This is a genomic window from Roseivirga sp. E12 (assembly GCF_017592825.1).
Classification (GTDB): domain Bacteria; phylum Bacteroidota; class Bacteroidia; order Cytophagales; family Cyclobacteriaceae; genus Roseivirga.
The window spans coordinates 634,386-865,071 of sequence record NZ_JAGFMD010000001.1 but is presented as its reverse complement, the minus strand read 5'-3'; the positions used below and the strand labels follow the sequence as shown (position 1 = coordinate 865,071).

Annotated in this window: 199 protein-coding genes (2 of these 199 only partly in view); 101 read left to right on the top strand and 98 right to left on the bottom strand. The window is 40.8% G+C overall.

Annotated elements, in window-relative coordinates:
* The 5 genes from tpx to J4E76_RS03680 form a co-directional block, all read right to left on the bottom strand.
* Positions 1 to 49, bottom strand: the 5' portion of a protein-coding gene (gene tpx, locus J4E76_RS03700) for a thiol peroxidase (protein ID WP_208501334.1). The gene continues 449 nt to the left of window position 1, outside the view; the window shows 49 of its 498 coding nt (coding positions 1-49); it begins with the start codon at positions 47 to 49; its stop codon lies off the left edge, out of view.
* A 144-nt stretch (positions 50 to 193) separates the two neighbouring features.
* Positions 194 to 1,054 (bottom strand): acyl-CoA thioester hydrolase/BAAT C-terminal domain-containing protein, encoded by an 861-nt coding sequence (locus J4E76_RS03695; protein ID WP_208501333.1) that lies wholly within the window; start codon positions 1,052 to 1,054, stop codon positions 194 to 196.
* A 72-nt stretch (positions 1,055 to 1,126) separates the two neighbouring features.
* The gene (locus J4E76_RS03690; protein WP_208501332.1) at positions 1,127 to 1,585 is read right to left on the bottom strand and encodes a Crp/Fnr family transcriptional regulator; all 459 of its coding nucleotides are present in this window, start codon (positions 1,583 to 1,585) and stop codon (positions 1,127 to 1,129) included.
* A 127-nt stretch (positions 1,586 to 1,712) separates the two neighbouring features.
* Positions 1,713 to 2,306, bottom strand: a complete 594-nt coding sequence (locus J4E76_RS03685; RefSeq protein ID WP_208501331.1) for a DUF4345 domain-containing protein — start codon at positions 2,304 to 2,306, stop codon at positions 1,713 to 1,715.
* Between the two features lie 18 nt (positions 2,307 to 2,324).
* Positions 2,325 to 2,804: a hypothetical protein gene (locus J4E76_RS03680; protein ID WP_208501330.1), complete on the bottom strand. Its 480-nt coding sequence runs from the start codon at positions 2,802 to 2,804 to the stop codon at positions 2,325 to 2,327.
* 328 nt (positions 2,805 to 3,132) lie between these two features.
* Between J4E76_RS03680 and J4E76_RS03675 the strand changes: the two genes are divergently transcribed.
* Positions 3,133 to 3,720, top strand: coding sequence for a riboflavin synthase (locus J4E76_RS03675; RefSeq protein WP_208501329.1), 588 nt, complete (start codon positions 3,133 to 3,135; stop codon positions 3,718 to 3,720).
* The gene (locus tag J4E76_RS03670; protein ID WP_208501327.1) at positions 3,717 to 4,793 is read left to right on the top strand and encodes an o-succinylbenzoate synthase; all 1,077 of its coding nucleotides are present in this window, start codon (positions 3,717 to 3,719) and stop codon (positions 4,791 to 4,793) included. Before J4E76_RS03675 ends, J4E76_RS03670 begins: the two co-directional genes overlap by 4 nt.
* Positions 4,794 to 4,928: 135 nt before the next feature.
* On the opposite strand, the gene J4E76_RS03665 is transcribed toward J4E76_RS03670, so the two are convergent.
* The 7 genes from J4E76_RS03665 to J4E76_RS03635 form a co-directional block, all read right to left on the bottom strand.
* Positions 4,929 to 5,600, bottom strand: coding sequence for a hypothetical protein (locus J4E76_RS03665; RefSeq protein WP_208501325.1), 672 nt, complete (start codon positions 5,598 to 5,600; stop codon positions 4,929 to 4,931).
* A 55-nt stretch (positions 5,601 to 5,655) separates the two neighbouring features.
* Positions 5,656 to 6,597, bottom strand: a complete 942-nt coding sequence (locus tag J4E76_RS03660) for an AraC family transcriptional regulator (RefSeq protein ID WP_208501323.1) — start codon at positions 6,595 to 6,597, stop codon at positions 5,656 to 5,658.
* Between the two features lie 57 nt (positions 6,598 to 6,654).
* Positions 6,655 to 7,065 carry a nuclear transport factor 2 family protein gene (locus J4E76_RS03655; RefSeq protein WP_208501321.1) on the bottom strand — a complete coding sequence of 137 codons (411 nt, stop codon included), beginning with the start codon at positions 7,063 to 7,065 and terminating at the stop codon, positions 6,655 to 6,657.
* A gap of 102 nt (positions 7,066 to 7,167) precedes the next feature.
* Entirely contained in the window at positions 7,168 to 8,454 is a 1,287-nt protein-coding gene (locus J4E76_RS03650; protein ID WP_208501320.1) for a citrate synthase, read from the bottom strand.
* Between the two features lie 100 nt (positions 8,455 to 8,554).
* Complete coding sequence (locus J4E76_RS03645) at positions 8,555 to 9,379, bottom strand: prohibitin family protein (protein WP_208501319.1); 825 nt, start codon at positions 9,377 to 9,379, stop codon at positions 8,555 to 8,557.
* Between the two features lie 120 nt (positions 9,380 to 9,499).
* Positions 9,500 to 10,486 carry a Gfo/Idh/MocA family protein gene (locus J4E76_RS03640; RefSeq protein WP_208501318.1) on the bottom strand — a complete coding sequence of 329 codons (987 nt, stop codon included), beginning with the start codon at positions 10,484 to 10,486 and terminating at the stop codon, positions 9,500 to 9,502.
* 85 nt (positions 10,487 to 10,571) lie between these two features.
* Positions 10,572 to 11,120 (bottom strand): hypothetical protein, encoded by a 549-nt coding sequence (locus tag J4E76_RS03635; protein WP_208501317.1) that lies wholly within the window; start codon positions 11,118 to 11,120, stop codon positions 10,572 to 10,574.
* Between the two features lie 91 nt (positions 11,121 to 11,211).
* On the opposite strand from J4E76_RS03635, the gene lpxB reads away from it, so the two are divergent.
* Positions 11,212 to 12,330, top strand: coding sequence for a lipid-A-disaccharide synthase (lpxB, locus tag J4E76_RS03630; RefSeq protein ID WP_208501316.1), 1,119 nt, complete (start codon positions 11,212 to 11,214; stop codon positions 12,328 to 12,330).
* Positions 12,331 to 12,373: 43 nt separating this feature from the next.
* Here lpxB and J4E76_RS03625 read toward each other — a convergent pair whose 3' ends face one another.
* Entirely contained in the window at positions 12,374 to 12,892 is a 519-nt protein-coding gene (locus J4E76_RS03625) for a hypothetical protein (RefSeq protein WP_208501315.1), read from the bottom strand.
* A 93-nt stretch (positions 12,893 to 12,985) separates the two neighbouring features.
* On the opposite strand from J4E76_RS03625, the gene J4E76_RS03620 reads away from it, so the two are divergent.
* A complete protein-coding gene (locus J4E76_RS03620) occupies positions 12,986 to 14,386 on the top strand; it encodes an ATP-binding protein (protein WP_208501314.1) in 1,401 nt (466 codons plus the stop codon).
* A 6-nt stretch (positions 14,387 to 14,392) separates the two neighbouring features.
* The gene (locus J4E76_RS03615) at positions 14,393 to 16,057 is read left to right on the top strand and encodes an FAD-dependent oxidoreductase (RefSeq protein WP_208501313.1); all 1,665 of its coding nucleotides are present in this window, start codon (positions 14,393 to 14,395) and stop codon (positions 16,055 to 16,057) included.
* 154 nt (positions 16,058 to 16,211) lie between these two features.
* Here the strand turns inward: J4E76_RS03615 and J4E76_RS03610 are convergent, their stop codons facing one another.
* The 9 genes from J4E76_RS03610 to J4E76_RS03570 all read right to left on the bottom strand — a co-directional run bounded on the left by J4E76_RS03610 (position 16,212) and on the right by J4E76_RS03570 (position 29,820).
* Positions 16,212 to 16,553: an NAD(P)-dependent oxidoreductase gene (locus J4E76_RS03610; RefSeq protein ID WP_208501311.1), complete on the bottom strand. Its 342-nt coding sequence runs from the start codon at positions 16,551 to 16,553 to the stop codon at positions 16,212 to 16,214.
* 85 nt (positions 16,554 to 16,638) lie between these two features.
* Entirely contained in the window at positions 16,639 to 17,736 is a 1,098-nt protein-coding gene (locus J4E76_RS03605; protein WP_208501309.1) for a serine hydrolase, read from the bottom strand.
* A 149-nt stretch (positions 17,737 to 17,885) separates the two neighbouring features.
* The gene (locus tag J4E76_RS03600; protein ID WP_208501307.1) at positions 17,886 to 19,445 is read right to left on the bottom strand and encodes an SDR family NAD(P)-dependent oxidoreductase; all 1,560 of its coding nucleotides are present in this window, start codon (positions 19,443 to 19,445) and stop codon (positions 17,886 to 17,888) included.
* A 288-nt stretch (positions 19,446 to 19,733) separates the two neighbouring features.
* Positions 19,734 to 22,319, bottom strand: coding sequence for an ABC transporter permease (locus J4E76_RS03595; RefSeq protein ID WP_236017265.1), 2,586 nt, complete (start codon positions 22,317 to 22,319; stop codon positions 19,734 to 19,736).
* Complete coding sequence (locus J4E76_RS03590) at positions 22,312 to 24,927, bottom strand: ABC transporter permease (protein WP_208501306.1); 2,616 nt, start codon at positions 24,925 to 24,927, stop codon at positions 22,312 to 22,314. The genes J4E76_RS03595 and J4E76_RS03590 overlap by 8 nt, the downstream gene beginning before the upstream one ends.
* Positions 24,920 to 27,529: an ABC transporter permease gene (locus J4E76_RS03585; protein ID WP_208501305.1), complete on the bottom strand. Its 2,610-nt coding sequence runs from the start codon at positions 27,527 to 27,529 to the stop codon at positions 24,920 to 24,922. The genes J4E76_RS03590 and J4E76_RS03585 overlap by 8 nt, the downstream gene beginning before the upstream one ends.
* Before the next feature lies 1 nt (position 27,530).
* Positions 27,531 to 27,857, bottom strand: coding sequence for a PadR family transcriptional regulator (locus J4E76_RS03580; RefSeq protein ID WP_208501304.1), 327 nt, complete (start codon positions 27,855 to 27,857; stop codon positions 27,531 to 27,533).
* A 233-nt stretch (positions 27,858 to 28,090) separates the two neighbouring features.
* Positions 28,091 to 28,456 carry a VOC family protein gene (locus tag J4E76_RS03575; protein ID WP_208501303.1) on the bottom strand — a complete coding sequence of 122 codons (366 nt, stop codon included), beginning with the start codon at positions 28,454 to 28,456 and terminating at the stop codon, positions 28,091 to 28,093.
* Between the two features lie 125 nt (positions 28,457 to 28,581).
* A complete protein-coding gene (locus J4E76_RS03570) occupies positions 28,582 to 29,820 on the bottom strand; it encodes a DEAD/DEAH box helicase (RefSeq protein WP_208501302.1) in 1,239 nt (412 codons plus the stop codon).
* 124 nt (positions 29,821 to 29,944) lie between these two features.
* On the opposite strand from J4E76_RS03570, the gene J4E76_RS21115 reads away from it, so the two are divergent.
* The 5 genes from J4E76_RS21115 (at position 29,945) to J4E76_RS03545 (ending at position 33,580) form a co-directional block, all read left to right on the top strand.
* Complete coding sequence (locus J4E76_RS21115; RefSeq protein WP_208501301.1) at positions 29,945 to 30,766, top strand: LytTR family DNA-binding domain-containing protein; 822 nt, start codon at positions 29,945 to 29,947, stop codon at positions 30,764 to 30,766.
* An 85-nt stretch (positions 30,767 to 30,851) separates the two neighbouring features.
* Positions 30,852 to 31,442, top strand: coding sequence for a YceI family protein (locus J4E76_RS03560; RefSeq protein ID WP_208501299.1), 591 nt, complete (start codon positions 30,852 to 30,854; stop codon positions 31,440 to 31,442).
* Between the two features lie 35 nt (positions 31,443 to 31,477).
* Complete coding sequence (locus tag J4E76_RS03555) at positions 31,478 to 32,038, top strand: DUF922 domain-containing protein (RefSeq protein ID WP_208501298.1); 561 nt, start codon at positions 31,478 to 31,480, stop codon at positions 32,036 to 32,038.
* A gap of 118 nt (positions 32,039 to 32,156) precedes the next feature.
* Entirely contained in the window at positions 32,157 to 32,570 is a 414-nt protein-coding gene (locus tag J4E76_RS03550) for a (4Fe-4S)-binding protein (RefSeq protein WP_208501296.1), read from the top strand.
* Positions 32,571 to 32,572: 2 nt separating this feature from the next.
* The gene (locus tag J4E76_RS03545; RefSeq protein ID WP_208501295.1) at positions 32,573 to 33,580 is read left to right on the top strand and encodes a LacI family DNA-binding transcriptional regulator; all 1,008 of its coding nucleotides are present in this window, start codon (positions 32,573 to 32,575) and stop codon (positions 33,578 to 33,580) included.
* Here J4E76_RS03545 and J4E76_RS03540 read toward each other — a convergent pair whose 3' ends face one another.
* A complete protein-coding gene (locus tag J4E76_RS03540; RefSeq protein ID WP_208501293.1) occupies positions 33,581 to 36,451 on the bottom strand; it encodes a triple tyrosine motif-containing protein in 2,871 nt (956 codons plus the stop codon).
* A gap of 227 nt (positions 36,452 to 36,678) precedes the next feature.
* Between J4E76_RS03540 and J4E76_RS03535 the strand changes: the two genes are divergently transcribed.
* The 9 genes from J4E76_RS03535 to J4E76_RS03495 all read left to right on the top strand — a co-directional run bounded on the left by J4E76_RS03535 (position 36,679) and on the right by J4E76_RS03495 (position 47,871).
* On the top strand, positions 36,679 to 37,575 hold the full coding sequence (locus tag J4E76_RS03535; protein WP_208501291.1) for a hypothetical protein: 897 nt from the start codon (positions 36,679 to 36,681) through the stop codon (positions 37,573 to 37,575).
* A gap of 77 nt (positions 37,576 to 37,652) precedes the next feature.
* Positions 37,653 to 38,519 (top strand): family 16 glycosylhydrolase, encoded by an 867-nt coding sequence (locus tag J4E76_RS03530; RefSeq protein WP_208501289.1) that lies wholly within the window; start codon positions 37,653 to 37,655, stop codon positions 38,517 to 38,519.
* Between the two features lie 30 nt (positions 38,520 to 38,549).
* The gene (locus tag J4E76_RS03525; RefSeq protein ID WP_208501287.1) at positions 38,550 to 40,112 is read left to right on the top strand and encodes a sugar porter family MFS transporter; all 1,563 of its coding nucleotides are present in this window, start codon (positions 38,550 to 38,552) and stop codon (positions 40,110 to 40,112) included.
* Between the two features lie 4 nt (positions 40,113 to 40,116).
* Positions 40,117 to 41,343, top strand: coding sequence for a family 16 glycosylhydrolase (locus tag J4E76_RS03520; RefSeq protein WP_208501285.1), 1,227 nt, complete (start codon positions 40,117 to 40,119; stop codon positions 41,341 to 41,343).
* Between the two features lie 138 nt (positions 41,344 to 41,481).
* Complete coding sequence (locus J4E76_RS03515; RefSeq protein WP_236017264.1) at positions 41,482 to 42,300, top strand: family 16 glycosylhydrolase; 819 nt, start codon at positions 41,482 to 41,484, stop codon at positions 42,298 to 42,300.
* A gap of 20 nt (positions 42,301 to 42,320) precedes the next feature.
* Complete coding sequence (locus J4E76_RS03510; protein ID WP_208501283.1) at positions 42,321 to 43,919, top strand: sodium:solute symporter; 1,599 nt, start codon at positions 42,321 to 42,323, stop codon at positions 43,917 to 43,919.
* 7 nt (positions 43,920 to 43,926) lie between these two features.
* Positions 43,927 to 44,919 carry a carbohydrate kinase family protein gene (locus J4E76_RS03505; RefSeq protein ID WP_208501282.1) on the top strand — a complete coding sequence of 331 codons (993 nt, stop codon included), beginning with the start codon at positions 43,927 to 43,929 and terminating at the stop codon, positions 44,917 to 44,919.
* Complete coding sequence (gene pgmB, locus J4E76_RS03500) at positions 44,916 to 45,593, top strand: beta-phosphoglucomutase (protein ID WP_208501281.1); 678 nt, start codon at positions 44,916 to 44,918, stop codon at positions 45,591 to 45,593. Before J4E76_RS03505 ends, pgmB begins: the two co-directional genes overlap by 4 nt.
* Complete coding sequence (locus J4E76_RS03495) at positions 45,571 to 47,871, top strand: family 65 glycosyl hydrolase domain-containing protein (RefSeq protein ID WP_208501280.1); 2,301 nt, start codon at positions 45,571 to 45,573, stop codon at positions 47,869 to 47,871. Before pgmB ends, J4E76_RS03495 begins: the two co-directional genes overlap by 23 nt.
* A gap of 73 nt (positions 47,872 to 47,944) precedes the next feature.
* Here the strand turns inward: J4E76_RS03495 and J4E76_RS03490 are convergent, their stop codons facing one another.
* Complete coding sequence (locus J4E76_RS03490; protein ID WP_370592790.1) at positions 47,945 to 48,958, bottom strand: N-acetylmuramoyl-L-alanine amidase; 1,014 nt, start codon at positions 48,956 to 48,958, stop codon at positions 47,945 to 47,947.
* A 152-nt stretch (positions 48,959 to 49,110) separates the two neighbouring features.
* On the opposite strand from J4E76_RS03490, the gene J4E76_RS03485 reads away from it, so the two are divergent.
* Together J4E76_RS03485 and J4E76_RS03480 are read left to right on the top strand one after the other, a co-directional pair.
* Positions 49,111 to 49,851, top strand: coding sequence for a hypothetical protein (locus tag J4E76_RS03485; protein WP_208501279.1), 741 nt, complete (start codon positions 49,111 to 49,113; stop codon positions 49,849 to 49,851).
* A 123-nt stretch (positions 49,852 to 49,974) separates the two neighbouring features.
* The gene (locus J4E76_RS03480; RefSeq protein ID WP_208501278.1) at positions 49,975 to 51,471 is read left to right on the top strand and encodes a hypothetical protein; all 1,497 of its coding nucleotides are present in this window, start codon (positions 49,975 to 49,977) and stop codon (positions 51,469 to 51,471) included.
* Here the strand turns inward: J4E76_RS03480 and J4E76_RS03475 are convergent.
* From J4E76_RS03475 to J4E76_RS03455, 5 genes are all read right to left on the bottom strand, one after another.
* On the bottom strand, positions 51,448 to 53,115 hold the full coding sequence (locus J4E76_RS03475; protein ID WP_208501277.1) for a carboxypeptidase-like regulatory domain-containing protein: 1,668 nt from the start codon (positions 53,113 to 53,115) through the stop codon (positions 51,448 to 51,450). The two genes, J4E76_RS03480 and J4E76_RS03475, sit on opposite strands and share 24 nt — an antisense overlap.
* A 302-nt stretch (positions 53,116 to 53,417) precedes the next feature.
* Positions 53,418 to 53,558 (bottom strand): PLD nuclease N-terminal domain-containing protein, encoded by a 141-nt coding sequence (locus J4E76_RS03470; RefSeq protein WP_236017314.1) that lies wholly within the window; start codon positions 53,556 to 53,558, stop codon positions 53,418 to 53,420.
* Positions 53,559 to 53,707: 149 nt separating this feature from the next.
* Positions 53,708 to 55,057 (bottom strand): Gfo/Idh/MocA family protein, encoded by a 1,350-nt coding sequence (locus tag J4E76_RS03465; RefSeq protein WP_208501275.1) that lies wholly within the window; start codon positions 55,055 to 55,057, stop codon positions 53,708 to 53,710.
* Positions 55,058 to 55,098: 41 nt separating this feature from the next.
* Positions 55,099 to 55,992, bottom strand: coding sequence for an FAD:protein FMN transferase (locus J4E76_RS03460; RefSeq protein ID WP_208501274.1), 894 nt, complete (start codon positions 55,990 to 55,992; stop codon positions 55,099 to 55,101).
* 6 nt (positions 55,993 to 55,998) lie between these two features.
* Positions 55,999 to 57,081, bottom strand: coding sequence for an AI-2E family transporter (locus tag J4E76_RS03455; protein ID WP_208501273.1), 1,083 nt, complete (start codon positions 57,079 to 57,081; stop codon positions 55,999 to 56,001).
* A 128-nt stretch (positions 57,082 to 57,209) separates the two neighbouring features.
* Between J4E76_RS03455 and J4E76_RS03450 the strand changes: the two genes are divergently transcribed.
* From J4E76_RS03450 to J4E76_RS03420, 7 genes are all read left to right on the top strand, one after another.
* Positions 57,210 to 58,157, top strand: a complete 948-nt coding sequence (locus J4E76_RS03450; RefSeq protein ID WP_208501272.1) for an acetyl-CoA carboxylase carboxyltransferase subunit alpha — start codon at positions 57,210 to 57,212, stop codon at positions 58,155 to 58,157.
* A gap of 82 nt (positions 58,158 to 58,239) precedes the next feature.
* Positions 58,240 to 58,917: a DUF6090 family protein gene (locus J4E76_RS03445; protein ID WP_208501271.1), complete on the top strand. Its 678-nt coding sequence runs from the start codon at positions 58,240 to 58,242 to the stop codon at positions 58,915 to 58,917.
* Positions 58,907 to 59,569 (top strand): DUF6090 family protein, encoded by a 663-nt coding sequence (locus J4E76_RS03440; RefSeq protein ID WP_208501270.1) that lies wholly within the window; start codon positions 58,907 to 58,909, stop codon positions 59,567 to 59,569. The genes J4E76_RS03445 and J4E76_RS03440 overlap by 11 nt, the downstream gene beginning before the upstream one ends.
* Before the next feature lie 9 nt (positions 59,570 to 59,578).
* Positions 59,579 to 60,427, top strand: coding sequence for an MBL fold metallo-hydrolase (locus J4E76_RS03435; protein ID WP_208501269.1), 849 nt, complete (start codon positions 59,579 to 59,581; stop codon positions 60,425 to 60,427).
* A 2-nt stretch (positions 60,428 to 60,429) separates the two neighbouring features.
* A complete protein-coding gene (locus tag J4E76_RS03430) occupies positions 60,430 to 61,206 on the top strand; it encodes a patatin-like phospholipase family protein (RefSeq protein ID WP_208501268.1) in 777 nt (258 codons plus the stop codon).
* Between the two features lie 183 nt (positions 61,207 to 61,389).
* Positions 61,390 to 63,741 (top strand): TonB-dependent receptor, encoded by a 2,352-nt coding sequence (locus tag J4E76_RS03425; protein ID WP_208501267.1) that lies wholly within the window; start codon positions 61,390 to 61,392, stop codon positions 63,739 to 63,741.
* Positions 63,742 to 63,744: 3 nt separating this feature from the next.
* Complete coding sequence (locus J4E76_RS03420; protein ID WP_208501266.1) at positions 63,745 to 64,602, top strand: DUF4249 domain-containing protein; 858 nt, start codon at positions 63,745 to 63,747, stop codon at positions 64,600 to 64,602.
* A 9-nt stretch (positions 64,603 to 64,611) separates the two neighbouring features.
* On the opposite strand, the gene tyrS is transcribed toward J4E76_RS03420, so the two are convergent.
* The 4 genes from tyrS to J4E76_RS03400 all read right to left on the bottom strand — a co-directional run bounded on the left by tyrS (position 64,612) and on the right by J4E76_RS03400 (position 68,506).
* Positions 64,612 to 65,898, bottom strand: a complete 1,287-nt coding sequence (tyrS, locus tag J4E76_RS03415) for a tyrosine--tRNA ligase (RefSeq protein ID WP_208501265.1) — start codon at positions 65,896 to 65,898, stop codon at positions 64,612 to 64,614.
* Between the two features lie 67 nt (positions 65,899 to 65,965).
* Complete coding sequence (locus tag J4E76_RS03410; protein WP_208501264.1) at positions 65,966 to 66,439, bottom strand: polymer-forming cytoskeletal protein; 474 nt, start codon at positions 66,437 to 66,439, stop codon at positions 65,966 to 65,968.
* Positions 66,439 to 67,494 (bottom strand): ParM/StbA family protein, encoded by a 1,056-nt coding sequence (locus tag J4E76_RS03405; RefSeq protein WP_208501263.1) that lies wholly within the window; start codon positions 67,492 to 67,494, stop codon positions 66,439 to 66,441. Before J4E76_RS03405 ends, J4E76_RS03410 begins: the two co-directional genes overlap by 1 nt.
* Before the next feature lie 139 nt (positions 67,495 to 67,633).
* Entirely contained in the window at positions 67,634 to 68,506 is an 873-nt protein-coding gene (locus J4E76_RS03400; RefSeq protein WP_208501262.1) for a hypothetical protein, read from the bottom strand.
* Positions 68,507 to 68,753: 247 nt separating this feature from the next.
* Between J4E76_RS03400 and J4E76_RS03395 the strand changes: the two genes are divergently transcribed.
* Positions 68,754 to 69,794: an oxygenase MpaB family protein gene (locus J4E76_RS03395; RefSeq protein WP_208501260.1), complete on the top strand. Its 1,041-nt coding sequence runs from the start codon at positions 68,754 to 68,756 to the stop codon at positions 69,792 to 69,794.
* 3 nt (positions 69,795 to 69,797) lie between these two features.
* On the opposite strand, the gene J4E76_RS03390 is transcribed toward J4E76_RS03395, so the two are convergent.
* A complete protein-coding gene (locus J4E76_RS03390; protein WP_208501258.1) occupies positions 69,798 to 70,196 on the bottom strand; it encodes a hypothetical protein in 399 nt (132 codons plus the stop codon).
* Positions 70,193 to 70,753 (bottom strand): RNA polymerase sigma factor, encoded by a 561-nt coding sequence (locus J4E76_RS03385; protein ID WP_208501256.1) that lies wholly within the window; start codon positions 70,751 to 70,753, stop codon positions 70,193 to 70,195. Before J4E76_RS03385 ends, J4E76_RS03390 begins: the two co-directional genes overlap by 4 nt.
* Positions 70,754 to 70,903: 150 nt before the next feature.
* Between J4E76_RS03385 and J4E76_RS03380 the strand changes: the two genes are divergently transcribed.
* On the top strand, positions 70,904 to 71,260 hold the full coding sequence (locus J4E76_RS03380; RefSeq protein ID WP_208501255.1) for a DUF6249 domain-containing protein: 357 nt from the start codon (positions 70,904 to 70,906) through the stop codon (positions 71,258 to 71,260).
* Between the two features lie 108 nt (positions 71,261 to 71,368).
* On the top strand, positions 71,369 to 71,758 hold the full coding sequence (locus tag J4E76_RS03375; RefSeq protein WP_208501254.1) for a hypothetical protein: 390 nt from the start codon (positions 71,369 to 71,371) through the stop codon (positions 71,756 to 71,758).
* Here the strand turns inward: J4E76_RS03375 and J4E76_RS03370 are convergent.
* The 7 genes from J4E76_RS03370 to J4E76_RS03340 form a co-directional block, all read right to left on the bottom strand.
* Positions 71,755 to 72,630: a sulfate/molybdate ABC transporter ATP-binding protein gene (locus J4E76_RS03370; protein ID WP_208501253.1), complete on the bottom strand. Its 876-nt coding sequence runs from the start codon at positions 72,628 to 72,630 to the stop codon at positions 71,755 to 71,757. The genes J4E76_RS03375 and J4E76_RS03370 overlap by 4 nt on opposite strands.
* On the bottom strand, positions 72,627 to 73,298 hold the full coding sequence (gene modB / locus J4E76_RS03365) for a molybdate ABC transporter permease subunit (RefSeq protein WP_208501252.1): 672 nt from the start codon (positions 73,296 to 73,298) through the stop codon (positions 72,627 to 72,629). The genes J4E76_RS03370 and modB overlap by 4 nt, the downstream gene beginning before the upstream one ends.
* Entirely contained in the window at positions 73,298 to 73,696 is a 399-nt protein-coding gene (locus J4E76_RS03360) for a molybdopterin-binding protein (protein WP_208501250.1), read from the bottom strand. The genes modB and J4E76_RS03360 overlap by 1 nt, the downstream gene beginning before the upstream one ends.
* Before the next feature lie 57 nt (positions 73,697 to 73,753).
* Positions 73,754 to 74,215, bottom strand: a complete 462-nt coding sequence (gene tnpA, locus J4E76_RS03355) for an IS200/IS605 family transposase (protein ID WP_208501249.1) — start codon at positions 74,213 to 74,215, stop codon at positions 73,754 to 73,756.
* 387 nt (positions 74,216 to 74,602) lie between these two features.
* Positions 74,603 to 75,397: a molybdate ABC transporter substrate-binding protein gene (gene modA / locus J4E76_RS03350; RefSeq protein ID WP_208501248.1), complete on the bottom strand. Its 795-nt coding sequence runs from the start codon at positions 75,395 to 75,397 to the stop codon at positions 74,603 to 74,605.
* Positions 75,376 to 76,182 carry an FRG domain-containing protein gene (locus J4E76_RS03345; protein ID WP_208501247.1) on the bottom strand — a complete coding sequence of 269 codons (807 nt, stop codon included), beginning with the start codon at positions 76,180 to 76,182 and terminating at the stop codon, positions 75,376 to 75,378. Before J4E76_RS03345 ends, modA begins: the two co-directional genes overlap by 22 nt.
* A gap of 2 nt (positions 76,183 to 76,184) precedes the next feature.
* Positions 76,185 to 79,103, bottom strand: coding sequence for an FAD-binding and (Fe-S)-binding domain-containing protein (locus tag J4E76_RS03340; protein WP_208501245.1), 2,919 nt, complete (start codon positions 79,101 to 79,103; stop codon positions 76,185 to 76,187).
* A 276-nt stretch (positions 79,104 to 79,379) separates the two neighbouring features.
* On the opposite strand from J4E76_RS03340, the gene J4E76_RS03335 reads away from it, so the two are divergent.
* Positions 79,380 to 80,663, top strand: coding sequence for an amidohydrolase family protein (locus J4E76_RS03335; protein WP_208501243.1), 1,284 nt, complete (start codon positions 79,380 to 79,382; stop codon positions 80,661 to 80,663).
* Positions 80,664 to 80,668: 5 nt separating this feature from the next.
* Here J4E76_RS03335 and J4E76_RS03330 read toward each other — a convergent pair whose 3' ends face one another.
* Entirely contained in the window at positions 80,669 to 82,012 is a 1,344-nt protein-coding gene (locus J4E76_RS03330) for a PAS domain-containing sensor histidine kinase (protein WP_208501242.1), read from the bottom strand.
* On the bottom strand, positions 82,002 to 83,381 hold the full coding sequence (locus J4E76_RS03325; RefSeq protein WP_208501241.1) for a sigma-54 dependent transcriptional regulator: 1,380 nt from the start codon (positions 83,379 to 83,381) through the stop codon (positions 82,002 to 82,004). The genes J4E76_RS03330 and J4E76_RS03325 overlap by 11 nt, the downstream gene beginning before the upstream one ends.
* Positions 83,382 to 83,577: 196 nt before the next feature.
* Between J4E76_RS03325 and J4E76_RS03320 the strand changes: the two genes are divergently transcribed.
* From J4E76_RS03320 to J4E76_RS03285, 8 genes are read left to right on the top strand one after another with little or no spacing between them, the layout of a single operon-like run.
* A complete protein-coding gene (locus J4E76_RS03320; protein WP_208501240.1) occupies positions 83,578 to 85,947 on the top strand; it encodes an ABC transporter permease in 2,370 nt (789 codons plus the stop codon).
* 20 nt (positions 85,948 to 85,967) lie between these two features.
* Positions 85,968 to 88,334: an ABC transporter permease gene (locus tag J4E76_RS03315; protein ID WP_208501239.1), complete on the top strand. Its 2,367-nt coding sequence runs from the start codon at positions 85,968 to 85,970 to the stop codon at positions 88,332 to 88,334.
* 10 nt (positions 88,335 to 88,344) lie between these two features.
* Positions 88,345 to 90,747, top strand: a complete 2,403-nt coding sequence (locus J4E76_RS03310; RefSeq protein WP_208501238.1) for an ABC transporter permease — start codon at positions 88,345 to 88,347, stop codon at positions 90,745 to 90,747.
* A gap of 3 nt (positions 90,748 to 90,750) precedes the next feature.
* A complete protein-coding gene (locus tag J4E76_RS03305; protein ID WP_208501237.1) occupies positions 90,751 to 93,147 on the top strand; it encodes an ABC transporter permease in 2,397 nt (798 codons plus the stop codon).
* 13 nt (positions 93,148 to 93,160) lie between these two features.
* Complete coding sequence (locus J4E76_RS03300; protein WP_208501236.1) at positions 93,161 to 95,527, top strand: ABC transporter permease; 2,367 nt, start codon at positions 93,161 to 93,163, stop codon at positions 95,525 to 95,527.
* Positions 95,520 to 97,916 (top strand): ABC transporter permease, encoded by a 2,397-nt coding sequence (locus J4E76_RS03295; RefSeq protein WP_208501235.1) that lies wholly within the window; start codon positions 95,520 to 95,522, stop codon positions 97,914 to 97,916. The genes J4E76_RS03300 and J4E76_RS03295 overlap by 8 nt, the downstream gene beginning before the upstream one ends.
* A gap of 2 nt (positions 97,917 to 97,918) precedes the next feature.
* Positions 97,919 to 100,354: an ABC transporter permease gene (locus J4E76_RS03290; RefSeq protein WP_208501233.1), complete on the top strand. Its 2,436-nt coding sequence runs from the start codon at positions 97,919 to 97,921 to the stop codon at positions 100,352 to 100,354.
* A 32-nt stretch (positions 100,355 to 100,386) separates the two neighbouring features.
* Positions 100,387 to 102,741 carry an ABC transporter permease gene (locus J4E76_RS03285; RefSeq protein ID WP_208501232.1) on the top strand — a complete coding sequence of 785 codons (2,355 nt, stop codon included), beginning with the start codon at positions 100,387 to 100,389 and terminating at the stop codon, positions 102,739 to 102,741.
* A 33-nt stretch (positions 102,742 to 102,774) separates the two neighbouring features.
* Here the strand turns inward: J4E76_RS03285 and J4E76_RS03280 are convergent, their stop codons facing one another.
* From J4E76_RS03280 to J4E76_RS03255, 6 genes are all read right to left on the bottom strand, one after another.
* Positions 102,775 to 103,113, bottom strand: coding sequence for a TfoX/Sxy family protein (locus J4E76_RS03280; RefSeq protein WP_208501231.1), 339 nt, complete (start codon positions 103,111 to 103,113; stop codon positions 102,775 to 102,777).
* A gap of 113 nt (positions 103,114 to 103,226) precedes the next feature.
* Positions 103,227 to 103,556: a TfoX/Sxy family protein gene (locus tag J4E76_RS03275; protein WP_208501230.1), complete on the bottom strand. Its 330-nt coding sequence runs from the start codon at positions 103,554 to 103,556 to the stop codon at positions 103,227 to 103,229.
* A 1-nt stretch (position 103,557) separates the two neighbouring features.
* Positions 103,558 to 104,007 carry an SRPBCC family protein gene (locus J4E76_RS03270; RefSeq protein ID WP_208501229.1) on the bottom strand — a complete coding sequence of 150 codons (450 nt, stop codon included), beginning with the start codon at positions 104,005 to 104,007 and terminating at the stop codon, positions 103,558 to 103,560.
* 59 nt (positions 104,008 to 104,066) lie between these two features.
* Positions 104,067 to 104,867 (bottom strand): RNA polymerase sigma factor, encoded by an 801-nt coding sequence (locus J4E76_RS03265; protein ID WP_208501228.1) that lies wholly within the window; start codon positions 104,865 to 104,867, stop codon positions 104,067 to 104,069.
* Between the two features lie 28 nt (positions 104,868 to 104,895).
* Positions 104,896 to 105,441 (bottom strand): acyl-CoA thioesterase, encoded by a 546-nt coding sequence (locus J4E76_RS03260; RefSeq protein ID WP_208501227.1) that lies wholly within the window; start codon positions 105,439 to 105,441, stop codon positions 104,896 to 104,898.
* A gap of 15 nt (positions 105,442 to 105,456) precedes the next feature.
* A complete protein-coding gene (locus J4E76_RS03255) occupies positions 105,457 to 106,248 on the bottom strand; it encodes an alpha/beta fold hydrolase (protein WP_208501226.1) in 792 nt (263 codons plus the stop codon).
* A 145-nt stretch (positions 106,249 to 106,393) separates the two neighbouring features.
* On the opposite strand from J4E76_RS03255, the gene J4E76_RS03250 reads away from it, so the two are divergent.
* Positions 106,394 to 108,826, top strand: coding sequence for an ABC transporter permease (locus J4E76_RS03250; protein ID WP_208501225.1), 2,433 nt, complete (start codon positions 106,394 to 106,396; stop codon positions 108,824 to 108,826).
* Positions 108,827 to 108,833: 7 nt separating this feature from the next.
* Here the strand turns inward: J4E76_RS03250 and hrpB are convergent, their stop codons facing one another.
* Positions 108,834 to 111,323, bottom strand: a complete 2,490-nt coding sequence (gene hrpB / locus J4E76_RS03245; protein ID WP_208501224.1) for an ATP-dependent helicase HrpB — start codon at positions 111,321 to 111,323, stop codon at positions 108,834 to 108,836.
* Positions 111,324 to 111,466: 143 nt separating this feature from the next.
* Here hrpB and yaaA point away from each other — a divergent pair, with 143 nt between their 5' ends.
* Both yaaA and arfB read left to right on the top strand, forming a co-directional pair.
* A complete protein-coding gene (gene yaaA / locus J4E76_RS03240) occupies positions 111,467 to 112,237 on the top strand; it encodes a peroxide stress protein YaaA (protein ID WP_208501223.1) in 771 nt (256 codons plus the stop codon).
* Between the two features lie 173 nt (positions 112,238 to 112,410).
* On the top strand, positions 112,411 to 112,830 hold the full coding sequence (gene arfB, locus J4E76_RS03235; RefSeq protein ID WP_208501222.1) for an alternative ribosome rescue aminoacyl-tRNA hydrolase ArfB: 420 nt from the start codon (positions 112,411 to 112,413) through the stop codon (positions 112,828 to 112,830).
* Here the strand turns inward: arfB and J4E76_RS03230 are convergent.
* The 3 genes from J4E76_RS03230 to J4E76_RS03220 form a co-directional block, all read right to left on the bottom strand.
* Positions 112,827 to 114,242, bottom strand: a complete 1,416-nt coding sequence (locus J4E76_RS03230; RefSeq protein ID WP_208501221.1) for a serine hydrolase — start codon at positions 114,240 to 114,242, stop codon at positions 112,827 to 112,829. The genes arfB and J4E76_RS03230 overlap by 4 nt on opposite strands.
* Positions 114,243 to 114,360: 118 nt before the next feature.
* Positions 114,361 to 115,905: a M20/M25/M40 family metallo-hydrolase gene (locus tag J4E76_RS03225; RefSeq protein WP_208501219.1), complete on the bottom strand. Its 1,545-nt coding sequence runs from the start codon at positions 115,903 to 115,905 to the stop codon at positions 114,361 to 114,363.
* 67 nt (positions 115,906 to 115,972) lie between these two features.
* A complete protein-coding gene (locus tag J4E76_RS03220) occupies positions 115,973 to 116,437 on the bottom strand; it encodes a nuclear transport factor 2 family protein (protein WP_208501217.1) in 465 nt (154 codons plus the stop codon).
* A 125-nt stretch (positions 116,438 to 116,562) separates the two neighbouring features.
* Between J4E76_RS03220 and J4E76_RS03215 the strand changes: the two genes are divergently transcribed.
* Complete coding sequence (locus tag J4E76_RS03215) at positions 116,563 to 117,237, top strand: hypothetical protein (RefSeq protein WP_208501215.1); 675 nt, start codon at positions 116,563 to 116,565, stop codon at positions 117,235 to 117,237.
* Between the two features lie 2 nt (positions 117,238 to 117,239).
* On the opposite strand, the gene J4E76_RS03210 is transcribed toward J4E76_RS03215, so the two are convergent.
* The 5 genes from J4E76_RS03210 to J4E76_RS03190 form a co-directional block, all read right to left on the bottom strand.
* Entirely contained in the window at positions 117,240 to 117,608 is a 369-nt protein-coding gene (locus tag J4E76_RS03210; RefSeq protein WP_208501214.1) for a glyoxalase/bleomycin resistance/extradiol dioxygenase family protein, read from the bottom strand.
* A gap of 189 nt (positions 117,609 to 117,797) precedes the next feature.
* Positions 117,798 to 118,295, bottom strand: a complete 498-nt coding sequence (locus J4E76_RS03205) for a DUF6265 family protein (protein ID WP_208501212.1) — start codon at positions 118,293 to 118,295, stop codon at positions 117,798 to 117,800.
* An 85-nt stretch (positions 118,296 to 118,380) separates the two neighbouring features.
* Positions 118,381 to 118,896 (bottom strand): signal peptidase II, encoded by a 516-nt coding sequence (lspA, locus tag J4E76_RS03200; RefSeq protein ID WP_208501210.1) that lies wholly within the window; start codon positions 118,894 to 118,896, stop codon positions 118,381 to 118,383.
* Positions 118,897 to 118,940: 44 nt separating this feature from the next.
* The gene (locus J4E76_RS03195; RefSeq protein ID WP_208501209.1) at positions 118,941 to 120,269 is read right to left on the bottom strand and encodes a PAS domain-containing sensor histidine kinase; all 1,329 of its coding nucleotides are present in this window, start codon (positions 120,267 to 120,269) and stop codon (positions 118,941 to 118,943) included.
* Positions 120,259 to 121,629, bottom strand: coding sequence for a sigma-54 dependent transcriptional regulator (locus tag J4E76_RS03190; protein ID WP_208501205.1), 1,371 nt, complete (start codon positions 121,627 to 121,629; stop codon positions 120,259 to 120,261). The genes J4E76_RS03195 and J4E76_RS03190 overlap by 11 nt, the downstream gene beginning before the upstream one ends.
* A gap of 220 nt (positions 121,630 to 121,849) precedes the next feature.
* Here J4E76_RS03190 and J4E76_RS03185 point away from each other — a divergent pair, with 220 nt between their 5' ends.
* The 5 genes from J4E76_RS03185 to J4E76_RS03165 all read left to right on the top strand — a co-directional run bounded on the left by J4E76_RS03185 (position 121,850) and on the right by J4E76_RS03165 (position 132,281).
* A complete protein-coding gene (locus tag J4E76_RS03185; RefSeq protein ID WP_208501203.1) occupies positions 121,850 to 124,231 on the top strand; it encodes an ABC transporter permease in 2,382 nt (793 codons plus the stop codon).
* 12 nt (positions 124,232 to 124,243) lie between these two features.
* The gene (locus J4E76_RS03180; protein ID WP_208501201.1) at positions 124,244 to 126,658 is read left to right on the top strand and encodes an ABC transporter permease; all 2,415 of its coding nucleotides are present in this window, start codon (positions 124,244 to 124,246) and stop codon (positions 126,656 to 126,658) included.
* Positions 126,659 to 126,690: 32 nt separating this feature from the next.
* Positions 126,691 to 129,099 (top strand): ABC transporter permease, encoded by a 2,409-nt coding sequence (locus tag J4E76_RS03175; protein WP_208501200.1) that lies wholly within the window; start codon positions 126,691 to 126,693, stop codon positions 129,097 to 129,099.
* Positions 129,100 to 129,270: 171 nt separating this feature from the next.
* Positions 129,271 to 129,603, top strand: a complete 333-nt coding sequence (locus tag J4E76_RS03170; RefSeq protein WP_208501199.1) for a PadR family transcriptional regulator — start codon at positions 129,271 to 129,273, stop codon at positions 129,601 to 129,603.
* Complete coding sequence (locus J4E76_RS03165; RefSeq protein WP_208501198.1) at positions 129,600 to 132,281, top strand: ABC transporter permease; 2,682 nt, start codon at positions 129,600 to 129,602, stop codon at positions 132,279 to 132,281. Before J4E76_RS03170 ends, J4E76_RS03165 begins: the two co-directional genes overlap by 4 nt.
* Here the strand turns inward: J4E76_RS03165 and J4E76_RS03160 are convergent, their stop codons facing one another.
* Genes J4E76_RS03160 through J4E76_RS03140 form a run of 5 tightly spaced genes read right to left on the bottom strand, consistent with a single transcriptional unit; the run spans position 132,282 to position 135,971 of the window.
* Positions 132,282 to 132,713: a hemerythrin domain-containing protein gene (locus tag J4E76_RS03160; protein WP_208501197.1), complete on the bottom strand. Its 432-nt coding sequence runs from the start codon at positions 132,711 to 132,713 to the stop codon at positions 132,282 to 132,284. It abuts the gene before it with no gap.
* Positions 132,710 to 133,735 (bottom strand): polysaccharide deacetylase family protein, encoded by a 1,026-nt coding sequence (locus J4E76_RS03155; RefSeq protein ID WP_208501196.1) that lies wholly within the window; start codon positions 133,733 to 133,735, stop codon positions 132,710 to 132,712. Before J4E76_RS03155 ends, J4E76_RS03160 begins: the two co-directional genes overlap by 4 nt.
* Positions 133,732 to 134,577, bottom strand: a complete 846-nt coding sequence (locus tag J4E76_RS03150) for a glucosaminidase domain-containing protein (protein WP_208501195.1) — start codon at positions 134,575 to 134,577, stop codon at positions 133,732 to 133,734. Before J4E76_RS03150 ends, J4E76_RS03155 begins: the two co-directional genes overlap by 4 nt.
* 58 nt (positions 134,578 to 134,635) lie before the next feature.
* Positions 134,636 to 135,112, bottom strand: coding sequence for a DUF6265 family protein (locus tag J4E76_RS03145; RefSeq protein WP_208501194.1), 477 nt, complete (start codon positions 135,110 to 135,112; stop codon positions 134,636 to 134,638).
* A 58-nt stretch (positions 135,113 to 135,170) separates the two neighbouring features.
* Positions 135,171 to 135,971: a helix-turn-helix domain-containing protein gene (locus tag J4E76_RS03140; RefSeq protein ID WP_208501193.1), complete on the bottom strand. Its 801-nt coding sequence runs from the start codon at positions 135,969 to 135,971 to the stop codon at positions 135,171 to 135,173.
* Positions 135,972 to 136,121: 150 nt separating this feature from the next.
* Between J4E76_RS03140 and J4E76_RS03135 the strand changes: the two genes are divergently transcribed.
* The 4 genes from J4E76_RS03135 (at position 136,122) to J4E76_RS03120 (ending at position 140,075) form a co-directional block, all read left to right on the top strand.
* Positions 136,122 to 136,451 carry a PadR family transcriptional regulator gene (locus tag J4E76_RS03135; protein ID WP_208501191.1) on the top strand — a complete coding sequence of 110 codons (330 nt, stop codon included), beginning with the start codon at positions 136,122 to 136,124 and terminating at the stop codon, positions 136,449 to 136,451.
* A complete protein-coding gene (locus J4E76_RS03130; RefSeq protein ID WP_208501189.1) occupies positions 136,448 to 139,063 on the top strand; it encodes an ABC transporter permease in 2,616 nt (871 codons plus the stop codon). Before J4E76_RS03135 ends, J4E76_RS03130 begins: the two co-directional genes overlap by 4 nt.
* A 65-nt stretch (positions 139,064 to 139,128) precedes the next feature.
* Positions 139,129 to 139,545 (top strand): ArsI/CadI family heavy metal resistance metalloenzyme, encoded by a 417-nt coding sequence (locus J4E76_RS03125; RefSeq protein WP_208501187.1) that lies wholly within the window; start codon positions 139,129 to 139,131, stop codon positions 139,543 to 139,545.
* A complete protein-coding gene (locus tag J4E76_RS03120; RefSeq protein WP_208501186.1) occupies positions 139,542 to 140,075 on the top strand; it encodes a sigma-70 family RNA polymerase sigma factor in 534 nt (177 codons plus the stop codon). Before J4E76_RS03125 ends, J4E76_RS03120 begins: the two co-directional genes overlap by 4 nt.
* Here the strand turns inward: J4E76_RS03120 and J4E76_RS03115 are convergent.
* Positions 140,072 to 140,431: a hypothetical protein gene (locus tag J4E76_RS03115; RefSeq protein ID WP_208501184.1), complete on the bottom strand. Its 360-nt coding sequence runs from the start codon at positions 140,429 to 140,431 to the stop codon at positions 140,072 to 140,074. The genes J4E76_RS03120 and J4E76_RS03115 overlap by 4 nt on opposite strands.
* 99 nt (positions 140,432 to 140,530) lie before the next feature.
* On the opposite strand from J4E76_RS03115, the gene J4E76_RS03110 reads away from it, so the two are divergent.
* Positions 140,531 to 141,595 (top strand): adenylate/guanylate cyclase domain-containing protein, encoded by a 1,065-nt coding sequence (locus tag J4E76_RS03110; protein ID WP_208501183.1) that lies wholly within the window; start codon positions 140,531 to 140,533, stop codon positions 141,593 to 141,595.
* A 2-nt stretch (positions 141,596 to 141,597) separates the two neighbouring features.
* On the opposite strand, the gene J4E76_RS03105 is transcribed toward J4E76_RS03110, so the two are convergent.
* Positions 141,598 to 143,136, bottom strand: coding sequence for a hypothetical protein (locus tag J4E76_RS03105; RefSeq protein ID WP_208501182.1), 1,539 nt, complete (start codon positions 143,134 to 143,136; stop codon positions 141,598 to 141,600).
* A 194-nt stretch (positions 143,137 to 143,330) separates the two neighbouring features.
* On the opposite strand from J4E76_RS03105, the gene gltB reads away from it, so the two are divergent.
* On the top strand, positions 143,331 to 147,791 hold the full coding sequence (gltB, locus tag J4E76_RS03100; RefSeq protein WP_208501181.1) for a glutamate synthase large subunit: 4,461 nt from the start codon (positions 143,331 to 143,333) through the stop codon (positions 147,789 to 147,791).
* Complete coding sequence (locus J4E76_RS03095) at positions 147,791 to 149,218, top strand: glutamate synthase subunit beta (protein ID WP_208501180.1); 1,428 nt, start codon at positions 147,791 to 147,793, stop codon at positions 149,216 to 149,218. The genes gltB and J4E76_RS03095 overlap by 1 nt, the downstream gene beginning before the upstream one ends.
* 6 nt (positions 149,219 to 149,224) lie before the next feature.
* Here J4E76_RS03095 and J4E76_RS03090 read toward each other — a convergent pair whose 3' ends face one another.
* Positions 149,225 to 149,926, bottom strand: coding sequence for an SGNH/GDSL hydrolase family protein (locus J4E76_RS03090; RefSeq protein WP_208501179.1), 702 nt, complete (start codon positions 149,924 to 149,926; stop codon positions 149,225 to 149,227).
* Between the two features lie 51 nt (positions 149,927 to 149,977).
* On the opposite strand from J4E76_RS03090, the gene J4E76_RS03085 reads away from it, so the two are divergent.
* On the top strand, positions 149,978 to 150,355 hold the full coding sequence (locus J4E76_RS03085; RefSeq protein ID WP_208501178.1) for an iron chaperone: 378 nt from the start codon (positions 149,978 to 149,980) through the stop codon (positions 150,353 to 150,355).
* Between the two features lie 75 nt (positions 150,356 to 150,430).
* Positions 150,431 to 151,549, top strand: coding sequence for a PQQ-dependent sugar dehydrogenase (locus J4E76_RS03080; protein ID WP_208501176.1), 1,119 nt, complete (start codon positions 150,431 to 150,433; stop codon positions 151,547 to 151,549).
* A gap of 4 nt (positions 151,550 to 151,553) precedes the next feature.
* Here J4E76_RS03080 and J4E76_RS03075 read toward each other — a convergent pair whose 3' ends face one another.
* From J4E76_RS03075 to J4E76_RS03065, 3 genes are all read right to left on the bottom strand, one after another.
* Positions 151,554 to 152,108, bottom strand: a complete 555-nt coding sequence (locus J4E76_RS03075; protein WP_208501173.1) for a hypothetical protein — start codon at positions 152,106 to 152,108, stop codon at positions 151,554 to 151,556.
* Between the two features lie 142 nt (positions 152,109 to 152,250).
* Complete coding sequence (locus J4E76_RS03070) at positions 152,251 to 153,150, bottom strand: DMT family transporter (RefSeq protein WP_208501171.1); 900 nt, start codon at positions 153,148 to 153,150, stop codon at positions 152,251 to 152,253.
* Between the two features lie 94 nt (positions 153,151 to 153,244).
* The gene (locus tag J4E76_RS03065) at positions 153,245 to 155,449 is read right to left on the bottom strand and encodes a DUF5916 domain-containing protein (protein ID WP_208501169.1); all 2,205 of its coding nucleotides are present in this window, start codon (positions 155,447 to 155,449) and stop codon (positions 153,245 to 153,247) included.
* A 214-nt stretch (positions 155,450 to 155,663) separates the two neighbouring features.
* Between J4E76_RS03065 and J4E76_RS03060 the strand changes: the two genes are divergently transcribed.
* Both J4E76_RS03060 and J4E76_RS03055 read left to right on the top strand, forming a co-directional pair.
* Positions 155,664 to 156,752, top strand: a complete 1,089-nt coding sequence (locus J4E76_RS03060; protein WP_236017262.1) for a sensor histidine kinase — start codon at positions 155,664 to 155,666, stop codon at positions 156,750 to 156,752.
* An 11-nt stretch (positions 156,753 to 156,763) separates the two neighbouring features.
* Positions 156,764 to 157,489, top strand: a complete 726-nt coding sequence (locus J4E76_RS03055; RefSeq protein WP_208501167.1) for a LytTR family DNA-binding domain-containing protein — start codon at positions 156,764 to 156,766, stop codon at positions 157,487 to 157,489.
* Here J4E76_RS03055 and J4E76_RS03050 read toward each other — a convergent pair.
* The 4 genes from J4E76_RS03050 to zwf form a co-directional block, all read right to left on the bottom strand.
* Positions 157,486 to 158,094 carry a protein-tyrosine-phosphatase gene (locus tag J4E76_RS03050; RefSeq protein WP_208501165.1) on the bottom strand — a complete coding sequence of 203 codons (609 nt, stop codon included), beginning with the start codon at positions 158,092 to 158,094 and terminating at the stop codon, positions 157,486 to 157,488. The genes J4E76_RS03055 and J4E76_RS03050 overlap by 4 nt on opposite strands.
* A 10-nt stretch (positions 158,095 to 158,104) precedes the next feature.
* A complete protein-coding gene (locus J4E76_RS03045; protein ID WP_208501163.1) occupies positions 158,105 to 158,578 on the bottom strand; it encodes a DUF6428 family protein in 474 nt (157 codons plus the stop codon).
* A gap of 70 nt (positions 158,579 to 158,648) precedes the next feature.
* A complete protein-coding gene (gene pgl / locus J4E76_RS03040) occupies positions 158,649 to 159,350 on the bottom strand; it encodes a 6-phosphogluconolactonase (RefSeq protein WP_208501161.1) in 702 nt (233 codons plus the stop codon).
* A gap of 1 nt (position 159,351) precedes the next feature.
* Positions 159,352 to 160,881 (bottom strand): glucose-6-phosphate dehydrogenase, encoded by a 1,530-nt coding sequence (zwf, locus tag J4E76_RS03035; RefSeq protein ID WP_208501159.1) that lies wholly within the window; start codon positions 160,879 to 160,881, stop codon positions 159,352 to 159,354.
* A 185-nt stretch (positions 160,882 to 161,066) separates the two neighbouring features.
* Here zwf and gndA point away from each other — a divergent pair, with 185 nt between their 5' ends.
* Complete coding sequence (gene gndA, locus J4E76_RS03030) at positions 161,067 to 162,461, top strand: NADP-dependent phosphogluconate dehydrogenase (RefSeq protein ID WP_208501156.1); 1,395 nt, start codon at positions 161,067 to 161,069, stop codon at positions 162,459 to 162,461.
* Here the strand turns inward: gndA and J4E76_RS03025 are convergent, their stop codons facing one another.
* Positions 162,462 to 163,805, bottom strand: a complete 1,344-nt coding sequence (locus J4E76_RS03025) for a GntP family permease (RefSeq protein ID WP_208501154.1) — start codon at positions 163,803 to 163,805, stop codon at positions 162,462 to 162,464. It lies immediately after the preceding gene.
* Between the two features lie 34 nt (positions 163,806 to 163,839).
* The gene (locus J4E76_RS03020; RefSeq protein ID WP_208501152.1) at positions 163,840 to 164,334 is read right to left on the bottom strand and encodes a gluconokinase; all 495 of its coding nucleotides are present in this window, start codon (positions 164,332 to 164,334) and stop codon (positions 163,840 to 163,842) included.
* Positions 164,335 to 164,429: 95 nt separating this feature from the next.
* Here J4E76_RS03020 and J4E76_RS03015 point away from each other — a divergent pair, with 95 nt between their 5' ends.
* Entirely contained in the window at positions 164,430 to 164,849 is a 420-nt protein-coding gene (locus J4E76_RS03015) for an OmpA family protein (protein ID WP_208501151.1), read from the top strand.
* A gap of 10 nt (positions 164,850 to 164,859) precedes the next feature.
* On the opposite strand, the gene J4E76_RS03010 is transcribed toward J4E76_RS03015, so the two are convergent.
* The 3 genes from J4E76_RS03010 to J4E76_RS03000 all read right to left on the bottom strand — a co-directional run bounded on the left by J4E76_RS03010 (position 164,860) and on the right by J4E76_RS03000 (position 168,275).
* Positions 164,860 to 166,734, bottom strand: coding sequence for a serine protease (locus J4E76_RS03010; protein WP_208501150.1), 1,875 nt, complete (start codon positions 166,732 to 166,734; stop codon positions 164,860 to 164,862).
* Positions 166,724 to 167,533, bottom strand: a complete 810-nt coding sequence (locus tag J4E76_RS03005) for a hypothetical protein (RefSeq protein WP_208501149.1) — start codon at positions 167,531 to 167,533, stop codon at positions 166,724 to 166,726. The genes J4E76_RS03010 and J4E76_RS03005 overlap by 11 nt, the downstream gene beginning before the upstream one ends.
* Before the next feature lie 172 nt (positions 167,534 to 167,705).
* On the bottom strand, positions 167,706 to 168,275 hold the full coding sequence (locus J4E76_RS03000; protein WP_208501148.1) for a DinB family protein: 570 nt from the start codon (positions 168,273 to 168,275) through the stop codon (positions 167,706 to 167,708).
* A gap of 191 nt (positions 168,276 to 168,466) precedes the next feature.
* Here J4E76_RS03000 and J4E76_RS02995 point away from each other — a divergent pair, with 191 nt between their 5' ends.
* On the top strand, positions 168,467 to 168,997 hold the full coding sequence (locus J4E76_RS02995; protein WP_208501147.1) for a DinB family protein: 531 nt from the start codon (positions 168,467 to 168,469) through the stop codon (positions 168,995 to 168,997).
* 38 nt (positions 168,998 to 169,035) lie between these two features.
* On the opposite strand, the gene J4E76_RS02990 is transcribed toward J4E76_RS02995, so the two are convergent.
* A complete protein-coding gene (locus J4E76_RS02990) occupies positions 169,036 to 169,812 on the bottom strand; it encodes a LytTR family DNA-binding domain-containing protein (protein WP_208501146.1) in 777 nt (258 codons plus the stop codon).
* The gene (locus J4E76_RS21110; protein ID WP_208501145.1) at positions 169,802 to 170,863 is read right to left on the bottom strand and encodes a histidine kinase; all 1,062 of its coding nucleotides are present in this window, start codon (positions 170,861 to 170,863) and stop codon (positions 169,802 to 169,804) included. Before J4E76_RS21110 ends, J4E76_RS02990 begins: the two co-directional genes overlap by 11 nt.
* Before the next feature lie 139 nt (positions 170,864 to 171,002).
* On the opposite strand from J4E76_RS21110, the gene J4E76_RS02980 reads away from it, so the two are divergent.
* The 7 genes from J4E76_RS02980 (at position 171,003) to J4E76_RS02950 (ending at position 180,276) form a co-directional block, all read left to right on the top strand.
* Entirely contained in the window at positions 171,003 to 172,166 is a 1,164-nt protein-coding gene (locus tag J4E76_RS02980) for a VCBS repeat-containing protein (RefSeq protein ID WP_208501143.1), read from the top strand.
* A gap of 51 nt (positions 172,167 to 172,217) precedes the next feature.
* Positions 172,218 to 173,435, top strand: a complete 1,218-nt coding sequence (locus tag J4E76_RS02975) for an NAD(P)/FAD-dependent oxidoreductase (protein ID WP_370592788.1) — start codon at positions 172,218 to 172,220, stop codon at positions 173,433 to 173,435.
* 90 nt (positions 173,436 to 173,525) lie between these two features.
* Positions 173,526 to 176,531 (top strand): hypothetical protein, encoded by a 3,006-nt coding sequence (locus tag J4E76_RS02970; RefSeq protein WP_208501141.1) that lies wholly within the window; start codon positions 173,526 to 173,528, stop codon positions 176,529 to 176,531.
* Entirely contained in the window at positions 176,531 to 177,934 is a 1,404-nt protein-coding gene (locus tag J4E76_RS02965; RefSeq protein ID WP_208501139.1) for an AbgT family transporter, read from the top strand. The genes J4E76_RS02970 and J4E76_RS02965 overlap by 1 nt, the downstream gene beginning before the upstream one ends.
* A 112-nt stretch (positions 177,935 to 178,046) precedes the next feature.
* On the top strand, positions 178,047 to 179,198 hold the full coding sequence (gene argE, locus J4E76_RS02960) for an acetylornithine deacetylase (protein ID WP_208501137.1): 1,152 nt from the start codon (positions 178,047 to 178,049) through the stop codon (positions 179,196 to 179,198).
* Between the two features lies 1 nt (position 179,199).
* Positions 179,200 to 179,859 carry a peptidoglycan DD-metalloendopeptidase family protein gene (locus J4E76_RS02955; RefSeq protein ID WP_208501135.1) on the top strand — a complete coding sequence of 220 codons (660 nt, stop codon included), beginning with the start codon at positions 179,200 to 179,202 and terminating at the stop codon, positions 179,857 to 179,859.
* A 63-nt stretch (positions 179,860 to 179,922) separates the two neighbouring features.
* Entirely contained in the window at positions 179,923 to 180,276 is a 354-nt protein-coding gene (locus J4E76_RS02950) for a nuclear transport factor 2 family protein (RefSeq protein WP_208501134.1), read from the top strand.
* A gap of 854 nt (positions 180,277 to 181,130) precedes the next feature.
* On the opposite strand, the gene J4E76_RS02945 is transcribed toward J4E76_RS02950, so the two are convergent.
* Positions 181,131 to 181,466 (bottom strand): GIY-YIG nuclease family protein, encoded by a 336-nt coding sequence (locus J4E76_RS02945; protein WP_208501133.1) that lies wholly within the window; start codon positions 181,464 to 181,466, stop codon positions 181,131 to 181,133.
* Positions 181,467 to 181,478: 12 nt separating this feature from the next.
* Positions 181,479 to 183,740 carry a hypothetical protein gene (locus J4E76_RS02940; protein WP_208501132.1) on the bottom strand — a complete coding sequence of 754 codons (2,262 nt, stop codon included), beginning with the start codon at positions 183,738 to 183,740 and terminating at the stop codon, positions 181,479 to 181,481.
* Positions 183,741 to 183,825: 85 nt separating this feature from the next.
* Here J4E76_RS02940 and J4E76_RS02935 point away from each other — a divergent pair, with 85 nt between their 5' ends.
* The 6 genes from J4E76_RS02935 (at position 183,826) to sufU (ending at position 188,102) form a co-directional block, all read left to right on the top strand.
* Positions 183,826 to 184,422, top strand: coding sequence for an NTP transferase domain-containing protein (locus J4E76_RS02935; protein WP_208501131.1), 597 nt, complete (start codon positions 183,826 to 183,828; stop codon positions 184,420 to 184,422).
* Positions 184,415 to 185,548 (top strand): molybdopterin-synthase adenylyltransferase MoeB, encoded by a 1,134-nt coding sequence (moeB, locus tag J4E76_RS02930; protein ID WP_208501130.1) that lies wholly within the window; start codon positions 184,415 to 184,417, stop codon positions 185,546 to 185,548. Before J4E76_RS02935 ends, moeB begins: the two co-directional genes overlap by 8 nt.
* A 172-nt stretch (positions 185,549 to 185,720) precedes the next feature.
* Positions 185,721 to 185,963: a MoaD/ThiS family protein gene (locus J4E76_RS02925; RefSeq protein ID WP_208501129.1), complete on the top strand. Its 243-nt coding sequence runs from the start codon at positions 185,721 to 185,723 to the stop codon at positions 185,961 to 185,963.
* Between the two features lies 1 nt (position 185,964).
* Positions 185,965 to 186,381, top strand: a complete 417-nt coding sequence (locus tag J4E76_RS02920) for a molybdenum cofactor biosynthesis protein MoaE (RefSeq protein WP_208501128.1) — start codon at positions 185,965 to 185,967, stop codon at positions 186,379 to 186,381.
* 75 nt (positions 186,382 to 186,456) lie between these two features.
* Positions 186,457 to 187,677: an aminotransferase class V-fold PLP-dependent enzyme gene (locus J4E76_RS02915; protein WP_208501125.1), complete on the top strand. Its 1,221-nt coding sequence runs from the start codon at positions 186,457 to 186,459 to the stop codon at positions 187,675 to 187,677.
* Positions 187,674 to 188,102, top strand: coding sequence for a Fe-S cluster assembly sulfur transfer protein SufU (sufU, locus tag J4E76_RS02910; RefSeq protein ID WP_208501124.1), 429 nt, complete (start codon positions 187,674 to 187,676; stop codon positions 188,100 to 188,102). The genes J4E76_RS02915 and sufU overlap by 4 nt, the downstream gene beginning before the upstream one ends.
* Before the next feature lie 93 nt (positions 188,103 to 188,195).
* On the opposite strand, the gene J4E76_RS02905 is transcribed toward sufU, so the two are convergent.
* The 5 genes from J4E76_RS02905 to moaA form a co-directional block, all read right to left on the bottom strand.
* Positions 188,196 to 188,567, bottom strand: a complete 372-nt coding sequence (locus J4E76_RS02905) for a VOC family protein (RefSeq protein WP_208501122.1) — start codon at positions 188,565 to 188,567, stop codon at positions 188,196 to 188,198.
* Between the two features lie 431 nt (positions 188,568 to 188,998).
* The gene (locus J4E76_RS02900) at positions 188,999 to 190,057 is read right to left on the bottom strand and encodes a glycosyl hydrolase (protein ID WP_208501120.1); all 1,059 of its coding nucleotides are present in this window, start codon (positions 190,055 to 190,057) and stop codon (positions 188,999 to 189,001) included.
* 107 nt (positions 190,058 to 190,164) lie between these two features.
* Complete coding sequence (gene moaC, locus J4E76_RS02895) at positions 190,165 to 190,638, bottom strand: cyclic pyranopterin monophosphate synthase MoaC (protein ID WP_208501118.1); 474 nt, start codon at positions 190,636 to 190,638, stop codon at positions 190,165 to 190,167.
* Positions 190,638 to 191,840, bottom strand: coding sequence for a molybdopterin molybdotransferase MoeA (locus tag J4E76_RS02890; RefSeq protein WP_208501116.1), 1,203 nt, complete (start codon positions 191,838 to 191,840; stop codon positions 190,638 to 190,640). Before J4E76_RS02890 ends, moaC begins: the two co-directional genes overlap by 1 nt.
* A 73-nt stretch (positions 191,841 to 191,913) precedes the next feature.
* Positions 191,914 to 192,903: a GTP 3',8-cyclase MoaA gene (gene moaA, locus J4E76_RS02885; RefSeq protein ID WP_208501114.1), complete on the bottom strand. Its 990-nt coding sequence runs from the start codon at positions 192,901 to 192,903 to the stop codon at positions 191,914 to 191,916.
* 5 nt (positions 192,904 to 192,908) lie between these two features.
* On the opposite strand from moaA, the gene J4E76_RS02880 reads away from it, so the two are divergent.
* On the top strand, positions 192,909 to 193,943 hold the full coding sequence (locus J4E76_RS02880; RefSeq protein ID WP_208501112.1) for an XdhC family protein: 1,035 nt from the start codon (positions 192,909 to 192,911) through the stop codon (positions 193,941 to 193,943).
* 52 nt (positions 193,944 to 193,995) lie between these two features.
* Here J4E76_RS02880 and J4E76_RS02875 read toward each other — a convergent pair whose 3' ends face one another.
* Both J4E76_RS02875 and J4E76_RS02870 read right to left on the bottom strand, forming a co-directional pair.
* Complete coding sequence (locus tag J4E76_RS02875; protein ID WP_208501110.1) at positions 193,996 to 194,757, bottom strand: PKD domain-containing protein; 762 nt, start codon at positions 194,755 to 194,757, stop codon at positions 193,996 to 193,998.
* 295 nt (positions 194,758 to 195,052) lie between these two features.
* Positions 195,053 to 196,408, bottom strand: coding sequence for a M23 family metallopeptidase (locus J4E76_RS02870; protein ID WP_208501109.1), 1,356 nt, complete (start codon positions 196,406 to 196,408; stop codon positions 195,053 to 195,055).
* Positions 196,409 to 196,565: 157 nt separating this feature from the next.
* Between J4E76_RS02870 and J4E76_RS02865 the strand changes: the two genes are divergently transcribed.
* Positions 196,566 to 197,576 carry a bestrophin family protein gene (locus J4E76_RS02865; protein ID WP_208501107.1) on the top strand — a complete coding sequence of 337 codons (1,011 nt, stop codon included), beginning with the start codon at positions 196,566 to 196,568 and terminating at the stop codon, positions 197,574 to 197,576.
* Here J4E76_RS02865 and J4E76_RS02860 read toward each other — a convergent pair.
* Entirely contained in the window at positions 197,573 to 198,367 is a 795-nt protein-coding gene (locus tag J4E76_RS02860; protein ID WP_208501106.1) for a hypothetical protein, read from the bottom strand. The two genes, J4E76_RS02865 and J4E76_RS02860, sit on opposite strands and share 4 nt — an antisense overlap.
* A gap of 186 nt (positions 198,368 to 198,553) precedes the next feature.
* Here J4E76_RS02860 and J4E76_RS02855 point away from each other — a divergent pair, with 186 nt between their 5' ends.
* The gene (locus J4E76_RS02855; RefSeq protein WP_208501105.1) at positions 198,554 to 198,883 is read left to right on the top strand and encodes a PadR family transcriptional regulator; all 330 of its coding nucleotides are present in this window, start codon (positions 198,554 to 198,556) and stop codon (positions 198,881 to 198,883) included.
* Positions 198,884 to 198,886: 3 nt separating this feature from the next.
* Positions 198,887 to 201,493 (top strand): FtsX-like permease family protein, encoded by a 2,607-nt coding sequence (locus J4E76_RS02850; protein ID WP_208501104.1) that lies wholly within the window; start codon positions 198,887 to 198,889, stop codon positions 201,491 to 201,493.
* A 72-nt stretch (positions 201,494 to 201,565) separates the two neighbouring features.
* On the opposite strand, the gene J4E76_RS02845 is transcribed toward J4E76_RS02850, so the two are convergent.
* Complete coding sequence (locus J4E76_RS02845; protein WP_208501103.1) at positions 201,566 to 202,180, bottom strand: DinB family protein; 615 nt, start codon at positions 202,178 to 202,180, stop codon at positions 201,566 to 201,568.
* A 108-nt stretch (positions 202,181 to 202,288) separates the two neighbouring features.
* Between J4E76_RS02845 and J4E76_RS02840 the strand changes: the two genes are divergently transcribed.
* From J4E76_RS02840 to J4E76_RS02770, 15 genes are all read left to right on the top strand, one after another.
* Positions 202,289 to 202,558, top strand: a complete 270-nt coding sequence (locus J4E76_RS02840; RefSeq protein ID WP_208501102.1) for a SemiSWEET family sugar transporter — start codon at positions 202,289 to 202,291, stop codon at positions 202,556 to 202,558.
* A complete protein-coding gene (locus tag J4E76_RS02835) occupies positions 202,555 to 203,427 on the top strand; it encodes a zinc-dependent peptidase (protein ID WP_208501101.1) in 873 nt (290 codons plus the stop codon). The genes J4E76_RS02840 and J4E76_RS02835 overlap by 4 nt, the downstream gene beginning before the upstream one ends.
* A 154-nt stretch (positions 203,428 to 203,581) precedes the next feature.
* Positions 203,582 to 204,799, top strand: a complete 1,218-nt coding sequence (gene dinB / locus J4E76_RS02830) for a DNA polymerase IV (protein WP_208501099.1) — start codon at positions 203,582 to 203,584, stop codon at positions 204,797 to 204,799.
* Positions 204,800 to 204,872: 73 nt separating this feature from the next.
* The gene (locus J4E76_RS02825) at positions 204,873 to 205,235 is read left to right on the top strand and encodes a four helix bundle protein (protein WP_208501097.1); all 363 of its coding nucleotides are present in this window, start codon (positions 204,873 to 204,875) and stop codon (positions 205,233 to 205,235) included.
* A 145-nt stretch (positions 205,236 to 205,380) separates the two neighbouring features.
* Positions 205,381 to 208,413 (top strand): DNA polymerase III subunit alpha, encoded by a 3,033-nt coding sequence (locus tag J4E76_RS02820; RefSeq protein ID WP_208501095.1) that lies wholly within the window; start codon positions 205,381 to 205,383, stop codon positions 208,411 to 208,413.
* 213 nt (positions 208,414 to 208,626) lie between these two features.
* Positions 208,627 to 209,442 carry a sensor histidine kinase gene (locus J4E76_RS02815; RefSeq protein ID WP_208501094.1) on the top strand — a complete coding sequence of 272 codons (816 nt, stop codon included), beginning with the start codon at positions 208,627 to 208,629 and terminating at the stop codon, positions 209,440 to 209,442.
* 4 nt (positions 209,443 to 209,446) lie between these two features.
* Positions 209,447 to 210,202 (top strand): LytTR family DNA-binding domain-containing protein, encoded by a 756-nt coding sequence (locus J4E76_RS02810; RefSeq protein WP_208501093.1) that lies wholly within the window; start codon positions 209,447 to 209,449, stop codon positions 210,200 to 210,202.
* A gap of 101 nt (positions 210,203 to 210,303) precedes the next feature.
* Positions 210,304 to 210,552 carry a hypothetical protein gene (locus J4E76_RS02805; protein ID WP_208501092.1) on the top strand — a complete coding sequence of 83 codons (249 nt, stop codon included), beginning with the start codon at positions 210,304 to 210,306 and terminating at the stop codon, positions 210,550 to 210,552.
* A 25-nt stretch (positions 210,553 to 210,577) separates the two neighbouring features.
* Positions 210,578 to 211,393, top strand: a complete 816-nt coding sequence (locus J4E76_RS02800) for a hypothetical protein (protein WP_208501091.1) — start codon at positions 210,578 to 210,580, stop codon at positions 211,391 to 211,393.
* 99 nt (positions 211,394 to 211,492) lie between these two features.
* Positions 211,493 to 212,101 carry a hypothetical protein gene (locus J4E76_RS02795; RefSeq protein ID WP_208501090.1) on the top strand — a complete coding sequence of 203 codons (609 nt, stop codon included), beginning with the start codon at positions 211,493 to 211,495 and terminating at the stop codon, positions 212,099 to 212,101.
* Positions 212,102 to 212,257: 156 nt separating this feature from the next.
* The gene (locus tag J4E76_RS02790; protein WP_208501089.1) at positions 212,258 to 214,816 is read left to right on the top strand and encodes a S8 family serine peptidase; all 2,559 of its coding nucleotides are present in this window, start codon (positions 212,258 to 212,260) and stop codon (positions 214,814 to 214,816) included.
* Positions 214,813 to 216,687: a hypothetical protein gene (locus tag J4E76_RS02785; protein WP_208501088.1), complete on the top strand. Its 1,875-nt coding sequence runs from the start codon at positions 214,813 to 214,815 to the stop codon at positions 216,685 to 216,687. The genes J4E76_RS02790 and J4E76_RS02785 overlap by 4 nt, the downstream gene beginning before the upstream one ends.
* Positions 216,684 to 217,226, top strand: coding sequence for a hypothetical protein (locus J4E76_RS02780; RefSeq protein WP_208501087.1), 543 nt, complete (start codon positions 216,684 to 216,686; stop codon positions 217,224 to 217,226). The genes J4E76_RS02785 and J4E76_RS02780 overlap by 4 nt, the downstream gene beginning before the upstream one ends.
* Positions 217,223 to 218,140, top strand: a complete 918-nt coding sequence (locus J4E76_RS02775) for a hypothetical protein (protein WP_208501084.1) — start codon at positions 217,223 to 217,225, stop codon at positions 218,138 to 218,140. Before J4E76_RS02780 ends, J4E76_RS02775 begins: the two co-directional genes overlap by 4 nt.
* Positions 218,141 to 218,239: 99 nt before the next feature.
* Positions 218,240 to 219,553 carry a dipeptidase gene (locus J4E76_RS02770; RefSeq protein ID WP_208501083.1) on the top strand — a complete coding sequence of 438 codons (1,314 nt, stop codon included), beginning with the start codon at positions 218,240 to 218,242 and terminating at the stop codon, positions 219,551 to 219,553.
* On the opposite strand, the gene J4E76_RS02765 is transcribed toward J4E76_RS02770, so the two are convergent.
* Positions 219,528 to 220,640, bottom strand: a complete 1,113-nt coding sequence (locus tag J4E76_RS02765) for an NAD(P)/FAD-dependent oxidoreductase (protein ID WP_208501082.1) — start codon at positions 220,638 to 220,640, stop codon at positions 219,528 to 219,530. The two genes, J4E76_RS02770 and J4E76_RS02765, sit on opposite strands and share 26 nt — an antisense overlap.
* Positions 220,627 to 222,540: a LodA/GoxA family CTQ-dependent oxidase gene (locus J4E76_RS02760; RefSeq protein ID WP_208501081.1), complete on the bottom strand. Its 1,914-nt coding sequence runs from the start codon at positions 222,538 to 222,540 to the stop codon at positions 220,627 to 220,629. Before J4E76_RS02760 ends, J4E76_RS02765 begins: the two co-directional genes overlap by 14 nt.
* 431 nt (positions 222,541 to 222,971) lie before the next feature.
* Between J4E76_RS02760 and J4E76_RS02755 the strand changes: the two genes are divergently transcribed.
* Positions 222,972 to 223,502, top strand: coding sequence for a DinB family protein (locus J4E76_RS02755; RefSeq protein ID WP_208501080.1), 531 nt, complete (start codon positions 222,972 to 222,974; stop codon positions 223,500 to 223,502).
* Here the strand turns inward: J4E76_RS02755 and J4E76_RS02750 are convergent, their stop codons facing one another.
* Both J4E76_RS02750 and J4E76_RS02745 read right to left on the bottom strand, forming a co-directional pair.
* The gene (locus J4E76_RS02750; RefSeq protein ID WP_208501079.1) at positions 223,503 to 224,288 is read right to left on the bottom strand and encodes a LytTR family DNA-binding domain-containing protein; all 786 of its coding nucleotides are present in this window, start codon (positions 224,286 to 224,288) and stop codon (positions 223,503 to 223,505) included. It abuts the gene before it with no gap.
* Positions 224,281 to 225,363 carry a sensor histidine kinase gene (locus tag J4E76_RS02745; protein WP_208501078.1) on the bottom strand — a complete coding sequence of 361 codons (1,083 nt, stop codon included), beginning with the start codon at positions 225,361 to 225,363 and terminating at the stop codon, positions 224,281 to 224,283. Before J4E76_RS02745 ends, J4E76_RS02750 begins: the two co-directional genes overlap by 8 nt.
* A 297-nt stretch (positions 225,364 to 225,660) precedes the next feature.
* On the opposite strand from J4E76_RS02745, the gene J4E76_RS02740 reads away from it, so the two are divergent.
* Entirely contained in the window at positions 225,661 to 226,212 is a 552-nt protein-coding gene (locus J4E76_RS02740; RefSeq protein WP_208501077.1) for a DinB family protein, read from the top strand.
* Between the two features lie 124 nt (positions 226,213 to 226,336).
* On the opposite strand, the gene J4E76_RS02735 is transcribed toward J4E76_RS02740, so the two are convergent.
* Both J4E76_RS02735 and J4E76_RS02730 read right to left on the bottom strand, forming a co-directional pair.
* Positions 226,337 to 227,182 carry a DUF2911 domain-containing protein gene (locus tag J4E76_RS02735; protein WP_208501075.1) on the bottom strand — a complete coding sequence of 282 codons (846 nt, stop codon included), beginning with the start codon at positions 227,180 to 227,182 and terminating at the stop codon, positions 226,337 to 226,339.
* Positions 227,183 to 227,263: 81 nt separating this feature from the next.
* Complete coding sequence (locus tag J4E76_RS02730) at positions 227,264 to 227,824, bottom strand: DUF2911 domain-containing protein (protein WP_208501073.1); 561 nt, start codon at positions 227,822 to 227,824, stop codon at positions 227,264 to 227,266.
* 69 nt (positions 227,825 to 227,893) lie between these two features.
* On the opposite strand from J4E76_RS02730, the gene J4E76_RS02725 reads away from it, so the two are divergent.
* The 4 genes from J4E76_RS02725 to J4E76_RS02710 all read left to right on the top strand — a co-directional run.
* On the top strand, positions 227,894 to 228,490 hold the full coding sequence (locus J4E76_RS02725; RefSeq protein ID WP_208501071.1) for a DNA-3-methyladenine glycosylase: 597 nt from the start codon (positions 227,894 to 227,896) through the stop codon (positions 228,488 to 228,490).
* Entirely contained in the window at positions 228,472 to 229,407 is a 936-nt protein-coding gene (locus J4E76_RS02720; RefSeq protein WP_208501070.1) for a glyoxylate/hydroxypyruvate reductase A, read from the top strand. Before J4E76_RS02725 ends, J4E76_RS02720 begins: the two co-directional genes overlap by 19 nt.
* Positions 229,408 to 229,530: 123 nt before the next feature.
* The gene (locus tag J4E76_RS02715; RefSeq protein WP_208501069.1) at positions 229,531 to 229,869 is read left to right on the top strand and encodes a PadR family transcriptional regulator; all 339 of its coding nucleotides are present in this window, start codon (positions 229,531 to 229,533) and stop codon (positions 229,867 to 229,869) included.
* On the top strand, positions 229,856 to 230,686 hold the 5' end (the start) of the coding sequence (locus J4E76_RS02710; protein ID WP_208501068.1) for an ABC transporter permease. 1,797 nt of this gene lie beyond the right edge of the window; only the first 831 of its 2,628 coding nucleotides appear in the window; its start codon is at positions 229,856 to 229,858; its stop codon lies off the right edge, out of view. Before J4E76_RS02715 ends, J4E76_RS02710 begins: the two co-directional genes overlap by 14 nt.

Sequence of the window (230,686 nt, the reverse complement as noted above, 5' to 3'; positions counted from 1 at the left end):
GATCTCCGTTTGTGTGAGTAGGAGTGCCTCCAAGTGTAATATTTGCCATCTGACGTCTTAGTTTTAATTGATTCCTTTAATGTGTCTAAGTAACTCAAATTTGGAGAGAGAAGTTTGCAGATGGAGCTTTTAAATTTTTGAGCTAAGACAAGGAGTCGAAAATGGATTTGGGAGGCTTTCACTAAAAGCCACACTAATTCGTATTTATTGGGAATGTCTTTTCTAGAAAATCAAAGATCATATCGAAATGCTCTGTTGGAGAAGTATGACCTCCTTCAATGACTATATGATCGTAAGGATGCGGAAAGTTATTACGCTTTAAACGTTCAATAACTTTATTGGACATCGCGGTTGAAGGCCATGCTTCGTCTCTGCTTCCTGACATTAACAGAACTGAACCATTGATTCTTTCGACAGGAATTTGTGCCTCTATTTCGGCATCCTTGTTAGATAAAATTAGGTCATAAACTTTTAAATGATCTCCAGAGATTATAGACGGAACCGCTGAATAGGGTGTTGGTACAAAAGGGATTTCTTCATCCTTTAACATCCATGATGAGGTATTGCTCATGGCAGTAAGTCCAGCAAAGCTTACATGACTTGCTGATAAAGCGATTACTGCGTCAATGTCATCGAAATAGCTAGCAAGATTTAAAACTAGCTCACCGCCCTTAGAGCCCCCCATGATGGCTATCTTTTCAGCATCTATTTTAGGGTTTTGGGCAATAGTAGTGATAGCCTCGTGTATGGCATCCAATGAAATCCGATCAAGGTTTTCCGGTATATCTGGCGCTCCAAAATAACCGAGCGCTAGGAAGGCATATCCCTTGGCGAGGAACTGGTCTCTCGTGGGTTTCCAGAAATCACTGTCCCAGGCGTTGCCTCCTTCTGAGCCTCCAAATCCAACAATCAAGGGCTGGTTTTCAGATTCTCCCAAATACAATCTCGTTTGGACTTTGCCATAATTGTCGGAGAGTGGAGGAGTATATGACTCTAAAAAAATGAAAAGGCCAAGTATTAAAACGAATAGAACTAAGAGCGCTTTTTTCCACATAATTATTCCTTATTTAATTGGAAGGCAAGCTAGCTAGCCTCTAGGTCTTAAAAATTGACTTAAGTCAAAAAATCACCTCTGCTTTCTAATTCTGCTTAGTGTCTCGGGAGCAATACCCAAATAGGAGGCCACCATGCCTAAGGGAATGCGGTGATAAATATGGCTGTAAGCCTGACAGAAATGGTCGTATTTTTCTTTCGCTGTTGTAAACCTAATAGAAGTAATACGTTCCATCATGTGTCCAAAGAAACTACCCATAGACAAGCGCGAGTAGCGCTCCATTATTGGAAAGTTATCAAAGAGGTAAACAAGGTCGTTTACATTTAAGCTATAGGCTTCGGTTTTTTCAATAGCATCAATAAAGTAGATGTCTTTTTTTCGTTGAATGAAGCTTCTTGGCGAATTTACCCATTCGTCTATTCCACAGAAATATTCACTGATTTCCTTTCCATCCTTGATAAAATATGTGCGAAGGAGTCCTTTTCTAATAAAGTAGCTCTCCGTGCAAACGGTGTCTGCATTTAGGATCATTTCTCCCTTTTCAAATACAACTGGCTTCAGTTTCTTTTCGAGTTCAGCCTTAAGCGGTTCTGATAGTTTGATAAACTTCTCAAAATGCTCGAATATGTTTTCTTTCGTTTCGATAGCGACTAATTAGTTATTTCCAAGTTGACAAGGACACTCCAAACTCCTCTTCGGCATATTTCATGGCCATAGCTAGGTTGTCTTGTAATGTATCATGTGTGCAATTACCACTATCATCGTATTGGTAAAGGTACCAACCGATATCAGGTAAGTCTTCTTGTATTTCGTAAGTATAACCCCCGTGATCTGCCATTAAACTTCGATAGGATATTGGTTGAGCGTATTTCTTTAGTTGCAGCAGCCCATAAATACCCAGGCTCAATTCGAGTATAGTAGCAATAACAAAGGTTTGAGAAGGAATTCCGTCTAATACCAAGCTGAGTCCTCTGCCACCGGCTAGCCCCAGCATAAATACGATTTGCAAGACAGTAGCTACTTGCCAAAAGTGAGGTTTGATTAGCCCAATAACCCAAACAGTCGAGATGGCCAAATACAGTCCCATTATAGCTCGGAAGACATTCTTAAGGTCTGTGGATTCTACGATGAAGTCAAAATACTGGGATAGGTTTTCCGCTGGCGATATGCCATACACCAAGGAAAATGGCACTACAATGCCCAATGAGATGATTAGATGTAGGTTTTTAGGAAGGGAGAACCTGGCTTTCATGTTGTCTGCTAATGCACTTTACTTGGTTAGTTTGAAGCTCTCAGTAATCCGTTTACCCTCTTCTAAGTTCTTGTTGTAGCAGTATGTTGTTACCTCAAAGACAAGTTTTTGCTTCTCGTCTATAATGAAAGCAACAAACACCGGGCTCGTCTCATTTTCGGCAATCTCGTAGCTGAGTACATAATAAGCATTCTTGATATTTGGTAATGAGCCCCCGTCTTGAGTGCTTTTGAGACCTAGCATTTCTGCGGTTTTTTCAGCAGATAATTTCGCATCTTTTAACAATGAAGCTGGCTCCTCATCGAAAGTAAAAACTTCAATGTCAACGGCATAGTCGTTGCTTTCGTAACCCAACACATTACTGCTTTCCGTTTCGTATGCTTCTAATAGTACGCTACTCTCGAAGGAGATACCGTATCGTTCTGAAGTGAAAACATGCTGTGAGTATCCGATTTGGCAGATAAAAATGGCGAAGGTTAGCGTAAAAAGTAATTTCATTAAAGGTTAGTTCTTATTGAGATCAATTTACTCATTTAATGCCTAAAGTAAGCAAGTCTCATTGATGATCATTGAGCCTGCGGAAGTCCTAGAGATAGTTATTTTTCATCAAGGTTAGCTATCTTTTCTTGTAGCTGGTGGCTCATGGCTTGTAACTCAATGCCTATAATACACTGTATCTTTTCTATAAATAAACTCATAACTTCCATCTTTTGTCTTCCAACTTCTACCTTCCAACTTCAATCTTCTAACTCCCAACTTCCTGCTTCCGCAAACCTACGGCAAAGAAATCTGTTATATCTTCGCACAAGATTAACAAGTACTCCATATGTTCACAGGCATTATCGAAACAATTGGCAAAGTAATAGCCATAGAGAAAGAAGGAACTAATTACCACTTTGATATCAAGAGCGATGTCAGTAGTGAGTTGAAGATTGATCAGAGCATTGCACATAATGGTACTTGCCTTACGGTAGTGCAGGTTTCAGATGATATACATCGCGTGACCGCCATTGATGAGACCCTACAAAAAACCAACCTTGGAGATTGGGTTACTGGTACAATCGTGAACTTAGAGCGCTGTATGGTCGCTAATGGCCGATTTGATGGGCATGTGGTTCAGGGGCATGTGGATCAAATTGGGACAGTGACTAACATCCAAGAGCAGGACGGAAGTTGGCTTTTTGACTTTGAATACGATTTTTCTCAGGGCAATGTCACTGTTGAGAAAGGTTCAGTCTGTGTAAATGGCACCAGCTTGACATGCTTTAATTCCGAGGAGGGTAAGTTCCGAATCGCGATTATTCCCTATACCTACGAGCATACCAACTTCCATCAACTGAAAGTGGGCGACAAGGTCAACCTGGAGTTTGATATCATTGGAAAGTACGTTAAAAGGCTGCTAGGGCAATCATGAGGGTGCGCTTCGAGGTAATTCCTCATCTTTTAAAGTTTAAGTTTGAGGCAGGTACATCTCGCGGATCATTTACCGAGAAGGAGACTTGGTTTATCAAGGCTTTCGTAGAAGGAAATGACCAAGTTTACGGTTTGGGAGAGGCCAGTCCATTGAAAGGTTTAAGTGAAGATTATAGCGCTGATTATCAGTCTGTTTTGGTTGAAAGATTAAAGTCGATTGAAATCATAGATTTTCCTGAAAACCCTAAAGAAATTCTGACAACAGTTTCACAAGAAGTCCCACCTCATTTGCCCTCTATTCGCTTTGGTATAGAGACAGCTTTGCTGGACTTGCTTAACGGAGGTCTAAGAAAGCTTTTCGATACTGAGTTCTACCAAGGAAGTTATCGCATGCCGATCAACGGTTTGATCTGGATGGGTGACGAAGACTTTATGCGGCAACAAATTGGTGAGAAACTCAAGGCGGGTTTCAATACGATCAAAATGAAGGTAGGGGCCATCAACTTTGAGCAGGAACTCGCCTTACTCGAAAGTATTCGTAGAGAGTACTCTCCAAGTGATATCACCTTAAGAGTTGATGCTAATGGTGCCTTTACTCCAGAGGACGCTGAAGACAAACTGCTACAGCTTGCAGCACTTGAGCTCCATTCCATAGAACAACCCATCAAGAAAGACCAGCACGAAGCAATGAGAGCTTTATGTGCTTCAGGCATTCTACCTATCGCCTTAGATGAAGAGTTGATTGGCATACATGAATACAAAGCAAAAGAAGAACTTCTAAATTCTATTAAACCTCAATACATCATACTAAAACCCTCCTTGGTTGGGGGTATAAGGGCTTGTGAAGAATGGACAGAGATTGCTCAACGCCTGAATATTGGCTGGTGGATGACCTCTATGCTGGAGTCAAATGTGGGTTTGAATGCCATCGCTCAGTTCACATCGCAGTACAAGTCTAGTTTACCTCAGGGGCTTGGAACAGGTCAATTATATCATAACAACATCGATTCTCCTTTAGCAATTAGAAGGGGAGAGCTGTTTTACAATTCACCTAAGCCTTGGGAGTCGGTCTAATTGCAGGCTCAAAGCTATCTTTGTGCGTCATTCTGAACCTATCTGCCGACAGGCAGGCTCGTTTCAGAATCTACTCTATTAAATATTCAGCCTAACAGAGCCAGACTCAATTGAATGAACATTAATGTTCGGAATCTATTTTCCTGAACTCAGATTCTGTTTTATCGAAACAATGTGATAGAAAATCGCAAAAGGTAACAACACACCCGGCAAAAGAATGAAGGGGACCTTCACTAGTGCAATCTCGCCTCCAGCATTTACAAAGTCAGAAAAGTAGAAGGAGGAAATAAAAGCATAGCCTGTTAAACTCAAGACGGCCAAGCCAAGAATATTATAGACTAATATGGCTTGTCTTTTTGCTATACCCTTTACGATTAAGAAGCCCATTGGAAGTGCTATTATACCCATCAAGATATCGTAGTTCAGTCCTTCGAAGGTTACTCTCTGAGGGAAGAAACCATCTACAAAAGCCCCGTAGATCAAAAGTTCTACAATGATTCTGAAGGATTGGATAAAGACTGGAAAGTGTTTAGGTGTACCATCAATGACACTTTTGAAGGCCTTTCTGGATGTGGTTATAAATACAATGATAAAGGCAGGAATGATAATAAAGACAGGGGCTTTTGGTGGCATTGAAAGGCTGTCCAAAATACCTGTGAAACTCATTAAAACCACATAGCCTACCCAAAGCGTTAAAATGATTGCCGCATTTTTTCTTATGGCTGCAGGGCGAACAGCATTCTTGAGCATATAGAAAACGACTGCCAACATGATCGCAGTAAGGGCGTAAAAACCGAATTGTACCATCTCTTTTTTTTCTTAAAAGTAAAGACCGTGTGGTCTATAAATTTAACCCAAATTGCTAATTCACTCTACGGAATCGTTTTGGGGAGATGCCAGCGTTTTTAGTGAAAAACCTTGTGAAGGCAGGTAACTCACTAAAGCCCACCATTATCCCAACTTCTGAAATAGAGTGGGAGGTTCGACTCAAAATATCAGTGGCCTTCTGAAATCTATAACTAGAAATCATTTGTTGCGGAGTGCAGTTGTATAGTGCCTTGAAGGAGCGTAGGTAATGATATTTTGATAGACAGGCTATGCTGGAGAGTTTATCCAGACTGATACTCTCTGCGAAATGGGCATGTATATAATCGATAGACAGGCTGATTCGTTGGATAAGTTCTTGTTTTGTTGAGCGTTTGGTTACGCTGAGATTATGCTGGGATAGAGAATCCTCAGACTGGATGTCTAGTACTGCCGAAAGTGTTCCGGCCAGGAGTTCATATTCAAGGTCTTCATGACTTAGTTGGGAGGTATAGAACTGTTTTAACAAGCCTATTCGTTCGTTGATGCAATCACTCTTCCAAATGGATTTTGTATGCGCATTGACCAAATTCTTTTGTTCGAAAGGGTCGTCCAACAGGTTTTGAGTAATGCTGCATTTCTCCTTTACTACTTCATTGTAAAGGTTTTCTCCAAAGTGGATATTGAATGTGTCCGTACGGTTTCCTTCAGGGATTATCAAATCATAGAAGTCACCTTTATTCACTAGGCATGCATTGTTTGTTGTCAGCGCAACCGATCTGCCATTGGCTTTGACAATGCTGTTGCCTTTAAGGTTTAGAAATAGGCTGAAGGGCCCCTTTATGCCATTCCGTTCTGCACCAAAAGAAGTTGTGTTGAGTACAACGCTCGGCCAACCTTGTTGGGTGATTGGCTGATTGTTGACATCTCTTCCATTTTGGAAGTCATTTTTGGCTTGATCTCTAAGCCAATTTATATCTGGAAATTGAGTTAATCTCATACCTCTGCAACTCCATATAATTTACGGAATCGGAGTAAAAAAGTAGGTCAATTGCCACTATAATCTTCTATCAGATTCGTCAATGGCCAAGTCATTAATACTTGCATATCTTTTTGCCATCAAACCATTTTCGTCAAACTCCCAATTTTCATTGCCATAGGCTCTGAACCATTGGCCCTCAGCATTGTGGTATTCATATTCGAAACGAACGGCTATTCGGTTATCCGTGTGCGCCCAATAAGACTTCTTTAGCTTGTAATCTAGTTCTTTGTCCCATTTGTCGGCAAGGAACTCTTGCACTTCTTTTCTACCGTTGACAAATTGATCTCTGTTGCGCCATTCAGTATCTTCCGTGTAGGCCATCGATACTTTCATTGGGTCTTTGGAGTTCCAGCCATCTTCGGCAGCTTGAATTTTTTGCTTGGCAGTTTCTAAAGAGAAGGGTGGTAAGGGGAATTTCTGTTCCATTTTATTTCGTTTTTAATGCAACAGAAAGGGGTGACAAATAATTCGTTTGCGCATAAAAAAAGGTGCACTAGGCACCTCTTAATATATGATTAAGCTGATATCTTATCTTTCGTCCATACCAACGTAAGACCTTTCGTTTGCGCCAGTATATACTTGTCTTGGTCGTCCGATAGGTTCCTTATTTTCTCTCATTTCTTTCCACTGAGCGATCCAGCCTGGAAGTCTACCCATGGCAAACATTACGGTGAACATATCAGTAGGAATACCTAAAGCACGGTAGATAATGCCTGAGTAGAAGTCAACATTCGGGTATAGTTTTCTTTCTACAAAGTAAGGATCTCTCAATGCTTCTTCTTCTAAACCTTTAGCAATGTCGAGTACTGGATCTTTAACTCCGAGTTTCTCCAATACATCATCAGCAGCTTTCTTAATGATCTTTGCTCTTGGGTCAAAGTTCTTGTACACTCTGTGTCCAAAGCCCATTAAACGGAAAGGATCATTTTTGTCTTTGGCTTTAGCCATCCACTTTTTAGTATCTCCACCGTCTTTCTTGATGTTTTCCAACATTTCAATAACCGCTTGGTTAGCACCTCCATGAAGAGGTCCCCAAAGCGCATTGATCCCAGCTGAAATTGAAGCATACATACTTGCATGAGATGATCCTACAACTCTAACAGTAGCTGTTGAACAGTTTTGCTCATGATCTGCATGAAGAATCAACAGTTTATCAAGTGCATTTGCGACAACCGGATCCACTTCGTAAGCTTCAGCAGGGTTGGCAAACATCATTTTCAAGAAGTTAGCCGTATAATTCTGCTTGTTATCTGGGTAATTAACTGGTTGGCCAATTTGGTTTTTATAAGACCATGCCGCGAATGTTGGCATCTTCGCTATCAAGCGAATGATACTCATATCCACTTCGTCAGCCGATCTATTTGGGTCAAGTGATTCAGGATAGAAAGCCGTTTGAGCACAAACCAAAGAAGAAAGAACACCCATTGGGTGAGCAGTAGAAGGGAATCCTTCTAGAATCTTTTTGACATCTTCGTGAACAAGGGTGTGCTTGGTAATACTATCCACAAATCTAGTGTACTCCTCATTAGATGGTAAATGACCATAAATCAGCAAGAAAGAAACCTCTAAGAAGTTTGACTTTTCGGCTAAGTCCTCAATTGAGTAGCCTCTATACCTCAAAATACCTTTTTCACCATCTAAGAAAGTGATAGCACTTGTAGTAGAACCTGTGTTTTTAAAACCCGGGTCAATGGTGATGACACCACTCTGGCCTCTAAGCGCTGAAATGTCTATTGCCTGTTCTTGTTCAGAACCTTCAATGACAGGTAGTTCGTATGATTGTCCGCCAACTTTAATCTCTGCAGTGTTTGACATCGTCTAAATTTGTGTTTCGTAATTGTGCTCCTATTTCGCGAGCGAATTTATAGTATTAAACACGGAAATAAAATACTTGTTCCCGAAGTGTCGATACTTTTTAATTATTGCCCAAAATTAACGGCAATCCGTCTTTGCCCTGACCAATGATAACCACCTTGGAATTGGTGGATTCTGCCAGTTTAAGCGTGGCTTCAATACCTCTCATTTTCAATAAAGCAGGTGTTAAACTGTTGTTAATGATTTTGTTGGCATTTGACTCTCCCTCAGCAGCAATACGTTTTCTTTCTGCCTCACTTTTTTCTCTGTCTAGACGAAACCTGTAAGCAAGCGCCTCTTGCTCTTGTTGAAGCTTGCTTTCAATGGCCGTTTTGATTTTCTCTGGTAAGTTGATCGACCTGATCAGAAGCGCCTTCATCTGAATGTTATTGTTCTCATTGCCGAGTACATCGCCAGTTTCAGAGATAATTGCTTGTTCGACTTCTGAACGTTTGGTAGAGTAGATTTCCTCTGCTGTAAACCTACCCATCACTTGTCTTACCGTAGATCTCACTTCCGGAACTACTAAGCGATTGACATAGTCTCTGGTAAATGTTTCGTGAATTTCACCGATTTTTTCATACATCGGGTGGAAACGTACAGAGATGTCAACCTGGATTGAAAGACCATTTTTTTCTAGAACATCCATGGTTTCTTCCGCCTGGTTTTCAGATACGTCATAAACGTAAAGATCATTCCATGGAGCCTTCAAATGAAAACCTGGTTGTTTGATATCCTCTTTGTCCAAGCCACCTGAGAATTTCTTAAAGATTACAGCGCGTTCGTTAGACTGAATAGTATAAAAGATGCTTGACGACAAGCCGACTACCACAATCAAGGCGATTGTAGAAATCACGACTATGGGTAATAATTTTCTGTTGTCCATATTAATAGGGTTTTAGTTTCAAATTTAACTCCTAAAAGGAGTGGGGTCAATGAGGGTATAAATAGTTAGCCTAAAAGGGGTCCCCCTCCGTCTTTTAGACACCTCCCCAAGGGGAGGATATCAACCGATTTTCATCAGGTTTTTTTGAATTTCATCTAATATTTCATGTGCTACTTTCAATGCCTTATATCCATCCTGGATGGTGACAATAGGCTCAGTATCATTTACAATAGCTTGGTGGAAGGTGAAAAGCTCCTCACGTATGGCATTGGTAGGATGTACTTTCGGGTTTTCGAAAATGATTTCTTTTTTGCCTTTTCCTTCTCCTAAATCCAATACCATTGAGAATGGTCCTTCATCACCTGTGGCTTCTTGCATGCGCACGATCTCAGATTTCTTTTCTAGAAAGTCTACGGCCACATAAGCATCCTTTTGGAAGAAACGTGATTTACGCATGTTTTTTACAGCTATACGGCTTGTAGTCAGGTTGGCAACGCAGCCGTTGGCAAATTCAAGTCTGGCATTGGCGATGTCAGGCGTATCGGCCACTACATTCACGCCACTGGCCGAAATCTTCTCAACTTCAGAGCCTACAGCTTTCAGAATAACATCAATGTCATGGATCATTAAGTCCAATACTACAGGAACATCAAGACCACGAGGGTTAAACTGTGCCAAGCGATGGGTTTCTATAAACATGGGCTGCTTTAGGTAGTCTTGTGCAGCCACGAATGCAGGGTTGAATCTTTCGACATGGCCGACTTGCATTTTTAAACCATGCTCGGTAGATAAGCGGATTAGTTCTTCTGCCTCTTCTATGGTGTTGGTTACAGGTTTTTCAACAAACACATGTTTCCCGGCTTTTAAAGCTTGACTTGCGCAGTCAAAGTGGGAGAGTGTTGGCGTAACGATATCCACTAAGTCCACCTCTTGTAATAAGGCATCTATGGTGTCAAAGCTGTTGATACCAAATTCTTCGGCTACTGCCTTTGCGTTAGCAGCGATTGGGTCATAAAAACCAACCAATTCATATTCAGGAATATCTTTGATACACTTAATGTGAATTTTGCCGAGATGGCCTGCTCCTAGAACGCCTATTTTAAGCATAAATGATGAGGTTTTACTGAGCGCAAAAGTAACGATTAATCGTTCTATGTTCTAAGTTTGATATGAATAGGTTTTGGGAATAAACCTAATCCCTCTTAAAAACATCAATTTCAATGTCCTTGATGTTGAGGGCATAATTTTCAAAGAAAAGATATTGATTAACTCCCTGAATTTTTTGTCTCCAAAAAAGTTCATAAAACTGATTGTTGTATTCAGCAATAGGGACTTCGAATTTGAGTTGATTGTACGTTGTCGTTTCTAGCACCTCACCGGAAGAAAAATTTACTTTAAACAAGGATTTTCCACGACTTTTCTTAATGTACACAACATTGTCCTCTACGGGTGAAAAGAATGATTCGTCCTCAGAAATATGGCCCTTTGTCTCGAAAAATGACATTCTGGCCCATGTTTTTGTATCGTAAACTTCAAACTTTGAGGGTTTAAAGCCAAAGCCTATTATAAGTACTTCATGCTTTTCGCTCCATAAGAAACTAAAGGAAAGATTTCCTTTATTTCTTGAGTCTCTTGTGATAGTATTTACTTTTTCATAGTCCTCATTCATAATCTGAGCACTCAGTCCTAAGCTTATGAGCATGTAAAAAAGGACAATAAAAACAGGTCTTGACCTAGTCATATGACTAATATAAAGAATGCTTTTTAAGACTGTTGTTGATTTGGTTTGATTATTAGCGAGGAACTGAGAACTTCGGATCAGAAACCGACAAATGAAGTATTATATCATAGCAGGTGAGGCCTCTGGCGATATGCATGCCGCCAACATGATGAAGCAATTAAAACTGCGAGATTCAGAGGCCTATTTTAGGGTCTGGGGTGGCGATAGGATGGCAGAGGAAGCGCAGGAACTTGCTAAGCACATTCGTGAGACTTCATTTATGGGTGTGTTTGCTGTGGTAAGGCACTTGAAGACCATCAAACAAAACTTCAAGTTCTGTGAAGAAGACATAATGGCATTTCAGCCTGATGTTCTCATTTTGATCGACAACTCAGGGTTCAATCTTCGGATTGCCAAATTCGTAAAGAACTCTAATCTCTCTACCCGCATATTCTACTATATCCTTCCACAGGCATGGGCCTGGAAAAGAAAGCGAGTGCACACCATTCAGGGCTGGACAGACAGACGTTTTGCCATATTACCCTTCGAACCTGATTTTTATGAGTCTTATGGTTATAAAGTAGACTACGTAGGGCATCCGATTTTAGACTCAATCGCTCAGCGAAAGCCAAGCTTAATGGAACCACAGTCTTTCAGAGCAACTTATGGTTTAGATCAAAAGCCAATTATTGCATTGTTACCAGGGAGTAGAAAAAGAGAGATCCACACTAAACTTCCCAAAATGCTAAAAGTGGTTAAACACTTTCCAGAATACCAGTTTATAATTGCAGGTTCGGAGACTATTGACGCTTCTCTATACGATCAGTATATCACTGATGGGGTGAAGATCATCTTTGAGAAAACCTATGACATACTAAACAATGCTACTTCGGCATTAGTGACTTCGGGTACAGCAACCTTAGAAACAGCTCTTTTTCAAGTGCCACAGGTTGTTTGTTATAAGCCAGGGTATGTGACCTTTCACTTACTGAAGCGTATTATTAGCATTAAGCATATCTGTATGGTCAATCTTATTTTAGATAAGAGAGCAGTGACAGAGCTTGTAGAAGGGGATCTAAATGAGCAACGTATGACTGATGCGTTGAAGGCTACCTTGATTCCTGAAAATCGTCAACGTATCCTCAATGATTATATCGAATTAGAAACTAAGCTAGGTGGAACAGGGGCTTCGGAGCGTGTAGCAGCTTTGATGATTAGTGATTTAACTTAGATAGTACCTCCGGCAAAGGATCGGGCGTTTTATGATTTCCAACTTATTGAATTCGCCATTTCTTTTTGAGGTTGAGTTTTCTATTTCCAGATATTAAACCCCCAATTTTATACATACCATAGCCAATTGCCCATGCGGGAACAGTAATAATAAACCCTCCTGGCCCCAACGTTATAGGAGGAACTATTCCAGCGACAATCAATGCACCACCCCATATTTTGAGAGCGCTGCCAATGATATTTATCTCGATATTTTCAAATATTTTGATCTTTGAAATATCACTTACAGAGTATTTCAAAATGGCTCCTTCTTCATTAATCAATAATGTATCATTTTTAAACTCGACAAGTGCTCCTCGATGAGTACTTCTACCTGCCCATATTTTAATTTCACGACCTTTTTTTATGACGTATGTTTTCTTCCCATTATTCTTTTTGATAACCAAACTATCCTGAAAAGGTGAAACTGATTGACCAATTCTCAGGGCAGAGGCATCAAGGGAAATGAGAAGTATTAACAATAAAAACCAATATCTTCTCTGTGCTGAGAATATTTCATTCACTTTGAAAAACTTTAAATTCACTTTTTGGGCTTTATGTTCAATGATGATCGATGATTTACGAAACTAATCTAGAAAATTGATAGTTTCACAATCATGGACAAGCAAACCATAGTAGATAAGATATCTCAATTTTCTGCTCTTGTGGAAGTGCCTCGATCCCAAATCGAATGGGTGGTTGACAGAGGAGAATTACAGTTTTTTAAATCTGGAGAAGCCTACTTCAACAGAGGAGATTCAATAGACAAGTTGATGTTCATTCTTGAAGGGATTACTAGCTTCAAGATGGAACAAAACGGCCAATTCAAGGAAATAGGACGTCTAACAGCAGGTAATATCTCAGGTGCATTACCTTACAGCAGGGCTCAAACAGCGAGTGCAATAGGTTCTGTTGAAGTCGATACACAGCTGTTCATTTTGGATAAGAGTCACTTCAGAGATTTGGTCTGCGAGTGTCATGAGTTGACAACAGTGCTTGTGCATGAAATGACAGATCGAGTAAGAAACTTTACTCGAACCCAGCAACAGAATGAAAAGCTTATGGCGCTGGGTAAACTATCAGCGGGTTTGGCTCACGAGTTGAATAATCCTGCGGCAGCGATTGTTAGAAGTTCAGAATCACTGCAAAGCCATTTGGGTACTGTGCCTGATAAGTTCAAGCGTGTTATTAACATGAAGGTTACCGAGAAGGAGGTAGACTTTGTGAATGATTTGCTATTTGGCAAGTTGGATGCAGGCATTGATAAAGCTGAGTCTTTAATGGAGCGCACGGACAGGGAGGATGAGTTGACCGATTGGCTTGACGATAATGGTTATGGTGATTGCTATGCTTTATCTGAGACTCTTGCAGAATATGGTTTCTGTGCAGATGACCTTGAAGCTTTGGTCGAAAATACGAGCCAAGAGTCCTTTCCGTCAATTATTGAATGGATGGACAATGTGTTGACAACAGAGAAGATGGTAGGAGAGATTAAGGAAGCTTCTAATAGGATATCTAAGTTGGTAAGCTCTGTAAAAAGTTACTCTCATATGGACAAGGCAGCGGAAATGGAAGCGACTAATGTTCATATTGGTATCCATAACACACTGACCATACTCAATCATAAAATCAAGAAGAATAAAGTTAAGGTTGAAGAGAAACTGTTTGATGATCTACCGAAGATAGAAGCGATTTCTGGAGAGCTCAATCAAGTTTGGACCAATATCATGGACAATGCCCTTGATGCTATGGAGGCAGAGGGTGGTACTATGAGCATAGAAACCTCAAAGGATGGGAGCAACGTTAACGTTAGTATTACAGACTCGGGACCAGGTATTCCAGAGGATATTCAGTCCAGAATTTTCGAACCGTTTTTCACCACTAAAGATGTTGGAAAAGGTACCGGTTTAGGACTCGAGACAGTCCAGAAAATAGTCGAAAAACATAAAGGGAAGGTTTCCCTAGAATCAAAACCAGGCAAAACGAAGTTTCAATTCTGTTTCCCGATAAAAGGATAAATACACATGGCCAAACTACCTATCATTTTTACTGTCGATGATGACGAACAAGTGCTCGCTGCGATAAGAAGGGATGTCAGAAAAGAATATCGCAAGAACTACAGAGTTATGAGTACTTCCTCAGCTCAGGAGGCTCTAGATGCACTGAAGGAATTGAAGCAGAAAGGGGAGGATATTGCTTTGTTTCTCTCAGATCAACGAATGCCTGAGATGACAGGTGTGGAATTTCTGGAGAAAGCCAAAGAATTGTATCCAGCCGCTAAGCGGGTTCTCTTAACAGCTTATTCAGATATTGAAGCTGCGGTTAAGGCCATCAATGACGTACAACTCGATTACTATTTAAACAAACCTTGGGACCCTCCAGAAGAGAAACTATATCCAACATTAAATGATCTGCTAGACGAGTGGCAGATCAACCATATACCGTCATTTAAAGGGATAAGGGTTGTTGGTTATCAATACTCGCCAAAATCTCACGACATCAAAGACTTTCTCTCGAGGAACCTAATGCCCTATCAATGGTTGGATATTGAGACAGAGGAAAGCGGAGATGAGCTTTTGAAACTTGCCGAAATCGATCGAGGTGACTTGCCGGCAGTATTCTTTGAAGATGGTTCTCACCTGAAGGACCCCTCTATGACATCCTTAGGAGATAAAATTGGCCTTCAGACAAAGGCAGCTGAAGAAATGTATGACGTAGTCATCATTGGGGCGGGCCCTGCGGGAATGGCAGCAGCTGTATACGGTGGTTCAGAGGGTCTTAAAACGTTGATGATAGAGAAGCATGCACCAGGGGGGCAAGCCGGAACGAGTTCGCGCATAGAGAATTATCTAGGTTTTCCGAAAGGACTTTCCGGTGCTGATCTTACCCATAGGGCCATTACACAGGCCAAGCGTTTTGGAATTGAGTTTCTCTCTCCTCAAACGGTCACAGGTATTGAGATTAAGGACAATTATAAGATTGTTCAATTGGAGAACGGGGAAAAGGTCAATGCCAAGGCGGTGATTATCACTACGGGTGTTCAATACAGGCACTTAGAGTCCCGTGGGATCGATGACTTTACAGGGAAAGGTATTTATTACGGTGCCGCGACCACCGAGGCTAATGCCTGTAGAGGTAAGAATGTGTACATAGTCGGTGGAGGCAACTCCGCTGGACAGGCTGCTATGTATATGGCGAAATTCGCTTGTGATGTCCATATCGTGATCCGTAAGCCAGACCTATCGTCTAGTATGAGTCAGTACTTAATAGATCAGATTGATGGTACTGATAATATCCAATTGGTGCCGAGAACAGTGATTGATGGTGCTGTAGGTGATGGTAATTTAGAATGTGTCGAGCTGAGAAACCTTGATACTGATGAAGTTGTGAAGAAACCCGCTGGTGCCTTACTGATCTTTATAGGTGCCAAACCTTATACCGATTGGACAGGAGATAATGTGATCAAGAACAACAGGGGTTTTGTCATAACTGGACGTGATCTTCTTAAGGAAGCTGACCACAAGAAAATCTGGAAAAAGGAGCGCGAGCCCTTCTTATTAGAAACCAGTACTCCAGGAATACTCGCTGCGGGCGATGTAAGGGCAGGAGCTATGAACCGTGTAGCCTCAGCCGTTGGAGAGGGTGCTATGGCTATTAAGTTTGTGCATGAGTATTTGGCTGAGATGTGATTTTGAGCTGTAGGACAATTATGAGTCACCCTACGCAATCTTTTTATCCCGAGTTTACCGAGGGAACTTGATGAGCTTAATGATCAGAGTCCTCTTCGAGAGACACTGATCGAGAGGAGGTAAGTCTGCTTTGGTTTCCGCTACTCCCCATGCACTACAGACACACTACTCTCTTGATATTATGATTCGATGCAAGGTCAATGAGTTGGGTCATTGTCTTAGATAAGAAGTCTTTTGGTGTTCGCAATCTTGCCCAGGGGAAGTCAGAAGTTCGAGATATATTTAGTGTGCTAATTATAGCTTCGCAGCCCTCAAGGGCTTTTGCAAGGTCAGTTTTGTTTTGAGTATCTCCTTGAAAAACTGTGAGCTTTTCATGCTTGATTTTGACCTTTTCTGGACTTCTAACAAGGCAATTGACTTGGTGCCCTGTTGCAAGGGCTTGTTCTAAAACCAGATTACCTGTTCTTCCGGTAGCGCCTAAAAGTAGAATCTTCATCCGGTTTCATCTAAAATGTCCCTAATCCACACATTGAAGCTAGTGCATAACGCTCCTAATAGCAATTGAATATTTGCCGAGTGATTTATTTGGCTTTGTAGTCGAGTTGTTTCACGATTGCTTGAACAGATTTCATGAGTTTACGTGGAGTTTTAGGACCACTATGATTGGTTATGATAGATATCCCAAGGTTGTATTTAGGGAATAGAAATATATAATTCTGAGTGCCACTGGTACCACCGTGATGATTGAAAGAAGTGCCATTCTTGTCTTTCCAGGCATTCCAGAAATAACTTACCCAACGCGTCTTCTTCTCATAAAGGATTCTGTGCGATTCTTTAAGTGCCAATTCTTCACTATTGAGGTTGAAATCTATCCATTTCATAAGATCAGGAAGTGTTGCTTTAATTCCGCTCCCAGAGGCCCAGAGTGGATTTAACTGTGGCGGGGAGGGCTCGATATTTTTCATCCAGTAACCAACCGCCAGTCTAGACTCTTGATCTGTAGATAAACGAATACCAGTATCATTCAGGCCCAGCTTAGCCGTCAATTCTCTACTTAATAGTTGATCGAACGCTAAGCCATAAGCCTTAGACAGTAGGTAGCCCATTAACTCAGCTCCTGCATTGGAATACTTGTAGTTTGTACCTGGAGCCTGTGAGGGTTCAAATGCTATAAGTGCATCAAAGAAACGTTCTTTGGTGGCTTCAGTTTCAAGCACTCTATACTCAGAGGGAACGTCTGGCTCGAGCGTTTCAAAAGTTTCTGCCATACCCGGCAACATAAAATGTGGTAAACCTGCGGTGTGCGTAATGACGTGTTCTACGGTAATAGGTTGACCTTCAAATGATAGATTGGAATACTCTTCACCTAGTAAGTCACTTAAATGATCCTCCAACTTTAATTTTCCTTCAGTAATGGCCTTGGCGACTAGGTAACCAGTGAATGTTTTAGATACAGATGCGATTTCATAGATAGTCTCATCTGTCGGTTTTCCTGATCCTTGCAATGTTCCAAAATGATTTATAAAGGTTTGTCCATCCTTGTAAACGCCTATTGATATAGCTTTGAATTCCTTATGCTTGAGCAGTGACTTGCCTTGTTTTTGGATGATTTTGTCAATGTCTTGAGACATTAGTACATGGGAAGCCACTAGACAAAGTAGGGTGAGGAGTTGTTTCATGTTGAGTTTTGAGCTTTCTGTTTGAAAGCCGATTCGGATCAAGAATCAGACCAAAGTGAGAGGTGTAGATACCCTCTTTTCAAAACTTGGTCATCTAAGGTTTAACCGTTCGTACATTGGTCCTCTTACTTTGGGTAAAGGCACGCACTTTACCATGAAATGGGTTTGTAGTCTTTCAAAAACTTACCGTTCCAATGCTTACCAGTGTTGATTCCATCAAAGAGCGGATCTAAAACCCGGGCTGCACCGTCTACAATATCAAGTGGAGGCTGAAAATCATGAAGCTCTTCCTTTCGTTTGGCTAATTCTATTGGGTCTTCATCCGTTACCCAACCCGTATCCACAGCATTGGTGTAGATGCCGTACTTAGCCAAGTCAGAAGCAGAAGTCAGTGTCATCATGTTCAAAGCTGCTTTGGCCATATTGGTGTGCGGATGCCTATCTTCTTTATGGAACTGGTGGAACTTTCCTTCCATTGCTGAAACGTTAATAACATGCTTCATGCCAGTGTTTTCCTTTTTCATAAGGTTTACTAGGCGATTACAAAGTACAAAGGGGGCAACCGAATTGACCAATTGAACTTCTAACATTTCGGTGGTTGGAATTTCACCGAGTTTAAGTCTCCAACTATTCGTTTTTCTAAGATCTATCTGCTGTAAATCTGCATCTAACTTTCCTTCAGGAAAAACCTCTTCTGGTCGCAGCGAATTATCGATGCTATATGGAATTTGTGAAAGCTGTGCTGAGGCACTGAGCCCTATTCCCAGCTGTTTTCCATGCCATGTGACAGGTAAATTCTTGTTTTGCCCATTGTCGAAGCTATCACTGAGTGATTTTAGCTCATTTAAACAATCATGGTGGTCTTTTAGCAAGGTTTGTGCGTATGGAGGAAGAGTGGTAATGTCTTTGCCTTCATTGGGCATTAAGTGCTTGTAAAAGCCCGAAGGACGTCTAACAGTTTGTGCAGCATTATTGATCAGCACGTCTAGCCGACTGTAGCGCTGCTCTATAAAGTTGCAGAAGATTTCGACACTCGGAATATGGCGTAGGTCGAGACCATGTATTTTTAGTCTATCTCCCCATTCATGAAAGTCATGTTCTTTTGCATAACGTAAGGCAGAATCAACCGGAAAGCGCGTTGTGGCAATTACGGTGGCGCCAGCTCGCAACATCATTAAGGTAATATGGTACCCGATCTTTAGCCTTGAGCCCGTCACTAAGGCAACTTGTCCGGAGAGGTCAGCTGTTTGATACCTTTTAGCGTAATTAAAATCACCACAATCGGTGCACATTGTGTCATAGAAGTGATGCAGCTTATTGAAGACTGATTTGCATACATAGCAGTTTCGAGGAGACTCAAGGGTGGGTGCTTCCTCTTCTTCTTTGCCTGTTAAATGTGACATGCTAGGAGCAATAAAGACAGAAGCCTCACGGGCACTCCTAATGCCAGTGCTATTGCGTGCATGCTTATCTCTTGCCGCCTGTTTTCTCTTGATGGCTTTCTTGGCGTCTTTCTTACGCTTAGCAAACTCTTCCTTGTTAGGTCTAGAAAGTTGTCCTGCGGCCTTGATAAGGGCCAATCTTGACTCTTTTGGAATCTCAAAGATTTGGTTTGTATCCTTATTTAGTTGATTTAAAACAGAGATGCATTGCTCAATTTCAAGCTGACTTAATACCTTGGATACTTCCTCTTCCTGCTTGTTTTCCATGAATGACGACTAGCGTGCAAAGGTACCATTATAAGTTGCTATCTATTCATCGGAGGGAGATGATTCTAAGAGAAGCCATAAATAAGATTTAGAACCATAGAATAAGATTTCACCAGCTAATTCGACCTGCTCGAAGTCTTAAATTATAAAGTCATGTTACAGCTTTTAGAATCGTTAGTCCTAGACTGATTTTCTTGAGCATAGCAGCTACATTTTGAGTTTAATGTTCTATTAAATGACAGACGATCAGATTGACCATGAACGATCGTCTGTCAAAAGCTTTAGTTTTTATTCATTCCTTAGACATTGTGCAGGATTGATCATTGAGGCCTTAATGGTTTGAACGCTTACCGTAAACCAGGCGGTTAAAATGGCAAAGACACCTGCCAGAGCAAAAATCCACCAAGACAACTCAATTCGATAAGCAAAATCATCGAGCCAATTGCTGGTAATTAGATAGCTAATTGGTAGTGCCAATACAATGGCAATGAGTACAATCTTCGTGAATTCTCCTGTGATTAGCCTTACTATACTGAACCTGCTTGAACCGAGTATTTTCCGAATACCGATTTCTTTAATTCTCATCTCTGTCGAAAAAGACGCCAAACCTAGAAGACCCAAACAAGAAATAATGATTCCAATACCTGAGAAGTACTTGGAGAGTGTTGCGACTCTCTGTTCACTTTGGTACTGAGCTTCATAGTCTTGATCTAGAAATTTGTAGTCCAAACTGAAATCAGGGTTGAATTTGGCATATAGATCATTCAGCCTGGAAATAGTCTCTTGCTCTTCACCTTGAGCTATTTTGGTCATTATTAACCAGGTATCATCTGGTTTTAAGACAAAGTAGGCAGGGCCAACTTCTTGGCGAAAGGTCTTGTAGTGAAAGTCTTTCACTACACCTACAATTTGTGTGTCTCGGCCTCCTATATTTATTGTTGCACCGATTGGTTCATTTAAGCCCATTAGCTTAATGGCTGTCTCGTTAAATATGACTTTGTTATACTCAGCCTTAAAGTCCGTAGAAAAGGATCTGCCTGTGGTAATTTCAAAATCCAAAAGCTCAATAAGCTCATAGTTGACGCGCATGTATTCCATGCCTACAGATGATTCTGGGTCTTTGCCATCCCATTTGACATTATAGGTAAGCCCTGTATAGCCTCCTTCAACAAAACTATGTGCAGTACTTGAAGCCTTCAGAACTCCTGGAACATTCCTGACTTCTTGGAGAAAGGTTTCCATGTTGAGTTCTACTTGTCCCTCTGCTTCGAAATAGAGGATATTATCTTTATTGAAGCCAATGTTCTTGTCTTGGGTAAATTGAATTTGATTGTTAATCACAATGACCGAAACAATCAGGATGATTGAAATCGAAAACTGTACTACGACTAAACTTTTACGCAACCAAAGTTGACTTTTCGAACTTGCAGATTGAGACTTCAGGACTTTTATAGGTCTAATGGCAGATAAATAGAGTGCAGGGTAGCTACCAGCCATTAGGCCTGTGAAGAGGATGGTGCCAATTAATATCAATATTAACTCGCCAGAGAAGACTAGTGATAGTTGCTTGCCAGTTATATGGTTGAATTCAGGAAGAACTAACCATACCAGAATTAAGGCAAGTACTAATGATACTGTTGTCATTAAAAGTGACTCGCTCAGAAATTGAAAAATCAAGGAGGATCTGTTTGCACCAACAGTCTTTTTAACACCTATTTCTTTATTTCTCCGAGACACTCTCGCAGTTGATAGGTTCATGAAATTGATGCAGGCAATTCCCAGGATAAAGAAGGCAATGACCGAGAATAACCTGATGTTGGCAATTCTACCACCAACGGATATGCCGTTTTCAAATTTTCCATGCAAGTATAAGTCATTATAGCGTGTGGCTAGCGGTGTAATATTCGGCTCACCATTGTGTGACCTTATAAAGTCTTTGATTTTGAGATTGAATGCTTCGAGGTCAGTCCCCTCAGATAAAATTACAAATGTTGAAGGCCCGTTATTCTTCCAGTTCAGCACCCAGGAATTTAACTCCTTGAATTCTTCATAGGTCATGATAAAGTCAAACTGATGGGTTGACGAGGAGGGAGGGCTTTTGAAAACACCTGAGACCTGATAGTCTCTGAACTGTTGGAAATTAATGATCTTTCCTACTACATCAGATGTCGTTCCGAATAGTCTTAGTGCCAGCTTGTCTGAGATCAATATATTCCTTTGTTCGCTCAGTACTTCATCTTTATCTCCTTGAAGAAGTTCATAGGAGAAGACTTTGAAATAATCCTTCCCGACATACTGGCCAACGGCTTTTAGATTCGTTTCTCCATGCGCTATTGTATAAGTGTTGGTCCACGTTTCGGTCACTGCCAATTCTACTTCTGGTAACTCTTCGGCTAGGGCTTCCGCCAATCCACCAGGTGTAGCTCGATCGGTACGTATGCCATTGGAAGTCGAGTTGTTCGCTAAGACTTGATAGAGTCTATCTCCATTTTCATGAAACTGATTCACTTGTAGCTCGCTTTGCACCCATAGATAGATGAGTAGCGTACAAGCCAGGCCAGAAGCAAGGCCCACCAAATTGATTAGGAATGTGTTTTTATAACGCATATAGCTTCTAAATGCGACTCTTAAGTTGTGTTGTATCATACCGTAATGATTAAGTTTTTGAGTACCACTCATTTTTTTAGTGAGTATTGGACGAATAAGTTTAATGACCTCCCGATTGTATATTTTCCGGGCTTTTTTGACCGAGTATTGTTCTAGGTTCTCCTCAAAGGTTTCATTTAAATCTCCTTCGATTTCTTCTCGATACTCTTCTCGGAGAAAAAAGTAAAGTAGACGTCTGGACCAGTTTGGAGTTTTTGCGTTATTCATTGCGGAGACATTGAACCGGATTGACCAAAGAAGTCTTCATGGTCTGGAAACCTACAGTTGTGAGTGATAATAATAGTGTTGATAATGCGACCACGAGATAGAGTAGAATGTCTGGGGTATAGTGCATTGAGAATCCATTGAGCCAATCAAGTACCAGGAGGTAGCTGATTGGTAAGGCTACAAAAAGCGAAATGATTACCAAGACAATGAAATCTGTAGACAAGAGCTTGACAAGGGCGAATGTACTGGAGCCCAGTACCTTTCTTATGCCTACCTCTTTGGTTCTTCTTTCAGTGTTGTAAAGCGCTAAACCGAACAGACCTAAACAAGCAATGAGAATAGCCACGATTGTGAAATAGCCTGAGAGTGCAACTACCTTTCCTTCCGCTTGATAGACTTGATCATACTCATCATTCACAAACTTAGGGTTAAAGGGATAGTCAGAATTGAATTGATTGTAAACGTCTTCAATGGTTTTGAGTGTTTCAGCCTGGTTTTCTTTGGAGATCTTGACCATGAAGTGATTTCCATTAGGAATGAACCGAATAATGGCTGGTTGCAATGGTTCGTAGAGCGATTGAATCTTGAAGTTTTTGACAATGCCGATTACTTCTTTTTCTTTATTGCCGTCCATAATTGTCTTTCCAACAATGTTTTCAATGCCAATGAGTTGAGCCGCAGCTTCATTGATCATAAGCTTTTGCTCTTCATTTTGAAAATCTCTGGAAAACGCTCGGCCCTCTAGCACATCAATATTTAGGGTTTCAAAGAAAGAGTAGCTGACTTGGGGTCTTCTAAAGGTAATTTCCTCGTTTTCAATTGGGTTTCCCCAACTGAACCCCCCTCCAGCACCTCTCAATTCAGCTATGCTTCCACCATAGAGATTGGTTGATGAAATAAGACCAGGAATTTTATTGAGCTCATCGAGGAAAGGTTGACGTAAATCTCTTTCCCTCAGCGTAAAGTGAATCAAATCATCTCTATTATAGCCTAAGTCTACATTTCTGATATAGGACATCTGGTTGTTTAAGACTAGAAACCCACTAATGAAAAGTGTCGATACTGAAAATTGAAGAACGACTAAGCCTTTTCTCACCCATAAGTCACTAGCACCTCGTTTAAGTCTACCGCGTATCAAATCGCGAGATTGAAATTTAGAAAGGTATAGGGCAGGGTATAGGCCTGCTATTATGGTCACGGCTACTAATATTATGGCACACAAACCGATGGTCGAAGGTGTACCAAATAATGACAACTCCTTGCCGACAACTTGATTTACAGCCGGCAATAGAAGGTTAACTAAGCCAATGGAGACCAGAAGCGATAGAAGTGTGATTAAGAATGATTCGGTGAGTAATTGGAAAACTAAAGCATCTCGCCTAACACCAAAAACCTTTTTTACCCCGATCTCCTTTATTCTTTTCGAAGCCTGTGCTGTTGAGAGATTCATGAAATTAATGCAGGCTAGCAAAAGGATGAAGATACCTGCTGAGGTCATGAGTCGTACATAGGCTATTCTGCCACCTGATACTTCTCCATTTGTAAATTCACCTTCCAAATAGAGCTGCTCAAAAGGGTAAGCTACCAAGAGATTATCGTCCCTATAAGGTTGGTCGATAATGGCACTTTTAAACTTTTGATTGAAAGATTCGAGATCAGTGCCTTCTTTGAGTGTTATGAAGTTTACAGCACCATTAGCAGTCCATTCTCTTAACCATGCTTCGTGCTTTAAGGCCATTTTATGACTGGCCACATATTCGAATTTTAAGGTGGAGTTTTCTGGCGTATTTTGAAATACTCCGGTCACTAAATATGAATCATTGTACAAGTCGCGATTTGCCTTTAGAACTTTACCACTGGCATTTTCAATGGAACCAAAGAGCGCGATGGCCAGCTGTTCGGAAATTACAATGGCATTTTCAGGGCTTAAAACCTCGTCTACGCTACCCGATAAAAGGCTAAAGCTAAAAGCCTTAAAGAAGTCGCTATTCGCGAAAATACCACGAGCTTGAGCTTCTTTGTTATCCGTTTCTGACTTGAAAATCGCTCTTCTACTCATTTCATCATTACCGATAGTTACGGCATGGTCTATCTCGGGAAACTTCTCTTTGATCTGGTCCGCCAAAATAAAAGGTGAACCAAAATCAGTTTCTAAACCTTCGGGTACTACTTCATTTTGCAGCACTTGATAAAGGCGATCTCCATTCTTATGGAACCTGTCTACACTGTATTCGTCATTGACCCATAAATAGATAAGTAGTGCGGCTCCAATGCCTGTTGAAAGCCCAATGATATTGATTATGAATGATGTTTTATAGCGGTTAAAACCTCTAAATGATAATTTGATACTATGGGCCAAAAGACCAATGACAGAGTATTTATGGTTGTTCATGATGCTTTTAATCAAGTTGAGTTTGAAGAGCCTAAGCAGTTCAAATAGATATTTCAGATTGGCCCGTTTGGTGCCATTGGTGATCCTCAGGTCATAATAGATTTCTTCCAAGTCACCCTCTATCTCTTCAAGGTATTCTCCCTTGATAAAGAATCTAAGTATTCTCACAAGCCCTTTGGGTGGCTTGTTGCCTTGGGTTAATGGTTCCTTACTCATTCCTTAAGCACTGAGCAGGGTTAACCATAGATGCTTTGATGGTTTGGAAACCAACTGTGATCCAAGCAATGACTAGACAAGCCAATCCCGCCAAAGCAAACACCCACCATTGAATTTCTACAGCATAAGCGAAGTTTTCCAACCATTTAGAAACGGCTAGGTAACCAAGTGGCAAGGCTAAAACGATGGAGATAACAACGGTCTTGGTAAAGCTACTGGTAAGCAGGCCTATAATCACTCTTTGGCTTGCGCCCAGAATTTTGCGTATTCCAATTTCTTTGGTTCTCCTCTCAGCGGTAAAGGCTGCCAGACCAAAAAGGCCAAGGCAGGAGATGATAATGGCAATACCTGCCATGTAGTTAGACAAGTCCGCCACCTTGTTTTCCGAATGGTAGAGGTCCGTATAGTCATCGGCTAGTAAGCTACCTTTAAAAATCTGACCTGGATGAAGCGTCTCAAAGGCCTTTTCCACTGCGGCAATTGTTTCAACTTCAGAACCAGGCTGCAACTTGACGAAGTGCTTTTTTCCAGTTTTCCTGAATTGTAAGATGAGGGGCTCAATCTTATTGTGGAGTGATCCGTACTGGAAATTCTTAACGACCCCAATTACTTCCATTGTTAAATCTTCGCTCCACCCGATTTTAGTGCCTATAGGGTTGTCAAGCTCCATATACTCCACAGCGGCTTCATTGAGAATGATGCTTCCAATACCATCATTAAAATCCCTTGAGAAGGAGCGTCCTTCTAAGATTTCAAGCCCTAATGTTTCAATGAAGTTATAGCCTACTTTGGGAGATTTGAATAAGTGATTGTCATCATCTTTGGTACCTTCTATCCAAGAGAAACCGCTATTGTTATCATCTGCAGTCAGAAAATCTCCAGACATATTTGCAGCGCCCAGTACTCCCGGAATTTTCATCAATTCATTGAAGAAAGGTTGAGGGTCCTGATATGTCGCGCCTCGTTCACGAAAAGTGAGAATAGATTCTCTATCATACCCCAAGGACTTTTTCTGAGTGAATTCAATTTGCTGATTGATTACTATAACACCGATAATGAAAATCACTGATAGACTGAACTGAACGATCACCAAACCTTTTCTAATCCATCCTTCGCTGCGAGGGTTAGCAAGTTTCCCCTTGAGTATAGCTGCCGGCTTGAATCCAGACAGGTAAAAGGCGGGGTAACTACCGGCAAAGATTCCGGTAAGAACAACCAGGCCTGTAATGGGGAGTAAATATTGTTGTAATGATAAGTCCAGAGATTTACCTGAAATGACATTAAACTGCTGAAGAGTCAGCGACACAATACCAATCGAAAGTATGAGGGAGAAGGTTGCTAATAGAATGGACTCGCTTAGAAACTGAAAAATCAAGGCAATTCTCTTGGCACCTATCGCTTTTTTTACACCTACTTCTTTCAGTTTCTTGGATGCCTGAGCAGTAGAAAGATTCATGAAGTTGATACAAGCAATGGCCAAAATGAAAATTCCAATGAAAGTGAAAAGTCTGACGTTTTCAATTCTTCCTCCAGTTTGAATGCCACTGGTATATTCTCCATAAAGGTAGTTGTCGGCATATTTCTGAACGAAAAGCGTAAAGCGATCGCTATCACTTTTTAAGTTCATGTAGCCAGCGATCTTTCTATTGAAATCATCAATGTTAGTGCCCTTTTTCAGTATTACATAAGTTTGAGCATAGCCGCCATTCCATTCATCTGCCCATCGGTCTCTTTCAATGAGGTTATCATAGTTAAGCACAATGTTGAAATGTTTAGAAGCATTTTTGGGAGGTGCTTTGAATACAGCCGTGATCTCAAATTCTTTGTTCACTAGACGATCTTCCCAATCTAAGGTTTTGCCTATAGCATTTTGAGAGCTTCCAAAAATACTGGTGGCCAGTGATTCTGAGATCGCTACGGAGTTTTTGTTCAGAATTGCCTCCCTAGGATTACCTAAAATCACTTCGTAGGTCATCATTTCAAAGAAGTTGGTGCCCGCAAAAAGACCATTGACCTCAAATAGGGTTTCTTCATAAGCAACCGTACCACGCGGTCTAAAGAAGCCATTACCAACTCGGACAGATTCTTCTACTTCAGGAAAGTCTGCTAATAAAGCATCTGCTAGTCGACCAGTAGTATAATCCCAAGTTCGTACATCATCATTGATCGCGAAATTGGCCATGACCCAATACAGCTGGTCATTCTTTTCATGGAATGTATCGATTGATCTTTCATCCTGTACCCATAGAAAGATGAGGAGTGCGGCTGCAAGGCCGGTAGATAAACCGATTAGGTTGATGAGAAATGAGGTTTTATGACGCCAAAAACCTCTAAGCGTGATTAATAGATTATGTTGTAGCATACCGAAATAATTGAGTTGATGATTACCCCCAAGAGCCCGGACCAAATTGGGCTTGAGAAGTTTTATGACCTCCCGGTTGTATAACCTCCGGGCTTTTTTTGTTGAGTATATTTCAAGGTTGTCCTCGAAAACCTCTTCCATATCACCTTCGATCTCTTCCAGATAGTTCTTTTTTACAAAGAACTTCAGAAGTTGAAGTGACCAGCGAGGTGGTTGAATATCGTTTTTTGTATAGTTCAATTTATGATCTTACCATTGATGGCATGGATGCCCATAACTGTGAGCGTACATCTTTCATTTCTTGCAATACCTTGTGGGCATGTGGGGTAGCTTGGTAGATACGTTTTCGTTTGCCACCTCGCTTTTGACTTGCTTCGCCAAACTCCGATTTGAGAAAGCCTTTTTCTTCCATGCGTTTAAGGGCCGACTGAATGGAGCCAACGCTAAGCGTTTCGTTAAGTCGGCTTTCAAGTTCTCGCTTGATCTCTACGCCATAAGCGTCAGCTTGTAGAACTACCACAGTCATCAATACCAGCTCTTCAAATTCACCAAGTTTCGTTTTCTTCATTTTCCTATATTATTCGTAATTGCAGTAAATATACAAAAATATATTATTCGTAATTGCAGTTTTAATAAGAAACCTGATGAAGAGACCCCTTTGTTAATCAAAGGATGCACGACTAACGAAAAAAATACTTGAGGTAGAAGAGGAGAGGAGCTGCCTTTTAATAAGATGGTATGAAATAGAAAAAGGAGTTACCGAATTGTCAGTAACTCCTGTTCCATGAAAGCAGAATAGGGCTAAACGTTTGAGTGAAGGCCAATTCTATTGCCTTCTGTATCTATTACGTGTGCAAAGAACCCAAATTCTCCAATGTCAGTCTTGGGAATAACAATTTTACCACCAGCACCTTCTACTTGCGCCAATTGGTTGGCTACATCTTCGCATGTAAAATAAACTACTGTGCCTTCGGAACTGGGTTTACTTTCAGAGGTCTGCACTAAAGAGCCAGAAGAACCAGGTAAACCTGGTGCACCAAACATATACATCTTGCTGTCCGGCATTTCAATGAATTGAAAGTCTAGTTTAAAAAGTGTTGAATAAAAATCTTTTGCGCGTTCGAGATCTGTAGTAGCAATCTCAAACCATTGTACTGGATTGTCCATATTTTTTTGAGTTGATTAATTCAATTTCTGATTTTTTAATCAGAGATGCACGTGTGAAGAACACAAATTATCAATTAACTCTAATGGATGGCGAGTTCCAGAATCTGTTTTGAGTATTGGGAAGATTATTTCTTCTTCTTTTTGCGCCTATTGTCTTTGGACGATTCAGCCTCGCGCATTAAGAGTTTCCAATTGTCGGAAGTATCTTCTGTGGTGTCTAAAATGAGTTGGTATTCTCCTTTCGATATTTCGATCCTCTGGATTTTCTTTCCCAAAGCCTCTTCAATAGCCTCGAGTTGTTCTTTCTCTTCTCTGCTGCAGAAAGACACTGCTTGCCCCTTTTCTCTACCGCGGCCTGTTCTGCCCACACGGTGTACATAGTTTTCGGACGATTCGGGCAGGTCATAATTAATAACGTATTCAACGTTAGGTACATCAATACCTCTTGCGCTGACATCTGTGGCTATAAGTACTTTGAGTTCTCCTTTGCGGAAGCTCCTCATCGTTTGCTCACGCTCGGCTTGTAGCTTGTCACTGTGGATCGTGTCAGAAACTAGCTTAACTCTTTCAAGAGCCTTTTTTACTCGTTCAGCCCTTACTTTGGTTCGAACAAATACTAACATCTTCTTTTCTGGATCATTGTTGATCATGTTTTCCAAAAAGAAGCGCTTGTCGTCCATTTCGACATAAGCAACTGCGTGTTCGATGTTCTTGGCCACTGGATTCTTTGGGGAAATCTGAATCCGGATAGCATTGGTTACCAAAGAGTAGGCGAGTTTCTTAATCTCAGGGTTAATGGTGGCAGAAAAGAACAAGGTTTGTCTTCGCTTAGGCAAGTGACGCATTAAGTCCCTGATGTCCTTGATAAAGCCTAGGTCGAGCATATGATCTGCCTCGTCCAATACCAGAATTTCGATGCGAGACAGTTTTAAGGCACCTTGACTAACCAAGTCAAACATTCGACCAGGAGTGGCAACGAGTACATCCACCCCCTTTTCTAACTGCTGGATTTGTGGTGCTTGATCTACACCACCATGAATGCACAATGTATTTACCTTGGTGTGCTTGCCAAGCGTTTTAAACACATCTTCAATTTGTAAAGCGAGTTCATGAGTAGGAGCCATTACCAGGCACTTTATACCGTCAGGTCTGAGTTTGGCAGATTTGCGTTCTTGAAGCAGATGAAGAATAGGTATCGCAAAGGCTGCAGTCTTACCTGTACCCGTTTGAGCAATGGCCAAGACGTCTTCACCTTTAAGAACGGCAGGGATAGACTTATACTGAATATCCGTTGGCTTTTTGTAGCCAAGTTTGCTGATGCTAGTTTTGATGCCATCGGCTATGCGATATTCTTCGAACTTCATAGAGCGCAAAGATACCTTATATAGGCACCATTTGATTCAAATTTTATCATTGTTTTGTGCCTTGTCTCGTCTGAAGCATCAAATTGCGATGATTCTAGATTCAAATTCTTGATTAACTTTCTGCGTGACTACATTCAAAAAGCTCCTGACCACCAAGAGACCAATGACTCCCGGGCAATTATTGGCGTGGGTATTTCTATTGTTCACCCTTATTGCCGGCATTCAGTTTCTGCAATATTATATCTTCTACAATAGCAGTTATCCGTTTCCTTATACTGCCAATCTTATTAATTCTTTTGGGACTTTTTATACCTATTTGCTCAGTTTTCCATTGGTGCTCTTTGCAAACAAATTTGCCTTTTCAACTCATATAAACTCGACCAAGCGGATCGTTGTATATATGTTCTTTGCAGCATTGGTAAGTCTGCTTCATCTGTTTGTTATGCACGTGCTAAATTGGTTGCAAATCTATCAATGGACTGAAAATCCCTTCTGGGGTTCCTATCGGTTTTTGTTATCAAAATGGCTTCATTTCGAGTTGATGGCATTTTTGCTCTTTACCTTCGTTTGGAGAACAATGGTCTTTAAGAGGGAAAATGGTGGTGTTCCTAAACCTGAATACTGGACCCAAATAAAGATTAAAGAGTCTGGCTTAGTTAGCTTCTTGTCAGTGGATGATATACGTTGGATAGAGGCCTATGATAATTACATAAAAGTGTGGGTTTCGGATCGTTTTCATTTGGTGCGCATGCCCCTCAAAGAGATCGAAACAAAGCTAGATAGCGAGCACTTCAAAAGGATTCACAGATCAACAATTGTGGCACTCGAAGAAGTGGTCGCAATCAGGCAAGGCAATGGTCAATACGAAGTCTTATTGAAAGACCAGACGACACTAAAACTTAGCCGCTCTTTCAAAAAGTCAATTGAGGATTCTATTAAGGTTTAGTTTCGCCCTTAAAAAATGCATTTGGCCACATTTTGTCAACTGAGGCATTTTGATGGCGTATTCTTGACCAAAAAAGATCAAGAACATGCGAATTCTAAAACTAGTCACCCTCGTTGTAGCACTTTCAATTTCATTTTATGGAGATGATGCTATCGTCAAATTAAATGTTGAGCCCAATCATTCTACCATAGGTTTTGTTGTGCCCATTGCGGGAGGCATCACTAAAGTTCGAGGGAAGTTTATGGACTTTCAGCTTTACATGGATTATGACGATACAGACTTTGTCAAATCGAAAGTTAGATTTGTCATTCAGGCTAAGAGTATAGATACAGGTATTTCAGATCGAGATGATCACCTGAGATCCAAAGACTTCTTCGATGTAGAAAAGTATCCCGAGATTGTTTTTGAAGGCACTAGCATTGAACAGATAGGAGAGGCTTATGAGCTTCATGGTAATCTCACCATGCATGGCGTTACAAAGGCTGTCGAAATTCCTTTTAGAGCTAACAAGCTAGGAAAGAGTGAGATTGCCATAAGTTTTGAATGGAAGCTCAATCGAAAAGATTTCGGTGTCGGTGTGGGTTTTAAACATACTTCGATCAAGAACTTCATCGGTGACAACATTGGGGTTGAAGTAGATTTCTGGACTAGGAAGGCAAAAGTTAAAGGAGATTAACTTGATATAATGATGAGCAGCACATTCATTTGTGTATGTGCAAACTTCTAAGGTTAGGCTTGATTTTCGAGCTTGTTCTTCTCTCAAACCTTGTATTAGCCCAAAATGGAAAGTATCTGAAAGTAGATACTACTAAATACATTCCGTGGAGTGAGGAGAGGCCAATCACATGGTTAGACTATGAACGATTGGATACGGAAGTGATGAATGCCTCAGCGCTTACTGCTGTCACACATTCCATAAGAGGAGGAATGAGTAAGGGAAAGCCGAGTTTTGAAGTTTATGTGCTGTTCAAAATCGAGGATTCGTGGACAACAACCACTACCGATTCAACGCTATTTGCACATGAGAAACTCCACTTTGATATAGCCGAAATGTATGGTCGAATGTTAAGGAAGCAGATTGCCGCCATGGGGGATAAAGGAGTGACAGATTTGGCAGAATATCGAAAGGCTATAAAATATTTGTTGGCCAAGTTCAATGAAAAATCTTTTGAGTACGATGATGAAACTAATCATGGTGCTGTCCTTAAAGAGCAGAAGAGGTGGCAAATCTTTGTTTCTTCAGAGTTGCAACGATTGCATGAATACATGTAGATATTAATAAATGTTAATTTATTAATATCTATAATTCTGTGTACAAACAATTATCTCTGTTTCGGGTTTCTATAAGTGATGACTTTACACTAATTTGAGTGTTTAATCGACTATTATTATGGGCGAACAGGTAATAAAGGAGTATACGAATGACGAGGTGACCGTTGTATGGAAGCCTGAACAATGTATACATTCCGGAATTTGCCTGAGAGGCTTGCCAAAGGTTTTCAACCTTAAACAAAGACCTTGGGTCAGTATGACTTCGGCTACTTCACAGGAGATTGTCAGCCTAGTGAGGGAGTGCCCATCAAAGGCTCTGAGTATAAAGGGAGTGAGGTTTAAGGAAGATGATAAAAGTAATCAGGAAGTTACATTAATCCCTGGCGGCCCTTTAATAGTCAAAGGAGGTGCGACAGTACATGAAAGGAAAGAGACTAAGCTTTTTCATGAAACTGTTTCGTTTTGTAGGTGTAATAGGTCAAAGAATTTCCCTTATTGTGACGGAACGCACGCTCAACCGAAAGATAATTAACTATGGCTGTTACCATTAAAGATATTGCAACTGCTCTGCGCATTTCTCCTTCAACTGTTTCAAGGGCATTGAACGACCATCCGAACATTAGTGAGGAGACTAAGAAAGTCGTATCGGCTAAGGCTAAGGAATTAAAGTACCAAACGAATTTTATTGCTGCTGGCCTTCGTACTAAGAAATCCAATTCGATAGGCATTCTTGTTCCGCATATAACAAGTTCGTTTTTTGCTTCAGCTATTGATGGAATTCAAAAGGTGGTGAGTGACAATGGTTACTTCACAATTATTTGTCAATCGAATGAAGACTATCATAATGAGATAGATCAGATTCGCTCCTTACTTTCATGTAAGGTAGAAGGGGTGATCCTTTCTCTTTCTAGCGAAACTAAGGAATATGAGCACCTTGAAATGCTTGAGGCCTATGACACTCCATTTGTTTTCTTTGACAGAATTGCTCCTGGATTTGATATGCCTACAGTTGAAGCCAATGACTTCACAGGAGGTTTTCAAGCTGTCGAGCACTTGATTAAACGCGGTAGAAAGCGAATTGCCCATTTGGGTGGACCAGGCTTGTTGGGTATAAGTAAGAGTCGTTATGAAGGTTATATGGAAGCCTTGAAGACTTATGACTATGAGATCAATGAGGACTATGTTGTTTTCACAAAACCAGAAAATGACCATGGTGAGATCATAGAAAAGATGTTTGCTGACCCTAAGAAGGGGCCAGATGCGCTGTTCACTTTTAGTGATGAACTGGCTGTTGAAGCTATTTTGAAATTGAAAAGCATGGGGCTCAACGTTCCGAGAGATGTTTCGGTGGTAGGCTTTGGGAATAGCAATTTGTGCGAAATTGTAGAACCACACCTTACCAGTGTAACTCATGAGCCTATTGAAATGGGAGAGGCTGCGGCAGATCTTTTATTCAAAGTCATTCAGAATAAACACATCCCACCACATTTAAAGAAGAGGAAGTTTGATTCCAGAGTTATCATTAGAGATTCTTCGCGCTAATTAAAACCGAAGTATAAAGTCGCTGAGGTTATCCTTGCGTTCTAGTTTTAGTTTTTTTCTGACCCTATAACGACCAATCTCAACACCTCGAACAGAGATGTTTAATAGGTTGGCAATTTCTTTTGTGTTCAGGTTCATTCGGATGTAGGCACTGAATTTTAGTTCCTGAGGAGTTAAGCCAGGAAATGCCTCTTTGAGTCTGGTAATAAATTGACCATGCACTTGATCAAAGTTATCCTGAAACTGTCCCCATTCTTCTCCAGATGCTAGGTCGCGGTCTATAGACTTAACAATTCTGTTGAGTTGAGTAACGTGTTGCTTTTCCTCTATTTCCTTATTCAGGTTTTTTAGTGTGTTCTTTATCTGATTGAGTAATTGATTTTTCTGAATCAGGTTCATTGCGGAGGAGGTGAGGGCCTGACTTTTTAGACCTACTTCGGTAGTAAGCTTTTCATTTTTGAGTCTGATGATTTCTTCTTCAGATTTTAGAGTGATATGTTCGATCTGGAACTCTTTTTCTTTTATCTCTTGATTTTTGACGTCTTCCAACCGTTGTGCATTCTTTTTATAGCGTGCCTCTAATGTCTTGAACCCAGTAAAAAGGAGCATTAGACTTCCCAGACCGTAGAAGGCATATGCGAATGTTGTTCGATAAATAGGAGGGGTCACTTCGAATTCGTAGCCAATGGTCTCAGTTTCTTGATCAAAGATGTTTTTGGCACGAACGGAAAAGGTATAATTGCCTTCTCTCAAGTTGGTATATTCCTTAAAGTTTGAAGCAGTCCAATCCGACCATTCTTCATCGTATTCGTCAAGTTTGAACTGATAGTTAACCTGATTGTTACTCTCAAAATGTGGAGCGGCAAAACTGAACGCGAAAGAGTTTTGCGAAAACCTGAATTTAGGTACCCCTGACTGTTCAGTCATATGACCATTAACAAGGGTCGAGTCAATCTTGCCTGAGTTGGTTACATTTCTAAACATAATGTTGAAGGCATTACGCTTAGGCACATCTTTGCTGCGAGCATAATGAATAAAACCCTCACGAGCCCCAATCAAAACATTGTCGTTGTCTATTACTGTGATATTCCCGAGGTCATCATTTAAGAGGTTTCTAATCTTATTAAATGAGTTAGTCGATAGGTCATAATCGAAATCTCCCTTAGGCTCAAGTATTCCTAACTTATTACTTTCTATAAAGTAAATGTTTCCGATTTCATCAGTTTCCATATCAACGATTGAGGACTCTGTACCAAGAAGCTCGTTGAAGTTTTCTAGAGGCTCGAAAAAGTCCTTTTCGCTGTTATACTGAAAGAAGCCCCTTTCGGAAGTGAATATTAGCTTGTTATTAATCTTATAGACGTTGATAAGCAAATCTGAAGGAAAGCCATTTTGACTATTATAAAGCTTAACATTCTCGATGGTTTTTAAATCTTCTGATAACTCAAGTCGAAAGGCCCCTTTATAGCCTTGTGTAACCCATAAGTAGTCATCATCAAACTCCATGATCCTAGAAGACTCTCTAAACCCTTCTAATTTTTCAAATGCTGCCTCTTGAACTTCGGAAAGATCGAAGCGATTAAGTCCCAAATAAGTACCTTCAAAGATTACATCCATCTTTTGAGGGTGGCGTTTAAATACCCAAGCACCCTTTTCTCCATAGAGTTGAATTGACTTTCCATTTCTTATTTCCATAGGGCCATTATGGTGTCCGATGAATAGCCTATCAGCAATGCGCTGAACAGAGTAGACCTGCCCAGCAGTACCTTCTATAAAGCTCATGAGGCCATCTTTGAAAAGATAAAGACCATTGTTAGTACCTAAATAAGTTCCTTCTGGGGCTTTTAATGCTGTGTACCCAGAGCCACTGATATCCATGCGTTCATTGATCAGTGTGAAAGGAGAATTAAGGTCTACTCGCGAAAGACCATTGTTGAGGGTTAACCATAAATTGCTTTGAAGGTCTTCATAAATGAAGTTGACGGTTCGGTCTCTCAGACCGGTAGACTGATCTATTTGCCGAATGAGTTGTCCTTCCTTATTAATGATGATCAAGCCGCCATTTTGTGTTCCTAAGGCGATTTGTCCGTTACTCAGTCGAGTGGAATAGTTGACAATGAGCCTTCTTAAGTCTAAGCTTGGGTCAATTGACATTGCCTTGATGGTACCATTGTTATACATAAATAGGCCATGGTCAAAAGTGCTTATCAACCAGTTTTCATTGTCATAATTGAATATGTTTGAGATACGCTTGTCGCTGAAGAATTCTCCATTACTCACCAGCCGAAGAGCACCTCCTTGAAGCTTGGAAAGTCCATTGCCCCACTCTTGTGAATACAATTCGTTATTGTGGAAGAAGGATATTTCTAAAGGGAAGTCAGATGAAATAACCTCGATATTGTTTCCATCATAGACAAATATTTCTGAAAAGGTGCAGAAGTAAACAAGTTCGTCTTGCCCATAAATCTTCCATGTCTCGTCAAAATCACGAAATTTATCTGGTAATGAATCGGCTAAGGACGTATATGCTAGAGTTCCCGACTTGTCTGCAGAGAAATAGCCAAAATCTCTCTGGGAGCCTACATAGATATTGTCATTTTTATCTATAAACAAGCTCCTGATTTTCGTTTTATTCGGAACGGTATAGCTCTCCCAAGTATGACCATCATACTCTAACAGACCCATGTTATTTGCTATATATAATAAACCATTGGACTGTTGAATTATTGACCAGTTCTGTATTCCTGCATTGTATTCTTCCGAACCATAATTTTGAATCAGCGGGAGACCACTCAATTCATTGTATTGTGCGAAAGTCGGCTGCGCCATAAGCGTAATGGCAACAAAAAATACAAACCTTATTGATTTCATTTGGTCTTAAGTAGTTCGCTCTTTAAGCAATGTATTGAGAAATTGAATATTTAGAATGTGCATATTTTGATTTCATAAAAATGGTCATTATTAGCTTTAAACCAAATAATTACTATGTGTTGATGAGGTATTGTAGTATTAAATTTTCTAGTAGTGATGAGTTCTTGTGAAGGTAGTTTTCTTGCTATGATGTCAATTGTATGAGACATTGAGACAAAATTAACACTATGAAAAATAAATTTCTCTTAAGCTTGATGTCACTCGCAATAGTAGTGGCAGTCGCTTCTTGCGACAACGGAAACGCAGACTTCTCTGTAGTCGATGTAGAACCTTCTATCACTTTAGGTGCAATGGATGGTTTAGTAGAAGGTGGTACTTTCACCTTAAGCGTGACATTTAGTGACGGTGCTGAAGGAAGTACAACCAGTACGCTTGCAAGTGGTACTTGGAATATTGTATCTGGCGGAGCTCAAGTCGCCAACGGAACGCTGACTCCAACAGGTGATAACTGGGATGGAACTATCTCAGCTACCGGTTTAACAGCGGGTGATCATACAATCACTGTTTCTGCTACTGATACTAATGGTAACACAGGAACTGCTTCTACTGATTTTACAGTTGCTAGTGCTATTCCAGACATCACAGGTACTTGGACAATGGAGCCTGTTGCTGGTTCTTTGGCGGTTGGACCGAACCCAGGTAGCGGTGAATGGTGGTCTATCTCTGCAGGAGATGTAACAACAAGAGCATGTTTCTACGATGATACGTACACCTTTGGAAGTGATGGATCATTTACGATTGCTGTAGGTGCTGATACCTGGATCGAAGGATGGCAAGGTGGTGGAGATGCTTGTGGCGCTCCAGTAGCCCCAGTCAATGGTGGTTCATTTACATACTCTTTCAACGGTGCATCTCTAACTGTTAATGGTTCTGCTTCTTACTTAGGTTTACCTAAAGTAACCAACGCTGGAGAGCTTGGTAACCATATCGGTGCTACGGATTTTCAGGCTTCAATTACTTACCAAGTTCAATCTGTTACAGAATCTAACGGAGAACTTAGAATGGAACTAAGAATTGAGACTGTTGCTGGTGTTCACTGGACATTCAGACTAATAAGACAATAAGACGCTCTTTTAAGGCGCCTGCTCTCCTGTGAATTCATTCATAGTGTAGGGTGGGTGCTTTTTTTATACTCAATGCTATGAAAGAGCTTCTAAGAATAGGCTGCATGGGCTTAATTCTAGGAATTATGTCCTGTGATTCAGGAGGTGACGGTGGTACTCCTGATGATAATGACGATGGCACCGATACTGGTGTAGCTATACCCGCTACAGGCTTTACGTCTCCTACTTCTTATCCCAATATGAACTTGGTTTGGGAAGATGACTTTTCTTCAAGTACAATTAATCAATCTGATTGGACTTTTGAAATTGGAACTGGAGACAATGGCTGGGGTAATAATGAGCTTCAATATTACCGTTCTCAGAATGCATTTACCCAAGATGGGCATTTAGTAATCGAAGCCAAAGAGGAAAACTTTCAGGGAAGCAATTATACTTCTACTCGAATGATTACGAGAGGGAAGCAGAGCTTCCAATACGGCCGTGTAGATATTCGAGCTGCCTTGCCTAAAGGACAGGGTATATGGCCTGCACTTTGGATGTTAGGCTCAAACTTTACTTCTGTTGGATGGCCTGCATCTGGTGAAATTGATATCATGGAAATGATTGGTGGTAGTGGACGTGAGAATACTGTTCATGGCACAGTGCATTGGCAACATGATGGGCAACACGCAAATTTTGGTGGTGATGTAACATTGCCCTCTGGGACCTTTAACGATGAATTCCATGTCTTTTCGATTGTTTGGACATCATCTCGCATAACATGGTATATGGATAATCAAGAGTACCATGCTATTGATACAACACCGGCTCAGCTTAGTGAATTTAGAAACAGTTTCTTCTTTATTTTCAATGTCGCGGTGGGAGGTAACTGGCCGGGATCGCCAGACAACTCGACTAACTTTCCCCAGCATTTAATTGTAGATTACATTCGGGTCTTTCAATAAGGCCTGAGTTGTTTTACTTAACCTCTTCTTATGAAAAGTCAATCACGATTTACCTATAAAGTCGCTGCAATTGTGGCACTAGGCGGCTTACTAATGGGCTTCGATGCATCCGTTATTTCAGGTGTTAACAAGTTTGTACAAATAGAATTTGATATGACAGATGCCCAACTGGGGCTTTCTGTTGGTTCATTAACCTTCATTGCGGCTGTAGCAATGCTTTTCTCTGGTACTATCAGTGATCGTTTCGGTAGAAGAGTAGTATTGAAAGCTTGTGCAGTTATTTTCACAATATCTGCAGTGGGTTCAGCACTAGCCCCAAACTTTATCTTGTTCTTGGGATTCAGAATGCTCGGAGGAATAGGCGTAGGTGCTTCCTTGATTTTAGCCCCGATGTATATCGCTGAAATAGCACCTCCTAAGATTAGAGGAACCATGGTTTCTTTCAATCAGCTCAATATTGTAATTGGGATCTCACTAGCATTTTTCACAAACTATTTAATTCTGTCATTGGGAGACTCAGACGCTACTTGGGTAGAAAGTCTGGGTATAGGAGAGCACAATTGGAGATGGATGCTGGGACTAGAAGCGCTTCCTGCCGTACTCTACTTCTTTGGACTTTATGCTGTTCCAAGAAGCCCGAGATGGCTATTAATGAAAGGGCATAATGATGAAGCTCTGTCTGTGATGAAGATGTTTAGAAGTGCCGAAGAAGCTGAAGCGGATGCTGCAGGTGTTAAGGCTGCCTTAGCAGCTGATGAAGATAAACCCAAAGCAAAGTTGACAGAGCTCTTCAAACCAGCCATGGGCCTTGTATTGACCATTGGCCTTGTCGTAGGGATTCTACAACAGATTACGGGGATTAATTCTGTATTCTTTTACGCACCAATGATTTTCGAACAGACCGGTGGTGGAACCGATGCAGCTTTTCAACAAGCTATTATCGTTGGGCTTGTAAATCTGGTTTTCACTGTGATCGCCATGATTTATATAGACAGGTTAGGCCGTAAGAAGCTACTCTCTGTAGGAGTAGCAGGTATTGCCATTTTCATGTTCATTATAGCATATGGCTTCAATCAGGCCACTTACGAATTGAAGGAGGAAAATCTGGTTAATCTATCAGCGGATATTGAAGTTGCCAAACTTCAGAATATCGTGGGTAATGCTTTTGAGAACGATGTTGTTTACAAAGAAGCATTGAGAAGTGCGCTAGGTAATGAACAAGCAAAAATCTATGAGTCTGAGTTGATTACAGCAGCTATCGATATGAACCCAACATTGATTCTTGTTGGGATTCTGGGCTTTATTGCGTCATTTGCGATCTCCTTAGGTCCAGTCATGTGGGTGCTTTTTTCAGAGTTATTTCCACTATCAATCAAGGCAATTGCCATTTCATTCGTGGGCTTTGTCAATTCAATGGTAAGTGCAGGAGTGCAATCGGTATTTCCATGGGAGTTATCAACTTTAGGTAGTTCAATGACCTTCTTGATTTATGGCGTCTTTGCCGTATTTGGCTTAGTCTTCATTCTGCTGAAAGTACCTGAGACAAAGGGTAAAAGTCTTGAGGAGTTAGAAAAGATCTTAGTAAAACAGTAGGTATATGAAATTATTAAAGGGTATTTCAGGATTAGCTATTCTAGCACTTTGTTCAGGGTGTATCGCTACTTCCTATGAAGATTCCAGTGACGGTAAACTGGTCTTTGAAACTGAGAATTTCATGGCTTCTTCAGGTAATATTCAAAAGACTAATGCAGGAGTTACTGCTTCTGGTGATGGTTGGGTAACCTTTGAGCTTGAGGTGGATTCCGTGGGTCGATATAAAACGGAGTTTTTCGCCAAGGGCAATGGATCGGTTTGGGTTGAGGATTATCACGATAACCCAGATGGAAGAACATATAATATTACTGGTGCTGTTAATGTAAATGCTAATGCGTTTACGCTAGCCGGAAAGGATGGCAGTCCGTTAAATGTAGGAAAGCATAATATGAAGCTTCATTTTTCTGGAGAAGTCGAAGTTGATCGTGTTCAATTCACCAAAATGATTGATCATGAGTATACACCAACTTCAATGGCACAAAACACTTCAGGTTCGGAGTGGAGACTTGTATGGTCTGATGAATTTGAGGGAGAAGGAGCACCTGATGCCACCAAATGGACATATGATGTTGGTAATTGGGGTTGGGGTAACAACGAACCGCAGTACTATACAAAAGACAGACGTGAAAATGCCCGCCTTGAAGATGGCAACTTAATCATAGAGGCGCATAAAAATGATATGGGTCAGGAGTGGACTTCCGCTCGCCTAACGACTCGCGGAAAAGTAAGTTTCCTTTACGGGAAAATAGAGTTTCGTGCTAAATCACCATCGCTAGATGGAACTTGGGCAGCAGGTTGGTTGCTCGGAGATGATTACAGAGATGAACTGTCGTGGCCTTATTGTGGGGAAATCGATGTTTTAGAGAATATTGGTAGCGAAATTGATGATGAGACCGGAAACGGTATTAACCACGCTTCATGCCATACGAGAACGTACTACTTTAAAGAAGGTACCCATATTACTGCTGTAAAGGAGGTAGAGGATATGACCAATACCTTCCATAACTATACCATAGAGTGGACTCCTGAAGGTATCAAAGCCTATTTAGATGGAGAGTACTACTATACCTACGACAAGACAGGTGATGAGCTGGAATGGCCATTTGCCAAACCTCAGAACCTTATTGTTAACCTCGCCATGGGCGGTGGTATGGGTGGGGCAATAGACCCTAGTATTGAGTCTCAGCAGTTTGTATTAGACTATGTAAGAGTATACGAGCTTGCCGAGTGATTTTATATAATGAATCCGTTTTTGTTTGATAGATTATTTAAAAGCCAAAGTCATTTCGACTTTGGCTTTTTCTTGTAGTTTTGAGTTGTGTAGCAAACAATGAAATGGAGGAAACATCATTGATTTAAAACACATTGAATGACTTTTACCAAAAGGTTATTGAAGACTAAGAGCCCTTTACTATTGGCCTTAGTCTTGATAATGATTTTTTCGAGTTGTAACTCACAACAACCAGGCCTTGTCTGGTCCGATGAGTTCAACGGTTCTGAACTGGACAAGGAAAAATGGTCAGCGATTATCGGAGATGGTTGCCCAGCACTTTGTGGCTTTGGGAACAACGAACTACAGTACTACTCTGAAAATTCCCAAAACTTGAAAATTGAGGATGGAAGGCTCATCATCACTGCAGTCCACGATTCTATTGAGAATAGTGCCTATTCTTCTGCTAAAGTGGCTAGTAAAGGAAAGGGTGACTGGAAGTATGGCAGAGTAGAGGTAAGTGCCAAATTGCCAAGTGGTAAAGGAACTTGGCCAGCCATCTGGATGCTGCCTAGCAACAACAAGTATGGAGGATGGCCGCGTAGTGGAGAAATTGATATCATGGAGCATGTTGGCTACAATCAAGGAATGATCTACGGAACAGTCCATACCCAATCATTCAATCATATGAATGGAACACAAAGAGGAGATTCAACTATGATTGAAGATGCCTCGGAAACATTTCATGAATACGCTATTGAATGGCGAGAAGATAGAATTGACTGGTTTATAGACGGTGAGTATTATCACACCTTTGACAATACTGGTAAGGATTCTGATGATTGGCCATTTGATCATCCATTTCATGTAATTTTAAATCTGGCCGTTGGTGGCTCTTGGGGAGGCTCAAGAGGAATTGACGACTCAATATGGCCGCAGTCTATGGAAATAGACTATGTGCGGATATATGCTTTTTAACCAAACAACCTTAAACAGATATGGTAGATTTAATTAGTCTCGATTATGTCATAATAGCACTCTATTTTTTAATAGTCTTTGGCATAGCTGCTTGGGCAACTTTTAAAGAAAAAGTCAACTCATCTTCTTCAGATTACTTTTTAGGAGGTAAGAATGTTGGTTGGTTTGTTATCGGAGCATCCTTATTCGCTTCAAATATTGGTTCCGAACACCTTGTGGGTCTTGCTGGCTCAGGTGCCAGCTCTGGAGTTGCCGTGGGGCAGTTCGAAATACTAGCAGGCTTTATGCTACTACTGCTTGGTTGGGTTTTTGTTCCGTTCTATGTACGAAGTGGTGTTTTTACAATGCCAGAATTTTTAGAGAAGAGGTATTCTTCAGGTGCTAGAACATACCTAACCTGGATGTCAATAGCGGCCTATATCCTTACAAAGATATCAGTGACCATTGCTGCAGGTGCCATTGTTTTTACAGCGATTGGTGTCTCATTCTGGACCGGTGCTTTGATCATCGTGGTCGCTACAGGAGTCTATACCATCTTTGGGGGCTTAAAAGCTGTGCTTTACACTGACATGATCCAAATGTTTGTGCTGATAGGCGGTTCCATTGCGGTTACTGTTTTTGGGCTTCAAGCACTGGGCGGCTGGGGTGAATTGCAGGCAACAGTAGGCGAAGGATACTTTGATATGTGGCAACCGATGAATCACCCGGACTTTCCATGGACAGGTATACTTTTTGGAGCGCCAATACTTGGTATCTGGTACTGGTGTACTGACCAATATATAGTACAAAGAGTTCTCTCAGCAAGAAATATTGAGCAAGCTAGAAAGGGAACAATTTTCGGTGGCTTTTTAAAGATGCTGCCCCTTTTTCTTTTTGTAGTACCAGGAATCATTGCTTATGCGTTGTCCCAGAAAGGCCTGCTAGAATTAGAAAGCAATGATCAATCATTGATCGTAATGGTAAAAGCTATGGTGCCAGCTGGCCTCAGGGGCCTAGTAATTGCTGGGCTCCTAGCGGCTTTGATGAGCTCCTTGTCATCTGTGTTTAACTCATGCTCAACAATCTTTACAATAGACGTTTACAAGCGTTGGAAGCCTGAAACAAGCGAAAGGAAGCTAGTAGTAGTGGGGCAAATAGCGACAGTAATCATGGTGGGTATTGGCCTGCTTTGGATACCGTTTATGCAGAATGTAAGTGATCAGCTCTTTGTTTATCTGCAAAGTGTCCAAGGTTATATTTCACCGCCAATTGCTGCTGTATTCCTGTTGGGTATCTTCTTCAAAAGGCTGAATGCTCAGGGTGCTATGGCTTCATTGATGACGGGCTTGGTGCTCGGTGGAGCGCGCTTTATTTTGGAGCTGAATAAGAAAGATCTTTCAGGCTTTTTGTTTGATTATGCAGACATAAATTTCCTTCATTTCGCCATTTTCCTCTTTGTCATTTGTAGTGCTGTTTTGGTGATCGTAAGTCTTATGACACCTGCTCCGGCAGCCGAAAAAACAGACGGAATTACATACGAACGTGGAGTGCAAACGAAATCAGGGAAAAAGAAACTCGATACTTTGTTAACTATCGTACTTATTGCGATAATCGCAGCGCTTTGGATATACTTTAGCTAGCTGAAAAATGAGTAAAAAATACAAAGTAGCAGTTGTCGGTCCCATCCCGAGAGACCACATCACCACTCATAGAGGAGAGGTGATTGAAAAGTATGGATGCATCACGCATCCGGTTATTGGTCTTGCACAATTGCTGAGAGATCAGGGCACTGTTTACCCCATTTCTCACATTCGTAAAATTGATACACCAGCTGTCCAAGAAATCTTCAAACCATTCCCAGCCATTGACATGTCTGGAGTGAGCGATGAGGCAGATAGTGGCGATGTAATTAAACTGAAGTTTATAGATCAGAACTTCAGAGAAGAGAAGCAGACAGCATTTATGAACCCTATAATGCCTAAAGATCTGGCACCATATATAGATTGTGATGCTTTCGTCTTTGTACCTATTACTGACCACGAGATAGTCTTAGATACGCTGAAGTATCTTAAAGAGCATAGTTCGGGAACCATCATATTTGATGGGCATGGACCTACCCATACAATGACCATAAGTGGTGATCGACATAAGAAATTCTGGGTTGAACGTGATCTTTGGTTGCCATACATCGATGTGCTAAAGATGAATTTAGAAGAATCTTGGTGCACATGGTATAAGCATGAATACGCTGAGTCTGAGCTAACAGATCTCCTTGACGATATAGGTCAAGATCACTTGAGACCTATGGCAGATTACATACTGGATAGAGGGCCAAAAGCCTTGATTATTACAACAGATGCTTCAGGATGCAAAGTCTTTACCAAGCCAAATGGCGAACTGAAAGAAGAGTTTGTGCCATCCATTTTCATGGAGCAAGTAATCGATACAACAGGCTGTGGTGATTCTTTTGCTGGAGGTCTGGCTTATGGATTAAAAGATGGCGGAGATAACTTCATTCTTTCCGCAATGTATGCCAACGCGTTAGGTGCCCAACGTACGCAAGGCACAACTTTCGAAGTATTTAAGTCCCTCGATGAAACAGAGAAGATGATGAGAGGACATTACCCAAATTTTAAATGAGTTTACCTAAAGCCTGCATTTTTGACTTGGATGGTGTTATAGTAGACACTGTACCAGCGCACTACACAGCATGGAAGGCCATGGCTGAAGAGGTCGGTGTGGATTTCGATGAAAAGGAAAATGAGAACCTAAAGGGAGTGAGTCGTTTCGAATCCATGAAGCATATCCTTTCCTTAGGAAACATAGAAAAAACTGATGATGAGGTCAACGCATACACTGAGCGCAAGAATGCGATCTATGTAGACATTATCTCATCTATGACACCAGCAGACATTCTTCCTGGTGTAGTTGAGTTTATAGACAAACTGAAAGCAAATAACATTGCTATTGCAATAGGTTCGGCAAGCAAGAATACCCCAGTAATCTTAAAGTGTGTGGGGCTCGACAAGGTATTTAAGGTCATTGTGGATGGCAATCAAATTACTAAGTCAAAACCCAACCCAGAAGTATTCTTAAAAGGAGCTGAACAACTTGGCTTTGCACCAGATGAATGTGTGGTACTAGAAGATGCCATATCGGGTGTTAAGGCTGCTAAGGCTGGTGGTATGAAGTGTATTGGAGTAGGACACCCAGAAGTGCTTTCTGAAGCAGATATAGTCGTAGACGACTTAACGAGTGTAGATATTGATTTTTTAAAAGCATTATATAGTAATGAAGAGTTACATCAAGCATGACCCTTGGTCAATCATAGAAGAAGGCTTCGTTCCTGAGTACAATAGAATTTCTGAAAGCATATTTAGCATTGGCAACGGCATGTTTGGTGGCCGAGCCAATTTTGAAGAGCAATATTCAGGGGATACACTCCAAGGCAACTATGTTGCCGGTGTATACTACCCAGACAAGACGAGAGTGGGATGGTGGAAAAATGGTTACCCGGAGTACTTCGCGAAAGTATTGAATGCTGCGAACTGGATTGGAATCAATATTGAATTTGATGGTGAAGCACTCGATCTTCATACAGCTGAGGTCTCTGATTTCAGAAGAGAGCTAAATATGAAAGAAGGCTACCTTCAGAGGTCCTTCACAGCAACATTGCCAAGCGGAAAGTCCGTTTCCGTGATTACCACGCGATTCAATAGTATGGTCCGCAACAGAATAGGTGCAATTGCATATCAAGTGACTCCGCTTAACTTCTCGAGTGAGGCAAAAGTAACTCCATATGTAGATTTTGACGTGGTCAATGCTGATTCTAACTATGATGAAAAATTCTGGGTAGAGCAGTCTAAGAACGCCAATCCCGATTTCTCCTATATAGTAGCCAGCACCAAGAAGACAGACTTTTGGGTAGCAACGGGTATGTCCTTTGAAATAGAGGGAGCTTGGTCTTCTAATGGAAGATCAACTGCTGATCGTGACAAGTATCTAGAAGTCACTGAAACCGGAAATGTTTCAGAGGGTCAGGCTTTCACCATTTACAAGTATGCCGCGAATATTTCTTCCATGAACTTTGAGAAAGGCATGCTTGCTAAGGAATGTCAGTTGCAAGTGGAGTCTGCCATGAGCACTGGCTTTGATGCGTTGATGGATGAACAAAAAGCGGCTTGGATTGAGAGCTGGAAGAAAAGTGATATCACTATTGATGGTGATGTTTCATCTCAGCAAGGCATCCGCTTTAATATCTTCCAATTAAACCAGACCTATACAGGTAAAGATGAAAGACTAAACATTGGTCCGAAAGGGTTCACTGGTGAGAAGTATGGTGGAAGTACCTATTGGGATACAGAAGCATATTGCTTGCCTTTCTATTTAGCCACTTCCGATCAAGAAGTAGCCAGAAACCTAGTTATGTATCGCTATAAGCACCTTGGAAGGGCCATTGAAAATGCTGAAAAGCTGGGCTTTACTAATGGGGCAGCCTTATATCCAATGGTAACCATGAATGGCGAAGAATGCCATAACGAATGGGAAATCACCTTCGAAGAGATCCATAGAAATGGCGCTATTGCATATGCCATTTTCGATTATATTAACTATCACGGAGATAATGAATATCTGGTTGACTATGGACTGGAAGTATTGATTGGCATATCACGTTTTTGGGCACAACGCGTTCAATGGTCTAAAGCAAAAGAGCAGTATGTTATGCTTGGTGTTACAGGCCCTAACGAGTACGAGAATAACGTCAATAACAATTGGTATACCAGTAAGATGGCGCTTTGGACCCTGAACTACACATTGGAGGGTTTGGAGCAATTCAGAGACAATCCAAAGCTGGCAACCTTACTTGAGAAGATTAATTTCAAGGGAGCGGAAGAAACCGAGAAGTGGGAGCACATATTGGATAATATGTACCTCGGCTATGACGAAGAACTGGGAGTGTTCTTGCAGCAAGATGGATTCTTGGATAAAGAATTAATCAAAACGGATGATATGAATCCAGAAGACAGACCAATCAATCAGAAATGGTCATGGGACAGAATTCTTCGTTCTTGTTATATCAAACAAGCCGATACACTGCAAGGAGTTTATCTCTTTGAAGATGAGTTCGATATAGAAACCATTGAAAAGAACTTTGACTTTTACGAGCCATTGACGGTTCATGAGTCGTCTCTATCCCCATGTGTTCATGGTATACTAGCCTCAAAGCTTGGTCGTAAGGAGAAAGCTTATGAGATGTACATCCGTACTGCTCGTTTGGACCTTGACGATTACAACAACGATACTGAAGATGGATGTCATACCACTTCAATGGCTGGCACCTGGATGGCCTTTGCCAAAGGTTTCGCTGGCATGAGGGTAAGAGATGGTGAGCTTTATTTTAGTCCATCATTACCAGATCAGTGGGATGGGTACTCTTTCAAAATCAAATTCAGAGAGCGTAACCTTAAGATTTCGGCCTCGAAGACTGCTGTCACTATAAAAAATGGTTCAACTGTGAGTCTAGACCTTTACGTCTTTGACAAAAAGCATTCGTTAGCTGGGAATAGTGAAATCAGCATTGATATGCCTTAAGAGCTGTGATTAATGTATAGAAAGGCCTTTTAAGAAATAAATAGGCTTTTCTAAAATTCTGGTTCTGCACAAATCACTTGGACTTGCTGTAATCCAACGCCAAGCCTTCTGAAATCCACTTGGCTAAAGCATCTCTGTTGGTGGCATTAAGAATGCGCTTTTGGTCAACGGTGTTTTTCAAATTACCCAACTCTATATAGACAACAGGAGGTAAGGTGTTTCTAATTACATAGAGGTTACTCCTGGTCTCAACCGTGCCTGTATATTTACGGTTGGGTTGATACTTGGCGTACTTCTTTTTGAATGTGCTCTGAAGGTTGTCTGCTAATCGCTTTCCACTCTTGCTATTCTTATGATGATAGAAGAATACATCAATCTTCTGCCTTTGACTGCGGCTGTCTACATGCGTTACGACTAATCGCTGATAGGCGCTACCGTTTTGCTTGAAGAGCTTGTTGACAGATGCTGTACGCTGCCTCAAACGAAGTTTCTGGCTCCTTGGAATCTTCTGATCTGGGTAGTTGACTTCGTCATAATCCACTTTCAAAATGTTCTCATCTCTAATGCCATCATTCTTATCTTGAATGATCAGATAAACTTCAGCACCCTGCGAGAGGAGGCTTCGTGCTAGGCGGAGTGTGACATCATAAGCGTATTCATCTTCAGAGATAGTCTTACCGCTGCGTTTCGCAACAGCTCCAGGGTCTGGTCCGCCATGGCCGGAGATCAGGTAGTAAACAGCTCCTTTTAGCACATTACTCTCAATGGGCACTTTGGAGTACTTCTTACCAAAGAGGGGAAAGTTTATGGTCTTATTATCACCTGTCGTGGTCTTAGTATCGCCTTCTTTTGCTACTGGTAGTGTATATTTTTTTCCAATGAAAAGGCCATTCGATCTACTAATGTTCTTCTTGTTGAGCCGTACGAACTCTTTGTAATATTTAATAGGATCGAAGCCGTTTTTAATAAGGATTTTGTGGATACCATCCCCCGAGACAGCGATAACAGTTTTTGGAGTCGATTGGGCGATGGAGGTGTTAATCCAGAGGGCTTGTAGGAGTATAAAGAGAACTAAAAATCTTTTCACTGAGCTGCCATCGCAATCAGACCTGAAATTGCTAAAAAGTTCGGTGATTGTCAACTGGCTTTGTCAGTATCTGAAATACAGTTTTATAATGGAGCCTTGTTTTAGCAAGTTCTCACGTTCTAGATCTCAATAGATATTGATAGCTTTAGTACATGAAGCGATTGTTGATACTTTTTGCACTGTGCATGATGGTCGATACCCTGACTGCTCAAATCACAAATACAGGCCAACTTCTAGATGCCATGCAAGTGAAAAACCGTAGTGCTTGGTTCAAGGAGTTTACCTTCACGCAAGAGACTATTCGCTATAATCAAAGCGGAGCCATCAGAGACACTGCTATTTGGCACGAAGCGGTTAGTTATCCCGACTTATTTAGGATTGACTATAATGAGCAAGGGCGCTTTATAATTTTCAGAAATGACTCTGCCTATCGTTTTCAAGATTATAACTTTCAGTCTGCCAGAGAGGAACCACAGGAGTTCTTACTTTTTAAGGGAGGGATGTATTTTATTTCCCCTTCAAGGGTTATGGCTAAGCTGAAGGAATACGGCTATGACACTTCAATTTTCAGAGAAGATAGGTTGAATGGAAGACGTGCCTATGTTGTTGGTGCCAAAGCCGGAGACTTGTCTACGAAGCAATTCTGGATCGATGCAGATCACTTTTATACGATCAGAAGAATTAGTAAAACGGGTAGAGGAGCCGTATTAGACGTACAATATAGTGACCATAAGAAAGTAGAAGGGGGCTGGGTAGAGCAAACTGTGACTTTTTACCTAGATGAGCGGATGCTCCAAATTGAAAACTATTTGGACATTGATGCTTCCCGTAAAATTCCTGCAGATGTCTTTGATCCTAAGAGTCCAAACAAGTATTGGTATAAAAAGAGGTAAAAACGCAATAGCACCTTACAACGTATAGATGATTGAGCTTGTCATTCTTAATGAAATAATACCCGTTAAGAATAAAGCCTTAGAATGTTCTTTTCTAAATTGACTTTTCATTCCTCTATTGCTATGAAGCGACTCATTTCAGTTTTTTTGATTTTTCTGACTATTCCCTGTTTTTCTCAGGACGAGAAGACGGCAAGCTTTAAAGGGGCATACAATGTGTACCCAGTAGACACGCTTGGGATAGTTTTGCTTAACAGAAATATGGTCCAGTTAAGCTCTGGCGACTTAGCCTTAGAGTACTCAGGCCTAAACAATGAGTTAGAGCAAACATGGAAAAACATGTATCCTTTCTCTAAGGATATGTCTCCTGTTTTTCAACAAGTTTCGTCAAAAGGAATAATTCTACTTTTCGCTGATAGATCAGGGAAAAGATATGAGTTGATAAAAGCGAATGCTGAATATGGTGACTATGAGCGATTCAATTATCAGTTTTCTGATAAGTTTCAAATTAGTGAAGTAGAGGTTTATTATGATCATGTTTGGGCAACTGGCATGATCGGAGATAACCCGGTAATATTTAAACTGAGGGCCGACAATTCATTTGAAACAATACCAGTAGGGGTTCCAGGGCGTGTAAAATATATCGGTGAGACTAGATATAACGAAGAGACTAATGGCCTCGATTTTCTGCTGCTAGCTGAGATTCAGAGAAAAGATGCACTGATCTGGCGATCTTTAAACCTAGAAGGAAATATCTTGAGAAACAAGATGTTGGCATCTTTTGAAAAGAGAAAAATCAGAGCAGTTAAAGCCACTTATTCAGCTGATGCTGCTCATATCGCTGGTACTTATAGTACTGGTTCGAGAGATAAGGTAGAAGGACTTTTTTGGGGAAAAATTGATAAAAAAAACAACGGTTTAAGGTTTGAGCAATTTAAGACACTACAAGGGGTTTCAACCTATAAAATTTCCGAAGATGTTGCTTCAAAGGGCTTTGAGATAGCTAAAGAGAAGAAATTTAGAGTAGCAAACATGTCAGTTTTCATTGATGGAATAAGGCTTAATAGCCAAGGAGAATTGATGCTGGCATTGGAAGTATTTAAACCCGAATACCGAAGCAGAGGAGCACTTGAGAGAGAGTTTATAGCAAGAGATCGTACCGCGCAGATTGATCAGAATGTTTATGGTCGTAGAGCGGTGTTTGAGGCCAATGGTGGTCCTGGCCTAGAGGGTAGAATTGACAGAGCTTCTGCAACGGATCAAATACAAATGCGCTTTATGGACCAGAGCCTGGCCAAAGCTGTTAATCAAGGTGTGTCTTATAACCACACCGCCTTTTTGAAGATTGCTCCTAATTTTGAGCTAAAGGAATCTTACGGACTTGCCTTTGATATTATTGATTTCGGAAACCTAGCCAAGTCGGATCACTTTATTCACAATAGACTTTCCTATCCACTTAACAATTCTTATGAATCGCTAGACTTAAATTCTATGGAGCTTAAGACTTTAAAGACTCAAGAAGGCACATCTTTAGTTAACTGGTCAAATGATCGGCTACTGGGAATTAGCTTTGATAAGGAGAAACGTCTGATGAGCCTATCGGTTAAGCGACTCGATTGACTTTTGTTTTAATAGATTGTTATAGTAAGTCTTGACATCAGTGACGTTAGGAAGTGGGGGAGAGTGGTCTACTATCTTCCCATCAATACCAAGAACCAAGTAATCGGGAACAAGTTCCTGAAAGAACTTCTGTACTACATCATCACCAAAACCCAAAGGAACTCTTTTGTGAATCACATACTCTCTGTCTAGACCATAAATGTCCCTGTTTTGCTTCCAGCTTGCCTCATCTTCGTCAAGTGAAATCATGAGTAACTTCACTTTTCCTTTTTTCATGAGTTTACGGAGGTACGGTGAGGGAATGAGTTCATAAAAATTAGGCACTCCCCATTTGGCCCATAAGACTGTATAAACAGGAGTGCCCTGATAAGTACTTATGGCTTCTTGAAAATCCACATTGTCTACTATAGATTGAATGCCCTCCTTGAGCTTGTTTATTGCTTGAAATTGTTTTTGGAGGGATACTTTTTTTGATAAGTCCTCAATGATTTTCTTCTCAAGAGGAGTTGCCTCTAGTACTGTGTAAGTGCTCCAAAAAGTAGAATCGTACTGAACGGCCCTTAAGTCTTCTTCTGATGGCTCTCCTGTGGTAAAAGTAATTGGAGCCTTGGGAACGAGTTCATTTACCATTATCTCTACATGAGATTGGTGTTGAACCGACTGATCAGAGCCAGAGACAAAATGCTCGGCATGCACATCAGACACGAGCCTTTGAGGAAAGTACTTTCCTTCAACTTTTTGGAAAAAGACCTGTTTGTCAATGGTGGAACGGATACTGTCAATGCTATTGGAAAAGACTTGACTCTCCTTGATGTTAGCTCTGATGAAAGCCTTGTCAGTCATATTAACAAATAACTTTCCACTGTAATTTAGCTTCCGTTTTGCGGGTTCCTTCGGTTCAAAATTGATTACAATTATGGGGTCATTGTCAAGGGAGGTAGTATCGGCAATGATGAACTCATAGTCGTCCAAATTTCTTCTTAGAGGATTGTGAAACTCATAGTTGGTCAGGTCATTTGACATGATAAAGTTGAGTGAAATGGGTGGGTGTGAAAGTTTGGCAAAGGTGGTGTAGTCGAAACTTCTTCGCATATGATTCAATCCAAAATGAAGTCGTTGTTCAGGAATCTGGACAAATTTACCTCTCTTCTTATGCTGAAAGAGTTGAATGGCTGCTTCGGTGAGTCTCACATATGCTGTATCCTCTTTGCAATAGTGGCGATAAAATGAATTGGCTAGGTAGTTGGTTTTCGCCCTGTTCAATGGAATTCGATCAATCGCATCCATAACTACTGTTTTGGCTTGATTGCTTTCTTTGCGTCTAAGTCTTGAACCCTTCACTACAAAGTCATCCAGACTACTTAATTGGGGAGTAAGGCGAACTGTTTGATAGAGATCAGGCTCAATGGATGATAGCTTAATGACTAGAGACTGATAACCAATACATGAAATATGTAGCTCATTCTTTTCAGAAAAACGACCCTGCTTCAATTTCAACTCAAACCTGCCATCCAGGTTGGTTGATGTACCATAGTAATAGTCGTTTAGTCTAATATTCACAAAGGGTACAGGTCTCTCTGTTTGCTCTTCAATCACCTGACCCTTCAAGAGAATAACGGTGTCTTGAGCAGAGATAACTGCCATGCTCGAGACATAAAAGATAAAAGAGAGAAGGAGGCTTCGCATACTACAGTGACGCAAGATATCGCTTAAAGGTGGCAAGGAGTTTAGCCTTTTATTAAATTTCTCATACAATGGTCATGATCAGCTAATTTATAAAGCAATTGCTTTTCTCATTTCACATTAATTCGCATCTTCGCGTCAAAGAAAAACGAGATGTTTATACTGATTGTAATCGCCCTGTTTATTGCTGCTATTGTTGCACCTTACGTCCTTCCAAACAGCAAAGTGAGCTCTCACAAAAAGGACTGGGAAGCTTAAGTCTACTACTGACTGATCTTCTGTTTTCTTCCAAAAAAGTAATATAGGATTGATCCAATTACTGGCATCAGTATTATTACGAGTACCCAAATCAATTTATCATTACTGCCTCGGAATTCACTTCTGATGACATCTATCAATGCCATTACTACAAATATGAATGGAATGATATACAGTATAATGAGCATAAAGAACATGACAGCGAATTAAGGGTTTGTTGATTGTTTTTTCATTCTCTTATTGAACCAAAAAAGGCTTCATTTCGAAGCCTTTCTAATTATCGTCAAAGTAGGGGTTAAATATTGTATTCTTTTGGATTTATCTTGACTCTGTTACCTCCGGCATTAATGGCCTCATGAATCTTATATATACAAACCTCAGATTTGTATGATTCTTCAGCATCGTAGTTTAAAGTTTCTTCACCACGAACAGATTCTACAAAATTGTAAAGGTGAGCAGTATGGGCTGCAAGGTTATACACCTTGTCCATATCATTCATGTCCTTGATGTCGTAGCTAATCTGCGGAGCAGTTTCCTTAATACCAGAATCTCCCGACTCTTTTTCCTTGTATTGCTGCATATCAGCCAGATTAGATAAATAACCCTTATCAATATACTTTTTCCATCGCTTGGAAGATACTCGTGACTCGCGATAAATCTTGTTGTCCTTGCCCTCTGAAATAATGAAAGCACCATCATCACCAATGAAACGTTCATAGACGCCAACAGCTCGAGAATTAGAGATGTTCTCGTAAATACCAATAGCTGGACCTTTTGGAGTATCGTATTCTAGGATTGTTGCCATAGTGTCAGCTTGCTCTAGGCCGAAATAAGAATTGTTGCCTGAAGCATATACGGTATGAGGAAACGCACCAAAGAACCAGTTGAAAATGTCAATCTGGTGGGAGCCAAGGTCTGAAACAACGCCACCACCCAATTCTTTGTAGTTTCTCCAGTTATAAACCTGGTCCATGGTTTTGAAACCATATCGATCGAGTTTCTTGAGGTCTATATTGTCTCTTTTATTTGGCCTTTGTGTCCAGATTCGTGATCTATTCCATTGTCCGATGGCATGCGTTAATCGGCCAAACATCTCTTCGCGCTCTAGGAGTATCTGATGTGTAAAGCGATATCGATCATTTGATCTTCGCTGTCTACCAATTTGCAAAAGCTTTCCTGTTGACTTCATTGCTTGAGCCATTTTCTTAGCATCCTCAATGTTATTCGACATTGCTTTCTCACAGTAAACATGAAGTCCTGCATTGAGTGCATCAACAGCATGTGCCTTGTGCCAAAAATCTGGTGTTGTCAATACAATAGCATCCAATTCCTCTTTTTCGATCATTTCATAGAAATCCTCATAGGCATTTATCTTGCCTCCGAACTCTGAATTGAAACGGGCCTTGGCACCCTCTCTACGGCTTTCTACGATGTCACATACAGCTACAAGGTTGGCACTTGGGATTTTTGGGATGTTGCTGAATAGCACTCCGCTGCCACGTCCGCCACAACCAACCACTGCTATGTTTACTTTGTCAGCGACACTCAAAGGGTTCGCTGTAATGTTAAAAGGATTCCCTAACATCAAACCACCACCAAACAGGGTAGATGTTTTGATAAAGTCGCGTCTACTTGAATCTTTCATACTCCTCAGAATTTAGATTTTAGGCTATAGGTTTAGCAAACCTAATATATGTGATTTTTTGAAAGGAATTGGAGGTTTCCATCCTTTGAATAAGCCACCCAGATAATTTTGTCACTTTCGGCCATCATTTCTTTTATCTCACCCTCCGAAACAAGAAATAGAGCCGTGGAAAAAGCATCAGAATGTGCTGCGGATTCTGAAGCAACCCAGAGCCTGTGATATGCACTGGACAGTTGATTGTTGCCTGTTCTTGGATCGAAGATATGGTTGCCTTGATAAAATGTTCCGGAAGCGCTAACCACAACGTTGCTCAACTCCAAATCCATTTTGTCTTTACTGCTGGCAATGCTGTACTGCCATGAAGCTTTTGTGTCCGTATTGTTGCTCACTAAGAGCGTACTGTCTCCGGCACTGAGAGTAAAGGTTTCTATGCCTAGATCTGCTAGCTTCAGTTTACACTTGTCTAAGGCATAACCTTTGCCAATTCCTCCTAGGTCGAACTGGATACCTTCCTTCACACAGTAAGCCATCGGTTTCTCTGGATCAATGAAAATTCCGGCAGCGAGTTTCTCGGTTTGAACCTGCTCAAGTGCATTCGTCATTTCAAACTCATTGAGAATGCCCTGCTTAGAAGCTCTGAAGATATCCATGTGTCTGGCCACTCCAATATCGAAAGCGCCCTGGCTTATTTGATTGATCTCTATTGCCGTTTTCATTACTTCCCAGACCTCAAAGTCAATGGGGAGTTGATCGCCAGCTTTCATGCGATTGATGCGCGAGATGTCACTATCAGGTATAAATCGGCTCAGCTGTAGCTCCAACTGATCTATCAATTCAAATACTTGAATAGAAGCGTTTTCAGCATATTCAGTTGATTCACCCTCTATGGTCAGTGTAAACTGAGTTGCCATAGCATCATGCTCGAAGTGTTCCATTTAGGCTTAAGCTTTTTCCTTTCCTAGTTTACTTCTTCCCATGAGTTTCACTAGCAAATCGGCATCAGGTATCTGGGCTAGGATGACTCGGGCCATAACAATGAGAGGAACCGATAAAAGCATTCCTGAGATTCCCCAGATATATCCCCAAATCACAAGACCTAAAATAACCGTCACAGTATTTAAGGCTACAGAAGAGCCCATCATATAAGGTTCGATCACATTGCCCCAAACAAACTGAGTGGCAATTAGCAATGCTATGAACAGAACAAACGTGCCACTACTATCAATTTGAATAAGTCCTAAAAGTACAGGTGGTATAGTAGCTGCGATTGATCCAACAGTAGGTATAAAGTTTAACAGGAAGGCAAGAAAGCCCCAGAAAAGGGCAAAGTCAATTCCGAATATCCAGCTTAATGTACCAAAGAAGAGACCGGTACAGAAGCTGGTGAAAAACTTGACCTTCATGTAGCTGACTATAGAGGCTTTTACTTCTGTAAACGAATTCAATAAACGCTCTTTGCCCTGTTTGTCATCTCCCTCCAAGTAATTTATGTACATCTCGTATTTTACGATACTGCCGAGTACCGCCACCAGATAAACAGCTGATAATATAAAGTTGAAAGTAAATGTGCCCAATTGGCCAGCGACAACTCCAGAAGTATTGAGGACAAAATCCTTGGAAATAATCCTATTTAAAGCAGCGGTAAACCCATCAGCCTCCAACTCTTGTACACCAGGAATGAATTCTAATTGGCTCAAAATCACTTCGAACCTAGCTTCAACCTGAGCTAATAATTTTGTCTTTTCCGCTAAAATCTGAGATCCAGTGTCATAAACCACCATGCCAATCAAAAACATGAAACCCAAAGTAAGAATGGTGATCATGGTTATGCTGACGGTATAAGGCCAATTCCTACGTTCCAGAAACTCTATGGCTGGAGAGAGTAGAATACCAATGAACAAAGCGAAGGCCAGTGGGATCAGTAATCCTGAAAGCGTTTTGATAATAACGATCAGTAGGATCGCTGCAAAAAGCATCAGAATATTTTTTATGGTTCTTACATCTGAATCTATTCCTTGCGCCATAAAAAGGTGTTTGATGTGACTTGAAAGCTGAAAATAACCAAAAAAAGATGTATTGGCATTTATGTTAAAAAATTAAGTCAGAAAGCAGTTTAATATTTAGTTTTGTAGCTTGATCAATCAACTACTTGATGTCATTGGAATTTGAACAACCCATTACTGAGCTTGAAGGAAAACTAGCAGAGATGAAGCAATTGGCGGAAAGCAGCCAAGTAGATGTTTCTGATGCAGTGGCTTCGCTCGAAAAGAAAATACAAAGCTTAAAGGAAGATACTTACAAGAACTTGACGCGTTGGCAGAGGGTTCAGCTCTCGAGGCATCCTGACAGGCCTTACACACTAGATTATCTATATAATATTACAGACGACTTTGTAGAGATACATGGCGACCGTAACGTCAAAGATGACAAGGCCATGGTAGGTGGCTTTGGAACGGTTGATGGTCAAACTGTAATGTTTGTGGGGCAGCAGAAGGGAAGAAACACGAAGCAGCGTCAAATGCGGAATTTCGGTATGGCCAACCCAGAGGGTTATAGAAAAGCCTTAAGGCTCTTCAAAATGGCAGAGAAGTTCGGTAAGCCAATCGTTACGCTAATTGATACTCCAGGTGCCTATCCTGGTTTTGAGGCGGAAGAAAGAGGCCAGGGAGAGGCTATTGCTAAGAACATACAGGAAATGTTTATGTTGAAGGTTCCGGTCATTTGTATCATTATAGGTGAGGGAGCTTCAGGAGGTGCTTTAGGTATTGCTATCGGAGACAAGGTCTTAATGATGGAGAACACATGGTACTCGGTGATTTCACCTGAATCCTGTTCATCTATTCTATGGAGAAGCTGGGACTTTAAAGAGCAAGCAGCAGAAGCACTAAAATTGACTGCCGAGGATATGAAAGGTTTCGGATTGGTTGATGGAATCATAGGAGAGCCACTGGGAGGTGCTCATAGGGATACCGATCAGATGTATCAGACGCTAAAAGATAGAATCAAGTCAGAGCTTAAAGATCTTATGGCCAAAACTCCTGAAGAAAGAATCAAAACTCGAATAGACAAATTCTCTGATATGGGGGAAGTTGTTGAGTAAGGAGTAAGAATTTCAAATTTGAGACCACGTGGCGTTGCTTCGTGGTCTTTTTTTTGACTAATTTCAGACAGAACAAGTAAGCATGGCCAAACAAAAAATTTCTTGGGGACTACACCTTATAGAACTTGTTGTAGTAATCATAGGTATCAGTATTGCCTTTGCTCTGGAAGGATGGTCCGAGTCAAACAAACGAAAGGACCTTGAACAGAATTACCTCAGTTCCATTCAGGTCGATATTGACAAGGACATTGATGATCTGAAGAAGATTGTCGATTCCACCAAAGTAATTCTTCAACACGTATCTGAGGTATTCCAATATACCCTTCAAAGAGCTCCCCTAGAAAGCTTTAAAAGACATCATGTAACCAGCAGTTACTTGGCTTCTTATTTCTATCCACAGAACGGTACTTACTTGTCATTGATGAATTCAGGTGACATCAATGTCATAAAAGATTTTGAGCTAAAAGCAGCCTTATCAGACCTTTACAATGTAAAGTATAAGGAATTGGAAAGGATGGATCAGGTAATTAAGAACTTGGCCGACAATAGGATTCAACCATACATGATTGATAATATTCGTTTTTCATTTGATCGCGATGGTATTGAAGATTTCAAACCATTGGCTTCCAATAGGGCCTTCAACCTTTTAGGGAGCTTCTTCAACCTGTTGGGCGATCGTCAAACTGCGTACGCTGCAATGATTGAAAAATGTGAGTCAATAAAGACAATGATCAGTAACCTGAAAAGCAATGAAGAGTAGACGATTTACATTCGGAGCAGTTTTACTAGAAATTGTGATTGTAATCATCGGGATTTCCATCGCCTTCGGCTTAAGCAATTGGGGAGAGAGGCGCAAGGAAGTGCATATGGGCGATGAATTCGTGAAAACCATGGTTGACGATCTCAAATCTGATAGTGCAGCCTTTGTTTACCAAATCGCCAATATTGAGGAAAATATTTCTACTGTAGAATCATTAATGGCTTTGTGTAGACGAAAGGGGTTTCAAGAGGACTCTGTACAGTGGTATGTAGGTGCTTTTATGAACAGGAACAATTGGCTCATTAACTCCAATACTTATGAAATACTAAAGAGTGGGGGTAAACTCGATATCATTACTGATTTCGACTTAAGAAGTGATATAAGTTTCTTTTATCGCATCAGAACCTACCAAACAGATGTGATTCTAGAGCTAACTCAGGGTTTTGTACAAAGTCAAATGAACCCATACCTAACCAAACACTCTGACTTTTTTATCAATGATGTTCCTGATCATAGATTTATTCAGGATGTCGTGTTTCAAAACCTTTTAGGTCGCTGGCGCGATCTCAAACAGGAGAAACTTGATATCTATCAAAGCACACTTGATGATATCAATAGCCTAATTCCTAAATTAGAGGCCTACTTAGAATAGGAGTCAAAAATGAATCTTCACGTAATCAATACAGGCAATTTCAAGTTGGATGGAGGGGCCATGTTTGGTGTTGTACCCAAATCACTTTGGGAGAGAACAAACCCTGCAGATGAAAAGAATATGTGCACTTGGTCTATGCGGTGCCTGTTGATTGAAGATGGTGATCGACTTATTCTTATCGATAATGGTATAGGCAACAAACAAGACGCCAAGTTCTTTAGCCATTATTACCTCCATGGTGATTACTCATTAGATCAATCATTGCGTCAAGCTGGTTTTGATAGGTCTGATGTGACTGATATGTTTCTCACTCATTTACATTTTGACCACTGCGGGGGTGGGGTGGATTATGTTGGAGATGATAGAGATCGCTTAGAACTTCATTTCCCCAATGCTAAGTATTGGTCTAATAAAGATCACTGGAAATGGGCAACTGAACCGAATGCAAGAGAAAAGGCCTCCTTTTTGAAGGAGAATATATTGCCTATTCAGGAAAGTGGACATTTGGAATTTATAGACTTGGAAGGCAATTCCCCTTTTTCTCAGTTTGACATTCATGCAGTGGATGGTCATACAGACAAGCAAATGTTGCCCAAAATCAAGTATAAAGACCGTACGATTGTCTTTATGGCTGATCTTCTTCCATCCGTAGGACACATTCCTTTGCCTTATGTTATGGGTTATGATACCAGACCTCTAATTACACTTCAAGAGAAGAAAGAATTTCTAGAAGAGGCGGCTGACAATCAGTATGTGCTTTTCCTCGAACATGACTCGGTCAATGAGTGTTGTACGGTCAAAAGAACGGAGAGAGGGGTCAAACTTGACAGAACATTCTCTCTAAACGAGATTCTATAAATATGAAAGTCGGATTGGCATTATCTGGTGGAGGAGCGCGTGGGTTTGCCCATTTTGGCGTTCTGAAGGCATTGGAGGAGTTGGGAATTAAGGTAGATGTGATCTCAGGCACCAGTGCTGGGTCGGTGGTTGGAGCCTTCCATGCATACGGCTATGATGTAGATGAAGCCAAGATCCTAGTTTCGAAAACAAACCTCTTTAAGGTGGTTTGGCCTGCCTTTAGCTGGAAGGGAGTTTTCAGCATGAGCAGAAGTGAGGATATTTTTAAAAAGCATTTTCCGAAGGACGACTTTTCAGCAGCTCAAATCCCACTACATATCGTAGCAACTAACCTCAATACTGGACAGCCAGAGATCTTTAAAGAGGGTGCTATTATCAAACCAATGATGGCTTCATGTTGTATTCCATTCATATTTGATCCTGTTAAAATAGGTCAGAATGTTTACATAGATGGAGGCTTGGTGAACAACTTACCTGCCGAAGCAATACGCGACCAATGTGATGTAGTTATTGGAGTCAATGTCTCACCGGTTTTAAAGGAAGAAACACTCAGTGGTACCAAAAAGATGATTGAGCGAATTTCTATGGTGAGCATCAATGCGAATGTGGCTAAAAGCAAGTTGAAGTGTGATTTAGTGATTGAACCGAAGTCCCTAAGAGAATATGGCACATTTGACCTTAAACGTTCTGATGAGATTTATGACATAGGTTATCAAGCCGCGCATCATATTTTTGAGACAGAACAAAAACTTGAAGTGGTTCAAAAGCTCTTGGTCTAAGCGTTTTTTTTGGCTTTGGCATGCCGATTGATCAAAAAAAAGTGGTTTTACGTCAACCTTTTTTAATTAGAATCGACTAATAGAAAGAATTATTTCAGAAACAGATACGTGTAGTTTCTGTCGGGTACGTCAAACAACAAAGGTCGCCAACAAGTGTTGGTAAAACTCAATCAAAAACACGCTATGCGAACACTACTTTTTACAGTATGTGCCTTGTTATTTTTTAATACGGTCTGGGCACAAGACAAATTCACGCTGAACGGATATGTCCGTGATGCAAAATCAGGAGAAGAACTTATAGGAGTCACCATTTTAATAGAAGAAAGTGGAGGCGGAGTTAATACGAACCCTTATGGATTTTACTCTTTGACCTTACCCGAAGGTGAATACAACATTCAATTCAGGTATGTAGGTTTTAAGACTAAGGTCGAAAAAGTAGTCTTGAACAAAGACCTATCCTTGAATATCAATTTGGAAGAAGAGACGGTAGAACTGAGCGAGGTGGTGGTAACTGCCGAGCGTCAAGATGCCAACGTCACCAGTATTCAAATGAGTAAGAATGAACTTGATATCCAACAAATTAAGAAGTTGCCGGCACTCTTTGGAGAGCCAGATATCATTAAGACAATTCAGATGCTTCCAGGAGTTGTTTCTGCGGGGGAGGGAACGTCAAGCTTCTTTGTAAGAGGTGGTAGTGCAGATCAGAACCTCATTCTAATTGATGAGGCTCCGGTTTATGATCCATCACACTTGTTCGGTCTATTCTCGGTTTTTAATGCGGATGTCATCAAAGATTCTGAATTGTATAAAGGAGGAATTCCATCACGATTTGGAGGAAGACTCTCGTCTATTTTGGAGGTACGGACTAAAGATGGCAACAATAAGGAACTTAGGGGAGAAGCCGGAATAGGACTTTTAGCCAGTAGCGTTATGCTAGAAGGGCCAATAAAGAAAGATGAGAGTTCTTTTATCATCTCAGCAAGGAGATCTTATGTTGATCTTTTCTTACGCCTTGCAAATCAAAAGAACCTTGTCTATTTCTATGACATCAACGCTAAAGTAAACTGGCGTGCAAACAACAAGAACAGGTTCTTTCTGGCGCTCTATACTGGTAGAGACGACTTTAACTTTGATGGTAACTTTGGTTTTGACTGGGGGAATAGGACAGCCACTTTTCGTTGGAATCACTTGTTCAATGATAAGCTGTTCTCGAACACCTCGTTAATCGCAAGTTCTTTTGATTACGGACTTGGGTCTCAGGAACAATCGGATGGCTTTCAATGGGATTCAAACCTTGAGGAATACAGTTTCAAGCAAGACCTAAACTACTTTTTCAACCCTAGGTTGACAATGGATTTTGGCTATCACCTGACTTACCGAAAGTTTGCCCCAGGTAAAATTGTCCCAAGCGAAGAATCTATTTTTAAGACAGTAGAACTACAAAATGAATACGCTTTAGATCATGCGCTTTACTTGAGTTTACAACATCAGGTCAGTGATAAACTTACTTTTGAGTATGGAGCAAGGCTTTCGGTTTTCCAGAACATTGGAGAGAATACAGTCTATACCTACTTAGATAAGCTTGATAATACCAATCCTATCAGGACAGACTCTACTCACTATGGGAGCTTCGAAAATATCAAGACCTATGTCAATTTCGAACCACGATTCTCAGCTAGATACATACTGAATAATGAGAGTAGTCTGAAGGCGAGTTATAACCGTATGGTACAGAATACGCACTTGATTTCAAGTGGTACAGTGCCACTACCATTCAATACCTGGGCACCAAGCTCCACTTACTTAAAACCGCAAATTGCTGACCAATTCGCTCTTGGTTATTTCAGAAACTTCAATGACAACCGATTCGAGTTTTCCATGGAGGCCTTCTACAAAGACATCAGTAATGTGACTGATTTTGCAGACAATGCTCGAATCTTCTTTAATCAAGATTTGTCTACAGAGTTCAGACAAGGGAAGTCAGAGGCCTATGGCTTAGAATTAATGCTGCAGAAGAAAAAAGGAGCGCTCACAGGCTTTATAGCTTACACGCTGTCTCGAGTGAATAGAACGGTGCCTGGAGTGAATCAGGGAAGATCTTTCCTAGCCAACTACGATAGACGTCATAACCTGAACGTTGTGGGTACTTATGATTATAATGATAAATGGACCTTCGGTGGAAGCTTTACTTATGGTACTGGTCGCCCTACAACCTTACCCTCCGGCTCATATGAGTTTGGTGACGGTCAGATTGCTGATATAATCACTGAGAGGAATGGGTTTAAGCTTCCGGATTTTCACAGAGTGGACTTGAGTGCTACGCTGGTACCAAGAAAGAACAAGGATAAGAAGTATGAGACTTCATGGGTATTCTCGCTCTATAATGTCTATAGTCGCAAGAATCCATTTTCAATATATACTAGAGTGAAAGTGGATGAAGATGATAATATCATCGGGGATGGTACTGAAAAAGAAGCACGTCTCATTTACCTATTCCCAATTTTACCTTCAGTAACCTTCAATATTAATTTTTAAGTCATGATTAACCTAAAGAAAAACATCAACCTAATATTGACAGCTTCGCTCTTGATGATTTTAATGGCTTGTGAAGAGACAGTAACTATTGATACCAATGAACTTGATGAACGCGTTGTGATTGAAGGTTTGATTACCAATCAACAGAACCACTATGTGAAATTAACACGGACACGTTCGTTCTATGCTACAGGTCCGGCTGATGCAATAGAGAATGCACTTGTGAGTGTTTCCGACAATAATGGAAATACTTTTCAGTTTGTTCATAACCCAACGGATGATCCGACCCAAAACGGTTTTTACTATCCAATGAATAGTTTTCAGGGGCAAATTGGGAGTGTCTATTCCCTGGATGTTCAAGTGGATGGGCAGCAGTACAATGCGCAGGAAGAATTGCTACCTGTAACGGCTATTGATTCATTAACAATCATTGTGAATGAAGAGGAATTTGAGGACCCTGAAGAGGAGGGTAGATTTTATGAAGTCTTGTTTTACGCATCAGAGCCACAAGACAGAAAAGACCAGTATTTGTTTAAATTCTATAGGAATGGCGAGATAGTGAAGGATTCTCACACTGATATCTATTTCTCTGATGATATACTTCTTGGTGAAAAGATTGATGACCTAGAAATAGCAGGTTATTATGCTGAAGGAGAGGAGGTAATGGTTGAAATGTACAGTCTAACTCAGGAAGCCTTTATTTTCTATTCTGACCTTTTTAACCTACTCAATAACGATGGAGGTATGTTTAGTCCACCACCTGCCAACCCAAGAACCAACTTGAGCAACGGAGCGCTAGGGTACTTTCAGGTGAGCGCATTGGACAGTGAGTCCATTACGATTGTACCTCCAGGAAGTTAAGCGTTGAACTTAGTTGATGGTGATTAAGTAGTAGTTCTTCTTTCCTTTTTGAGCCAAAAAGTATTTGTCTTGAAGCAAAGTCAATTCTGGCTTTGCATTCATGTCTTCTATTTTGGCTTTATTGATAGAAACACCACCTCCTTGGAGCATTCTTCTTGCTTCTCCTTTTGAAGAGAAGATAACTCCTTGAGTGACTTCCGAAAGCAAGTCAATATAGTTAGCGGCATTGCTAAGGTCACTTGGACTAACGGTCACTTGTGGAACCCCTTCGAAAACCGAAAGTAAGGTGCTTTCATCCAACGATGCCAAGTCTTCCGTGGTAGACTTGCCAAATAGAATACCAGAGGCTTTAATGGCCATTTGAAGGTCTTCTTCAGAATGAATGCGTCTTGTGACATCTTCTGCTAAAGCTTTCTGTAAAGTACGCATATGAGGAGCTTCGGCATGTGTTGCTTCCAAAGCTTCGATTTTCTCTTTGTCTAATAATGTAAAGATGCGAATGAAGCTACTTGCATCCTCATCTGAAGTGTTCAGCCAGTATTGATAAAATTTGTAGGGAGAGGTCCTTTCTTTATCTAACCAAATGTTTCCCCCTTCGGATTTACCAAACTTAGAACCATCTGCTTTTTTGATCAAAGGAGCTGTTAAAGCAAAGGCTTCGCCTTGGGCTTTTCGTCTAATCAACTCGGTTCCAGTAACGATATTACCCCATTGATCAGAACCACCCATCTGAATCTTGCAATTGTTGTTTTGATAAAGGTGGTAGAAATCGTAACCCTGAACCAATTGGTAAGTGAATTCAGTAAAAGACATACCACTCTCTAAGCGATTCTTAACCGAGTCCTTAGACATCATGTAGTTTACGGTAATGTGCTTTCCTACATCACGAATAAACTCGAGAAAACCCATATCCTTAAACCAATCGTAGTTGTTTACGATCTCAGCAGAATTATCTCCGCAATCGAAATCAAGAAACTTTTCTAATTGGGCCTTTTGACCTGCCAGGTTGTGATTAAGCACATCTTCTGCCAATAATTGGCGCTCAGCTGATTTCCCTGATGGATCGCCCACCATCCCCGTGGCACCACCAACAAGCGCTACTGGCTTATGACCTGCTCGCTGCAGATGCACTAAAAGCATAACTGGGACAAGGTTACCGATATGTAAAGAATCCGCTGTTGGGTCAAACCCAATATAGCCAGCGGTCATTTCTTTAGAAAGTTGCTCTTCTGTGCCAGGCATCATGTCGTGGATCATTCCACGCCATCTCAATTCTTCAACCAGTGGATTACTCATTAGGGAACTAGATTTGGAGGGCAAATATAGAATATGAAAGGGGAGAGGAAAAGGAAAAAGCCCGGTTCTACCAGGCTACTCCTCCGTAATTGTCCTTACGATCTTCATCTTCTTGAGAAGTGGTAGTCGTAAATGTAACTTTTTGTGTCGATCGAGACGGTGAACTAGTGTTCAACTCTGGCAACTCTACCTCATCACCCACGTTAACTTTTCCATTCATCTCGGCTCCATTCTCTACAGAAATACGCTTTGAATAGATTTTGCCGTAGATTTTGGCTGTTTTTGAGATATGAAGCAAACCATTAGCCAAAACGTCTCCGTTTACATAACCATCGATGGTAATGTCAGTGCCACTGAGGTTACCGCCAATTTCACCGTGACTACCAATAATGATTTTCTCACTTGAGATTAAATCACCTGTTACAAAGCCATCCACACGAATGCTGTGTTCAGATTTCATGTTACCCGAAATCACAGAGCCATTTCTAACCTGCGTAATGTAGGTAGAAGGATTGATTGCCGCTGATTCTTTCTTACTCATTAGTAATCAGATGGACCAGGTGAATTTGAAGTCACGCCATTTTCGTCAAAAACAGAAAGGATAGTGGTGGCATTACCAATATCCAATCCAACCGCATTGCTTTTTACACCACCATTCAATTGGGCAGAGTTAATGCAGTAGCCTCGGCTTGCAAGGGTTTGTGGTTCGTTTGCTACTTGGAGGTCAAGTACATCCTGGAATTCCTTTTTGAAGCAGTCAACTAGGATAGGGTACATTGCACCACCCCCGGCTAAGAACATCTCGTGTGAGATAGTAAAGTCATTATCGTTGAAGGCTTTTCTCATTGCAGGAGAGATTACGTCTTCATAGTATTGCTTTAATACTTTGTCTCTAATCTCCTTAATATCAATACGTTTTCTGTTTAAGAAAATAACTCCCTTTTGGAAAGCAGCATCAATTTGATGCTCTGTTTTCAATTCCAGATAGTATGTTTTAGCTAATTCTTTTTCCAGCAAGTTCACAGCATAACGTAGGCCATAAGTCGAGAGTGATGTTCTCTGAACAATACCACCTTCAGTACTCAAAAGGCCCTCTAGTGTTCCATAACCAAGTGACATTACAAAGAAGTTGCCAGTGGCTTGTTGAAGGCCTTTACGCAATGCAATGGCACAGCTAATAACCTCTGGGATTACCTGAACATTGTCAATTTCTACCTGGACGTTTTTTCTAGTACCGCCTCCATAAGTAGCTGCATCATATTCGATTACATGCTGAGCATTTATGAGGTTGCTCGCCATTTCTTTATAAAGTTGAAATGTAGAGAAAGGAAAGCCGGTAGAAAGGGTCAAAGGATTACCAAGCTTCTGGTTGGCAATCAGCATACCAGACTTCAATAGGAGGTGGTAATCAAGCTCGTCAGGTGCGCTATTGATATTTCTGTGAGGAGAAACTCCTTCTGTTAGCGCGAGGTTACCAACCACGTAACCATCGCCATTATGATATAGTTTAAGACCGTTAATAAGGTCTGGAGAAACGTTTCTTAAGTCTGTATTATTTCCCTCGAAAACACTAGGGAATGTATATGTCTTGAACATGTTTTGAGTTTTGTTCTAGTGAAATAGCCAACTAAATGATCGGCAATATTACGATTAAAAGAATATTGACGGATCATTTCCATTAAAAAAATCCGGTTGAAGTTCCGAAATACTTTCGATATATAAAATTGTAAATGGCTTATTGATTGATCACCAAAGCCAATCGTTTATTATTCGCACTGACTGCCATCCGAGTAATCCCTTTGGCACCAGTTTCCCCTAAATCCATTACTTCTACCCACTCTTGGTTACGTTTAGGGTTGTAAGACAATAGTTTAGAACCGACACTGGTAATATAAGTGCCTTCTTGAGTAATGGCCCAATCTCTTGAGCTCTCTGGCTTTTTGATGATGGGAATCGTTTCTTTGTTGACACTATTTAAACGGTAAATCATTACTTCTCCGTTTTCTTCTCTTCGCTCGAAAGTGAAATCTGGGCTGTCTGGAACTACCTTAATTGTTCTTCCTATGTTGCTTGTAATGATTTTATCATCCACTTCATTTGGATTGGCCATAACAAGGCTTGCCGGTTGGCCTAGGACAAACATTAGAATTTCATCCTTGTTCCATGCAAAGTACCCCACAGGAGCAATCTTTTCGAAAATCACCCGTGGTGACTCTTTTCCTTCCATGGGAAACATCCAGAGCCTTTGAGTTCCATCTTCTTCAACCCGGACGGTAGCAAAGCTATTGTAGCGCTCCATTGGAAAAGGGGAGTACTCGCTTGTCTTAGTATTTGTTAGGTTGGTTACTTTGTTATCATATAGATCCATAATCATAATATCGTTCTGTCCATTCTCATGAGCTGAGTAAACGATATAGTCATTATTGAAAAAAGCAGGCTGGTTGTCATAACCTTTCCGGTTTGTGATGTTCTTACCCTTAGAGAGGCTTACTTTTCCTTTCTTCTCCTTAAGGTCAAAAAGGAAAATGTCGGTATCTGGTGGAGCTGCCTGAGCCAAGGCAAAACATGTGGTCAGTACGAGGGCAATGAGCGAGAATATGGTCTTCATAAGTTGGTCTTGTTGTCTTCACAAGATAAATAAATGTCTGAAAACGGAATCAACCCATTGTATGAGTGGTCAATAAAATTATGAAAGTATAAGTTCACAATTTATGCTCTATCTATCTGATTAATAAATGTATATATGTCAATCGGACTGTTGTGCTCATTTTATGAGCACAGTAATTTGATAGAACTTAACAGCACTTTTAGATAAAACTTTGTTATATAGATTGAGTTAACACACACTATACAAAATGGAATTACACACAGGCACCTGGCTGGATGCTTTTCGTGAACTCCAAGATCCTTTGGCTGATCGAGTGATTGCGAAGTACTTTCCAGCACACAAAGACTTACTCCAATCTCACCTAGCTTCTCTAGGTCATAATGAAGATGCCTTACCTGAGGGAGCATTTGATGAACTCCATGCACTTTATTTAAACATCACTTCTACAGCAAGTAAGTTTGATGAGGAAGAGCTGTTGAAGGGGCAGGATTTTTTTAATGTATATGCTTCAGATATTATGCTACTGTTGGGTTTCCTTAGCTTACCCTATTGCTATACTGCGGCTTATGGAGCCGAGGTGCTCGTGAAGTCAAAACGTATTCTAGATGATCCAGCTAGGCGTTTGATGGATACTGCAGGGTTTGTTTTCGATGTGACAAATAAGAAAGCCTTTAAACCAGAAGGGAACGCCTTAATCAGCATTCTAAACGTAAGACTGTTACATTCAGTTACACGATGGTACATTAGTCAATCCGGTGACTGGAATGATTCGGAGAAAGGTAAGCCAATCAATCAAGAGGATATGGCAGGCACTAACCTGTCTTTTTCGCTGATTGCCATTAGAGGCTTACGCAAATTAGGCAGGTTTATAGAACCTCGTTTGGCCTATGACTATATCAACTATTGGAATAAAATTGGATTACTATTGGGTTTAGACCCAAGACTGCTTCCAGATTCCAATAAAGACGCATTCCAGCTGGAAAAGGACATTCGAACTAGACATTTCAGGACCTCTGAGGCAGGAGTATTGCTTACAGACTCTTTGTATAGGTATTACGAAAAAGCTGTGATTGACTCTCCATTGGAGGGTTTAACAAAACCATTTATGATTCACTTGTTAGGAGACAAGGTGGCGAGGCAACTTGGTTTGGAGGTGAGCAACTATGATAGGCTTGTTTTTAAGCCTTATCAATTGTTTCTGAATTTCAGGAATTACTTTTTTGACACGCAAGATTCTTATGCGAAGGCATATGCACGCTTTAAAGAAAACAGTTTAGACGAGACATAACCTTTAAATGCCTAAATGCTGTTTGATTCGTTTTTTTCTTATCAGGTTATGGTCTAGCAATTGAAATGTTACAAGCAATGCTGCCAGTGCAAATACAGGCATAAACATGCCAATAGAGACAAAAGACTCCGATTTTCCGAATGATGAAATCACCTGCAAAGTCATAAAACTGAAGAATAAAACTCCAGTAATTGCTAGCGCGAACATTATAGTATCTTTTCGCGCCTCTTTCTTATGCTTGGCCTTTAACTTGTCCATTACTGTACTAGAGAAACTTGGATGAATTGTGATCTCTTTTTCTTTCTCTAATTGCTCAAATAACAGCTCGTATAGTTCTTCATCCTGCTTGTCTCGTGAAGCATCAAAATCTATTTGCTCTCGAATTCCTTTATGTTGTTTCATAACAATTCCTCCTTTTGCATGTATTTAGATAGCTCTTCCTTAAGCAGCTTTCTGGCTCTGAATAAGTAGTTTTTTACCGTGCCCTCTGGCATTCCAGTTATTTCAACAATCTCAGGATAGCTCATCTCTTCAATGTGATATAAGTACAACACATTTCGATAGTGGGCAGGTAGTTTATCAATGTTCTTCTGAACAAATTGGGATACGCTACTTGCCTCCAGTATGTCCGCGGGAGTAGTCTTTTCCTTGAAGAACTGTTCTTCATTGGCTTCCTCTAATGATTTATAAGTCATTTTACTGGTTTTTTTGAGCACATTGATCGTATGCCTATAAGCAATCGTGCCTATCCATGTGGATAGTTTACTGTCGAACCGAAAGCCAGGTAACTTTTCATATACCTTCATGAAAACATCCTGCGCCAACTCTTCGACCATTACTTCCTCCCTGGTCAACTTGTGGATCATGTGGAAAACCAGCTTTTCATACTTGCGAATTAGAAATTCGAAGGCCTGTTGGTTTCCGCCTAATACGCTTTTTACAAGCGACTGATCATCCATATGAAACGTTAGACAATTTTGATTGTCGAGATGTTGCACTACAGTCTTAAGACTGTAAAAGAATAAGTTCGATATTTTTTTTCTTAAACTGCAACATTGAAAAGCACATCGCTGTCTGATTGGGCAAATGGAATTTAAAAACTCGAAACAATGGAAGGATTTGATATAGTACTCACCGTCTTCATCACATTTGCCTTTACTGGATTTACCACAATAGGTGTGATCAAAGGTATTACTAGTTATAGATTAAGAAGAAAGATGATTGAGGCCGGTTTGATCAATGAAGAGGCAATGGAACTGTTAAAGGATGGGGCTAAAGACAATTATTATAGTTCTTTGAAATGGGGACTCATCCTGTTCTTCAGTGGAATAGGTCTGGTCATCATAAACACGATGGATCTCTATTATGACTCTACGGCTGCTTATGGCATTGTGATTACGGCCGCTTCGTTAGGCTTTTTGATTTACTTCATGTTTATGAAAAAGGAAATAGGCAAGGATGCATAAAATCTCGAATTGAAGATAAGAGGCCGAAGATTGATTTCTTCGGCCTTTTCTTTTACAACCATTTTTGAATGTGTACTGTCAAAGAGATATAAATTAACAAGAAGAACCATGAAACGACTCTCTTTGGCATTCCTAACCATACTTGCAATTTCCATTTCCTCATGTGAAAAAGACGTAGTTCCAAATTGTATTGAAGTGAGGGTAGTTGCTGAAGTTTGTGGCAATGCTGTGCTTCAAGTCGTTGGTAATGATACTGGTCTTTCATTGGAAACATGGACCGACCATGATGGAGTTGTTTACGAAAATACCTTCGGTACATTTCTCGACCCATGTCAACAAAACTACCCAGAAGACACTAGTCAGCCATTTTTTGTAACTATTGCTGATTCCAGAGAGAATACTAACTGTATTGTTTGCTTGGCACTCTTGGCTAACATGCCGGATCAGAATTATAACGTGAAAGTTGTTGTGGGTTGCCGTACTAGTCAAATAGACTAGGAGAGTCTTTGTATTACAGGATTAAAAGCCTTGGAGGCTACAAGCACTGTATCGCCAACTTTGAGTGATGATACCTCTTGTTTTTCTGAGGCTACCTTCACAAGCTCTTTACCAACCATTACCGAGATTATTGTGACTACACCTTCGACTTTGAGGTCTACTACTTGGCCGGTAAATTGAAATTTCCCACTGAGCGAACGACCACTTAGTAGTTCTGTGGGCTTCCCTTGATTTATAATACAACCATTTTCCATGATCAATAAGTCATCTGCTAGCCTCAAAACTTCTGCATTATCATGACTGACCATGATGGTTGTAAGATTAAATGCCTTGTGAAGCTCTAGGATATGGGACTGAAGCTTAGCTCTTATCTCATTGTCCAGTGCGGAAAGTGGCTCGTCCAGCAATAGGAGCTTGGGCTTCTGCACTAATGCTCTTGCTAGTGCCACTCTTTGTTGCTGTCCGCCAGAAAGGATATTAGGCTTCAAGGCTTTTAAATCGCCTAGTTCCATGATGTCAACCAAGTCATCAATGACCTTTGGGTTATCACCTTTAAGCAAGGCAAATGCAAGGTTTTCATATACGGTCATATTGGGAAAAAGCGCATAGTCTTGAAAGACGTAACCAATACCACGCTTTTGAATAGGTAGATCAACCTTTGTGTCGCTCGAAAACCATGTGTTTTCATTCACCTCAATATGGCCTTTTTCTGGCTTCATTAAGCCCGCAATCATTCTTAAAAGAGATGTTTTACCAGCACCCGATTTACCTTGGATGGCTGTAAAATTTCCATCTGGGATGTTCAGATCAACATCGAGGTGCATAAGACCTTGATTGGCATGAAGTTTCTTATGTAGTTTCAGCCTTATCATTTCCAGAAACTTTTAATTCCAGTGCGGTTGAACGAATAGACGGTGAGCAGGATAAAAAATGTTATGCCAAGCAAAAGGAGTGAATAGTTATTGGCAAGCCCATAATTAAGAGACTCTACTTCATCATAAATGGCAATGGAAGCCACCTTGGTTTGCCCAGGTATATTACCTCCAATCATCAATACTACCCCAAACTCGCCCATAGTATGTGCAAAAGATAAAACAATACCTGTTAGTAGCGCAGGTTTGATATTGGGCAATAATACCCTTATCAGGGTTTGAAATTTCGATTTACCCAACACATATGAGGCTTCAGTAAGAGAATGAGGAAGGTTAGTCAAACCAGACTGAATAGGGTGAACCATAAACGGGAGGCTATAGATGATAGAGGCAAAGACTAATCCCTCAAAGGAGAATATCAGTCGTAATCCAAGCCATTGGTCTAGCCATTCTCCAAATGCATTGTTCGGGCTGAACGCAACCAATAGGTAGAAGCCCAAAACAGTAGGAGGTAAGACTAATGGCATACTGATCAGCGCCTCTAAGGCAGGTTTAAACTTAACCTTAGTGTTTGCAAGCCAATTGGCCAAAGGAACAGCAATCAGAACCAACAAAATGGTAGTAACAGTAGCCAACTTGAGGGTCAATATGATCGGTGCCCAATCCATCACTCAGAAAGCATTATTTCATTGGTCTTTATCAAGGCTGTAACTGGCATTCCCTGAATTAGGTTCATAGCGTTGGCGGCCTTTGTAGTAATAATCGAAGAGACCTCAGTTGTTCCAATTTGAATCACCACCTTGGTCAGCAATTCGGACACTTCAATACCTTTAATGAGTCCTAAAAGCTGATTTTGCATACTGATGTTGTGCTTTTCCTCGGTACCGATTGCTACTTCAGTTTCTTTGAATATGGCTTTGACTGTATTTCCAACCTTTAAAAGAGGGAGCGTTTCTGGGGTGTCAATAACAATTGTGGTAAGCTTATTGGGTCCCGCTTCTATACTGACCAACGACAAGCTGCCAGAAGTTTGAATTGCTGATATTTTACCTTGGATGGAATTCAATAGATCGAAATTGAGCTAAATCTAATGGTCTTTAGGGAATTATCTGAATGACTCTATTCAACTTATCCAGTCAAACAGGTATTTCTCATCGTGATCAATGTTGAATTTTTCTAGAAAGTCTAAGTATTCTTCCTTGAACCTCACTTTTCTGTGATGCTCTTTTTGGTTCAATACATACTTAATAACAGAAGGGGTTTGGCCTTCACTGTAGGTGAAAGCACCATACCCTTCTTGCCATTGGAATCTTTTTTTGAGGAGTTTGGTCTCATTGATCCACTTAGAGGAATTCGATTTAATAGTTCTTACCAAGTCCGATACCGACTGCATAGGGTTCAACCCAACAAGGATGTGACAATGGTCTGGCATAATGTAGATTGCCATCATCTTATGTTTACGATTTGAGACAATACCAGTGATATATTTTTGAATATCAACACGTATGTTTTCACCAATCAGGCTTTCCCGATGTTTAACTGCGAATACGAGCTGAACGTAAAGTTGTGTATATGTATTGGGCATAGTCTCGCTCCTCTGGAGCTTTTGCTAATTAATTTAATCATAGCTAAGGACATATGACCTCTCCGAGGTCTGATATGTGTGGATTGCTTGGCTGATCGTGCCATTTTGGTAATAAATATTTGTGCAGAGCTTATCTAATCCAAAAAGAAAATGAATCCTTTGGAGTTGTATGTTCAAAAGAGCCCGCTAAGAGCTAATTCTATGGAATCAAAATTGGATGAATAATAATGCACCTATTCAGTACTCTTCTGTGTGGCTTTTACTAGTGAGGTAGTGACATTATTTGGTGTCTATGAAATTTAAACTCTTGATATGAGCATGACTCCATAGGAGTCATATGTTGAAAGATTGTTAGTATTAGAAAAACTCAACTCCGTAGGAGTGAAACTAATATGTAGGTTCATAACCATGGGCACTCAATATCTCTTGACCTCTGGCCGAAAGAACAAAATCAAAGAAGGCCTTTGCTTGATCATACATTTCCGGTCTGGCATTAAGTATTACCATCTGCTGTGCGATCGGGGTATATGTATTTACCGGGACATCGATCCAAGAGCCTTTATCATTGAAGGCTTCTGACTTAATACTTGACATGGAAGTCAGTCCAACTTTCGCAGCTCCGCTGAGAAGGAATTGATTGACTTGGGAGATGCTTTCGCCAAATACTACTTGATCTTTTATCTCTTCCCAATCTCCATTTGACTTCAGGTTCTCTAAGGCAGCCACACCGTAAGGAGCCGTTTTTGGATTTGCAATTGCAATTTTTATCCCTCCTAAGGCGATTTTTGTAAGGCCCTCCATTGAATTTAGATCCATTGATGTCCAGATCACTAGTTTTCCAAAAGCGTAGGTCTTTGGTCTTCCAGAAACTAAGCCTTTGTCAACTAGGGTTTCTGGGAATTTACTATCTGCTGAAAGAAATAGATCATATGGAGCTCCAGCAATGATTTGATTGGTAAGCTTACCAGAAGAGCCTAGAATTATTTCTATGTCAGCGCCTTCCAATGCCTCAAATGCCCTTTCCAATTCCACAATTGCAAACTGCATATTGGCAGAGGTAGCTACCATAACTTTCTTAACTTCTGTTTTATCACAAGAAGTCGTGAATGTCAAAGCAGATATCACAATTAGTGTCTTAAAAAAAAGTGCAGGTAAGCGATTTACCATCTTGTCATGTTCCATTGATCTTGGTCAGCTGCATTAGCTGCACCAAATCCGTCAATATCAGGGAAAAGGGTGCTTTTCCGAATATTATATACATTGCTCAGAATCTCAGAACATTCGACTTTTAATTTGGGAGAAATTGGGATAAAGGAATTCACATCACCTTCATAAAAAGTCATTAAACTACCAGCTTTGTGTTCTCCTATTTTACTGTATATAAATTGGGCATTTTGAGCAGAGATCCTGGATGTAGTTGATGGAGAATCCCAAAGTGATGGGTTGGTGTATTTATCACAAGCACTGATGATTTCTTCATAAGTAAGATTATGTACTTGCTTTTCGCCACCTCCAATATACCTAGTGTTAAGGCCAATTAGTAGTCCCATATCATCAGGGAGTGATGAAACACAAAACCAGAGGGCTGTCAAAGCGCTGCATGAGAAGTCAATTAGTCGAGTAGCGGCACCATGATGTTGTAATTTGGCTAGTAATTCGAAATCGCTTAGATCTCTTCCTTCATGGTATCGGTAGCCTTGATGGGTGGCATAATCGAGTAATCTTGTCTCATAATTTCTGATTTCATCGTTTACATCCTGTCCTGGCCTTAAATCTCTTTGCACTCTTCGGTAAGCACCACTGTCTAGCCTCCAATTCACATTCGATTGTCCTCTCCAGTACCGTACTCTCAAGGTTTCTGAGCCACTTTTTCTATGAAGATCTTTTCTCAGCATGAGTTGGGTCAATTCAATAAAATCTTCAGGCATGTCTAATTCTCCGTAGAGATTACTCGCATACTTTTTCATAATTATTGGATGTGTTGATATAGTATTTCCACCGGATGATATGACCTTCTACTAGTGCCATCCTTAATTTGATGCCTGCAACTGGTACCTGCGGCTGCAACAATGACATCTTCTGGTAGCTTACGTACAGTCGGAAACAGCACTAACTCCCCAATCTTCATTGATACATCATAATGCTCTTTTTCGTAACCAAACGATCCTGCCATACCACAGCACCCAGAAGGAATCATTTGTACTTTAAAGTTTTCCGGTAAAGACAATAGCTTCTTGGTCGGGACCATTGAAGAAAGAGACTTCTGATGACAATGCCCATGTACTTTGATCACTTTGGGGTCCTTAACAAACTGTTCCGATTTAATACGGCCTGCATCGATTTCATTGGCCATAAACTCCTCAATGGTAAAGACATGATGCGCAATTCGTTTCGCCTGCTCCTGATATTTGCCTCTGGTCAGACTGATGTATTCGTCTCTGAAAGTTAGAATAGCAGATGGCTCAATACCAATAACAGGTGTGGCAGCCGTAGCCAACTCTTTGAATGTATCGATGTTGGATTCGGCAAGGGTCTTAGCTTCATCCAAGAGGCCCTTAGAGAGTTGAGGTCTACCTGAGTCTGCATGCGGTACATAGATGACCTGATAGCCAAGTTTATCCAAGAGTAAGACTGCCTTTTTACCAATTTCGGCATCGTTATAATTGGTGAACTCATCACAAAAGAAGTAGACTTTCTTATCGGTTACTGTCGGTTTGAATTCTTTGCGCAGCCATGTATTCAGTGGTTGCCTAGAAAGACTTGGTACGCTACGTTCTCGTGCAAAACCTACGAATGATTTCAGAAGGTTGCCGGTGATTTTGTTGCCAAAGGCAAAATCATAAGCCCAAGGAGCCAGACTTGCTAGTTTCATGTTTTTAGAAAAGGCAGCAATCTGTTTTGTTCTCCATGGAATGCCATTCTCTTTGTAATACTGATACTGCCATTCACCTTTGAGTTTGGCCATATCAACATTAGAAGGACATTCTGAGCTACAGCCTTTGCAGGATAGGCACAAATCCATCACCTCTTTGATCTCCTCATTGGCAAATGGATTCTTGTCGGTCGAGTTGGTTAGTATCTCTCTTAGAATGTTGGCACGAGCTCTGGTTGTGTCTTTTTCATCTCTCGTGGCCATATAGCTTGGGCACATAGTACCACCACTTAACTCAGACTTTCGACAATCACCCGAACCGTTGCAGAGCTCTGCAGTTCGCAGAATGCCGTCAGTGGAGGAGAAGTCGAATTGCGTTTCAAAATCGGGGGTCTTTTGGTCCTTCTTGTACCTCAAAGAGGTATCCATAGGAGGGGTGTCCACAATTTTATTTGGATTGAAGATGTTTTGTGGGTCCCAAATCTGTTTTACTCTCTTGACTAGCTCGTAATTGTGCTCACCAATCATTTGGGGTAGGAATTCCCCTCTGAGTCGACCATCACCATGCTCTCCAGAAAGTGATCCTTTATACTTCTTAACTAGCAAGGCAATCTCTTCCGCTATTGTCCGGAATTGCCGCTGACCTTCAGCAGTCTTTAGATTAATGATGGGACGCAGATGTAATTCGCCTGAACCCGCATGGGCATAGTGAACTGAGTATAGACCGTGTTTATCAAGAATTTCATTGAATTCTGCGATGTAGGCAGGTAGATCTTTTACATCAACAGCGGTGTCTTCTATAACAGGTGCGGGCTTGGCATCACCCGGAACATTTGAAAGTAAGCCTAAACCTGCTTTTCTCAGGTTCCAAACGGCTTTAATCTTTTTTCCTTTGATGATTGGATAGGCATAGCCATGTCCTTGTTCTTTGAGGTCAGAAATTAAGTCAGCAACCTTTTGATCGGCTTCTTCAGGACTTTCCGCGTTCAATTCTACCACGAGTATTGCTTGTGGATCTCCCTCTACAAAGAAACGCAACGCATTGTACATTGGATTACGCTTAGTGGCTTCCAAAATGTAGTGATCCATCAGCTCACAGGCAGAAGGCTGGTACTTGAGGGCTACGAGGTTTGCCCTTAGGCTGTCATCAATGGTTTCTGAATGAACACAAACTAACCTCTTATTGCTAGGCGGAAGAGGGGTGAGTTTTACTTTTGCCGAGGTAACTATGCATAATGTCCCTTCAGAACCCGCAATTAGACTACAGAAATTGAAGTCATTGCCTTGTTCATTAAAAGGCTGATGGCGAAGAAGCATGTCTAATGCGTACCCCGTGTTTCTTCTTGGAATATCTTCCTTAGGAAAGCCCTCTATTATCTCTTTTTGGTTGACTTCATTCTTGAGAATTTCTCGAGTTTCGAAGTAGATACTATTCTGTAATCCTCCACTTACAGACAGGCCGTTACATCTATCTAGAAAAGCCCCTTTATCGACTTCCCCAAACCAAGATTCAGTACCATCTCCAAGCACAGTATTTACTTCAAGTAAATGTTCTCTTGTACTTCCATAAACTACTGAATTAGAACCACATGAATTATTACCAATCATGCCACCAATCATGGCTCGATTGGCCGTGGAAGTCTCCGGAGCAAAGAAGTAGCCATAAGGCTCTAGATGCCTATTGAGATCGTCTCGAATAATACCAGGCTCCACCCATGCATAAGTCTCTTTTTCGTTCACCTCAATCACTTGATTGAAATGCTTAGACATGTCTAGGATAATGCCATTACCAACCACTTGACCAGCAAGGCTGGTACCCGCAGTTCTAGGTATCAGTGAGGTCCCATTTTCGCGAGCATAATTGACTAATGTGATGAGATCATCCTTGTTTTTGGGGATGGCTACAGCAAGTGGTAATTCGCGGTATGCTGATGCATCAGTGGCATAGAGCTTCCTAGTTGTACTGTCTGTAAAAAGACCTCCTTCAAGCTGATTTTTCAGCAGCAACAAATCCATGGGCAGCAAATTACTTCATATTGGGAGATGTCGCACATTGCTTGAGCGGAAATTATCATTTCTACCAATTTCATATCCCATAAATATGTGGAATTTGGGTTTCAAACAACTCAGATGAGTTCCTTTTGGCTTCATTCTATTTACACTATCATGACCATTCCTAACCAATAAATTATTCTCGTGAGAAATTTCCTCCTTCTAAGTCTTATTACGCTCCTTTTTTTTAGTTGCTCAGATTCCAAGTCAGCGTCTGATCCTACACCTGACTCTGACCCAATGGACCCTATTATCTCTACGACACCTATTTTAATCAACTCTCCTGAGACAATTGATGAACGTTCTTTCGCAATAATCAATACTAATGTTATCACTATGATAAGTAATGAAGTATTGGAAGATCAGGTTTTGATAGTCGAAGACGGCATAATTACTGCGTTGGGAAACCTGGGTTCTGTGACCATACCAACCGGTCTTCAGGTTATTGATGCGAAAGGTATTGGGTACATTATTCCTGGTTTGATGGATATGCATTATCACAGGAGTACAATAAGTGATCTGTTTTTGTTTGTGGCCAATGGGGTATTAACGGTGAGAGAAATGTGGGGTTCACCCGGATCATTAAACATTCGTAACAGCATAATTGATAATGATTTAGACCTACCTAGAATATTTGCGGCCAGTCCAGGTATGAATGGATCTGGAGGACCTTTTGAGGCATTTACACCTCCGGTAACAACAGTTGCTGATGCAGTGAGGCTGGTGAGAAAATACAAACGAGATGGTTATGATTTTATAAAAGTTTATAATCGACTGTCAAGCGAAATTTATGAAGCTATTATCGCTGAAGCTGCATCGGAAGGTATTCCTGTCATAGGACATGTTCCCTTTAATGTTGGGCCAGAAAGAGTGTTTCAATCGGGTCAGACTTCAACTGAACATTTGATTGGTTTCGGCCTGTTTGCCTCTTCAAGAAACTCTATTTCACGAGGATCATTGGAGGTTGATAAGGTAAATCAGTTAGCAGATCTATCTGTGAGTAACAATGAGTTATGGCACGTTCCAACGATTTCAGTTGATGCATTGTCATTTGCTCAAGTAGCCCGAATCAAGGTTAGCGATGAATATGAATTAATTTCAGACGAGCTTCGCAATACGTTTGAGACTGGATTTGCTAAAGGGAATGCAGATTATAGGCAGTCAGAAGAGAACCACAAAATCGTGTTGACCACAATTTTGAATAAGGGTGGTAATATTATGTTAGGCACAGATGCTGGATTTGGTTTTATCATTCCTGGCTTTAGCATTCATGACGAATTGGCTGCTTTTGTAGAAGCTGGTTTGAGTAATTACGAAGCCTTGAAAATGGCTACCATAAACCCAGCCACCTATCTTAAAATTGCAGAAGAAGTAGGGACAGTTGAAGTAGGAAAAAAGGCGAACCTAGTAATGCTGGAAAGTAATCCACTAGAAAATATTGAGGCAACTAAAGACCGTGCTGGTGTCGTTTTAAAGGGTAAATGGATTTCAGAAAAAGCGTTGAGAGATGAGCTGAATAACTGATTTGCTTAGCCAAATATCAAGGTAAAATTGGCCCCCTTTCCTAATTCGCTCTCGAGCAAAATATCACCGTCATGGAGCTGCATGATCTGTTTTGAGAGGCTTAGACCTATACCCGAACCTCTATTCTTGGTAGAATAGAAAGGCATAAAGATCTTTTGTTGGGCTTCTTTAACTATACCCGGCCCATTGTCTTGGATAACCACCGAGGTAGATTGGTTGAAGACTTTGATTTCGACCTTTACCCAACCATTATCAGCATTCCCGATAGCCTCTCGAGCGTTCTTAATCAAGTTAATCAGTACCTGCTCAATCAATTGCTCATCTAGCTGAAGTCGTTGAGAAGTCTTTGGCATCTTAACGATCAGCTGCCCATCAGCAAAATCGCTTTTAAGTAAGTTGACAGTGTTTTGAACTACTTGGTTGATCGAAGTGTCCTCCTTGTTAGGGTCTGGAAGGTTTGTATAATCACGATAAGCGTTGATAAAATTGATTAGACCATCAGATCTTCCAGAAATGGTTCTTAAACCTTCCTCAATGTCTTCAAGGCTTTCGTGAGATAGAATATTATGATCAGGCTCTTTCTTGATGTCCTCGCCAATAATCTGTGTTAGGGTGGAGGTTAAAGAAGAGATAGGTGCTATCGAATTCATGATTTCATGCCGTAGTACCTTGGTTAAGTTTTGCCATGCTTCCAGCTCTCTTGCTTGTAATTCAGCTTTAATGTCTTGAATGGCAAACAAGCGGTAGGAACCTTTTCCCAGCTTATACCTACTTTCAAAGACTGCTAATTCGCGTCCATCGCCCGTCTTATAAGTCGCCCGATTACTTCCATCAAGCTGATTGATTAGACTCGCAATTTCTTTGGTTTTGATATTCAAACGATTTGAATGCCTGTGCTTTGTGATGCCAAGGAGATTGAGTGCAGATTGATTGATCAGTTTTATTTGTCCTTCATTGTCAATGGAGATGATGCCTGACGCAATATTTTCTACTACCACTTGAAGCTCTTGAAAGAATTCTTCCCGCTTTTGACGCTCCAATAGAATGGCATCAATTACTTCTTTAAAAGCGATGTTCAACTCCTTGAATGTCTTACCGAGCTTGTTGTCATGAGTGAAACTCATGTTGAAGTCATTATACTTGATGGCATCGAAGAAACGCCTGAGCTTTTTATTAGTGCTTTCAATGTAATTGAAGAGCTCGAATACCTCGAAAACAATCAAGAAACCTGTTACTACCGTGGTTACATACTTCTGATCAAAGAATATCAGGTACACAAAAGCAGCTACTGTCAGGAACAATATTATAACCCTTATGAGTACAAAAAGCCTAAATCTATTAAAGCCCATACTTCTCTAATCTTCGGTAAAGTGATGATCGTGTTAAGCCTAATTCCTGAGCGGCATGAGTGACATTTCCATTATGCTTAGCCAAAACCTTGCGAATGAGAATACGCTCTACATCCTCTAAGTTATACTGTTCTAAGCTAATGTCTCCACTGTTTTCTTTAGGTTGCTGTGCAGCATTAAAAAAGAAATCTTCAGGTTGAAGGATGTTATCTCTACTCATGATCACGGCTCTTTCAACCGCATGCTGAAGCTCACGAACATTGCCAGGCCAATGGTACTTGCCAAGTCGAGTTAAAGCCGCTTCGCTGAATTTATAAATGTCCTTGTTGTATTTTTTAGCGTACTGGCCTAAATAATGTTCAGCGAGTAGAGGGATATCATCTCCTCTTTCTTTAAGAGAAGGTAAGCGCAGTTCTATGGTGTTGATTCTGTAGAGTAAATCTTGCCTGAACTCACCTTTCTGAACCATGTCATACAAAGGCATATTAGTAGCACAGACCAGACGGATGTCAACGTCTATTATCCGGTTTGAACCAACACGAGTAATTTTCTTATTCTGAAGGGCTGTCAAGAGCTTAGCCTGCAAAGGGAGTGATAGGTTACCAATTTCATCCAAGAAAAGCGTTCCTCTATTGGCAACTTCGAATCTTCCAGGTCGATCGGTCTTGGCATCAGTGAATGATCCTTTGACATGACCAAAGAGTTCCGATTCGAATAGGCTCTCAGTGATTGCTCCTAGGTCGACACTCACAAAGGGATTATCGGCTCTATTGGAGTTACGGTGTAAGGATCGTGCAATAAGCTCCTTTCCAGTACCATTTTCGCCTAAGACTAACACATTGGCATCTGTTTCGGCCACACGGTCAATGGTATCAAATACCTGCATCATATTGGGCGACTGTCCAATGATGTCTTTGAATTTCTCGTCTAGATCAGCCTTTAGTACTGCTTGTTGGTCTTTTAGCTGTTGAATCTCAGTTTTGGAAGATTTGAGTTTCATGGCCGAAAGGAGTGTGGCAAGCAGTTTTTCATTCTCCCAAGGCTTCATTACAAAGTCTGAGGCTCCTGCCTTGATCGCCTTAACGGCTAAATCAACCGAACCAAATGCTGTAATTAATAATACCACAGCGGAAGGGTCTATCTCCAATATCTGATCTAGCCAGTGGAAACCCTCTTGTCCAGAATTTACATCCTGGGTGAAGTTCATATCCAACATGATTACATCGTATGACTCATTTTTTAATAAGTCGGGAAGGAGTGTGGGATCCTTTTCTAAATCTATCTGACCGAAGTGCCTTTTGAGAAACATCCTTGCTGCTTTGAGCAAGTCTTCGTTATCATCGACTATAAGTATGCGTCCAGAATTCATATGGTTTGAGTATTTGACCTAAGGTTTCTAACAAAGGAAATCCGTTGATAATATACAAACAAATCCAGCCGTCCGCCAGCGGACATCAAAGTTCGTGAGCGGATAGTATTGTAATATTGATTATCACTAAATAACTGATAATCAACAAGTAAACTTTGGTACGGTGCTTGGGATAGAATTGCCAAAATAAATCGCAATGATTAAGAACTACTTGAAAATAGCTTACCGGTTTCTGCTGAAGAATAGGGCTTATAGCGCTATCAACATCCTTGGGTTATCAATCGGGATGTGCTGCTTTATCATGTTGACACTATTCGTTCAAAAAGAATTTAGCCATGATGAATATCATCAGGACAAGGAATTAATCTACCAGGTATATATAGACGACACTGTTAGTTCTAATCGAGGGTACTCGCCTCAGACTATGGCTCCGATGGGACCCTTGTTGAAAGAGTCCGTGCCAGAAGTAGTTGATTTCTCTCGCTTTGGTCAAATGGGAGATTGCGTTGTTAAGCTTGCGAACGGAGGGAAGTACAATATTTCGAAGTTCTACTACACCGATGCTTCTTCCATCGATCTATTTTCAGTTTCGATAATTGCTGGGGATGCTAATGAGCCGATGTCAGACATTAGTGATATAATCATCTCTGAGTCTGAAGCGATTCGCTTGTTTGGATCAGTTCAGGGAGCTGTTGCCAAAGAGCTTGATATCATAGACTTTGGTAAAATGTCAATCACCGCTGTGTTTGAAGACTTGCCTGATAATACACACTTCGACTTTGACTACCTGACGAGATTTGAAAATGCTGATAAAGACATGAAAGACCTTTTGAAGTATAGCTCCTCTAAGACGGTTATGAATTGGGGAACAGTATCCGCTTTCCCATTATACATCAAGTTGGATTCCTCGACTGATTTGGATGCTGCTATCTCCAAAATGGAGATTGCCATAAACCCACATAGACCTAATGACAGAATCAAACTTATTCCAATAACGGATATATACCTGTCTGAGCTTTTTGGAGGATACTTCGGCAAGAAGGGTGAGAAGTCAAATGCTCAGATGTATATGATCATCGCCTTAGTCATTTTAGGTATTGCCATTATCAATTATATGAACATGGCGACAGCCAGGCATTCAAAAAGAGCGAAAGAAGTTGGTATTAGAAAAACCGTTGGTGGGCATCGCTTTCAGATTGCGAGACAATTCTTTGTGGAGTCGATGGTTGTTACAACTATTTCACTTGTATTGGCTATCTGTCTTGCCGAATTGTCATTGCCAACATTAAACTCATTTGTAGACAAGGAGCTGTTCATAGCTTATGATTCTCCGAATACTTATCTATTGCTAGTGGGCTTTATTGTGCTAGTTGGTTTCATGGCAGGCATCTATCCAGCGCTATATCTTTCAAAGTTTAACCCAATTCAAATTCTTAGTGGAAATGTTACCCAAGGTAGACAGGGAGGCTTTTTTAGAAAGGTATTGGTGGGCTTTCAGATATTCATCTGTCTTGGGCTATTAGGTGTTACCACTATAGTATACTCCCAGTTTAACTATATGCAAAACATTAATTTTGGTTTAACGAAAGACCAAGTAGTTGGTATACCACTGAAGGGGCAAGGCATTCAAAAGAGTTACAAAGTATTCAAAGACGACTTATTAAAGAATGCTTCCATTAATTCTGTTTCAGGAGTTTCATTTTCGGTCTTCGAAGGTGTATCTACTTTCTTTCTCGATGTTGATGGTTTTGAAGACGATCAAGCAGTCTCTTACATGTCTGTTGAGCCAAATTTTGTTGAAACATTAGGTATAAAGATGGCGCAAGGGCTTTCCTTTAATCAAGTGGAGGAGTCTGCACGTGGTAAGTCACAAATCATCAATCAAACCGCTGTAGATCAATTTGGTTGGGATAACCCGATGGAGCACAGTCTAATGTCGCGTAAGGTGACCGGTGTTGCTAAAGACTTTATCTACGGTTCAGCTAAAGATGAGATCAAACCTCTTATGCTCAGAGCTCAATTGGATGGTTTCGAATATGCATATGTGAAATTAAGTGGCCAGGGGATCAAACCTGCCTTAGAACATATTGAATCAGTATTTGAGAGATTCTCGACTGATTATCCTTTTGAGTATGAGTTCTTGGATGATCAATTCGCTGAGAAATACTCAAAAGAGAAAAAGCTATCGGATGTATTTTCAGCATTCAGCATGCTGGCCATATTCGTTGCCGGTCTAGGTATATTCGGTTTGTCGATCTTTTTGGCAGAGCAAAGGGTGAAAGAAATTGGAATTCGCAAAGTTTTGGGAGCTAGTATCTCTCAAATTGTATGGGTGCTCAACAGTGGAGTGACTAAGTTAATTGCACTTGTTGCCTTGTTAGTAATTCCGGCAGTATATCAGTTTATGTCTGAATGGCTTTCTGATTTTGCCTATCATATTACTATTGATGCAGCGCTTTTGATTGTGCCATTAATAGCCCTAATGGTTGTGGTATGGGGTATTTTGATGTTCCAATCTTACAAGTCTGCTAAATCAAATCCAATCAACTCACTTAGGACAGAATAAGTCCAATAACCCAAAATATCATGAACAACATTATCCGATTCTTAAAGTCAGGAATGAAAAGCCTCAAAAGAGAGCGCTTTTTTGCAGTGGTTAATATCATTGGTCTTTCACTTGGTATGTACTGTTTTCTGGTCACTTCTCTTTATGTCCACGATGAGCTGACGCATGACAAATGGCACACCAATGCGGAGAACATTTACATGCCAAAGATTACAATGAGCTTTGGTGAGTCTAATAGTTTCAATCTTTTTCCTCCTGTAAAGTTGGGAGAGGCCATGACGGAAGATCTTCCGGGTGTCATCGATGCGGTCAACATCAGTCTGGCTCAAACCATCAACTATAAATTCAAGGACGAAGACTTTAAGTCTGATGGTTTTTATTACACACAACCCAACCTTTTCAATGTTTTTGACTTCGAATTGAAGTATGGTAACGTTGAAACTGCTCTGGCTACGCCAGATGATTTGATCATTTCATCGGAGATTGCCCAGAAACACTTTCCAGGGTTAAATCCGGTAGGTGAGTTTATTGAAATCATAAACATGGGGACTTTCAGAATCTCAGGAGTTCTAAAGCCAATTCCATCTAACTCGCATCTGCAATTCGAGTTTTTAGCCTTAATTAATATGAAGGTGGCGCCTTATGATTTTTATGTTGACAAATGGAGTACTGGTACGGGTCTGAATTATATACTTACAAGATCTGACTATACGGCAGCCAAGCTCTTAGATGATACAAAACGTGTCTTAGCGACCAAAGATAGCACTGATTCCCCAGGCGAGTATAATTACACGAAATTCACTGATCTCTACATGGACAATGAAACCATGAGGAGTTCATCGAATGCAATGTTTGGCGGTCAGATGAAGTATGTTTATATCTTCTCACTTATCGGAGGACTGTTACTTCTAGTTGCCTGTTTCAATTACATTAACCTTACTACAGCAAGGTCATTTGCACGTTCTAAAGATGTAGCTGTAAGAAAGATTATCGGAGCTACTAAAACTAGGTTGGTCCTCTTCCAGATGGGAGAAACCCTGTTCTTGGCACTCTTAGCCTTAATTATTGCCATTGTATCTGTAGAAGTCACCCTTCCAGGTATCAACAGTATTCTAGACAAGTCTCTTGCATTGGATTTTGTGAATAACATTCAAGTGTTGTGGATTCCAATAGCACTATTGTCTCTAGTAGTTTTGATTTCAGGTTTGTATCCAGCATTGACTGTTTCTGCATTTAGCCTGTCATCAGTATTAAGAGGTTCTAGTCCTAAGTCTTCGAAGGCAATATTTCGCAAAGCGCTGATTGTTCTTCAGTTTTTAATATGTGCAGGTTTGTTATCAAGTGCTCTAATTATCAGGGGACAAGCTCAATACCTGGTCAATATGGATTTAGGCTATAACGAAGAAAACATCATTGGCATTGACCTGACAAAGGCAGGTATGTTTGAAAAGTACCTTGAGTTTAAGACTGAGGTTGGACGGATTCCCCAAATAGAGGGTGTCAGCGGATCTCCATTACCAAGACTAAATTCAATCATAAATTTTGAGATTGGAGAGGGAGAAGAAAAGCTCAATTTAACCTGTTTCTATGGCGCTGCTGATCGTGATTTCAACGATCTTTTCGGACTAGAGTTTGTCTATGGATCAGGCTTTGATGGCTTGACAGATTCTCAACTCTCAACTGCTGTAATTATCAATGAAGCAGCATTAAAACTCCTAGGTTGGGAGGGGAACCCAGTTGGGCGAGAGCTAATTGACGGTAAAATTGTTCAGGGTGTTGCGAAGGACTTTCACTATATGTCTGGTAAATCTGAGATTGGCCCAATCCTGATAGATAATCAAATGGACCAAATTAGAAACCTACAGGTAAAGTTCAGAGAAGGCGATAGAGCTGCGGTGGAGCTTCAACTGCAGAATGTCTGGGAGAGCTTTGCCACTAATGGTGATTTCGAGTTGGAAGAAGTGGAGGATTACTTCGCTGACTCTTATGGTCGCGAGGAAAGCTTAGTTAACATTTTCGATCTTCTTACAGGCTTGCTAATGGTTGTCGCATTCCTAGGTCTATTCGCACTATCTACATTCGAGAATCAATTAAGAGAGAAAGAAATGAGTATCCGTAAGGTGCTCGGTGCTAGTTACCTCAATCTGATCAGGGTATTGAATAAGAAGTTCACTTTGTTGATTGTGTTGGCTCTCCTCATTTCGGTTCCTACATCCTATTTATTGATTAATAAGTGGTTGGTATCCTTTCCTTATAGAATTGATAGCGTGGTGCCATATTTCGCCATAGCGGTAGGCTCAGTTCTACTTCTTTCTGTGGTGATTTTGGGTGTGCATAGCTACTTCAATACACAAAAGAATCCTGCTAACGTACTTCGCAACGAATAAGTCTGTCACTATGATAAAGAACTATATAACCATAGCACTTAGAAACCTAGCAAGGCATAAAGGTTACTCCTTTATTAATATCACTGGCCTAGCCGTGGGTATTGGATGTTGTATGCTCATTTTCCTTTACGTGAAAGACGAGTTGACATTCGATAGTTTTCAATCAAAGGCAGACAGAATCTATCGAGTCAATTCGAAGATTGACTGGTTCGGAAGTGTCCAAGAAATGACGGCTACAAATGCCATTGAGGCAAAAGAATATGCCGATCGTATTCCTGAAGTTGAGACTTTTACCCGATATCAAAACACTTCTTTGATTATTAAAAAAGGAGATGAGTTTATCAACCAATACAAGGCCATCTTCACGGATCCACAGAACTTTAAAATTTTCGATTACGAAGTGCTCTCCGGTACACTTAACAATGTACTTCAAGACTTGAATTCTATTGTAATCACTGAGGAAATAGCCATTAAGTATTTCAATAGAGTCGATGTAGCAGGAGAGGCTCTTACAATTAAGCTCGAAGGAAAAATTGAAGAGTTTTACATCGATGCGGTTGTTGAGGACTTCCCATCCAATTCTTCATTAACAAGTAAAATCTATTTCTCTTGGAAGAAATATGAAATCAAAAATGATCTTTACACAAGCAGGACCTGGAATAACATAGGTTATACCTCCATACTATTGCTGAAGGAAGGTGCTGACCCTTTAGATGTAAAAGAAAAGCTGACAGAAGTGAGGCTTGCTCTCAATCCAGATGAGAGCCAAGAGTTTGTCCGAAGCGTTGAGAGTATTTTACAGCCATTAACAGCTATACATCTAAGTGAAAATGCCAGCGGAGGTGATGGTATTATCAACAGTAGTAGTGCAACATACTCTTACATTTTATCAGGCATTGGAATCTTCATTCTGATTTTGGCATGTATCAATTTTGCCAATCTATCGGTTGCTCGATCAATTCCTCGTGCTAAGGAAATAGGTGTCAGAAAAGTTTTAGGTGCAAGGAGAAAGCAACTTGCATGGCAGTTTCTTGGTGAAGCTTTCTATACCTCCTTTATCGCTTTTATTGTAGGGCTTATTCTTGCCGAACTATTGCTACCCTTCTTTGGTAGACTAACAAATAAGGATTTTTCCTCTGGCATTACTCAAGACCCCATGCTATTACTTGGTTGTCTAGTGCTGGTATTAGTATCGTCCGCATTGGCGGGTACATATCCGGCATTCTTCATCAGTAGATTTTCAATTCTTAAGAGCCTTTCAGGTAGGGTAAAGCTGAAGGGAAAGCAATATGTAACCAAAGGACTCGTACTCATACAGTTTGCAGTTGCTGCAATCTTGGTCATAGGTACTATGGCCATGAACCAACAGATTTCAATGCTCTTGGATACTGATCTAGGGTATGACGATGAGAACCTAGCAATCATTAACCTAAGAGACAATCAAACATCCGCAGGTATTATTTCTAATGGATTGCTGAAAAACCCCAATATTACTTCAGTATCACTTACCGATGGTTTTGGTTCTGCAACAAGCGTGGGCTATGAGGATAAAGACATGTTTGTGGTAGTCTCAGAAATTGACACAGCCTTCCTATCCATTATGAATGTTCCGCTGCTTAAGGGACGAAAGTTAAAGGCACATCCAGATCAGTTTGTCCGAGGTGATGACACACTCCAAAACGTAGTAGTAAACGAAAAATTTCTTAGCTCTATTGGAATCGAGGGCGAACCTATTGGTGAGCTTTTAACTGATGGAGGTGATGAAGGCACCAAGGCATATAGAATTGTTGGCGTAATGCAGGATTTCATTTACTCATCTGCTAAGTCTGGCGTGGGGCCGGTTATGCTTGAAAGCGGGGCAATTAGCAATACAGGGTTTAGTCAAGTTTTGGTAAAGTATTCGGAGAGTTATTCAACTGAGATAGGTGCAGAGATAACTAATGTTTGGAGAGGTATAGAGCCTTACCAACCTGTAGACTTCTTCTACCAGCAAGAGAGCAATCAGGATTACTATAAAGAGGAGGTGAGATGGAAAACCATCATTACCAACTCGTCTCTCATAGCCATTATCATATCGTGCCTTGGCCTATTTGGACTTGCACACTTATCTGCCCAGCAGCGTATGAAGGAGGTCGGTGTACGAAAAGTATTAGGAGCATCCGTTCGCAACCTTGTACTTATGCTGAACATGAACTTTGCGAAGCTGGTGGTCTTGTCCTTCATAGTAGCCATACCGGTGTCATACTATTTTATCGACAGTTGGCTAGAGAACTTTGCCAATAAGATATCCTTAGGTGTTTTCCTTTTCTTGGTACCAGCTATAGTCACCTTTGGCATTGCTGTGCTCACTATTTCCATTCAGTCCTATAAGGCTGCGAATTCTAACCCAGTAGACTCATTAAGAAACGAATAAGCCATGCTCAGAAACTACTTTAAAATTGCCTTTAGAAACCTATTGAAGAATAAGCTCTATTCTTCAATCAACATTGCTGGCCTATCAGTGGGTTTAGCCGCATGCGTGCTGATTGTCCTCTTTGTCAGACATGAACTGAGTTATGACGAGCATTTTGAAGATGCTGACTCTATATATAGACTTACGGGTGCCTACAATCAGGGAGGTGATGCTAAGACCTACTCGGTAACTACTACCTATCCCTTATTGCCTATTTTGGCGAGCAACTTTCCTGAAATGAAAGTGGCGACACGATTCGATAATATGTCGACTAGTGTTGAAAGAGGTGATCAAAGCATTTTTCAGGAAGATATTATGCTAGTGGATTCGACATTCTTCGATCTCTTTAGTTTTGAATTAGTCGCTGGTCGCTTAGAAGGAGTCCTTAATGATCCACAGTCAATTGTTTTGTCCCAAGCTGCTGCCGAGAGACACTTTGGTGATGAGGACCCTATGAATCAACTGCTGAGCATTCTTGATGTTGATTTTAAAGTCGCGGCTGTTGTAAAAGATCTGCCGAGTAACACACACTTTGAAGCAGAGATGTTTATACCCAATGCCACCGCTATCAATTGGTATGGAGCATGGGTTTCAGAATTATTTACAGGAACAAGCCACTATAGTTATTTCAAATTAGAGAGAGGGGTGGATCCAAGTGACCTAGAGGCTCGAATAAACACTTTTCTGAACGATACTTATGAATCTAATACTCCTTATGAATATTACATCCAGTCATTAAAGAGTATTCATTTGGATTCCGACTTGACAGGTGAGATAGGTGTGAATGGCAACCGTATAACGGTGCTGATTTTTATTGCCACCGCTGTAGTAATACTCTTATTGGCTTGTATTAATTACATCAATCTCTCTATTGCTGCATCCTTTCAACGAGGGATGGAAGTAGGCTTGAAAAAGGTTTTTGGTGCGAGGCCACTTGCCCAAGTACTACAGTTTCAAGCAGAGTCGATCATTATCGCATTGCTTTCATGCATATGCGCTGTGATTTTGGTAGAAATGGCTCTTCCACAATTTAACAACTTGACAGGTGGTGAATTTGATTTTAGGATTCAGGATGACTTGGTTTTAGGGCTTTCTATTTTTGCTGTCGCAGTCACCATTGGGGCAGTTGCAGGTAGTTTTCCAGCCCTCTTTTTGTTGAGAATGAAGACAGTCACTGTACTTAGGAATAGTGCACTCACTGGAGGAGGAGGAAGGTTCAACCTTCGAAATAGCCTGGTGGTCTTTCAATTCTTTATTGCCGTTGTTCTAATTGCTTCAACGCTGATTATTCTCAATCAAATCAAATTCTTGAGGAATGCCGATTTAGGAATAGATACTGAACAGGTTGTCGTTGTGCCTCTTGCTGGCAGCGTGGCAGAGAATTACGACCTGTTAAGAGAAGAACTACTTCGTAATCCTTCCATCATGAATGTTACAGCAAGTAACAATCACCCCGCTGTTAGAGTGGGGAATTGGAGAGGATATAGAACAGATGGTGCGGAAAGCTCTACTTCCGCACCGACCGTGGTCATCTCTCATGATTTTTTCGAGACGCTTGGTGCTGAAATCATTGAAGGACGCGCCTTCGACAGGGATTTTGAAACGGACTATATGGAGGCTTATGTTTTGAATGAAGCTGCTGTCGATTTCTTTAAACTAGAAGACCCTGTAGGGAAGAAACTGAGTGGTATGGCATTTACTGGATCAGAATGGTCAACCAAAGACGCTAGAGTAATAGGAGTGGTAAAAGACTTTCATTTTGCCTCGCTGCATAATGAAATACGCCCAACAGTATTTTCCTTAAGCTCAAGAGCGACAACCCGACTGAACTTTATGAGTATCAGAGTCTCACCAGAGGGTATCAGTGAGACACTCCAGTCGCTCGAAAATGAATGGAATCAAATTGCCGCAGGTGTACCATTTGACTTTAGTTTTCTTGACGAAGATGTAAACGACCATTATCAGGCAGAAGATCAATTTTTGAAAGTCTTTGCTAGTTTTTCCTTCCTTTCAATTGCAATCGGATGTCTTGGGTTGTTCGGGTTAACTGCCTTTATGATGAAGCGTAGGACAAAGGAAATCGGTATAAGAAAAGTCCTCGGTGCAGAAGTGTTTGGATTGGTGAATACGTTATCGAAAGACTTCTTAAAACTTGTTTTGGTAGCGAATGTGTTGGGATGGCCACTGGCTTACTACCTAATGGATAAGTGGTTACAGAATTTTGCCTATTCCAACGGAATTTCGTGGAAGGTGTTTTTCTGGACTGGCTTGGGAGCAATGGTGATTGCCTTTATATCGGTCGCATATCACGCTATTAAAACAGCGAGCATGAACCCTGTAAACTCTATTCGCTACGAATAATAAGCTGACTGTTATGCTTAGGACCAACCTTAAAATAGCCGCTAGAAAACTCCTAAATAAAAGAGAGTTCACGTTAATCAATGTATTTGGTCTGGCGGTGGGTCTAACTACGAGTCTATTGATTTTTCTATGGGTCAGTGATGAGGTTAACTACGACAAGTTTCACCTGAATGCTGAAAGAACCTTCGGTGTTTGGTCTCATGATTATTATGACAATGGAGAGGTCGCTACAGACAGCAGGCAAAACGGCATTATAAAGGGAGTGCTTGATAGTGATTTTCCAGAAGTAGGGCTTTCGGCAAGGGTAGATGATAGAGAGCACCAATTGGCTGTGGGAGATCGAAAGTTCAAACAAATTGGTTTGATAGCTGATGTGGAGTTTTTTCAGATTTTCAATTTCCCAATTATTGCAGGCGAGTTAGAAGAAAATAGTCTATCAACCTATGGTGATGTGGTACTCACCGAAAGTATGGCCTTGAAGCTGTTTGATAAGACTTCAGTTGTAGGCGAGTTGGTGAAAATTGATCATACGCGTGACGCAATCGTGAGAGCTGTCGTACAAGACCCTCCAAAGAATGGACAATTCCAGTTCGGCTTTGTGTTGTCCATGGAGAACTGGGTAAAAAGGAACTCATGGATTATGCGCTGGGGAAATGCTGGAATCTATACCTTCTTACAGTTGGCTGAAAATAGTTCTAGGGAGGAACTAGAGGCAAAGATGGAGGATCTAATCCGTAAAAATCAAGAAGGGAATAAGAAGTCACTCTTCCTTAAACCTTTTACCGATATCTACCTTAGAGGTAGTTATGAAGGTGGCCAGTCTGCTGGAGGAAGAATAGAGTATGTGAACCTTTTCGCCTTAATTGGCATATTTATAATGTTCATCGCCTGTATCAACTTCATTAACCTGTCTGTAGCCGATGCATTCAAGCGAGCCAAAGAAGTGGGCGTTAGAAAAGTCAGTGGCGCCTCTAGACTCACCTTGATAAAGCAATTCCTGGTTGAGTCTGGGCTGATTGTGGCGCTCTCTGTAGTGATTGCTGTCATCCTCATAGAAGTACTACTAGTTCCATTCAACAATTTGACAGGCAAGAGTGTGGCCCTTGACTTGTTAGACCTTAACCTCTTGTTGCTGATTGGTGGAGTAGGGCTATTCACTATTCTTGTCTCAGGTCTGTACCCAGCGCTTGTTTTATCAGGATTCAATGTAGTTAAGGCTTTAAAAGGCAAAGTTGATACCAAGGGTACTACTAAGACAGGCGGAGTTTTTAGAAAGGGTTTGGTGGTCTTTCAATTTGTGATTGCCGGTTTCTTGATCTACGCCACCTTAATCATTAACAATCAAGTTGAGTACATTTTTGAGAATCAGAGAAATGTAGATAAGGAGGGGGTAATCTTACTTCAGAATGATGATGCTCTACTTAAGAAATTCGACAGCTTTAAGGCAGAACTGTTGCAAGACCCAAGTATTGAAGCAGTAACGCTTGTAGGTGATGCCCCTGTCAATATTGGAGCCTCTACGGGGGACTTTTCTTGGGAAGGTAAAGACCCTAGAGTTGACAAGACGAGCTTCAAAGTACTCTTTACAGAGTCTGCATTTATCAGCACCATGAAACTCAAAATGGTCGATGGCCGAGACTACTCCAAAGACTTGCTTTCAGATTGGTCGAATGTTATCGTGAATGAAGCTGCAGTTAGAGGAATGAACATTGAAGACCCTATTGGCAAGGCGGTGAAGTTTTGGGGGAATGACATGAAGATTCTTGGCGTGGTAGAAGACTTTCATATTGGTTCTGTCTATGAAGAGATACAACCACTCATTATACTCAACTATGCAGAAAATGGGGATCATGTTACTATTAGGGCAGCTTCTGGTGAAGAGAAAAGAGCAATAGAGGTATTGGAGGAAAAGTATGCTGAGTTTATGCCAGGCTACCTTTTCGACTACAAGTTCCTGTCGGAAGAGCATGCGGCTATGTATCAAAATGAGCTACTCATTAAAGACTTGGCAAAAATATTCGGCCTTATTGCTGTCCTTATATCGTGCTTAGGGCTTTATGGATTAACCTCAATAAATGCACAACGAGGTATCAAAGAAATTGGAATCAGAAAGGTGCTAGGTGCAAGCATCAGTCAGATACTAGTTAATTTTTCGCGAAGGTCGCTTGTCTTGCCAGCGTTGGCATTGACTATCATGACTCCACTGGCTTACTATACGATGGATTCTTGGCTGCAAGACTTTGAATACCATGTGAATCTATCACTTAGGGGTCTTTTTGGTGTAGTAACAATATCCTTGGTGATTGCATGGCTGACAGTCTCAGTCATTGCCTTTAGGGCTTCACGAACTAACCCCATAAACTCTCTAAGAAATGAATAAGTATCTAAAGAGTGCCTATCGCAATTTGATCAAGAAGAGACTATTCTCTTTTGTAAATATCACAAGTCTAACCTTTGGTTTAGTATGTGCTTTGTTCATCGGTACATATGTGATTTATGAGTTTAGCTATGATCAAGACATTGATGATGTTGAAAGGGTTTTCAGGGTTAATAATGTATACAAGGGTAGCCAAATAAGTGTCATTGTTCAGACCGCCATTAAGCCCTATTTAGATGCACAGGTAGACCAAGTTGAATTGGCAACGAGAGTGCAGCGCACGGGACCCATTGTTTTCAAAGTCGGTGATCTCCTTATAAGAGAAAGAAACGGGTACTATGCTGATCCAGCGATTCTGGATATTTTATCCTTTGACTTGAAGCTCGGTTCAGTTAATAATGCATTAAAGCAAAAGCAGAGTATTCTAATCTCTGAATCCTTGAGCGAGAAGTATTTCGCAGGCCAAAACCCTCTTGGAAAGGAAATTCAAATCGATGAGTACGTTGATGGCCAACCTATGAAGTTACTTGTCGGAGGTGTATTCAAGGATGTTCCTGCAAACAGACATCTTCGTCCGGACTATTTGATGAGCATAGACATTTTGGGTGGTTTTCAAAATAGGCCAATAGATCAAGAATGGGGCAATTCTAACTGCTTTACTTATGTCAAACTAATTGATGGAGTGAGTGCTGATCAAATCAACAGTCAGATCGCCAATATCGTGGTTGAAAATAGCGAGTATGACATGACAGGTAGCGTTCTACACTTACAACCTCTCAGAGATATTCATATGCAGAATTTTGTAACCTTCGGAGACATTCCTGGTAAGGTGAGCAAGCAGAATATGTTTATTCTGGCTGGCATAGGTCTACTGATTGTTCTGCTAGTATGCATCAACTTTTTTAATATGTCTACAGCCCGTTCTTTGGAGCGCGCAAAAGAAATAGGTGTCAGAAAGTCCATTGGTGCCAGCAGGGGTAATGTAATGACTCAGTTTATGACTGAATCAGCATTGCAGGTTACGGTAGGTATGGTTTTAAGTATTATCCTCTTTGAGGTGCTCGGAGATTTACTAGCAAGCTTTACTGGTCTCAGCTTCAATATTGGTACAATGGTTGAATCACTGGGCTATTTAAATTTCTCTCTTTTCATAGTCTCACTTTGGGCGATTCTGGTTGTGGGTTCAGGTTTTTACCCAGCTCTGATTATATCCAAGTTCAAACCCGTAGACTCCTTGAAAGGCAAAGTCAATGTCGGCAGATCGAGCGTCAGTCTCAGTAAAGTGCTACTGATTTTACAGTTCACTATAACCTTGACAATAGGTGTGGTTGCCGTGGTTATTTATAGCCAAGTGAACTACATGCAAACAAAAGATCCAGGTTTCCAACGAGACGCTGTAGTTTCTGTAGACATATTTGACAATAAGGTCAAAGGGCCTTTTGTAGAAGAGTTAAATCAAAACCCATTGATTGAGTCAGTTACGTTTACGGATAGTAATGTGATTCAAGTTTTTAACTCTAGTACTGGTTATTCTTGGCTAGGCAAACCCAAAGAAGAGGATATTCGAATTTACCATATGAGTATAGATGAGAACTTCATAGCCTCTATGAATATATCTCTAATAGAAGGCCGAAATTTTGATTTAGAGCTGACCACGGATAAGAGCGCGGTGATATTGAACGAAGCTGCGGCTAAGGTAATGGGAATAGAATCGCTCGAGACCTTGCCAAAAGTGACCAGTGGAAGTGGAGAATATGAAAGACAACTGAACGTAATCGGGATTGTCAAAAACTTTCAGGCAGGTACGCTGAGAGAAAAAGACAAGCCAATGCTGATGTATCAAAATCCAAGAAGACTTTTCAGAGCCTATATCAAATTGTCTGAAACTGAAACTGCTTCCGCTATTGCGTCAATTGGAAGTGCCTGGAATTCATTGATTCCTGACCAGCCTTTTGAATATAACTCTCTTAATGAGGGGTATGAAAGAATTCTAGCCAAGGATAAAGCTTCTGGTAACACCTTACTTTTCTTCACGATAGTGAGTGTTGCGATTTCATTCTTCGGACTCTTCGGTATGACGAGCCTTAATATCCAATCAAGAATGAAAGAGTTAGGGATTCGTAAGATTTTAGGAGCGCATTACAAGGACATATTCTCTGCTGTCTCGAGGCAATTTAAATACACCATGCTGATTGCCTTGGTAATTGGTGTACCATTGGCTTGGTACCTCGGCAACCAATGGTTGAATGAGTTCGCACATCGGATCAATATCACTACCAGCATTCCTTTGTTGGTGGTCTCAGGAATGGCAGTGGTTGGATTAATCACCATTTATTTCTGCACCCAAAAGTTCACAAGGATTAACCCGGTACAAACGTTAAGGGAGCAATAAAGATGGTAGGAACATACTTCAAAACGGCCATCAGAAACCTTGTCAAGAGGAAGTTTGTCACACTGATTAACTTAACAGGCCTATCTATTAGTCTTGCCCTGTTTATTATGATTGGCTTGTACATTCAGTTCGAGACCAGTTTTGATTCATTCCATAAAAATAAAGACAATATATATCTGTTAACCAAGGCTTTAAAAAGCTCAGGTGGCACAAGCTTATTAGGTGAAGTCAACTATCCTGAGGGCCCCTTATTGGGGCAAGACTTCCCACAGGTAAATCAAGTCCTAAGGCTCTATAAATCTGATAATTCTCTTACTAAAAGTGGAGAACAAGTTTTTATGGAGAACGATTTCATCTTTGCTGATGAAAATATCCTAGACGTTTTTGATTTCGAATTGCTTTCGGGTTCTATTGAGGGTTTTCAAAGCCAACTAGACAAAATATTGATCACTGAGGAAACAGCTCTGAAATACTTTGGAACTACAGATGCAATAGGTGAGATCATTACGGTTACCGAACAGTATTGGAATGTGACCAACGATTTTGAGGTATCTGGAATTCTAAAAAACCTGCCGCCTAATTCTCATATTCAGTTGGACTTTCTAGCACCAATGAAAGCTTTTGAGTCTTTGACCGGATTTCAAAAAGGCCAAACACCGATTTGGTTCTGGGGCTGGAATGCTTTTATGGTTTATATAGAACTTAACGATCAAGAGTCAAAAGCTTCTTTTGAGAAACGACTGGATGAATTTCGACTCAATAGATACCCAGAAACCATTCGAGATATATCGGATTTGAGTTTAACACCTTTAGACGAAGTCTACTTAAGGACAGATATCGCAAATGGGTTTGAGACCATAGGCAATCCGTCAGGAATTAAGGTGTTGTCTGGTATTGCACTTTTTATTCTCATCATCGCTTGTATCAATTTTATAAACCTCACTACTGCAAGGTCTTCGCTGTATGCAAAAGAAGTGGGAGTAAAGAAAGTGTTGGGTGCAAGGAGGGTGCATCTCTTTACACAGTTTATTACCGAGTCAATACTACTCACATTCGTTTCTGTGGTATTGGCCATTGTATTGGTCGAATCGCTTGGGCCATTCTTTGAAAATGCTGTTGGAAAGACGTTGTCGTTTGATTTGATGGCTTTTCCTAGCCTGGGCAAACTTGCCTTAATTACTATCGGAATAGGCCTTTTAGCAGGTATTTATCCCGCATTCATCTTATCAGGTTTCAAACCCCTGGTAGCCTTAAGAGGAGAACAAAGCCAATCGAAGCGTAAGTTTTCATTGAGAAAAGTATTAGTGGTTTTTCAGTTTACAGTGTCGATTCTACTGGTTCTAGGCTCATTGGTGATTTATAAGCAGTTGATGTTTGTGGCTAAAAAGGATTTAGGCTTTGATCAAGATCAAATCATGTATATGGAAATGCCTTCAGGAGTGACAACAGCCAATCTCCAGAAGTATGGCCTTATGCAAGATCGGTTAAGGAATTTGACTGGAATCGAACAAGTGACATCTACAGAGCAGCGACCGGGAGTTTTTGTGAGTAACTCCTTCATTGTACCTGAAGGGATGTCTGCGGATGATCAATTGATAATGCCCTTGATGTTTGTGGATGATGAATTCTTTGAGACTTTCAATGTTCAATTATTGGAGGGTGAAGTAGGATTGTATCAAAAGGGAGCGCCTGTTAGGTATTTTATAAATCAAAGTGCTGCTGAAGCTTTTGGTTGGGATGAAACTACTGCTATTGGTAAACAAATAGATAAACCAAGCAGCAGCGGTGTCAACTATGCCGGATTGGTTCAGGGCATTCTACCTGATTTTAACTTCGAATCACTATACAACCCTATTTCTCCATTGGTGATTGGTATTTACCCGAATACACTTGCTTCAGGTAGATGGAACTTGTTCCTGAGGACAAATACACAAGATTATCAGAAGCTAACAACGGAGTTAAAAGAGGTATTCAGTGAATTTTATCCGAATCGACCTTTTAATGTTTCTTTTTTAGACCAATCTATACGCCAACAATATGCTGCTCAAACTAATTTATTGAAGATTTTGCCAGTATTGACGGGCTTTGCACTTTTCATTGCCTGCCTTGGGCTATTTGGTTTAGCGTCATTCGTGGTGGAACGCAGAACAAAGGAGGTCGGTATTAGGAAAGTTCTCGGTGCTTCGGTAGAGCGAATTGTGTTACTGATTTCCAGTGATTTCATTCAACTGCTTGCCATTGCCAATCTAGTCGCGTGGCCATTGGCATATATATATTTAAAGTCTTGGTTGGCCGATTTTAGCTACAGTATTGGCCTCGATTGGACTTTCTTTCTTTCATCGGGCCTTGTAGTGATGGTGATCGCCCTATTAACTGTTGGGTCTAAGGTTGCCAAGGGGGCAAGGTCTAATCCCGTTGACTCACTACGCTATGAATGATTAATTTGACTTATACCTGAACTAGTATACAAATGTTTAAAAATTACTTAGTTATTGCTTTAAGAAACATTAGAAGAAATAAGCTTTACGCTAGCCTAAATATTCTAGGACTGGCCATTGGTTTAGGTTCGTTTTTCATAATCTATTTGTTCATCCAAAACGAATTGGCCTATGATCAATTTCATGCCAAAGGGGATAGAGTATTTAGGGCGCTTCAGATAGATACGCGTGATACTGGCGAAGAAAAGCTAGGAGGGTTGACTTCAGCACTTGCCCCAGCAGCAGCGCTAGAAATACCTGAAATTATAGCATTTAGTAGGTTAGAGAACTTTCCAAAAGCAGTACTTATAATGGGAATTGCTGATTCGGTCGATCGTGTTAATAGTGCTGCGGTTGATGCTGGTTTTTTGGAGTTCTTTGATATTGAAATACTTGCAGGTAGCCAAGAGAAGAGTTTTCAGACACCTAATAGTACCCTTATGGCTGAGTCAAAAGCGGTGAGGTACTTCGGTGATATAAATAGTGCCATAGGAAAACCAATCAAAATTGGAAGAGCGGAGCTAATCATCCAGGCCGTATTTAAGGATATACCCAATACATCTTCAATTAAAGCAGAAGTTATATCGCCTATTACTACCATCAATAGCTGGAGGGGCGAAAATGGTTTTAACCAATGGAATGCCAGTTACTCTGACCAAACTTATTTTTTGTTGGCAGAGAATGCTGATCCGGATCTAGTGCTTGAGAAACTCAACACTCTTTTCGAAAAGAATGCAATAAGCGAAAATAGATCTTTGGGATTGCAAGCCTTGAGTGATATTCACTTTTCGCTTGATGTCAGTGGCCCTGTTAGTGAGAAAACTGATAGGCAATACATATTAATTTTTTCGCTTGTTGCAGGCTTTATATTGATATGTTCGGTGTTTAACTACATCAGTCTGGCGCTTTCTCAATCTGTAGAGCGTACTAAGGAAATTGGAGTAAGGCGCGTTGTAGGCGCTGGTAGAAAATCATTGTATGGTCAATTTATGGCGGAGTCCGTAACACTAGTTTTCTTGAGTTTTGTGTTAGCCGTGGTGCTGGTTGAATTACTAATGCCACAGCTAGAGGCAGTACTAGACAGGGCTTTAGATGTAAGCATTTTAAAAGAACCACGACTACTGCTACAGGGACTTCTCTTTAGTATAGCAGTCGCTCTCCTCTGTTCAGTCTATCCAGCTTATTTAAGTACGAGAATGCACTTGGTGAAAATATTCAGGAATGCCTCAGGTACCTTCTCTCAAAAGAGGTTGATAGCAGGCTTAAGTGTTTTTCAAATCACTGTTTTTGTTGTGCTGATCTCTGTTGCTTTCACAGCTGACCGCCAGATGTCATTTATGAGGGAAGAAAACCTTGGCTTTGACAGTGAATCACAATTGGTACTTAACAGATTTTCTCGCACTGCGACTTCTAAGAAAGTAGCCATCAAGAATGATCTGAAGAATCTCTCGGGAGTTGTGTCCGCTACCTATGCTACATCAATACCTACACGAACTTTGGGAACAAGTACCTTTGGAGAGTTCAACTTTCGTTGGAACAACTTTGATATAGACGAGGACTACTTTGAAACACTAGGCATGAGTCTGGTTGCTGGGAGAGGCTTTTTGCCTGAGGATACAGACTCTTCTAAAGTAATTATCATTAACGAAACTGCCGCTAGAAAACTTGGGTTTGAAGGTGACGCAGTGGGTAAATCTATAGAGCGTAACCCTAAAGAGCATTTACGCATAGTAGGGGTAGTGGAAGATTTCCATTTCCAGTCTAAAAAGGAACCCATTGAAGCAACCCTCTTCGAGCCAATTACCGAGTACTCTTCAGTTTTGGTACTAAAACTTAACCAGCAGAATTTGTCGGCAACGGTAGATGAAATTAAGGAAACCTATAGTTCCATTACTGGCGGAGATGAAGCCAATTACTTTTTCCTAAATGATCAGGTCAACTCTCAATACAAGCAAGAGACGGTGATGATAAAAATGATCAACACATTTGTGCTAATTGCTGCCTTGGTCGCATTTATTGGCTTGTTTGGTATTTCCGGGTATTCAGCCAAGCGAAGGCTAAAGGAAATGGGCATTAGGAAGGTGTTGGGAGCAAGTTTCATGGCCATTCAAGTCTCTTTGAATAGATCAAGCTTAGGACGTTTGGTGTTGGCGATTATGATTAGTATGCCATTGGTTGTGTATTGGATGGAGGACTGGCTGAGCACTTTTGCTTACCGGATTGAGTTGCCCTATTTACTAATTGTTGGAGCAGTACTATTAGCATCTTTCGTGATGATTGTCACGGTTTCATTCCATAGTATTAGGACATTCTTTGTCAATCCGGTAGAAATTCTAAAAGACGAGTAAGGTTAGTATAGCGCTTATACTCCATTGATTGTCTTAGAGCAGTTGATTAAAAGTAACTGCCTTTTCTACCCAAAAGTCAAGGCCTTCATCGGTATCAAAACCTTCGGGATCGATAAAGAGAAAGCCGCGCATCACGGTGCCAGTGAAGTCCATCTTTCTACTGCCTTTGGTATTGAGTAGCTCCTCATAGGGTAGTTTACCGACTCTTACCATTAACCTATCGGTATTGGTCTTCTTATCGATGTCAACTCCTATGCACATTTTATGGTTGACCATAAAGATGAGGCCACCCATCATCTTCTTTTCTTCCGTAATGCCGGCATGCGCCAATCTTTGACGCACTCTGTCTGCTAAGAAATCGTTGTAAGCCATATTACTCAAATCTAAAAAGCTTATGACGATTTTAAAATCCACGGGGGACAATACCTTCTATTGTGAGAAGTCATGTATGGCAGCACATTAGCACCTTTTTATGTAGTTAATGACTATTTTTTTGATGCTCTCTTAGCTGCTTGTAATGCCTTAACAGCCCAATCTGCCAGAAGTGTTTTGTCTTCAACCACCTCAGGCGGCACCTCCCAATATGGCATGCCTTTCTTTTTCCCTTTGGAGAAATAAGGCTTCATGCCACGAGATTCGTACTCTTCTTGATTAAACTCATCAACCTTCAGTCTAAAGGTGTCACCACCGATCATGCCAAACATTTTGCCATCACTAAATAAGCCAATGCCTCCAAACATTCTTTTGACCTCAAAATCCCCAAATTCTACTAATTGGTCTTTTATGTACTGCAAGAAATCTTCGTTTACTGCCATGCTATTTGCTATTTAAACTCAATTCTAATCCATTAAGTCCGTCTACAAGAACGGCTCTCATTTTACCTTTCATCATCCGGCTCATCCAACCCATTGGAGCTTTCATTCTAAACCAGAATTCTTGAACTAACTCTGTCTTTCCATTTATTTCTTTAAAGTGGAACTTGCTTTTGAGAACCGACATGGGAGCCGATGTTTCAGTAAAGGTTAACATAAAGGACTCATTATCCTGCCAGTCGATGATTTCTTCCTTAATAAAACCACCTTTGCCAGCGAACTTGCAATAACGCTTGGTTCCTACACCCGTTTTGGTCTCGGAGTCGTATCGGGAGTCTTGAATGGCCGGGTTGTATTCTGAAACATAACCAAAGTTCAACGCTACTTTATTCCAAACCACATCCAAAGGATGGTCAAGGGTCTTGACGACTTTTAAATAAATGGGATTAGCCATAATTAATCGTTTGTTTTTCTTTAGACGAATGAGTTGAGAAAAACGGACGAAAAAGAGAATTAATCTTCGGACGGCATTTGTGATAAGGCCCAATCCGGAGAGTTTTCTAAAAGGTAGTTATGCAAATCTCTGCCTTCTCCTTCAAGGGGGTTAAGGGACTTGACCATTTGTAGTCTAAGGTCCAACAACTGATCGTAAGTCTTGGACTTTTGCTCCTTAATGAGCTTCAGTTTATTGGACTCTATTTGCGTGTTCTGATCAGGGTTAAAGATGTTGTTAAGTCCTGTACATTGACTACAAACCCCTTTTTTGTTAATAAGGGCACACTTTCCCTTAAATATTCTGACAAGGTCTTTTCGGCTTTCCGCTATGGCATGCTTTACCTTTCCTTCAGACAGCGCTGTGATCATCATGATTTCAGAAACCTTGAAATCATAGACTTCTTTGAGCCATAGGCAGATTTGGTTCTTAAGCAAAAGGGTTTTAGAAACACACGTAAAGCAGTAATTAAGGTGCTCTTTCATAACATATGCACCATGCGGAGAACTTTCTGCAATCTGAAATTTTTTAGCAAGGAGGTCCTTATTATTAACATGGGCATCGCGGACCAGGTCCATCCAGTCTTCTCCCCATCTTTGTCGAGCCCTTAGACTATCCTTTGATAGGTTTGTGGCAATAGCAAATACCCAAGTCTTAATGGACGAGTTACCCTTGAAAGTGGATAGTTTGTCCAAAGCTTTTATATAAGTGTCCTGAACTAAGTCTTGGGTTTCTTCTCTATGGCCAATAAGTCGATAGATATAGGATTCAAGCTGGCCCTGAAATTCTATGAACTCTTTTTCGAATAGTGACTTTGACAATGGGCTATTGATATGCTTTGGAAGGTAACTACTTTTTAAAATTAACCTTTGCGTTTTGGTTTTTGAGCAATTCCATATGGTCAGACATGACAAATTGATTTGGTTCAAAAGCCTTGCTTCTGGTTTTGGCCTGCGCTTGCCTTGTGATACTGCGCATAAATCGTCTAACGGATTCCTCAGAATCAAGGATGAGTCCTGGCACTGCTACGCTCTTGCCATCATCATCTTTTGCGACCATGGTAAAGTATGAAGAGTTGCAGTGCTTGACGTCACCGGTCTTAATGTTCTCCGATTCCACCCTTAGGCCAACGACCATTGACGTCCGTCCCGTGTAATTAACAGATGCCTTTAAACTGACGAGTTCTCCAACCTGAATGGGATGTAAGAAGTCAACTCTATTGACCGATGCTGTGACACAATATTGACCAGAGTGCTTTGAAGCACAGGCAAATGCCACCTGATCCATCAGGTTAAGGATATGGCCACCATGAATTTTGCCACTAAAATTTGAGTGGGAGGGCAGCATGAGTTCTACCATTGTGATTTGAGAGGATTCTATGTTTTTGTACTTCATAGCTTTTATTAACTATTACTCTTTGGATAAGAATGCCTTTGCAATTTTAATAAAATCCGGTTTGTTTTCTCCTTCATGGGCACCATGAGGAACATTTGGGAGTACCCATAGGTCTGATTTGGGCAAATGCTTTCTCACACGAGCGACCTCTTCTAGTTCAATACCGATATCATCATCACCTAGCATAATCATCACCTCGGGTTTTATGGTCTTTAGTTGTTCATCACTCACTAAAACAGTGTAGTTTTTGAATTGCTCCATGATGGTTTTAATCTGCTCATCGCTCGAATGTGAAGACCTCATCCACTCAAATTGGTCAATGTTTTCGAAAGTATATGAATCTAGATATTGAGGAAAATCATTGACATCCCATGTGCCAATAGCACCTATAGTAATCATGGAATTTATTAGCTCTGGTTCAAGTAGGGCAAGTTGATAAAGAACGTCACCGCCAAAACTAAAGCCAATCGCGTCCATTGATTCGATGCCAATTTCCTTAATCAGTTGACTTAGGTCATCAGCAACCGAAGCGATGGAAAGCTCTTCTTTAAAGGCTTCCGACTTTCCATGTCCAGTCAAGTCAATAAGGTATACCTCATGGTCGGTACTAAAGTCTTCAACATAAGGCTTCCAGTGTGTAGAAGAGAGGCTGTAGCCATGAAGCATGATCAAGGGCTTACCATTGCCATAGACTTCATAATAAAGTTGTTTTCCATTTACCGATACATGCTCGGACTTTCTAGGAGTTTGTGCGAGACTTAAAGTAGACATAAGTGTGAGTATTAAAAGGGTGGTTAAAAGTCGCATTGGTCTATTTAGTATGAATGGGTACAAGATCCTTAAAAGCTTGGTAATAACCTACAAGAGGTGGTTTTCTTAAAAGATGTGAATTGAGAACCAGTTAACACTTTTTAGATAGGAGCGATAAGTTATGTTTTTTACATTAATCCTTATGCTCAAGAATTATCTCAAAACCGCTTTTAGAAATCTAATCAAGTATAAAGGTTATTCCTTTATTAACATATCTGGTTTAGCCTTAGGAGTAGCTTGTTGTCTTTTAATCATGCATTATGTGAAAGATGAAATGACTTTCGATCGGTTTCATGTAAATGGTGAGCATATATATCGGGTTAGGACCATGCCAAGCTTTGATGAGAAGCAGGTCATGGAGTTTGTAAAAATGCCAGTAGGCCCCACACTTAAGGAGGAATTGCCATTGGTCATCAATCAGTGTCGTTACGTAAACACGGCTTTTGACATTCGTTCTGGGGATAATATTCAAAATCAAGGTAAGGCTTTCTATGCAGAGCCTGAATTCCTTGAGATGTTCAGTTTTCTAAATAAATATGGTGATGGGATATCAGTGTTAAATGGGACTTCTCAAATTGCTCTGGTGGAAAAAGCTGCCAAGCGCATTTTTGGTAAGTCCATGGCTGTTGGAGAGTCGATAGACTTAAATATAAGGGGAGAGTGGAAAACATTTACCGTAGGAGCTGTACTCAAAGATTTACCAAGTAATTCCTCTCTTGACTTCGAATTCCTCATCCCTTTTCAGAATTATTTGATGGCTTATAACCGACAAAGTAATGATGCGAAAGACTGGTATATTTCTGAAATAACTTTTCAAACATTCGTACAAATTTTACCGAACACAAACATCGCTGATTTAACAAAGCAAATTGATGAACTAGCTAGGCGGAAGATGGTAGACTCTCCCCAATATGCGGGAAGGTATAACCTACAACCTATTTATAACCTTCATTTTGAGAAGTCTATGGCTTCGGGGAAACAAGCGGGTATGCAAGAGACAGGTGATAGGTTTTATTCTTTTCTTTTAAGCGGAATTGCCTTGCTTATTCTGTTGTTAGCATGCTTCAATTTTACGAATTTATCACTTGCTCGGGCTTTGCCTCGTGCTAAAGAAATTGGTGTCAGGAAGGTAATAGGGGCGAAGAAGCATCAATTAGTAGCTCAGTTCTTAGGCGAGGCATTCATTATTAGCACTACGTCATTTCTTTTAGGCCTGTTATTGGCTGAATTGGTCTTGCCATACTTTGAGTTAGCTGCGGAAAAAGAATTTAGTAAGTCAATTATTGAAAACCCCATTTATATATCGATTGCATTTATAGCAGTGACCTTTGCAGCTTTTATAGCAGGCTCTTACCCTGCGTTAATAATCTCTCGTCTTAATACCGTGACGGCCCTAGAAGGACGTTTCGATGGGTCAAATAGGAAAGGAGGTCTACAAGGGATTCTAATTGTTTTACAATTCTCTATTGCAGCGGTTTTAATTGTGGGTGTTTTGGCCATGAACAGACAAATAAATTTTCTTGTCAACATGGACCGTGGCTATGATGATACCAATCTCATATCCATAAAGACAGGGGATTTGTCTAAAGCCAGTCTACTCGATTCGACAAAGTCTAGGGGACAGGCCCTGGCAAACCTGATGAGGAGGGAGTTGCAAAAGACGCCCTCAATTCTAAATGTGTCAGGAAATGCCAGTAATTATTCTCATTTGGCTTTTGAGGAGGTAAATCCTGAGACGGGGGAGAAAACAGAATTAATAGGTTATAGTACGTCTGTCGATTTTGATTACTTCGAAACGATGGGTATTGAAGTTCTTGAGGGTCGAGATTTTGATAGAATATCCACTCTTGAAGGACTTAACCAAATAATTGTTAATGAGAGGTTCGCATCGGTCATGCACTTGAGAGATTCAGTGAATGGAGGTTTAAATTCCACATACAGAGGAAAGACAATAATCGGAATAGTGAATGACTTTAATTTATTTTCAGCAACGCAAGAGATTGTTCCAACAGTTTTTGAGCTTGATAAAAGACGAGGTTTACAACGTCTGCTTGTAAAGTTTGAACCAAGTACCCTATCAAGTTCGCTAATGGCAATAGAAGCAGCATGGTTAAAGTTTAACCCTAACAATCCATTTGATTTTAGACTGATGGAAGAATCAAATGCGTCACAATTTGCTAAAGAAAAGCGTTGGAGGAGTATCATCCTAACTGCTTCATGTATTGCCATATCCATTTCATGCCTAGGCTTGTTTGGCTTAGCGTTTATTTCTACACAGAGAAGAAATAAGGAAATAGGAATAAGAAAGGTTTTTGGAGCGCCAGTACCAACTATTGTTTATATCCTGGCAAGAGGCTTCTCTCTCCTCGTTGTATTATCAATGATTATCGCAGGCCCATTGGCTTATTGGCTAGGATATGAGTGGCTTACTACATTTCCTTACCGTATTGAAATGACTTGGGATTTGTTTTTGATAGCAGGACTCATACAATTGACTATAACCATTTTAACGGTCAGTTATCATGCGGTAAAGGCTGCTGTTGCGAACCCCATAGAGGCACTTAAGTATGAGTAGAACTCTTTCAGTTAGTCTTTCTTTTTTTAGCAAACCTGGTCGCAGGCTCTTGGGTAGGGTCATCGGGCCAGACATGTTTTGGGTATCGCCTCTTTAATTCCTTTTTCACCTCGAAGTAGGTGTCAGCCCAGAAGTTCTTTAAATCTGAGGTAATCTGAACAGGTTTGTATCCAGGTGATAGTAAATGCATCAATACACTCTTTTTATCACGGTTGATTTTAGGTGTTTCTCCGAGACCGAAGACTTCTTGTATTCTAACAGCCAGAACAGGAGGTTCTCCATTATCGCGATACATTAGTTTGATATTCGAGCCACTAGGAACTTCGATTTTTGAAGGTGCCAACTTATCTAAGTCTTGCTGTTGTTCAAAGCTCAGGCTATGCTGAAGCACTTCTTTGAGGTTTATCTTCTTAAGGTCTTCTGGTCTTTTTACATCGGTAAGGTAAGGACTTAACCACTCAGCCGAAGTAGTCAAAAGGCTAGGAGTGCTCACTTCAGGCCACCCTTCCTCTGGATTCCACCTCCTAAGGCTAATCACTCTATTCTGCCATTGTGCTACCTCTTCATTAAAATCTAGCAATCGTTCACCTTCCTTTTTGATAGCATCAATGATTGCGGTTACCAGGTGCGAAGGGTCTGGGTCGGGTAGCGGTGTACTTTTCAGGACTATGCTGCCTATACACAAATTCAAGTTGGCCATTAGCCCTCCGTCTTCACTATCCCAGGTGATAACTTCTTTCTCCTTTACCAAGGGTGCAAGATCTCTAGGATTTAGAGGGGAAGCCATGTGTATTTTGCCCATCCCATCCCTTGCATCTACATGGCAAATGGCAAGCCAAGGTTCTGCTGCTAAATCTTCTCGGTGTCCTGCCATGGCGTACCTGCCATTAGATAGCTGAAATTGGGCATTGTTGCCAGGCCTCGCAAAAGCAATTCTCTCAGGGTATGCATGTGTCAACAGTACTCCTGTTTCATAGGGGTCAATGTGGTCGTTGTCTGCTTCGAGTTCAAACAGCTTTCGGTATTGACTGGCTATCTTTTCAATTCTACCCAGTTTACGGCCGTCTCTTTCTTCTCTTCTGTGCACTCTAAGCGCATCAATCCTTGTGTTAAGGTCTATGCCTGCCTCTCGGCCTAAGGGATCCCTCTCTTCGAGTAGTGCCGCAATATCTGTGGCTAACCCCAATTGATCTTCCTCATCTGCAAGTAGGAGCATATGGGCAATACGTGGGTGGCATGGTAACTTAAGCATTCTCTTACCATGTTCGGTAATTCTACCATTCTCTAATGCTTCAAGTTGATGAAGTAAGTCAGTTGCCTGCATGAGTGGGCCTCTTGGTGGGGGAGTCAACCAAGTCATTTGCTTAATATCCACAATTCCCCATTGGGCCATATCCAAAACCAATGAGGCGAGGTCGGCCTCCATGATTTCTGGTACAATATGATCGGATAGTCTCTGGTGGGTTACTTTAGACCACATGCGATAGCAATGCCCTGCACTGAGTCTTCCCGCACGGCCGGCTCGTTGATCTGCTGAGTCTCGAGAGATACGGACTGTCTCAAGACGAGACAGCCCTGAATTTGGATCAAACTTAGAGGTACGACCAAAACCACTATCTACAACCACTTTAATGCCTTCAATGGTCAAACTTGTCTCGGCAATTGAAGTAGCTAAGACCACCTTTCTTCGACCCTCTCTGTCAGGCATTATCGCAGCAATCTGCTGTCTTTGAGGCAGTGCGCCATAGAGTTGGTGTATCTGGAAGCCACGCAATTCTTTTCGTAGTATTTCAGCCGTGTTTCTGATCTCCCTTTGACCAGGGAGAAAGACTAAAATATCTCCTTCATGCTTCTTTGCTGCAGAAATGATGGTTTTAGAGCAGAGCTCAGGCATCAGAAATTCATCAATGTCTCCAGCATAATTGACATCAACTGGATATTGACGTCCTTTACTCACAACAGCTGGTGCATTAAGGAGTGAGGTGAGTTGAGGCATGTTAAGCGTTGCCGACATGATCATAATCCGCAGGTCAGGCCTCAATACTTGTTGTGCCTCACGACAAAGAGCTAATGCCACATCTGCATGGATGCTACGTTCATGGAATTCATCGAAAATGACCATAGCAACATTCTCAAGTGCATTGTCGCTTTGAATCATGCGCGTGAGTATGCCCTCGGTCAGTACTTCGATCTTGGTGTTTTCAGAGGTCTTATTGTCAAAGCGAATGCGATAGCCTACCGTTTGGCCCACAGGCTCTCCTAAGAAATAAGCCATGCGTTCAGCAATGGTTCTGGCAGCCAGTCTTCTTGGCTCCAGCATCAATATCTTTTTCCCCCCTAACCAGGGTTCATTCAGTAAGGCCAATGGCAAAAGCGTACTTTTTCCAGCCCCAGGAGGTGCGTTTACAACCAGACTGTTCTTGTCTGCCAATTGAGATTGCACATCTGAGATTATCTCTACTACCGGAAGGTCTATGGATTGGGGATCGAATGCCATTGACGCGAAGATAAGTGGTTTCCTGCTCAATCTATGAGTCAATTTTTTTAAACCTTCAGACTATATATTATTGAGATTACTAATAAGGATTTGGAACAAAATACTAGTTCAATTTGTATGTTTGTTGTAGACAGAATTGAACCATGCTATACGTTATCTCCCCGGCTAAGACCCTTGATTTTGAAACCCCTTGTGATAAGGAAAAATCATATCCTCGTTTTCAAAAAGAAACCCTTGAATTGATTGGTGTTTTAAGACAGAAGAGTCCTGAAGAGATTCAGGAATTGATGAGTCTAAGCGAGAACTTGGCAGAGCTTAATGTGAGTAGGTATCAAAAGTTTGCCAAAGGCAAGAATACCAAACGTGCGAAACAAGCGGTTTATGCATTTAAAGGTGATGTTTACCTGGGCCTTGAAGCCGAGGAGTTGTCTGATGATGACATTCTATATGCGCAAGGTCATCTTAGAATTCTTTCAGGACTCTATGGATTATTAAGACCATTGGACCTTATTCAGCCGTACCGATTAGAAATGGGTACTCGACTGGCTTTTGATGACTATAACACCCTTTATAATTATTGGTCAGACAGGATTGTGGCTCAGGTCAATAGGGATTTAAAACGTCAAGGAGATAAGGTTTTAGTTAATCTTGCTTCTCAAGAGTATTTCAAAGCAATCGATAGACCAAGCCTTAAAGCAAAAGTGGTTAATGTGGAGTTTCTTGACCAGAAGAACGGAAAGTATAAGGTAATCTCATTCTTTGCCAAGAAGGCTAGGGGACTTATGGCACAGTTTATTATCAAGAATAAAATTGAAGAGCCAGAAGCACTGAAAGCATTCGATTATGAAGGTTATTGGTTTGATGCTGAAAGTTCACACGAAACGAAATTGGTCTTTAAAAGAGACGAAGTCTAAGTTTGTACTTTCCAAGTAAGTCATTCGGGCATAGGAGGAATCTTGACCAGAAGTAAAGAGGCTATTTTACTAGTGTAGAAGATCTCTCATACTTCGAGTTGACGTACTAAACTGGTCTTAAAATATAAAAGCTTAAGGATTCTTCACTTCCGTTCAGGATGACGAAATAGAACATGTTTAACCCAAAGGCAATAGCGGAAAGAGATTATTCACCTGAACTAGAATTTCAAACCTCAAGGAGTTCAGGTCCGGGTGGACAGAACGTCAATAAAGTAGAGACAAGAGTCAGTTTAAAATTCTCAATATCAAAGTCATACGTGTTAAGGCCTGAAGAAAAAGAACGCCTTTTAACTAAATGGAAAACTAGGCTGAATTCGGAAGGTGTTTTGGCTATACATGTTGAAAAACATCGTAGCCAACTGAGAAATAAAGAGGAGGCTATCAAAACTTTCAAACGCCTACTTGAACTTGCTTTTACAGACCCCAAACCTCGAAAGAAGTCAAAGCCTTCAAAGGCAGCTATTCGTAAGCGTTTGGAAGCGAAGAAGAAACTTTCCGATAAGAAATCGAACCGCAAGCCTCCTGAGTATTAATTTGTCCTTGTCGCAGTTAAGCCTTGCACTTTAAAGCCTGTCACTTTTCCATCTTTTAACTCAAACGTAATAGGAGTGCCATCGGCTTTGTCAAAGAACTTTGTATCACTTTGAGCCACTAGCTCAACTCTTTGCTGAATAAAAGGGGCTTTAAATAGGAGAGTGCCGCCTGTACTTTCTACTTCAACAACACCAATGTCACCCACCTGAAACTTGCCAGTGTACTTTTCTAGCGTTTCTTCAGACATGGCAATCACCTCTTTAACATCAGCTTCAATTCCTGATAAACCATATTCTTTTGCTACGGCTAGCTGAAACTCTTGCATGATCTGTCCATTGTCAGAGTTTACCATTACCACTAGGGCATAGGGCTCATTTTTCCAGGCAATGAGATTTGCTCTAAAGCCTTCATCTGCACCACCATGACCGAATCTTTCCTCACCTGTCTGTGGACCTAAACCGTGATCGTTCATGCCTGGTGTGAGCATAGCCTCTACAGAGCTATACTTCAGTATTCCATCTTCTTTACTATTGTTAATCTTCTGTATTTCTATGGCGTATTGTATAAGCTGTGTTGGGGTAGTCCATAAGCCCGCTGCGGCCATTTCAGGGTAGATAGGCCATTTGCCTTCTACCTCTTGTCCATTGCCTCTATAACCTGTAGCAGCAATGCTATGGTACTTTCCTGGAAGTGGGTTGAGGAATGTGCTCTTTTCCATTCCTATTCGGTCTAGTACGTTCTTTTGCATCGTTTCTGGAAAGCTACGGCCTTCCACATCGGTGATCATCAATTGCATAATGGTATAGCCACCACCTGAGTACATCCAACTTCTTCCTGGTTCTTTGTACACCCTCACTGAATCAGTATTTCCTTTACCATCTAGAACCTCAGGAACGGACGGTACATTATCTCCTTTATCGTATCCTGGGAAGCCCCACACGGTCAGTCCTGCGGTATGATTCAAAATTCTCCTTAATGTTACCTTCTCCTTGGTAGTGAACTCATTGTCTGGGAGTTTCCAAGAGGTGAGATAGTCATTTACATTGGCGTCAAGGCTCAGTTGTCCACTTTCAACCATTTGATGGGCCCTAAGAGCAGCAATCGGCTTACTGATCGATCCTGCCAAGAGCATGGTCTCCGGGGTCATAGGTTTGTTACTGGCTACATCAGCCATTCCATAGGCACGTGCCCATTCTACCTTACCATTATTGACAAAGGCTATGCTAATCCCTGGAATTCCTAGTTGTTTTAATCTTTCGTTTACATTGAAGGTGGGAGTTGGCTCACCCTTGATTTGAAGAGATGGCATCAGGCCGTTTTCTATACGCTTAATTCTTTCATTGAGATCTTTATCCTGTGCATAGCCGAATGATGCTAAAAAAAGTAGGGTGAGAGTGAGTAAATTCTTCATGGTTTGATAGTGAGTTCAGTGAATAGACTTGATTGACTAACAAAAAGTTACTAGGCCATGGGACAAAAATAAGGCCAACACATTTGAATGTGTTGGCCCAATTGTGGGGTTGATTTAATTATTGCCCTCCCTTACGGTTAGGGTTTCTTGGGTTTGGCCATGTTCTCGGCTGTCCATTTCTTGGGTTAAGACCCAGCTCGGCCTTATCTCGAGGGAAGGTCTTTGGATCTTCACTAGCCATGTATATCATGATTGCCGTTAGAATAGCATTGTTACGAACATCATCAAATACGATTTTGTCGTAGGTGTCTCTGTTGGTGTGCCAAGTATAAGTACCATAGTCCCAGCTTAAAGAGCTCAAACTAAAGCCTGGTGCTCCTGCTGCTACGAAAGAAGCATAGTCAGAACCACCGCCTCCTGGAGCTCCAGGGAAGTTTGTATTAATCTCGGCTTTATACTTTCTAGGAACAGCTGATAACCAACGGTTGATAAACTCATAAGAATGCAAGAAACCTTGCCCGCTGATATTAACTACTCTACCTGTACCATTATCTTGATTGAAAAGCGCCTGAAGACCCGCTACAACTTTCGGGTTATCCTGTACAAAAGCACTAGAACCGTTTAGCCCTTGCTCTTCACTGCCCCAGTGACCGGCAATAATGGTTCTCTTTGGGTTAGGGTAGTACTTCTTCAAGAGCCTCATGGCTTCCATCATAACAAGCGTACCAGTACCATTGTCAGTAGCACCTGTGCCACCATCCCAAGAATCGAAGTGAGCTGAAAGCATTACATATTCATCTGCTTTCTCTCCACCAGGAATTGTGGCAACAGTGTTGTATGTAGGCATCTGACCTAACTCTTTGGAGGTTACTTCTACCTTGATGGTTGGAGTATCGCCATGCTCTAGCATTCTGAATAGTGTGCCATAATCTTCCAATCCGATATCAACGGCTGGGATTTTCTTTGATCGTGCACTGAAGATTTTGTTGACGCCAAAACCTCTTGACCAGTTAGATTTTAAAATTCCTAAAGCACCAGCATCTTCCAGGGCTTGATCAAGACCTCTTCCATATCCGGTATTTCTAATTCTCTGTCTCCAGTTCGTAATGGTTTCACGCTGAAGTTTTCTCATATTTTCGATAGACTCTTCGGTACCGAACTTTTCCCAGTTGTAGCCAGGACGACCCGTAGGTTGGGCCACATCTACCATTACAAACTTTCCTTTTACAGAAGGTAACCAAGCATCAAATGCAGCTTTGTCTGCTACGTCTGGTATCATTGTTACCTCAGCCGTTACAGGTCCGTTGGTAGCAGCACTCCATGCCAAAGCCATAGCCTCAAGTGTTTTAACACGTGGTTCGATTAAATCGACATGGGTGATTCCGCGTTCCCAGCCGCGCCATTCTCCCCATTTCTCATTTTTGGCAGAGATGCCCCAGGTACCATACTTAGCAACTGCCCAGTCATTGGCTGAATTCATTTGAGGTGTCCCCACCAATCGAGGCCCGTTTTTATCAAGAAGCTCATAAGCTAACTCTTCAAGCATTGAGTTTTCTGTAGCCTCCTTGATCATATTGTCAATTACTGTCTTTTGATCTTGTGCTTGAGTAAGCGGTGCAAGAACAAATGTTAACACAGTGATTAGTGTAAATATTCTTTTCATTCTGGTTGGTTTAAATTTAGACGTAAGATAGGAAGGAAAGCACTTGCCACACTAACCGATTATATAATCAGCGCTGCGATTCGAACTTATCCAGTAGGCGATTGGTTTGAGCCTGAAGTTTCTTTTTGAAGAAGCCTGTCCAACCTAGCAACTGGCCTTGGAAACCTAAAGCTTGACCTGACCAACGATGAAGGTTGAAGGTGTCCGTGTGCTTTATGATAAGTCCATCTTTGAACTCAAACTCCGCATCAATGATATTGTGCACCTTGCGACCTGTCTTGCTAAATGTATAATGAGCTTCCCAGTGGGCTGAACCCTTTGTAGCATCTGCCATCACATTACTATGAGTTACTTTAAGGCCTTTACCTTTTTGGTTAGAGCAAAGCATTCGCCACATATTACTGGCTCTTTTTCCTTTTAACGTTCCAAACCCTGGGTCATAGAAGACAATGTTTGTGTGATAGCATGAGGCCATAACTTCGGCATCTAGGTTAGCAAAAGCAGTGTAGAATTTATCGATGAGCTCTTTCATGTTGAGTTTAAGATAGTGGCTTAACCATTCTTAACCAATTTATAGATTCATTAACAGGCCGTTGGGAAAACTTAACAATTGTGATGTCTAGGTTTATCAGAAGGTTAAACACAAAATATGACACAATGAAAAAAATCAGTACTCTCATCGTCTCTTTATTGATAATCGGCTTGGTGCCCCAGTTTGCAACTGGACAAGATTTGTCGACAACCAACACATTGGAAAAGCCAAAGTCTGTGCTACGGCTGGGTTTAAGTGCTTATGACAGGTACGGCCAAGAATTAGGGTTCGAGTTAAACTATGAACGCTTTATAACACCAAGATTAGGTATAAAGGCAAGTCTATATCATAACCTTCGGCTTAAGAAATCATCTAGTGTTGAAGGAAGAGCATTTAGCCTGGGAGGATTGACCTCATTTACCGATTACAATCAGGTGGCCAATGTCTCATTTGCACTCAATTATTATTTCAAGAAAAACAGCCAGTCTGGTCATTATTTATCCCTACAGATAATGGATGCATTAACTTTTACAGATAGGTCAGAGTATACGGTGGATGCGAGCAGCAGCACCATGGGACCTTCGATATTTAAAAAAGACAAAAGAGTATTTAACTCTAGCCCAGACATTGGGCTATACTATGGTTATCGAAAAGAGTTTAAGTCAGGTCTCTTTTTAGAAGGTAGAGTTGGGGTTTATTATGGAAATACATCATCCAACCTCTCTTTGCCATACAATAATTGGTCACTAGACGCTCAATTGACTATTGGCTGGACAATTCCATTTACAAAGAAAAAATAAGGTTAAGCATCCTGAACAAAGTATATGGCATTGCCATTCAGGTCATGAAAGCCAAACTCATGAGTCCCCCAAGGGGTGTTTCGCTGATATTTCTCTGTTTCTATTGTGCCTCTGTCAATGAACTCTTTAGCATAGGGTTCTATGTCATGCACAAATATTTTAATCACAGACCCACCTAGCAATGGGTCTGATTCATTATCGGCATGCCATTGTAGGTGGATGAACTGACCTTCTCGTTTAACACCGGCATACATCTTGTCTCCAAATGCGTATTCGAAACCTGTATGTTGTTTGTGCCAAGCCACATCACGCTCAATATCTTGAGAGGGTAGCACGGGTTCTATTCCTTTAATGCCTGTTTTTGACTCCATTTCATTAATTTAATCAAAAAAGTATCCTAGAGTGAAAGAAACTAAGAAAGAGTGCCCTTCCTGTGCCATGCAGGTCGACTCGAATGAGAAGACTTGTCCCATTTGTCAATATGAGTTCCCAACTCAAATGAAAGGGACTAGTTGGATTGCCATTCTACTGATTGTGGCCTTTCTTCTGTGGATGATTCTTTAGTCTTCTATACTTCTAGAATAATTAAAAGCTACTTCACTTTTCTTTCCTTCTTCACCAATCATTACGTACATATTGATTTTGTCTTGGGAAACTTTTTCTATGGTGAAGCCCTCAAAGTAGACAATGTCTTTTTCGACTTTCACCAGTTTGAAATCAACCGTGTCATTCTTTTCTTCCCAGCCTTTAAGGTCACCATTAAAGTGTTTTAGACGTAGTACCAAACTGCCGTTTTCTTCTCTAATTTGACACAGCTCATAGAACTGGACTTTACCATCAACAACAAGCTTGAAAGCACACATCATTGAGTCGCCCAATGGGGGAGTCCATACTTCCTGAACTTGTCCGCCAAAGGCTTCACCTTCCCAACTGCCCGTAATCCAGGCAACTTCGGATAGACTGGCTTTGGGAGAGAGAGAGTTGCCTAATTGAAGGGTTTTTTGGGAATAGGCATTGAAAAAGATGCCCAAGAGCATCGAGGTTAAAAAGTACTTCATTGTCTTAATTTAGGTAATGACGGACAAAGTACAGAAAGGGGACAAGGCTTCCCCTCCATGATACTTATCAAGTGTAAAAGCTTAATTATCCTTCCTCTTGAACGGCTGGAGCTTCGTTTTTCTTTTTGGGTAAGAATTGCTCAACTAAAATGATGCCTGTGCCAATCATTACAGAAACATCAGCCAAATTGAAAATACCTGTATGGGCAAATTGCAAGTCTATAAACACCATATCTGTGACAGATCCATAGACTATTCGATCATAGACGTTTCCGATACCCCCGCCTACAATAAAGGACAGTGCAACCATACTCATAGAGGTAATCTCTTTGTTCCTGATCAGATAAACGAAGAGGGCTATCATTACACCGGCAGGTAGTATTAGGAGTAATACTTTTCTCATAGTAGGAGATAGGGAAGAACCCATTCCGAGAAAAGCTCCTTCATTTTCCACCTTGGTCAGAATCAAATACTCACCAATGACCTCAATGGTTTCATTGTATTCAATACGATCCCGAGTCATCTTTTTAGTCACCTGATCAACGGCAATATTGGCCAAAATGATGATGATGATTAAAGCGGTTCTCGGTATGCTCTTCATATAATTCGAAATTTCCTCAAAAGTAGTTAAAACGAATAAAGATGCTAGAGCTTGATGTAAAATGAAGTGCCACTTGAGGAGGTTTCAAGTGAGAGTTCGCCTTTATGTGATTGAATTATTTGTCTGGCGAGACTCAGTCCAATACCAGAACCTTCGGTCTTGGTTGTGTAGAATGGAATAAATACCTTTTCTAAAATGTCATCGGAGATTCCACTTCCATTGTCGACAATTTTAATAGTCGATTGACTTGCGCCATGGCCTTCTTGGTAAGATAAACTGATGCTACCACTGTTTTGATCCACCGCCTCTTTTGCATTTTTCAATAGATTTATAATCACTTGTTCGATAAGGTCAGGGTCTATCAAAAGCTTAAAGTCTTCTTGAGGTATGCTTAGCTTCCAGACAATTTGAGTATCAGCTAGTGTCGGCTCGAAGAGGGATGAAATTCTTTGGAAGAAATTTGGCCCATCAACTTCCTTGATGTTTGGTAAAGGAACTCTGGTCAAAGCCCTATATGCCTGAGTAAAGTTCATCAGTCCTTGACTTCTAGCTTCGATGGCATCTAAGCCCTCTTCCAATGTGGCTTTTCGTTGACCCTGAAGGTCTCCTTGTTGCACAACTTGTTTCATTGTAGACGAAAGTGATGTGATTGGGGCTACAGAGTTCATGATCTCGTGTGTTAAAACTCTAATTAGCTTTTGCCATGCCTCCATTTCATTCTGATCTAGCTCCGCATGAATGTCTTGCAAGGATATAAGCTTATAATGTTTGGCCCTCAAACGAAATGTGGTAGCAGAAATGGACAGTCGCCTAACCTGATTGTTAATTGTAATTTTTTGGACCACATTCTCTCCATTTTGAATTGATTGTAACTGCTCGAAGAGAATCTCATTTTTTGCCCTAATGTTCGACAAATTGAGAATGTGTGACTGTCCCAATAACTCCTCAAAAGCATTATTGGCTAGATGTATTCTCTCTTTCTCATCATAAGCCAAGATACCAACCTGCAATTGGTTGATGAGGGTGAGAATATACTGGTACTGCGAGGCATCTGACTGTGTACTCTCCATAAACTTATCATTCACCTTATTGAAGGTGGAGTACAGTTCTTGAAAGGTTTTGCCTTGATTAGAGCTATTGTACTTGATGGTGAAATCATTATTTAATATGGCCTCAAGAAAGTAACGCGTATCCCTGTTGGTTCTATTAATGTATGCAAAGAGCGACATCAATATGATCAAGGAAAAGAGCCCTAGAAAGAATACGCGTATATAATTGACCTCTATAAAGAGATAATAGACCAGCCCAAATAAGCTCACAAAAATCAATAACAGTCTTATGAGAGACTGCACTCTGAAATTTTTAAAGCTCATATTTTTCCATTCTGCGGTACATGGCTCCTCGACTTAAACCCAGTTCTGCGGCTGCATTACTGATATTACCCTGATGCTTTTTGACTGCGGACTCAATTGCCCATTTTTCCAATTCCTCTAAGTTAAGAGAAGCCAGTTGTGGACTATCGGCTTGATTGGTATTGCCAATGGCTAGATCTCCAACTTGTAACTGCTTCCCGTCACTCATAATTACGGCTCGCTCTAAAGTGTGCTGTAACTCTCGTATGTTTCCGGGCCAATCATACTTCATCAATCTTTTAAAAATATTGTCAGGTATGAAGAGTCCTTTCTTACCATACTTAGACTTAAAACGAGCAAGGAAGTGGTCTGCAAGAAGTGGAATATCTTCTAGCCGTTCTCTCAGGGCTGGGAGCTTGATTTCTATGGTGTTAATTCTAAAAAGCAAGTCTTGCCGAAAACCTCCTTCGTTAACCATCTTACTCAAATTAGCATTGGTAGCACAGATAAGTCTGGCATTGTAGTCACGGGCATCATTGGCACCTACAGGAACGACTTGCTGATCTTGTATTACCCTCAATAGTTTGGCTTGTAAAGGAAGGCCTAGATTACCTAATTCATCTAAAAAGAGAGAGCCCCCATTGGCGGCTTCAAATTTCCCGGTTCTGTCTGTTTTGGCATCAGTAAAAGAGCCTTTAACATGACCAAAGAGCTCGCTTTCAAAAAGCGTTTCAGTGATAGCACCCATATCTACATTTAGAAATACCTCCTGACTTCTGTGAGAGCTTCTATGAATGGCTCGCGCCACTAACTCCTTTCCAGTACCGTTTTCCCCAGTAATTAAGACATTGGCGTCTGTTTGGGCTACTTTTTCAATTTGACTGAGTACGGACTTGATGGCATCCGATTCTCCAATAATGTCAGAAAATGGGGCGTCAAGTATTGAATTCAATACTTTCTGTTTTGAAGTCAACTGCTCAATCTCCTTGGCAGAGCGATTAAGTCTAAAGGCAGCCGAAACAGTAGATAGTAGTTTCTCATTCTGCCAAGGCTTGACAAGGAAGTCAAATGCCCCCTCTTTAATGGCCTCAATGGCGAGGTTAATTTCACCGTAAGCGGTTATGAAGATAACGCTGGTAGTAGGAGAGAGCTCTTTAATTTGGTTGAGAAACCTAAGGCCATCCCGACCTTCCGTTTCACCAGCCTTGAAGTTCATATCCAAAATGACTACATCATAATGGTTTTCCGAGAATGCAGATTCTATCTGTAAAGGGTTGTTGATACCCCGGACATCAGTATAATGCTGCTCAAGCAAAATACGGATAGAAAGCATGACATAGTTGTCATCATCTACAATGAGAATTCTCCCGTTCTCCTTCATACTTTAAATACCTCCATTATGATACCAATTAGAGAATGTCCTTTTAATCAGTGCTTTGAGCTCATGAATTTATTGAAAAGTGCCCATTTTTGGGCAGTACTGTTTTAGAGATGGACAAAATTCTCGATTCTGAATTTCAGATATTCACCTAATTGATTGAAAAACAGAGTTTTATGTAGTTGGTACGTAATTGGACAATAGTGGGCCAAACCCAAAGGTAATGTTGAAGAATTATCTCAAAATAACACTTAGAAACTTACTCAAGATGAAGGCCTATCTATTGGTCAACATTTTTGGCCTTTCACTTGGGTTGGCGTGTACAATACTGGCCACGGTATTTCTAATGGATGAACACTCCTTCGATAACTTTCATACAAAGGCGGAGGATATTTATAGAATCAATAAGTTTTATACAAACGAGGTAGGGGTCATTAACAAGTCTGCAGAGTCATCTGGTATGATGGGGCCTCAAATGGCAATTGACTTTCCCGAGGTGAAAAGCTTTACGCGTTTTCAACCATGGTTTAATACTCAGGTCGTTTCATTTGGTGAGAAACACATTCAGGAAGATAAGCTTGCCTTTGCTGATAGTTCTTTCTTCGAGATCTTCGATTTTGAAGTGCTGTTAGGAAATCCCTCTGAGGTTCTCGATGAGACAAGGTCCATTGTGTTGACCAAGAGCCTCTCAGAAAAGCTGTTTGGAACTGAGAACCCCATTGGTAGTCAGTTAGACATTTTTAGTACTACTTTTCAGGTTACCGGAGTCGTTGAAGATTCACCTCGAAATTCTCATATGCAATTCAATGCATTGATTTCATGGACTTCTACTTTGCCTGGGGAAGGGAATCTTAACTTTAGTTTTTTGAATAATTGGCTCGCCCAGGTCACCAATACCTATTTATTGCTTACGCCAAATGCCAACATCGTGGCAATGGAAGGCAGAATGGTAGACATGATGGCTACTAATTTTTCAGAGAGAGTTGATGATTACAAACTCTACTTACAGCATTTTAAGGACATATACCTAGGTTCAGATGACATTCAGGTCGGCAACTTCAATTTAAGGCTCGGAAGCAGTTCATTTGTTACCATTTTCAATTTCATTGCGGTATTTGTGTTACTCATTGCCGCTGTCAATTATATCAATATAAGTACTTCTAAGGCCATGAGAAGGGCCAGAGAGGTGGGCGTAAGAAAAGTACTAGGAGCCCATAAAGGGCAACTCTTTGGCCAGTTTGTGGGGGAAGCATTATTTATAACGACCCTCTCAGGAATTCTGGCAGTGCTGATAGTAGACTTGTCTATTCCATATTTCAATAGTATCACAGGCAAGTTTTTAGAAAGCGCTCAGATTTTTGAGCGTACCACTCTTGGATTGATTCTATTAATCATACTGATTACCAGTTTCGTTTCTGGAGCCTACCCAGCCTTGTTTCTTTCAGCTTTCAAACCAGCAGCAGTATTAAAATCTGGTAAGATTAGTTCACTAAAAGGTGGAGCACTTAGAAAAGGAATGATCGTTTTCCAGTTCTTCTTGGCAACCCTAATGGTAGCCTCAGCTTTGGTCGTATACGATCAAAATGAGTATTTGCTGAAGAAAGATGTAGGCCTTGATACAGAGCAGGTTATGATCATGGAGTTGAACGAAGAGCTGTCTGCCAAGATTGTCGCTCTAAGACAAGAAGTTGAAAAGCATCCTGATGTTTTGATGACGTCCGCTAGCCCCGCAGCTATCGGTGGAGGTACTTTCGGCACAACTGTTATTCCTAAAGGTTTTACCGAGGAGATGGATATCAGGTTTTTCAGAGTGGACTATAACTTTATAGATGTCTACGGGATCAATATTATTGAGGGGAGAGGCTTTAGCAAAGAATTTGCTACCGATGCTGGCTCGGTGATTGTCAACCAAGCCTTTCTCAATCAGGTAGGATGGGAAAGTATCGAAGGACAGACTCTTCAATTTTCCGGGTCTTCAGATTTACCCATCATAGGGCTTACAGAGGATTTTAACTACCGAGCTTTAAGTACTAATGCAGTTGAGCCCATGGTGATGTTTATCAATGAGTATCCAAATCATCTTGCAATCAAGATTTCTGGAGATGTTTCCGCGGTAATTGACCATGTTAAAGAAGTCCATGCCTCTTTAGAGGAGAAGTACCCATTTGATTATTATTTTATCAATGATTGGTTTGCCAGACAGTATAGTGCTGAACAGAATTTCTTGAAGATTGTAACGATTTTTTCCATACTCTGTATCTCAATTTCTTGCTTGGGACTCTATGGTTTGGTAAGCTATTTCATCGAACAGCGTGTGAAAGAAATTGGAATTAGAAAAGTACTGGGTGCTTCTGTAAAGGGAATTTCACTTATGATTAATGGCCACTTTTTTAAACTTATTTTAATGTCATTTCTTGTAAGCATACCCTTGTCTTTTTATTTAATGAGTAGGTGGCTTGAAGACTTTGCCTACAGAATTGATTTGGGTGTTAGACCTTTTTTGTTGGCAGCCTTATTAACGACCGTTATCGCACTTTTGACAACATTTAGACAAGCCATAATGGCTTCAAAAAGAAACCCAATACAAAGTCTTAGATACGAGTAAAATTATTAAGCTATGTGGAAAAACTATTTAAAGACGGCATTTCGGAATATTCTGAGGAACAGAGTTTACGCAGGTATGAATGTACTTGGGTTGACAATCGGTATTACGTGCTTTTCATTAATCCTGCTTTATGTAGAAAACGAATTGAGCTTCGATAATTTTCATGAAGAACAATCCTATAGATTTCTACTTAATGAACAAACTGGAGATGGAGACTCTAGAAGATTGGGCATCGTTTCCGCCAAGTCCCTAAATCAAATCGCTGATAATGTTGCTGGTATTGAAGATGTAATTCTTGTAAGAGATTGGGGAGCAGGCCCTCAAATGATCGAGTACAAGGATATCAAGTATAAAACGAGATCTCTTTTTGCTTCAGAATCAGACTTCTTCGACTATTTCAATTTTGAACTTTTAAGAGGAGATAAGACTACGGCACTCAGCGAACCAAATAATGTAATTCTTACAGAGTCGACCGCCAAGAAGATTTTCGGGACGGAGGACCCTATGGGCAAAACCTTGAAAGTCTCTGGTAACATGAACTTCTCATGGTTAGTAACAGGTATTGTTGAAGATCCCAAGAACTCGCACATGGAGTTTGAATTTATATTCAATTTCGATTTAAGAGATGAGGTGAACGACTACATTATTATGAGAGAAGGGTTTGCCAATTCTGTCTATGGTTTTTTCAAGTTTGCCGATGGTGTTGACCCTAAGGAGGCGGCAAAAAATGCCAAGGACTATTTCATTGATTTCTATAAAGACAGACCTGATGTTGTTACAAGTTTAGAGCGAGAGACTTATGAGTTCCAGTCGATTGGCAATATCTATTTTGAGTCGGGCGATATGGTTTTCAATGGTTTTAGAACTGGTGACAAGCAGAACCTCTATTTATTAGCCGCCATCGGAATCTTCATTCTCCTTATCGCATGTATGAACTATGTAAATGCAGCCACTGCTAAGGCAATCACCCGAGGAAAAGAGATTGGTGTTAGAAAGGTATTTGGTGCGTATCGAAGGCAATTGGTCATTCAGTTTATGGGGGAGGCTTTTATAATATCCCTGATATCAGTTTTGTTGTCTATGTTAACTACTGACATTTCACTGCCATTTTTTGAAAATCTGATGCAGACGGAGTTGAGGTATTCCTTGTTAGATAATCCTGTTTATCTGAGTAGTCTGGTAGTCATACTATTATCTGTAAATCTGGTTTCCGGAAGCTATCCAGCTTTGATTCTTAGCAATTTCAAGCCGTCAGATGTGCTAAAGAATTCAACAGGAAACGGCCTTTTAAAAGGGAACAACCTAAGAACACTTTTAATCGGAGTTCAACTTTTTATCACCATGGTATTAATAAGTTCTGTCTTGCTGATTGTCAAGCAAAGCAACTTTGTCAATAACATGGAACTGGGTTTCAGCAAAGATGATATTCTGATTGTCCCCAATAACTCCCCGAAACTTTCTGAACGACTTCAGACCTTTAAAACAGAGCTTCTTAAAAGTCCATATATCAAAGGGGTGACTAGTGGAATGGACGTATTGGGCTTTGAGTACACTAATAATTCTGGCGCAGCGATCATGGAGGGGACACCACCCTCAGAGGCACCTGTGGCTACTTTTTTCACTGTGGGGATGGACTTTATCGATATTCAAGATATTGAAATAGTATCGGGGCGCGGCTTTGATTCTAATCTAAGAACAGATAGTACGGCTATTATTGTCAATGAAGCCTTTGTTAGGGCCTATGGAGGAATTGACCCAGTTGGTAAAAATGTCAAACTGTGGTCTGCCCAGAATAGTGACACCCCTGTGATCGGTGTTGTTAAGGATTTCAATTTCAGATCGCTTAGGTCTGAAGTCTCACCGGCAGTTTTTCGAGTAAGTAGAGGTAGCAACTGGTTCTTTACTGTAAAGTTAGATGCCAGTAATAAGAAAACTGCCTTAGATCATATAAAAACAGTCTACACCTCAATAGAACCTGATTACCCAATGGATTACTGGTTTTTAGAAGATAACCTAAAAGCCTATTATGGCGAGGAAGAGAGGCTCCAAACTGCAATTAAGACATTTGCTTTCATATGTATTTTCATTGCTTGTTTGGGACTCTATGGTATGACAGCTTTTACACTCGAAAGAAAGATCAAGGAAATTGGTATTAGAAAAGTCCTTGGTGCCAAAGTAAAGCAACTGGTTTGGTTGGTAAACCAACGCTTTATCCCTATTGCGTTAATCGCAAGTTTAGTGTCAGTCCCGATCGTCTATTATTTCATTGAAAAATGGTTGGGGGGCTTTGCCTATCGCATCAACATTGGTGTTGGTAGCTTCTTGTTGGCCGGATTCATTGTCTTGGTGATTGTACTGGTGACAGTGAGTACACAAGCTGTGAGAGCAGGTATGGTTAACCCAATTAAAACACTAAGATCAGAGTAGCACTCAAATATTTAGCTTAAAACAACAACATTATGTTAAAAAACTATATCAAAATCGCATTCAGGTCACTTAGAAGGAATAGTGCGTATGCCCTGATCAATGTCTTTGGCTTAGCCATTGGTATTACTGGAGCAGCCTTATTACTAAACTTTGTAAGAAGCGAGTACGCCTTTGAAAGTCAACACGCCAAAGCTGATAGAATCGTAAGACCTTATGTACAGGATTTAGGTGCTGAGAAGCCAACATTCTATGCTAGTAACCCTGCCATTCTCGCCAAGACGCTTACTGATGAAATGGCTGATGTCGAGTCGTATACTTCCGTCAGTCAGTTTTTCGGTGGACAATTCAACTATCGCATAGACAATAAACGATATACAGAAAGAAATTACCTCGTTGCAGAGCATAGCTTTTTCGAGATTTTCGATTTTGAGTTTATCGCAGGTAGCTCGGAAACCGCGTTGTCCGGCCCAAATCAAGTTGTCCTAACGGCTTCTAAAGCCAAAAACCTGTTCGGTATTACCGATGCAATAGGTAAGACCTTGGAGTTTAATGGTTTGCCAGATTTTCAGGTGACCGGTGTAATAGCTGATAATGTTGGAGATACTCATTTAGAAGTAGATATTTTAGTTTCTCCTTCATTTCCAGGTGACCGATGGAATCAACAGAACACCGCATGGGGTAGTTTCGGCTCTTCATCTTACTTGCTATTGAAGGAAGGTGTGGATTTTGAAGATTTTAAGCTCAGGGCTGAAGCAATCTTAGAAGAGAGAATACCGGGTCCATTGAAGCAAAGAGTTGAATTCTTCTTCCAAGAGCTTAATGATATCCATTTTGAGTCAGGGAATATTGATCGTGATATAGCAGTTAACAAAGGAGATAAAAGTTATACCTACATCTTCATTGCAATAAGCATCTTCCTACTCCTCATTGCTTGTGTCAACTATATGAACTTAGCAACTTCTAAGGCAGTATTTAGGGCCAAGGAGATCGGTATTAGAAAAGTAGTAGGGGCAGTCAAGGGTCAATTGGTTGTACAATTTTTACTTGAATCTCTTTTGATTACTTCAATGGCTATGCTTTTGTCTATCGGAATGATTGATTTAGCGATGCCATTCTTCAATGATCTTACTGGTAGGTCTTTCGATTTTAGTTGGTCTACGTTGTTAGAGTATCTTCCGATGCTTTTTGGACTTACAGTTTTGGTTGCACTAATATCCGGTGTATACCCAGCGTTTTTTATGACAAGGCTGAAGACAGTCAATGTTCTAAAGGGGGAGAAATTAGCAGGTGGATCGTTTAAGGTAAGACAAGGCTTAGTGATCCTTCAGTTTGTATTGGGCATATTCATGATCATTTCGACATTGGTGGTGAACGATCAGATGAATTTCATTCAAACGAAGAACCTCGGTTTCGATCAAGAAAATGTGATCACTATTGATATCAATAATGGAGCCGTCAGACCTGTATTCAAGACTATGCAAAATGAGCTTGGCCAAATTCCAGGTGTGGAATCTGTGGGCGTTGCTAGCAGGGTTCCAGGCGAATGGAAGAACATCAATATTACCCAAGTTGTGAACCGGATGGAAAGTGGTGTAGTAGACACCGTTGAAATGTATTACATGGGCTTTGACCCGAATATGCTAGAAACATTGAATTTGAAAGTGGAACAAGGTGATTGGTTCAGCGGAAATGACTCATCTGACAGTACGAAAATCTTATTGAATAGAGCGGCTGTAGAGTCATTGGGTCTGGAACAGCCCTTAGGCTCAGTCATCAATATGGGCTGGGAGGGCAGAGCAAAAGGCAACTACACTGTCATAGGCGTTTTGGAAGACTTCAACTTCAAGTCCCTGCATACTGAGATTGAACCAATTATTATTGGTCCATGGAATAATGTAAATGGCTCTATTGACTATTTCTTACTTAAGATTAGTGGTGATCCATCAAGTATTATTGATCAGGCGACTCTGGTTCATGAGAAGTTCGACAATCGTACTGTAATGGAATACCACTTTTTAGACGACCAACTGGCGCTTTTCTATCAACAAGAGAAGCAGGCTAACGTGATTTTCAAAATTGGAGCAGGTTTGACGCTGCTGGTAGCTTGTTTAGGTCTCTTCGGCCTGGCTTCCTTCACTGTTCAGAAGCGGGTAAAGGAGCTCGGCATTCGCAAAGTATTAGGTGCTAGCGAGTGGAAGCTATTCTACTTGTTGTCAGGATCGTTTGTGAAGCAGGTGTTGATAGCTTTTCTCCTAGCCAGTCCAGTTGCCTTCTATTTCTTACGAAATTGGCTCGATAACTTTCAGTATCGTGTAAGCCTTGGAATAGGTGCCTTTTTGATATCTGCTGTTCTAGCACTTTTTGTAGCTCTACTAACTGTGAGTTACCGGTCTATAAGGGCTGCACATTCCAACCCAGTTGATTCACTGCGAAGCGAATAATTCCCATTACATATTGAATTACAAAGCGCCCCCGGGCGCTTTTTTATTTGTACAGTTCGATACTGCTTTATGACGATTGAATACACGGAAATTGTTAATAGCTGTTAATTAGTTGTACATATATGAAAGATATATTTCTTTTATATTTGTGTAACTAATAATTACACGGCTATGAAAGGAACATACTTAGGTGAATTTGAAGAGCTAGTCCTATTGACGGTAGGAGCATTATACCCTGAGGCATATGGGGTGGCGGTCATGGATGAGATAAAGAATGAGACGGGACGATCGGTCAATATAAGTGCAATTCATTCTGCTCTAAGACGACTGGATGAAAAAGGCTTTGTTAAAAGTGAAATGGGCGGAGCTACCAACGAAAGAGGAGGTAGACGCAAACGTTATTTCGAACTAACCTCTTTTGGTAAGAAGGCACTTGACGATGCCCAATCACTTAGGATGAAACTGTACAATCGAATTCCTGACATTTCATTTGGTCAAAATTGAATAAACGCCCACACATATCACCACCCAAATGGGCCGATCGCTTCTTAGAGCTCTATTGTAAGGAACAATTCCTTGAAGAAATACAAGGAGACGTTCATGAACTATTCGAAGCAAGAATCAATAAGCAGCCCCCAGTATTGGCAAAAGCCAAGTTCATCTGGGATGTACTGAGGTTCTTTAAGTGGTCAAATCTCAAGAAATCAAAAAGGTTAAACTCAAATATCATTACAATGACAAGGAACAATTTTAAGGTAGCAGCAAGGGTCCTTTGGAAACAGAAGACCAATACAGCACTCAACATTGGCAGTATTGCCATAGGTATGGCTTGCTTTATTCTCATTTCCCTATATGTTAGACAAGAACTAAGCTTTGATAAATTCCATGAGAAGGGCGATCGTATTTACAGAACCTGGGCCAAGGAAGACTACGGTGAGGGACAACAATTTTTCTATACTTCTTCTCCGTTGCCGTTAGCGGGCGCACTTGAGGCCAATATACCCGAAGTAGAAGCCACGGTTAGAGTAGACTACAATCGATTTTTAGTTGGAGAAGGCGAGAACCGAATCAATGAGTTGGTATCCATTGTATCACCAAACTTCTTCGATGTTTTCACTTTTAATCTGAATAAAGGCAATGCAGCCAAGCCCTTGGGCCGACAAGATGTGGTGCTTTCTGAGGAATATGCTCAGAAATACTTCGGTTCGGATGATGCTGTAGGCAAGGAGCTAGTACTTCAGATAGGCGATGAGCAGCTTTCTTATCAGGTTTCTGCGGTAATGGAGAATATGCCAAGGAATACTGGCTTTCAGGCCGATATGATAGTGTCTAATGAGGATATGGAACGCTTCTATAGTCCTCGTGCTTTACAAGCATGGTTTAATATTGCGCCAGAAACTTTCGTCTTGCTGAAGGAGAATGCAAGTGTAGAATCCGTTGAGGCTAAGTTGCCAGGTATGATTAGAACAGTATTGGCTGATGAGGTCCAGGAAGGCGAGTATGTATTGGGGCTTCAGCCTTTGACCGACATCCATTTGAATACTGATTTCCCAGCGGCCGCTATGCCCGTAGGCAACCCTAATTACGTCTACGTATTGGCAACTATCGGCCTTTTGGTATTGATTATGGCCTGTATGAATTACACTACTTTGTCAACCGGACAATCTATTAAGAGAGCTAAAGAAGTAGGTATTCGTAAGGTAGTGGGAGCACAAAAGAAAGGTTTGGTTTGGCAGTACCTGTCAGAAAGTTTGCTCATTACGGCTTTTGCCGCACTCACTGGTTTTGGACTGGCCTATCTGTTATTACCAACATTTAATCAGTTGGCAGGAACCCAAATTGCAATACCTGTCGATTACTCGAATGTAATTTTATTCTTAGGCATAGTACTGACAGTTGGAATATTGACAGGTCTGTATCCTGCGTTTGTCCTATCAAACCTCAAATTGCTTAGCGTGCTTAAAGGTGCTCAGAGTAGCAAAGGGGCAGGTTTTTTCAGAAAGTCTTTAATGGTTTTTCAGCTGCTGCTGACCATTTTTCTTATTTCAGGATCAATGGTGATGAGAAGCCAACTCAATTTCCTGCAAAATTCAGATTTGGGATACGAAAGAGAGGCCATGGTTTATGTAAACTTATATTCCAAACCGGATGCATCAGGTCTCATAGACAGAATCAATAGCGGTTTTGAAAATGCAGAGATTCTAAAGTCAAAGCTGCAGACGTATCCTGATATAAAGAGCATTGGTACGGCTAATCATATGTTCGGTACGTCTGGCTGGACAGGTCTAGGTTTTAGTGATAAACAAGGTCAATTCAGACAATTTTCTCTCCTTATTACGGATGCCTATTATAACTCTAGCTTTGGAATTGAGCTCGTTGCGGGAAGAGATTTTGACCCAGAACTAGAAATTGATAAGACAGAGTCCATTATTATTAATGAAGCGGCAGCGGCATACTTTTTTAATACTGAAAGCCCACTGGGAAAACAATTGCCTGGCAACGATTTCGGAACGCACCGCATAGTGGGTGTGGTAAAAGATTTCAATTTTCAATCACTCCACACTGAAGTAAGCCCGTTAATAATTACTCAGAATGCGCGTCCAATGGTACAAGGTGCAAGTGACTTTAGCATAAATTCCAGTCCAATACCAAAGGTATTTTTCAAGTATACTGGTAATAGCCTACTTGGAGTTCAAAGCCTTTTAGAAGAGACTTGGGCAGGTACATTTCCCAATGAAGAATTGAGCTTTAGCTTTATCGATGAGAGACTAAGACTGATGTACGAGAATGAGTCTAGGGTAAATCAAATTGCAGGTATTGCGACCATCATCAGTATTTTGATTGCTTCATTTGGATTGTTGGGACTTACCATAATGGTAGTCAATAATAAGATCAAAGAGATTGGAATTAGAAAGGTTTTGGGAGCTCCAACCTTTACCATCTTAAGTATGCTTCTAAGACAATTCAGTCAACAACTGATCTTAGCCTTTATAATATCTATTCCTATTACCTGGTACCTAATGAACCAGTGGTTGAGCGATTTTGCCTACCGAGTTGATGTGGGGGTAATGGTATTTCTAATCAGTGGTGTGCTCTCTTTCTCTATTATGTTTTTGGTAATCAGCTACCATGCAGTGAGAGCCTCAAGATCTAACCCTATTAAAGCTCTTCGAGTGGAATAATTAACTTAGGATTGTAGCAATATGTGAGAGTTCTTTTTCGGTAAGATCGTTTTGTATCTGCTGAAAGAGAACTCTTTCTTCTTTACGAACATGTGTTTCCAATAAATTCCCTATTTGGTTAAGTGTAGATTCAGAATTATTCATACTAAGCGCAATGAACAATTCATGTAACTGTATCCGTTCGGCAGTCAGTTCGTCAATAATGGTTTTCAGTTCATTTGATCGGTTTGAAATATAATTCCATAGCCGTTCTTCTAATTCAAAATGCTTTTTGAGAGGGCCATCATAAAAGGAAATCGCATAATCAATTTTGCCAAGGATATCTGTTGGGTAGCCTTTGACCTCCGGAGAGTTTTCCTTCGCAATCAGTGCCAAAAAAAGGCATGAACGATGAAATCGTGATAGCAGAACCAGAGAATCGTGTCGTTTCATTTACTGAGAGATGGAATGACCCAAGAGTAGCTATACCACGACCATTCTCCCTTGCGATTAGGAACAGTTATGGTAAACAAAGTTCTTCTTCTGTCGATTGGTGATTTGGGAGATATTGTGAGCTTAGCCAAACCATCTTTCCCAACGGTTAATGATTTATTGGCCTCGTTGCCTTGAACAAAAACCTGAAGACTTTTGACGTCTAAATCCCCCTCATTAAAGCTAACAATGATTCTTGGGGCCTTTTCAGAGCCCATACTGCCTGTTTTATATACCTCAATGCCATTCACATCAAGAGCATTCACATTCAACTTTTCTTTAAAAGCCTTCATATCAGCAAAGTCATTTGACATGGGGAAACGAGGTAGGCTAAAGCGATCTGACTGCAGGTAGATTACTCCTGAATTTTGTGCCGATGCACTTGTGTATCCCAGAGAATCAAGAACATTAGCCATGTCTTGATTCCATTCGCCATAAGGATAAGCATAGGTCTTCGGAAGATGCTTCAAACCATTTTCGAATGCCTTATTACTCTGGTCTAAATCATTGATAAAGTCTCTCATCTCAAAATCATTCAGGAAATAGGGGTGAGCATGAGAATGGTTGCCTATTTCTATTCCAGCTTCCTGAACTTCTTTGAGCTCGTCCCAATCCATAAAATCAGAAGCCCCGACAGTTTTCGTATTTACATACAAAGTGGCTGCGAATCCGTACTGCTTCAAAAGTGGCCATCCATTGATATAGAAACTCTTATAGGCATCGTCAATAGTGATTACTGCTATTTTAGAGTCCTTATCTTGTTCTTTTAATCCGATTAATGCCTCGCCAAGACTAAGCACCAAATAACCATTGTCTTTTAGGAATATGAGTTGCTCTTCAAATTTGTCTAAGTCAATATTTGTTGATGGAAATCGATCATCACCAAAACGATGGTAAACGAAGGCAGAAATATTGGCCTGTTGGAATGCGAAACACAGAGAACTTTGAGAAAAGAAGCACAGCAAAAGAATGAGTCCTTTCATTCTTCTACCACTTTGGAAACAAAATAACTTGGGTCTATGCTATAGTTATCATACTGTTCAAACTCGTTGAATTTGATCATTGACCTTAGTTGTCTTACGTATTCTTCCTTACGCTCGGAATACTGACTGAGAAGAGGTAATAGGGCATCAATATCGCTTGTTTCCATTCTCTTCTTTCTGAAAGCTGTATATGGTTTAGCACGACCTATAGTTTGGAAGTAATCGATAATAGATTCAGATAAGTTATCATAACTCCGCAAGTAAACCTGGTAGTCCAGCCGGCTTACACTAGCTCTAATTCTCGGCTCATTGGCACGGTAAGACCAAATACCGAATAAGTTATTCGCTTCTTTGAAAAATCTGGATTTGCCCCATCCCGATTCAACAGCCGCTTGTGCTAAAACAATGCTATTGGGATGGGTCCGAAGTCTTCTATCAAGAAGGGTGATATCATCCGTGCGATAGGCTTTGCTTAAATGCTGCAGAAAAGTGCTGTCTGCTGCTGACCATTCTAAAGCATTTGTAAGGGCGGCCAGTCTTAATCTATCCTCTTCGATTTTATGTTTAGCGACCAGAATAGCAGGTAATATGAGTTGAACAAACCTGGTCTTGTCTTCAAATGGGGGCAAAGGACGCAGGCTCGTTACCTTAGTATAAAGGATTGGCTTTACAAGTCCTGATGAAATAGGCTCAATATCTGTTGGGTTATTTACTTCCCTTACTTCAGTTTGCAGCACCGTGACCTGTTCTGGCTCAATTACATCATCCTTTTTGGAATTAGCCAGGACAAGAACAACAAGTGCAATGGAAAAGAATGAAACAACTTTAACTTCGCCAGACATCCGGCAAAGGTACCCATTTTCCTAATGGTATATATGAAGTATCTTGGTTCAGATGACTTCAGTTTTTCTGAAAGACAAAACCCATTCTCTTATTGCCTCCGTCCGAGATAATGGCAGTAAGCGTCCCGTCTTTCAATTCGTAGCTTATCATTTTCGGGAAGTCATGCTCAGGGTTTTCGCTGACAAAGCCTGAGTCGTTAAACTTGGTAATTTTAAAATAAGTAGGGGTCGCATTCTCTTTTACATCGGCCACATAATAAACTGCGTCATCCTTCATTTCAATCCTTAGTTTTTCAACAAAGGTCGTATCGCTTCCTTTCATACTAACGCCAATACCTTCGAAAACATACTTGGAAGTTCGACTCCATGTTTCTGTTGCGGTTACCCATGGGCGGACATTGGTTCGGTTCCATTCACCTAGAATCCATTCGAGCTTTTGCAATTGCTTTTCTGTTGAATCATTGGGTTTAGATTGAGCAAATGTGAAACAGTATGTTGAAAGGACTAAAAGAAAGGATAGGATGATTCTTTTCATTGTTTTTGATGCCCAAATTATGGCCTCTTCAGTGCCTTGTATTGTAAAAAGCCGACATCTATTGATTTAGGTGAAAATTGGCCATGTTCTTTTCGTTAAAGCCATAGGCTGAGGGATCTTCACCAGTAAATTCTTTGAAATTTTTGATAAAGTGAGATTGATCATAAAAGCCCGAGGCATAAACAAGATCACTCCAAGAGTTATCCTGATTTTGCATCAACTCGAAAATATGAGCAAACCTTACGATTCGAGCATAAAATTTGGGACTCAAGCCCACATATTTAGAAAACTGCCTTTCAAGATGTCTTTCACTAATTCCTATTTCTTGACAAAGCTTTGAGATTGAAATTCCTCCTTTGGTATTTAGGGTTTCCAATACGGCAACTTCTACTGCACTTTGCTCTTTTGAGACATTAGATAGTTGGTTCTTGACTATGTCTTCGAAGGAATTTATGAATAAATCTTTGCCTTCCAGACTAGCCTTTGGAAGATGTTGAGTCAAGTCGATGTCTAATGTTGAGATTGGTTTTACATTGTCCTTGAACAGAGACATGTCTATACCGAAGAGTTGAGTCAGCGAAGTAGGCATGAGCTTGATGCCAATCATTCCTGACTTCCCGGTGTTTTCTAGGAAAAAGTGTTTTCTAATCTGGCCAGCAGTCAATTCGCTTTCCTGCGTATACCATTCGCCATCAATGTTTATACGATAAGGATCACCATAATGAAAAATTAACTCAGGGTAGCCATCAGGTATGATTTTTTGCCTGTGCTGTGTTGCATCGCCTTCGCTATCAATAAGCCAGTAGGACTTAATGAAACGGGATAGGCTAAGGGAAGGAGCTATATGTTCGTAGATCATTGCAACGAGATTGAATCCACTAAGATAAGATCAATAAATATTCGAAATGAATGTAACGATTTAGAAAGTTCTCAGTCTATTGTTTACAAATGTTAGGAAAATGAATTCCATAATGTTTACAATTGTTATGAATATTGCTTTCTTTGAATTATGAAAGGAATACATCTAGGTGAATTTGAAGAGCTGGTCTTGCTGGCAGTTGCTTCTCTTGATGAGAATGCATATGCCGTTAGTATACAGTCTGAACTGTTAGAAAGGGTTGGACGCAAGTCTAATATTTCTGCAGTCCATACCGCACTTTATCGTATGGAAGACAAAGGCCTTGTAGAATCCTCAAGAGGAGGAGCTGAGGCTAAGCGTGGCGGAAAGAACAAGCGGCTATTCAAGGTTACCAATTTCGGCATTAATATGCTTAAGGAGTCTAAGGAGAAGCGTGAGTCTTTTTGGAAGACGTTACCACAAATATCAACCACATCTTGAGACTGAATAATCCTCCAAAATATAGTCGAAGGTTTCTGAAATGGGTCATTTCAGAAGAACTATTCGATGATATTGATGGTGATTTGATGGAGCTTTTTCATGAAAGGGCAACCACAGCGAACATCTGGAAAGCGAAGTCCTTGTACTTACAAGATGTCCTACTTTCCACACGCAACATCTATTTAAGAAGAAAACTCAAATTTTATAATCCACTGGTCATGTACAAAAACTATTTAAAAATCGCATTCAGAAACCTTTTGAAATACAAGGGTTACTCATTTATCAATATTTTCGGCCTTGCCTTGGGAATGGCCTCCTGCTTACTTATTCTATTATTTGTCAATAATGAAGTGAGTTTTGACGGTTTTCATGAAAAGAAAGCCAATATCTATCGCCTTGATGAAGTCCAAACTTTTGGCGCTGTTTCTGCGCAGAAAGTTGCGCTTTCTATGTATCCAATGGGGCCAAACTTACTGGCAGATTATCCAGAGGTTGTCGATTTTACACGGTACTGGACTATGGGGCGCACCTTAGTAGAGCATGAGAATCAACAGCACTACATTGGAGAGATAGCCAGAGTTGATACATCCTTCTTAGAGATGTTCGATTTCAAATTGGTAAGAGGAAACATCGATGAAGCATTTCAAGAGATGTTTGATTTGGTGATTAGCGAAAGCATTGCCGAGCGCTTGTTTGGAGATGAAGATCCAATTGGAAAACTCCTTAAACTGCCTAATGACGATGTAAACTTAAAGGTGACGGCTGTCATGGCCGATGTTCCGGATAACTCTCACCTTCAGTTTGATGCTCTTTTGAGTACCAAAGCTTGGGATAGCGAGCAACGACAAAACGGGTGGGGCTCTAATTATCTCAATACTTATTTGCAGCTAGCACCTGGTGTAGACATCGCATCACTTGAAGCCAAGTTTGATGACTTCCTTGTGAAATTTATGGGAGAAGAGGCTTTAGATTACTATGAGTTATTCCTTCAGCCGCTTTCTGATGTCCATCTAGGTTCAATGGACATTACGCACGACTATAATAATCATAAAAAGTTTGCCCGGAGCTCAGTCAATATCTTTGTAATACTGGCTGTTTTTGTACTTCTCATAGCTAGTATAAATTTCATGAACCTTTCGACCGCCAGAGCAGCAACGAGGTCTAGAGAAGTGGGGGTTCGAAAATCGGTAGGGGCTTTCAAAGGACAAATTACGGGTCAATTTGTAGCTGAGTCCATTGTTCTTACCATTATAGCTTTACTCATCGCTTTTGGTCTGTGTTTCGTTTCTATCAATTCACTTATCCAAATTATTGATAGAGACCTAAGTATGTCTCTGTTTTTTCAGCCGGTAAACCTTCTTGTTGTAATGGCAATCACCGTTCTCATAGGGCTTCTATCCGGTATTTATCCAGCCTTGGTTATGTCTGGGTTCAACCCAGTTATGGCTTTAAAGGGGAGTGGTACCGCGAACAGCAAATCTTGGTTTAGAAATGCCTTAGTGGTTTTTCAATATGCCATAGCTATAGCTATTATTATCGGTACTTCTGTAGCGACACGTCAGTTGAACTACATGCAGAACCTTGATCTTGGCTTTGATAAGGAATTAACGGTGGTGATGAATATGTACCAAGAAACGAATGATAAGTATGAGTTACTGTCAAGTGAACTCAAAAATCAATCAAACATCTTGGACGTGACTGCTACAAGTCAACGTCTAGGTAATAACCTTCATCAAACCTCAATGCAATATAGAGCTGACACCGCTCTAATTACCGGCTCCAGTTCTTTTGTTCAAGTAGATCATAACTTCTTTGATTTCTACAAAATGGAAATTCTTGAGGGTCGAGCGTTAAGCAAAGAGTTTGCCGCAGATGAAAGGGGAAGAAGCTTTGTGGTGAATGAAACTCTAGCAAGAGAACTTGGTGCAAATGGTCATGATGTTGTCGGCATGCCTTTTCATTTTGGAGGAGTCGACACGCTGGGTCAAATTGTAGGTATTGCCAAAGACTTCAATTACAATAAACTGAACCTTAAGGTAGAGCCACTTTTCATGACTAGCCCTACTGAAAACTATTGGAGTGAGGTTAATGTCAAGATTAAGGCAGGGAATTTGCAAACAGCAGTTCAGGAAATCGAAACTGTATGGACTTCTCTATTTCCTCAAAGACCATTTGAATATGAATTTCTTGATCAGCACTTTAGCCGCCTATATCAGTCTGAGCAGCAGCTGACAAAAGTCATTAGCATTCTTTCAGGCTTGGCCATAATTATAGCCTCTCTAGGGTTATTCGGTTTAGCATCTTTCACCGTACGTCAAAGACTAAAAGAAATGGGGATCAGAAAAGTGCTTGGTGCCTCGGTCGGTCAAATCGTCATGATTTTATCAAAGAAGTTCACACTATTGGTACTAATAGCGTTCTTAATAGCCGCTCCCGTTACTTACTTCCTTATGAGTGGATGGTTAGATGGTTACACTTATAAAATCAGCATCGGAGTGATTGTTTTTCTAGTGGTAGGGCTTGGCTCTTGGCTGATTGCTTTGTTGACGGTAAGCGTGCAGTCCTTTAGGGTTGCCAAGTCTAATCCTGTAGATACATTGAGGATTGAATAGGTTTTTAAAGTTTTTTGCGTCTTTCTTTTGATTCACCGTCTACGGGGTGAATCAAAAGAAAAGACATGAAAAGATTACACGTCAATTTAAGAGTAGATAGCATAGATAAGTCTGTTGGTTTCTACAGCGCATTGTTCAGTGCCAACCCAACTGTTCAGAAACCTGATTATGCTAAATGGATGCTAGAAGATCCGAGAGTAAATTTTTCTATCTCATTAACTAATAATGAACCTGGAATAGAACACCTAGGTATTCAAGCGGAAACAGAACCTGAGTTATCTGATTTGTATAAGGCAATTGATTTAGCCGAAGGAACAGTCCGACCTGAAGGTGATACAGTTTGTTGCTATGCTCAATCTAATAAATCATGGATTAAGGATCCACAGGGTGTGGAGTGGGAGATTTTCCATACCTATGGAGAATCTGAAGTGAACAAAATTGTAGATTCGGCATGTTGTGACGATAATTGTTGTAGCGTATGAATCCCAGTTGCCAAGTAGTTGCCCCTGTATTTCAAGAGTACAGAACTATACTGACCCGGTTTATCCAGAGCCGGGTCAATGACCCTCTGGAAAGCGAGGAATTGCTAAGCCTTGTTATGATGAAGATTTACGACAATTGTGAGAAGGTTGAAGGAGTTAGAAACATCGAGGCATGGTTGATTACGATCGCCAGAAACACTATTACAGACTACTTTAGAGAACAACAAAAGATTACAAAAAAGGAGCTGGATATAAACATAGTGGATGAACCTTCCCAAGCACTCTATGAAGAACTTGAATCTTGTGTGCCCTCTCTTATTCAAAAATTGCCCGAGAAGTATGCCAGGCCTTTGGCCGATTATGAACTCAAGGGTATTCCTCAGAAGGAATTAGCGATTGTCTATGGTTTGAGTGAGTCTGGCCTGAAATCTAGAGTTCAGCGAGGTAGAATTATGCTCAAAGCACTTTTTACTGAGTATTGTGGACACCTTGTGGTGGAACAAGGGTGTTCGGATTGTAGTGATTGCTAATCGAAGGGCAATAAATCTGGTTCTAAGAAGTGCTTTCCTGCCTCTTTATTATTGAAAATGTCAAAGCTATAATGTGCTTTGATTAAGCCAAGAAAGCTATGTTTTAGCCTTGGCTCTTGCTTGAGCAGCTCTGGAAAATTGGTGGCTGGATGCTTCAGCATGAAATGGTAAACTGCCCTAGTTGCTGCGACAGTCAATGTTTTATTGAACTTCTGCGACTCGCCTAAGAACGATGCATAATCTCTTATCTGTTTACAAAGGTTATCCATTGCCGTCTCAATTCCGTACTTGCTTATGTGTATCCATGCTAGCCTAAGGTGCGCCTCATGTGTAAACCATTTTGAGGGCATTCTCATTTTATTAAAGTTTAGCTCAAATTCAGTATCACTTAATTGGTAATGGGCCTCCATGGATTTACATTTGGATTTAGGGACAAGTTAAAACCTTCAAAGCTGTTGCGAAACTTTTTTACAAATAACAAAGAGTCATTAAACCTCATCCGAGATTACATAGTTGGATGGCTTATCGCACTGACGTTTTGGGTAATAGTCAGAAATGTTGGTGTAATCCCAGATACACCAGCTCAACCTACCGTCTGGCACAATATTCGACTGGTTATAGTCTTTGGTACCTTAGCGGGGATACTTTTCGGCATAGCTCAGTTAAAGCTTGAAAGGTATCTCTATCGGAGAGTGCCTTTATGGAGGCTGGGCTTGTATGGTCTGTTGACGGATGCCTTCATTATGACGGTCATCTTCGCTCTTGCCTATCGCTTTTTTAAAAACATAGTTGGCTTTGATCAAGAGGTGTCATTCCTTGAGTTTATTCAGAATCCATCTGCAGTTTTAACTTTCTTCTATTCGATTCTAGTGAGTTTTGTTTTGGCGGCCATTCGACAGCTAAACCTTTTGTTGGGTAGGGGAAATCTTCTGAGGTTCATAAAGGGAGATTTCTATGAGCCTAGGGTCGAAAATAGAGTTTTCATGTTTGTTGATCTTCGTGACTCTACAGGTATAGCAGAAAAACTGGGACATATTCGTTATAGCAGTTTTTTACAAGACTGTTTTTATGACCTGCACGTAGTACAGCGGTATGGCGCTGAGGTATATCAATATGTCGGAGATGAGGTCGTATTGAGTTGGCGAATCAGGGAGAAAATGGACTTCAGAAAGTGTCTAGATGCTTTTTGGGCCTTTGAAGACCAGTTGATAAGTCGATCTAAATTTTATTTCGATAAGTATGGTATACAACCGAAATTCAAAGCTGGATTACACTTTGGAGAGGTTACAACAGCCGAAGTTGGAGAAATCAAAAGAGAGATAGCGTATCATGGTGATACAATGAACATCGCTGCTCGAATTCAGGAAAAGTGCAACCATTTCGAAAAGACCTTATTGATATCAGAATATGTGCATTCGGCACTTGATTCTAATGGAGCATGTGATTTTGAGTTGATGGGCGAAGAGTTATTAAGAGGAAAGCAGCAGGGCGTTAGAATCTATGCTGTGAATCGAAAATAGTTTCAGGACTGACTGACTTTTTCTATTACTATATCAGCGAAACTTTTACCTTCTATCTGAGCATCAACCCAACTTATAAAGTCAAAATACAAAAGCGGCTTCGAAGCAAGTGGGTTTTTCTGAATACCAACAAGGTTCTTTCGCAATGACACTAATGATGCCTTTAAATCCTGAGGGAAAATATCACCCAATTCGGCAATGAAGTTCAGGAATGAGGTCTGGAATTCTCCAAGTCCGTCTTCTTTCTTTATGTAAATCAATGCTGACTTAATCTTTTGCTCCATATCTTCCTCTTCACCTAGATTGTAGTCTACTAGGATATCAATAATGCGAGCAAAACCCTTTAGATCTCCTCTTAAGTGATCCCTGTCATGTATTAGCTTGTTCAGATATAATCTCGATTTATCATAATCCTCTAAGGCGAAATAGTAAACCCCAGCCTTATAGTAGATTACAGTGAGGTTATGCTGATCAATAAATGATCTATGCTGCTCTACTCGATCAATGTTCTCTTCAATTTGTGTCTGGCTGGCTTCAAAACTGCCTTCCAAAAAAACCTTGTTGAGGGTTTGCATGGCTTTGTATTTTACGAGCAAGGCATGTGTATTACTAGCCAGGGTAGGTCCTTCTTCCTTTTCAAAATGGGTCAGTTCCTCATAGTAGGTTTGAAATTTATTGAAGTCATCAATTCTAAAAGCTGATTGCAGCAGTCGATTAAGCCCTTTGAGGAAGCCGGCACGTCTCTTTTTATCCAGTCCCGTTTCTTTGAAAATATTTACCCATTTCTCCGCATATTTTACACAAGATGCAAAGTCGTGGGAGAGATATGAAAACCAATAGGAAGCCCGGTAGAGATAGAATTTCTCGTTAAAAGCGAGCTCAGACTCTTTATGGTCAGGGAGATTGGTATAAAAAAGAGCACGCAGATTGTTCAATTCTCTCTCACTCTTTACCATTCCCTTTTCAATAAATCGGGCTTTCATCTTAATGGCCAATGTGAAAAATTTCTGCACGTTGCTGAAGCGAAGCATGGCTTGATCGGTCTGCTCGTCTAAGGCTTTCACATAATCTTCTTCCAAGTCGAAAACCTGCTGAGACCGGATTTGCTTTTCATAATCAAGTAAAGAAAGTTGAAATAGGTCTTTTCTATAATTGCCAGTGGTATTCTTAGCTCTGTTCAATAGACGTAAACTCTGATGATAGAGTCCTTTTTTGTACAGTAAGCGTATGTAATCGAGCTGCTCCCTAAGCTCTATGTCAATATCATGTTTTAAGTTAGAGATCCTTAAGCTTGCCAGTATTTGGCCGTACAAGTGAGACTTTAGATTGGAGAACTGACTCGCACTCATATCGGATAGCCGCTTTTTGATTACCTCTTCATCATAGCTGGCCATCTTTTCCATTTGATCGAATAGCCTTATGAATTTAGAATCACTAGTTGCTCCAGATCTTTTAACGAAGAGTTTAAAGCCACGCTTTTCAGATTTACTCAAGGAGTGTATTAGCTCAAAAAGTAACTGCTCATTTGGTGTTTTGGACATAAAACTTCAATGACATTTAGTGCTCTGATAATCAGTGATATAAGAGGAGTTTTTGATGCTTTGGGCATCATATTGTCACTTGCTTTCACCTCTGACTATCTTGTCAAATTAGATAAATTCCTAATTGGCAATTCTAAGAACCGAAGACATTCGGTGTAATCGATTGCCAAAACTTCAAAAATGGACAGATTAGAATGACAAAAGGGCTCTACAGAGAAGAATTCGAGAAAGATGCTTGTGGCATTGGTTTTATTGCACAAATAGATAACAAGCCATCGCATAAAATAGTAAAGGATGCTTTAAAAATGCTCCATCGCATGGAGCATCGTGGAGGAGTAGCTGCAGATGATAAAACGGGTGATGGTGCCGGAGTGCTAACTCAAGTTCCTTATGATTATTTCAGGCTTATCGCCACGAAAAATGCCATCCAGTTACCTCTTGATGGTCACTATGGAGTAGCAATGACCTTTATACCCAAAAGAGACAAAAGAGGCCTTTTTGATTCTATAATGATGGAATCAGCTCAAGAGCTAGGGTTAGAATGTATCTGGAAACGGAAGGTAGAAACTGATTCTTCGAAACTTGGATCTTTTGCTCAAGCTAATGAACCGAGGGTTGTACAGTATTTCTTAACGGGAGAAAACTTATCTGAAGAATCATTAAATCGTAAGCTGTATCTGTTTCGAAAGTTGACAGAGTTCAAGGCAAGAGATAAAAATTATGCCAAGGAATTCTATATCAGTTCATGTTCCAGCAAGACGATCACCTACAAGGGAGAATTAAGAACATGGCAATTGGAGGAATATTACAAAGACCTAGGCCAACTCAACTATACCTCGCCATATGCCATTGTCCATTCAAGGTTTTCGACCAACACTTTACCAGAATGGCGCTTAGCCCAGCCTTTTAGGTTTATAGCCCATAACGGAGAGATCAACACTATTAAGGGTAATGTGAATAAAATGCTTTCTCGTGAGGCACTTTTTCAGTCCACTCATTTTACGGCAGATGAAATTGATCTATTGCTTCCTATTTGCCAAGCGGAACTCTCTGATTCAGCTAACCTAGATTTAGCCGTGGAGTTATTGGTTATAGGGGGTAGGAGACTAGACCGAGTATTAGCCATGCTCGTGCCGCCAGCTTGGAGGGAGAGTCAATATCTAAGTGAAGAATTGAAAGCGTTCTATGCCTATCATGCGACTTTTTTAGAGCCTTGGGATGGTCCTGCTGCACTTTGCTTTTCTGATGGAGTTCATATTGGAGCCTGCATTGACAGAAATGGATTAAGACCAACTCGTTACTCTCTGACAACGGATGGCCGATTGATATTCGCCTCAGAGACGGGGATTGTTAACCTGGATCCATCTGAGGTACTGAAGCGAGGTAAGCTGAAGCCAGGTCAAATGTTACTAATCAACCTAGATGAAAACACGGTTGAAGAAGATCAGGAAATCAAAGAACGACTTAGCAAAGAACACCCGTATGTAGAATGGAATAAAAGTCTTATCACACCGATAGATGATCTGACTATCTCTGAACCAGCTTGGTTGGCACGAGAAGAGGAGGAACTTCTGGCAGAACAACTATCTCATGGGTATTCAAAGGAAGATGTCAAATTCATTTTGCCCCCCTTTAGTCAGAAAGGTACTGAGCCTATTGGTTCAATGGGAATAGACTCTCCATTAGCCGTTTTTGCCAAACGGGGGGCGCATATTTCCAATTATTTCAAACAACTATTTGCTCAGGTTAGTAACCCCCCAATCGATCCGATTAGAGAAAAAGCTGTTATGTCCTTAGAAGTCTATTTGGGACAGTCGAACAATCTATTGGAGGACAATGACCCGACATCTCGCAAAATCTCGCTGAAGCATCCTGTTCTTTTACCGAATCAACTTGAAACGCTTAGAACTTATACTGCCAAAAACTTTAAGGGTACAGAACTCAAAGCCTCTTATGATCCTAGTGAATATGACCTTGAAAGGGCTATCCTCAATACAATCGACAAGGCTGAGCAATTAGTACGAGAGGGTGCCAACTTACTAATCATCTCTAATAAGACCACGGATGATAAAGTAGCCATTCCGAGTTTATTGATTGTGGGAGCCATTCATAACCTATTGATAGAAAGAGGTATAAGGTCAAGAGTTAGTTTAATTGTTGAAGGTGGGGATATAATTGAAACGCACCATTTTGCAACACTCATTGGCTATGGAGCCTCAGCTATTTGTCCCTATTTAGCCTTAGATACCATCATAAACATCACTGATCTTCCGGTAGGCGAGGCAATCGATAATTATATCGAAGGGATAAACTACGGTTTGAGAAAGATCCTTTCGAAGATGGGAATCTCCACTTTGCAATCTTACGAATCAGCCCAGATTTTCGAAATTTTAGGCCTTGCTGACGAAGTAGCAGGATTGTGCTTTAAAGGTACAGTGAGCAGTGTTTCAGGTAAAACCTTCAAAGACTTGGAGCAAGACCTGTTGGTCAATTATGAGTTGATCCATGGAAGGCGTAAGTGGCTAAATGGGTTGTCTGATGCAGGTATCTACCAATGGCGACCAGATGGTGAAGAGCACTTATTCAATCCTAAAACTATTCATTTATTACAGAAGTCAACTCGGTTGAATGATTACGACCTCTTTAAGGCATATAGCGATGCCATAGACCAGCAAGAGCTGAAAAATGTGACATTGAGAAGTATGTTTTCCTTCGTGAAGACCACACCAATTTCTATCGAAGAAGTAGAGCCTACCTCTCAGATTATGAAACGTTTCGCTACAGGAGCCATGTCTTTTGGGTCAATTTCAGAAGAAGCCCATACACTCATAGCTAAAGCCATGAACCTTATAGGTGGTAAATCTAATAGTGGTGAAGGGGGAGAAGATGCTTCACGTTTTACGGTAGGCGCTGATGGTATGTTCGCACGTTCAGCAATCAAGCAGGTGGCATCCGGAAGGTTTGGTGTTACAGCCCACTACTTGGTGAATGCTGACGAGATTCAAATTAAAGTAGCTCAAGGGGCCAAGCCTGGTGAGGGAGGACAATTACCAGGCTTAAAAGTCGATGAAAATATTGCCAGAATAAGGAATTCAACTCCTGGAGTCACTTTGATTTCGCCACCACCGCATCACGACATATATTCTATTGAGGATCTTGCACAACTGATTTTTGACCTCAAGAATGTAAATGCAAATGCTGAAGTGAACGTCAAACTCGTGGCTGAAGCAGGAGTGGGAACAATCGCTGCCGGTGTTGCCAAAGCCAATGCAGACAACATACTGATATCAGGACATGATGGAGGTACAGGCGCTTCGCCTTTAAGTTCGATCCAACATGCTGGAGTTCCTTGGGAAATAGGCTTAGCGGAAGCACACCAAACACTGATGCGCAATGGCCTGCGAAATCGAATTAAACTACAGACTGACGGGCAGATTAAAACGGCTAGAGATTTAGCAATTGCAACAATTCTCGGAGCTGAAGAATGGGGTGTTGCCACCGCGGTTCTTGTGGTGCAGGGATGTGTAATGATGAGAAAGTGTCATCTCAATACATGTCCCGTTGGTATTGCCACGCAAAACCCAGAGTTACGAAGACTGTTTACCGGTGAAGTGGAACATATTGTAAGTTTTTTCAACTTCCTGGCAGAAGGTTTACGCGAATTGATGGCAGAACTAGGCATTAGAACTGTAGAAGAACTGGTAGGCCGAACCGACCTATTACATTTCGATAAGTCAAAAGCAACTGATAGGGTTGGTGATCTTGATTTGACACCGCTTTTAGAAAATCCATGGGCCACAAATGATGACCTGCAATGTAAAACTACTCAGCAAAGAGATCGCCTTAGCGGAGTACTAGACCATACCTTGATCAGCCTGGCACAACCTACATTCAAACATGGTGAACGTGTTCGTTTCGAACAGGCAATCACCAATGAAAATCGAACAACCGGTGCTATGTTATCAGGTGTCTTTGCTAAGTCATTCGGGGCTGAAGGGCTTCCTGATGGTACAGTCACGGTTGATTTCAACGGTACGGCCGGCCAAAGCTTTGGTGCTTTCTTAAGTCATGGAATTACCTTCAACCTAGAAGGTGAAGCCAATGACTATGTAGCAAAAGGCTTGTCTGGTGGTAAGCTGGTCATTTATCCATCTCCTCTTAGTACTTATAAAGCTTCAGAAAACATTTTGATTGGTAATGTGGCTCTGTATGGTGCTACCAGAGGCCGCTTGTATGTAAATGGTCAGGCAGGAGAACGCTTTGCTGTAAGAAATTCGGGAGCTCAGGCAGTAGTCGAAGGTGTGGGAGACCATGGCTGCGAATACATGACAGGCGGCAAGGTGGTCATTTTGGGAGAAACGGGACAGAATTTTGCGGCAGGAATGAGTGGAGGTGTCGCATATGTATTTGCTCGTGATTTCGAATTTAGTCAGCGCTGTAATATGGAGTTGGTACTGTTAGAACAACCTGAAGAAGACGATTTCAGCATGCTGAGGACGATGTTGGAAAAGCACCAACGCTATACCAATAGCGTGAAAGCCTTTGAGATTTTAGCAGACTGGAAAGTATCTAAGCACCACTTTATCAAGGTGATTCCAGTAGAGTACAAGCGTGTAATGATGAAAAAGCGAAATTTCAAAAAAGTCATAGGATAATGGGAGATGTTACAGGTTTTCTAAAGCATGATCGACTCAAAAAGGAAAATGAAACCCCTGAGTCTAGAGTAAACCACTTCAAAGAATTCGCTATTCCCTGGAGTGAAAGACAGTACAAAGATCAAGCATCCAGATGCATGGACTGTGGGGTTCCATTTTGCCAAAGTGGTTGCCCATTAGGTAATAAGATTCCAGATTTTAATGATGCCGTTTATCGTGGAGAATGGAAAGAAGCATGGCAAGTGCTGAAGTCTACCAATAACTTTCCTGAATTTACCGGGCGGATCTGCCCTGCACCCTGCGAGGCATCATGTGTATTAGGACTCAATAGTAAGGCTGTTAACATAGAACATATTGAAAAGGAGATAAGCGAAAGGGCTTTCTTGGAAGGTTGGGAACAGCCAATTGAAAAGGTTGAGTCTTCGGGATTTGCAGTGGCTGTTGTTGGGTCAGGTCCTGCTGGCTTAGCGTCTGCTGAAGAACTTAATAAGGAAGGTCATAAGGTAACGATCTACGAACGAGATCGAGAAGCTGGAGGGCTTCTAAGGTATGGAATTCCAGACTTCAAGCTAGAGAAGCGAGTTGTGGAAAGAAGGGTTTCTTTGATGAAAGAAGTAGGTATAAGCTTCAAAACAGGGGTTGAAATTGGTAGGAATATTTCAGCATTAGAACTCAAGGAGAAATACGATTCAGTAATATTATGTACAGGGTCGACCGTGCCCAGGGACTTAGCTATAGAGGGTAGGACATTAGATGGCGTTCACTATGCAATGGACTTTCTAAAGCATCAAAATCAGTTGTTAGCCATAGAAACGCAAGAACACTTAGCTCAATACAATACAAAAGGAAAGCGTGTGGTAGTGATCGGTGGCGGAGACACCGGAGCAGATTGCGTTGGAACATCAAACCGTCAGGGCGCAGAACAAGTGACTCAAATTGAACTTTTGGAAAAGCCATCCCTATTGCGTTTGAAGACTAACCCTTGGCCCGAGTGGCCAATGATTCTCTCCACATCTACTTCTCATGAAGAGGGGGTGGACAGAGATTGGGCGATCTTAACGAAACGATTTGTGGGAAAGAAGGGAAAGCTTACAGGAGTTGAAACGATTAAGATTAATTGGGTGGATAAAGATCAGTTTCAGTATGAGGAAGTGCCCGGTACCGAAAATTTGATCCCATGTGATATGGCCTTTTTGGCTATAGGGTTTAGCCATACTGAACATAAGGGATTGGTCAGCCAATTCGGACTGAAGCTAGATGTTAGAGGCAATATCCATACTAACGATTATCAGACCTCTGAAGAAAATGTGTTTGCAGCAGGTGATTGTCGAAGAGGGCAGAGTTTGGTGGTTTGGGCCATAGCTGAGGGTAGAAAAGCAGCCAATGCCGTCTGTAAATACTTAGAATTGAACGTTGCTGAAGTCTAGGAAGTATCAATTTACAATGACAGGCATGAATCTTTGTATTAAAGCCTCCATCATGTCATAGCCAGCTTTGTTGGGATGAACAAGGTCGTCAGCTGAGGTGTATTTGGGTACTTTCAAACCACCTTCATCATCGACCATTGCTTCATAAAAGTCAATATAGAATACATTCGGTTTTCTTTGTGTGTAATCAAAGAGCATCTTATTCAACTTTGGGATTTTTTCTAGGGGATTCATGTTGGGCTTCCAAGGGTAATCTTTGGCAGGCAGTACAGAACAGAGTACGACTCTGATGTTATTCTTAAGTGCTAATTCTGCCATGCTCTTTATGTTACCTGCAATCTCTTCTAAAGATACGGGCCCCGCATTCTGAGCAATGTCATTAGTCCCAGCCAGTATCACAACAGCTTTTGGATTCAATGCGATTACATCCGCCCTAAACCTTAGAAGCATTTGATGGGTCACTTGTCCGCTGATACCACGTCCTATGTAGTTGTTATCAGAGAAGAATTTTGGACTAAAGTTCACCCAGGCCTCAGTTATTGAATTCCCCATAAAGACAACACGCTTTTCATTCTCCTTCGGCAGGCCTAGCCTTTCATTATCAGCAGCGTATTTCTCAAAGTTGGCATAGGCGGAAATACTAAAGTCATCTTGTGCTGACATGGTGAATGTAATTGTTAGGCATAGTAGAATTATCCAGGTCTTCATTAGTTACAATATAGGCAATGTGGACTTAAAAGAAATTTCCGATATTGAAGCATGCTTTATGATGCTGAAACCCCTAAAGAGTATATCGATCAATTGGAGGATGATTGGAGAAAGGAGAAACTTCTTCAATTAAGAACTATCATTCATGAAATGGCCCCAAGCTTATCTGAAGGTATCAATTATAAAATGTTGAGCTATGCAGATGATCGAGGTGCTGCTTTTCACTTGAACGCTCAAAAAGGCTATGTAAGCTTTTATGTGGGCGATGCTAAGAAAGTGGACCCTACTGGTGAACTACTAACAGGAATTAATATAGGTAAAGGCTGTATTCGATTTTCAAAGTCCGTAAAACTAGCGGAGACAAGAATTGACGAGTTTATCAAAATCGCTGCTCAGAAGTGGGCTGAGGGAAAAGATATTGATTGCTGATGTATCAATAGTTTGACTCAACAACCGTTAGAAAAGAGATTCACAAGAAGTATTGAACAACGAAAATTTAACCCTATGCGCGTCCAAATCATTATCTCATTGCTCAGTATTCTAGGCTTTTTGGCCTGTGATACAGAGGGTAATATTGTTGATGTTCAAACAGAAACTGAAAGTGTAACGCCTGAATTGGTGACTAATGAACTAAATAATCCATGGGGGATGACATTTCTACCCAATGGAGATATTTTGGTGACGGAGAAGGCAGGTTCTATCGTACAGATTTCTAACGGTTCGGTTGTCAATAAATCGGTTACTGGAGGACCTCAAAGTGTTTCTAGAGGTCAAGGAGGCCTTTTGGACATAGAGCTTCATCCTGATTTTGCTAATAATCAATGGGTTTACTTTACTTATTCAAGCAGCGAAGGTGAGGGCAATGGAGCCATGACAGCACTCTCGAGAGCACAATGGAATGGTAGCAGTTTTGAAAATCATACAGTACTATACAAGGGTTCACCCAACACAACTGCCGGTCAACACTTTGGAAGCCGTATAGCCTTTGACAACGAAGGCTATGTCTATTTTTCAATTGGTGATAGAGGCAATAGAGATAATAATCCTCAGGATTTAACCAGAGATGGAGGGAAAGTCTATCGCTTGCATGATGACGGGCGCATTCCTGTAGACAACCCTTTTGTCAATACAGACGGTGCTAAGAAGGCAGTTTATTCATACGGGCATAGAAACCCTCAGGGCATGGCAAAAAACCCTACTACAGGCGAAATATGGACGCATGAGCATGGACCGAGAGGTGGTGATGAGGTGAACATTATTGGAGCAGGAAAAAACTATGGTTGGCCAGTAATTACTTATGGCATTAATTACAGCGGAAGCAAAATCACTGATGAAACTTCAAGAGAAGGGATGGAGCAGCCTGTCACTTATTGGGTGCCATCTATTGCCCCATGTGGGATGGCCTTTGTAAGCAATTCGAAATATGAAGGTTGGGATGGTAATCTGATTGTAGGTTCACTGAAGTTTGCCTATTTGGTAAGACTAGTCATTGAGGATAATAAAGTGGTTAAGGAAGAGAAGATTGCCGAGGGTATTGGTCGCGTTAGAAATGTAGAGATGGGTAATGATGGCTATTTGTACGTGGGTGTTGAAGGTAAAGGCTTGTATAGGTTGAAGCCTTAGTATCTTATTCAAGTACCTCTATTTCTGTAATACTATGGTCATAGATAGATTGCCAAATAGCATCTATACTTAGGTTCTCAATTTTTCCAAGAGCCTCGAGTTGGTCTTTGGAAGAGGCTACAATTCTGTCAAATAACTTGATCATCTCCGGGTCAAAATCAGGAGTCTCTTCGGCAGCAAGTCTTACAAGCATCATTTGATTCATGCATGTTTTTAAAACATGATTAGATGCTAGCATCATGTTCTTATAGACTTCGATACGTTGATTTTGCAGGTATCTCTTGCGCGCAATACGGATCAAATTGAGACTACAGCCGGATAGAAAAAGCACTATGGGTAAAATAAATTCATCGATCTCCAAAAATTCAATTTGGATGGTCAGTTCAACTAACTTTTCGAAGAGATCAAGATCAAAGCATATTGTAGCAAATAGCAGGATTATCGCCAAGAATAAGCCAATAAGGGAATAGCGATAGGTCCCGAAAAAGTCAGAATAGGGCGCTCTTTTCAGAGACGACTTTTGACCCTGACTTGAGGTTGAGTCTTTTGAGTAGTTCAAAACTAGTGCGTTAGGTGAGTAACTAGTATAGGTTGAACTTATGAAATCCTCGAGGATTTTAGAGGTGTTTTATTTGCGAAGCCTCAGAATTTAATGATGGGCTGTTATGGGCAGAGATGTGAGGTAAATCTCTTGGATTTAATCACTTGCCCAATGCCTTTTTCCGTTTGAGGGCAAAGAAGTTTCCTGAAACTAAAAATACCATACCTAGCCCAGTGAAGAATGTGAATTGGAAGTCCTCTAAAAAAGTCGATATTGTTACTGCTACCAATGGTACAAGAACGATGCTATAGGCTGCTTTGCCTGGTCCAATTTCGCTTATTAATGTTAAGTAGGCTACGAAGGCGATAATTGAACCGAAGACAATCAAATATCCCATTGATAGTAAATATCCAGTGCCCGTGTCTATTTCAAGAGGCTTTCCAAGCACAATCGCTAATATGGTCATGATAATGGCTCCATACATCATTCCGAACCCCGTGGCCTGAACAACTGGAATCTTTAGAGAAGAATTCTTCGCACTTGTAATATTACCTAGGCTGGCAATCATAACACTAACTACGCAGAGTGTAACTCCCAAAAATCCATCTTGAGTAGCTTCAAACTGACTGATTTCATTCCAGAAAATGATGGAGGTTCCAATCAGACCAAGAAGGGCGCCTCCAATAACTTTTGATTCTACTTTCTGTCTCAAAAGCAATACTCCAAAGATGATGTTGAAGAATATAATTGTAGAAAAACCAATGGCAACCAATCCACTGTTGATCAGTTCTTCTGCCTGGTAGACAAGCCAATAATTGAAACCAAACAACAAAGCACCCTGAAGGGCCATTCTCAAATGCTGGTTAAGGTTGAACTTGAGAGATCTTTTGGTCAATAGGCAAAAGCCTAATAGCAAAATACAGCTCGCCCAGAAACGATAGGCTACAGAGATCAAAGGGTCAACTGTACCTAGTTGAAAAGTAATGGCGTACCATGTGGAGCCCCAGATTAATACAGGTAGCCCAAAGAGTAATGCTTGTCGTTGTCGTGGCTGAAACATGACCCAATATAGCTGAATTAGTGGCCTCCCATTGGAAGCCACTATGAAGAATTTGACTAGGCCAGTTGAAGTTTTTTCAACTACAGTTTGAGCCCTACATGTTCAGCCAGTAGGTGACCTTGAAAACGATCTGACGATTTTTGATATTTAGCCCTTCGGTGCTGTAATTGTCCGTGTAAACAAGGAAAAAGTCAGACATTGGCTTGAATCTCCATTGAAATCGACTAAAGATATTGTAGTTCTCTGATTGAGAATTGTACTGTATGGCCGTAGTCCAGAACATGGTATTTGAGAAACTGATTTCCGTATTGGCTCTTAGTAAGTGCAAAGTGGTTTCTCCAAAGCCTTCAGCTAATTCTACTTTGTTAAACTCATAGTTTATGCCAAAAGTACCCCAAGGTTGTGCTCGAATATTGAGACCTGTGATAACACCTAATCGCTCACCATTAAAAAAGTCTCCATACCTCACCCTTAGGTCAGCGCTCAATACTTTTCTTCTGTCGGTTAAGTAATTGACAAAGAACTCTGAGAACTGATAATTAGCAACTGGTAGTGGGTTGTCTGCTCCAATCAAATTGGTGGCTACTGGCAAGTTGATTTCTCTTGAGAAACGATTGATGCGTAGTTCTGAAGTATTCTTGAAGATGAAGTCATAAGCAATGCCATGGCCTCGTTCATTCAAACTATTATCTGGATTGAGCCATAAGTTATGCCATGTCCGAATGCCATGCTGGTTGAGCTTACTGTTTTCATTTTCCGGAATGAAACGATAGACCATCCATGGGTTGACTCTAGTATAACCTTGTCTGATAGTTTGCTCTGTGATTGCATCGAAATTGTTAATTCTTGGGTTAAAACCTAGTTCTGTGATGTAGTTCTCACCAACGACATCAAAACTCCATCCCGAGCGTAAATGTCTTCCTCTATAGCCCCCTGAAAAACCGTAAAACGTATTCTTATCTAGGCCTTCATCGGTTGTTGCAGCATGAAATCTTACGGTATTATCCCATCGTCCAGATGGATGCACATAGTTAAATTCGATGCCGCCATTTCTTCCGAAATCATTTCCATCAGCTTGTCGATTGATGAAGAGCGCTTTTAGCACGGATCTTTTTAGAACCCTCTGATGTACAGCAGCAACAGTATAGTTGTTGGCAACAATTTCATCTAAATCACCTGTCTGAATGTTCATTACTCCAATCCTGAGGTTTGGTGTCAGGTTACCTGTAAGTCTCGCCCCATAATTAATTGGGATTTGTTGCCCCTTACTTAGCCCGATAGTCCGTGAAAAGAAAGGTTGTATTTGCCAGCTCCCGAAATTGGAGAAGATGTCTCCATTCTCAAGAAAGAAATTTCGCCTTTCTGGGAAAAATATACTGAATCGTGTGAGATTGGTCACCTGCTGATCTACATCGACATTGGAGAAATCAGGATTCAACGTTAGGTCAAGACTCAGAGAGCCAGTGATTGCCACTTTAGCATCAAGGCCTCCATCAAACTCTTGTTGATAATTTGTTTGTCCTTCTGTGTCTTCAAAGTTTCTGTTGGTTCCACCGGCCAGGTAGGGGATCAGGACAACTTTTCCTTCAGCTTTTTTAGGCTGATCATCCCACTTCAGTGTACCCATAAAGTTGAGGTCGATACCGCCATAGTTCAATGGAAATTGTGTCCAGGTAGAGAATACATTGCGTTGCATATCTCCTCTGATAAAGTTAATTCCCCATTCAGACAGTTGAGTACCATACCTGAGTGTTTTAAAAGGGATGGCCATCTCTACAAGCCAGTGATCATCATAGGCTTTGACTTCAGAATACCACTTATTATCCCAGTTCTCATCGAATTCAGTATCTCCACCATCTAAGCTCAAAAGCGCTTCCATTTGAGCACCTCCCGCATTAACCCCGAAGAAGAACCCGCTTTGCTTATTATTAAAAGGGTCTATTATAACTGTGAAACTATCACTGTTCCAATGCGCCTCACGATTGTCTCTTCGAAGTGATTGGACCACACGTTGTCCTTGGTCGTATAGTTTAGCTTTGATATAGATGAATTCATTGTCGTAAACTGCCCAGACTTCGGTAAGTGCATCTGGGTTGCCAGTGTCTACTGGCCAATGATTCGTGAGGTGATCAATCTTGGCTGCATCTATCCAACCAGGGTCGGCTTCTGAGCCATCAATATCAATTATCTGATTTGTTCTATTAAGCCCGAATATAAATTGATCTCGAGTTTCAGAATCGTTTTGTGCAAGAAGCATGGTTGAGGACATGCTTAAAATAAATGCAATGAAAAACTTCATAGTTTAGAGTGTTGACCTGTCAGTAATGATCAGGTATACTATGACTAAGAGTTTAGGTTACTGTCTAATCTTGGTTTTAGACCAATGAGCATAACGCCCAGACAAACAACAGTTTAAGAGGGTAGAGGTGGTTAGTCGAATAAACCAAAACGTTCGTCTGATTCTTTACAACATACATCTAATAAGCAACAAGTCTGCAACTAATTAGATAAGTTTGAGGTTCGAGAGACAATTCTATTATATGCCGAGAGTCAATTTTGAAAAACTAATCTTTGATAGCCCCAGAGTACTTTGGCATATTATCTTTTGGGTGATATACACCTCCTTTTTCGCCTTAGTATATGGCTCTTTTGAAGAGGACTATAGCAAACAGTTTCAAATTGTTTGGATTGATGCCGTAGTCCAAATTCCGGCAGTATATATCGTCCTTTACTTTCTGATGCCCAAACTTCTTTTCAAAGGTAAGTTTGGACAGTTTTTCATTTCCTTACTATCCATAATTCTAATTTTCAGTGTCTTTATTTGGTTCTGCTATGTATGGGTGCAACACCCCTTATTCTGGGCTGGTGATAACTATGAGCCGGAATTATGGAATTTTGGAAAGATATTTAAGAATACCTCGAAAATATACCCTGTGGTCGCCTTGGCCATTGTAGCAAAGTGGTTTAAGTTCTGGTACAAACAGCAAAAGAATAACCAAGAACTGGCGGAAGAAAAACTTCAAGCTGAGCTGAAGTTCTTAAAAGCCCAAGTACATCCCCATTTCCTCTTTAATACCCTTAACAACCTGTATGCTTTAACACTCAAGCAGAGCAAAGAGGCGCCTGAGGTTGTTCTTAAGCTTTCTGATTTGCTGAGCTATATGCTCTATGATTGCACTGCAGACACAGTGGCACTGGATAAAGAAGTGAGGTTAGTTGAGGATTATATTGTGCTAGAGAAAATAAGGTACGGGGATCGATTAAACGTAAACTTCAATCTGTTTGGTGAAATCAATGGAAGGGCCATTGCTCCTTTGATGATTTTACCCTTTATAGAAAATGCCTTTAAGCATGGTGTTAGTGAAGAGTTAGACGAGTCATGGATTTCTATAGACTTAACACTGAAAACAGAAAACCTAACCTTAAAGGTTGAAAACAGTAAGAGTATTCAGGAAGTGACCGAAGATCGTTTTGATTACAAGCAAGGAATAGGCTTAACAAACGTCAAAAGGCGTTTAGAAATTCTTTATCCTGAGCGGTATCAATTAGATATTCACGAATCTTCTGAATCATTTTTAGTAGTGTTAAAACTCAATTTTTAAACTCAGTCACAATGAATTGTATCATCGTAGATGATGAACCATTGGCAAGAGAAGTGCTCGAATCGTTTGTTGGTCGTATTGACGGTTTGGATCTTTTAGCTTCTTGCGACAATGCCATTAAAGCATTCGATATACTGAAAAAGGAAAAGGTAGACTTGATCTTCTTAGACATTCAAATGCCAAAACTGAATGGAATCGACTTTTTGAAAGTTTTGGATCCTATACCCAATGTCATTTTTACAACTGCCTATCGGGAGTACGCCATTGAAAGCTACGAATTGAACGTGGTAGACTACCTCCTTAAACCCATTTCGTTTCAACGTTTCTTAATGGCTGTGAATAAGGCCATGAATGGCGGCTCGAAGGAATCAGAAGAGCAATTGACTCCTATAGATGAATTGCGCTCTGATGCTCCATATATCTTCCTCAAGGCGGACAGAAAGATGGTCAAAGTATACCTTAAGGATATACTTTACATTGAAAGTTTGAAGGATTACGTAAGAATCAAATTACCTCAAAAAGACGTTATCAGCTTACAGAAGATTAGCTTTCTGGAGCAAAAACTTCCCGAAGACTGTTTCATTAGAATACATCGATCGTTTATTGTCCCCATCAAAAAGATCGAAGCCTTTTCCAATAATGTAATTGAAATTGGAGGTACCGAATTACCTATCGGTAGAAACTATAAAGAAAAGGTGCTAGAGGTACTGAATAGTGATACTTCTATCTTGGGTTAAGCCTTTTTCAGGTGGTTGAACACATAAAATAGCTCTGAAGCAATTTGCATAGAACGCTTATCGTACATTAAGGCTTCTTGAGAAGTATCGTCAAAAGCCTTTGGGTCTTCATATCGAAGCGGTATTCTAGCGGAAGCACCTGGGATAAATGGGCAGTTCTCATCTGCATCAGAACAGGTCATGACTGCCGCAAAGTCTTCTGATGGATTTACAGGGTCATCGTACAGTTTTGAGAAAGCAGCGATCGGAGGTGCCTGGTTAGCAAATGATAGGCTGTATTGCGGATTAGGGCTAGTATCAGACGAAATCTCGAAACCGAATCGAGCTAGAGAGGCAATTGCTCTTTCATTGAAAGCGGTTACCTCTATACCACCTGAAAAAGAGGAGAGCGGTATCTCGTAAGAATAAGCCGCGACTTGAGCCCATACTTGTGAAAATTGACTTCTGCGTGAGTTATGAGTACAAATGAAATTAAGCTGAAGCTCCTTGCCAGCATTCAATTGTTGCTGACAGTAGTCTCTCAAAGTATTGAGTATACTTTTCCGACTCTCCGGAATACGCAGAGATTGAATTTTGACTAATGAATTCTCGATGGATTGGAACATGTTTCTGAACCTAGCAACAACCAGAATTTGGGTCGCACTGCTGGCCCTGTATTTGTAAATCTTTCAGCTTTACGCGCGGCTTTTGGGCAGGAATACCGCACTTATCGGGGGCAAGGCAGTCTGTTTGCTTGTTTGAAAGCACAAAGTGGGTGTCAGTTGCTGTCAGACCGTATTTGGAGATGGTATCAGGTCCTTGGTATTCTACTTCAACTTCATAGTTGCCCATGTCCAATAGTTTCTCTGAAAGGGAAATTATGTCTTGAAGCTTGGTAGGGTGGAGTCGGTGGTCTGTATCGACTGATGACCATAATTGAAAATTAACCACTTTCTCATCACGAATAGTACCGCCACAATCGATAAAGTGTTTTGATACTATGCCTACTTCTGTTACGTGAAAATGAGACGGTACTAGATTACCATTTGGTAGTTGAAATATGAGTGCATCCATTGATTGGAGCTGGGATTTCACTTCGGATAATTTCATTTTATGTATTAATAAATGTTAATATGTAATTATGTAAAAATATATAATTCATAATATGTTAATGTTTCAATTATTGATTTGCACCTTGATCCAAAAACCAGAGTAGCTCACCATCGACAGGGGAGATGTGGGCAGCAGGATACGCCAAATAGCGATCTCTCTTATTAAATATCTCATCTATCTTTTCTGCTTTTCCGCTGCCCGTTGCAAGAAAACAAATGCTTTTTGCATTGTTGATGATCGGTCCTGTTAGAGTAATACGCTTTTGGCCCGAATCGGGATTTGTACCTATGGCGCAGGTTCTCTCGTCCTGAAGCAGTTCCATTTCATGCGGAAATATTGAGGCTGTGTGTCCATCACCACCTAAACCCAAAAGCATTATGTCGAATTGAGGTAATCCATTAGCAGCCGGCAAATTCGAAGTGATTTCTTCAGAATATCGAATAGCTTCTTGTTCAGATTCGTTTTCGCCAAGCACTCGATGAACGTTAGATTCAGGGATATTAATCTTTGATATCAGATGATCGACTGTCATCTTGTAGTTACTCTGTTCATCAGTAGGAGGAACGCAACGTTCATCTCCCCAGTATAGTTGAATCCTACTCCAATCGAATTCGTCTTGATATTCATCGGCCAGCAGGTCGAAAAGTATTTTGGGTGTTGAACCTCCCGACAGCGCAATACTTAACATGTCGCTTTCCTTATGAAGTTTTAAGAAGTGATCAGCAAAACCTCTTGCTGTATCCTTGGGAGTATCGAATATTCTTTTCATGCTACAGTTCGCAGTAGTTTCCGTCATCAGTTAGGTTGGAGCAAGGATATCTCCAGTTCATATTATCTCCTTCAATTAGTTTGTCCGCATGTTCCGGTCCCCAGGTTCCTGCTGGGTAACCAAAAACCGGGATATCTTCTTGCTGCTCCCAAGCCTTGAGAATAGGGTCAATAAACTCCCATGCAGCTTCGGTACTATCGCCTCTGGCATAGAGCGTTGTATCACCTTGCATACAATCAAGAATGAGTCTTTCATAAGCATCTGGCACATAAACATTAGTAAGTTCATCGTAATGAAAGTCCATATTTACTTGCTCAGTCTTAAAACCAGCCCCAGGGATCTTCATGTCAAATTTCAATAGAATTCCTTCATTAGGCTGAATTCTCAGGACTAGTACATTCTGTTGATTGGCCAGCTTGGAATCATTGACAAACAGGTGATGATGGTTGGGTTTGAAATGTATGACAACTTCTGTAACGCGGGTAGGCATTCTCTTTCCTGTTCTGATATAGAAAGGTACGCCAGCCCATCTCCAATTATCTATGAAGAACTTCATCGCCACATAGGTTTCTGTTTTTGACTGCTCGCTTACATCTTCTTCTTCTCGGTAACCCGGTACAGCTTCTCCTCTTACAGTTGAATTCATGTACTGCCCGCGAATTACATTCTCTTTGATATCTTCATCGGAGTAAGGTCGCAGGCTTTGGAATACCTTAAGTTTTTCATTTCGAATAGATTCGGCATCTGACCTCACAGGTGGTTCCATTGCAATGAGTGCAACTAACTGAAAGAGATGGTTTTGTATCATATCTCTTAAAGCTCCTGATGAATCATAATAGCCGCCACGCTTTTCAACACCAACGTGCTCCGCAGCGGTGACTTCAATTCGGTGAATATAGTTTCTGTTCCAAAGCGGCTCGAAAATGCTATTTGCAAATCGCGTTACAAACATGTTTTGCACAGTCTCTTTTCCGAGGTAATGGTCGATTCGATAAATCTGATCTTCGGAAAAGTGCTTTAGTAACTCCTTATTTAATTTTTTAGCCGAGTTCAGGTTATATCCAAAGGGTTTCTCTACTATCAGCCTACTCCAGCCTGTGGTCTCACTATTCAAACCGACATCACCTAGGCCTTGGGCGATCGTTTCATACAGGCTAGGAGGTGTAGCCAGATAAAAGATATGGTTGTTGCAGGTTGCATTTTGTTCATCAAGTAAATCAAGTCGGCTTTTTAGTTTACCGTAGGCTTCAATGTTTTTTGTATCTACTGATTGATAATAAACAAGGTCAGCGAATCCTTTAAGGGTCTCTGGCGTGGCGGAAGCTTTATTGATTAGATGCTCGTTGTTAAAAACGACTTTGTCACGGTAATCTTCATCTGAGTATTCCGAACGGCTGACACCTATTACTGCATAACACTCTGGTAAAAAGCCTCCACAGTATAAGTTAAAGACTGCAGGAATGAGCTTTCGCTCTGTCAAGTCGCCCGAAGCTCCAAAGATGACGAGGACTTGATTGTCAGTTTTTTTCATTTATTTTTTTTCGGTCGGTCTAGCTTGCTTTCTTTGTACAGGCTTAAATCTGTTTGGCTTCGAATAGTTCCCAAAACTAGCGAATGACCACCAATGATAGAAGTCTACAGTCCTTATTGGTGGAATTAAATTTAAACGACTTTCTAATTCTTCCTAAAACGGTTATTTCATAAGAAATTTAGACAATGACAGAGATAAAATACGACTTCGGTTTAGTGGGTTTAGGTGTTATGGGAAGGAACTTCATTCTCAATGTAGCAGATAACAACTTCTCTGCCATCGGCCTGGACCTTGATACAGAGAAAGTCGAGTCTCTTTTGACCGAAGGTGAGGGCAGAGTCGTGCATGCAACTCAAGACAAACTGGAATTCATTGAGAAGCTAGCACCGCCAAGAAAAATTATGCTTTTGGTACCTGCTGGAAAACCAGTGGATGCTGTTATTAATGATTTAAAGCCTCACTTATCCGAAGGTGACATTATCATAGATGGTGGTAATTCATTCTATACAGATACCAACAGGCGTTTTGAAGAGCTTTCCAGAGACAATATTCACTTTTTTGGTGCCGGTGTTTCTGGTGGTGCCAAAGGAGCCAGAAAGGGGCCAAGTATTATGCCTGGTGGCGATAAAGAGGCTTATCAGCACATTAAACCGATTTTCGAAGCTGCTTCAGCCAAGGTAAATGGAGAGCCTTGCGTGGCACATTTGGGTAATGGATCTGCAGGCAATTATGTCAAAATGGTACACAATGGTATCGAGTATGGCATGATGCAATTGATCGCTGAGGCTTATGACCTGATGAAAAGAGGACTTGGCTTGTCTAACGATCAACTACAAGAGACATTCACTCAATGGAATGCCGGTAGGCTTCAGTCGTTCCTAATTGAAATAACTTCTGAAATTTTTGCCCAGAAAGATACACTGACAAGTGCCGATTTGGTAGATGTAATTCTGGACAAAGGAAAACAAAAAGGTACCGGTAAGTGGACCTCTCAAAATGCTATGGATTTGGGTATTCCAATCCCCACAGTTGATGTGTCGGTCAGTATGCGTGAGATCTCATCACTTAAAGGTATGAGAGAGGAAGCCGAAAGTATCTATGGAGCTGGTTCAACTAATAGTGATGCTACTGTCGAACAGGTAGAAGAGGCTTTGTACTTTAATTTTATCATGGCTTATGCACAAGGCATGCAACAACTCGCTGCGGCTTCAGAAGAATATGGTTATGAACTGGACTTAGAGGTAATCTCAAAGATTTGGAGAGGCGGCTGTATTATAAGGTCTGGATTGTTAGAAAAAATGCGAAAAGCATTTAGTCGTAATGCTAAGCTCCAGAACCTGCTACTTGATGGAGAATTTGCAGATGAGATCAAACCTCTTGTTGGGAGTACGTCCAAAGTTGTTTCTTCTGGCCTAAATGCTGGTATTCCGCTTTCGGCAATGAGTGCAGGCCTTAACTACTTCAATGCTTTTAAATCTGGTAGGCTGCCAATGAATCTGGTGCAAGCACAGAGAGATCACTTTGGCTCACACACTTATGAGCGTACAGATCGCGAAGGCATCTTTCACACAGAGTGGTAATCAAAGAATCTGGTAGGCTATAAAGATCAATACAAAACTGAATAACGAAATCATACTGGATTGGATGGTCCATGATCTTAGTGTTTGTTGAACACTATGGTCTAAGTACCGATTGACTAACCAGAATCCACTATCGTTTACATGAGATAGAACAACGGAACCTGCCGCAACAGCCATCATAATCAAAGTTTTGTCGAGCATAGTCAAGTCCATTCCAGGTATGACTGCCGCGACTATACCTGCTGCTGTAAGCATGGCTACGGTAGCTGAGCCCTGCATAATTCTCACAAGTACTGACACTAGGTAGGCCAGTAAAACAAGTGATACAGTGCCAGATTCCATGGCATTGCCAATCATATCACCAATACCTGTATTAATCATCATTTGCTTTAAAACACCACCAGCACCAGTGATTAGAATAATAGAACCAGCTGGGCCAAGGGAACGGTTGGCCAGATCAAAAAGCTCTTCCTTTGTAGCCCCCCGCTTTGTACCCAGATAGTACAAAGCCATCAATGTACCGATGGTAAGAGATACAAATGGGTGTCCAATAAAAGCAAATACTTCAATGAGAATGCCATTTTCAATAATGCCTTCTCCAGCTAATGTATTGAGTAAGGAACCAACTAGAATAAGGGCAATCGGAAGCCCTAATACTGTGAAGATGGTTTTGACTAGTTTTGGATCAAATTCGATGTCTGTGGATTCTGCTGTCTCAATCGTATTTACCTCCTGCGGAGTCACCAACTTGCTCAGAAAAAGTCCACAAAATATCGCGGTAGGTAAGCCAATGAACAGACCAACCACGATGGCATAGCCTAGATCAACTCCTAAAATATTTGCTACTGCGGCTGGACCCGGTGTTGGAGGAATGAAACTATGGGTGACAGCAAGTCCAGTGAGCAGGGGAAGGGCATAGTGAAGGACATTCTTACCACTTTTCTTGGCTAAAGATTTCACTATTGGGAATAGAATAATGATACCCACATCAAAGAAAACTGGAATGGACACCAAGAATCCAGTGAGCATCAGTGCTAGTCTGGATTTTGCCTCACCACCCTTCTTAAGCAGGAATTTTGCTAATGCTTGGGCACCTCCAGAATGTTCAAGGAGCGCTCCGAAAATGGCACCAAGACCAACAATTGTAGCAATGAAAGCTAGGGTACTACCCATGCCAGTAGTGATAGATTCAATAACTACTTCGCCAGACAAACCTCCGACTAGTCCAACCCAGATACTTGCAAGGAGCAAGCTGAGGAAGGCATTCAATTTGAACTTAATGATCAGTGTTAGTAATAATGCAATGCCTGAGAGGATTGCAAAGATGAGTTGAAGTTCATTCATAAGCGCGTTTCAAATTCCGGCAGAAGCTACTGAATTATATGAAATCTGCGAAATGGGATTGTGCTTCTTTCACGATTTCATCAATGCTAAGCGTTGCACCTAGATTGAGGGCGCCTGAAGGTGGTTCAAGCGTAGTCAACTGTGATTTCACTAGAGCCTGGGGCATAAAATGACTTGATCGTTCGCTTAACCTTCTTTCTGCTTCGTCCTGACTAAGATCTAAAAACAAATACTGGTTATCGAGCCGCTGTCCTAAGTAATCTCTATATGACTGTTTCAAAGCTGAACAGGCCAAAACGAATTCTTTTCGATGTGCTTGTAAGACATATTCAACAATCGCTCCAAGCCAGGGCCAACGGTCATCATCGTTCAAAGGAATGGATCTGGACATTTTCTTAATGTTTTCTTGCGGATGAAAGTCGTCTGCATCTAGGAATGGGACTCCCAATTTTTCTGACAGTGCTTTCCCCACAGTGGATTTACCAGAACCGGTAATTCCCATTACGATAATTAGTTTTTTAGAATGCATAGCTCTATTCCATTTATAAAAAATGTAGCCCTAAATTCAATTTTTACAGAACTGTAGAATTCATAATTCGTTGTAAACATGTAAATTAAGTCCAGATGCGCTTGTTTATCCTTCTTATTGGCTTTTCAATGCTAACCTCTTTCGAGGGAACTGCCCAATCATCTGGTGAACCCTCTTTTGTTCAAAGTATATATTTTGGAGGTGGAAGCTTCTATGTTAGTGCGCGCCAATCGGAAAGACTACAATACGTTTTAGATTCAATTCCGAACATACATAATTTCGTTATTACTGTGCATAGTCATACCGATAATATAGGAGGTAAAGAATACAACGAATGGTTAAGCGAAATGCGTAGCGACTCAGTGATAGAAGAGCTTATATTAAATGAAAAAGTAAAGAAGGAAGTCATTGAAAAAAGAGACTTCGGCCTTTTTAACCCCATCCATGACAACAGGACTTGGCAAGGAAGAAGAAGAAATCGAAGGGTCGATATCATTTTTTGGCTCGCCATTTAGCCATTTCAGCTTACTTTCTTCCAAATTTCTTTATCATCTCATTTACCGTGTCGAATTTATCATCTTCGAATATCACAATCCAGTTATACCTTGTTCTAGGTGCTTCGGGCTTGTAGGCCGTAAATAGCAAGGCATTTAGCCCTTCCTGATCAGTTTCATAAAACCCGAAAACTGCATTAAAGCCATTTACTTTCTGTATATCATCAGACACACTTTCTTCGATCACTTTCCATTGTGGCAATGCACCTGCCCAGGCATCCATAAAACTTGAAAGAGAATTAAAGTTGTTTGCTTCTTCAAGTTCTTCTGCGGAAAGAGACATATTGAATTCTGGGGTACTTGCTTTTAGCTTCGAATTAGAAACCTCAGTAATTGTCAACGATTCTGGAAAGGAGACATGCAGATTGTCTTGTTCTTCCCAATAAACCTCACGCAAAGGTTCAATGTAGAGCACTTGAGTATTGGCAATGGTCATTAGGTTCATCATAATGTTCATGATAACCGCCACCTTAACTCTTTCTTTGACTTTGGTATTACACTCTGAACCAGACTCCGATGTATAGCAGGCTATAAACTCTTCTGCATCAACGTCCTTCAACCATGTTCTTGCTTGAATGAACGCGGTATTATCATGGACTTTGAGTCCCTTTTTTGCCCAAAGCTTATCTAGCGTGTTTGTTTCGGAATTGTATTCAAGGAATTGAACCATACGCATAATTCCATCAGAGGTGGTTTGGAACTCTTCCTTAGAGAAAGGTTGATTATCTACCTTTTCATTGGATGTGGTCATGGTCCATTCAGCAAATTCGTTAAGTGAATTTTTCACAAGCCCTCGAGGCGTGAAAGTCGCCCATAGGTTCTGATCAAAAGCTGTGATTTCAAAGTAATTACCCTTGGTTTCAATTTTTGATCCTCTGGGAATAACAATTACATAGTTAGACGTTACTTCTTGGTAGACTTCGAACTCAATTCCTTCAAGATCAAAGCCAAAATCCTCGTAAGCTCCGAGGATACCCCGCAGCATTTGAGGATCATCTGAATTCTCGAGAATGTCAATCAGCTTTACCGTTTTGGTATAAAAGAAGTCCTCACCACCTTCCAGCCTAAACTCTGCCTCCTCAGACTTCTTCTTTTCTGAAGAAGATTGCCCTGAAGAAAAGAGCCTTCCGGAACCCGAAGAAGCTAAGTCTAAATTGGCACTGGAGAGTTTTGAGAGGTTTTCTACTGGAATTCCCCAACTAGAATTTGTCGTTCCTTTGTTTAGTCCTCCATCACCAATGGCAACAAGTTCTCCTTGGTTGTTAAGAATAGGACTTCCGGAATACCCTGGTAGAAGCCCACCAAGTAGGTACATGATGGGCAATTTTAAACTTGGGAATCCCAGTGCTTTTATGGCTTCTCTATCTTCTTTAGGGATGGCATAGTATAATGTTCCTCCTGGGATTGGATCTGTTTTTTCAAGTGTGATGGGTACAATACCCGCTGCACTACCATTGTAGCCATATGCCTTGGTCTTTTCTCCTTCGGCTACAGAAGGGTCAATCTGGGTAAAAGGAACCCAGTCATCTCCCGGAGTAGATGTGATCTCCAAAAGCATGAGATCTGCTGGTTTGTACACTTTTGAAATTTCTGCTCTTGCTTTCCAACCAAAAACATCCTGAATGGTGATCGATTTATACCCTGCTTTTACGACATGATAAGAGGTGACAAGTGTGGTTTTATCTTTCCATAGAAACCCTGTAGCCGTTTCTTCGCCATTACCATAGTCAACAATTACTTTCATTACGGAATTGCTGATGAACTTTCTGTCAATCTGCCCATTTATGGAAGCAAGTTGAATGAACAGAACAGAGGTGACGATTAGTATTGTGCGCTTATTTATCATCGCAGAGTGTGTTTTTTAGTAGCATAAGAATTTCCATCGGACGCGTCAGCTCCGAGGATCTGTTCACTATTTCATTTCCGACTTCACCGATGGATCTGAATGCTTGCTGAACTGTTGGAAGATCAGATTGGTCATTAATGCTATTCAAAGCAGAACATTCGGCACCATTCAATCGATCATCACAAATGTAATCTGAGAGAAAGATGAGAATATCCCTTTGGTCTTTTTCATCAGGAAAGTTTTTGATGACCTCTTCTGTCATGATCTTCCATTCATCATCTAAGAAAGTAAGGTTATTGATAATTATTTTTAGAGGGGTGAACTCGTCAAACTCGAACTTGTCACATTTCTCTTTTGAGACTCGGCTGGCATTGAACAACAGAGATGTACCTGCTTGAACAGTAGATATGGCCGCGGAATCTCCACCTGCCATTCGCCATGATTCATCGATGATTCCAAATTCTTTAAACTTTAGAAATGAAAGTGCTTCTTCTTCACTAAAACCTACTTCTATATATTCCGCTTTGAGTTGCTGAAGGGAAGGGGCAAGAAGGTTGTTGGCTCTAATGTACAATCCTAAAAGGGCGCTTAAAGCGGCAATTAAGCCGAAAGCTCCAATCCTTATACTCTTTATCTGTGTGTGCTCTCCATCACCAAAGCCTAGAAAAATGGCTAGTGATGATGCGATGGCTCCAATGACTACACCAACAACAGGAGAGACTGTCAGTCCCATAAACAATCCGACTGTCAAGCCAAGACCAGCCCCACTGAAAAATGCTATTCGTTTATTACTGTCCATGTTTATTTTCTATAGACAATAATAATCAAATCCGTAGACTATAATAAGTTTCTGAATTATGGTGGGTCAGCAACGATTTTTCACTTCGTAGATGGAGAACCAATTTGGGAAAGGGGGGTTAAAAAAAGCCAACTACGAATCGCAATTGGCTTTAAAAGGAGAATTAAATCTCTTAGAATAGCTTCGCTGCGGGGGGAGCGATACCTTTCATTCTTAGGTAAATAGATGTTTGACCTCTATGATGTGTCTGGTGCTCAAAGCCCTTTTTGATCCATTCCATTCTTGGAAATGAAAATTGCTCGTTGGGACCAACTACCTCATCAGCTTTGCTCATGTCCATATTCTTGATGCCTTCGATGCACCAATCATACACTTCGACAGTCAAAGCTCTTAGAGCTGTTTTACTCTGAAATTTCTCTGCTGCTTCAAAGTTCGGTACATCAGTGTGAATGCGCTCTGCACCAGTTCCGTTAGCAACTAGGCCAATGTTGCCTTGTGCAATGTGCAGAAATTGCGCTGCAAAAGATCTGACTGACTCATTTGGCTTGTAACTCATGCCGTCTTCAGGCATGGCATCAATGTATTCTAAACTGAATGCTTTTGCCCTTTCCCAATCTGCAACTAAGGCTGCCTTGGTGTCTGACTCCAATTTAGAATCACCTGTGATCAATAAGTTGGCTGAGGTAAATACGATTACCGCAAGCACTAAAAGTGTTTTTGAGATGGTTTTCATGGTTTTCATTAAAAAGTGTTTCATAACCATACGTAGTTTTATTCAGGAAGTTCTAAAATGAAGACTAGGTGAGTTGAGAAAAACGTAAACCGACTTCAATGTTGAACTGACATTTGTCATTTGCAACAACCGTTGTCATTGACTGCAGTATGCCAGTCACTTCAGAATAATGGGCGTTGATAGGGGCAAAATGATTCGATATGAAAAACAAGAAGTACTATTTAATGATGTTGGTAGGTCTTATGTCTATCAACCTGGCTACGGCCCAAAATTTAAAGGTAGACAGAATGGTCTTTGCCTGGAGTAATATGAAAAACATGGTAGTTAACACTGCTAAGGCCTTGCCAGAGGATAAATGGGATTTTGTTATTAACGACAAAATTTTGGCCTTTGGTGATATGGTGAAGCATGTAAGTACCTCTACGAGGTTTTTCACAGGTTCTCTGGCGGGGAGAAATCAAGAGATTCAGGAATTGAATGCTAAAACAAACCAACTGAAGTCTAAGGAAGAAATCATCAAGGATTTAGAGGAAGCCTTTGATTTTGCCATTGCTTCCATCAAGAAGGTAGAAAATTGGGATGAAGTGATTAATGCCTTTGGTAATGAAGTATCGAGACTTGAGATGCTTCTTCAGGGGGAACACCACATGCACAGAGAGCATGGTAAGATCATTGTTATGATGAGAATGAACGGTATTGCACCAGCGAAATCGACAAGTTGGTTTTTGTAGATTACTAGTCGTTTCATTAAAAGGGTTGTGGTCTAAGATTACAGCCCTTTTTCACTTAAAACAGACTTGATTCTACTCTGATAACTTCTGCCAGATACATAGACTTTTTCATTGTCCATGCTGAATTCGAAGGTAGAGTTGTTGAGGTATTTAAACTTGCTTAAGTGATCAAGGTTGACAATTGACGATCGGTGAATACGAAGAAAACTCGAAGGTAAATTAGATTCAAGGTCATTAAGGGCGATTCGATATAAATGACCCTTTTGCTTTGTGATCAATATTGCATAGACACCACTTGCTTCGATTGCAATGATCTTGGAAGTATTGATGCTAAACTCCAAGCCCTTTTCCTTAATGACAAATTCATGTATTTGGGGTGATTTCGATTTTTTGAAGTTATCATACAAGTCAGCAATCTTATGGTGAAGCAGATCTTGTCCCTGTAGATCTACTTGTGTTTTGGCTCTGTTAAGGGCTTTTGTAAATCTAAGCTCATCAAAGGGTTTGAGTAAATAATCCAGTGCTTGAGCCTCGAAAGCCGTAATGGCATACTGATTATAAGCAGTAGTAAAAATGATGACTGCATTTTGATTTGCACCTTCTGTTAATCCGTTTGCCACCTCCAAACCGTTGACATTTGGCATCTCAATATCTAAAAATACAATGTCTACTTTGTTGCTCGATAGGTAGTTAAGCGCTTCTTTACCATTTCTAAACTCTCCGGCCAACTTAATTTCCGGGTCTTTAGCTATCAGCTCTGATAGATACCTTCTTGCATGTGGCTCATCATCCACAATGATTGCACTATATATCATGTTTTGGGATAATTATTTTTACAACAAAATCGTCTTCTACTTTCTGAGCACTGAACTCATGATTGTCTGGGAATAAGGTCTGCAGTCTATTTTTGACATTTTTGAGTCCAATCCCCATGGAGACTTCAGCGGAATTTTCCGAACTGATTGAATTACTGAGTTCAATATTCAAAACATCGTCACCCAAGAAGGTCTTTAACTGAATCCTTCCTGGGTCCTCAAGCAAAGCAATACCATGCTTTAAAGCATTTTCTAATAGAGGTTGAAGGAGGAGGCTTGGGACAAAGCAGTCCAAACTTTCAGGCGATATATTATAATCTGTGCTCAACCGATCATGAAACCTTTCTTCTTCAATGGATAGGTAGGTTTTAAAGAATTCTAACTCTTCGTTCAAGGGAATCATTTGCTGATTACCCAGCTCTAAAATTTTTCGAAGTAGGCGGCTAATATTCAAAAGTAGCTTCTTCGATTTCTCATTATCATAACCAATCAAGGAATGAATAGCGTGTAATGCATTAAAGAGAAAGTGAGGATTCAATTGCATTTGCAGCATGTCCAATTTAGTTTGTGTCAACTGATTTTGGAGGTTCGACATTTCAAGCTTTTGAGCAGCAATGCGTTTTTGTCCGGCAACTACTTTGAGGACACCCACAATTACACTCAAATCGATAATGCGACTGGTAATGGCCTGAGGCAAAACTGCCCTAAGACCACCCATACTGCTCGCAATTGACTGATCAATGAGGATGAGCTTTAACAGTGAAAATATGGCATTGGAAACAATAAGCTGAGCAATGACGAAAGCTAAAAACCTGGGTAGGAAAGTTTTGAAGAAGCTTGAATAGTTCAGGTCAATTTTAACCAGAGCGGTATAGATCCATTGAATAGACAATGGCCAAATAATGTAATTGATAAGAAGAAGGATGGTTCGGTTTGAGTTTATCAGGAATTGACCATCAACATAGTCGCTCGACTCAACGGTTAGGGTCAGTACAATGAGTAAACCTCCTAAAAGAGCTTGCCAATAGCTTATTGGGCTTTTGCTTTCCACATTCCAAATTAATCAAAATACAAGGAATAGAATGGTTGATGGCCAAAGTCACTTGTTACTCACAACAATTCTTGCATTTGGCATCATACTGCTCCCTTTTATGTCTTATTAAATAGGTTAAGAGCATTAGTTTAATGCTATGAAAAACCTCCTATTCGTTTCAGGGTTCCTACTCGCTGGCCAATTATTAACCACAAATACATATCTGTCTCCAAGCCCTTACAGAGATGTAACCAACACTCACCTCATAAGTAAATCTACTGGAAACACTATGGACGGCCATAGCATTGATATCGATGGAGATGGAGACATAGACATAGTCCTTGCCATGGAATTTCAGATGAATAAAATTTTGATTAATGATGGCACAGGTAAGCTCATTGATGAAAGCGAGGACAGATTCCCTTCCGCCAGGCATGATTCCGAAGACATTGCCATAGCGGATTTTGATAATGATGGAGATCTCGATATCGTTTTTGTCAGTGAGGATGATCAGGTCAATGAGTTTTACCAAAACGTAGGCAATGCTCAGTTTAAGGCGATAAGTATTTTGGACAGATTCAGAGGAACCTCTAACGCTGTGGAGGCCTATGATTTCAACAATGATGGGTACACAGACTTACTGATAGCCAATGCCGGTCAAAATTTCCTGCTCATTAATCAATCAGGGAATGTCTTTATTGATGAAACGGCAGAGAGGTTAGATGCTAATACATATACCACCCAAGACGTTGAACTGGCTGATATTGACAACGATGGTGATATGGATATTCTTGAGGCTAACGAAGCACACAACAGGATTTTGATCAATGATGGTAACGGGTTTTTTGAAGATCAAACTAAATCAAGACTTCCACAACTCGAAGATCAGACACGAGAGGTTGAGTTGGGCGATATTGACAATGACGGAGATCTTGATATTCACTTTTCTAATGTGGACTTTGGCGGTTTTGGAAATCCACAAAATCGACTTTTGCGAAATGATGGTAATGGAATTTTTAGCGAAGCCACAGAGTTACTTCCAGTGAGTGATTTCAGGACAGTAGACGCAGATTTCGTTGACTTAAACAACGATGGGTTCCTAGATATACTCACGGGGAACAGGTTTAACGGACCTGAACAGATAGTGCTGATCAATCAATCAGGTAGAGGTTTTGTAGATACGACAGACCAATATTTTCCCAGCCTAAATATGTACCCATTTGATTTTCAGATTGCCGATTATAATGGAGATGGGGAGTTGGATATTTTCATTTGTGGATTTCGAGGGCCGGATAAACTACTTTTTCATAAGGCCAAATAGCTAAAATATTTTAATGCATTTTTACACCTTGAAGCGTGTAAAGATCAGCGAGTGTCAATAAAAAAAGTGGCCATTATAGGAGGTGGTGCTGCGGGTTTCTTTGCAGCTCTTTCCGCTAAGAAGCATTTCCCAAAGAGTGAAGTGACTATTCTTGAAAAATCCACTAAGCTTTTAGCGAAAGTAAAGGTTTCCGGTGGCGGAAGATGTAATGTGACCCATGCTTGCTTCCAGAATTCAGAACTGGCCAAGTTTTATCCAAGGGGTAGCAAGCAAATCAGAAAAGCCTTTGATCAGTTTAATTCTGAAGACACAGTCAATTGGTTCGAGGCTAGGAGAGTCGCATTGAAAACCGAGTCAGATAATCGGATGTTTCCTACAACGGATGATTCACAAACAATTGTGGATTGCCTGATGTCTGAAGCCAGAAAGCTCAATGTTCATATTTCACTAAGCTCTCCTGTGATTAAAATCAAAAGCAGCTCAAGCGGATTTGAACTTACGCTAAAGAACGGGATTGAAGTTTTTGATAAGGTGATTGTTGCCAGTGGTGGTAGTCCAAAAGAGGAAGGGTTTCTATGGCTAAAGGAATTAGGTCATGATATCATTCCACCAGTGCCGTCACTCTTTACTTTCAACATGCCAAAAGAATCAATCAAATCTCTTATGGGGCTTTCTGTGACTAATGCCAGTGTTCGTGTTCAGAGTACCAAACTGATACAATCCGGTCCTCTGCTTATTACACATTGGGGTATGAGTGGCCCGGCAGTTTTGAAAACCTCAGCTTGGGGTGCCAGAGTACTCAATGATATGGGGTATCAATTCAATATTCATGTGAATTGGCTGGGGCAGGTCAAAGAGCAAGAACTGAGAGATATACTCCAGGACGTGATGAATTCCTTTGGTAAGCGCATGTTGCGCAATCATAATCCATTTGAAATGCCTCAGCGCCTTTGGGAACACCTTGTACATAAGGTTGATTTACCACTTGAAAAACTATGGTCCGAGTTGGGAAAAAAGGGAGTGAATAAGCTCCTAAACCTATTGTTGAACGATCAGTATACAGTATCTGGAAAAACCACATTTAAAGAGGAATTCGTTACCTGTGGAGGGGTAAGCCTGGCAAATGTAGACTTTAAGACAATGGAAAGTCGAGTCTGTCCAGGCTTGTATTTTGCAGGCGAGGTTTTAGATATTGATGGGGTTACAGGAGGCTTTAATTTTCAAGCCGCTTGGACTACCGGATTCATTGCTGGTAAGTCGGTTGGATAAGTCTCTTTCCATTCAAGGAAATCCCACAAGATTTTTTACCGCTTTTGTAGTATCTTCCGCCTAACTGTAGATAAACCAGAACTCATTCCAATGTCAAAAAGAAGCCTTCTTCAAATAGCCCTATTTACGCTTTTGAGCATTCCTGTACTTGGACAGGATGTAAGTGAATTACTAAAGTCATACAAATTCAGGACTGTCGGGCCCAACCGTGGTGGTCGAGTAACAGCCGTTATGGGCGTTGAAACCCAACCCTCCGTATTCTATATGGGTGCCACTGGTGGAGGTGTTTGGAAAACTGATGATTACGGAATCTCCTGGAAAAACATCTCTGATGGCTACTTTCCAACTCCTTCAATTGGTGCGATAGCTGTTTATCAAAAGCAACCAGATATCCTTTATGTGGGTACAGGTTCGGACGGTATCAGATCCAATGTGATCACTGGTAAAGGTGTCTATAAGTCGATCAATGCTGGAAAGAAATGGGAGTTTGTAGGATTGAAGAATACCGGTCAAATTGGAGCCGTTGAGATTCACCCTGATAATCCAGATGTCGTGTATGTAGCGGCAATTGGCCAGGCATTTGGCAAAAATGAGGATCGTGGGATTTACAAGACTACCGATGGTGGAGCTTCTTGGAACAAAATCCTCTATCACTCAGATAGTGTTGGGTTCTCAGACCTTGAACTTGCCCCAGACGACCCAAATACGATATATGCTGGAGCCTGGAGAGGAGAGCGCAAGCCATGGACCATTATTAGTGGATCAAGTGAAGGTGGCGTTTATAAGTCTACTGATGGTGGCGTCAATTGGGTGAAACTGACTAATGGTTTGCCTACGGCCTTAATTGGTAAGATTGATTTTGCCGTGTCACCTGCCAATCCAAATGTGGTTTACGCTAACATTGAGGCTTCAGAAAACCAAGGAGGGCTTTACAGGTCGGACGATCGTGGAGCGAATTGGGAGTTTGTTTCTGATAACTCGAACTTAACCAATAGACCTTTCTACTATACGAATATATATGCTAACCCAAGGAATGAAAACGTGCTGTATAACAGTGCATTAAGGTTTCTGAAATCTGAGAATGGTGGTAAATCATGGAAGGCTCTAAGAACTCCTCATGGTGACAATCATGATATTTGGATTAACCCAAATGATACATCTATTTGGATTCAGGCAAATGATGGTGGTGCCAACGTGACATTGAATAATGGCAAGTCATGGTCTACTCAGTCTAACCAGCCAACGGCAGAATTGTATCAGGTAGATGTGGATGACCAAACGCCTTATTGGCTTTATGCAGGTCAGCAAGATAATTCAACTATGGCCGTGCCGAGTAAGCAGACTGGAGCTGCGCGCTCTACTATTTTCGGAGTAGGGGGTTGTGAAACAGGTCCTGCAGTGCCTAAACCGGGTAATTCGGACGTTGTGTACTCAAATTGCAAGGGTCGATTCGGAACCTTTGACAAGCGTACTGGTCAGGAAATGCAGTACTATGTCGGTGCAAGTAATATTTATGGTCACAACCCTAAGGACCTGAAATTTAGGTTCCAGCGAGTGGCACCAATCCATATTTCTCCTCACAATCCTAATGTAGTGTATCATACTTCTCAGTATGTCCATAAAACCATGGATGACGGAAAGACATGGCAAATTATTTCTCCAGACCTGACTGCCTTTGAAGATGAGTATCAGGTTGTGCCAGGAGCGCCAATCACTAGAGACGTTACAGGTGAAGAATACTTCAGTACCATTTATGCTATTCAGGAATCAAAAATTCAAGAAGGCCTGATTTGGGTTGGAGCTAACGATGGCCCTGTTCATGTGACAAAAGATGGTGGTGCCAATTGGGAAAGAGTGACTCCAGATATGCCAATTGGCGGTCGAGTAGATGCGGTAGAACCATCCGTACACAACCCTGCCAAAGCTTATGTGGCAATATTAAGATATCAATTGAACGATTATGCTCCATATATCTATAAAACAGAGGATTATGGAAAGACTTGGGAGCTAATCACCACTGGAGACAACGGCTTGCCTGCTGACTATCCAACTCGAGTAATCAGAGAAGACCCCAATAAGGAAGGCGTCCTTTATGCTGGTACCGAGTTTGGACTCTTTATCTCTTTGAATGATGGGGAAACATGGAATGAGTTTAACAATAACTTACCGGTTACACCAATAACGGATATGAAGATTCATCAAGACGATTTGGTGATGTCTACTATGGGTAGAGGTTTCTGGATACTTGACAATATTTCTAGCATTCGAAGCCTGACGGAAGCTGTACAGGAAACTGCCTACTTCTTCAATCCGAAAGATGCGGTTAGGTTCAGAATGAATAGTCGTCAAAGCCCACAACCAGGTGCAAACCTAGAGTACTATATAGCAGATACTAAGCAAGATGTGAGACTCGATATTCTGACCAATTCAGGAAGAGTGGTGAGATCATTTGTTAGTGGTAAGTCAGAACCAGCAGTAGACACTGAGGTGGATATGGCTACTGGTTTCAGTAATGCTCCAGCTTCTGGTGGGCTGTCAAATAAAGCTGGAATCAATCGATTTAACTGGAATATGAGGCATCACGGAGGGTGGAGTGCAAACCCTAATCGTTCTTATCTAGGCAATGGCCCTATGGTATCTACAGGAACATACAAGGCACGTTTGACCATTGGAGGTCAGGTACTCGAAAAGGAGTTTAACGTAAGGTTAGACCCTCGTGCAACTTTAGTAAATGATGCTGATGTTAAAATGCAAGAAGCATTAGCCTTAGCAGTAAGAGATTTTCAAGGAGAGGTTGCCAAGCTGATAAAAACAGTAGGCGAAGAAAGAAAGGCCCTTGAGAACTCTCTTAATCAAGAAAGAGCGAGTAAAAGGGATCAAAGAAAGAAGGAAGCCCTAGATGCGGTGTACTATCAACTAGTGACACCCCCAGGTACATATATGCAACCGATGCTTAGTGCTCAAACTGGTTACCTGAATAGCATGATCGGCCGAGCTGATCAACAGCCTGGCAAGGATGCTTATGACAGGTTCGAAGAGTTGAAGTCTAAGTTTCAAGAGATCAAGAAAGAATTCGAAGCACTTAAGGAAGATTAGTGTCAGAATTGATTTCTAAAAAGTGGTATCAGCGAATTCCGCATCCTATTGTGATGCTCTTCGCGATCATTGTGCTTACTGCCGTATTGAGTCACATCATTCCAGCAGGAAGCTTTGATCGAGAGCTTGTTGATGGCCGACAAAGAGTAATTCCAGACTCTTATAAGGCCATTGAACAGACTCCACTTTCGTTTCTAGACACTTTTTTAGCTATTCCTGGCGGTTTTGCCTCCGCCATCGCCATCATCTTTGTTGTGCTTTCTAGTGGGATCATGTTTGGCATCCTCGAACGTTCAGGGATGATCGAAAACGCTGTGGGTACTTTTATGAAGAAGCTGGGGTTAGAAAGGCGATACCTTGTAGTAGTGCTTATGACTTTTATCTTCGGCATGCTAGGAGTATTTGTCGGTTATGAGAATAATATCGCGCTGATTCCTATCGCTGCTATAACCAGTTTGGCAATAGGTGGGGATTTGATGCTGGCAGCAGCCATTTCAGTAGGAGGTGTGACTGTGGGCTTCGGCTTATCGCCATTTAATCCTTATACCGTGGGTACAGGCCATACGATTGCCGAGATGCCAATGTATTCAGGTTGGCTTATCAGATCTATCTTGTGCCTGAGCGCATTATCTCTTTTGGCCTATTTCAACATTAGGTACTTTAAACGTATTCTTAAAAACCCTCAGAGTAGTCTTTCATTGGGCATTGACACAAAGGGGTTTGAACTCTCCAAACCATTAGAAACTTATCAGATGACAGCCAATAACTGGTTGATCATGGCAATTTTCGTAGGCGGAATGGGCATTATGCTGTTTGGTGTTTTTGAATACCATTGGTACATCAACGAAATATCGGCCATCTTTCTAATGATCTCGATAGCCGCAGGCCTCGCTGGAGGAATGAGTGGTCGAACGATAAGTGAAACTGCCTTGAAATCTGTTTCTGTTGTGGCCCCTGGAGCTTTTATGGTGGGCTTTGCCACTTCCATTAAGGTGGCAATGGAAATGGGTAATATCTCTGATAGTATTGCCTATTATCTGTCCCAAGGCCTATCTCAACTGCCTTTGTATGCTTCGGCAGTTGCCATGTCAGGGGCACAGTCTGTAATCAACTTCTTCATCCCTTCTGGAAGTGGTCAGGCTTTGGCCACATTACCCATAATGATTCCTTTGGGTGATTTATTAGGCCTTACACGTCAGACAACTATCTTGGCCTACCAAATAGGCGATGGTGTCACAAACTTATTTAATCCCACACTTGGTGGTTTGATCGCGATGTTAGCCATGTGTAGAATTCCCTTCGATCGATGGCTAAGGTTTATCATTCCGGTAGTTGGTTTAGTCCTGCTGATTTCATGGACGATATTGCTGATTACGGTATCAATTAACTGGGGACCTGCTTAGTGAATATTGAATTACGAATTTTGAAGGATGAATGATTATAATCTTGATGCAACATACTTGAGGAAGGCATTTGAATTTAAAATTCACAATTAACAATTTAACCTTAGAATTAATGAATGCTGAAGAAATATTGGCCAAGCTGGTGTCATTCCCAGTGTTGGGAGGGGAGAGTAACCTGACAATCATCCATTGGATTAAAGATTATCTGGCAGAACATGGCGTAGAGGGAGTACTTGTTCCAAATGAAGAGGGTACAAAAGCTTCTTTGCATTGCAGGATTGGCCCAGCTGTAGATGGAGGCGTTATTCTGTCGGGTCACACGGATGTTGTGCCTGTGGAAGGTCAGGAATGGACAAGCGAACCCTTTACTCTGACTGATAAACAGGATGGCCTGTTGTATGCTCGTGGTTCATGCGACATGAAGGGATTTGCAGCTTGCTGCCTGGAGGCCTTGCCAGACATGGTGAAAGCCGATTTGAAGAAGCCTATTTATTTTGCCTTCTCGTACGATGAAGAGATTGGTTGTTTAGCGGCCCCCGACTTGGTAAAGGCAATCAATGACTACTATCAAGAAAAACCTCAGTTTGCCATTATTGGAGAGCCTTCAATGATGATTCCGACCATCGGCCAAAAAGGGATTTGCTTATTCGAAACTAGGGTCACTGGGTCAGAGGGACACAGTAGCAGAATTAAGCAAGAAGTCAGCGCTATACACGAATCTATGAGGCTGATCCTCTGGTTAGAGAATAAAATGGACAGCCTGATTGGCGCAGGTCGTACAGACGATCGTTTTACCCCCAATCATACTTCAATACATATTGGTAGAATTGAAGGGGGGATCGCCCCTAATGTGATAGCTCAGGAATGCAATTTCACTTGGGACGTTAGAACCATTCCATCGGAAACTCCTCAAGAGGTTTTCGAAGAATTTGAACAGTATTGTAGAGAAAGAGAAGCTGAACTCAGAAAGGTTTATCCGGGATTCAGCATTACAACTTCTAATATTCATCCGGCCGTACCTGGTTTAGATACACATCAAGATCAAGCGATTGTTGGGTTGACTCAACGACTTGCCGAGTGTGATGATCTGGATGCGGTTTCCTATGCCGCAGAAGCCGGTCAGTTTGCTGAGGGCGGTTTTGAGGCAATTATCTGCGGCCCTGGAGATATTGCACAAGCGCATAGAGCAGATGAATTTGTGTCGAAAGAGCAGTTAGATTGGGGAGTGAGGTTTATGAATAACCTGATTAAAGAATTGTCCTAAGATGAGCTTTGAGCAGTTCATCAAAGACTCGGGAGTGAAATACTCTCAGGTGGTTCGATTCGATGAATACCAGCCCCTTGACTTAAGCAAAGATAATACTGAGCTATCTAAGATTGACTTGAACAGTGAGTCGTCATTCACGGATTATATTTTCACGTTACTTCAAAAAAATGGCAAGACCGTTGGAATAGGGGGCTATGCCGAAGAGAGATCGCTCTATAGTCGAATTGACTTGTTCGAGGGAGAAGAACCTAGAACGATACATCTAGGTGTTGACGTGTGGTCAAAGGCAGGAACTAAGATTTATGCCCCTTTGGAGGGACGTGTTCATTCTTATGCCAATAGAGATGTACATGGGGACTATGGCCCGGTTATTATTCTTGAGCATACAGTGGATGGCAAGGTCTTTCATACGCTCTATGGTCACTTAAGCCTGTCGTCCTTAGAAGGTTTGCATCGGGGTAAGGAGGTTAAGGCAGGCCATCAGGTGGGAACAATGGGAGAGTATGCCGAAAATTATCATTGGCCACCACACCTGCATTTTCAATTATTGTGGGATATGCAAGGTTATGAAGGAGATTACCCAGGAGTGGCAAAGGTTTCAGAAAGAGAGGTTTATCTAAGAAACTGTCCGGATCCTTCAATATTTATCTTAAAATAAATTTTCGTGCTTTGAACTTTTGATTACAAAAGTATGTATGTACATATATAAACTTAAATCATCATGACATACAAAGAAAGAACAGAAGAGATCTATAACATGCTAGGCCAAGGTCAATTGCTCGAGGCATTTGACAAATACTATGCACCAAACGTAGTAATGACAGAACCAAGAGGAACTTGGGAAGGTAAAGAAGCATGTAGAGCGCATGAAGTAGAATTCCTAAACTTCGTCAAGGAGTTTCATAACCTTGAAGTCAAGAGTATTACTTCAGATGAAGCCAATGGTGTTGTAATGCACGAAACAATGATGGACGTTACTTTCCAAGACGGCAATAGAGCTCAAATGGAGCAAGTTGGTGTACAGAAATGGGAAGGTGACCATATCGTGCACGAAAGATTTTATTACAACGGATAATCTTTGCCGAAACGAAAGAATTAAAGCCCCGACCCATAGGGGCTTTTTCTTTAGGCATCCGAAACTATCAATAGGTCATCCCGACAAGGGAGGGGCCTTCTGTGTATTTCAGATAATATGGACTTGCAGGAATGGTTAAGATTCCTCGTACCTCGGAATGACGTTCTAGTTAGAATTTTTCCTACTAATTCAATATCATTAGTCATCCCGAAGAATGAGGGATCCTATCCTCACAGAAAATTCCTCTCCCTATGGATGGTTAAGATTCCTTGTACCTCGGAATGACGTTCTAATTTTGTTCTTGCTCTAGATCCTAATTCTTTAGTCATCCCGACAAAGGAGGGATCCTTACCCCATAGAAAGTCAAAACCTGCGTTAGTGGTAAAGACTCCTTGTGCCTCGGAATGAAGTTTTAATTTAGTTTTTCGAAACTCTATTTCTTGGTCATCCCGAAGAATTCAGGGATCTTCTACGCATAGCAAGTCCTGATCTGTGTTAATGGTTAAGATTCCTTGTACCTCGGAATGGCGTTCTAATTTTGTTCTTGTCTTAGCCCTTAATTCTTTAGTCATCCCGAAGAATTGAGGGATCTTCTACGCATAGCAAATCCTGACCTGTGTTAATGGTTAAGATTCCTTGTACCTCGGAATGGCGTTCTAATTTTGTTCTTGCCTTAGCCCTTAATTCTTTAGTCATCTCGAAAAATTGAGGGGTCTTCTGCGCATAGCAAATCCCGATCTGTGTTAATGGTTGGGATTCCTTGTACCTCGGAATGACGTTCTAACTTTTTTCTTGTCTTAACCCTTAATTCTTTAGTCATCCCGACAAAGGAGGGATCTTTACCCCATTGAAAGTCAATACTGACGCCCAGCCCCAGGTTCTGGCGGCCAGGTAGTGACTTCATGATTGAGGAATTCCCATTTAGGATTCTGACTATTGATGAGTTCTTCTTTCTTTGCCCTTCTCCAGCCCTTGATTTCTTTTTCTCTTTCAATTGCACCAATTGCTGTATGATGGTATTCATAATGAAGGAGGTAATGACAATAGTATCTACCTGTGAAGGTTTTCTTGTTTCCTCTTTCTAAGTAATGTTCCACTAGCCTAGAACTCAGGTCATTTGTAATCCCAGTATATAAGACCTTCTTCGTGGAGTTGGTGAGTATATATACATGAAATCCAGTGTCAGTCATGGAATAAGCTTCTTAGTTCTTAGAAGCCAAACTCACTGTTTGTTCATCATCGCCCTCGCCCCAACTGAGTGTGAATACTCGTTCCACCACCCCATCAAGTGCAGGATTGATGTTAGCAAATTCGTTCAATAAACAGCCGAGAGTTCTTACATAAAAAGACTCGCCAAAAAACGACTTCATTTCAGCGTAAATAACATTAAAGTCTGAATCAAAGCTGTCTTTTCCATCGATGCCCTGTTTCAACTTCACGAGTCCATTGACAAATGACTGTGCGTCTCGTGCTATACCATTGTTCTGATATATGATGTTAGCGACAAAATCATCAGATGAATCATGACCTGCTTGACCTTCTTTGTCAATTAGCATTGTAGATACACCTCCATAAGCAGATAGGTTGTCCTGAGACCTAGAGGCAATGCTGCTCAAAGATTGACTAGGGTTGCTAAGATAGTTTTGCCAAGTGGGACTATACGCTGCAGTCCGCTTCGAGACCGATTGTCTAAGCGGGTAGTTATTCCAATAACTCATCGAGGATGCCATTGCTTTTGCCATCAATCCAATAGTTACATTGTTCCAACCGAGTTGTCCAAGCTGCTGAGTTAAAGCTAGCATAGCCGTTGGTTTGAAGGTAAGTTGAGCATCTGCGGTAATTACCTGCCGGTGAAAGGTGTCAAGGTATTTCTCAACGAGTCTTGGGACTTCACCTTCGTCAATCGCTCCCCACATTATACCCAGGTCTAATAGTTGTTTGAGGTGCTTGACTTTCTTGACCTTCATGCCAGAAGTCATCTGAACATACAAGCTATAGTCAAACTCATCCAAGCTAGGTGCAGCCGAAAAGTTGGGCATTTTGACATTAAAATCAGTTACCCAATCCGTTTCTTCACCCATCCATTGTCTTTGGTAACCAATTACTTGATCAAGGGAAAGCTGTTTTTCACTGGCAGCATTTGTCTGTGTGGATGACACCGTCTTACGAATAGTTTTTCCTGAAAAGACAGGTTTTCCCATAAAAGACAGGCCAAAGCCCCAGCTCTTCTTAATAGTTAGGGTTTTCTGATTTAGGTAGTGGTCCAGTGTAATTTCATCTGTGCCATTTTGAAACTCTGTCAGTAATTGATCCGCATTGAATCCCACTAGTTTCGGGTGCAACTCTTGTAATAGCCCTTCAGTAATAGTAGCGGAGAGTAGTTCTTGATTTTCGCTGATTCTGCTGTATTCGTAGCTGAAAGAAACAGAAGCGCTCGCACTGGCAATTGCTTTGGTAGTACTCTTGGCTTTTTCCTCAATGTTTTTGATCAGTTCATCAAGTGAATTCACAGGGTCAGCTAGAGCATCAAGTTTTAGCCTCTTCAATATCTTATCTAGAAACTCTTTCTCATTGGGAGAAAGACTGTTTGTTTGAAACTTTTGGATCAGTTCAGCAACATTCCCCGCATAATCAGTGACCGAAGCGATGATTTTATCTACAATCTCATTCAATTGAGTTTCGAGCGTTTCTGGGTCTGCAAATTGGATACCTACACTGGCACCAATTTGTCCTGCCGCTGAGCTACTCTTGGTTTTATTAATGGTCACTTTGAACTCATCAGCTCCAGTCCGGGTCATTGCACACAGATAATTGTCTTCCAGGGAGGCGTTGAAACCCACGGAAACTGAAGGACTCATCTGGATGTCTAGTGTTAGATTACCCGGCAACAAATTGGCGAGTGAAGACATACTTTTGGTGAAGATGTCAGACCATGAAAAACCAATTTTTCCTTCCATCTTTCCTCTAGCACTTGTAAAAAGGGCATCGCCAATTGCCAAAGACTCTACAGAAGTCCAATCGAAAATCGAGAGAAAGCTTTTCACATCATTAACCACGGCCATTGGGACCGTGTTGGTAGGAGAGTGCTTCTTATAAAGTCCGGTACTAAAAACACTAGAGAGTGTCAGGTTGAGAGAAAGCCCTCCAGCATTACCGGCACCTGAGCCTGTTGCACCAACATTGAAAGCGTATTTGAGGTAGCTGTCATTCGCAGCACTGAAAGGGGTAATGGCATTGGGACTGTTGATCAGTTTATCGGGGTCTTCATCATCAGTACTGTTGAAAAGCGAAACTGTCATGCTTGCCTCTGGTACTATACTGAAGGTAAAGCCGCCTCCTGAGTAGTCAAATGCTTTTGAAGCCGAAAGTTTTACTGGGTTTTCTAATAAGGATGGGTCGTTTAAAGCCTTGCCTGATTTTAATTCTTCACTATTTTCGACTTTGAATATCTCAGATAGGTCCATGGTGATTGTAGTGTTTAATGCTTAATAATTTGATATAAATTAGTGATTTCAATCGAAACTGAGATGCGCTTTTCAAATTGATCTTATGAAAGTCAATGCCATACTATTAGCCGCAGGATTATCTACTAGAATGAATGGGCCTAACAAGCTATTGCTACCCTTTCAAGGCGGAGCTGTGGTACAATCAGCCTATAGAACATTAAGTAAATCGAAGGTCAATCGGATAACGGTGGTGACGGGTAGAGATGCTGATCAGGTGATGTCAAATCTAAGTTTAAGGCTGAATGATCAATTTTATCATAATTCGAATTTTGAACTGGGTATGACTTACTCTATTCAGTCAGGCCTGAAAGCATCACAGCCTTGTGACGCAATTATGGTTTGTTTAGGAGATATGCCTTGGCTTCAGCTAGCAGACTATGACTTGCTGATGGAGAATTTTAAGGAAAAAGGCGGTTCTGACACTATACAGGTTCCTTGGTATGGCGAGAAAAGAGGGAATCCAGTGATTTTTGGAAAGACGTTCTTTGATGCTATTATGGCACATTCAGAGCCAAATGGCTGTGCTGAAATTGTAAGAGAAAATGAAGCTAATGTTTTGAATCTAAATGTATTCAATGAGCGTTTTATCAAGGATATAGATACCTTAGAAGACTTAGAAAGAGGCCCATTAAATGCTTAGCAAAGACGAACTCATTCGATATAATCGACAAATCATTTTACCGGACTTTGGAACAGAAAGCCAAGAGAAGCTTAAGGCTGCTTCCGTACTGGTAATTGGGGCTGGAGGCTTGGGTGCTCCAAACTTACTATACTTGGCTGCGGCTGGTGTTGGCCGAATTGGGATTATTGATTTTGATGAAGTGAGCATGTCAAACCTTCATCGTCAGGTGCTTTTCACTGAAGGTAATGTAGGTAAGAACAAGGCAGAACTGGCAAAAGAAAGACTATCAGAATTAAATCCAGAAGTGGCTTTCGAAGTATTCACAGAGCCAATCACTTCTGCGAATGCCATCGAACTGATTGGTAATTATGATTTGGTAGTAGATGGCTCTGACAATTTACCCACCAGATACTTGGTAAATGATGCTTGCTATTTCTTAAAGAAGCCTCTTGTTTATGGAGCCATATTTCGTTTCGAGGGACAAGTGTCAGTTTTCAACCTTCCTGCAGATAATGGAGAAAGGACTCCAAACTATCGTGATCTGTTTCCATCGCCTCCGCCACCTGATATGGTGCCAAGTTGTAGTGAAGGTGGTGTTTTAGGAGTTCTTCCGGGAATTATCGGCTCTATGCAAGCCAATGAAGCCATTAAGATCATCACCGGTGTAGGTGAGAGTTTGGCAGGTAAGCTTTTCCTGTATGATGCACTGGATGTTTCTACCAGAACTTTGAATGTGCAAGCCAATGCAGATAACCCATTGTCTGGAGATAATCCAAGCCTGACAGAGTTGATTGACTATGAGGCTTTCTGTAGTGGTGTTATGGAACGGGTGCATCATGAGATCACCGTGAAAGAATTGCGAGAACAAATGCAATCTGGATCAGTCCATGTATTGGACGTTAGAGAGGATTATGAATATGATATCGCCAATATTGGAGGACAGTTAATTCCTTTGAATCAAGTGATAGATCGGAAAGAGGAGATACCCAACGATCGGCAAGTTGTGGTCATGTGCAAGGCAGGAGGTCGTAGCCAAAAGGCTATAGACATGCTTAAAAAAGAAGGTTTTGACAATCTGATCAATCTGAAAGGTGGTATCTTGGCTTGGCAGAAAGAAATTGATTCGAGTCTTGCGACTTACTAAGTTATCGTCATCCCGAACCTGTATGCCGACTGGCAGGCTAGGTTCAGGATCTACAATTTAGAAGATGCTGAAATAGATTCAGCATGACGTATTTTAAAAGGAATCTCCTTTTTTGAATTAGGAGAATGCTTCATTCGCTTGAGGCGTATTCGCAGTGACGACATATAAAGAAATGGAAATACAAATAATAGCTTTTGGTATAGCCAAAGACATCATCAACGGTAAGAAAGTTACCCTGTCATTGACGGATGAGCATACCGTTGGTGAGGCAAGAAGGAAACTCTCATCGGAATTTCCCGACTTTTCAAAATTAGCTTCTTTAAAGTTTGCTGTAAATGCTAACTATGTAGAAGACAATCATCTTCTAACAGCCGATGATGAGGTTGTTTTAATTCCACCAGTAAGTGGGGGCTGATATGAAGGATATATTTATTACAGAAGATCAGCTCGATGCCAAGGCATGTACAGAAGCAGTTACTTATCCAGGAGCTGGAGGCTTGGTCGTTTTCATTGGTACGGTACGCAATCTGACCAAAGGCAGGTCAGTGAAGCACTTGGAGTTTGAGGCTTATGAGCCTATGGCCTTGAAGGAAATGGCAAAGATTGCCAACGAAGCAACGAACAAATGGGGGCTTCATAAAATGGTCATTCATCATAGATTGGGACTAGTGCCCATTGAAGAAGAAGCTGTGGTAATCGCCTGTTCTTCAGCTCATAGAAAAGAAGCTTTCGAAGCTTGTGAATATGCCATCGATACTTTAAAGGAGACGGTGCCCATTTGGAAAAAGGAAGTATTCGAAGACGGAGAGGTGTGGGTTTCCGCTCATCCGTAGAGGAATGACAAATGTTTGATTTTGAATGTTTAATGTGCTCCCCTTGGGGAGCTGTCCAAAGGACTGAGGGGTAAAATGATTAACGCAGAAAAACTAAAACTTCAATTCCCAATTTTTAATCAGAAGACACCTTCTGGTTTAGACCTGACTTATCTGGATAATGGGGCCACTTGTCATAAACCGCAGTCTGTCATTGACGCTATATCTGATTTTTATTCTAAAGGCTACAGCACAGTTGGTCGAGCATCCTATTGGCCTTCTTCTGAAACGACAGTGGCTTTCAGGGAAGTAAGAAAGCTCGTAACTGAGTTTATCAATGCACCTAGTGAAGACGAGGTAGTGTTTAATTTTGGCACGACAGACGGTATCAATAAAATTGCCAATACCTTTCTAAGACCTCGCCTTAGCGCTGGTGATGAGGTAATTACCACTGAGATGGAGCATCACGCGAACCTCTTACCATGGCAGCAGCTCTGTATTGAAAAGGGAGCTAAGCTTAGTATTCTTCCTATTCTTGACACAGGAGACCTAGATTATGAATCCTTTGAAACACTCTTAAACGATAGAGTGAAGTTTGTGGCACTTACAGCAGTGTCTAACGCGCTAGGTGTCAAGAACGACTTAAAGCGTATTTGTGCGATAGCTCGCAAGAAGAATATTCCTGTTTTCATTGATGCTGCACAAAGCGTTTCTCACGATGAGGTAGACGTTCAGGACATTGATTGCGATTTTCTTGTGTTTTCAGGGCATAAAATTTACGGACCTACAGGTGTCGGTGTTCTATATGCAAAAAAGAAATGGCTTGATGCCATGATGCCACTAAGCTATGGCGGTGGCATTGTTAAGGAGGTACAACTTCAGGAGTCGACTTTTGTTGATGGTGTGGCTCGACATGAAGGCGGAACGCCCAATATAGCAGGAGTGTTGGGCTTGGGTGCGGCTATACGCTTCGTTCAATCGATCGGCATGCATGAGATCCATTCATATCTGATGGATATAACTGACTATGCAAAAACCAAGCTGAATGAGATGGATGGTATCAAAGTACTCGGGAACCCAGTGCATCAAGCTCCAACATTGTCTTTTGTAATGGATGGGGTTCACCCTCATGACCTGAGTACATTCTTGAACGAGAAAGGTATTTGTATTCGGGCCGGACACCACTGTGCACAACCACTGATGAAGAAGCTCAAAGTACCAGCCACCACTAGGATGTCACTGGCTATTTATAATACCAAGGCAGACATCGATAAGTTGATTGAGGTGCTAAAAGAAACACAAGCCTTTCTTTCGTGAACGATAGGATAAAAGCCCTATATCGCTCACATATCCTTGTCAATGCCAAGGATGAAAGTCATCAAGGAAAGCTTGAGAATGCTACTCACGTGTTAGAAGCCTATAATCCAATGTGTGGTGATAAGTACACGCTTTACATCAAGTTAGAAGGTGATAAGATATCAAAAGCCTCTTTCGAAGGCTTTGGTTGTGCTATCTCCAAAGCTTCAACTGCTGTGCTGAGCAAGCAATTAGAAGGTAAATCTCTGAAGGAAATGAAGCCCTTGGTTGAGATGTTCTTTGAATTGGTAAACGAGGACTCAGATCAATCTCCTGAATCACTGACGGATAATGAAGACTTACTCGCTTTTGCAGCTGCAAGAGAGTTTCCAGAGCGAAAGACTTGCGCTACGCTGAGTTGGGGGGAGTTAGAGAAATTGGTATAGCTTACGTCATTCTGATCCCGTTTTACGGGAGAAAGAATCTCTTTAATGATGAGGAGATCCTTTCGGTCATACTTCCCTCAGGATGACGAGACATTAGACATGCTGATCAATCAGGACATGATTACCATCTGGGTCGGTCAAAACTATACTGGCAGGACCTGACGTGGACTCATCTGCTTCGCGATCTAGTGCAAGGCCACTTCCTTTTAAAGATTTTTGAATTTCTCTTACATCATCGAAAGACTCAAGAATTTTTGCATCCTGATCCCAACCGGGATTAAAAGTCAAAATGTTCTTTTCAAACATGCCCTGAAAAAGGCCTATTAGCTTATCCTCATTTTTCATGATGAGGTAGTTTCTTTCTGGTGCACCAGCGAAAACACTGAAACCCAGTTTTTCATAAAAGGCTTTTGATACTTGAAGGTCTTTAACGGCTAGACTGACTGAAAATGCTCCTAATTTCATATGGACTTGATTTTTGAAATATTGCGTTGATTCAATTTGTCCATTTTTAAGATCAATTCCCAAAACTGATCTTGATTAAGGAGTAAGAATGTGTTATCCGTCTGATCGCTCCAAGCGGTCGGATGGTTTCAGGTCTGGGTAGTTTTAGGTTCTTCACTATGCTCAGAAAAGAAAGAAGGGAGTGAGGGCTTATGATTCTATTCTTTATAAACCTTTCTATCCCGACTTTATGGAGTGAACTTGATCATCATCTTGTATGGACTGTTTGTATAATCAGTGTCCTCTGCGAGAGACACTGATTGATGTAATCGTCACCCTGCCCAGAAGCTTCGGGGTATTTCAGGGTCTCAGTTTTTGGTTAGGTAGAGTGTAGATGCTGAAACAAACCTGTCTGTCGGTAGACAGGTTCAGCATGACGTGTTTATTAAGCTCTATTCGATCAAGAGTACGTTTCTAACACTACTTAAACTCTGGCTTAAGACCTGCCAGTGCTCACCGTTGTCTTCAGATAAGTAGAGGTTACCATTGTTGCTTCCAAAGGCCATAGTTTGCTGATTTCTGGCAAAACTAGCCCTTAGCACTAAGTCAAATGCCGCTTCTTGCGGTAGACCGCTTGATTGGGCTTTCCAGGATTTGCCGGCATTTGTTGTTTTATAGACGGCAAGTTTATTCTGAATTGGGTAGCGAAGATCATCTGACTGTGCCGGAATGACCCAAGCTGTATTTACATCCTCTTCGTCAATAACCATGGCAAAGCCATATGCAGCCTTGCCATTGGGATCAGAAACATCATTCCATGTATGACCACCATCTTCAGAGCGATAGATGCCACAATGGTTTTGTTGCCAAAGGATATTGGAATCCCTTGGGTGTCTCAAAATGATATGGGGGTCATGGCCAACCTCTATCTCGGAATTAGGTAAAAAGAAGGATTTAAGCCCTTTATTACTTGGTTTCCAGATATTGCCCAAGTCTTGGGACTGAAAGACACCAGCACAACTAATACCCACGATCAACGCATTGCTATCATCGGGATGCATAACAAGTGTATGCAGGAAGGGACTGTTGCTTCCTTTGCCGCCACCTTGCCAGGTAGATCTACTTTCATGTTTAGAAAGCCTAGATAACTCTTGGAACGATTGACCGCCATCTTTGGATAAGAAGAGCGCGGCAGGTTCTGTGCCAACATAAAGTCTTTCGATTGGGCCTATGCTTTGACTTTCTATTTTCCAGATTGATTTGAGCGAATAGGGAGTCGATGGATCGAACTTTGGGGTAGTAAGCTCATCGAAAGTTTCACCTTGGTCTTTCGAGATGTAGAGCTTTGGCCCCCAATGCTTATGGTTAATCGCTACCCACCAATGACCCGCAGCATCCTGATGAAAAGCACCAATGGGCATGCCGATAAAGTGGATGTCGGATAACTTCCATACGCCTTTGATCTTCTCGTAGATGATCAATCCTTTATCTGTACCTATGATGAGTTTCATGTTGTTTGACGTCATTCTGAGCGGAACTGTGTGGAGCGAAGAATCTCGTGAATTGAAAGAATAGATTCTTCACTACGCTACGCTTCATTCAGAATGACGGTAAGTAATTAAGGTTCATAATCCGACTTGCCTCCAGTCTTTTTGATCAGTTTAGTCTCTTTAATCACAATGTTATGTGAGAACGCCTTACACATATCATAAATGGTCAGTGCGGCCACTGAAGCACCTGTTAGTGCTTCCATTTCAACACCTGTTTTGCCGCTGCATTTGGCAAGACTTGTAATCATCACTTCAAGTTGATCATTCACTTGAATCTGGATATCGACCTTATTCAAATTCAATTGATGACAAAGTGGTACTAACTCAGAGGTCCTTTTCGCCCCTTGAATACCAGCAATGATAGCGGTTTGAAAAACGGGACCTTTAAGGGTCTTGATTTCGCCATGCGCAATATGGGGCTTCATGTCATCTGGAAGCTGTACGATCGCCTGGGCGATGGCCGTTCGTTCAGTCACTTCCTTTTGACCAACATCCACCATTGAAGGCGATTCCTGATCGATATGCGTGAATTTCTTAGTCATTAAAAATCCTTTCGGTACAAAATATACGGATAAACTTCTCCCTTCTTAAACTCAGATTTGTCACTTGGTAAAATCACAAACCCATTGGCCTGACTCATGTTGGCAAAGTCACCCGAACCATGCCCTCTAAACGGTGTGGCTTCCAGCTCTCCAGAATTGCTAAACTCGGCTCTACATTCCAAGAAGTAGGTGAGAGGCGGTGTGAATTCAATGTCCTGATTAAGCTTGACGTAAATGGTTTGCTTGCTGATACCAAGGGAAGTACTTAGCCAGTGTTTGATATATACATTGGCACAAGCGAAGGTGGATACCGGATTTCCAGGCAACGCAAAGACAGTTGTGCCATTTGGGGCGGTGCCAAACCAGAACGGTTTTCCTGGTCTTTGCTTTACTTTATGGAAGTGCTTCACGACCCCAAGCTCCTCCAGAACTTCCGGAAGAAAGTCAAACTTACCTCTTGATACTCCACCGGTAAGTACTAATAAATCAACTGTTGATATGATTGATGACAACTCATTCATCATCAATTCTTTATTGTCTTTCAAATGGTATTGTTTTGCCTCAATGTTCCACTGTTTTAAGAGGTCTTGAACACCATAATTACTAGATCGTCTAATCTGATGATCTAGAGGTATTTCGTCAATGCTAACCAGTTCGTCTCCTGTAGTAATAATGGCAGCCTTGGGCACTAAGCGTACTTCAAGAGTCGGTTTGCCAATGGAGGCCGCAATGATCATTTCGGGAGCCCCAAGCACTGTACCTTTGGACAATACTACATCGCTCTGCTTTTTATCTTCCCCTTTAAAATGTACGTTTTGGCGATGCTTTATCGTCTCGATATTAATAGTAGCAATATTGTCTTCTATGCTAATGTCTTCATAACGAATAACAGTGTCGGCATTGAGCGGAAGCATGGCTCCGGTCATGATTTGAACACATTTGGATGGATCTTCAAGGCTTGATTGAGGCATTCCCGCACCGATGGTTTTTTCTATCTCGAAGCTTCTCTGCCCATTGGAAAAGGACTCGTAATTGATGGAAATACCATCCATAGTTACTCTATCTAAGGGAGGGAAGTCACGATCGGCATAGAGGTCTTCATTCAATACATGACCATCGATCTCTTCAAGCTTCAAATATCCCAATTTAGGCTTAAAAGGGTGTTTTGAGATAATGTCTAATGCTTCGTGATAGGTTATCATTCGGAATGTTTAATGTTTAAGGGTTGATGTTTAATGTGCAATTCAAAATTTATCATTCAACATTAACAATTACCTACCCTCCAATTGTGGCCATAGATTCAAAGGAGCTTGAGTTTGAAGGTTTTTGCTTCTCAGCTTCAAAACCGTCTTTGGCACGTTGTGAAAAAAGATTCTTGAACTGCGTTTCAATTTCTTGATCAGTTGCCCCATCTCGCATAAAGTCTCTAAAGCTGAAACCACCATTTTGGTAAAGGCATGTTTTTAGCTCGCCTTTTGGTGTTAATCTGATACGGTCGCAACTGCCACAAATGGTTCGTGTATAGGCTGGAATAATGCCAATACTGCCTTTTGCTTGAGGTAGTTTATAGTTGTAAGAGGTGGAGCTCTTTTCGTCTTCTATCTTGATGAGACCTGGGTAAGTAGACTGGATATGCTCTAGAATACGGTTATGGTTCCACTCGATAGGAGTATAGCCCTTTGAGCCTCCATTGAAGGGCATTTCTTCAATGAACCTTACACTCACGTTGTCCTCTATAGTTAATGCGCACATGGACAAAATATCATCCAGATTATGCTCCTGCATTACTACAGCATTGATTTTGGTATTGATGCCCGCATCGAGTAGTGTCCTATAATAGGTCATCACTTGGTCGAACTCATCCCTGCGTGTGATCTTATGGAAGCGTTCTCGGTCAAGACAATCAAGACTTAAGTTGACAGCATGAATACCCATGGCTTTCAATTCATCAATTTGGCTCAATGGTCCAGTTCCATTGGTTGTAATACTTAGGCGATCGATGCCTTCAATGCCAGAAACAGTTTTCATAAAAGGAACTAGGTCCTTCCTGACAAAGGGTTCGCCCCCTGTGATTCTGACTTTTGATATGCCCAGTTTGGCTAGAATACGGATCAGCCTTTCCATTTCCTCGTAACTGAGAATCTGAGACTTCTTGCTGAAATTCAAGCCTTCCTCCGGCATACAATAGAAACAGCGCAGGTTACAGCGATCGGTAACTGCGAGTCTTAGATAATTGAGTTGTCTGCCGTGATTATCGAAAAGCAAATTGAATGTATATTCGTTATCAATTCAAATATACTGGCAAAGCGTACATAATGTTAGACATTCTTCCACGAATAAGAGAGCTGATTACAGAAAACACAGAATTCGCCATGGCAACGGTGGTGAAGACTTGGAGAAGTTCCCCAAGGCAGCCAGGTTCTTGTCTGATTGTGACCAAAGACGGTGACATGATCGGATCAGTGAGCGGTGGGTGTGTGGAAAATGCTGTGGTCAAAAAGGCATTGAAGGTGCTGGAAACTGGCGTTTCTGAGCTAGTCAAGTTTGGGGTAGCTAATGAAGATGCCTGGGAGGTTGGCCTAAGTTGTGGGGGAGAAGTTTGGGTTCACGTTTCGAGGTTCTACCCGGCAGCCTTATGGGTTAAACTTGATGAAAGCATCTCCACTAATCAGGGATTGGCGATTGTTACCAACCTCAATACAGGTGATCAGTCCACTTTTATTTCGAGCGGTACACAGCCGGATGGTTTAATGTCATTAGTTGCCGAAGAATACGTCAAGCGAAACAATACGTTGATAGATTATCAAGGGACGAACTACTTTATACATAGCTTTCCGCCAAAGAATAAGATGCTTTTAATCGGTTCTGCTCATATCACAGCTGAATTGATTGATTTGGCTCATACCTATGGTTTTGAGACGATTGTTATCGATCCTAGAGATACATTCGCCCATAAAACCGACTACAGAACCGCTCCTGATCAGTTACTCGTTAATTGGCCACAGGAAGTACTAGGTAATTATGCTTTGGACAACGAAACCTACGCGGTGATACTTTCGCATGATCCCAAGATTGATGATGAGGCCTTAAAGATTTTACTGCCATCAAAAGTGAGGTACATTGGGGCCCTGGGTAGCAAGAAGACACACGCCAAACGTGTGGAGCGATTGAAGGACTATGGTTTCTCAGATGAAGAGATTGATCGTATTCATGCCCCAATTGGACTCCATATTGGTGCAATGTCAGCTAAAGAAATAGCACTCAGCGTAATTTCGGAGGTGGTTAAAATAAAGAATCTATTTTAAGCCAAGCTTTTTCCCGTGGCGCATTAGCTCCGAAATAAACGATCATATAACTCTATTTATAAAGAGAGTTAAAACTCAAACCCGTTCCCTCAAGGGTTGTTCTAACCTGAAAGACGTAACCTTCCTCTGATTGTAAGTATCCCCAGTTTGTTACTCCATATCCAATATTGGATCCGTCACTACGAAAAATAATATTTCCGATACCATTGTCTAACGCGATAAGTCTAAAACTGATGAGTATATTATCTTCATATACATTGGCCAGATTCATAATGACTTTTTGATCCACTGAAATCGTGAAAGGGGCACTATCTGGTGAAACGTTAGGAACTGTTGTGCTTCTGAAGATTAAATCATCATCTCTCCAGTATTCTATATACACATCGGCTGTCCTGTCGGCTGACCAATCAGGGAAGTCACCAAGGGAGTTCCAGTTTAGAGATTCTATTTCTATGTTTTGCAGTAACCTGTCAGTGATATGAATATCTCTGGTGGCGGTATTTTTCTGACCTGTTGCACTGATCACGCTTTGTGAAATCGTATATGTTCCTGACGAAGCATATGAAATGCGAGGTTCTTTATCCGTAGAAGTCTCACCATTTCCAAAGTCCCAAAAGTATTCTTCACCATCAGTACTCTTGTCAATAAGCTCAATGGCCTCGAATGTGGAGAAAGGTCGGTTTGCTATAAATATTTTAAAGGCATGTTCAAAATCAAAATCAGCTACTGGTTCAATTGGAGTTGTATCATTGTTCTTACAGGCTCCGAGAAGAAATAACAACTGAACTATGATTAGTACTTTGAGCTTTTTCATTCCTTGAATTAACTTGAAATACATGCCAAGATAAGCAAATAACGAGCCATATATAGAGTGTATTATAAATACTCAGCAGGCTTGCAATGACGTTCATTAAGGGGCGCAGCAAAAAAACTGATGCTAAGCGTAATTTCGGAAATGGTCAAGGTGAAAAACTTAGTTTAGGTTAATCGCTCTAAAAAGACGCTTTCCTATGTTGAGCGTAGCCGAAACATCTTATCTTTTCAAAAGAACTAAAGGCCAAAAGTTATCTCGACAAGCTCGATATAAAAAGGGGATGGGTTATTGATTGTTATCTCGGGATATCAGAATTAGTACGAGACTTGCGTGTATTTTTGAAGTCATTGGTTATCCAACCGGTTTCACCTGCGCTATTGCTTACTAACCAGAAGTCTCTGTTTTTACCGAGAACGGATAGCTCTTCATCAGATGAGACTTGTGCATAGAAGGCTCGTCTGTCTGGCTTCTTCAACAGAATACCCTCTGTATGGGTGTAAAGTCTTTCCAAAGGCATTTCCAATGAAGTCAAGGCATTCTTACTGACATAGCCTGAGCGACCATCAGGTAACTCAATGCGATATTGGTTGGCATTGATACCTATTGCTGTGGCAATTTGATCTTTGCTCAATCGGACTGAATTTCTTCCATTGAGATTCGTGCGCATGCTTATATCTTTATTCAGTCTGACCTCAGCACCAAGAAGATCAAGTGTTCCATTTACTCTTCTCAGCCGTTTTCCCTGAGCTCTTAGATGGTTGATGGGGTTTTTAGCACCGTTCTGGTAAATGCCAAAATGAAGGTGAGGAGGGGTGGTTCTTGCATTGCCAGTATTACCTACAGTACCAAGCGTATCGCCTAGCTTAATACGATCGCCTTTCTCTACCAAAATTTCATTTAAGTGAGCGAAATACAGACTCTGAGATCGCTTGGAGTCATAAAGCCAAACAACATTACCGCCAATACCTCGGACGCCTGCGGTTCTCACATAGCCGTCAGTCGGTGCCAGAATTGGAGTGCCCCTTGGCGCGAAAATATCAACCCCTTCATGGCTTCTGCGTCCTCCATCACGATCGGCACCCCAGAAGCTCTGAATAGCACTGGCTGTCTTGCCAGCTACGGGAAAGCTTAATGAGGGAACATTTTCAATAGTGATTTTGAATTGACCTCCCCTTAGAAGTTCTGGTTGAAAGCGTAAAACATATTCTGCATCCCTTCTTGGTTCGAACCCTAGTAAGAGTTCGACACTATCGGCACTGGCTACATGCCGAAAAGTCTCTGTTTCATCCACCCGAAATAAATCGACAAATGTCTTCATTTCCGTTTGCGATAGCCTTGTAACCTTCACTTGTACTTTCTGACCTTTCTTTGCATTGAAGCGAAAACCCAAGGCGGTGGCTGCTTTGTCGTCAACATAAATGGCTTCTTCATAAGGAGAGGAGATGCTTATGGGAGTCTCTAGCGCACTTTTAGCCAAATTAGACCAGTCTTGTCCCAAAGCAGTGTTCAAGAGGTTGGCTTGTTTTAAAGCATGCTGGTAAGCCTCATGATCATTTCGGGGCTTGAAGGCAATGGGTATTTTTTCTTCTTGGCAAGCGGATAATAATACAAACAATGCTATGACTAGCGTGGTGGCGATGCGTGAGCGCATTTCTTTGAGTTGAGTTTTGACCTATCTGATACACTAACTCACAAATGGCAAGTCAGGTTTCATTTACTAAATATGAACGAAAAAGTCGGATGATATTTTATATTCAATTTCAATTAGCCTAATTGATATACATTGACCTCAATCTTAAACTCTTAAAATGTACGTAAGGAGAAAAATTAGACCAGCTGTTGTCCTGAAATTTGCTTGGAAGAACATACTGCTTTCAACCCTATGGGCGGCTATAGTAGTCTTCGTTTATCAGGAACTTTCGGATCATAAGCTTCACATTGGCATACCATTCTTACCCTTAAGTACTATAGGTATTGCTGTTGCCTTTTATGTTGGTTTTAAAAACAACCAAGCCTACGATCGTTTTTGGGAAGGTCGAAAGATCTGGGGTGGTATTGTCAATTATAGTAGGACTTGGGCCAATCAGGTGTTATCGTATATGGATTGCTCTCCACAGCTTTCTAAGGACGAGATGCTGGTTATTCAAGAACGATTAGTGAAAAGGCATTTGTCCTGGATTAATGCGCTCCGAATTCAATTAAGGGCCACCACAATTTTCGATAGAGAGAATCTAACTTATGTGCCCAGTTTTAGCTTGGAGAATGATAGAGACTGCAAAGACCATATCTCAAAATACATAGCCAATGATGAGTATGAACGGGTAATGGATAAGTTTAACCCAGCTACACACCTGAATAGGTTACAAGGTCAGGATCTAGCTATGCTGCGTAAGAATGGTTCAATTAATGATTTCCAGCATATCAATTTGATGGATACGTTGGCGGAGTTTTACAACCTGCAAGGCATGTGTGAACGCATAAAAAGCACGCCTTTTCCTCGACAGTTTGCTTACTTCAGTTCATTGTTCGTTTGGATCTTTGTTTTACTATTACCCTTTGGAATGGTTGAGGAATTCAATGATATCCAGGATGGTAATATTGTATGGCTTACGGTTCCCTTTAGCGCACTCGTAGCTTGGGTTTTCAATTCCATGGAGGTGATAGGCGATAATAGTGAAGATCCTTTCGAAAACTATATCAATGACGTACCTATGAGTGCCATCTGCAGAACAATCGAAAGAGATTTATTGCAACTGATTGATGAAGATCCAGCCAACATTCCAGAGAAGGTGCAGCCGGTAAATGATATTCTGCTTTAATTATCGTAGGCACCATTAAGCCATAGCCAAAAGCGCTTCAGTGGATTGCCACTCCTTTGGGTTGACTTCTTAGCTATACTGCCCTTGTGGACAGTTTGTGTAGTCGGTGCTACATGGGCTTCAGGTCCTTGAACTGCCTTCTTTTTCTTTTTAGGAGCTGTATTTACAAGCTTTGCCTTTACGTTTTCTTCGTAATGTTTTCTCTTAAGCTCCTTGAGACGTTGCTCTTGTTCAAACTTCTTTTTTAGAGCAAGTCTTTCAGCTTTTTTCCGCTCTTCAGTAGGAGATAGGGTGTTTCTATTTCGGCCTCGACTATTTCGATCTCTTCTGTTAGAATTTCGCTCGCGTGCCTTCCTTTCAGGTTTCTTTGGCTCTTCCTTATCCTTTTCCTTAACTACAGGCTCTGGTAAATCAATTTTACCCACCACTTTTAAACCCTCTAAATGAGGTTTCTCGGCCTTGTAAAGCTCGAGGCCATCAGTTTGGGCATGGAATTCTTCTTCGAGCGTGATAACCTGAGGTCTGAGAGACTCGATGAATTCAGGTGTTTCTGGTTCAGCTGGAGTTTCAGTGATGTCTTGTGATGGTGCCTCGACTTTCTCTTCTATTATTTCATTCTCTTGAGACTCTTCTTCGACAACAGGTTGAAACTCATTTTGCACAAAGACTAATTCCTCTTCGGTTAACTTAACATTAGGATGATTATTTACCTCACGGAAATTGTCTTGCAGTAGCTTTACTATTTTATCAGGAGAGATATCTAGTTGTCTGGAAAGTTGTCCGAGTCGCATGCTTTTAGGAGGCCTTAAAAATGCGAATATAATGAAATGCGAAGTATTTACCACACCATAATGACTATATGGAAATAGACTTTATGGAACGCAGTAAGCGTTTTCTACATTCTACTGTAACTTTTTGTTTGTTTATTAGTCTTACATTTACGACATTAATATTAGTCTTACAAATAAAACAATAATATGAAGGGTACTCATCTAGGCGAATTGGAGGAGTTGGTATTACTCACAACTGCTGTATTGGATGGCGCAGCTTATAGTGTAACAGTGGCCAAAGAGATTCAGGAAGTCTCTAAAAGATCAATCACCTTGAGCACAGCGCACACGGCTCTTTTTCGATTAGAGCAAAAAGGATTTGTGACATCCTATGTAGGAGGTACGACTAAGGAACGTGGAGGAAGGAGAAAGCGATTGTATAGAATTAGCAAAGCAGGTTTTGCAGCACTAAATGAGGCAATGTCGGTCAGAAATACAATGTGGCAAAGAATGCCAAAAATAGCCTTTGACATTTAGAAGATGAGACCTAAAAAAAGAAGACCACCTATATGGGCAGATAAGTTTTTGCGGTGGTACTGTGCGGACCAATTTTTCGAGGAAGTTCAGGGCGACCTACACGAATGGTTCTACATCCGCGTGGCGGAACAAGGTATTAGAAAGGCTAGAATAATGTACTTCATTGATGTGATTCGATATTTCCGCACATTTCGATTAAAGACAACAACAAAGGTTAATAACAACTCAAACTATTTATTTATGAAAAATTTGGTCAAGCTCACTTTCAGAAATCTAAGAAGAAACGGCTTTTTCGCAGCACTAAGAATTGGAAACCTGGCTATAGGAATTTTGGTCTTCCTGCTTGTAGTTATCTATGCAAGCTATGAACTCGGTTACGACAAGTTTCATGAAGATCATGAGAGGGTTTATCGTATCTCACACGGAATCTCTGGTAACCCTTGGGCAGCCTCGCCAGTAGGTTTAGGGCCATTTATAATGGATAACTCTACTTCGGTTGCCTCTATGACCCGAGTATTTCCAGTCGGAGAAAACTGGTTTAAAAAGGATGATATAACATTCAAAGAGAGAAATGGACACTTTGCCGACTCTGCCTTTTTTGATGTTTTTACCCATTCGGTAATTCAGGGCGACTTGAAATCTTCACTGATACAAAGAAATGCCATTGTACTCACAGCAGACTTAGCCCAAAAGTACTTTGGAAAAGAGAACCCAATTGGACAAACCTTAAAATCGGGTCAAGATGATGGAAAAGAACGTGTAGTTACCGCAGTCATTGAGAATGTACCAGAACAGTCACATCTTCAGTTTGACTATTTACTGCCAATGTCAACATTCAATGAGAGGTTTAGTAGAGCCTGGAGGAACCTTATGGCATATACCTATATCAAGGGTAGACCAGGGGCTGATTTTTCTGATATGAAAGAAGTGGTGCTTAAGGAATATACGACACGCTACGGTGGAAGAGGAGGTAATCCTGATGAAGCTGAGATCCTTATGGTGCCTATTTCTCAAATCCATTTGAAGACTAACTATGAAAAGGAATTAGCAGACAATGGTAGCATTAATTATGTCTACATACTTCTCTCAGTTGGCATATTTGTGCTTCTTATCTCATGTATCAATTTCATCAATTTATCCGTCATCAAAGGCTTAGATAGAGGGAAGGAAGTAGGTCTTAGAAAGACAATTGGTGCCTCAAAAAACCAGGTCAGGGCTCAGTTTATCGGAGAGAATTTCATTGTGATTTTCATTTCCGAATTACTTGCTGTGATTAGTCTATCGGCACTATCGACAATATTTCGAAATTTTTCAGGTCTTGATTTGCCTCTGAATGCACTGGAGAGTCTCAATGTTCTGGGCCTAATAGGTTTACTCATAATTGGCTTGACGCTCATTTGCGGTTTATACCCTGCCGTTGTCCTTGGCAAGTTCAAGCCCGCTTATATATTAAAAACAGGAGGCCAAGGAGGACTACGACTTGGTAGATTAGGGCTTCTGAGAAAAGGCCTCATCATACTCCAATTTGGTATATCCCTTGTTCTAATCATCTGTTCTATGCTGATCTACAATCAACTCGATTTTATCCAAAACAAGGACAGTGGACTAGCGGAAGACGAAGTGCTCGTGATTCCACTAAGCAATGATGTGCGAAGTAAGTTTCAGGCCTTTAAAAACGGTCTAGAAGAAGTTTTAGGTATAAAATCAGTGACTACATCATCGCATATACCCGGTTACCGAATAATGGTAGAAGGCCTAAAAGAAGTAGGTATTGAACGAGAGGGCTCTAATCTGACAACACGACTCTTACTTGTGGATAATGATTTTGTGGACTCGTATGGCCTAGAGGTCTTAGAAGGTCGTGACTTTTTAGAAGATGTGCCTGACAAAGCTGTAGAATACCTGATCAACGAATCTGCTGTAAACTATTTGTTCGAAGATAGAGATCCACTAACTCGAAAACTTATTTGGAAAGGAGACACCGGTAGAGTTGTGGGGATAGTTAAAGACTTTCATTTTGAGTCATTACATAACACTGTTGAGCCTTTGGTGATGTCATCAAATACTAGATGGAGTTACGCCTCAGTGAGGTTCGACCCAAAACGCAAAGAATCAGTAATGGCAGGTATTGCAAGCTTAAGCAATGAAGTATACCCAGATTTACCTTCCGTGGAGTATGAGTTTTTAGAGGACCGCTTTGAGACCTTGTATCTAGCGGAAAGAAAATTAAAGTCTATCGTCTGGTCGTTCTGCCTTATCTCAATCGTTCTCACCATTTCTGGAATCTTTGGAATGGCAACCTATATAGCCAAGACCAAAACTCGAGAAATAGCCATTAGAAAAGTATTGGGAGGAAACACCTCTCACTTGTTTGGTTTAATGTCAAAAGGGTTTGTTCAGCTGTTAGTAATAGGAACCTTCATTGGAGTGCCAAGTGCAATTTATTTGACAAGATGGTGGTTGCGCGGCTTTGCTTATCGTGTGCCAATCGGTGTTGGCATCTTTGTCTTGGCAAGTGCTGGTATTTTTCTATTAGTATTAGGTAGTTCGGGTTATGTAACGCTGAAAACTGCCAAATCTAGTCCAACAGATGCATTGAAGAGTGAGTAAATTGAGAAGAAGATAAACAAAAAGCCCCATTCCAAGTATTGGAATGGGGCTTTTTATTGAATAAATGAAATGCTATTTCTTTGGAAACGAAGGGTCTGCCATTACTTCCTTCATCTGGTCGGTATGACGTTTCGTATGACCAGACATAAACAATATTGCTTGATAGGTGTCAATTGTACCAAAGGGAAGCGTAGCATAGTGGTTCCTAAGGTCAGCATCAGTCTTTTTGGCAAATTTGATGTGCTCACCTCTGAGTTTTTTAAACTCCTTGATAACATCCTTTACAGGCTCTGGCTTGTTTTGTGGCTCAAATGGAGCAAAAGTTTTCACCTTTTGCTCTCTGCTTTCAATAACCCCCAAGAGTATTTCATCTGTCATGGCCACTTCTGATCTTTTTGAAGGATCTGCATCAACTGACAAGGGTTGCGTCATAAAGTTTTGCCAAAGGGCACTCTCAGAAATGGCAATGTGCCTAAGGCACTCTGCAACTGACCAACTTTCAGCATTTGGCTTGAAGTTAAGTTGCTCTTCAGAAAGACCTTTTAAAGTCTTAAGTATTTCGCTTTGAGTTTTAGTAAGATGCTTTACAGCAAATGTTCTTTCTTCTTTCGAGATCTGTCCTTGTGCCATAACTGTTAAGCCCATAAGGAGCAACAGCGACAAAAAGACGGTTGATATTTTTTTCATGATTAAAAGTTTAGTGCTTAAATATGTTGTATTAAAATTAGTCACCTTTTATTAGGTTTCTAGTGTATCACGATCCTATTTTTAGAAAGGGACAAAAGAATGTAAAAAATGGAATGGACAGAAATCATGGGACATATAGGCGCTGCTCTAAGTAGTATCACATTCATTCCACAGGTAATACAAGCTTGGAAAACAAAAAGCGTTGGGGATTTAAGTATGACTATGCTCCTCATTGTGCTTACCAGTACATTGGTTTGGTTAGCTTATGCCATCCCTCTGAATCTACTTCCCGTTATTATTGCTAACTCGATTATCCTGATACTCAGTGCTTTGTTGATCTATTTCAAATTGACTTTTCCGAAAGAGGTTAAGAAGTGATCCTGTTTTACAGCGTACTAGCAGTAGGCGTAATTGTACTTATTCCGAGTGTCAAGAAATATATTCGGAATACCAAGCCCTTAGAAATTCCTCCTAAGTGGCACCCTATTTTGATGGATAAAGTTCGCTTCTACAGAGAGTTGAATGAAGAAGCTCGTGAGGATTTTCTAGAACAGTCTGGACGTTTTTTAAGGAATGTCAAAATTATAGGGGTCGCTGTTGATGTCTCTTTAGAAGATCGCCTTCTAGTAGCAGCTAGTGCTGTTATACCACTTTTTGGCTTCAGAGGCTGGGAATATGTCCACTTAGATGAAGTACTGTTATATCCATCACATTTTGATGAGCAGTTCAATTTCGAGAACCCGAAAGAAATGATTGTAGGTATGGTTGGTTCTGGGGCGATGGAAGGGAAAATGATCTTATCTCAACCAGATCTTCACTTAGGATTTGACAATACGCAGGATAAGATGAATGTGGGCATTCATGAGTTTCTCCATTTGTATGACAAAGAGGATGGAGTAATTGATGGTGTACCAGCAGCCTATATCGGAAAGCACCTGATTATGCCATGGATAGATCTGGTCAGGGTAGAAATGAGTAAAATACATCAGGGAGATTCTACTCTTAGAGGATATGGGGGATATAATGGTAAAGAGTTCTTTGCGGTAGCAGGAGAGTACTTCTTTGAAAGACCTCATCTATTGCAACGAGACCACCCTGAACTGTATAATATGCTTTCAAGCATCTTCAATCAGGAAATAACGGAGCATTTAAGTATCAAAGAATCCAAGCAGGAAGAACCCGGTCGAAATAGTCCCTGCCCATGTGGTAGTGGAGAGAAGTATAAGAGGTGCTGTCTTCAAGATTGAATTTATTTAGCTAATATATTTAGTTACTAAAAATATTAGCTAATTTTAATCTCCAATCACTAAAACAAACATGTTGGAACAGTATCAGCGCAGTGTGTTATGCACTTTCAGTGCAATACATGTATGGACTTTAACTGGTTTCATCTTGTAAACTATGTCTGCAGATAAAACCATAATGCATATGGACTTGGATACATTTTTTGTGTCCGTAGAACGATTGCTCGATAATCGTCTGAATGGGAAGCCTGTGCTTATTGGTGGAGTGACCGATAGAGGTGTGGTAGCAGCCTGTAGCTATGAAGCTAGGGCTTTTGGAGTGCATTCAGCTATGCCAATGAAGCGAGCAAAAGAACTTTGTCCCGAAGCGATTCAGATTCGTGGAAACTCAGGCACCTATTCTAAATACTCTGAAGATGTGACGGCCATTATCAAAGAGACGGTGCCGCTTTATGAAAAGACCTCAATCGATGAATTCTATGCTGATCTAACTGGGTTGGATAGGTTTCATAGCAGTTACCAGATGGCTACAGAACTGCGTCAGCGCATCAAGAAAGATACAGGTCTGCCAATCTCTTTCGGTCTGTCAAAGAATAAGACGGTCTCAAAAGTGGCCACAGGGGTTGCTAAGCCAGATAACCTGTTAAAGGTAGAATATGGAGCGGAGAAGCCCTTTTTAGCACCATTATCGGTAAGCAAGATTCCGATGGTGGGAGAGAAGACCCAACAGACCCTCTTTAGTCTTGGCGTAAAGAAGATCAAGACCATTCAGGAAATGCCTGTAGAGCTGATGGAAAAAGTGTTGGGTAAGAATGGCGTTAGTATTTGGAAGAAAGCGAATGGCATCGATAATACTCAGGTAGTTCCATACAATGAAAGGAAGTCAATCTCAACGGAAAGAACCTTTGACAAAGACACTATTGATGTACTTAAACTCAAAGGAATTCTTTTGGCCATGGCCGAAAACCTGGCTTTTCAACTAAGGAGAGGTCTTAAATTGACAGCCTGTGTCACAGTGAAAGTGAGGTATTCGGATTTCAATACCTATACACTTCAGTCCCGAATTCCATATACCTCAGCCGATCATGTATTGATTGCCAAAGTGATGGAACTCTTCAATAAACTTTATAATAAGAGGCTATTAGTCAGGCTAATAGGGGTGAGGTTTAGTCATTTAGTTGAAGGTGGTTATCAGATAGATCTTTTTGAAGATGCTGAAGAAGTTATCAATCTATATCATGCTATGGATAAGATCAGAGATAAGTTTGGTGATCGAAAAGTGATGCGTGCTTACGGTATGGGAGCTAAGACGATAAGTCGATTTAATCCATTTACCGGAGAGCCTCCACCGTTGCTGGCGAATAGGAGACAATGAAAAAGTTATGAGCTACGAGCTGAGAGCTTTGAGTTTGAGTAGTGTATTGAGAATGGACTAAATACATATAGTTATGAAGAATTTTAAAAAATTAAAAGTTTGGGAAAAGGGAATGAAGGTTGTCGAGGCTACTTATAGTTTAACAAGAAAACTCCCTGCCACTGAAAAATTTGGTTTAATGTCTCAGATGAATAGGGCTTCTATATCTATTCCGTCAAACATTGCAGAAGGCAGCAGCAGAGATAGTGATAAAGACTATCGACATTTTTTAAGACTTGCATTGGGTTCTTGTTTCGAATTAGAAACTCAATTGCTCATTACGTTGAGGCTAGGACTGGTAGAGAGTGAAACTGAAGTGATAGAGTGGCTTCTAAATGAAATAGATGAAGAGCAGAAGATGATTATTTCATTTATGAACACTCTACATAGCTCGTAGCTAGAGGCTAGAAGCTCATGGCTTGACTCGATAACTGTTTGACTTGTAGCTTGATACTAGAAACTCAAAGCTATTTCAATTATATATTAATAAAATAACATATGTATATATTAAATAGTTAATAAGTATATATACTTAAATATTAATGTATTTAAATTCTCACACATATTATAGCTTCAAATTCGGCACCATCAATACTAAGGAATTGCTTCTGCAAGTACAAAGGGCAGGGGTGAATCGTTTTGCACTTACGGATATCAACAGTACAGCAGCTTCTCTGAATTTCGTTCGCTTATCTGCTAAATACGATGTCAAACCAGTATTAGGAATAGATTTCCGTAATGGAGCAGGTCAGCTCTTTGTTGGGATTGCCAAGAATAATGAAGGTTTTAAAGAGCTTAACGATTACCTATCGGTTTACCTGCATTCTGGGGAGACAATTCCCGATAGAGCACCAGAATTTAAGCATGTATATGTTGTTTATCCCTTTAGTAAATACACTGGTTTTAAACTTAATGTATCAGAATTTATAGGAGTGAAGCCTACGGATTTACCTCGACTTATCTACCCACCACATCAAATGGATAAGTCTAAGATGGTAGTGCTTCAGACTGTTACTTTTCGTAGTAAGGTAAATGACCTTGGAAAACGAGAGGTGTTGAAGAGAGATTTCAACGCGCATCGTTTACTAAGAGCAGTCGACAATAATACCTTGCTTAGCATGCTTCCAAAATCAGAGGAAGGTAGTCCGGATGATTTCATCTACCCAGTGGATGAACTGCTGAATCTGTATAAAGATCATTCTTATATGGTTGAGAATACGGAGAAGTTACTTGAAGACTGTTCTATTCACTTTGATTTTGAGGGAGAAGGACTCAATAAAAACCAAAAGACCTATACAGGCAGTGAAAAGAAAGATTATGAGTTAGTCGAGAAGCTTTGCAAGGAAGGCTTACCATATCGCTACAAGCATCCAGATCAGAAGATCCTGGAGCGTATCAAAACGGAACTAGATGTAATCAAGCAGCAAGGCTTCATGTCCTATTTTTTGATGAATTGGGACATCTGTCAATATGCTCGAAGCAAGGGCTATTTCTATGTAGGTCGTGGGAGTGGAGCCAATTCTGTGGTTGCCTATCTTTTGAGAATCACGGACGTAGATCCTATTGAACTGGATCTTTATTTTGAAAGGTTTATCAACCTATACCGGCAAAACCCTCCTGATTTCGATGTTGACTTCTCATGGAAAGACCGAGAGGATATTACACAGTACATCTTTAATCGCTTTCCTAATGTGGCCTTATTGGCTACCTACAGTACGTTTCAATTTAGGGCAGTAGTCCGTGAGCTGGGAAAGGTTTTGGGTATTCCACCCCATGAGATTGATCATATTCAGCGTGCTAAGCTGAGTGAGTTAGATGATGTTCACAAACTTGTGCTCCGTTATGGCAAGTATATCGAAGGTTTCCCCAGTCATTTGAGCATCCATGCTGGAGGAATTCTTATTTCGGAGAAGCCTTTGCATTATTACACGGCAACGGACCTTCCTCCTAAAGGCTTTCCAACGACTCATTTTGATATGGTCATTGCTGAAGATATCGGCCTATACAAATTTGATATTCTGAGCCAAAGAGGTCTCGGAAAAATCAAAGACAGCCTTGAGGTTGTATCTAAAAACCACCCAGATCATCCTCCTATAGATATTCATGATATCCAGAGGTTTAAGGAAGACCCTAAGGTGAAAGACATGCTAAGAGAAGGGAAGGCCATTGGTTGCTTTTATGTAGAGTCTCCAGCCATGCGCATGCTGCTTAAAAAGCTTCGGGTAGATGAATATTTGGGTTTGGTTGCTGCAAGTTCGGTAATCCGGCCAGGTGTGGCTAAGTCAGGCATGATGCGTCAGTATATTCTTCGTTTTAGAGAACCAGAAAGGAGAGAAGAGGCACATCCTATTCTCAGAGATATTATGCCAGAAACCTATGGTGTAATGGTGTATCAGGAAGATGTAATTAAAGTAGCTCATTACTTTGCAGGGCTTACACTTGGAGAAGCTGATGTCTTGCGGAGAGGGATGTCGGGTAAGTACCGTTCCAGAGAGGAGTTTCAAAAAGTAAAGGCGAAGTACTTTGAAAACTGTCTTAAAAAAGGACACACCTATGAGTTAGCGGCAGAGGTTTGGCGTCAAATTGAGAGTTTTGCAGGCTATGCTTTTGCCAAAGGGCATTCCGCTTCTTATGCAGTAGAGAGTTATCAGAGCCTCTTTCTTAAAGCCTATTATCCCTTAGAGTATATGGTGGCCACAATGAACAATGGGGGTGGCTTTTATCGTGTAGAGCTCTATGCGCACGAAGCCTATATGCATGGTGGTGATATACAGGCCCCTTGTGTCAACCAAAGTGAGTACCTCTGTACCATCTATGGTAAAACCATCTTTATGGGCTTGGCATTTATCAGTGAACTAGAAAAGACCACCGCGGAAGAAATATTGACAGAGCGTTATGGAAATGGCGTTTTTATGAGTTTTGACAACTTCTTAAAGAGAGTAAATATTTCTTTAGATCAATTAAGTCTATTGATCAAAATAGGCGCTTTTCGGTTTACTGGGCAAACTAAAAAGGCCTTGCTATGGGAAGCTCATTTTCAATTGGGAAGTCACAAAAAGACCAATCCCGTAAAAATGCTTTTCGACCCTGAAGTAAAGCGCTTTGAGCTTCCCGAACTCAGTTATGATATCTTGGAGGATGCTTTCGATCAGCAAGACCTTCTGGGCTTTCCATTATGCAATCCTTTTGACCTTTTAAAAGATCACCCTTCCAGAAACGTGCTGGTGCGAGAAATGGATCAGTATATCAATAAGACCGTTCGGATGATTGGTTATCTCATCCATATTAAAAACACCAATACCTCTAATGGAAAGCGAATGCAATTTGGCACCTGGCTAGACCGAGAGGGATATTTTATCGATAGCACTCACTTTCCACCTGTAGCGGCCCGCTATCCCTTTAGAGGAAAAGGTATTTATGAGTTGACTGGAAAAATAGTGGAAGAGTTTGACTTCCTGAGTTTAGAAATGATCGCTATGCGAAAACTCCCTTACGTACATGACCCTCGTTATGCCGAAGAACCAAGGCATGCAACAATGGGTATCGCTAACTTCCTTCAGGCTAAGGAAACTTAAAATACTAATAGTGGCAAAAACTTATCAGGAGTTGTTCCTCAGGAAACTTCATTTGCAAAGACTATCTAGAACTGAAGAATTATAGTATCTGAAATATTTATTGTATTTTCCGTGTAGAGAAGATACAACTAAATGTCGCACACAGCTATTGGATGCTTTTTTACATGCATTCAGATACTACCTTTTGTCTTTCCTTTTTCAAATCCAAAATGGATGTCGGTTCAAGACCTCCAGCAGCAGTTAAACTCGGAAGCTATTGCAATTCAGGAAAGACAGTTAGAGTTCGTCACAATTCTTATTCTGATCCCTGTACTCTTACTATTTGTCTTTGGTTTCTTTTTCTATTACCGGTTAAAAAGAGAATCACAGATTAGAGAGAAAGAACTTGAACTTCGTTATGCAAAAATAGAAATGGAAATGAGGGCACTTAGAGCACAGGTGAACCCCCACTTCATATTCAACTGTCTCAATTCAATTCAATATGCAATTCATCAAAAAAATAATGAGCTGGCTGAAAGATATTTAGTGAAGTTTTCTAGGCTCATCAGACAAGTTTTAGAACACTCCTACAGTGCCTACATAAGCCTTCAGGAAGATTTAGAAGTGATGAACTTATATGTTGAGTTAGAGCAAATGCGGCTTACAAATCAATTTGATTATCGAGTAACTATTGACGAGGAAATTGATCTGGATAACCTATCAATACCACCGCTGTTAATTCAACCTTTAGTCGAAAACTCCATTTGGCATGGACTTAATAATAGAAAAGAAGAAGGGGGGAGGTTAGAAATCAATTATAAAATAAGTAAGAAACGACTGGTGTGTGAAATTGTCGATAATGGCAGAAAAGGTTCTTTGAATTTGACCAATAAAGGTAAGTCATTTGGCTTAAGTTTAGTAAGAGAACGCATGAAATTACATATGGGTATGGGCAATGAGCCACGTTTTGAAATGAATGAGTTAACTGATCAACTGGGCGCATATAGCGGTATGAAAGTAGTGTTAGATATTCCGTTTGAACTATCCTGATAAAATGAATGCAATTATTGTTGAAGATGAACTGAGTGCTAAAGAACTACTAATTAAAGAGTTAGCAGTACAATGCCCTCAAATTAAAGTATTAACAACATCAGATACATTAATCACTGCTGTATCACTCATAAAACAATATCAACCCGATATCTTATTTCTAGATGTAATGATCAAAGGCGGTACAGCTTTCGACCTTATTGATAGGCTACCCGAATTAGATAGCGAAATCATTTTCATTACCTCTCATGATCGATTTGCAATTCAAGCTTTTAGAGTTTCAGCTGTAGATTATCTATCAAAGCCTATTGATGGATTTGAATTGAAGGAAGCAGTGGAAAAGGTTGAGCAAAAAATCAAAAATCAGGATGTTTCCAATCACCTCAACTTGCTTGTCTCAAATTACAGGAATAAAGAAAGTAATGATGCTATAAAAATAGCTTTACCCACCCAGAAGGGTTATTCCTTTGTACGCCCTGATGAGATCATAAGGTGCGAATCAGATAACACCTATACTACTTTCTTTTTGGCTAATGGCCGTTCAATTATTGTGTCTAAAACGCTAAAAACCTGTGAGTCAATGCTTGAATCATATGCATTCTTTAGGGTGCACAATCGTAACCTAATCAATCTGAAATATATAGAAGAGTACGAGAGGGGTGAAGGAGGTTATGTAAAAATGACTGATGGGAGTGAAATAGCAGTTTCCAGAAGAAGAAAAGAATCCTTTATCCAATCTTTTAAAGATCATATGCCATAAGCTTTATCAGGGTTACCAGATTCAAAGTGATTTCAACCATTTCCTAATAACTCATATCAACAGGCTTTAGTCTACGTAAATTCATGCATGAAACGTAGCAAATGAAATTTGAAGCCAGCACATTCGTTGAAGATGGAATCTTGGAATTAGAAATTGACGATAAACTAGTCTTACAGAATAATGGTAAGGTTTCATTAGAAATATCCAAGGGTTCACATAATGTAAGTTGGAGAATAAAAGGGAAAATAGGCACCTCTTTTACTGTAAGTATTTCTTCGCCTGCCTTTGCCTCTTTCCAGTTGACGAAACTGCTGATAGAAGAAAATGAAAGTGGGTGTCATAAATTTTAAAGACAACAATCAAATAATTATTTATATGAGTGCACAGAAAAATTTTAGAATCACATTTGACGATGCCGTCAAATACATACAAGCGTATGTTGACAAATTTAAGTTAGATACTGAAGATCCTTCAATAATGAATTCTATTGGAGGAACGATGAAGGTTGACCTCATCAAAAAGCAACTTGAGCAAATGCAATCAGAAAGAGACCAAGCTTTGACCAATAGGTATGTCGCCTCTAACAACCAAGTGACCTATCAAGGGCTAATGTGTTGGATGGCCTTGGTTCCTCAGCAAGGAATGATAGTTGAACATATAATTGCTGCAATTGAAGTAAATGATAACGTCAACTTAACAGTTACAGATCAGGACATTGACCACCAAATTTTGGCTAGACCATTCGATGTTATCATGTATGATAAGGATAAACACGGTAACATTAAAGCATGGTTAGAACAACAGAGGCCGATTGTCAGTCAGTTTAGAGATCGTATTGATAGAGGTCAGCCTGATTCAGGGCTGAGAAAATTGGTTGCAGAGTATAAATCAAGAATTGCTTCTATTGAACCTAGTAATGCAACTAAACCATATGGGTTGTTCGAAGACCAATTAAGCCAAGATGTAACAGATTTTTTTACTCAAGAGGTAAAGTATATAAGATATTATTTCGGTTATGATGAAGATCTCAATGAAAACAAAATTAGAATCATTCTTTTTGGCGTAGACAATCATGGGAACAACTTGAAACCAAACGTAATAGATTTGGAGGATTACCTAACCAATTCTGGCTCTACCCTAGATGGACCTTCAATTCTTCAAACCTCGTGGCCACCACCGACTACGAGTTGAATCTTAAGGAAATGTGTATTTTAGAATATGACATCAACTCATCAAGAATTGTTTAATGTCGTTTCTACATTTACAATTCTTATTCCGCTTTCGTTCAATATGAAAGTATTAACAAAGAACACCAGTAAACTATTCTGGTGTTTTTGTGCTTTCTTGGCCATAGGTTTTTTGGCAGATTTGGGCGTTCTCGTTGCTAAAAACATTGGACTTGATGATTCCGAGATGCAAGCCGTAGGTGATATATATACGAAATATCCAATTATTGAAGCTATGTTTTTCTTTTGGTTAATCGGACAATCGACTAATAGCCAAAAGCTAAAGCTATATACGAAATGGGCTATTTTTTTAACGTTACCCTTGTGGCTAATTTTGGAAAATTTTCTTGGGCCTATAGTTTTTTTAGGGGCTGAGTCCTTCAATATTTTTCCAGCATTGTACCGAATCGTTTGCACTTTTATGTCCGCTTATGCCGTATTACACTTAGCTGAAAACGAATTTCAAATTAGAAATATGTCAGGATTTTGGTTTGTCACAGCAATCTTAGTCTATTGTCTTCCGACATTCATCATACTCCTAATAAGCAATACACCTATAGCAGAACAACTGTGGTTTATGCATAATGTGCCTAACATTGCGGCCTATATTATTTTTTCTATAGGTTTCCATAAGGTTATGAAATACGAATCAATTACTAACAAAGTAACCTGAACCCCTGTTTGAGGATTATTCAAATACTTACATAGATAACCGTGTTCTAAGTCAATTCTACCGAAATCTGTTTTTGATTAAAAGCAACTGATGCATTGAATAGCTTTAGTTCTAAGAAGTGCTTTATGGCATTTTAACTGATTCAAACTGAAGCAAATGTCAAAACAGGATTACTACAAAGGTACACCAATCAAAGGCAAAGCACTTGATCCCGGATTGCAGGAAATCGAACTAAGACTAAAGCATAACCTACCCTTAAAGCCGGAAACGCTTTCTGTTGAGTCAAGCAAAGAAAAGAGGTTTATCAGAGTCATCTTGAAAATTGATGCCAAAGCTGAATCTCTACCTGCTTACTTTAAAAGAATCGTCCAAATAGGCGATATCCTAACAGGTGTTATTCCGGATAAAAAAATCAGCGATTTACGTCAGCATCCAGCCGTCATAAGCCTGAAAGCGACAAGAAGGATTCATGCAAACCTGCATTATTCGGTTAGAAAGTCTAAAGCTGGAAAAATCGATATTTCTCATTTTTCAGATCACTTGAAACAAGACCTTGATGGTAGTGGAGTTGTCGTTGGTGTAATAGATTCTTGGATTGATTTTGCCCACAGTAACTTTCTCAACTCAGACGGAACAACCAGAATTAAACGTTTATGGGACCAGTTTGGAGGCAGAAATTTAAAAAGTCCTTCTCCTTATAATTATGGGAGAGAGTTTAAGGAAACAGAAATAAATGAAGCTCTAAATACTGATGACCCTTATTTAGAACTCGCATATGATCCGCGAACCCAAAGTCAGACTTCTGATATAGAGCATGGTACTCATGTAACAGATATTGCCGCGGGTAATGGTAAAATTGGTTCACCTGGCGTAGCACCGAATGCTGACATCGTTTTCGTTGATGTAAATACATATGATTATAGAGAGGATTTAGGAACTTTTGGAAATTCAGCCAACTTGTTGGAAGCTGTAGATTATATCTTTCAATACGCAGATAAGCATTGTAAGAAGGCTGTAATCAATATTAGCATGGGTACCTATGGTGGCCCTCACGATGGTACAACTTTGGTTGAGCAAGCCTTTGACCACTACCTTAGTTACTCAAAAGACAAAGCCATCATAATTTCAGCTGGAAACAGTAGAGAGCTTGGTGTCCATGCCAGCGGGCTCGTTTCATCAGCAGAAAGCAAGACCTTACAATGGGAAATCAATTCTGATGATAAAACTGAAAATGAAATTGAGATTTGGTATGGTAATGGATATTCAGATCAAGCTCTCACAGTTTCTTTAGTAGATCCCAATGGTACCAAAACGAAAAAGGTAAAATTGGGCAAGAACTTACTTTTCAGTCTGGAAGGCGAGCTTGTAGGAAGAATTATTCATCGAGAAAAAGATCCTAACAATGGTGCAAACCTTGTCAATATTATACTCTATCATGACAAACCAGAACTTCCAAAAGGTCTTTGGCAGGTATTATTAGAAAATACAGCTAATAAAAACATTGGTTATCATGCCTGGATAGAACGAGATAATTGGTTTCATCAATCTGCTTTCTCGAGACAAGACCAAGATGAACGTTGTACTTTGGGTTCAATCGCCACAGGCGAACAAACTATTGTAGTGGGTTCTTATCTTTCAGGTGTGGCGGCAACGCCCTCTAATTTTACTTCAGAAGGGCCTACAAGAGTCGGTTCGAACAAACCTGAGATATCGGCACCTGGAGAATTTCTCAATAATTCCGGAATTAAGGCAGCTCAAGCTACCACCCAAGGACTTGTGAAAATGAGTGGTACTAGCATGGCTGCACCACATGTGGCAGGTGCTGTTGCGGTTCTCATGCAAGCTTCTAACAATAGTTTGACTAATCAAGAGATAAGAAACCTTCTCTTTGATCAAAATTCAGACTGGAATGGCCAACTGGGGTATCAAATGCTAAACTTACAGGATTCTCTAAACCAGCTCTATCCAAACATCAAGATTGAAGAAGGGGCAAAGCGATCGGATGAAAGAGCTGGTAATACAGATTGGTCTAGAGGGCCATCTAGGATAAACGCTATTCGAGATAGCATAGACTGGACTCCAATAAACGATAGTACTATTTCTCCTTGGAGGGCTCTTTGTCGATTAGTCATGACTATCAAGGGGAAAACGTATTATGGTTCTGGTTGCCTAATTGGTCCACAGACCGTGCTAACCGCAGCACACAATGTTTATTTGGAAGAACAAGCGTCTTATGTCAAAGTTTATGCGGGTTATGATCCTAAAAAAGGTAATGCTGTTGGGGAGTCGGGAGTCAAGGATATGAAATACCCTCAAGAATGGACTTTAAAAAAGACACCATTAAAATATGACTTTGCAATGCTTACGCTTGATAAGCCGCTCGGAAAAGAGATTGGCTATTTCGGTTATGCGATGATTCCTAATGCCTCAAAATTAGAAGAATTTAAGTTCAACCTTGCCGGATATCCTTTTTATGGGGATTTAGCTGGAGACCAGCTAGTCTTCACTAGCGGCAATATTAATACTGTAGAAGAGTCCCATTTTAACTACAGACTTGACACAGAAAAGGGCATGAGTGGTGGGCCTGTTTTTGTAAGTAATAGAGAGGGTAATCACTATGTGGTAGGAATTCACAGCCGAGCGCCAGGCAGCTTTAATCAGGCAAGACGAATTGATAAAGAAGTATTTGAATTTATAAAAAAATGGAAATCATGAAATCACTCAGAATCATACACAGAATGTCTTTGCTTTTGACGATACTTATTTTTTCACAAAACGTAAAAATATTCGCCCAAGAGGACATTAAGAAGGCAGTGAAAGTCAAAATTACCGACTTCCTAAAAGTGGAAGAATTCAAGAATAACGTTGAAAAAGATAAGCAACCTATTAGCTCTAAGTATCACGTAGAAAGACTAATCGAATTGGTTAATAATAGGTATGGACAGAGAGATGATAATACTTTAGGTGAGATAGGAGAATGGATAAACAAAAATCTCTCTTTTACCAACAATAACCTTGAGTTCAAAGACAACATAGGTATTCTCTTCCTTAACCATCCTTTGGATGTGGCAAAACTGAAACAGGAAGACTTAGAAAAGAGAAAGTCCCTACAAGAAAAGGCTCAAAAACTAGCAGAAAGCATCAATAACCTGAAGAGACATTATGAGGATTTAGAGAAGATATCATCAAAGGCAAGTAACCTTCTTTACGCACCTCTACTAGCATATGATCTCGAAACTCAAAGTGCACAAATCGATAACTATAACAAAGTATTAAAAGTTGACACAAATCCGAAATCAAGCCAACTGCCTGCTATTACAGAGGGTTTAATTATAGGAAATGCTGGTACTTTGAGCATCGAGTCTGCTTTAAAATTACTTTCAAGTAAAGACAAGAAGGAATATAAGAAATTAGAGACGGCACTTTCTCAAACTACAGATGAAATCAGCAAATTATTAAAGGAAAAAGACAAGGATCAAAATGATTCTGTTGAAATTTTAAGGAACAAAGCCGCTGAATTACACAAGAAACTTGACGTTATCATTTCAAGCAACTTACAATGGGACAATTTGACACAATATGTGCTCAATCGAAAGCAACAGTTGGAGAAAGAATTGGAAGAGGTTACAAATTCGTATTTAGCAACATTTAATCAATTCGTAGAAAAACAAGGGACGAATAGTTTGCTTTTGCATCAGGGAAGAAGACCCCGAAAAGTCGAATATTCTGACTATTTATTGGATACCAAAGAATTTCTTGTTGTGATATTAGGAGGGGAAGAAGACATAGCCAATACAAAAGTGACTATTAAAAATAAGAAAAGTGCTTTTTCGACTTCTGCAGTCAATCTATTACAGCTTACTAAAACCTTGGGAATTAGTACGAATCCTGCGGAAGTAACACTAAACCTTGAGAGCCAAGTGGATAAAGGAACCAAGGCGGAAGACATAAAAGTATTGGAAGAACCTGAGGCTGATGAAATTCAGGTATCCTTTGTGCTGGTACGACCTGAAAAAGTAAATCCTCCTAGTTCGATTACGCTTAGCCATGAGTCTTATGAAGACATTACACATGAAATTCATGAAGTAGCTTACTTTCAGCTAAGAATAGGGGTTTCTGGCGCTAATTTAGATCGGAAAGATTTTTTACTTGCAGATGATCCTGTAAATGACACTCAAATTTTAACCATACAAGACCCGGAAGATACGAGGAGAGAAGAGATTAAGGCCAATGCTTATGCATTAATAGAGTTTTATCCTGGTGGACGAGATCTGGATCGATTTGATTCATTTTTTAAAAAAGGTTCTAAAATTCCAATCCAAAAAAGAATATCTATTACCGGAGGTCTACGGCTAACACAAGATCCTCTGGAAAGTATCTATACAGGTTTGGGTTTTGCTCTTGACAATGGGGTCAGCCTTACTGCGGGCTTATCTTTTCAAGCTACTCCTAGAGATGGGACTTTTCCTGTAGGTTTAGATGCAACCTTGGATTACCTAAGAGATAATGCAGATAGAATCTATATACCCAAATTTTTTGTAGGAATATCAATTTCCCCAGGGGCGTTTAGCGAACTGATCAAATGAGGAGGTTTATCTACGCCTTATTAATGTTAGTCACTATTGGCTTAATGACTAGCTGTCAAAAAAAAGGACAACCACCATTAATTCCATTGGGGTCAGACAAGGCTATTCCAATGACATTCGAGCCCTTTGGGCATGCTTCCACTATAGAACCTGGAAAAACTACCTACGATAAGGCAATTAAGATTTTAGGGAAACCGATAGCTCTAGAACATTTTAATGATAATAAGGACAGAATCTACAAAACATGGATAGATTTTGATTGTGGCATTTCTCTTATAACCGAAAAAGAAGCGAAAGATTCGGCAGTCGTAGATGCTGTAATATTGCAAAAGACCTACAAAGGAGAAAGTTCATCAGGACTTAAACTTGGGCTCACTAAAGTCGAAGCGGTTAAGATTTTGGACAGTAGATACAGACGAGCTTACCAAGATAATGAAACCATTATCTACACTAAAGGTAAGAACGGTGCTGTTTTTCAAGTCTACTTTGACTCTGGTTATCTGCAAGTTATTAAGTTGTTTAAAACGGTTAATAAATGATGAAGAAGATAAATAGTTCATCGAGAATTCTCATTGCTGTCGCGCTTCTGATCTTTTCTGGCTTGCTGTTTTCCTCTCACAATGAATGGGCGGATAATAGCGTTATGGGTTGGTTCGCTAATATGGGAATTATTGTTTTCATGCTTATTACCATAAGCAAAGGTCTCGGCCTACCCAACGGTGGCTTCTTAATAGATAAAACTAGAAGAAGATACAGTCTATCCCGATTGCAGCTTGTAGCTTGGACCGTAATAATATTATCGGCCTATATCAGTCAAAATTTTACTGTATTCTGGTCTTACTTTTTTGAAAACAAATGTTGTGATCAGTTGCCTCAGCTTTCAGAAATACCGGTTAATGTTCTCGGTCTATTGGGTATTAGTACAGGCACAGCATTGGTTACACCCGTTATCAATCAAGCAAAGTCCTCAATAACAAACAGGAGTGATGCACGAAGAATGACCTCAGGCAATGAAGAATTCGCTACATATGAAGAGGTTCTGTATAATAATACTACCTATGAGAATTTGGTCGACCTCAGTTTCTCAAGTAAAAAAGGCAAAACAGAAAAAGTAAAGAAAGGGAGTAATATTGGTGCAGTGTACAGAAATATAAATATTGAGGATGCCGAACTTGTGGATATTTTTAGGGGTGAAGAAGTAAAAGATTTTGATCTGGTTGATATTTCCAAAGTCCAGAACTTCTTATTTACCATTTTAACCATGACGATCTACGCGTTTCAAATCTTCTTGGCGTTGCGCAACGAAAGCAATACGTTACCTGATTTGAACAATACTTTTCTATTGATTATTGGTATAAGTCATTCGTACTATGTAATCAATAAGGCGATCGTTCAATCAACTCCTGCGAAGAAAAAATTAGAACGAGCAATCTTTATTGATGGGACTATATAGAAGATTACAGTTCTTCTGGATAATGAGCTCCCACCCATATAAATCTGCCTGTAGATTTATTAAAACATACTTAGGTTTGAGTATAAATCAACCTTACTCATGAAGAGACTAACCTATTTTTTTGTTGCCTTAGCTTTTATTTTCACGGCTTGTGAGCGGCCTCAAAAGTCCGTTGAAGAAATGACTGAAGCAGAGCTATTGGAATATGCTCAAGGCATTCACGAACGTGTGATCACCCTAGACACACATGACGATATTAATACCAACAATTTTACGGAGGACAATAATTATACAAAGAAACTCCCTACGCAAGTGAACCTCCCTAATATGGAAGAGGGTGGTCTAGACGTAGCTTGGTTTATAGTTTATACAGGACAGGGAGACTTGACAGATGAAGGATTTGATCGTGCCTATGCTAATGCAGATGACAAGTTTAAAGCCATTCATAGATTGGCAGAAGAAATAGCACCAGACAGAATTGAAATAGCCTACAATTCTGATGATGTGCGAAGAATTAATGCTGCAGGAAAGAAAATTGCCATGATCGGAATTGAGAATGGTTACCCAGTGGGTAAAGACATCGGAAGAGTGAAGGAATTCCAAGAACGTGGTGCTCGTTATATGTCACTTTCTCACAATGGTCATAGCCAGTTAAGTGATTCTAACACAGGAGAAAGAGATGATGTTTGGTTGCACAACGGATTAAGTGATCTCGGCCGAGAGGTGATTGCTGAGATGAACAAATGGGGGATAATGATTGACCTTTCTCACCCTTCTAAAGTGGCCAACATGGAAACTATGAAGCTTTCAAAAGCACCTGTAATTGCTTCTCATTCTGCGGCTAGAGCCATGAATGATGTAAGCCGAAACCTAGATGACGAACAGCTAATGATGCTCAAAGAAAATGGTGGAGTAATTCAGACAGTGGCTTTTAAAAGTTATTTGAACTCAGAGAAAAACGCTGCCAACCGCACTAAGTCTAGTGAGGTGATTGCGGCAATAGCAGAGGAAGAAGGTTTCGAGATAAAGCCTGGAAGTTTATTCAGGGCAATGAGCCGAAATGAACGAACAGCCTACTTTGATGAATATAATGCCTTTCAGGAAAAGCATAAGGAGCGTATCGCTGCTGCAATCAATGGCGAAGCGCCACCAGTTAATGTCTCAGATTTTGTAGACCATATTGATTACCTGGTACAAAAGATTGGTTTAAAGCACGTGGGAATTAGCTCTGATTTCGATGGCGGTGGTGGAGTTGAAGGCTGGAATGATGCTTCTGAGACCTTCAATGTAACCCTTGAACTTGTGAAAAGAGGTTATTCAGAAGAAGAGATAGGAATGATTTGGAGTGGTAATTTGCTACGTGTGTTGGATGAAGTTCAAGCAATTGCTAAGGAGATTCAGGCTGGATCTTAGGAAAACGATTTTTCCAATAAGAACCGTCTGACCAACGCTTTTCACTGTCATATTGATGAAAAAGCTTTTCGAGATAACCTTGAAAAGCTTTTTCCATTATATATCGATAAGTAACTAGGGCATCTCGCTGACCGGCCAAATGATCTGATAGGGCATGTCCAGCATAATAACCGCTCGCTAAGGCAGATGTAATGCCGTAGGAGGAAATGGGGTCATAAGCATAAGCAGCATCACCTACCGCCAGCCAATTTTCTCCGTATGGAACCTGCAGGCTGCTTGTTCCTGCTGGCATAACCTTTACCATGCTAGTTTCAACTTGGGATAGGTCGAGTGACTTGGGCATGTGTTGCGTGTTGTGATGGGCTTCTTGTAAAAATTCAACGGTATTAGGTTTCGTTGGTAGAAGATCTTTAGCCGTAAAAAACATCAGCGTCATTTCCTTGTCTCCAAAAGGTGCAGCGTACCACCATCCTGTGTCTATGGCTTCGATATAAATCTGTCTGGCCATGGGTTCTTTTAATTTGACTCTAAAGCTCAAAGCGAACTGGTCATCATATACCTCTTTTTCAATCCCTAATCTTCTGCAGACAGAGGCCTTTCTTCCTGTAGCATCGACCACAAAATCACTTGTAATTGATTTTGAACAGACCCCATTTGCAATTTCAATCTTGATTCCTGGGTTTGCTGGTTCAACATGCTGAAGTCGATAAGCTGAATAGAACTTAGTGGCCTGCTTCTGCATCAAAGACTGAAGTTGACTTTCGAAATGCTGTCTATTGAGGAGATAGCCATGACCATGTAAGTGGTGAATGAATTCTTCTTGTACGAACTCGTTTGAACCCCAGCAACTCATGTTCCCATAGTAAGGTGAATGTGAGGTGTGTTGCAACAAATCTTCAATTCCCAATTGCCTAAAGAGAGGTCTTGCACTGGGAGGAAGTGCCTCGCCAGCTTTCGCTGTTGGTTCAGGCTGGGCCTCTATGATACAATGCGAAACCCCTCTTGCAGCTAGCATTATAGCAGTGGCGACCCCTGCAGGGCCGCCACCAATAATTGAAACATTATAATGGAGTTTATCGCTCTCCACGACTGAATGTCTTACGCTTGCGAGTCACTTTTTCTGGAGCTGCTCGTTTCAACATCATCGGTGTTTCCATATTATCCAATGATTCTTTGGGCTCTACATTTTCGGCATGAAGTACCTGTTTGAAAGTTGGGTCAGCCCCTGTAAAGTGTCTGCCCGTTTCTTTCCAAACTACTTTTGGTAGAAAATCACTCTCATTGTTCTCTGGCGTTTTCTCTACCCTTGCTATAATACCCAGTTCATGCCATTCTGCAATCATTGCGTTGATTTTGGGTTGATATTGTGTTCCAAAATCCCTTAGCCAATCTTGTCGCGTATCAAAATGCTTCAATCGTTGGGCAATGTTAACAGATCCGTCTTCCATTCTTGCATAACTGTCCTCAGACAAAACCTGATTAGGCACTCTCGCTGCCCAAAAAGATGGAAGTGGGAGATAGGTGGATGGATCGTAACCGGAAAGACAACTTGCTTCATCTGTTTGCCACGGGACGCCAAGCCAACGGGTAAGTGCACCGGGGCCACTTTTTGATAGTGGACCATTTTTGCCAAGGGCAATATTTTCTGAAAGTAAAGGGCCAAAGTCTAAAGGCGTGGCTTCACCTTCTTTCACAACATTAAGTCTATAGGGTGCTTCCCACATTATCTTTTGACGCATGGGCCATGTGAGTTCTATGCCTGGATGAAAAGGACCTCCTAGACATTCTTCCATTGGAGCTTGATTGAGTGAATTGAGTTGTTCTTCTAGACTCAGGCTATCGAAGTCTTTTGACTTACTGAGCTTATTGGCTTTAAAATTCCCTGCAGCCCATTCTTTTAATCGACCATACTGTGTTCTTGTAATGGGCAGGTCTACAATGGCAATTTTTTCATATTCCCCGAAACCGTCTCCATAAAATGGAGGCACTTTGGCAGGCGTATATTCTTTAGAAGAAGGATCTCTGAACCATTCAAAAACGCGCATGCGCTCAGGTTTTGATTGCTCAGAAGGGTCTGCCAACTGCTTGATTAGATCTTCGTTTTCAAAATCTGAAGGCGAGTTTTTACCAAAGAGCATAAAAAAGCCTTGATTAACCCATTGTGTGTTTGTCATTCTAGACAGAATTGGATGAATGTCCCTCCAAAATTCAACACCATCCGCTGCAGGGTTGGGGTAATTCATCTCTCGAATGAAAAGGTCCTGAACAACATCATTCATTGTTACTACACCATATAGTCCAGGCCCAAAATCAGGTGGTGTTACTGCAACCATGGCAGGCTTAGCTTCAAAACTCTTGCCATCAATACTGACCGTAGCACGAACTGTACCATCGCAAGTATCGTCATGCCAGCCATCATTGTTGGCAAAGGTAATAGCCTGAGCATTTGTATTGGAAGCCGATTTTCCATCTCCTCCGAAAAACAATAGACGTCCTTCATCATCAGTTTTCAGTTCACCGAGCTTTACCTTTTTGCCATAAAATTTGCCATCGTTAAAGCGATATTTTTTTCCTTCCTTGTTCTTTCCAGAGATACAAACAGGAGAAGGCTTAATAGCTAGTTGATCCCTATCAGTACCTGTAACAGAATTGTTTCTTGGTTTAGACGGAATTGACGCACCTGTCAGGTCTAATGCATTATTAAACTGGTACCAGGCGGCTTTGATGTTGGCTACATCTACACGCCATTCGATGTTGACGGCCTTATCTTGTGTTAGCTCAGCTACTACTTTACCAGCCTTATCGAAGCCATAGACTCTAAATCGAGCGACCTGTTTTTTCACTCTTCCTTTAGCGTCCTTAAAGCCTTCGGGTGGGTTAGGGGCTACTCCGGGAATATCGGAGGCTAAAAAATACTCGTCTGAATTGCCAATGCGAGATATCCCTATAGGGGGATAGATCGACACGCTGTCGATTTCTTGTTTCATAATTTGTGTGGTTTATGTTTAATCGCCTACCAGCTATAAAGCCGATATGCTCCTATAATTTAGATCATCTGGTTAATGATTACAATAGAAAATATAAGAGAACTTATTTAGTGAATTGGCTGATGAAAATTGTCAGAACTTTTTGTCAAATAGTCTTGTACAATTAGTTTTTGAGATCGTTATTTGTATTTAGATTTAGTCTAAATAAGAACGATGAAATTCGAGGAGTTTGAAGAGGAGCAGGTGAGGGATTCAAGTCCATTTTCTACGTTCATCGGTGGTCAATGTGATTGTTCATTAAAAAAGTGCTGTAAGAAGTACAAAAAGAAGAGCAAAAAGATGTGTAAGAGTTGTCCAAAACGATAATCTCCTTCGTGATACGATAGACTTTAATCCAATTCTCTATATCTTTTCATTACTAATTAATCGTCATGAAAAGCTTTCTAAGCATCCTTGTACTTTTTTTCGTGTTATCCGTACCTAAGTTTTCTTTCGGACAATCACAGTTAATTAAAGATATCCTATCGACATGGGATAAACATACTGAGATGAATAATCTTCTAATGACTGCCCTTAAGGATGATTACTTAAGGGATACAACTAGTTCTGGCGGTCGAAACATCGCGGATCAATTTGCTCATATGCATAATGTGAGAATGATGTGGCTTTCTCAATTGGACCCTACTGCCGAAATGGAAGATCTGGACTCAGAAATTGATGCTATCGAAAGCCTCAAAGCAGGGTACTTGAAAGACCAAATTTCTAAATCCAACCAGCTGATAAAACAGATTCTCTCTAAAGGTCTGCAAAGCAATAAAGTTGATTGGCCAATGACTCCTGTCCGGTTCATGGGGTATTTGATTTCACATGAATCACATACCAGAGGACAAATTCTCTTGGCCCTGAAGCAATCAGGTCATCCAGCACCACCACAAGTAGCTTTTGGAATCTGGCAGTGGTAGTTACTTGTATTGGTTTAGAATCAATTCAAGTCTTTCCTTGAATCCTCTGCTCAATTTGAGTGTCTTACCGCCTTTCAAGTTGACCATATACTCTCCATGGAAATAGGGCTCAATGCTCTCAATCTTATCGATATTGACCATGTGCGATTTATGAATTCTAAGATGGGTATTTGGGTCTATCAGAGTTTCTAATTGCTTTATGGATAGGTTAGTGATCTCCATATTGTTGGCTAAGTGAAGCTTACAAAAAGCTCCTTCACTTTCAACCCAAACGATATCTTCTACGGGTATGAACTTGATAACTCCTCTATGCTTGCATCCGATTTTCTTCAGATATTTTGAGTCACCATTCTTAGCTAGAATCCCTTCGAAGATGTTTAGTAGATCATCTAGGCTTTTCGACTCACTATTGATTTTTTCATTGAATTTTTCCTTGATTCTATCCAAGGCCTTACCAAATCTGTTGGCATCGAATGGCTTGAGAATATAATCGAGGGCATTTTCTTCAAATGCCTGTACAGCATACTTATTATATGCTGTGACGAAAACTATCGTGGGTAAGGGTGCGCTCAATTGACTGATCAGTTCAATGCCTGATATCTCTGGCATTTCAATGTCGAGAAAAACGAGTTGTGGTTTTAGATCTTCAATTTTTTCTAAAGCATCTCGACCATCACCACACTCTGCAATCACCTCAAAGTCTTCTTCTTCGTGGAGAAAGTGTAAAATTACCTGCCGGGCGACAGGTTCATCATCTGCAACCAGAACTGTGATTTTACTACTCATTAAGTATGGGGCTTGATGTGGGTATATCCAATATAGTCATTACGCCTTTATTGGAAGTGTCGTTCTCTATTTCAAATCTATAGTCTTCTCCATACAAACGATCAAGTCGGTTTTTGATGTTTTGGAGCCCAATCCCTTTTTCACCTTTATCATTAAAGGATGGTCCATCGTTATAGAGTCTGATAGATATTAGATCATCAGATAATGATATGGATAGGCTGATCAGCGATGCCGATTTACTTTTGGCTATGCCGTGTTTAACAGCATTTTCAACCAAGGGTTGTAGCAATAAATTGGGTACTTTAAGCCCTAGACAGTCTGGATGAATTTCTTTTTCAATGACGAGCCTATCCTGAAAGCGAACCGACTCAATATCTAAATACAGATCAAAGAACTCTAACTCCTTAGAGAGCGATACCAACTGATGTTCTTCGAAGTCCAGAGTTCTTCTGAGAAAGTCACCCAGCCTGGTTGTCACATTGGCCGATGATTCATTTTGCCCAACGAGTGTTAGTGAAGAGATGGTATGAAGGGTGTTAAACAAGAAATGAGGGTTGAGCTGGAGTTTAAGTGCCTGCAATTGCGCTTGGGTAAGCTCGTTCTGCAGTTGATCGTTTTTAAATTGGGCCAAAGCAAGGTCAAGCTCATTTTTCTTTCGAATGCTGTAGGCTCTTACACTAATGATGATGGCGAGTAGAAATACATAAATCAAAGTGTCATTGGAAATTCTTGAAAAGAAATAAGGACTGTACTCTTGAATACTCGTATTTCTCAGATCAATGTATCCATGAGTAATGAACATATAGACTAAAGTCAGGTTGGTAATGATGAACAATAATCCAATACCGAAGAGGACGTATATCAAGACTGGTTTAAACAAGTTGTCAACACTTATTGGGAACCTGTTGACCATATGAAGGATTAGAGGGGTAATGATTGCCCAAGAATACCAAATGGGAATTTGTCCCTTGAAGACAACCAGCCATGATGTTGTCAAACCATTTTTAACTCCATTAAAGTAGAGTTGGGTACTTAGAAAGACTGCAATAAAGGTCCAGAATATAAAGAGGATCATCCACTGTTTCCATCGAATATTCTTGTATGTACCTATGATGCCCAATCTCTGAATATAGTGTTCTAAAACACAAATTAATCAATTCTTTAGGCTGCTGGCTCTTTGTAATATATGAAGTGCTCTTTATAGCGCATGAAAAGGCCTATTTATAGAAAACCCCATAATAAATACCGTACACATGGAGAAAGCCTCTTGTTTTCAAGATGGGCCGATTCATTTCTGACTTAGGCCACTTCGGACTTTCCAATCAACCCGAGGCAGCATTATCCCGCTTCATTAGCTAAAACAATTATGAACATGAAGACAAAACTTACACTAAAGGGAATACTGATTATGATAGCCCTATTAGGGGTTCAATTATCAACTAATGCCCAAGCCATCACAGCAGATGATGTCCTTAAAACTTGGGATAACCTGACAAGAATGGTTGTAGAGTCAGCGAAATTGATGCCTGCTGAACATTTTAATTACACACCGGGTGAGCCGCTTAGAAGTTTTGCGGATCAGATCAATCATACCACTCGATCCAATATTGGCTTTGCTGCTAGTGTCAAAGCTGGTCGTCCAACCTTTCCTGTTGATCCTAGTAATCCGCCAAAAGACAAGGCTGCAGTTATTGACCTTTTGGAAAAATCTTTCCAACATTTTAAAAGTGGGCTTGAGAAGTTATCTGATGAGGACTTGTCTGAAACTGTACCATGGGGCAGAAGAGGGAGCCAAAAGCAAATCACTCGCCTGAAGGCAATTCTTATAGTTACAAGTCATTTGCAACGTGAGCATGGTAAAACAATGATTTACTTGAGAGAAAAGGGAGTCGCGCCTGCAGCTGCAGGTAGTTGGACATTTTAACAACAGACTTTATGATAGGAAGTAAAAAACTTCGTTTCATGGTTGTAAACTGAAGTGTTCTGATGCCAAATAGGGTCAGAAAAAAGGGGGCGAAAGCCCCCTTTTTAATATGGTAATATTGCCGTTATTTCAAATCGGCAATCAGCTTCTCATTGAGCCTTACATAGTCAGGATTGCCTCCTGTCTTCGCCAAGGCGATTGATTCTTTAGCAGTTGCTATCGCATCTTTCTTCTTACCTAATCTAGCTAGTAGTTTCGCTTTTAGGTGAATTACCCAATACTGCTTTTGCTCATTGGCATCTATGGCCTTGTTGACCCACTCAAGAGCAAGCTTGGCGTCTCTTTCTGTTTCATAGTAATAACCGGCAGCTTGAAAATATACACCTGGGTTAGAAGGAGTAGCGTCAATCACTTGGGCCTTTATATCAGCCATTACATTGGCATCTACGTCACTTTCAATGGTAAACATGGCCTTAGTATGTTCCCATTTCATGTTTAGGTTAGCTGAGTTCATGGTGAAGTCAGAGAAGCTCATTGTGAAAGTCTCATAATGACTACTTGGGTGTTTCACAGGTACTTCAAACCTTAATAGATCATCTTTAGCATCGTAACCAAGAGCTCCCCACCAAGTAAGGTTTTTGCTAAGGATTATCGTAGCAACTTCTTCTGTGAACATGGTATAGAGAGCATATTCTCCTGCTGGGACAGCATTGCCGTTCAATTTAACATCTGTGCTAAAAGTAATTTTGGTAGAAGCGTTAGCACCAGTTCTCCAAACCTCGTTGTAAGGAATTAAGTTACCAGCTACTTCACGTCCTTTCGCGCTAGGGCGAGAGTAAACTACTTTGACTTGAGCCAAACCCACTGTACCCTTTAGCTCGAATGTAGGGCTCGGTGGTGGCATTTTTATTTGTGCTAGAGCGCAAACAGATAATGTAAGGGCTACTAGCGTTAGTTTGAATCTTCTCATAGGTATTTTTTTACTTGTTCAAAGATATAAAAAAAGCCTCTTGCAATTGCTTGCAGGAGGCTCTTTCAAAAGCATATTCTATTAGTTTTTAACGACAATTGGAATTTTCACGGAAAGGTTGCCCCACGCTAATTCCAAGTTTGCTTTGTCTTTAGACTTGTTATCAAAGTCAGATATGTTGATCGTGAATGTCTCTACAGACGTATTTGCTGTAGTGACTGGGACTTTCGCCCTCAAAACATCTGAGTCTTTTGGAGTTTTTTTACCGTATTCAGTACCCCAATTTCCTGTGACTGAATTAACTACAACTGTCCATTCGCCATCACTCGGAATTGTCCATAGAGAATAACTTCCCGCTTTTAGGGCTTGCCCAGCAAAAGTCACATCTTTATCAAAAGTGATAGATGTACTTGTATTTGCCCCAGTCCTCCAAACTTCAGAACCTCTGTTATTTCGGACTAACTTATTTACGTCACGTCCTGCCAAACTAGGCCTTCCGTAGTCAATTTCTACATTTGTGTTTCCTATTTGTTGTTTTACTGTAGCTCTGGGGCTTCCCGCTGGACCTCGCTGGGCCATAGCACTACTTTGAAAGAAGACAAGCAATGCCATTGATGCGATGAGTGTTAATGTTTTTTTCATTTTATTCATGGTTAAGTGGTTTCGATCCATTAAACTGATTTCCGAGTTTTTGGTTGTCCAAATTTTGACATGAAGTTGAGCCCATCATTTTATCAAGGCAGAGATGTCGTTCAGATTGCTAAGTCTCTACTGGGGAAAGAATTGCACACCAATATAGCTGGCCTACATACTTCCGGTATAATTACCGAAGTAGAAGCTTATGCAGGAAGAGATGATAAAGCATGCCATGCCAATAATGGTTTGAGGTCTAAGCGAACTGAGGTAATGTACCATGCCGGTGGAGTTTCGTATGTCTATCTATGCTATGGTATCCATCATTTATTTAACGTAGTCACAAATGTAAATGGCAAGGCCGATGCCATATTAGTAAGAGCGATTGAACCCATTCTGGGTATCGAACATATGCTAGAAAGACGAAACCAGTCATCTATTAAAACCAATTTGACTTCTGGGCCAGGTACGCTTACAAAGGCTTTAGGGATAAGTACAAAACAACACTATGGAATAAGTCTTCAGAGTGAAGAAATCTGGATTGAAGATGTGCCTAAACTAGCGGATAAGTATATTGTCACATCAAAGCGAATCGGTGTTGATTATGCCGAAGAAGACGCTCTCAAACCCTGGCGATTTTACATTAAGGACAACCCATGGATCAGCAAAAAGTAGACATACTCATTTCTTCATCAGTATGGGACCCCAGACCCTGGGTCGAAGGCTTGTCGAAGTCAAGTTGGGTTGGAAATGTACATGTTTGGCCCACGGAAGCTGATCTGAGCAATGTTGAAGCGCTTTTTGTTTGGAAGCCATTGGCCGATGGGGTGATTGATAGACTGCCTAATATCAAGTGGATAAGCTCACTGGGGGCAGGGGTTGATCATTTAATGACTGACTCTCAAATTCCTAGGCATATTTCCATTACCAGAATTGTAGATCCATTTCTAGCAAGAGATATGACCAATTATGTGATCATGGGTTTAATGATGCATCAAAGGAGTATGCTTAGTCACATGAAGCATCAAAAGTCAAAAATATGGGAGAGAATAACTTATAAACCCTTGAAGGTGGGAGTGATGGGTTTAGGGGCCTTAGGAAGGCATCTCTCAGAAAAGCTCGTAAGCCTTGGTTTCGAAGTATTTGGATACAGCAGAACACGGAAAACCTTGGATGGAGTGACTTGTTATGACGAAACCAATAGAAATACTTTCCTTTCACAGACCGAAGTGTTGGTGAACCTACTTCCCGTGACTCCCCAAACCACGGATATACTTGATGCTTCACTTTTTCAAAAACTTACTAAAGGTGCTTTTCTTATTAATGTTGCACGAGGAAATCATCTCGTAGAAAACGATCTAATGGAAGCTTTAGATAGTGAACATCTATCTGGCGCACTACTGGATGTTTTCCGAGATGAGCCTTTACCCATAAATAATCTACTTTGGGAACACCCTAAAGTCACTATTACACCACACGTAGCCAGTGTTACTACCCCAAGTTCAGCCATCGCTTTATTGCTCGATAATTTGAAGAGGCTTAGAGGGAAAGAACCTCTTTTACATACAGTAGATATTCGAAAAGGCTACTAACTCATTGACGGTCATTTCCGATTCAGTCACATGATCTAACAGTTCAGTTCAAAGGTGATCTATTTAATTTGCAATAGTGAAACATATAGGTTTCATTTACTATTGTGAAACAAATAAAAATCAATGGCTAGAATCAATATGGGTGAATTTGAAGAGCTAGTACTCCTCATAGTTGCCATCCTGAATGATAATGCTTATGGCATTAGCGTGATGGAAGAAATAGAGGCGCAAACCAATCGGAAGATTAACATCAGCGCGGTACATTCTGCTTTGGATAGGCTAGAGAGCAAAGGGTTTTTGGGATCTCATGTGGGAGGAGCCACAAAGGAGAGAGGTGGCCGAAGAAAGCGCTATTTCACCATCAACACTGCCGGACAGGAAGCGCTCAATTTCATCCGCGAGCAACGCAATAAATTACACGATCAAATTCCAAATTTAGGATTAGAGTATGTCTCCATATGATCAAGAGCCTCCTCAGTGGGCGATCAGGTTTCTAAGGTTTTACTGTAAGCCAAGAGCACTTGAGATCATTGAAGGAGATGCTTATGAATTGTTTTACAAAAGAATTGATAACGAAGGGATTGAGGCCGCACGCAAGAAATTCTCTTGGGATGTCCTTAGATTCTTTCGCTTAAGATATATCAAAGGTCTAGAAGATATAAACTCATTAAACAACATTGCTATGATTAAAAACTACATCAAAATATCATTCCGAAGTCTATTGAAACAGCGGTTTTATAGTTTAATAAATATTGGAGGACTCGCCATTGGTCTGGCAGCATGTCTATTAATCGTGATGTACATTTCGAATGAGCTCAGCTATGATAAGTTTCATGCAGATTCTGAACGAATCTACAGAATTGGAGTATGGACACCCGCGAGGCTTGCTATACAATCCAAATTAGACATACCAGAGATTGAAGAAACAACGCGTATTCAAGGTCCGTATAGTCAAACCTTCAATATTGACGGCCGTGTTTTTAAGGAGCCCTTGGGCTTTAATGCCGATTCTACTTTTCACAATATTTTCTCTGTTGAGTTTATCGAAGGGAACCCCGATGAGTCACTCAAAGAACCTAACTCAGTCATTCTCACACAGACTTTGGCCACAAAGTTTTTTGGTTATGAGTCTGCAGTTGGAAGGGTGATAAAAGCTGGGGGAGACATAGTAAAAGTAACGGGTGTAGTAGCAGACCCACCAAAGAATAGTCATTTCGGTTACAGATTCATCAATTCCTATCCGAATGAGACTTGGGTGACAGTTGGTAATTGGACGGGC

What these genes read in the sequence shown, in the direction of transcription:
- J4E76_RS03695 (WP_208501333.1), bottom strand. Translation starts at nt 1,054, where the DNA reads ATGTGGAAAAAAGCGCTCTTAGTTCTATTCGTTTTAATACTTGGCCTT.
- J4E76_RS03690 (WP_208501332.1), bottom strand. Translation starts at nt 1,585, where the DNA reads ATGATCCTAAATGCAGACACCGTTTGCACGGAGAGCTACTTTATTAGA.
- J4E76_RS03685 (WP_208501331.1), bottom strand. Translation starts at nt 2,306, where the DNA reads ATGAAAGCCAGGTTCTCCCTTCCTAAAAACCTACATCTAATCATCTCA.
- J4E76_RS03680 (WP_208501330.1), bottom strand. Translation starts at nt 2,804, where the DNA reads ATGAAATTACTTTTTACGCTAACCTTCGCCATTTTTATCTGCCAAATC.
- J4E76_RS03675 (WP_208501329.1), top strand. Translation starts at nt 3,133, where the DNA reads ATGTTCACAGGCATTATCGAAACAATTGGCAAAGTAATAGCCATAGAG.
- J4E76_RS03670 (WP_208501327.1), top strand. Translation starts at nt 3,717, where the DNA reads ATGAGGGTGCGCTTCGAGGTAATTCCTCATCTTTTAAAGTTTAAGTTT.
- J4E76_RS03665 (WP_208501325.1), bottom strand. Translation starts at nt 5,600, where the DNA reads ATGGTACAATTCGGTTTTTACGCCCTTACTGCGATCATGTTGGCAGTC.
- J4E76_RS03660 (WP_208501323.1), bottom strand. Translation starts at nt 6,597, where the DNA reads ATGAGATTAACTCAATTTCCAGATATAAATTGGCTTAGAGATCAAGCC.
- J4E76_RS03655 (WP_208501321.1), bottom strand. Translation starts at nt 7,065, where the DNA reads ATGGAACAGAAATTCCCCTTACCACCCTTCTCTTTAGAAACTGCCAAG.
- J4E76_RS03650 (WP_208501320.1), bottom strand. Translation starts at nt 8,454, where the DNA reads ATGTCAAACACTGCAGAGATTAAAGTTGGCGGACAATCATACGAACTA.
- J4E76_RS03645 (WP_208501319.1), bottom strand. Translation starts at nt 9,379, where the DNA reads ATGGACAACAGAAAATTATTACCCATAGTCGTGATTTCTACAATCGCC.
- J4E76_RS03640 (WP_208501318.1), bottom strand. Translation starts at nt 10,486, where the DNA reads ATGCTTAAAATAGGCGTTCTAGGAGCAGGCCATCTCGGCAAAATTCAC.
- J4E76_RS03635 (WP_208501317.1), bottom strand. Translation starts at nt 11,120, where the DNA reads ATGACTAGGTCAAGACCTGTTTTTATTGTCCTTTTTTACATGCTCATA.
- lpxB (WP_208501316.1), top strand. Translation starts at nt 11,212, where the DNA reads ATGAAGTATTATATCATAGCAGGTGAGGCCTCTGGCGATATGCATGCC.
- J4E76_RS03620 (WP_208501314.1), top strand. Translation starts at nt 12,986, where the DNA reads ATGGACAAGCAAACCATAGTAGATAAGATATCTCAATTTTCTGCTCTT.
- J4E76_RS03615 (WP_208501313.1), top strand. Translation starts at nt 14,393, where the DNA reads ATGGCCAAACTACCTATCATTTTTACTGTCGATGATGACGAACAAGTG.
- J4E76_RS03610 (WP_208501311.1), bottom strand. Translation starts at nt 16,553, where the DNA reads ATGAAGATTCTACTTTTAGGCGCTACCGGAAGAACAGGTAATCTGGTT.
- J4E76_RS03605 (WP_208501309.1), bottom strand. Translation starts at nt 17,736, where the DNA reads ATGAAACAACTCCTCACCCTACTTTGTCTAGTGGCTTCCCATGTACTA.
- J4E76_RS03600 (WP_208501307.1), bottom strand. Translation starts at nt 19,445, where the DNA reads ATGGAAAACAAGCAGGAAGAGGAAGTATCCAAGGTATTAAGTCAGCTT.
- J4E76_RS03595 (WP_236017265.1), bottom strand. Translation starts at nt 22,319, where the DNA reads ATGAATAACGCAAAAACTCCAAACTGGTCCAGACGTCTACTTTACTTT.
- J4E76_RS03590 (WP_208501306.1), bottom strand. Translation starts at nt 24,927, where the DNA reads ATGAGTAAGGAACCATTAACCCAAGGCAACAAGCCACCCAAAGGGCTT.
- J4E76_RS03580 (WP_208501304.1), bottom strand. Translation starts at nt 27,857, where the DNA reads ATGAAGAAAACGAAACTTGGTGAATTTGAAGAGCTGGTATTGATGACT.
- J4E76_RS03575 (WP_208501303.1), bottom strand. Translation starts at nt 28,456, where the DNA reads ATGGACAATCCAGTACAATGGTTTGAGATTGCTACTACAGATCTCGAA.
- J4E76_RS03570 (WP_208501302.1), bottom strand. Translation starts at nt 29,820, where the DNA reads ATGAAGTTCGAAGAATATCGCATAGCCGATGGCATCAAAACTAGCATC.
- J4E76_RS03560 (WP_208501299.1), top strand. Translation starts at nt 30,852, where the DNA reads ATGCGAATTCTAAAACTAGTCACCCTCGTTGTAGCACTTTCAATTTCA.
- J4E76_RS03555 (WP_208501298.1), top strand. Translation starts at nt 31,478, where the DNA reads ATGTGCAAACTTCTAAGGTTAGGCTTGATTTTCGAGCTTGTTCTTCTC.
- J4E76_RS03550 (WP_208501296.1), top strand. Translation starts at nt 32,157, where the DNA reads ATGGGCGAACAGGTAATAAAGGAGTATACGAATGACGAGGTGACCGTT.
- J4E76_RS03545 (WP_208501295.1), top strand. Translation starts at nt 32,573, where the DNA reads ATGGCTGTTACCATTAAAGATATTGCAACTGCTCTGCGCATTTCTCCT.
- J4E76_RS03540 (WP_208501293.1), bottom strand. Translation starts at nt 36,451, where the DNA reads ATGAAATCAATAAGGTTTGTATTTTTTGTTGCCATTACGCTTATGGCG.
- J4E76_RS03535 (WP_208501291.1), top strand. Translation starts at nt 36,679, where the DNA reads ATGAAAAATAAATTTCTCTTAAGCTTGATGTCACTCGCAATAGTAGTG.
- J4E76_RS03530 (WP_208501289.1), top strand. Translation starts at nt 37,653, where the DNA reads ATGAAAGAGCTTCTAAGAATAGGCTGCATGGGCTTAATTCTAGGAATT.
- J4E76_RS03525 (WP_208501287.1), top strand. Translation starts at nt 38,550, where the DNA reads ATGAAAAGTCAATCACGATTTACCTATAAAGTCGCTGCAATTGTGGCA.
- J4E76_RS03520 (WP_208501285.1), top strand. Translation starts at nt 40,117, where the DNA reads ATGAAATTATTAAAGGGTATTTCAGGATTAGCTATTCTAGCACTTTGT.
- J4E76_RS03515 (WP_236017264.1), top strand. Translation starts at nt 41,482, where the DNA reads ATGACTTTTACCAAAAGGTTATTGAAGACTAAGAGCCCTTTACTATTG.
- J4E76_RS03510 (WP_208501283.1), top strand. Translation starts at nt 42,321, where the DNA reads ATGGTAGATTTAATTAGTCTCGATTATGTCATAATAGCACTCTATTTT.
- J4E76_RS03505 (WP_208501282.1), top strand. Translation starts at nt 43,927, where the DNA reads ATGAGTAAAAAATACAAAGTAGCAGTTGTCGGTCCCATCCCGAGAGAC.
- pgmB (WP_208501281.1), top strand. Translation starts at nt 44,916, where the DNA reads ATGAGTTTACCTAAAGCCTGCATTTTTGACTTGGATGGTGTTATAGTA.
- J4E76_RS03495 (WP_208501280.1), top strand. Translation starts at nt 45,571, where the DNA reads ATGAAGAGTTACATCAAGCATGACCCTTGGTCAATCATAGAAGAAGGC.
- J4E76_RS03485 (WP_208501279.1), top strand. Translation starts at nt 49,111, where the DNA reads ATGAAGCGATTGTTGATACTTTTTGCACTGTGCATGATGGTCGATACC.
- J4E76_RS03480 (WP_208501278.1), top strand. Translation starts at nt 49,975, where the DNA reads ATGAAGCGACTCATTTCAGTTTTTTTGATTTTTCTGACTATTCCCTGT.
- J4E76_RS03475 (WP_208501277.1), bottom strand. Translation starts at nt 53,115, where the DNA reads ATGGCAGTTATCTCTGCTCAAGACACCGTTATTCTCTTGAAGGGTCAG.
- J4E76_RS03470 (WP_236017314.1), bottom strand. Translation starts at nt 53,558, where the DNA reads ATGGCATTGATAGATGTCATCAGAAGTGAATTCCGAGGCAGTAATGAT.
- J4E76_RS03465 (WP_208501275.1), bottom strand. Translation starts at nt 55,057, where the DNA reads ATGAAAGATTCAAGTAGACGCGACTTTATCAAAACATCTACCCTGTTT.
- J4E76_RS03460 (WP_208501274.1), bottom strand. Translation starts at nt 55,992, where the DNA reads ATGGAACACTTCGAGCATGATGCTATGGCAACTCAGTTTACACTGACC.
- J4E76_RS03455 (WP_208501273.1), bottom strand. Translation starts at nt 57,081, where the DNA reads ATGGCGCAAGGAATAGATTCAGATGTAAGAACCATAAAAAATATTCTG.
- J4E76_RS03450 (WP_208501272.1), top strand. Translation starts at nt 57,210, where the DNA reads ATGTCATTGGAATTTGAACAACCCATTACTGAGCTTGAAGGAAAACTA.
- J4E76_RS03445 (WP_208501271.1), top strand. Translation starts at nt 58,240, where the DNA reads ATGGCCAAACAAAAAATTTCTTGGGGACTACACCTTATAGAACTTGTT.
- J4E76_RS03440 (WP_208501270.1), top strand. Translation starts at nt 58,907, where the DNA reads ATGAAGAGTAGACGATTTACATTCGGAGCAGTTTTACTAGAAATTGTG.
- J4E76_RS03435 (WP_208501269.1), top strand. Translation starts at nt 59,579, where the DNA reads ATGAATCTTCACGTAATCAATACAGGCAATTTCAAGTTGGATGGAGGG.
- J4E76_RS03430 (WP_208501268.1), top strand. Translation starts at nt 60,430, where the DNA reads ATGAAAGTCGGATTGGCATTATCTGGTGGAGGAGCGCGTGGGTTTGCC.
- J4E76_RS03425 (WP_208501267.1), top strand. Translation starts at nt 61,390, where the DNA reads ATGCGAACACTACTTTTTACAGTATGTGCCTTGTTATTTTTTAATACG.
- J4E76_RS03420 (WP_208501266.1), top strand. Translation starts at nt 63,745, where the DNA reads ATGATTAACCTAAAGAAAAACATCAACCTAATATTGACAGCTTCGCTC.
- tyrS (WP_208501265.1), bottom strand. Translation starts at nt 65,898, where the DNA reads ATGAGTAATCCACTGGTTGAAGAATTGAGATGGCGTGGAATGATCCAC.
- J4E76_RS03410 (WP_208501264.1), bottom strand. Translation starts at nt 66,439, where the DNA reads ATGAGTAAGAAAGAATCAGCGGCAATCAATCCTTCTACCTACATTACG.
- J4E76_RS03405 (WP_208501263.1), bottom strand. Translation starts at nt 67,494, where the DNA reads ATGTTCAAGACATATACATTCCCTAGTGTTTTCGAGGGAAATAATACA.
- J4E76_RS03400 (WP_208501262.1), bottom strand. Translation starts at nt 68,506, where the DNA reads ATGAAGACCATATTCTCGCTCATTGCCCTCGTACTGACCACATGTTTT.
- J4E76_RS03395 (WP_208501260.1), top strand. Translation starts at nt 68,754, where the DNA reads ATGGAATTACACACAGGCACCTGGCTGGATGCTTTTCGTGAACTCCAA.
- J4E76_RS03390 (WP_208501258.1), bottom strand. Translation starts at nt 70,196, where the DNA reads ATGAAACAACATAAAGGAATTCGAGAGCAAATAGATTTTGATGCTTCA.
- J4E76_RS03385 (WP_208501256.1), bottom strand. Translation starts at nt 70,753, where the DNA reads ATGGATGATCAGTCGCTTGTAAAAAGCGTATTAGGCGGAAACCAACAG.
- J4E76_RS03380 (WP_208501255.1), top strand. Translation starts at nt 70,904, where the DNA reads ATGGAAGGATTTGATATAGTACTCACCGTCTTCATCACATTTGCCTTT.
- J4E76_RS03375 (WP_208501254.1), top strand. Translation starts at nt 71,369, where the DNA reads ATGAAACGACTCTCTTTGGCATTCCTAACCATACTTGCAATTTCCATT.
- J4E76_RS03370 (WP_208501253.1), bottom strand. Translation starts at nt 72,630, where the DNA reads ATGATAAGGCTGAAACTACATAAGAAACTTCATGCCAATCAAGGTCTT.
- modB (WP_208501252.1), bottom strand. Translation starts at nt 73,298, where the DNA reads ATGGATTGGGCACCGATCATATTGACCCTCAAGTTGGCTACTGTTACT.
- tnpA (WP_208501249.1), bottom strand. Translation starts at nt 74,215, where the DNA reads ATGCCCAATACATATACACAACTTTACGTTCAGCTCGTATTCGCAGTT.
- modA (WP_208501248.1), bottom strand. Translation starts at nt 75,397, where the DNA reads ATGGAACATGACAAGATGGTAAATCGCTTACCTGCACTTTTTTTTAAG.
- J4E76_RS03345 (WP_208501247.1), bottom strand. Translation starts at nt 76,182, where the DNA reads ATGAAAAAGTATGCGAGTAATCTCTACGGAGAATTAGACATGCCTGAA.
- J4E76_RS03340 (WP_208501245.1), bottom strand. Translation starts at nt 79,103, where the DNA reads ATGGATTTGTTGCTGCTGAAAAATCAGCTTGAAGGAGGTCTTTTTACA.
- J4E76_RS03335 (WP_208501243.1), top strand. Translation starts at nt 79,380, where the DNA reads ATGGACCCTATTATCTCTACGACACCTATTTTAATCAACTCTCCTGAG.
- J4E76_RS03330 (WP_208501242.1), bottom strand. Translation starts at nt 82,012, where the DNA reads ATGGGCTTTAATAGATTTAGGCTTTTTGTACTCATAAGGGTTATAATA.
- J4E76_RS03325 (WP_208501241.1), bottom strand. Translation starts at nt 83,381, where the DNA reads ATGAATTCTGGACGCATACTTATAGTCGATGATAACGAAGACTTGCTC.
- J4E76_RS03320 (WP_208501240.1), top strand. Translation starts at nt 83,578, where the DNA reads ATGATTAAGAACTACTTGAAAATAGCTTACCGGTTTCTGCTGAAGAAT.
- J4E76_RS03315 (WP_208501239.1), top strand. Translation starts at nt 85,968, where the DNA reads ATGAACAACATTATCCGATTCTTAAAGTCAGGAATGAAAAGCCTCAAA.
- J4E76_RS03310 (WP_208501238.1), top strand. Translation starts at nt 88,345, where the DNA reads ATGATAAAGAACTATATAACCATAGCACTTAGAAACCTAGCAAGGCAT.
- J4E76_RS03305 (WP_208501237.1), top strand. Translation starts at nt 90,751, where the DNA reads ATGCTCAGAAACTACTTTAAAATTGCCTTTAGAAACCTATTGAAGAAT.
- J4E76_RS03300 (WP_208501236.1), top strand. Translation starts at nt 93,161, where the DNA reads ATGCTTAGGACCAACCTTAAAATAGCCGCTAGAAAACTCCTAAATAAA.
- J4E76_RS03295 (WP_208501235.1), top strand. Translation starts at nt 95,520, where the DNA reads ATGAATAAGTATCTAAAGAGTGCCTATCGCAATTTGATCAAGAAGAGA.
- J4E76_RS03290 (WP_208501233.1), top strand. Translation starts at nt 97,919, where the DNA reads ATGGTAGGAACATACTTCAAAACGGCCATCAGAAACCTTGTCAAGAGG.
- J4E76_RS03285 (WP_208501232.1), top strand. Translation starts at nt 100,387, where the DNA reads ATGTTTAAAAATTACTTAGTTATTGCTTTAAGAAACATTAGAAGAAAT.
- J4E76_RS03280 (WP_208501231.1), bottom strand. Translation starts at nt 103,113, where the DNA reads ATGGCTTACAACGATTTCTTAGCAGACAGAGTGCGTCAAAGATTGGCG.
- J4E76_RS03275 (WP_208501230.1), bottom strand. Translation starts at nt 103,556, where the DNA reads ATGGCAGTAAACGAAGATTTCTTGCAGTACATAAAAGACCAATTAGTA.
- J4E76_RS03270 (WP_208501229.1), bottom strand. Translation starts at nt 104,007, where the DNA reads ATGGCTAATCCCATTTATTTAAAAGTCGTCAAGACCCTTGACCATCCT.
- J4E76_RS03260 (WP_208501227.1), bottom strand. Translation starts at nt 105,441, where the DNA reads ATGAAGTACAAAAACATAGAATCCTCTCAAATCACAATGGTAGAACTC.
- J4E76_RS03255 (WP_208501226.1), bottom strand. Translation starts at nt 106,248, where the DNA reads ATGCGACTTTTAACCACCCTTTTAATACTCACACTTATGTCTACTTTA.
- J4E76_RS03250 (WP_208501225.1), top strand. Translation starts at nt 106,394, where the DNA reads ATGCTCAAGAATTATCTCAAAACCGCTTTTAGAAATCTAATCAAGTAT.
- hrpB (WP_208501224.1), bottom strand. Translation starts at nt 111,323, where the DNA reads ATGGCATTCGATCCCCAATCCATAGACCTTCCGGTAGTAGAGATAATC.
- yaaA (WP_208501223.1), top strand. Translation starts at nt 111,467, where the DNA reads ATGCTATACGTTATCTCCCCGGCTAAGACCCTTGATTTTGAAACCCCT.
- arfB (WP_208501222.1), top strand. Translation starts at nt 112,411, where the DNA reads ATGTTTAACCCAAAGGCAATAGCGGAAAGAGATTATTCACCTGAACTA.
- J4E76_RS03230 (WP_208501221.1), bottom strand. Translation starts at nt 114,242, where the DNA reads ATGAAGAATTTACTCACTCTCACCCTACTTTTTTTAGCATCATTCGGC.
- J4E76_RS03225 (WP_208501219.1), bottom strand. Translation starts at nt 115,905, where the DNA reads ATGAAAAGAATATTTACACTAATCACTGTGTTAACATTTGTTCTTGCA.
- J4E76_RS03220 (WP_208501217.1), bottom strand. Translation starts at nt 116,437, where the DNA reads ATGAAAGAGCTCATCGATAAATTCTACACTGCTTTTGCTAACCTAGAT.
- J4E76_RS03215 (WP_208501215.1), top strand. Translation starts at nt 116,563, where the DNA reads ATGAAAAAAATCAGTACTCTCATCGTCTCTTTATTGATAATCGGCTTG.
- J4E76_RS03210 (WP_208501214.1), bottom strand. Translation starts at nt 117,608, where the DNA reads ATGGAGTCAAAAACAGGCATTAAAGGAATAGAACCCGTGCTACCCTCT.
- J4E76_RS03205 (WP_208501212.1), bottom strand. Translation starts at nt 118,295, where the DNA reads ATGAAGTACTTTTTAACCTCGATGCTCTTGGGCATCTTTTTCAATGCC.
- lspA (WP_208501210.1), bottom strand. Translation starts at nt 118,896, where the DNA reads ATGAAGAGCATACCGAGAACCGCTTTAATCATCATCATCATTTTGGCC.
- J4E76_RS03195 (WP_208501209.1), bottom strand. Translation starts at nt 120,269, where the DNA reads ATGAGCTTTAAAAATTTCAGAGTGCAGTCTCTCATAAGACTGTTATTG.
- J4E76_RS03190 (WP_208501205.1), bottom strand. Translation starts at nt 121,629, where the DNA reads ATGAAGGAGAACGGGAGAATTCTCATTGTAGATGATGACAACTATGTC.
- J4E76_RS03185 (WP_208501203.1), top strand. Translation starts at nt 121,850, where the DNA reads ATGTTGAAGAATTATCTCAAAATAACACTTAGAAACTTACTCAAGATG.
- J4E76_RS03180 (WP_208501201.1), top strand. Translation starts at nt 124,244, where the DNA reads ATGTGGAAAAACTATTTAAAGACGGCATTTCGGAATATTCTGAGGAAC.
- J4E76_RS03175 (WP_208501200.1), top strand. Translation starts at nt 126,691, where the DNA reads ATGTTAAAAAACTATATCAAAATCGCATTCAGGTCACTTAGAAGGAAT.
- J4E76_RS03170 (WP_208501199.1), top strand. Translation starts at nt 129,271, where the DNA reads ATGAAAGGAACATACTTAGGTGAATTTGAAGAGCTAGTCCTATTGACG.
- J4E76_RS03160 (WP_208501197.1), bottom strand. Translation starts at nt 132,713, where the DNA reads ATGAAACGACACGATTCTCTGGTTCTGCTATCACGATTTCATCGTTCA.
- J4E76_RS03155 (WP_208501196.1), bottom strand. Translation starts at nt 133,735, where the DNA reads ATGAAAGGACTCATTCTTTTGCTGTGCTTCTTTTCTCAAAGTTCTCTG.
- J4E76_RS03150 (WP_208501195.1), bottom strand. Translation starts at nt 134,577, where the DNA reads ATGTCTGGCGAAGTTAAAGTTGTTTCATTCTTTTCCATTGCACTTGTT.
- J4E76_RS03145 (WP_208501194.1), bottom strand. Translation starts at nt 135,112, where the DNA reads ATGAAAAGAATCATCCTATCCTTTCTTTTAGTCCTTTCAACATACTGT.
- J4E76_RS03140 (WP_208501193.1), bottom strand. Translation starts at nt 135,971, where the DNA reads ATGATCTACGAACATATAGCTCCTTCCCTTAGCCTATCCCGTTTCATT.
- J4E76_RS03135 (WP_208501191.1), top strand. Translation starts at nt 136,122, where the DNA reads ATGAAAGGAATACATCTAGGTGAATTTGAAGAGCTGGTCTTGCTGGCA.
- J4E76_RS03125 (WP_208501187.1), top strand. Translation starts at nt 139,129, where the DNA reads ATGAAAAGATTACACGTCAATTTAAGAGTAGATAGCATAGATAAGTCT.
- J4E76_RS03120 (WP_208501186.1), top strand. Translation starts at nt 139,542, where the DNA reads ATGAATCCCAGTTGCCAAGTAGTTGCCCCTGTATTTCAAGAGTACAGA.
- J4E76_RS03115 (WP_208501184.1), bottom strand. Translation starts at nt 140,431, where the DNA reads ATGAGAATGCCCTCAAAATGGTTTACACATGAGGCGCACCTTAGGCTA.
- J4E76_RS03105 (WP_208501182.1), bottom strand. Translation starts at nt 143,136, where the DNA reads ATGTCCAAAACACCAAATGAGCAGTTACTTTTTGAGCTAATACACTCC.
- gltB (WP_208501181.1), top strand. Translation starts at nt 143,331, where the DNA reads ATGACAAAAGGGCTCTACAGAGAAGAATTCGAGAAAGATGCTTGTGGC.
- J4E76_RS03095 (WP_208501180.1), top strand. Translation starts at nt 147,791, where the DNA reads ATGGGAGATGTTACAGGTTTTCTAAAGCATGATCGACTCAAAAAGGAA.
- J4E76_RS03090 (WP_208501179.1), bottom strand. Translation starts at nt 149,926, where the DNA reads ATGAAGACCTGGATAATTCTACTATGCCTAACAATTACATTCACCATG.
- J4E76_RS03085 (WP_208501178.1), top strand. Translation starts at nt 149,978, where the DNA reads ATGCTTTATGATGCTGAAACCCCTAAAGAGTATATCGATCAATTGGAG.
- J4E76_RS03080 (WP_208501176.1), top strand. Translation starts at nt 150,431, where the DNA reads ATGCGCGTCCAAATCATTATCTCATTGCTCAGTATTCTAGGCTTTTTG.
- J4E76_RS03070 (WP_208501171.1), bottom strand. Translation starts at nt 153,150, where the DNA reads ATGTTTCAGCCACGACAACGACAAGCATTACTCTTTGGGCTACCTGTA.
- J4E76_RS03065 (WP_208501169.1), bottom strand. Translation starts at nt 155,449, where the DNA reads ATGAAGTTTTTCATTGCATTTATTTTAAGCATGTCCTCAACCATGCTT.
- J4E76_RS03055 (WP_208501167.1), top strand. Translation starts at nt 156,764, where the DNA reads ATGAATTGTATCATCGTAGATGATGAACCATTGGCAAGAGAAGTGCTC.
- J4E76_RS03050 (WP_208501165.1), bottom strand. Translation starts at nt 158,094, where the DNA reads ATGTTCCAATCCATCGAGAATTCATTAGTCAAAATTCAATCTCTGCGT.
- J4E76_RS03045 (WP_208501163.1), bottom strand. Translation starts at nt 158,578, where the DNA reads ATGAAATTATCCGAAGTGAAATCCCAGCTCCAATCAATGGATGCACTC.
- pgl (WP_208501161.1), bottom strand. Translation starts at nt 159,350, where the DNA reads ATGAAAAGAATATTCGATACTCCCAAGGATACAGCAAGAGGTTTTGCT.
- zwf (WP_208501159.1), bottom strand. Translation starts at nt 160,881, where the DNA reads ATGAAAAAAACTGACAATCAAGTCCTCGTCATCTTTGGAGCTTCGGGC.
- gndA (WP_208501156.1), top strand. Translation starts at nt 161,067, where the DNA reads ATGACAGAGATAAAATACGACTTCGGTTTAGTGGGTTTAGGTGTTATG.
- J4E76_RS03025 (WP_208501154.1), bottom strand. Translation starts at nt 163,805, where the DNA reads ATGAATGAACTTCAACTCATCTTTGCAATCCTCTCAGGCATTGCATTA.
- J4E76_RS03020 (WP_208501152.1), bottom strand. Translation starts at nt 164,334, where the DNA reads ATGCATTCTAAAAAACTAATTATCGTAATGGGAATTACCGGTTCTGGT.
- J4E76_RS03015 (WP_208501151.1), top strand. Translation starts at nt 164,430, where the DNA reads ATGCGCTTGTTTATCCTTCTTATTGGCTTTTCAATGCTAACCTCTTTC.
- J4E76_RS03010 (WP_208501150.1), bottom strand. Translation starts at nt 166,734, where the DNA reads ATGATAAATAAGCGCACAATACTAATCGTCACCTCTGTTCTGTTCATT.
- J4E76_RS03005 (WP_208501149.1), bottom strand. Translation starts at nt 167,533, where the DNA reads ATGGACAGTAATAAACGAATAGCATTTTTCAGTGGGGCTGGTCTTGGC.
- J4E76_RS03000 (WP_208501148.1), bottom strand. Translation starts at nt 168,275, where the DNA reads ATGAAAACCATGAAAACCATCTCAAAAACACTTTTAGTGCTTGCGGTA.
- J4E76_RS02995 (WP_208501147.1), top strand. Translation starts at nt 168,467, where the DNA reads ATGAAAAACAAGAAGTACTATTTAATGATGTTGGTAGGTCTTATGTCT.
- J4E76_RS02990 (WP_208501146.1), bottom strand. Translation starts at nt 169,812, where the DNA reads ATGATATATAGTGCAATCATTGTGGATGATGAGCCACATGCAAGAAGG.
- J4E76_RS02980 (WP_208501143.1), top strand. Translation starts at nt 171,003, where the DNA reads ATGAAAAACCTCCTATTCGTTTCAGGGTTCCTACTCGCTGGCCAATTA.
- J4E76_RS02970 (WP_208501141.1), top strand. Translation starts at nt 173,526, where the DNA reads ATGTCAAAAAGAAGCCTTCTTCAAATAGCCCTATTTACGCTTTTGAGC.
- argE (WP_208501137.1), top strand. Translation starts at nt 178,047, where the DNA reads ATGAATGCTGAAGAAATATTGGCCAAGCTGGTGTCATTCCCAGTGTTG.
- J4E76_RS02955 (WP_208501135.1), top strand. Translation starts at nt 179,200, where the DNA reads ATGAGCTTTGAGCAGTTCATCAAAGACTCGGGAGTGAAATACTCTCAG.
- J4E76_RS02950 (WP_208501134.1), top strand. Translation starts at nt 179,923, where the DNA reads ATGACATACAAAGAAAGAACAGAAGAGATCTATAACATGCTAGGCCAA.
- J4E76_RS02945 (WP_208501133.1), bottom strand. Translation starts at nt 181,466, where the DNA reads ATGACTGACACTGGATTTCATGTATATATACTCACCAACTCCACGAAG.
- J4E76_RS02940 (WP_208501132.1), bottom strand. Translation starts at nt 183,740, where the DNA reads ATGGACCTATCTGAGATATTCAAAGTCGAAAATAGTGAAGAATTAAAA.
- J4E76_RS02935 (WP_208501131.1), top strand. Translation starts at nt 183,826, where the DNA reads ATGAAAGTCAATGCCATACTATTAGCCGCAGGATTATCTACTAGAATG.
- moeB (WP_208501130.1), top strand. Translation starts at nt 184,415, where the DNA reads ATGCTTAGCAAAGACGAACTCATTCGATATAATCGACAAATCATTTTA.
- J4E76_RS02925 (WP_208501129.1), top strand. Translation starts at nt 185,721, where the DNA reads ATGGAAATACAAATAATAGCTTTTGGTATAGCCAAAGACATCATCAAC.
- J4E76_RS02920 (WP_208501128.1), top strand. Translation starts at nt 185,965, where the DNA reads ATGAAGGATATATTTATTACAGAAGATCAGCTCGATGCCAAGGCATGT.
- J4E76_RS02915 (WP_208501125.1), top strand. Translation starts at nt 186,457, where the DNA reads ATGATTAACGCAGAAAAACTAAAACTTCAATTCCCAATTTTTAATCAG.
- J4E76_RS02905 (WP_208501122.1), bottom strand. Translation starts at nt 188,567, where the DNA reads ATGAAATTAGGAGCATTTTCAGTCAGTCTAGCCGTTAAAGACCTTCAA.
- J4E76_RS02900 (WP_208501120.1), bottom strand. Translation starts at nt 190,057, where the DNA reads ATGAAACTCATCATAGGTACAGATAAAGGATTGATCATCTACGAGAAG.
- moaC (WP_208501118.1), bottom strand. Translation starts at nt 190,638, where the DNA reads ATGACTAAGAAATTCACGCATATCGATCAGGAATCGCCTTCAATGGTG.
- J4E76_RS02890 (WP_208501116.1), bottom strand. Translation starts at nt 191,840, where the DNA reads ATGATAACCTATCACGAAGCATTAGACATTATCTCAAAACACCCTTTT.
- J4E76_RS02880 (WP_208501112.1), top strand. Translation starts at nt 192,909, where the DNA reads ATGTATATTCGTTATCAATTCAAATATACTGGCAAAGCGTACATAATG.
- J4E76_RS02875 (WP_208501110.1), bottom strand. Translation starts at nt 194,757, where the DNA reads ATGAAAAAGCTCAAAGTACTAATCATAGTTCAGTTGTTATTTCTTCTC.
- J4E76_RS02870 (WP_208501109.1), bottom strand. Translation starts at nt 196,408, where the DNA reads ATGCGCTCACGCATCGCCACCACGCTAGTCATAGCATTGTTTGTATTA.
- J4E76_RS02865 (WP_208501107.1), top strand. Translation starts at nt 196,566, where the DNA reads ATGTACGTAAGGAGAAAAATTAGACCAGCTGTTGTCCTGAAATTTGCT.
- J4E76_RS02860 (WP_208501106.1), bottom strand. Translation starts at nt 198,367, where the DNA reads ATGCGACTCGGACAACTTTCCAGACAACTAGATATCTCTCCTGATAAA.
- J4E76_RS02855 (WP_208501105.1), top strand. Translation starts at nt 198,554, where the DNA reads ATGAAGGGTACTCATCTAGGCGAATTGGAGGAGTTGGTATTACTCACA.
- J4E76_RS02850 (WP_208501104.1), top strand. Translation starts at nt 198,887, where the DNA reads ATGAGACCTAAAAAAAGAAGACCACCTATATGGGCAGATAAGTTTTTG.
- J4E76_RS02845 (WP_208501103.1), bottom strand. Translation starts at nt 202,180, where the DNA reads ATGAAAAAAATATCAACCGTCTTTTTGTCGCTGTTGCTCCTTATGGGC.
- J4E76_RS02840 (WP_208501102.1), top strand. Translation starts at nt 202,289, where the DNA reads ATGGAATGGACAGAAATCATGGGACATATAGGCGCTGCTCTAAGTAGT.
- dinB (WP_208501099.1), top strand. Translation starts at nt 203,582, where the DNA reads ATGTCTGCAGATAAAACCATAATGCATATGGACTTGGATACATTTTTT.
- J4E76_RS02825 (WP_208501097.1), top strand. Translation starts at nt 204,873, where the DNA reads ATGAAGAATTTTAAAAAATTAAAAGTTTGGGAAAAGGGAATGAAGGTT.
- J4E76_RS02820 (WP_208501095.1), top strand. Translation starts at nt 205,381, where the DNA reads ATGTATTTAAATTCTCACACATATTATAGCTTCAAATTCGGCACCATC.
- J4E76_RS02815 (WP_208501094.1), top strand. Translation starts at nt 208,627, where the DNA reads ATGTCGGTTCAAGACCTCCAGCAGCAGTTAAACTCGGAAGCTATTGCA.
- J4E76_RS02810 (WP_208501093.1), top strand. Translation starts at nt 209,447, where the DNA reads ATGAATGCAATTATTGTTGAAGATGAACTGAGTGCTAAAGAACTACTA.
- J4E76_RS02805 (WP_208501092.1), top strand. Translation starts at nt 210,304, where the DNA reads ATGAAATTTGAAGCCAGCACATTCGTTGAAGATGGAATCTTGGAATTA.
- J4E76_RS02800 (WP_208501091.1), top strand. Translation starts at nt 210,578, where the DNA reads ATGAGTGCACAGAAAAATTTTAGAATCACATTTGACGATGCCGTCAAA.
- J4E76_RS02795 (WP_208501090.1), top strand. Translation starts at nt 211,493, where the DNA reads ATGAAAGTATTAACAAAGAACACCAGTAAACTATTCTGGTGTTTTTGT.
- J4E76_RS02790 (WP_208501089.1), top strand. Translation starts at nt 212,258, where the DNA reads ATGTCAAAACAGGATTACTACAAAGGTACACCAATCAAAGGCAAAGCA.
- J4E76_RS02785 (WP_208501088.1), top strand. Translation starts at nt 214,813, where the DNA reads ATGAAATCACTCAGAATCATACACAGAATGTCTTTGCTTTTGACGATA.
- J4E76_RS02780 (WP_208501087.1), top strand. Translation starts at nt 216,684, where the DNA reads ATGAGGAGGTTTATCTACGCCTTATTAATGTTAGTCACTATTGGCTTA.
- J4E76_RS02775 (WP_208501084.1), top strand. Translation starts at nt 217,223, where the DNA reads ATGATGAAGAAGATAAATAGTTCATCGAGAATTCTCATTGCTGTCGCG.
- J4E76_RS02770 (WP_208501083.1), top strand. Translation starts at nt 218,240, where the DNA reads ATGAAGAGACTAACCTATTTTTTTGTTGCCTTAGCTTTTATTTTCACG.
- J4E76_RS02760 (WP_208501081.1), bottom strand. Translation starts at nt 222,540, where the DNA reads ATGAAACAAGAAATCGACAGCGTGTCGATCTATCCCCCTATAGGGATA.
- J4E76_RS02755 (WP_208501080.1), top strand. Translation starts at nt 222,972, where the DNA reads ATGAAAAGCTTTCTAAGCATCCTTGTACTTTTTTTCGTGTTATCCGTA.
- J4E76_RS02750 (WP_208501079.1), bottom strand. Translation starts at nt 224,288, where the DNA reads ATGAGTAGTAAAATCACAGTTCTGGTTGCAGATGATGAACCTGTCGCC.
- J4E76_RS02745 (WP_208501078.1), bottom strand. Translation starts at nt 225,363, where the DNA reads ATGATCCTCTTTATATTCTGGACCTTTATTGCAGTCTTTCTAAGTACC.
- J4E76_RS02740 (WP_208501077.1), top strand. Translation starts at nt 225,661, where the DNA reads ATGAAGACAAAACTTACACTAAAGGGAATACTGATTATGATAGCCCTA.
- J4E76_RS02735 (WP_208501075.1), bottom strand. Translation starts at nt 227,182, where the DNA reads ATGAGAAGATTCAAACTAACGCTAGTAGCCCTTACATTATCTGTTTGC.
- J4E76_RS02730 (WP_208501073.1), bottom strand. Translation starts at nt 227,824, where the DNA reads ATGAAAAAAACATTAACACTCATCGCATCAATGGCATTGCTTGTCTTC.
- J4E76_RS02725 (WP_208501071.1), top strand. Translation starts at nt 227,894, where the DNA reads ATGAAGTTGAGCCCATCATTTTATCAAGGCAGAGATGTCGTTCAGATT.
- J4E76_RS02720 (WP_208501070.1), top strand. Translation starts at nt 228,472, where the DNA reads ATGGATCAGCAAAAAGTAGACATACTCATTTCTTCATCAGTATGGGAC.
- J4E76_RS02715 (WP_208501069.1), top strand. Translation starts at nt 229,531, where the DNA reads ATGGCTAGAATCAATATGGGTGAATTTGAAGAGCTAGTACTCCTCATA.